Origin of the sequence: Streptomyces sp. NPDC014656, from assembly GCF_043084305.1 — a bacterium.
GTDB lineage: Bacteria > Actinomycetota > Actinomycetes > Streptomycetales > Streptomycetaceae > Streptomyces.
On record NZ_JBIBZN010000005.1, the window covers coordinates 112,186 to 337,604 of the forward strand.

At 74.3% G+C, this 225,419-nt stretch carries 199 protein-coding genes and 4 pseudogenes (2 of these 203 only partly in view); 103 read left to right on the forward strand and 100 right to left on the reverse strand.

Annotated features, from left to right (window positions below; genetic code table 11):
- Positions 1 to 191, forward strand: the 3' portion of a protein-coding gene (locus ACF1ED_RS13965) for a hypothetical protein (protein ID WP_391759966.1). Its footprint begins 205 nt before the window's first position; 191 of the gene's 396 nt are visible here — the last part of the coding sequence; the start codon falls outside the window, past its left edge; it ends in the stop codon at positions 189 to 191.
- Positions 192 to 321: 130 nt separating this feature from the next.
- Positions 322 to 2,625 (forward strand): protein translocase subunit SecD, encoded by a 2,304-nt coding sequence (gene secD / locus ACF1ED_RS13970; protein WP_391759968.1) that lies wholly within the window; start codon positions 322 to 324, stop codon positions 2,623 to 2,625.
- Positions 2,626 to 2,645: 20 nt separating this feature from the next.
- Here secD and ACF1ED_RS13975 read toward each other — a convergent pair whose 3' ends face one another.
- Positions 2,646 to 3,011, reverse strand: coding sequence for a YrdB family protein (locus ACF1ED_RS13975; RefSeq protein WP_391759970.1), 366 nt, complete (start codon positions 3,009 to 3,011; stop codon positions 2,646 to 2,648).
- Positions 3,012 to 3,234: 223 nt separating this feature from the next.
- Between ACF1ED_RS13975 and ACF1ED_RS13980 the strand changes: the two genes are divergently transcribed.
- Positions 3,235 to 4,065, forward strand: coding sequence for a hypothetical protein (locus ACF1ED_RS13980; protein WP_391759972.1), 831 nt, complete (start codon positions 3,235 to 3,237; stop codon positions 4,063 to 4,065).
- A 15-nt stretch (positions 4,066 to 4,080) separates the two neighbouring features.
- Here ACF1ED_RS13980 and ACF1ED_RS13985 read toward each other — a convergent pair whose 3' ends face one another.
- Complete coding sequence (locus ACF1ED_RS13985; RefSeq protein WP_391759974.1) at positions 4,081 to 6,120, reverse strand: SpoIIE family protein phosphatase; 2,040 nt, start codon at positions 6,118 to 6,120, stop codon at positions 4,081 to 4,083.
- A 95-nt stretch (positions 6,121 to 6,215) separates the two neighbouring features.
- Positions 6,216 to 7,787, reverse strand: a complete 1,572-nt coding sequence (locus ACF1ED_RS13990; protein WP_391759976.1) for a phosphodiester glycosidase family protein — start codon at positions 7,785 to 7,787, stop codon at positions 6,216 to 6,218.
- Positions 7,788 to 7,920: 133 nt separating this feature from the next.
- On the opposite strand from ACF1ED_RS13990, the gene ACF1ED_RS13995 reads away from it, so the two are divergent.
- Positions 7,921 to 8,517, forward strand: coding sequence for an HD domain-containing protein (locus ACF1ED_RS13995; RefSeq protein WP_391759978.1), 597 nt, complete (start codon positions 7,921 to 7,923; stop codon positions 8,515 to 8,517).
- 14 nt (positions 8,518 to 8,531) lie between these two features.
- Here the strand turns inward: ACF1ED_RS13995 and ACF1ED_RS14000 are convergent, their stop codons facing one another.
- Positions 8,532 to 9,197, reverse strand: a complete 666-nt coding sequence (locus tag ACF1ED_RS14000; RefSeq protein ID WP_391759980.1) for a GPP34 family phosphoprotein — start codon at positions 9,195 to 9,197, stop codon at positions 8,532 to 8,534.
- Between the two features lie 149 nt (positions 9,198 to 9,346).
- Between ACF1ED_RS14000 and ACF1ED_RS14005 the strand changes: the two genes are divergently transcribed.
- Positions 9,347 to 9,676 (forward strand): hypothetical protein, encoded by a 330-nt coding sequence (locus ACF1ED_RS14005; protein WP_391759982.1) that lies wholly within the window; start codon positions 9,347 to 9,349, stop codon positions 9,674 to 9,676.
- A gap of 145 nt (positions 9,677 to 9,821) precedes the next feature.
- Positions 9,822 to 11,987, forward strand: coding sequence for an RNA polymerase recycling motor ATPase HelR (helR, locus tag ACF1ED_RS14010; protein ID WP_391759984.1), 2,166 nt, complete (start codon positions 9,822 to 9,824; stop codon positions 11,985 to 11,987).
- A 16-nt stretch (positions 11,988 to 12,003) separates the two neighbouring features.
- Here helR and ACF1ED_RS14015 read toward each other — a convergent pair whose 3' ends face one another.
- From ACF1ED_RS14015 to ACF1ED_RS14030, 4 genes are all read right to left on the reverse strand, one after another.
- Positions 12,004 to 13,404: a GH1 family beta-glucosidase gene (locus ACF1ED_RS14015; protein WP_391759986.1), complete on the reverse strand. Its 1,401-nt coding sequence runs from the start codon at positions 13,402 to 13,404 to the stop codon at positions 12,004 to 12,006.
- A gap of 65 nt (positions 13,405 to 13,469) precedes the next feature.
- Complete coding sequence (locus ACF1ED_RS14020) at positions 13,470 to 14,381, reverse strand: carbohydrate ABC transporter permease (RefSeq protein ID WP_391759988.1); 912 nt, start codon at positions 14,379 to 14,381, stop codon at positions 13,470 to 13,472.
- A complete protein-coding gene (locus ACF1ED_RS14025) occupies positions 14,378 to 15,325 on the reverse strand; it encodes a carbohydrate ABC transporter permease (protein ID WP_391759990.1) in 948 nt (315 codons plus the stop codon). Before ACF1ED_RS14025 ends, ACF1ED_RS14020 begins: the two co-directional genes overlap by 4 nt.
- A gap of 164 nt (positions 15,326 to 15,489) precedes the next feature.
- Entirely contained in the window at positions 15,490 to 16,794 is a 1,305-nt protein-coding gene (locus tag ACF1ED_RS14030; RefSeq protein WP_391759992.1) for an extracellular solute-binding protein, read from the reverse strand.
- A 335-nt stretch (positions 16,795 to 17,129) separates the two neighbouring features.
- On the opposite strand from ACF1ED_RS14030, the gene ACF1ED_RS14035 reads away from it, so the two are divergent.
- Positions 17,130 to 19,928 carry a glycosyl hydrolase gene (locus tag ACF1ED_RS14035; protein ID WP_391759994.1) on the forward strand — a complete coding sequence of 933 codons (2,799 nt, stop codon included), beginning with the start codon at positions 17,130 to 17,132 and terminating at the stop codon, positions 19,926 to 19,928.
- Between the two features lie 15 nt (positions 19,929 to 19,943).
- On the opposite strand, the gene ACF1ED_RS14040 is transcribed toward ACF1ED_RS14035, so the two are convergent.
- Positions 19,944 to 20,975, reverse strand: coding sequence for a LacI family DNA-binding transcriptional regulator (locus tag ACF1ED_RS14040; RefSeq protein WP_391759996.1), 1,032 nt, complete (start codon positions 20,973 to 20,975; stop codon positions 19,944 to 19,946).
- A gap of 98 nt (positions 20,976 to 21,073) precedes the next feature.
- Positions 21,074 to 22,567, reverse strand: coding sequence for a PQQ-binding-like beta-propeller repeat protein (locus tag ACF1ED_RS14045; protein ID WP_391759998.1), 1,494 nt, complete (start codon positions 22,565 to 22,567; stop codon positions 21,074 to 21,076).
- 271 nt (positions 22,568 to 22,838) lie between these two features.
- On the opposite strand from ACF1ED_RS14045, the gene ACF1ED_RS14050 reads away from it, so the two are divergent.
- The 3 genes from ACF1ED_RS14050 (at position 22,839) to ACF1ED_RS14060 (ending at position 25,850) form a co-directional block, all read left to right on the forward strand.
- Positions 22,839 to 23,594 (forward strand): DUF6585 family protein, encoded by a 756-nt coding sequence (locus tag ACF1ED_RS14050; RefSeq protein ID WP_391760000.1) that lies wholly within the window; start codon positions 22,839 to 22,841, stop codon positions 23,592 to 23,594.
- 83 nt (positions 23,595 to 23,677) lie between these two features.
- Positions 23,678 to 24,352: a hypothetical protein gene (locus ACF1ED_RS14055; protein ID WP_391760002.1), complete on the forward strand. Its 675-nt coding sequence runs from the start codon at positions 23,678 to 23,680 to the stop codon at positions 24,350 to 24,352.
- Between the two features lie 178 nt (positions 24,353 to 24,530).
- The gene (locus tag ACF1ED_RS14060) at positions 24,531 to 25,850 is read left to right on the forward strand and encodes an MFS transporter (protein WP_391760004.1); all 1,320 of its coding nucleotides are present in this window, start codon (positions 24,531 to 24,533) and stop codon (positions 25,848 to 25,850) included.
- Here the strand turns inward: ACF1ED_RS14060 and ACF1ED_RS14065 are convergent.
- On the reverse strand, positions 25,825 to 26,799 hold the full coding sequence (locus ACF1ED_RS14065) for a serine hydrolase domain-containing protein (protein WP_391760006.1): 975 nt from the start codon (positions 26,797 to 26,799) through the stop codon (positions 25,825 to 25,827). The two genes, ACF1ED_RS14060 and ACF1ED_RS14065, sit on opposite strands and share 26 nt — an antisense overlap.
- Before the next feature lie 163 nt (positions 26,800 to 26,962).
- Here ACF1ED_RS14065 and ACF1ED_RS14070 point away from each other — a divergent pair, with 163 nt between their 5' ends.
- A complete protein-coding gene (locus ACF1ED_RS14070; RefSeq protein WP_391760008.1) occupies positions 26,963 to 28,591 on the forward strand; it encodes a CAP domain-containing protein in 1,629 nt (542 codons plus the stop codon).
- Between the two features lie 33 nt (positions 28,592 to 28,624).
- On the opposite strand, the gene ACF1ED_RS14075 is transcribed toward ACF1ED_RS14070, so the two are convergent.
- Both ACF1ED_RS14075 and ACF1ED_RS14080 read right to left on the reverse strand, forming a co-directional pair.
- Positions 28,625 to 31,369, reverse strand: coding sequence for a LuxR C-terminal-related transcriptional regulator (locus tag ACF1ED_RS14075; protein ID WP_391760010.1), 2,745 nt, complete (start codon positions 31,367 to 31,369; stop codon positions 28,625 to 28,627).
- Positions 31,370 to 31,474: 105 nt separating this feature from the next.
- On the reverse strand, positions 31,475 to 32,446 hold the full coding sequence (locus ACF1ED_RS14080) for an alpha/beta hydrolase family protein (protein WP_391760012.1): 972 nt from the start codon (positions 32,444 to 32,446) through the stop codon (positions 31,475 to 31,477).
- Between the two features lie 266 nt (positions 32,447 to 32,712).
- Here ACF1ED_RS14080 and ACF1ED_RS14085 point away from each other — a divergent pair, with 266 nt between their 5' ends.
- From ACF1ED_RS14085 to ACF1ED_RS14110, 6 genes are all read left to right on the forward strand, one after another.
- Positions 32,713 to 34,110, forward strand: coding sequence for a cryptochrome/photolyase family protein (locus ACF1ED_RS14085; RefSeq protein WP_391760014.1), 1,398 nt, complete (start codon positions 32,713 to 32,715; stop codon positions 34,108 to 34,110).
- 244 nt (positions 34,111 to 34,354) lie between these two features.
- On the forward strand, positions 34,355 to 35,020 hold the full coding sequence (locus ACF1ED_RS14090) for an alpha/beta fold hydrolase (protein WP_391760016.1): 666 nt from the start codon (positions 34,355 to 34,357) through the stop codon (positions 35,018 to 35,020).
- 667 nt (positions 35,021 to 35,687) lie between these two features.
- Complete coding sequence (locus ACF1ED_RS14095) at positions 35,688 to 36,176, forward strand: DUF1269 domain-containing protein (RefSeq protein WP_391760018.1); 489 nt, start codon at positions 35,688 to 35,690, stop codon at positions 36,174 to 36,176.
- 196 nt (positions 36,177 to 36,372) lie between these two features.
- Positions 36,373 to 37,467 carry a chemotaxis protein gene (locus ACF1ED_RS14100; protein WP_391760020.1) on the forward strand — a complete coding sequence of 365 codons (1,095 nt, stop codon included), beginning with the start codon at positions 36,373 to 36,375 and terminating at the stop codon, positions 37,465 to 37,467.
- 99 nt (positions 37,468 to 37,566) lie between these two features.
- The gene (locus ACF1ED_RS14105; RefSeq protein WP_391760022.1) at positions 37,567 to 38,103 is read left to right on the forward strand and encodes a MarR family winged helix-turn-helix transcriptional regulator; all 537 of its coding nucleotides are present in this window, start codon (positions 37,567 to 37,569) and stop codon (positions 38,101 to 38,103) included.
- Positions 38,104 to 38,272: 169 nt separating this feature from the next.
- The gene (locus ACF1ED_RS14110) at positions 38,273 to 39,826 is read left to right on the forward strand and encodes an SDR family oxidoreductase (protein ID WP_391760024.1); all 1,554 of its coding nucleotides are present in this window, start codon (positions 38,273 to 38,275) and stop codon (positions 39,824 to 39,826) included.
- Positions 39,827 to 39,861: 35 nt separating this feature from the next.
- Here ACF1ED_RS14110 and ACF1ED_RS14115 read toward each other — a convergent pair whose 3' ends face one another.
- Positions 39,862 to 41,838 (reverse strand): SpoIIE family protein phosphatase, encoded by a 1,977-nt coding sequence (locus ACF1ED_RS14115; RefSeq protein WP_391760026.1) that lies wholly within the window; start codon positions 41,836 to 41,838, stop codon positions 39,862 to 39,864.
- Between the two features lie 453 nt (positions 41,839 to 42,291).
- Between ACF1ED_RS14115 and ACF1ED_RS14120 the strand changes: the two genes are divergently transcribed.
- Complete coding sequence (locus ACF1ED_RS14120) at positions 42,292 to 43,062, forward strand: D-Ala-D-Ala carboxypeptidase family metallohydrolase (protein WP_391760028.1); 771 nt, start codon at positions 42,292 to 42,294, stop codon at positions 43,060 to 43,062.
- Positions 43,063 to 43,157: 95 nt separating this feature from the next.
- On the opposite strand, the gene ACF1ED_RS14125 is transcribed toward ACF1ED_RS14120, so the two are convergent.
- The 5 genes from ACF1ED_RS14125 to ACF1ED_RS14145 all read right to left on the reverse strand — a co-directional run bounded on the left by ACF1ED_RS14125 (position 43,158) and on the right by ACF1ED_RS14145 (position 48,845).
- Positions 43,158 to 43,694: an NUDIX hydrolase family protein gene (locus ACF1ED_RS14125; RefSeq protein ID WP_391760030.1), complete on the reverse strand. Its 537-nt coding sequence runs from the start codon at positions 43,692 to 43,694 to the stop codon at positions 43,158 to 43,160.
- A 208-nt stretch (positions 43,695 to 43,902) separates the two neighbouring features.
- Positions 43,903 to 44,751: a carbohydrate ABC transporter permease gene (locus tag ACF1ED_RS14130; RefSeq protein WP_391760032.1), complete on the reverse strand. Its 849-nt coding sequence runs from the start codon at positions 44,749 to 44,751 to the stop codon at positions 43,903 to 43,905.
- Positions 44,748 to 46,076 (reverse strand): ABC transporter permease subunit, encoded by a 1,329-nt coding sequence (locus ACF1ED_RS14135; RefSeq protein ID WP_391760034.1) that lies wholly within the window; start codon positions 46,074 to 46,076, stop codon positions 44,748 to 44,750. Before ACF1ED_RS14135 ends, ACF1ED_RS14130 begins: the two co-directional genes overlap by 4 nt.
- A 12-nt stretch (positions 46,077 to 46,088) precedes the next feature.
- A complete protein-coding gene (locus ACF1ED_RS14140) occupies positions 46,089 to 47,417 on the reverse strand; it encodes an ABC transporter substrate-binding protein (protein ID WP_391760036.1) in 1,329 nt (442 codons plus the stop codon).
- Between the two features lie 132 nt (positions 47,418 to 47,549).
- On the reverse strand, positions 47,550 to 48,845 hold the full coding sequence (locus tag ACF1ED_RS14145; RefSeq protein ID WP_391760038.1) for an ABC transporter substrate-binding protein: 1,296 nt from the start codon (positions 48,843 to 48,845) through the stop codon (positions 47,550 to 47,552).
- Positions 48,846 to 49,010: 165 nt separating this feature from the next.
- Between ACF1ED_RS14145 and ACF1ED_RS14150 the strand changes: the two genes are divergently transcribed.
- From ACF1ED_RS14150 to ACF1ED_RS14160, 3 genes are all read left to right on the forward strand, one after another.
- Complete coding sequence (locus ACF1ED_RS14150; protein WP_391760040.1) at positions 49,011 to 49,517, forward strand: PadR family transcriptional regulator; 507 nt, start codon at positions 49,011 to 49,013, stop codon at positions 49,515 to 49,517.
- Complete coding sequence (locus ACF1ED_RS14155; protein ID WP_391760042.1) at positions 49,514 to 50,287, forward strand: ABC transporter ATP-binding protein; 774 nt, start codon at positions 49,514 to 49,516, stop codon at positions 50,285 to 50,287. The genes ACF1ED_RS14150 and ACF1ED_RS14155 overlap by 4 nt, the downstream gene beginning before the upstream one ends.
- A gap of 86 nt (positions 50,288 to 50,373) precedes the next feature.
- A complete protein-coding gene (locus ACF1ED_RS14160) occupies positions 50,374 to 52,716 on the forward strand; it encodes an FtsX-like permease family protein (protein WP_391760044.1) in 2,343 nt (780 codons plus the stop codon).
- 94 nt (positions 52,717 to 52,810) lie between these two features.
- On the opposite strand, the gene ACF1ED_RS14165 is transcribed toward ACF1ED_RS14160, so the two are convergent.
- The gene (locus ACF1ED_RS14165; protein ID WP_391760046.1) at positions 52,811 to 53,824 is read right to left on the reverse strand and encodes a zinc-binding dehydrogenase; all 1,014 of its coding nucleotides are present in this window, start codon (positions 53,822 to 53,824) and stop codon (positions 52,811 to 52,813) included.
- Positions 53,825 to 53,947: 123 nt separating this feature from the next.
- On the opposite strand from ACF1ED_RS14165, the gene ACF1ED_RS14170 reads away from it, so the two are divergent.
- From ACF1ED_RS14170 to ACF1ED_RS14180, 3 genes are read left to right on the forward strand one after another with little or no spacing between them, the layout of a single operon-like run.
- Positions 53,948 to 54,544 (forward strand): TetR/AcrR family transcriptional regulator, encoded by a 597-nt coding sequence (locus tag ACF1ED_RS14170; RefSeq protein WP_391760048.1) that lies wholly within the window; start codon positions 53,948 to 53,950, stop codon positions 54,542 to 54,544.
- A 28-nt stretch (positions 54,545 to 54,572) separates the two neighbouring features.
- Positions 54,573 to 54,698 (forward strand): hypothetical protein, encoded by a 126-nt coding sequence (locus ACF1ED_RS14175; RefSeq protein ID WP_391760050.1) that lies wholly within the window; start codon positions 54,573 to 54,575, stop codon positions 54,696 to 54,698.
- Positions 54,699 to 54,753: 55 nt separating this feature from the next.
- A complete protein-coding gene (locus ACF1ED_RS14180; RefSeq protein ID WP_391760052.1) occupies positions 54,754 to 55,212 on the forward strand; it encodes an SRPBCC family protein in 459 nt (152 codons plus the stop codon).
- Here the strand turns inward: ACF1ED_RS14180 and ACF1ED_RS14185 are convergent.
- Positions 55,175 to 56,332: pseudogene (locus ACF1ED_RS14185) on the reverse strand (AI-2E family transporter). The gene ACF1ED_RS14180 and the pseudogene ACF1ED_RS14185 sit on opposite strands and share 38 nt — an antisense overlap.
- Positions 56,333 to 56,490: 158 nt before the next feature.
- Here ACF1ED_RS14185 and ACF1ED_RS14190 point away from each other — a divergent pair.
- Positions 56,491 to 57,165, forward strand: coding sequence for an amphi-Trp domain-containing protein (locus ACF1ED_RS14190; protein WP_391760054.1), 675 nt, complete (start codon positions 56,491 to 56,493; stop codon positions 57,163 to 57,165).
- A 63-nt stretch (positions 57,166 to 57,228) separates the two neighbouring features.
- Here the strand turns inward: ACF1ED_RS14190 and ACF1ED_RS14195 are convergent, their stop codons facing one another.
- The gene (locus ACF1ED_RS14195) at positions 57,229 to 58,647 is read right to left on the reverse strand and encodes a lamin tail domain-containing protein (protein ID WP_391760056.1); all 1,419 of its coding nucleotides are present in this window, start codon (positions 58,645 to 58,647) and stop codon (positions 57,229 to 57,231) included.
- Positions 58,648 to 59,153: 506 nt separating this feature from the next.
- On the opposite strand from ACF1ED_RS14195, the gene ACF1ED_RS14200 reads away from it, so the two are divergent.
- The 3 genes from ACF1ED_RS14200 (at position 59,154) to ACF1ED_RS14210 (ending at position 62,343) form a co-directional block, all read left to right on the forward strand.
- Entirely contained in the window at positions 59,154 to 60,500 is a 1,347-nt protein-coding gene (locus ACF1ED_RS14200) for an amidohydrolase (protein ID WP_391760058.1), read from the forward strand.
- A 436-nt stretch (positions 60,501 to 60,936) separates the two neighbouring features.
- Positions 60,937 to 61,875, forward strand: a complete 939-nt coding sequence (locus tag ACF1ED_RS14205) for a S1 family peptidase (protein ID WP_391760060.1) — start codon at positions 60,937 to 60,939, stop codon at positions 61,873 to 61,875.
- Between the two features lie 243 nt (positions 61,876 to 62,118).
- Positions 62,119 to 62,343, forward strand: coding sequence for a DUF6458 family protein (locus ACF1ED_RS14210; RefSeq protein WP_391760062.1), 225 nt, complete (start codon positions 62,119 to 62,121; stop codon positions 62,341 to 62,343).
- A gap of 34 nt (positions 62,344 to 62,377) precedes the next feature.
- Here the strand turns inward: ACF1ED_RS14210 and ACF1ED_RS14215 are convergent, their stop codons facing one another.
- Together ACF1ED_RS14215 and ACF1ED_RS14220 are read right to left on the reverse strand one after the other, a co-directional pair.
- Positions 62,378 to 63,364 (reverse strand): glutathione S-transferase family protein, encoded by a 987-nt coding sequence (locus ACF1ED_RS14215; protein WP_391760064.1) that lies wholly within the window; start codon positions 63,362 to 63,364, stop codon positions 62,378 to 62,380.
- Positions 63,365 to 63,533: 169 nt separating this feature from the next.
- Complete coding sequence (locus tag ACF1ED_RS14220; RefSeq protein ID WP_391760066.1) at positions 63,534 to 64,805, reverse strand: PP2C family protein-serine/threonine phosphatase; 1,272 nt, start codon at positions 64,803 to 64,805, stop codon at positions 63,534 to 63,536.
- Positions 64,806 to 65,333: 528 nt separating this feature from the next.
- Between ACF1ED_RS14220 and ACF1ED_RS14225 the strand changes: the two genes are divergently transcribed.
- Positions 65,334 to 69,161 carry a S8 family serine peptidase gene (locus ACF1ED_RS14225; RefSeq protein ID WP_391760068.1) on the forward strand — a complete coding sequence of 1,276 codons (3,828 nt, stop codon included), beginning with the start codon at positions 65,334 to 65,336 and terminating at the stop codon, positions 69,159 to 69,161.
- 51 nt (positions 69,162 to 69,212) lie between these two features.
- On the opposite strand, the gene ACF1ED_RS14230 is transcribed toward ACF1ED_RS14225, so the two are convergent.
- From ACF1ED_RS14230 to rpmB, 5 genes are all read right to left on the reverse strand, one after another.
- Entirely contained in the window at positions 69,213 to 70,223 is a 1,011-nt protein-coding gene (locus ACF1ED_RS14230; protein ID WP_391760070.1) for a helix-turn-helix domain-containing protein, read from the reverse strand.
- A 288-nt stretch (positions 70,224 to 70,511) separates the two neighbouring features.
- A complete protein-coding gene (locus ACF1ED_RS14235) occupies positions 70,512 to 71,672 on the reverse strand; it encodes a GTP-binding protein (protein ID WP_391760072.1) in 1,161 nt (386 codons plus the stop codon).
- A gap of 4 nt (positions 71,673 to 71,676) precedes the next feature.
- A complete protein-coding gene (gene rpmF / locus ACF1ED_RS14240; protein WP_362571254.1) occupies positions 71,677 to 71,847 on the reverse strand; it encodes a 50S ribosomal protein L32 in 171 nt (56 codons plus the stop codon).
- Between the two features lie 112 nt (positions 71,848 to 71,959).
- A complete protein-coding gene (gene rpsN, locus ACF1ED_RS14245; protein ID WP_391760074.1) occupies positions 71,960 to 72,265 on the reverse strand; it encodes a 30S ribosomal protein S14 in 306 nt (101 codons plus the stop codon).
- Entirely contained in the window at positions 72,265 to 72,501 is a 237-nt protein-coding gene (gene rpmB / locus ACF1ED_RS14250; protein WP_391760076.1) for a 50S ribosomal protein L28, read from the reverse strand. The genes rpsN and rpmB overlap by 1 nt, the downstream gene beginning before the upstream one ends.
- A 278-nt stretch (positions 72,502 to 72,779) precedes the next feature.
- Between rpmB and ACF1ED_RS14255 the strand changes: the two genes are divergently transcribed.
- From ACF1ED_RS14255 to rpsR, 3 genes are all read left to right on the forward strand, one after another.
- The gene (locus ACF1ED_RS14255) at positions 72,780 to 73,025 is read left to right on the forward strand and encodes a type B 50S ribosomal protein L31 (RefSeq protein WP_391760712.1); all 246 of its coding nucleotides are present in this window, start codon (positions 72,780 to 72,782) and stop codon (positions 73,023 to 73,025) included.
- Positions 73,025 to 74,176: a CobW family GTP-binding protein gene (locus tag ACF1ED_RS14260; protein WP_391760078.1), complete on the forward strand. Its 1,152-nt coding sequence runs from the start codon at positions 73,025 to 73,027 to the stop codon at positions 74,174 to 74,176. The genes ACF1ED_RS14255 and ACF1ED_RS14260 overlap by 1 nt, the downstream gene beginning before the upstream one ends.
- A gap of 65 nt (positions 74,177 to 74,241) precedes the next feature.
- Positions 74,242 to 74,478: a 30S ribosomal protein S18 gene (gene rpsR, locus ACF1ED_RS14265; protein ID WP_391760080.1), complete on the forward strand. Its 237-nt coding sequence runs from the start codon at positions 74,242 to 74,244 to the stop codon at positions 74,476 to 74,478.
- A 569-nt stretch (positions 74,479 to 75,047) separates the two neighbouring features.
- Here the strand turns inward: rpsR and ACF1ED_RS14270 are convergent.
- On the reverse strand, positions 75,048 to 76,907 hold the full coding sequence (locus ACF1ED_RS14270) for an NAD-binding protein (RefSeq protein WP_391760714.1): 1,860 nt from the start codon (positions 76,905 to 76,907) through the stop codon (positions 75,048 to 75,050).
- A 579-nt stretch (positions 76,908 to 77,486) separates the two neighbouring features.
- Here ACF1ED_RS14270 and ACF1ED_RS14275 point away from each other — a divergent pair.
- From ACF1ED_RS14275 to ACF1ED_RS14325, 11 genes are all read left to right on the forward strand, one after another.
- Complete coding sequence (locus ACF1ED_RS14275; RefSeq protein ID WP_391760082.1) at positions 77,487 to 77,642, forward strand: hypothetical protein; 156 nt, start codon at positions 77,487 to 77,489, stop codon at positions 77,640 to 77,642.
- A gap of 52 nt (positions 77,643 to 77,694) precedes the next feature.
- A complete protein-coding gene (locus ACF1ED_RS14280) occupies positions 77,695 to 77,982 on the forward strand; it encodes a hypothetical protein (protein ID WP_391760084.1) in 288 nt (95 codons plus the stop codon).
- Between the two features lie 321 nt (positions 77,983 to 78,303).
- Positions 78,304 to 79,356 carry a PucR family transcriptional regulator gene (locus ACF1ED_RS14285; protein ID WP_391760086.1) on the forward strand — a complete coding sequence of 351 codons (1,053 nt, stop codon included), beginning with the start codon at positions 78,304 to 78,306 and terminating at the stop codon, positions 79,354 to 79,356.
- A 193-nt stretch (positions 79,357 to 79,549) separates the two neighbouring features.
- Positions 79,550 to 79,966, forward strand: a complete 417-nt coding sequence (locus ACF1ED_RS14290; protein WP_391760088.1) for a hypothetical protein — start codon at positions 79,550 to 79,552, stop codon at positions 79,964 to 79,966.
- A 42-nt stretch (positions 79,967 to 80,008) separates the two neighbouring features.
- Complete coding sequence (locus tag ACF1ED_RS14295; protein WP_391760090.1) at positions 80,009 to 82,024, forward strand: SPFH domain-containing protein; 2,016 nt, start codon at positions 80,009 to 80,011, stop codon at positions 82,022 to 82,024.
- Between the two features lie 100 nt (positions 82,025 to 82,124).
- Positions 82,125 to 87,020, forward strand: coding sequence for a DNA repair ATPase (locus tag ACF1ED_RS14300; RefSeq protein WP_391760092.1), 4,896 nt, complete (start codon positions 82,125 to 82,127; stop codon positions 87,018 to 87,020).
- A 64-nt stretch (positions 87,021 to 87,084) separates the two neighbouring features.
- A complete protein-coding gene (locus ACF1ED_RS14305; RefSeq protein ID WP_391760094.1) occupies positions 87,085 to 87,516 on the forward strand; it encodes an NfeD family protein in 432 nt (143 codons plus the stop codon).
- A gap of 5 nt (positions 87,517 to 87,521) precedes the next feature.
- Positions 87,522 to 88,586, forward strand: coding sequence for an SPFH domain-containing protein (locus tag ACF1ED_RS14310; protein ID WP_391760095.1), 1,065 nt, complete (start codon positions 87,522 to 87,524; stop codon positions 88,584 to 88,586).
- 541 nt (positions 88,587 to 89,127) lie between these two features.
- On the forward strand, positions 89,128 to 90,666 hold the full coding sequence (locus ACF1ED_RS14315; RefSeq protein ID WP_391760097.1) for an alanine/glycine:cation symporter family protein: 1,539 nt from the start codon (positions 89,128 to 89,130) through the stop codon (positions 90,664 to 90,666).
- Between the two features lie 236 nt (positions 90,667 to 90,902).
- On the forward strand, positions 90,903 to 92,210 hold the full coding sequence (gene nhaA / locus ACF1ED_RS14320; protein WP_391760099.1) for a Na+/H+ antiporter NhaA: 1,308 nt from the start codon (positions 90,903 to 90,905) through the stop codon (positions 92,208 to 92,210).
- Entirely contained in the window at positions 92,207 to 92,476 is a 270-nt protein-coding gene (locus ACF1ED_RS14325; protein ID WP_391760101.1) for a hypothetical protein, read from the forward strand. The genes nhaA and ACF1ED_RS14325 overlap by 4 nt, the downstream gene beginning before the upstream one ends.
- A gap of 130 nt (positions 92,477 to 92,606) precedes the next feature.
- Here the strand turns inward: ACF1ED_RS14325 and ACF1ED_RS14330 are convergent, their stop codons facing one another.
- The 14 genes from ACF1ED_RS14330 to ACF1ED_RS14395 form a co-directional block, all read right to left on the reverse strand.
- A complete protein-coding gene (locus ACF1ED_RS14330) occupies positions 92,607 to 93,056 on the reverse strand; it encodes a MarR family winged helix-turn-helix transcriptional regulator (RefSeq protein ID WP_391760103.1) in 450 nt (149 codons plus the stop codon).
- Between the two features lie 85 nt (positions 93,057 to 93,141).
- Complete coding sequence (locus ACF1ED_RS14335) at positions 93,142 to 94,005, reverse strand: fumarylacetoacetate hydrolase family protein (protein WP_391760105.1); 864 nt, start codon at positions 94,003 to 94,005, stop codon at positions 93,142 to 93,144.
- 38 nt (positions 94,006 to 94,043) lie between these two features.
- The gene (locus tag ACF1ED_RS14340) at positions 94,044 to 95,081 is read right to left on the reverse strand and encodes a cupin domain-containing protein (RefSeq protein WP_391760107.1); all 1,038 of its coding nucleotides are present in this window, start codon (positions 95,079 to 95,081) and stop codon (positions 94,044 to 94,046) included.
- A 22-nt stretch (positions 95,082 to 95,103) separates the two neighbouring features.
- On the reverse strand, positions 95,104 to 96,318 hold the full coding sequence (locus ACF1ED_RS14345; RefSeq protein WP_391760109.1) for an FAD-dependent monooxygenase: 1,215 nt from the start codon (positions 96,316 to 96,318) through the stop codon (positions 95,104 to 95,106).
- A gap of 155 nt (positions 96,319 to 96,473) precedes the next feature.
- Complete coding sequence (locus tag ACF1ED_RS14350; protein ID WP_391760111.1) at positions 96,474 to 97,124, reverse strand: CoA transferase subunit B; 651 nt, start codon at positions 97,122 to 97,124, stop codon at positions 96,474 to 96,476.
- Entirely contained in the window at positions 97,124 to 97,879 is a 756-nt protein-coding gene (locus ACF1ED_RS14355; RefSeq protein ID WP_391760113.1) for a CoA transferase subunit A, read from the reverse strand. Before ACF1ED_RS14355 ends, ACF1ED_RS14350 begins: the two co-directional genes overlap by 1 nt.
- 16 nt (positions 97,880 to 97,895) lie before the next feature.
- Positions 97,896 to 98,174, reverse strand: coding sequence for an SDR family NAD(P)-dependent oxidoreductase (locus tag ACF1ED_RS14360; RefSeq protein ID WP_391760115.1), 279 nt, complete (start codon positions 98,172 to 98,174; stop codon positions 97,896 to 97,898).
- 65 nt (positions 98,175 to 98,239) lie between these two features.
- Positions 98,240 to 98,983 (reverse strand): SDR family oxidoreductase, encoded by a 744-nt coding sequence (locus ACF1ED_RS14365; RefSeq protein WP_391760117.1) that lies wholly within the window; start codon positions 98,981 to 98,983, stop codon positions 98,240 to 98,242.
- A complete protein-coding gene (locus tag ACF1ED_RS14370) occupies positions 98,980 to 99,951 on the reverse strand; it encodes a fumarylacetoacetate hydrolase family protein (RefSeq protein ID WP_391760118.1) in 972 nt (323 codons plus the stop codon). Before ACF1ED_RS14370 ends, ACF1ED_RS14365 begins: the two co-directional genes overlap by 4 nt.
- A gap of 182 nt (positions 99,952 to 100,133) precedes the next feature.
- Positions 100,134 to 101,075, reverse strand: a complete 942-nt coding sequence (locus ACF1ED_RS14375; RefSeq protein ID WP_391760120.1) for a VOC family protein — start codon at positions 101,073 to 101,075, stop codon at positions 100,134 to 100,136.
- Between the two features lie 11 nt (positions 101,076 to 101,086).
- A complete protein-coding gene (locus ACF1ED_RS14380; RefSeq protein ID WP_391760122.1) occupies positions 101,087 to 102,091 on the reverse strand; it encodes an amidohydrolase family protein in 1,005 nt (334 codons plus the stop codon).
- Entirely contained in the window at positions 102,088 to 103,221 is a 1,134-nt protein-coding gene (locus tag ACF1ED_RS14385) for an FAD-dependent oxidoreductase (RefSeq protein ID WP_391760124.1), read from the reverse strand. The genes ACF1ED_RS14380 and ACF1ED_RS14385 overlap by 4 nt, the downstream gene beginning before the upstream one ends.
- Positions 103,222 to 103,261: 40 nt before the next feature.
- On the reverse strand, positions 103,262 to 104,218 hold the full coding sequence (locus ACF1ED_RS14390; protein WP_391760126.1) for a cyclase family protein: 957 nt from the start codon (positions 104,216 to 104,218) through the stop codon (positions 103,262 to 103,264).
- Positions 104,215 to 105,213, reverse strand: coding sequence for a fumarylacetoacetate hydrolase family protein (locus tag ACF1ED_RS14395; protein ID WP_391760128.1), 999 nt, complete (start codon positions 105,211 to 105,213; stop codon positions 104,215 to 104,217). Before ACF1ED_RS14395 ends, ACF1ED_RS14390 begins: the two co-directional genes overlap by 4 nt.
- A gap of 129 nt (positions 105,214 to 105,342) precedes the next feature.
- Between ACF1ED_RS14395 and ACF1ED_RS14400 the strand changes: the two genes are divergently transcribed.
- Together ACF1ED_RS14400 and ACF1ED_RS14405 are read left to right on the forward strand one after the other, a co-directional pair.
- Entirely contained in the window at positions 105,343 to 106,257 is a 915-nt protein-coding gene (locus tag ACF1ED_RS14400) for a LysR family transcriptional regulator (RefSeq protein ID WP_391760130.1), read from the forward strand.
- A 228-nt stretch (positions 106,258 to 106,485) separates the two neighbouring features.
- Positions 106,486 to 107,709: an MFS transporter gene (locus ACF1ED_RS14405; protein WP_391760132.1), complete on the forward strand. Its 1,224-nt coding sequence runs from the start codon at positions 106,486 to 106,488 to the stop codon at positions 107,707 to 107,709.
- On the opposite strand, the gene ACF1ED_RS14410 is transcribed toward ACF1ED_RS14405, so the two are convergent.
- Together ACF1ED_RS14410 and ACF1ED_RS14415 are read right to left on the reverse strand one after the other, a co-directional pair.
- Positions 107,630 to 108,724, reverse strand: coding sequence for a LacI family DNA-binding transcriptional regulator (locus tag ACF1ED_RS14410; protein ID WP_391760716.1), 1,095 nt, complete (start codon positions 108,722 to 108,724; stop codon positions 107,630 to 107,632). The two genes, ACF1ED_RS14405 and ACF1ED_RS14410, sit on opposite strands and share 80 nt — an antisense overlap.
- Before the next feature lie 39 nt (positions 108,725 to 108,763).
- Positions 108,764 to 109,813 (reverse strand): LacI family DNA-binding transcriptional regulator, encoded by a 1,050-nt coding sequence (locus tag ACF1ED_RS14415; protein WP_391760134.1) that lies wholly within the window; start codon positions 109,811 to 109,813, stop codon positions 108,764 to 108,766.
- Between the two features lie 248 nt (positions 109,814 to 110,061).
- Between ACF1ED_RS14415 and ACF1ED_RS14420 the strand changes: the two genes are divergently transcribed.
- The 8 genes from ACF1ED_RS14420 to ACF1ED_RS14455 all read left to right on the forward strand — a co-directional run bounded on the left by ACF1ED_RS14420 (position 110,062) and on the right by ACF1ED_RS14455 (position 122,913).
- A complete protein-coding gene (locus ACF1ED_RS14420; RefSeq protein WP_391760136.1) occupies positions 110,062 to 111,372 on the forward strand; it encodes an ABC transporter substrate-binding protein in 1,311 nt (436 codons plus the stop codon).
- A 93-nt stretch (positions 111,373 to 111,465) separates the two neighbouring features.
- The gene (locus ACF1ED_RS14425; RefSeq protein ID WP_391760138.1) at positions 111,466 to 112,350 is read left to right on the forward strand and encodes a carbohydrate ABC transporter permease; all 885 of its coding nucleotides are present in this window, start codon (positions 111,466 to 111,468) and stop codon (positions 112,348 to 112,350) included.
- A gap of 5 nt (positions 112,351 to 112,355) precedes the next feature.
- On the forward strand, positions 112,356 to 113,264 hold the full coding sequence (locus tag ACF1ED_RS14430) for a carbohydrate ABC transporter permease (protein WP_391760140.1): 909 nt from the start codon (positions 112,356 to 112,358) through the stop codon (positions 113,262 to 113,264).
- A gap of 48 nt (positions 113,265 to 113,312) precedes the next feature.
- Complete coding sequence (locus ACF1ED_RS14435) at positions 113,313 to 115,895, forward strand: family 78 glycoside hydrolase catalytic domain (protein ID WP_391760142.1); 2,583 nt, start codon at positions 113,313 to 113,315, stop codon at positions 115,893 to 115,895.
- A 510-nt stretch (positions 115,896 to 116,405) separates the two neighbouring features.
- Complete coding sequence (locus tag ACF1ED_RS14440) at positions 116,406 to 118,832, forward strand: glycoside hydrolase family 3 protein (protein WP_391760144.1); 2,427 nt, start codon at positions 116,406 to 116,408, stop codon at positions 118,830 to 118,832.
- 651 nt (positions 118,833 to 119,483) lie between these two features.
- Entirely contained in the window at positions 119,484 to 121,208 is a 1,725-nt protein-coding gene (locus ACF1ED_RS14445) for an amidohydrolase (protein ID WP_391760146.1), read from the forward strand.
- 78 nt (positions 121,209 to 121,286) lie between these two features.
- Positions 121,287 to 122,057: a response regulator transcription factor gene (locus ACF1ED_RS14450; RefSeq protein ID WP_391760148.1), complete on the forward strand. Its 771-nt coding sequence runs from the start codon at positions 121,287 to 121,289 to the stop codon at positions 122,055 to 122,057.
- 70 nt (positions 122,058 to 122,127) lie between these two features.
- On the forward strand, positions 122,128 to 122,913 hold the full coding sequence (locus ACF1ED_RS14455) for a TSUP family transporter (RefSeq protein WP_391760150.1): 786 nt from the start codon (positions 122,128 to 122,130) through the stop codon (positions 122,911 to 122,913).
- A 147-nt stretch (positions 122,914 to 123,060) separates the two neighbouring features.
- Here the strand turns inward: ACF1ED_RS14455 and ACF1ED_RS14460 are convergent, their stop codons facing one another.
- Both ACF1ED_RS14460 and ACF1ED_RS14465 read right to left on the reverse strand, forming a co-directional pair.
- The gene (locus ACF1ED_RS14460; RefSeq protein ID WP_391760152.1) at positions 123,061 to 123,945 is read right to left on the reverse strand and encodes an NAD-dependent protein deacetylase; all 885 of its coding nucleotides are present in this window, start codon (positions 123,943 to 123,945) and stop codon (positions 123,061 to 123,063) included.
- Between the two features lie 115 nt (positions 123,946 to 124,060).
- The gene (locus tag ACF1ED_RS14465) at positions 124,061 to 124,471 is read right to left on the reverse strand and encodes a VOC family protein (protein WP_391760154.1); all 411 of its coding nucleotides are present in this window, start codon (positions 124,469 to 124,471) and stop codon (positions 124,061 to 124,063) included.
- Between the two features lie 550 nt (positions 124,472 to 125,021).
- On the opposite strand from ACF1ED_RS14465, the gene ACF1ED_RS14470 reads away from it, so the two are divergent.
- The gene (locus tag ACF1ED_RS14470) at positions 125,022 to 125,837 is read left to right on the forward strand and encodes a class I SAM-dependent methyltransferase (protein WP_391760156.1); all 816 of its coding nucleotides are present in this window, start codon (positions 125,022 to 125,024) and stop codon (positions 125,835 to 125,837) included.
- A 25-nt stretch (positions 125,838 to 125,862) separates the two neighbouring features.
- On the opposite strand, the gene ACF1ED_RS14475 is transcribed toward ACF1ED_RS14470, so the two are convergent.
- Positions 125,863 to 126,264, reverse strand: a complete 402-nt coding sequence (locus ACF1ED_RS14475; protein ID WP_391760158.1) for a hypothetical protein — start codon at positions 126,262 to 126,264, stop codon at positions 125,863 to 125,865.
- Positions 126,265 to 126,616: 352 nt separating this feature from the next.
- On the opposite strand from ACF1ED_RS14475, the gene ACF1ED_RS14480 reads away from it, so the two are divergent.
- Complete coding sequence (locus ACF1ED_RS14480; RefSeq protein WP_391760718.1) at positions 126,617 to 128,128, forward strand: carboxylesterase/lipase family protein; 1,512 nt, start codon at positions 126,617 to 126,619, stop codon at positions 128,126 to 128,128.
- A 124-nt stretch (positions 128,129 to 128,252) separates the two neighbouring features.
- Here the strand turns inward: ACF1ED_RS14480 and ACF1ED_RS14485 are convergent, their stop codons facing one another.
- A complete protein-coding gene (locus ACF1ED_RS14485; protein WP_391760160.1) occupies positions 128,253 to 129,482 on the reverse strand; it encodes a glycosyltransferase in 1,230 nt (409 codons plus the stop codon).
- 178 nt (positions 129,483 to 129,660) lie between these two features.
- Here ACF1ED_RS14485 and ACF1ED_RS14490 point away from each other — a divergent pair, with 178 nt between their 5' ends.
- The 5 genes from ACF1ED_RS14490 (at position 129,661) to ACF1ED_RS14510 (ending at position 136,996) form a co-directional block, all read left to right on the forward strand.
- On the forward strand, positions 129,661 to 130,638 hold the full coding sequence (locus ACF1ED_RS14490) for a hypothetical protein (RefSeq protein ID WP_391760162.1): 978 nt from the start codon (positions 129,661 to 129,663) through the stop codon (positions 130,636 to 130,638).
- A 321-nt stretch (positions 130,639 to 130,959) separates the two neighbouring features.
- A complete protein-coding gene (locus ACF1ED_RS14495; RefSeq protein ID WP_391760164.1) occupies positions 130,960 to 132,849 on the forward strand; it encodes an HSP90 family protein in 1,890 nt (629 codons plus the stop codon).
- Positions 132,850 to 132,851: 2 nt separating this feature from the next.
- On the forward strand, positions 132,852 to 135,974 hold the full coding sequence (locus ACF1ED_RS14500) for a hypothetical protein (protein WP_391760166.1): 3,123 nt from the start codon (positions 132,852 to 132,854) through the stop codon (positions 135,972 to 135,974).
- 84 nt (positions 135,975 to 136,058) lie between these two features.
- A complete protein-coding gene (locus tag ACF1ED_RS14505; RefSeq protein ID WP_391760168.1) occupies positions 136,059 to 136,499 on the forward strand; it encodes a hypothetical protein in 441 nt (146 codons plus the stop codon).
- Positions 136,496 to 136,996 carry a hypothetical protein gene (locus ACF1ED_RS14510; RefSeq protein WP_391760170.1) on the forward strand — a complete coding sequence of 167 codons (501 nt, stop codon included), beginning with the start codon at positions 136,496 to 136,498 and terminating at the stop codon, positions 136,994 to 136,996. The genes ACF1ED_RS14505 and ACF1ED_RS14510 overlap by 4 nt, the downstream gene beginning before the upstream one ends.
- A 20-nt stretch (positions 136,997 to 137,016) precedes the next feature.
- Here ACF1ED_RS14510 and ACF1ED_RS14515 read toward each other — a convergent pair whose 3' ends face one another.
- Positions 137,017 to 138,078 (reverse strand): TetR/AcrR family transcriptional regulator C-terminal domain-containing protein, encoded by a 1,062-nt coding sequence (locus tag ACF1ED_RS14515; RefSeq protein ID WP_391760172.1) that lies wholly within the window; start codon positions 138,076 to 138,078, stop codon positions 137,017 to 137,019.
- A 179-nt stretch (positions 138,079 to 138,257) separates the two neighbouring features.
- On the opposite strand from ACF1ED_RS14515, the gene ACF1ED_RS14520 reads away from it, so the two are divergent.
- Positions 138,258 to 139,496 (forward strand): FAD-dependent monooxygenase, encoded by a 1,239-nt coding sequence (locus ACF1ED_RS14520; protein ID WP_391760174.1) that lies wholly within the window; start codon positions 138,258 to 138,260, stop codon positions 139,494 to 139,496.
- A gap of 18 nt (positions 139,497 to 139,514) precedes the next feature.
- Here the strand turns inward: ACF1ED_RS14520 and ACF1ED_RS14525 are convergent, their stop codons facing one another.
- From ACF1ED_RS14525 to ACF1ED_RS14540, 4 genes are all read right to left on the reverse strand, one after another.
- The gene (locus tag ACF1ED_RS14525; RefSeq protein WP_391760176.1) at positions 139,515 to 140,555 is read right to left on the reverse strand and encodes a vWA domain-containing protein; all 1,041 of its coding nucleotides are present in this window, start codon (positions 140,553 to 140,555) and stop codon (positions 139,515 to 139,517) included.
- Between the two features lie 166 nt (positions 140,556 to 140,721).
- Positions 140,722 to 141,960, reverse strand: a complete 1,239-nt coding sequence (gene thrS / locus ACF1ED_RS14530) for a threonine--tRNA ligase (RefSeq protein WP_391760178.1) — start codon at positions 141,958 to 141,960, stop codon at positions 140,722 to 140,724.
- A gap of 264 nt (positions 141,961 to 142,224) precedes the next feature.
- On the reverse strand, positions 142,225 to 143,040 hold the full coding sequence (locus ACF1ED_RS14535; protein ID WP_391760180.1) for a hypothetical protein: 816 nt from the start codon (positions 143,038 to 143,040) through the stop codon (positions 142,225 to 142,227).
- Between the two features lie 498 nt (positions 143,041 to 143,538).
- A complete protein-coding gene (locus ACF1ED_RS14540) occupies positions 143,539 to 144,087 on the reverse strand; it encodes a GNAT family N-acetyltransferase (RefSeq protein ID WP_391760182.1) in 549 nt (182 codons plus the stop codon).
- A 157-nt stretch (positions 144,088 to 144,244) separates the two neighbouring features.
- Here ACF1ED_RS14540 and ACF1ED_RS14545 point away from each other — a divergent pair, with 157 nt between their 5' ends.
- The gene (locus ACF1ED_RS14545; RefSeq protein WP_391760184.1) at positions 144,245 to 145,759 is read left to right on the forward strand and encodes a serine/threonine-protein kinase; all 1,515 of its coding nucleotides are present in this window, start codon (positions 144,245 to 144,247) and stop codon (positions 145,757 to 145,759) included.
- 39 nt (positions 145,760 to 145,798) lie between these two features.
- Here the strand turns inward: ACF1ED_RS14545 and ACF1ED_RS14550 are convergent, their stop codons facing one another.
- Together ACF1ED_RS14550 and ACF1ED_RS14555 are read right to left on the reverse strand one after the other, a co-directional pair.
- The gene (locus ACF1ED_RS14550) at positions 145,799 to 146,719 is read right to left on the reverse strand and encodes a hypothetical protein (RefSeq protein ID WP_391760186.1); all 921 of its coding nucleotides are present in this window, start codon (positions 146,717 to 146,719) and stop codon (positions 145,799 to 145,801) included.
- 102 nt (positions 146,720 to 146,821) lie between these two features.
- A complete protein-coding gene (locus ACF1ED_RS14555; RefSeq protein WP_391760188.1) occupies positions 146,822 to 148,252 on the reverse strand; it encodes a chondroitinase-B domain-containing protein in 1,431 nt (476 codons plus the stop codon).
- Positions 148,253 to 148,885: 633 nt separating this feature from the next.
- Between ACF1ED_RS14555 and ACF1ED_RS14560 the strand changes: the two genes are divergently transcribed.
- The 3 genes from ACF1ED_RS14560 to ACF1ED_RS14570 all read left to right on the forward strand — a co-directional run bounded on the left by ACF1ED_RS14560 (position 148,886) and on the right by ACF1ED_RS14570 (position 151,676).
- Positions 148,886 to 149,707, forward strand: a complete 822-nt coding sequence (locus tag ACF1ED_RS14560; protein ID WP_391760189.1) for an isocitrate lyase/phosphoenolpyruvate mutase family protein — start codon at positions 148,886 to 148,888, stop codon at positions 149,705 to 149,707.
- A gap of 344 nt (positions 149,708 to 150,051) precedes the next feature.
- A complete protein-coding gene (locus tag ACF1ED_RS14565; protein ID WP_391760190.1) occupies positions 150,052 to 151,026 on the forward strand; it encodes a hypothetical protein in 975 nt (324 codons plus the stop codon).
- 104 nt (positions 151,027 to 151,130) lie between these two features.
- Positions 151,131 to 151,676, forward strand: a complete 546-nt coding sequence (locus tag ACF1ED_RS14570) for a GNAT family N-acetyltransferase (RefSeq protein ID WP_391760192.1) — start codon at positions 151,131 to 151,133, stop codon at positions 151,674 to 151,676.
- Positions 151,677 to 151,809: 133 nt separating this feature from the next.
- Here the strand turns inward: ACF1ED_RS14570 and ACF1ED_RS14575 are convergent, their stop codons facing one another.
- Positions 151,810 to 152,955, reverse strand: coding sequence for an SMI1/KNR4 family protein (locus tag ACF1ED_RS14575; protein WP_391760194.1), 1,146 nt, complete (start codon positions 152,953 to 152,955; stop codon positions 151,810 to 151,812).
- A gap of 257 nt (positions 152,956 to 153,212) precedes the next feature.
- On the opposite strand from ACF1ED_RS14575, the gene ACF1ED_RS14580 reads away from it, so the two are divergent.
- A complete protein-coding gene (locus ACF1ED_RS14580) occupies positions 153,213 to 153,647 on the forward strand; it encodes a hypothetical protein (RefSeq protein WP_391760196.1) in 435 nt (144 codons plus the stop codon).
- 359 nt (positions 153,648 to 154,006) lie between these two features.
- On the opposite strand, the gene ACF1ED_RS14585 is transcribed toward ACF1ED_RS14580, so the two are convergent.
- Positions 154,007 to 154,438, reverse strand: coding sequence for a hypothetical protein (locus ACF1ED_RS14585; protein WP_391760198.1), 432 nt, complete (start codon positions 154,436 to 154,438; stop codon positions 154,007 to 154,009).
- Positions 154,439 to 154,782: 344 nt separating this feature from the next.
- Complete coding sequence (gene sigJ, locus ACF1ED_RS14590) at positions 154,783 to 155,673, reverse strand: RNA polymerase sigma factor SigJ (protein WP_391760200.1); 891 nt, start codon at positions 155,671 to 155,673, stop codon at positions 154,783 to 154,785.
- Between the two features lie 205 nt (positions 155,674 to 155,878).
- On the opposite strand from sigJ, the gene ACF1ED_RS14595 reads away from it, so the two are divergent.
- The 8 genes from ACF1ED_RS14595 to ACF1ED_RS14630 all read left to right on the forward strand — a co-directional run bounded on the left by ACF1ED_RS14595 (position 155,879) and on the right by ACF1ED_RS14630 (position 161,452).
- Positions 155,879 to 156,337, forward strand: coding sequence for a YybH family protein (locus ACF1ED_RS14595; RefSeq protein WP_391760202.1), 459 nt, complete (start codon positions 155,879 to 155,881; stop codon positions 156,335 to 156,337).
- A gap of 11 nt (positions 156,338 to 156,348) precedes the next feature.
- Positions 156,349 to 156,840, forward strand: coding sequence for a hypothetical protein (locus ACF1ED_RS14600; RefSeq protein WP_391760204.1), 492 nt, complete (start codon positions 156,349 to 156,351; stop codon positions 156,838 to 156,840).
- A gap of 225 nt (positions 156,841 to 157,065) precedes the next feature.
- Positions 157,066 to 157,980 (forward strand): hypothetical protein, encoded by a 915-nt coding sequence (locus ACF1ED_RS14605; protein WP_391760206.1) that lies wholly within the window; start codon positions 157,066 to 157,068, stop codon positions 157,978 to 157,980.
- 112 nt (positions 157,981 to 158,092) lie between these two features.
- Entirely contained in the window at positions 158,093 to 158,776 is a 684-nt protein-coding gene (locus ACF1ED_RS14610; protein ID WP_391760208.1) for a TetR/AcrR family transcriptional regulator, read from the forward strand.
- Between the two features lie 14 nt (positions 158,777 to 158,790).
- Positions 158,791 to 159,570 carry an SDR family oxidoreductase gene (locus ACF1ED_RS14615; protein WP_391760210.1) on the forward strand — a complete coding sequence of 260 codons (780 nt, stop codon included), beginning with the start codon at positions 158,791 to 158,793 and terminating at the stop codon, positions 159,568 to 159,570.
- A gap of 56 nt (positions 159,571 to 159,626) precedes the next feature.
- On the forward strand, positions 159,627 to 160,532 hold the full coding sequence (locus ACF1ED_RS14620) for an SDR family NAD(P)-dependent oxidoreductase (RefSeq protein ID WP_391760212.1): 906 nt from the start codon (positions 159,627 to 159,629) through the stop codon (positions 160,530 to 160,532).
- Positions 160,533 to 160,586: 54 nt separating this feature from the next.
- Positions 160,587 to 160,901: a hypothetical protein gene (locus tag ACF1ED_RS14625; RefSeq protein ID WP_391760214.1), complete on the forward strand. Its 315-nt coding sequence runs from the start codon at positions 160,587 to 160,589 to the stop codon at positions 160,899 to 160,901.
- Positions 160,902 to 160,948: 47 nt separating this feature from the next.
- A complete protein-coding gene (locus tag ACF1ED_RS14630; protein WP_391760216.1) occupies positions 160,949 to 161,452 on the forward strand; it encodes a DinB family protein in 504 nt (167 codons plus the stop codon).
- 25 nt (positions 161,453 to 161,477) lie between these two features.
- Here the strand turns inward: ACF1ED_RS14630 and ACF1ED_RS14635 are convergent, their stop codons facing one another.
- Positions 161,478 to 161,873 carry a GNAT family N-acetyltransferase gene (locus tag ACF1ED_RS14635; protein ID WP_391760218.1) on the reverse strand — a complete coding sequence of 132 codons (396 nt, stop codon included), beginning with the start codon at positions 161,871 to 161,873 and terminating at the stop codon, positions 161,478 to 161,480.
- A 700-nt stretch (positions 161,874 to 162,573) separates the two neighbouring features.
- Between ACF1ED_RS14635 and ACF1ED_RS14640 the strand changes: the two genes are divergently transcribed.
- Positions 162,574 to 163,293: a peptidase inhibitor family I36 protein gene (locus tag ACF1ED_RS14640; RefSeq protein WP_391760220.1), complete on the forward strand. Its 720-nt coding sequence runs from the start codon at positions 162,574 to 162,576 to the stop codon at positions 163,291 to 163,293.
- Positions 163,290 to 164,819 (forward strand): phosphodiester glycosidase family protein, encoded by a 1,530-nt coding sequence (locus tag ACF1ED_RS14645; RefSeq protein ID WP_391760222.1) that lies wholly within the window; start codon positions 163,290 to 163,292, stop codon positions 164,817 to 164,819. The genes ACF1ED_RS14640 and ACF1ED_RS14645 overlap by 4 nt, the downstream gene beginning before the upstream one ends.
- Positions 164,820 to 164,881: 62 nt before the next feature.
- On the opposite strand, the pseudogene ACF1ED_RS14650 reads toward ACF1ED_RS14645, so the two are convergent.
- From ACF1ED_RS14650 to ACF1ED_RS14660, 3 genes and pseudogenes are all read right to left on the reverse strand, one after another.
- A pseudogene (locus tag ACF1ED_RS14650) lies at positions 164,882 to 165,019 on the reverse strand (IS481 family transposase); the annotation flags it as partial.
- 118 nt (positions 165,020 to 165,137) lie between these two features.
- Complete coding sequence (locus tag ACF1ED_RS14655; protein WP_391760752.1) at positions 165,138 to 165,602, reverse strand: hypothetical protein; 465 nt, start codon at positions 165,600 to 165,602, stop codon at positions 165,138 to 165,140.
- 110 nt (positions 165,603 to 165,712) lie between these two features.
- A complete protein-coding gene (locus ACF1ED_RS14660; protein WP_391760224.1) occupies positions 165,713 to 165,958 on the reverse strand; it encodes a DUF6000 family protein in 246 nt (81 codons plus the stop codon).
- On the opposite strand from ACF1ED_RS14660, the gene ACF1ED_RS14665 reads away from it, so the two are divergent.
- Positions 165,957 to 166,325, forward strand: a complete 369-nt coding sequence (locus ACF1ED_RS14665) for a hypothetical protein (protein ID WP_391760226.1) — start codon at positions 165,957 to 165,959, stop codon at positions 166,323 to 166,325. The two genes, ACF1ED_RS14660 and ACF1ED_RS14665, sit on opposite strands and share 2 nt — an antisense overlap.
- Before the next feature lie 120 nt (positions 166,326 to 166,445).
- Here the strand turns inward: ACF1ED_RS14665 and ACF1ED_RS14670 are convergent.
- Positions 166,446 to 166,667: pseudogene (locus ACF1ED_RS14670) on the reverse strand (FCD domain-containing protein); the annotation flags it as partial.
- On the opposite strand from ACF1ED_RS14670, the gene ACF1ED_RS14675 reads away from it, so the two are divergent.
- Together ACF1ED_RS14675 and ACF1ED_RS14680 are read left to right on the forward strand one after the other, a co-directional pair.
- Positions 166,560 to 166,865 carry a hypothetical protein gene (locus ACF1ED_RS14675; protein WP_391760228.1) on the forward strand — a complete coding sequence of 102 codons (306 nt, stop codon included), beginning with the start codon at positions 166,560 to 166,562 and terminating at the stop codon, positions 166,863 to 166,865. The pseudogene ACF1ED_RS14670 and the gene ACF1ED_RS14675 overlap by 108 nt on opposite strands.
- Before the next feature lie 361 nt (positions 166,866 to 167,226).
- Complete coding sequence (locus ACF1ED_RS14680) at positions 167,227 to 167,496, forward strand: hypothetical protein (protein WP_391760230.1); 270 nt, start codon at positions 167,227 to 167,229, stop codon at positions 167,494 to 167,496.
- A 7-nt stretch (positions 167,497 to 167,503) separates the two neighbouring features.
- Here ACF1ED_RS14680 and ACF1ED_RS14685 read toward each other — a convergent pair whose 3' ends face one another.
- A complete protein-coding gene (locus ACF1ED_RS14685; protein ID WP_391760232.1) occupies positions 167,504 to 168,484 on the reverse strand; it encodes a DUF2804 domain-containing protein in 981 nt (326 codons plus the stop codon).
- Positions 168,485 to 168,568: 84 nt separating this feature from the next.
- Here ACF1ED_RS14685 and ACF1ED_RS14690 point away from each other — a divergent pair, with 84 nt between their 5' ends.
- Positions 168,569 to 169,774 carry an NADH:flavin oxidoreductase gene (locus ACF1ED_RS14690; protein WP_391760234.1) on the forward strand — a complete coding sequence of 402 codons (1,206 nt, stop codon included), beginning with the start codon at positions 168,569 to 168,571 and terminating at the stop codon, positions 169,772 to 169,774.
- A 113-nt stretch (positions 169,775 to 169,887) separates the two neighbouring features.
- Here the strand turns inward: ACF1ED_RS14690 and ACF1ED_RS14695 are convergent, their stop codons facing one another.
- The 7 genes from ACF1ED_RS14695 to ACF1ED_RS14725 all read right to left on the reverse strand — a co-directional run bounded on the left by ACF1ED_RS14695 (position 169,888) and on the right by ACF1ED_RS14725 (position 175,307).
- Positions 169,888 to 170,988, reverse strand: a complete 1,101-nt coding sequence (locus ACF1ED_RS14695) for a sensor histidine kinase (protein WP_391760236.1) — start codon at positions 170,986 to 170,988, stop codon at positions 169,888 to 169,890.
- Complete coding sequence (locus tag ACF1ED_RS14700; protein ID WP_391760238.1) at positions 170,981 to 171,676, reverse strand: response regulator transcription factor; 696 nt, start codon at positions 171,674 to 171,676, stop codon at positions 170,981 to 170,983. The genes ACF1ED_RS14695 and ACF1ED_RS14700 overlap by 8 nt, the downstream gene beginning before the upstream one ends.
- 9 nt (positions 171,677 to 171,685) lie before the next feature.
- Complete coding sequence (locus ACF1ED_RS14705; protein ID WP_391760240.1) at positions 171,686 to 172,423, reverse strand: VanZ family protein; 738 nt, start codon at positions 172,421 to 172,423, stop codon at positions 171,686 to 171,688.
- A gap of 124 nt (positions 172,424 to 172,547) precedes the next feature.
- Positions 172,548 to 172,820 carry a hypothetical protein gene (locus ACF1ED_RS14710; RefSeq protein ID WP_391760242.1) on the reverse strand — a complete coding sequence of 91 codons (273 nt, stop codon included), beginning with the start codon at positions 172,818 to 172,820 and terminating at the stop codon, positions 172,548 to 172,550.
- A complete protein-coding gene (locus tag ACF1ED_RS14715; protein ID WP_391760244.1) occupies positions 172,817 to 173,113 on the reverse strand; it encodes a hypothetical protein in 297 nt (98 codons plus the stop codon). The genes ACF1ED_RS14710 and ACF1ED_RS14715 overlap by 4 nt, the downstream gene beginning before the upstream one ends.
- 232 nt (positions 173,114 to 173,345) lie before the next feature.
- Positions 173,346 to 174,383 carry an SRPBCC family protein gene (locus ACF1ED_RS14720; protein ID WP_391760246.1) on the reverse strand — a complete coding sequence of 346 codons (1,038 nt, stop codon included), beginning with the start codon at positions 174,381 to 174,383 and terminating at the stop codon, positions 173,346 to 173,348.
- A 3-nt stretch (positions 174,384 to 174,386) separates the two neighbouring features.
- Positions 174,387 to 175,307 (reverse strand): histone protein, encoded by a 921-nt coding sequence (locus ACF1ED_RS14725; RefSeq protein ID WP_391760248.1) that lies wholly within the window; start codon positions 175,305 to 175,307, stop codon positions 174,387 to 174,389.
- A 230-nt stretch (positions 175,308 to 175,537) separates the two neighbouring features.
- On the opposite strand from ACF1ED_RS14725, the gene ACF1ED_RS14730 reads away from it, so the two are divergent.
- From ACF1ED_RS14730 to ACF1ED_RS14765, 8 genes are all read left to right on the forward strand, one after another.
- Entirely contained in the window at positions 175,538 to 175,867 is a 330-nt protein-coding gene (locus ACF1ED_RS14730) for a gas vesicle protein (RefSeq protein ID WP_391760250.1), read from the forward strand.
- A gap of 30 nt (positions 175,868 to 175,897) precedes the next feature.
- Entirely contained in the window at positions 175,898 to 176,425 is a 528-nt protein-coding gene (gene gvpJ / locus ACF1ED_RS14735; protein WP_391760252.1) for a gas vesicle protein GvpJ, read from the forward strand.
- 3 nt (positions 176,426 to 176,428) lie between these two features.
- The gene (locus tag ACF1ED_RS14740; RefSeq protein ID WP_391760253.1) at positions 176,429 to 177,139 is read left to right on the forward strand and encodes a GvpL/GvpF family gas vesicle protein; all 711 of its coding nucleotides are present in this window, start codon (positions 176,429 to 176,431) and stop codon (positions 177,137 to 177,139) included.
- Between the two features lie 96 nt (positions 177,140 to 177,235).
- Positions 177,236 to 177,487 (forward strand): gas vesicle protein GvpG, encoded by a 252-nt coding sequence (locus tag ACF1ED_RS14745; RefSeq protein ID WP_391760255.1) that lies wholly within the window; start codon positions 177,236 to 177,238, stop codon positions 177,485 to 177,487.
- 50 nt (positions 177,488 to 177,537) lie between these two features.
- Positions 177,538 to 177,987, forward strand: a complete 450-nt coding sequence (locus ACF1ED_RS14750; RefSeq protein ID WP_391760257.1) for a gas vesicle protein — start codon at positions 177,538 to 177,540, stop codon at positions 177,985 to 177,987.
- The gene (locus tag ACF1ED_RS14755) at positions 177,984 to 178,871 is read left to right on the forward strand and encodes a GvpL/GvpF family gas vesicle protein (protein ID WP_391760259.1); all 888 of its coding nucleotides are present in this window, start codon (positions 177,984 to 177,986) and stop codon (positions 178,869 to 178,871) included. The genes ACF1ED_RS14750 and ACF1ED_RS14755 overlap by 4 nt, the downstream gene beginning before the upstream one ends.
- Positions 178,868 to 179,077, forward strand: a complete 210-nt coding sequence (locus ACF1ED_RS14760; protein WP_391760260.1) for a gas vesicle protein — start codon at positions 178,868 to 178,870, stop codon at positions 179,075 to 179,077. The genes ACF1ED_RS14755 and ACF1ED_RS14760 overlap by 4 nt, the downstream gene beginning before the upstream one ends.
- Positions 179,074 to 179,490 (forward strand): gas vesicle protein K, encoded by a 417-nt coding sequence (locus tag ACF1ED_RS14765; RefSeq protein ID WP_391760262.1) that lies wholly within the window; start codon positions 179,074 to 179,076, stop codon positions 179,488 to 179,490. The genes ACF1ED_RS14760 and ACF1ED_RS14765 overlap by 4 nt, the downstream gene beginning before the upstream one ends.
- A 319-nt stretch (positions 179,491 to 179,809) precedes the next feature.
- Here ACF1ED_RS14765 and ACF1ED_RS14770 read toward each other — a convergent pair whose 3' ends face one another.
- On the reverse strand, positions 179,810 to 180,928 hold the full coding sequence (locus tag ACF1ED_RS14770) for a YbdK family carboxylate-amine ligase (RefSeq protein ID WP_391760264.1): 1,119 nt from the start codon (positions 180,926 to 180,928) through the stop codon (positions 179,810 to 179,812).
- 175 nt (positions 180,929 to 181,103) lie between these two features.
- On the opposite strand from ACF1ED_RS14770, the gene ACF1ED_RS14775 reads away from it, so the two are divergent.
- The 5 genes from ACF1ED_RS14775 (at position 181,104) to ACF1ED_RS14795 (ending at position 185,135) form a co-directional block, all read left to right on the forward strand.
- Positions 181,104 to 181,577, forward strand: coding sequence for a hemerythrin domain-containing protein (locus tag ACF1ED_RS14775; RefSeq protein WP_391760266.1), 474 nt, complete (start codon positions 181,104 to 181,106; stop codon positions 181,575 to 181,577).
- A gap of 74 nt (positions 181,578 to 181,651) precedes the next feature.
- Positions 181,652 to 181,888 (forward strand): DUF6480 family protein, encoded by a 237-nt coding sequence (locus tag ACF1ED_RS14780; protein WP_391760268.1) that lies wholly within the window; start codon positions 181,652 to 181,654, stop codon positions 181,886 to 181,888.
- A 60-nt stretch (positions 181,889 to 181,948) separates the two neighbouring features.
- On the forward strand, positions 181,949 to 182,431 hold the full coding sequence (locus tag ACF1ED_RS14785; protein WP_391760270.1) for a DUF5709 domain-containing protein: 483 nt from the start codon (positions 181,949 to 181,951) through the stop codon (positions 182,429 to 182,431).
- A gap of 122 nt (positions 182,432 to 182,553) precedes the next feature.
- Positions 182,554 to 183,897: a GH1 family beta-glucosidase gene (locus tag ACF1ED_RS14790; RefSeq protein ID WP_391760720.1), complete on the forward strand. Its 1,344-nt coding sequence runs from the start codon at positions 182,554 to 182,556 to the stop codon at positions 183,895 to 183,897.
- Complete coding sequence (locus tag ACF1ED_RS14795; protein WP_391760272.1) at positions 183,894 to 185,135, forward strand: MFS transporter; 1,242 nt, start codon at positions 183,894 to 183,896, stop codon at positions 185,133 to 185,135. Before ACF1ED_RS14790 ends, ACF1ED_RS14795 begins: the two co-directional genes overlap by 4 nt.
- Before the next feature lie 39 nt (positions 185,136 to 185,174).
- On the opposite strand, the gene ACF1ED_RS14800 is transcribed toward ACF1ED_RS14795, so the two are convergent.
- The 13 genes from ACF1ED_RS14800 to ACF1ED_RS14860 all read right to left on the reverse strand — a co-directional run bounded on the left by ACF1ED_RS14800 (position 185,175) and on the right by ACF1ED_RS14860 (position 197,246).
- Entirely contained in the window at positions 185,175 to 186,020 is an 846-nt protein-coding gene (locus ACF1ED_RS14800; RefSeq protein WP_391760274.1) for an NADase-type glycan-binding domain-containing protein, read from the reverse strand.
- Positions 186,021 to 186,442: 422 nt separating this feature from the next.
- On the reverse strand, positions 186,443 to 186,994 hold the full coding sequence (locus ACF1ED_RS14805) for a phage tail protein (RefSeq protein WP_391760276.1): 552 nt from the start codon (positions 186,992 to 186,994) through the stop codon (positions 186,443 to 186,445).
- 5 nt (positions 186,995 to 186,999) lie between these two features.
- Positions 187,000 to 188,976 carry a putative baseplate assembly protein gene (locus ACF1ED_RS14810; protein WP_391760278.1) on the reverse strand — a complete coding sequence of 659 codons (1,977 nt, stop codon included), beginning with the start codon at positions 188,974 to 188,976 and terminating at the stop codon, positions 187,000 to 187,002.
- The gene (locus tag ACF1ED_RS14815; RefSeq protein WP_391760280.1) at positions 188,973 to 189,377 is read right to left on the reverse strand and encodes a GPW/gp25 family protein; all 405 of its coding nucleotides are present in this window, start codon (positions 189,375 to 189,377) and stop codon (positions 188,973 to 188,975) included. Before ACF1ED_RS14815 ends, ACF1ED_RS14810 begins: the two co-directional genes overlap by 4 nt.
- A gap of 8 nt (positions 189,378 to 189,385) precedes the next feature.
- Positions 189,386 to 189,667: a PAAR domain-containing protein gene (locus tag ACF1ED_RS14820; RefSeq protein WP_391760282.1), complete on the reverse strand. Its 282-nt coding sequence runs from the start codon at positions 189,665 to 189,667 to the stop codon at positions 189,386 to 189,388.
- A 19-nt stretch (positions 189,668 to 189,686) separates the two neighbouring features.
- Positions 189,687 to 191,543, reverse strand: a complete 1,857-nt coding sequence (locus ACF1ED_RS14825; RefSeq protein WP_391760284.1) for a VgrG-related protein — start codon at positions 191,541 to 191,543, stop codon at positions 189,687 to 189,689.
- Positions 191,543 to 192,352, reverse strand: coding sequence for a peptidase M23 (locus tag ACF1ED_RS14830; protein WP_391760285.1), 810 nt, complete (start codon positions 192,350 to 192,352; stop codon positions 191,543 to 191,545). Before ACF1ED_RS14830 ends, ACF1ED_RS14825 begins: the two co-directional genes overlap by 1 nt.
- Positions 192,353 to 192,358: 6 nt before the next feature.
- Positions 192,359 to 192,799: a phage tail protein gene (locus ACF1ED_RS14835; protein ID WP_391760287.1), complete on the reverse strand. Its 441-nt coding sequence runs from the start codon at positions 192,797 to 192,799 to the stop codon at positions 192,359 to 192,361.
- Positions 192,800 to 192,843: 44 nt separating this feature from the next.
- Positions 192,844 to 194,541 (reverse strand): hypothetical protein, encoded by a 1,698-nt coding sequence (locus tag ACF1ED_RS14840; RefSeq protein WP_391760289.1) that lies wholly within the window; start codon positions 194,539 to 194,541, stop codon positions 192,844 to 192,846.
- A gap of 138 nt (positions 194,542 to 194,679) precedes the next feature.
- Positions 194,680 to 194,826 carry a DUF6760 family protein gene (locus ACF1ED_RS14845; RefSeq protein ID WP_308076859.1) on the reverse strand — a complete coding sequence of 49 codons (147 nt, stop codon included), beginning with the start codon at positions 194,824 to 194,826 and terminating at the stop codon, positions 194,680 to 194,682.
- Complete coding sequence (locus ACF1ED_RS14850; RefSeq protein ID WP_391760291.1) at positions 194,823 to 195,251, reverse strand: hypothetical protein; 429 nt, start codon at positions 195,249 to 195,251, stop codon at positions 194,823 to 194,825. The genes ACF1ED_RS14845 and ACF1ED_RS14850 overlap by 4 nt, the downstream gene beginning before the upstream one ends.
- Positions 195,251 to 195,694 carry a phage tail protein gene (locus ACF1ED_RS14855; protein ID WP_043231053.1) on the reverse strand — a complete coding sequence of 148 codons (444 nt, stop codon included), beginning with the start codon at positions 195,692 to 195,694 and terminating at the stop codon, positions 195,251 to 195,253. The genes ACF1ED_RS14850 and ACF1ED_RS14855 overlap by 1 nt, the downstream gene beginning before the upstream one ends.
- A gap of 10 nt (positions 195,695 to 195,704) precedes the next feature.
- The gene (locus tag ACF1ED_RS14860; RefSeq protein ID WP_391760293.1) at positions 195,705 to 197,246 is read right to left on the reverse strand and encodes a phage tail sheath family protein; all 1,542 of its coding nucleotides are present in this window, start codon (positions 197,244 to 197,246) and stop codon (positions 195,705 to 195,707) included.
- 236 nt (positions 197,247 to 197,482) lie between these two features.
- On the opposite strand from ACF1ED_RS14860, the gene ACF1ED_RS14865 reads away from it, so the two are divergent.
- Both ACF1ED_RS14865 and ACF1ED_RS14870 read left to right on the forward strand, forming a co-directional pair.
- Positions 197,483 to 200,995, forward strand: a complete 3,513-nt coding sequence (locus tag ACF1ED_RS14865; RefSeq protein WP_391760295.1) for a hypothetical protein — start codon at positions 197,483 to 197,485, stop codon at positions 200,993 to 200,995.
- A gap of 229 nt (positions 200,996 to 201,224) precedes the next feature.
- On the forward strand, positions 201,225 to 201,431 hold the full coding sequence (locus ACF1ED_RS14870; protein WP_391760297.1) for a hypothetical protein: 207 nt from the start codon (positions 201,225 to 201,227) through the stop codon (positions 201,429 to 201,431).
- Between the two features lie 58 nt (positions 201,432 to 201,489).
- Here ACF1ED_RS14870 and ACF1ED_RS14875 read toward each other — a convergent pair whose 3' ends face one another.
- The 4 genes and pseudogenes from ACF1ED_RS14875 to ACF1ED_RS14890 all read right to left on the reverse strand — a co-directional run bounded on the left by ACF1ED_RS14875 (position 201,490) and on the right by ACF1ED_RS14890 (position 206,957).
- The gene (locus ACF1ED_RS14875; RefSeq protein ID WP_391760722.1) at positions 201,490 to 203,472 is read right to left on the reverse strand and encodes an ATP-binding protein; all 1,983 of its coding nucleotides are present in this window, start codon (positions 203,470 to 203,472) and stop codon (positions 201,490 to 201,492) included.
- Positions 203,473 to 203,516: 44 nt separating this feature from the next.
- Positions 203,517 to 204,086: pseudogene (locus ACF1ED_RS14880) on the reverse strand (DUF4255 domain-containing protein); the annotation flags it as partial.
- A 7-nt stretch (positions 204,087 to 204,093) separates the two neighbouring features.
- Complete coding sequence (locus tag ACF1ED_RS14885) at positions 204,094 to 206,166, reverse strand: HYR domain-containing protein (RefSeq protein WP_391760299.1); 2,073 nt, start codon at positions 206,164 to 206,166, stop codon at positions 204,094 to 204,096.
- A 161-nt stretch (positions 206,167 to 206,327) separates the two neighbouring features.
- Positions 206,328 to 206,957: a response regulator transcription factor gene (locus tag ACF1ED_RS14890; RefSeq protein WP_391760301.1), complete on the reverse strand. Its 630-nt coding sequence runs from the start codon at positions 206,955 to 206,957 to the stop codon at positions 206,328 to 206,330.
- 225 nt (positions 206,958 to 207,182) lie between these two features.
- Between ACF1ED_RS14890 and ACF1ED_RS14895 the strand changes: the two genes are divergently transcribed.
- Positions 207,183 to 208,535, forward strand: coding sequence for a hypothetical protein (locus tag ACF1ED_RS14895; RefSeq protein ID WP_391760303.1), 1,353 nt, complete (start codon positions 207,183 to 207,185; stop codon positions 208,533 to 208,535).
- A gap of 131 nt (positions 208,536 to 208,666) precedes the next feature.
- Here the strand turns inward: ACF1ED_RS14895 and ACF1ED_RS14900 are convergent, their stop codons facing one another.
- From ACF1ED_RS14900 to ACF1ED_RS14910, 3 genes are all read right to left on the reverse strand, one after another.
- Positions 208,667 to 209,515, reverse strand: a complete 849-nt coding sequence (locus ACF1ED_RS14900; protein ID WP_391760305.1) for a DUF4157 domain-containing protein — start codon at positions 209,513 to 209,515, stop codon at positions 208,667 to 208,669.
- Between the two features lie 353 nt (positions 209,516 to 209,868).
- Positions 209,869 to 210,171 carry a hypothetical protein gene (locus ACF1ED_RS14905; protein ID WP_391760307.1) on the reverse strand — a complete coding sequence of 101 codons (303 nt, stop codon included), beginning with the start codon at positions 210,169 to 210,171 and terminating at the stop codon, positions 209,869 to 209,871.
- Between the two features lie 203 nt (positions 210,172 to 210,374).
- Positions 210,375 to 210,785, reverse strand: coding sequence for a nuclear transport factor 2 family protein (locus ACF1ED_RS14910; protein ID WP_391760309.1), 411 nt, complete (start codon positions 210,783 to 210,785; stop codon positions 210,375 to 210,377).
- Between the two features lie 151 nt (positions 210,786 to 210,936).
- Here ACF1ED_RS14910 and ACF1ED_RS14915 point away from each other — a divergent pair, with 151 nt between their 5' ends.
- Positions 210,937 to 212,841, forward strand: a complete 1,905-nt coding sequence (locus tag ACF1ED_RS14915) for a protein kinase (protein ID WP_391760311.1) — start codon at positions 210,937 to 210,939, stop codon at positions 212,839 to 212,841.
- 76 nt (positions 212,842 to 212,917) lie between these two features.
- On the opposite strand, the gene ACF1ED_RS14920 is transcribed toward ACF1ED_RS14915, so the two are convergent.
- Complete coding sequence (locus tag ACF1ED_RS14920) at positions 212,918 to 213,772, reverse strand: GntR family transcriptional regulator (protein WP_391760313.1); 855 nt, start codon at positions 213,770 to 213,772, stop codon at positions 212,918 to 212,920.
- Positions 213,773 to 214,028: 256 nt separating this feature from the next.
- Between ACF1ED_RS14920 and ACF1ED_RS14925 the strand changes: the two genes are divergently transcribed.
- From ACF1ED_RS14925 to ACF1ED_RS14945, 5 genes are all read left to right on the forward strand, one after another.
- Positions 214,029 to 215,291 (forward strand): extracellular solute-binding protein, encoded by a 1,263-nt coding sequence (locus ACF1ED_RS14925; protein WP_391760316.1) that lies wholly within the window; start codon positions 214,029 to 214,031, stop codon positions 215,289 to 215,291.
- Positions 215,292 to 215,294: 3 nt separating this feature from the next.
- Positions 215,295 to 216,224 carry a carbohydrate ABC transporter permease gene (locus ACF1ED_RS14930; protein ID WP_391760317.1) on the forward strand — a complete coding sequence of 310 codons (930 nt, stop codon included), beginning with the start codon at positions 215,295 to 215,297 and terminating at the stop codon, positions 216,222 to 216,224.
- Positions 216,221 to 217,075 (forward strand): carbohydrate ABC transporter permease, encoded by an 855-nt coding sequence (locus ACF1ED_RS14935; RefSeq protein WP_391760319.1) that lies wholly within the window; start codon positions 216,221 to 216,223, stop codon positions 217,073 to 217,075. Before ACF1ED_RS14930 ends, ACF1ED_RS14935 begins: the two co-directional genes overlap by 4 nt.
- Positions 217,076 to 217,172: 97 nt before the next feature.
- The gene (locus ACF1ED_RS14940) at positions 217,173 to 218,816 is read left to right on the forward strand and encodes a beta-N-acetylhexosaminidase (RefSeq protein ID WP_391760724.1); all 1,644 of its coding nucleotides are present in this window, start codon (positions 217,173 to 217,175) and stop codon (positions 218,814 to 218,816) included.
- 101 nt (positions 218,817 to 218,917) lie between these two features.
- Positions 218,918 to 220,360, forward strand: coding sequence for a cellulose binding domain-containing protein (locus ACF1ED_RS14945; RefSeq protein WP_391760321.1), 1,443 nt, complete (start codon positions 218,918 to 218,920; stop codon positions 220,358 to 220,360).
- A 60-nt stretch (positions 220,361 to 220,420) separates the two neighbouring features.
- Here the strand turns inward: ACF1ED_RS14945 and ACF1ED_RS14950 are convergent, their stop codons facing one another.
- A complete protein-coding gene (locus tag ACF1ED_RS14950) occupies positions 220,421 to 220,834 on the reverse strand; it encodes an SHOCT domain-containing protein (protein WP_391760726.1) in 414 nt (137 codons plus the stop codon).
- Positions 220,835 to 221,227: 393 nt separating this feature from the next.
- On the opposite strand from ACF1ED_RS14950, the gene ACF1ED_RS14955 reads away from it, so the two are divergent.
- On the forward strand, positions 221,228 to 221,884 hold the full coding sequence (locus tag ACF1ED_RS14955; protein WP_391760323.1) for a phosphatase PAP2 family protein: 657 nt from the start codon (positions 221,228 to 221,230) through the stop codon (positions 221,882 to 221,884).
- Positions 221,885 to 221,896: 12 nt separating this feature from the next.
- Here ACF1ED_RS14955 and ACF1ED_RS14960 read toward each other — a convergent pair whose 3' ends face one another.
- The 4 genes in view from ACF1ED_RS14960 to ACF1ED_RS14975 are tightly spaced (at most 7 nt apart) and all read right to left on the reverse strand, a layout consistent with a single transcriptional unit that may run on beyond the window.
- Positions 221,897 to 223,222 (reverse strand): glutamate-1-semialdehyde 2,1-aminomutase, encoded by a 1,326-nt coding sequence (locus ACF1ED_RS14960; RefSeq protein WP_391760325.1) that lies wholly within the window; start codon positions 223,220 to 223,222, stop codon positions 221,897 to 221,899.
- Between the two features lie 7 nt (positions 223,223 to 223,229).
- Entirely contained in the window at positions 223,230 to 223,781 is a 552-nt protein-coding gene (locus tag ACF1ED_RS14965; protein WP_391760327.1) for a dTDP-4-dehydrorhamnose 3,5-epimerase family protein, read from the reverse strand.
- On the reverse strand, positions 223,778 to 224,998 hold the full coding sequence (locus tag ACF1ED_RS14970; protein WP_391760329.1) for a polysaccharide pyruvyl transferase family protein: 1,221 nt from the start codon (positions 224,996 to 224,998) through the stop codon (positions 223,778 to 223,780). Before ACF1ED_RS14970 ends, ACF1ED_RS14965 begins: the two co-directional genes overlap by 4 nt.
- On the reverse strand, positions 224,995 to 225,419 hold the 3' end of the coding sequence (locus tag ACF1ED_RS14975; protein ID WP_391760331.1) for a glycosyltransferase family 2 protein. Its footprint extends 523 nt past the window's final position; the window shows 425 of its 948 coding nt (coding positions 524-948); the start codon falls outside the window, past its right edge; its stop codon occupies positions 224,995 to 224,997. Before ACF1ED_RS14975 ends, ACF1ED_RS14970 begins: the two co-directional genes overlap by 4 nt.

The window sequence follows — 225,419 nt, forward strand, 5'->3', positions numbered from 1 at the left end:
AACTGCCCGCCGTCGTCGAGCAGTCCGTACGCCTCTCCGCGCCACCCGTGGCGCCCCCGGCCGTACGGACCGCGGACACCGCGCCCGTACCCGGACGCGTGGCGGGGGACCCGCGCCGCGAGCGCGCGCCGCCCGGCCTCCCGTACCACCCCAGGACCCCCCGCGGTCCACCCTCCACCCGGCACAGCTGACGCCGTTCCACCGCGCCGCCGTCCGGGCCCCCGGCATGCCCGCAACCCGGCCACGCGCGCGTACCCCAGCCGTTCCGGCACGGACCGCCCGCCCCGTCGCGCGCGTCCGCGCACCGCCCGTGGAGGACCCATGCCCCCGTCCGTCGTGCTCCGGCGCGCGCTCCTCGCGCTCGCCGTCGTCGCACTCGCCCTCTGGACCGCCCTCACCACCTCGCCCCGCCTCGGACTCGACCTCCGGGGCGGCACCCGGATCGTCCTGGAGACCCAGGACGCCCCCGGGCTCCGCGCCGACGCGGAGGCCACCGACCGCGCCCTCGAAGTGCTCCGCAAGCGGGTCGACGGCCTCGGCGTGGCCGAACCGTCGCTCGCCCGCTCCGGCGAGAACCGGATCGTCGTCGAACTCCCCGGCCTGCGCGACCCGCGCGAGGCCGCCGAGGTCATCGGCCGCACCGCCCAGCTCACCGTCCACGCCGTCACCGGCACCGCCGCGAAGGCGTCCCCCGGCCCCGCCGCCGACGGCACCCGCACCCTCGCCGACCCCGACGCCGCCCCCGGCGGCTTCCTCACCCTCGCCGCGCCCGCCCTCACCGGTGACGGGGTGAAGAGCGCCGACGCCGTCCTCGACACCACGAGCGGGCGCGGCTGGACCGTCGACCTCGCCTTCCGCGACGGCGCCGCCGCCGACTGGGCCCGCCTCACCGGCGCCGCCGCCTGCGCCCCGGCCGGCGACCACGCCCGGCGCGTCGCGATCGTCCTCGACGACCGGATCGTCTCCGCCCCCGCCATGCAGGCCGGAGTGCCCTGCGGCAGCGGCATCGCCGGCGGCGCCACCCAGATCACCGGTGGCTTCTCCGCGGCGGAGGCCCGCGACCTCGCCGCGCTCGTCGAGGGCGGCGCGCTGCCCGTCCCCGTCACCACCGTGGAGCAGAGCACCGTCGGTCCGACCCTCGGCGCCGAGGCCATCCGCGCCAGCGCGCTGGCCGCCGTCATCGGCCTCGCCTGCACGGGCCTCTTCGTCATCGCCGTCTACCGGCTCCTCGGCCTCCTCGCCACGATCGCCCTGCTCCTGTACGGACTGATCTCCTACGCGGCCGTCGTCGCGCTCGGTGCCACCCTCACCCTCCCCGGCCTGGCCGGCTTCGTCCTCGCGGTCGGCATCGCCGTCGACGCCAACGTCCTCGTCTTCGAACGGGCCAGGGAGGAGTACGCGGCCCTCGGCCGCGCCGCCGTCACCCGCGACCCGCGCCGCCCGCTCGCCGCCGCCTTCGGCAAGGCGTGGAGCGCCGTCGCCGACTCGAACGTCACCACGCTCCTCGCCGCCGGCCTCCTCTTCGCCTTCGCGACCGGCCCCGTGAAGGGCTTCGGCGTGACCCTCGCCATCGGCGTCCTCGCCTCGATGGTCACCGCCATGGTGATCACCCGGCTGCTCGCCGACGCGGTCCTCGCCCTGCCCGCCGTGCGCCGCAGGCCCGCGCTCACCGGCATGGCGGGCCCCGGCCGGCTGCGGACCCGGCTGAACCGCCGCGCACCCCGGCTGATGGCCCGCCGGCGCCGCTGGTTCACCGTCAGCGCCGCGCTGCTGCTGCTCGCGCTGGCCGGGATCGGCGTGCGGGGCGTGCAGCTGGGCGTCGAGTTCACCGGCGGCCGGGACGTCCGGTACACCGCGGCGAGCCCGGTGGACGCCGACGCGGCCCGCGCCGCGGTCGCCGCGGCCGGCTTCCCCGACGCCGTCGTCCAGACCACCGGCGACGGCGGCCGGGACGTCACCGTCCGGGTGGGGGAGACCGGCGACGCCGCCCACGCCCGCATCACCGGGGCGCTCACGGAGGCGGCGGGCCCCGTCACGGTCGAACGCGACGACCTCGTCGGCCCCAGTCTGGGCGGTGAACTCCGCACCCACGCCCTCCTCGCGCTCGGCCTCGCCGTCGCCGCCCAGCTGGTCTACCTCTCGGTCCGCTTCCGCTGGACGTACGCGGCGGCGGCCGTCGCCGCGATGGCCCAGGACGTGCTGCTCGTCGTCGGCCTCTTCGCCTGGCTCGGCAAGCCGGTGGACAGCGTCTTCCTGGCCGCGCTGCTGACCGTCGTCGGCTACTCGGTCAACGACTCGGTCGTCGTCCTGGACCGCCTGCGGGAACTGCGCCGCACCGGCTCCCGCCTCCCGCTCGCGGACCTCGCCGACCGGGCGGTCGCCCAGACCCTGCCGCGCACGGTCAACACGGGCATGGGCGCCCTCTTCGTCCTCGCCGCCCTGGCCGTCCTCGGCGGCGACACCCTCACGGACTTCTCCGTGGCGCTCCTGGCGGGCGTGGTCGTGGGCATGGCCTCCACGGTCTTCACCGCGCTCCCCCTCACGGTCACCCTGGAGACCCGCACCCCGCCCCCGGCCGCCCCGGTGAAGCCCCGGGCGGCCAACCCCACGGGCGCCGTCGTCTGAAACCCCGGCCGGGGCCCGGACTACCGGACGTCCAGGCCCCGGCCGGCCCGTCGGCTCACCGTCACCACCGCCGTGTCCACGGCGGCCACGACGGCGAACACCACCGCCGCCGTCCCGTGCCCCAGCCCGGCCAGGGCCAGCGCCGCCGCCCCGAAGACCAGCGCCTTCACCACCAGGACGCCGGCCACGGGGACCCGGAACCGCGCCCTGGGCGCCGCGAACAGCCCCCACACCGTCGCCGCCGCGCCCGGCACCGCCACGGCCAGCGGCAGCCGCAGCGCCACCGGGTCGACGGCGCTCCACCCCCACCACGCGAGGAACCCGAGCGCCGCCAACTCCAGCACGAACGCCAGCAGGTCGCCGAACACGCCGACCGCACCCTTCACAGCCCCGCCCCTTTCGCCGCCGGTTCCCCCCACGGGGCACCGGGACCGCACCGGCCCCACGGATACGGGCCGGACGCCGGGATCGTAGTCGCCGCCGCTCGTGCCCCGGTCCACGGCGGGGGCCCGGGCGGGTGGGCCGAAGGGGCGGTCCGGGTGACTCGGGGTGGGTTGGGTCGTTGCACGCCACAGACGATCACACGGCGAAGACACGGAGGTGGTTTCCGTGAGCGTTCAGCAGGTCACGGCGGTGGGGACCCTGGTGCTCGACAACCCGGAGGACGTACGGGACGCGGCGGCGGCACTCGCCGGGGGACGGGCCGTCGCGCACGGCTTCGGCAACCTCTACGCGCTGACCTTCCGCCCCGACCGGGAGACCGTCGAGCGGGTCAACCGGCTGAGGGGCCGCCCGGCCGGGCGGCCCGCGAGCCTGACCACCGTCCCCGAGCGCGTCCCGGCCGCGTTCGACTGGACCCGCCTCCCGGACGGCGTGCCCTGGCAGCAGGTCAGGTCCCTGACGGACGAGCTGCTCGGCCTCGGGCCGATCGGCCTGCGCGGTCCGGCGGCCGGCCGGGTCCCGGCCGCGCTCGTCGGCGACGACGGCGGCGACCCCACGGTGCAGGTCGTCGTGCCCGGCACCCGCTGCCCCTCGCACGCCTTCCTCGGCGCGGCGCTCGGCCTCACCGGCGGCGACTTCCTGGCCGTCGCCCCCGTGAACCGCTCCCGCCGCCCCACCGACCACGAGCCCCCGCACTGGCGGGCCGAGGGCCTCGCCGACGAGTTCGGTGCCGAGCCCGGCGTCCGGATCCTGGCCCACGGCGACGAGGACGCCGCCCGCCGGCGCCATCCCTTCCACCGGCCGACGTCCGTCAGCGTCCTGTCCTTCCACCGCACCGCCGGCCACACCCGCTCCGGCCTGCCCGCGCTCGTCCTGGAACGGCAGGGATCGCTCTCCGCCGACCACATCCGCGCCGTCGCCGCCAACCACGGCTTCGGGCTCGTCCTGGCCCCGCGGGCCGCCACCCCGCTCACCTCCCGGTCGTACGCCCTCGCCTGACCCGGCGGGGCCGGCTCAGGCCGGGGGACCGGACCCGTCCAGCGCGATCTCCGCCCACACCGTCTTGCCCTCCGCCTCGTAGCGGACGCCCCACGCGTCCGCGAGCGTCGAGCAGATGTGCAGGCCGCGGCCGCCCTCGTCGCCCGCCTTGGCGTGCCGCAGGTGCGGGGCGGTGGCCGCGCCGTCGCGGACCTCCAGGGTGAGGGTGGACTCGCCCCGCAGCGCCCGGAGGGCGACCGGCGGGGCGCCGTGCCGGACCGCGTTGGTGACCAGTTCGCTGACGATCAGTTCGACGGTGAGCGGGTCCGCCCCGACGGCCCACTCCCGGACGCGCTCCTCCGCCGCGTGGCGCACCGGCGCCACCGCGGACAGCTCGGCCGGTACGTCCCACTCGGCGACGTCCGTGACCGGGATCCGCAGGGTGCGGGCCACCAGGAGGACCCGTTCGGGCCCGAGCAGGGCCGCCAGGTCGTCGGCCATGGAGTGCGGGCCGCGGCCGGGGGCGGCCAGCGCCGCCGCCACCCGGGCCCGCGACGGGCCCCCGTCGGCACGCGCCGAGGAGGCCAGGCAGAGGGTGGTGCCCTCCGGCAGGACGTGCGAGGAGCAGGCGAACGGCGGACCGTCACCGCCCAGCAGCGGACCCTCCTCCACCAGGTCCGTGTCGAGGGTGCCGTCCGGCCGGACGGCCGCGCACAGCGAGGCGCCGGCGCGGGCGAGCTCCAGCCGCCCGGTCACCGGGTCGTGCACGGCGATCGTGCAGCTCGCGGCCGGCTCGTCGGCGTCGTGTGCCGGCGCCTGCTCCCGGGCGAGGCGCTGGGTCACCGTGTGCAGCCGGGCCAGCAGTTCGTGCGGGGCCAGGTCGAGCGTCGTCAGGCTGTGGACGGCCGTCCGCAGCCGGCCCATCGTCGCCACCGCGCTCAGCCCCGGCCGCTCCACCTGCCCGACCACCAGCGCCACCCGCGCGCCCGGCAGCGGGATGACGTCGAACCAGGATCCCGCCCCCGTACCGCCCGGCCGGTGCCGCTGGGCGAGCTCGACGGCGTGCCGGGTCTCGCCCTCGGGGCGCAGCGGCCAGGACTGGAGGGCCGTCATCACGATGTGCTCGCGGGTGAAGCGGAGCGCGTTCTCCAGGCAGGTCGCGGTGTGCGCGGTGATCCCCTCGACCAGCGCGAGATCGTCCCCGGTGTACGCGTCGGCCCCGGGCGGCCTGCGGAAGGCCACGGCCCCGAGGAGCTGCCCGCGGACCGAGAGCGGCGCGACCAGCCGCACCTCCCCGTCCTCCGGCACGAGTTCCGGACCCTCGGGCAGCCGCTCGCCGAACAGCCCGGGCAGCAGCACCGCCCCGGCCTCCGGCAGCGGCCCGTCCGCGCGGGCGGTCCCGGAGCCGCCCACGGCGGCGCACCGCAGCAGCGGCGTCTCGCCCGCGCGCCGCAGCTCCGGCGGCTTGCCGCGCAGCACCGCGTCGGTCAGCGCGACCACCACCGAGCCGGCGAAGCCGGGCACGGTCACCTCGACCAGCTCCCGGGCGGTCCGCTCCACGTCCAGGGTCCGCCCGATCCGCTCGCGGGCCTCGTACAGCAGTCCGAGCCGCTGCTGGGCCCGGACGCGGTCGGTGACGTCCGTGACGGTGGCGACCAGCCCGATGGCCGGCCGCTCCGCGCCCTGCGGACCCGGGTGGCGCAGCGGGTAGACGGACACCGAGTAGACGCGCTCGTGGCCCTCCGCGTGCGGCGGGCGGCCCGGCACGAGGACGTCCCGGAGCGGTGGCCCGCCGTCGAGGACGTCGCGGAGCACGTCCTCCTCCACCTCGACGCCGAAGACCCGGTACGCCTCCACCGCCGGCCGCCCGAGCACGTCCTCCTCCGCGACGCCCCGCGTGGCGAGCACCGCGCCGGTGACCCGGACCAGCCGCAGGTCCCGGTCGAGGACGTGCAGACCGACCGAGGCCTGCCGGAACACGGTGTCGAGGACGGCGCGGTCGAGGACGGACGCCGCCACGCCGCGTGCGGGCGCGTCCCCCTCCGCGGCGGACGGGGGCGGGACGTCCTCGAACATGTGCACCTGCCTGCGGTCGACACCGGGTCCAGGCCCAGTCTCGCCGCTCCGGGTGGCCTCCGCCTGTCGCGACGCGGCTCACCGGCGGGCGCGGCTCACCGGGGGAGCAGGAGCAGACCGGTGCCGAGGGAGCGTTCGCCGGCGGCGTCCGAGGGCCGGTTGACGACGCCGGCGGCCGTCGCGAGGACGCTGGAGCCGCCGCCGTCGAGGTTGAGCGCCTCGCGGGCGCCCAGCGCGCGCATCAGACGGGCGGCGCCGTCGATGCTCAGGCCCTCGCTGACGCCGGGGCGGCGCCCGTCGGCGACGACCAGCAGCAGCCGGCCCTCGGCGTCCCGGCCGATCATGGACCGGGGGTTGGCGCGCACCGTCCAGTCGTAGGTGAAGGACTGGTCGGCGCCCTCGCGGACGATGCCGTCGGCCACCGCGTTCACCGCGACCCGGCCCGCGCGGACCAGGGACGGGCCCACCTGGAGGATCGTCGTGTCCGGCCCGAGCGCGACCGGGCGGCCGGCGCCGTCGCGGACCCGCTCGTCGAAGGCCAGGGTCGCGCCGACCCGCGCGGTGCGCAGCAGCCAGGCGGCGCTGTCGCCGATGGCCTGGAGCGTCGAGCCGCCGGGCGGGACGGCGGCGCCGCGCGTGGAGCGGACGGCCGTCACCCGGCCCCGGTCGTCGAGCACGGCCTCGGCGCCGGGGCCGGCCGGGGGAGCGCCCCACTCGGGGGTGAAGCGGACGAGCTCGTCGGGGTCGGTGCACTTGAGGTCGTGCTGGGGGTGCTCCGTCGGCAGGTCGCCGCCGACCCCGCCGCAGTTCCAGACCTCGCCGGGGAGCCGGTTGACCCCGTCGACCTCCGCGGTCTCGCCGCCGGCCGTCACCGTCACCCGGGCCGTGAACGTGTCGACGGCGAAGGACCGCCCGCCGCCCTCCAGCCGGATGCCGGCCCGGCCCTGGGTGGCGGAGCCGAGGAGCTCGCCGTCCTTGACGTACAGGCCGCCGGGCGCGCTGTTGTAGAACCACTGGCCGTTGATCCCGGCGACGGCGCCGGTGGCGCCGATGAGGTCGGTCAGCTTCTCGGTGCCCTTGAGGGTGGCGCCGTGCTCCGCCTCCAGCCGGCCGCCGAAGGCGGCGAGGTCGATCCGGAGGACGTGCACGCGCTGCGGGGCGTCGTCGTCCGTGCCGTCCTGCGCCGTGTAGCGGGTGCGGACGGCGAACCCGGCGGCCTTGAGCCGGCCGGCGAGGGCGGTGGCCCCGGCCTCGTCCGCGAAGCGGCCGGTCCGCACCGTCCAGCCGAGCACCCCCGCCCGCCGGTCCGCGTACGCCGGAGTGGTCACCCGCTCCACGCGCGGCGTGAAGCCGGCCGCGCGCAGCGCGTGGGCGACCCGCAGAGCGGTGCCGTGCGGCCCGAGGGCGAGCGTCGCCCCGGCCGTGGCACCGTCGGGGCGCTGGGGGAGGTTCACCTGGACGGTCCAGACGTCGTCGGCGTCCCGCTGTCCGTACGTGAGGGTGGTGAGCGTCACGCCCGGGGCCGGCGTGCCGGTGACGCGGGTGGCTCCGTGGAAGGCGTCGCGCGTCGAGGCCGCGGGGCCGTCGGGGCGGGCCTGTGCGAGGGGCACCGAACCGGCCGACAGGATCACCGCGGCCGCCAGGAGGAGGAGGGGCCTGCGCTGCATGGGAGTCCTTCCCGAGAGGGAACTGCCTGGCTACCGAGGGAACATGCCGTCAGTTACCGTACGGTGACGCGGAGTTCGACTGCGATGGCAGCGCGGGGGAAGGTTCGGTTCCCCTCCTCGCTATCCTTCCGGTGTGGAGATCCCCTCATATGACGAAATCCGGGCGCTGCACCGGAAGCACGCCCCCAGTGACGCCGCCTTCGAACTCGTCTTCACCCACTGCGAGATCGTCGCCGCCATCGCCGACCAGCTGCTCTCCCGCTCCGGGCGGGGCGCCGACGCGGACCTGGTCCGGGCCGGCTGCCTGCTCCACGACATCGGCGTCTACCGGCTGTACGACTCCGCCGGCCGCGTCGACGGCGCCTCCTACGTGACCCACGGCGTCCTCGGACACCGCCTGCTCGCGGAGGAGGGCCTGCCCGAGACCCTCTGCCGCTTCTGCTCCTGCCACACCGGCGTCGGCCTCACCCGGGAGGACGTCCTCGCGCAGGGCCTGCCCCTGCCGCCCGCCGACTACGTGCCCGTCACGCCGGAGGAGCGCATGGTCATGTACGCCGACAAGTTCCACAGCAAGAGCACCCCGCCGCGGTTCGTCTCCCCGGACAGCTTCGAGGCGCGCATCGGCCGCTTCGGCCAGGAGAAGGTCACCGTCTTCCAGGGCCTGCGCCACCTGTACGGCGACCCCGAACTCGACGCCCTGGCCGCCGCGTACGGGCACGCGGTGACCTGAACGGCCGTCCGGTGTCAACCGGTGGCCGCGACGATCGTGGCCACCGTCACGGCGGCCATCACCGCCCCCATGTCGCGGATCGCCTCCCGCACGCCCTCGCCGGCCCACTGGCCCTCCGCCGCCTTCTCCATCCGCGCGGCGACCTCCTTGCGGGGCTCACCGGGGAACGCGAGCCGGTGCAGCCCCGCCCCGTGCACCAGGGCGATCAGCCCGGCCGTCCGCTCGTCCGGGTCGGCGCCGTCCAGGACCACGGCCCGCAGCCGCTCCCGCAGCTCCCGCTCGGCCGAGCCGTCGGCCTCCGGATAGCGCCGGACCGGGAACACCCCGAGGACCCGGCGCCGCTCCTCCACCACCAGGCCCCGCTCGCACAGCCGCGCGACCGTCGCGGTCGGTGCCTCCGCCTGGTCCTTCGTCAGCCACTCCGTCACCTTCGGCGCCCTGCCCCGCCGACCGGTCCAGGCCGCGATCAGCGCCAGCCGCCCGTCGAGCAGCGGCTCCCCGGTGGGGCTCTCGTCCGTCACGGTCAGCCGTCCGCCGGACACCGACACCCGCCCCGCGAGGACCAGGTCCAGCAGGATCCCGCCCGCGACCGCCCAGGACGCCGACCGCCGCTCCCTCGCCTCCCCGGAACCGTCGTCCAGGGACAACAGCGCGAGCTCCTCGGCGAGCGTGATCGTCATCGGCTTCCTTCCCGGTGGGGGCGGCCGCAGCGTGATCACGCGGCCTCGCCCGGGAGGACGGTCCGAGGGCCCGTCCGGTTCCCCCCGGAAGGGGTCCGTCCGGAGCCGGCCGGCGAGCCGTTGTCAGTGACGGCTGCCACCCTGGGGCCATGGACAGGCACGAGGGGAGCCCCGGGGACGGGGGAAAGGACGGCGGCATGGGCGGGGACCGTGACGAGGAGCTGCTGAGGGGCCGGGTCTACGGCCAGGACCATGACGACCCCAGGCCGGGGCCGCGCCCCGGCCGCGCCTACGCGGAGCTGGTCGGCGGCCCCCTCGACGGACTGCTGCTCGACGTCACCGGCTGGACCGGCGAGCAGATACGCGCCGGCGCCGTCCTGGAGACGGAGCTGAGCCGCTACGGATCGGGGGGAAAGGCCGTGTACGGTCCACGGGAAGGCGACCCGGCGCGCTTCGACTGGACCGGCGACACCCGCTGAGAGGCGCGGGAGCCGGGAGAGACGGCGGGAATCCTGCCGCCAGTCTCAAGGTATAGCGCAAGGGGGGCCTTGCGGCAAGGCCCCCCTCATGCCGCACAATCGCAGGCCGAACCCCATGACCTGCTGAAACGAGAGATTCATCCACGTGCGCAACCCCCTCCGCGACCGCAGCCCCTTCGAGCTTCCCGACCGTCTCGCCGCCAAGGCCGACCCGGCGCTGATCGCCGACGACGAGAAGCACTTCGCGGCCGTCGCGGAGAGCCTCGAACAGGCCGTGGCCGAACTCTCCGACCGGCTCGACGCCGTGCTCCGCGAACCCGGCGGCGCCGGCCGCGAGGCCATGGAGCGCGACCTGGAGGTCCACCGCCTCTCCGGCAGGCTGCGCGCCCTGCGCCGCTTCGGCCTGGACCTCTGCCTCGGACGGATCGTCTCCGCCGACGGCGCCGAACCCCTCTACATCGGACGCCTCGGCCTCACCGACAGCGACGGCAACCGGCTGCTCGTCGACTGGCGCTCACCCGCCGCCGAGCCCTTCTTCGCCGCCACCCACGCCCACTCCATGGGCCTGGCCAGCCGCCGCCGCTACCGCTGGAACGGCGGCCGGATCACCGACTACTGGGACGAGGTCTTCACCGAGGGCGGCCTCGACGAGCACGCGGCCCTCGACGACCAGTCGGCCTTCATCGCCAGCCTCGGCACCAACCGCTCGGAGCGGATGCGCGACGTCCTCTCCACCATCCAGGCCGACCAGGACGCCATCGTCCGCGCCGGCTCGCGCGGCGCCCTCGTCGTCGACGGCGGCCCCGGCACGGGCAAGACCGTCGTCGCCCTCCACCGCGCCGCCTACCTCCTCTACTCCGACCCCCGCCTCGGGCACCGCCGCGGCGGCGTCCTCTTCGTCGGACCCCACCAGCCCTACCTCGCGTACGTCTCCGACGTGCTGCCCAGCCTCGGCGAGGAGGGCGTGCGCACCTGCACCGTCCGCGACCTCGTCCCCGAAGGCGCCTCCGTCCGTCCCGAGAAGGACCCCGAGGTCGCCCGCCTCAAGTCCTCCGGCGCACTGGTCAGGGGCATCGAGAAGGCCGTCCGCTTCTACGAGGAGCCGCCGGCCGGAACCACTTCCGTCCGCACCGACTGGGGCGACCTGACGGTCACCGCCGAGGACTGGGCCGAGGTCTTCGACGCGCCCGGCCCCAGCACCCCGCACAACGAGGCCCGCGAACTGATCTGGGAGGAGCTCGTCGCCCTCCTTAGGGAGAAGGCGGGCGACGAGGTCCCGGAGGTCCTCTTCGAGCGCGCCCTGCGGCACGACCGCGAGCTGGTCGGCACCCTCGACCGGGCCTGGCCCATGCTGGAGCCCACCGACCTCGTCGGCGACCTGTGGACCGTCCCCGCCTATCTGCGCCTCTGCGCGCCCTGGCTCGACCGGGACGAGGTGCGCGCCCTCCAGCGGGCCGACGCCCAGGCCTGGACCGAGTCCGACCTGCCGTTCCTCGACGCGGCCCGGCAGCGTCTCGGCGACCCCCGCTCCAGCGCCCGCAAGCGCCGCGAGAAGGCGACCCTGGCCGCCCGCAAGGAGCGGATGGCCGGCGTCATCGACAACATCGTGCGGGGCGACGACGACGGCGAGGGCGCCGTCACCATGCTCCTCGGCAAGGACCTCCAGGACAGCCTCGTCGACGACGGCGGCCTGCCCACCGCCGCCGGCGACCCGCTGGCCGGTCCCTTCGCCCACGTCGTCGTCGACGAGGCCCAGGAACTCACCGACGCCGAATGGCAGATGCTGCTCTCCCGCTGCCCCTCGCGCAGCTTCACCATCGTCGGCGACCGCGCCCAGGCCCGCCACGGCTTCACCGAGACCTGGCGGGAGCGCCTGGAGCGGGTCGGCCTCGACCGCGTCGAGATGGCCTCGCTCAGCATCAACTACCGCACTCCGGAAGAGGTCATGACCGAGGCCGAGCCGGTCATCCGCACCGCGCTCCCGGACGCCAACGTGCCGACCTCGGTCCGCGCCTCCGGCGTCCCCGTCCACCACGGCACCACGGCCGGTCTCGACGCCCTCCTCGACGCCTGGAGCGCCGAGCACGCCGACGGCGTCGCCTGTGTCATCGCCGCCGAGGGACGCCTGCCCGCGCTGGGCGACCGCCCCCGGGTCAGGGCCCTCACGCCGAGCCTCTCCAAGGGCCTGGAGTTCGACCTCGTCGTCCTCCTCGACCCGCAGGAGTACGGCGAGGGCATCGAGGGCGCGGTCGACCGCTACGTGGCGATGACCCGCGCCACCCAGCGCCTCGCCGTCCTCACCACCCCCTGACCGGCGGGCCGGACGCTCAGGACGGCAGCCCGCCCCGCGCGATCACCTCCGCGTACCAGCGGGCACTGTCCTTGGGCGTCCGCCGCTGGCTCGCGAAGTCCACGTGCACGATCCCGAACCGCTTGCTGTACCCGAAGGCCCACTCGAAGTTGTCCAGGAGCGACCACAGGAAGTAGCCCCGCACGTCCGCGCCGTCCTCGATGGCCCGTCGCACCGCCGCCAGATGCCCGTGCAGATACGCGACCCGCTCCGGGTCGCGCACCTGCCCGGACGGGTCCGCGTAGTCGTCGTAGGCGGCGCCGTTCTCGGTGATCACCAGCGGGACGCCGGGCAGCTCGTCGCGCAGCCGGGCCAGCAGCTCGTACAGCCCGTCCGCGTCCACCGGCCAGTCCATCGCCGTCCGGGGCCCCGGCGCCGGCAGGAAGCGCACGTGCCGCTCCGCCCCCGCCCACGGCGACGGCGACTCCGAGGACCCCGCGGCGACCACCGTGGGGGAGTAGTAGTTCAGCCCGAGCGAGTCGATCGGCGCCGCGATCGCGGCCAGGTCCCCGTCCCGTACGAACCCCCAGTCCGTCACCCGGGCCGTGTCCTCCACCAGGTCCTCCGGCAGCCGGCCCCGGAACACCGGGTCCAGGAAGATCCGGTTCGCCACCGCGTCGATCCGGCGCGCCGCGTCCCGGTCCTCCGCCGACTCCGTCAGCGCCCGCACCACGTGCAGGTTGAGCGTCAGTGACACCTCCGACCCGGCCGGCAGCCCCTCCCGCAGCGCTCCGACCGCCAGGCCGTGCGCCAGGTTCAGGTGGTGCGCCGCCCGCAGCGCGTCCGCGTCGGAGGTCCGGCCCGGGGCGTGCACACCGTTGCCGTACCCGAGGAAGGCGGCGCACCACGGCTCGTTCAGCGTGGTCCAGGTCGCGACCCGGTCGCCGAGGCCCCCGGCCACGATTCCGGCGTACTCGGCGAACCGCTCGGCCGTCTCCCGGCGCGGCCAGCCGCCCGCGTCCTCCAGCTCCTGCGGCAGGTCCCAGTGGTAGAGGGTGGCCACCGGCCGGATGCCCGCCTCGCGCAGCTCGTCGCAGAGCCGCCGGTAGAAGTCCAGGCCCTTCTGCAGGGCGGGCCCGCGCCCGGTCGGCTGGACGCGGGGCCACGCCACCGAGAACCGGTAGTCCGTCACGCCCAGTTCGCGCATGAGGGCCACGTCCTCACGGACCCGGTGGTAGTGGTCGGCGGCGATGTCGCCGGTGTCGCCGTTGCGGACCTTGCCCGGCGTCCGGCTGAAGGTGTCCCAGATGGACGGCGTCCGGCCGTCCTCCGTGGCCGCGCCCTCGATCTGGTACGCGGCGGTGGCGGTGCCCCACCGGAAGCCCTCCGGGAAGCGGAGCGTCGCGGAGGACTCGGGGCGTGCGTCGACAGCGGTCATGAGGGGGCAACTCCAGGAAGAGGGGAGGAAGAGGAAGGGAAAGGAAGGGGGGAAGGGGGCGGGGCTCAGCCCTTGACCGCGCCCTGCATGATGCCGCCGACGATCTGGCGGCCGAGCAGGCCGAAGACCAGCAGCACGGGCAGCGTGCCCAGCAGGGTGCCCGCCATGATCACGGACTGGTCGTGGACGTAGCCGCCGCCGAGCTGGCGGAGCGCCACCTGGACCGTCGGCTCCTGCGAGGAGAGCGCCACGATCGGCCAGAAGAAGTCGTTCCACGCGGCCATGAAGGTGAGCAGGCCGAGGACGGCCATGCCGGGGCGGGCGATCGGCACCACGATCGACCAGAAGATCCGGGCGGTGGAAGCGCCGTCCACCCGGGCCGCCTCGATCAGTTCGTCGGGCAGCGACTGGACCAGGTACTGGCGCATGAAGAAGACCCCGAAGGCGGAGACCAGACCGGGCAGGATCACCGACTGGAGCTGGTTCACCCACTGGAGCTCGGCGATCAGCATGAAGAGCGGGATGACGCCGAGCTGCGGCGGGATCATCATCGTCCCGATCGTGATCGCCAGCAGCGCGCCCCGGCCGCGGAAGCGGAGCTTGGCGAAGGCGAAACCGGCGAGCGTGCAGCACAGGACCGTGCCCACGGTGATCGAGCCGGACACGATCAGCGAGTTGAGCAGCGCCTTGCCGATGTCGGCCTCGGCGAGGACCGCCTCGAAGTTGCGGATCAGGTGCGGGCCCGGCACCAGCGAGGGCGGCACCTGGGCCAGGTCGGCGTTGGTGCGGCTGGCCGCGACGATCGTCCAGTAGAAGGGGAAGGCCGAGACGAGCACGGCCAGGATCAGCACGGCGTACGCGAGCGGGCCGGCCTTCAGGGTCCGTCCGGCGCCCGACCGGCGGCGGCGGACGGACGGCCGCGGGTCGGCCGGGGCGGGCGGCGCGGGCGGTGCGGGCGGGTCGGCGAGCGCGGTCATCGGCCGGCCTCCTTGCGGGAACGGCGGCGCGCGATCAGGGCGTTGACCCCGACCAGCACCAGGATCAGCAGGAACATCACCCAGGCGATCGCGGCGGCCCGGCCCAGGTGGAAGAAGCCCCAGCCCTGTTCGTACATGTACAGGCCGAGGGTCTGGTACTGGTGCGAGATGCCGCCCGACATGGAGCCCTCGAAGAGCAGCGGCTCGCCGAAGAGCTGGGTCGCGCCGATCGTCGAGACCACGACCGTGAAGAGGATCGTGGGGCGCAGCCCCGGCAGCGTCACGTGGAAGAACTGCCGCCAGCGCGAGGCGCCGTCCATCTCGGCCGCCTCGTACAGCTCGGAGGGGATGGACTGCATGCCGGCGAGGTAGATGAGCGCGTTGTAGCCGGTCCACCGCCAGACCACGATCGTGGAGACCGCGATCTGGGAGCTGAGGGTGCCCGACTGCCAGTCGACCGGCCCGACGCCGACGAGGCCGAGCACGTAGTTGAAGAGCCCGAAGTCGCGGCCGAAGAGCTGGGCGAAGACGAGGGTCGCGGCGGCGACCGAGGTGGCGTACGGCAGCAGCATCGCCGTCCGCAGGAAGGTCCGGCCGCGCAGCCGGTGGTTGAGCAGGTGCGCCAGGGCGAGCGCCATCACCAGCTGCGGCACGGTCGACAGCACGCCGATGGTGAAGGTGTTGCGCAGCGCGGTCCAGAAGAACTCGTCGCCGAGGAGGGCGGTGTAGTTGCCGAGCCCGCGCCACTCCATGGCTCCGGGGTCCTGGAGCTCGACCCGGTGGAGGGAGACGTACGCCGTGTAGATCAGCGGGAAGAGCCCGAAGGCGGCGAAGAGGGTGAAGAACGGGGCGACGTACGTGTACGGCGACACCGCCTGCCACGCCCGCCGGAGGACCGGCTGGCGGGGGGCGGTGACGGCTTTCGCCGGTGCGGTGAGGGTCACGGTGCGGCCCTTCGGGAGGTGGTCACGGGGAGGGGAGCGCGGGGGAGGGGCGCGGGGAGGGCCGGGGCGGGGGGAGCCGCCCCGGCCGGGCCGGGGGGCCGGTCGCGCGGGGCGACCGGCCGGGGCGCCGCGGGGGCGCGGGCCGGGGGTGTTGGCCGTGGCTGTCAGCCGAGGGTGTTCGCGACGCCCTTCTTGGCGTTCTCCCAGGCCTTCTCGGGGGCGAGGCCCTTGCGCTCGACCTCGCTCAGCGCGTTGGTGATCTGCTGGTTGATGTTCTGGTCGTGCACGCCGAGGACCTGCACCGGGGCCGCCTTGGCCGCGTCGCCGAAGATCTGGCCGATGGGCGCGCCGGAGAAGTACGGGTCCGTGGTGCCCGCGACCTCGGCGATGGCGCCGGTCGAGGAGGGGAAGTTGCCCTGCTTGGCGAAGATCTTGGCCTGCTGCTCGGGGGCGGTGAGCCACTTGATCAGCTCGTACGCCTCCTTCTTGTTCTTCGCGGCCTTGGGCACGGCGAGGTAGGAGCCGCCCCAGTTGCCGGCGCCGCCGGGCAGCTTGGCGATGTCCCACTTGCCCTTGCCGGTCTCGCCGGCCTGGCCCTTGATGTAGCCGAGCATCCAGGCGGGGCAGGGGATGGTGGCGAAGGAGCCGGCGGCGAACGCCTGGTTCCACTGCGGGGACCACTGGTCGAGCTTGGCGCTGAGGTCGGCCCCGGCGGCCTTGACGGAGGTCTCCCAGGCGGTCTTCAGGGCGGGGTTGGTCTCCCAGATCAGGGCGCCGGAGGCGTCGTAGTAGCGCTCCTTCTCCTGCCCGATCATGATCGAGAAGAGGCTGCCGACGCTGTCCAGCCAGGCGCTCTTGGCCGGGGCCTTGGCCTTGTACTGCTTGCCGAGCTCCAGGTAGCCGTCCCAGGTGGACCACTTCTGGGCCAGCTCGGCGCGGTCGGTGGGGAGTCCGGCCTGCTTGAAGAGGTCGGTGCGGTAGCACATCGCCTCGGGGCCGACGTCGGTGCCGAGGCCGAGGACCTCGCCGCCCTTGCCGGTGGCGGCGGCCCACTTGGCGTCGGCGAACTGGCCCTTGAGGCCGTCGGCGCCGTACTTTCTCAGGTCCTCGAAGCGGTCGGCCTGCTGCTGGGTGACGGAGGCGATCCGGCCGACCTCGATGCCCTGCACGTCGGCGAGGCCGCCGCCGCCGGCGAGCCGGGTCTGGAGCGACTTCCAGTAGTCGGCCTCGTCCTCGGTGTCGGTCTGCTTGATGGTGACGTTCGGGTGGAGCTTCTCGTACTCGGCGTAGAGCCCGGCCTCCTTGTAGCCGAAGGAGCCGAAGAGGTCGACGGTCACCGTGACCTTGCCGCCCGGCTTCTCGGAGGCGGTGTCGGAGGCACCGGATCCGCAGGCGGCGAGCAGGGAACCGGCGAGCGCGACCGCTCCGAGGCGGAGTGCGGCCTGGGTGGCGGCTCGGGTGAGGGGCATGAACGGGCTCCCTTGGCATCGGGGCGGGTCGGGGGAGGTGGGGCGGGCGCCGCCGGGTCTTCCCGGGGCGCCCCGAGAACGCTTGAGAGCGCTCTCAAGAACGGTCTGGAGCGTGCCCCGACTCTCCCGCTCCCGTCAAGACTCGAAGGCGTAACGGCTCGGAATCGAAGCCTTCCTGCGAAACCCGCGCCCCAACTCCGCTTCGTGTCGCTTCTCTTGACGGCCAGGTTTCGAGAGTTTTACGTTGCGCACTGCTGAGAGCGCTCTCAAGAACCGTCAACCCGACGGACGAACCCCCACGAACCCCCCTCCTCCGAGCCAACGAGGTGCTGTACGTGTCAGCTCCCCGCTCCCGACCGGCCGCGTCGCTGGTCCTCGTCTCCGCCCTGGCCGCCGCCGGTCTCGTACCGGCCGCCGCCGGCCCCGCCTCCGCCGCCACCGTCCCCGTGGGCGCGGGCGGCTACTCCGACACCCGCCCCGCGGGAACCTCGGGCCCCACCACCAACACCGGCGCCCCCGTCACCCCCAAGGTCACCGCCGCCGCCAAGGACCGCCCCGTCCCCACCAACGACTGGTGGTCCTCGCTCGCCTTCCAGCGCTACGGCGACAACCCGTACTCGACCCCCATGTACGGACACCCGCTCACCTACCAGGCCGTCGCCGGCGGCCTGGAGATCGGCTACCCCACGACCCCGGCGATCGTCGGCGACGGGCGCCAGTACGAGTTCCCCCACAAGGCCGACCTCACCCTCGGCCTCACCGGCCTCAACTCGCCCGACACCAAGGCGGACGACTGGTCCGACTGGACCGTCACCCCCCTCTGGTCCGACGGCGCCCGCACCCTGCGCACCACCATCGGCCACGGCCTGCCCTTCGTGTACGCCAAGGGCAGCGGCGGCGACGCCCGGATCACCACCGCCTCCACGCCCACCGTCTTCGCCGACCAGGGCAACGTCCTCGGCATCACCGTCGCCGGGCACCACTACGCCCTCTTCTCGCCGAGCGGCACCGACTGGAACGTCTCCGGCACCACGGTGACCGCCGGCCTCGGCGGCAAGGACTACTTCTCCGTCGCCGTCCTGCCCTCCACCGACGCGCTGGCCGCCTTCCGCAAGTACGCCTTCAGCTTCGTCACCGGCTCCCGCGTCGCCTGGTCCTCCTCCGGCGGCAAGGCCAACGCCACCTACACCCTCACCACCGAGGCGAAGGAGGGCACCGAGACCGGCACCCTCCAGGCCCTCTACCGCCACCAGTGGCTGAACTCCACCGACCCGCTCACGCCGTACACCTACGTCTCGCCGCGCGGCACGATGAAGGTGCGCGAGGGCCGCTCCTTCACCACCAGCCGCAAGCAGGCCGCCGTCCTGCCCGCCCTGCCCGCCACCGGCGCCGTCGACCAGGCCCGGCTGCGCGCCTACCTGAACGAGGTGGTGAACTCCGCCGACCCGTTCTCCGGCGCCACCGACACCTACTGGACCGGCAAGGCCCTCGGGAAGCTCGCCCAGCTGGTGCCGCTCGCCGAACAGCTCGGCGACACCGCCCTGCGCGACCGGCTCCTCGGCCTGCTCAAGGGACGGCTCCAGGACTGGTTCACCGCGGGCGGCGCGAACGAGTTCTCGTACGACCGCACCTGGAAGACCCTGACCGGCTACCCGGCCTCCTACGGCAGCGACACCGAGCTCAACGACCACCACTTCCACTACGGCTACTACGTGTACGCCGCCGCGATCGTCGCCCAGTACGACCAGGCGTGGGCCGCCGACTCCGCCTGGGGCGGCATGGTGAAGACCCTGGTCCGCGACGTCGCCAACCCCAGCCGCACGGACTCGGCCTTCCCCTTCCTGCGCGGCTTCGACGTCTACGCCGGACACAGCTGGGCCTCCGGCCACTCCGGCTTCGCGGCCGGCAACAACCAGGAGTCCTCCTCCGAGTCCACCAACCTCAGCGCCGCCCTCGTCCTGTGGGGCTCCGCCACCGGCGACGCCTCCCTGCGCGACCTCGGCGGCTACCTCCTCGCCACCGAGTCCGACGCCATCGGCCAGTACTGGTTCGACGCCGACCAGCAGGTCTTCCCCGGCTCCTTCGGACACGACACCGTCGGCATGGTCTGGGGCAGCGGCGGCGCCTACTCGACCTGGTGGACCGCCAACCCGGAGGAGATCCACGGCATCAACACCCTCCCGGTGACCTCGGGGAACGCGCTGCACATGGGCGCCTACCCGGGCGCGATCCGGCGCAACCTGGCCGAGATGGAGCGGGAGAACGGCGGTCCGGCCGTCGAATGGCGCGACATCCTCTGGGAGTTCGAGTCGCTCGCCGAACCGGCGCGCGCCAAGGCGAGGTTCGACGCCGTCGGCGGTAACTACACCCCCGAGGCGGGCGAGACCCGCGCCCACACCTACCACTGGCTGACCGGCCTGGACGCGCTCGGCGCCCCCGACGCGACCGTCACGGGCTCGATCCCGACCTCGGCCGTCTTCCTCAAGGGCACCGAGCGCACCTACGCCGCCCACAACTACGGCTCCGCGCCCGTCACCGTCACCTTCTCCGACGGCAAGTCCCTCTCCGTACCGGCCCGTTCCACCGCCACCGGCAAGGGCACCGGCACGATCCCCTGCGGCCAGCCCGGCGGACCCGCCTGCCCCGAGCCGGGCACCGGCGACACCTTCCGCCTCGCCTCCGGGGGCAAGCTGACCACCGCCACCGACACCACCGCCGGCAGCGACACCATCGCCTCCGCCGGCGGCACCAACCACGACGGCACCCCCTACCAGCCGCTCGTCTACGAGGCGCGGAACGTCACCGGCACCCTCACCCCGGGCGCCGCCACCGCCTTCCGCCTCGCCGTGGACGCCGGCACCGCCGTCGGCCTCGGCCAGCAGGCCCGCGTCAGCTACGACCTGACCGGCGACGGCACCTTCGAACGGACCGAGACCTACCACTACTTCGCCACCGACCCGGTGACCGGCTGGGAGCGCTACGACCAGACCCGCGGCCTGAAGTCCGCCACCGGCACCCTCGGAGACCTGCGCGGCGGCACCGTCCGCGTGGAGCTGTGGAGCGCCATCGGCAACGGCCCGGCCAAGGTCAGGACGGGGACGGCGGACTCCGTCGTGGTCATCCCCTTCGGCTGACCGGGGCGCCGGGCCTCAGGCCGAGGCCCGGCGCACCAGCGTCGTCGGCGTGATCAGCGGGTCCGGGGCCGGTGCCCCGGACCCGTGGTCGTTCAGGAGGCGCATGAGCAGCCGGACCATCAGCCGGCCCATGCCCTCGATGTCCTGCCGGACGGTCGTCAGCGCCGGTTCCGTGCGCTCGGCGATCGACGCCACGTCGTCGAAGCCGACCACGGCGACGTCCTCCGGCACCCGCAGCCCCCGCTCCCGCAGCACCCGCAGGGCGCCGGAGGCCATCAGGTCGTTGGCGGCGAAGACCCCGTCCACGTCCGGGCGCCGGTCGAGGAGTTCGGCCATCGCCCGGGCGCCGCTCTCGGCCGTGAAGTCGCCGTGGCCGAACAGGGCGGGATCCGGGTCGCCGAGCGCGTCGCGGTAGCCGTCGGCGCGGTCCACGGCCGAGGTCTGGTCGCGGGGGCCGGCCAGGTGGGCGACGGCCCGGCAGCCCCGGCCGACCAGGAGCCGGACGGCCTCGCGCGCCCCGCCGCGGTTGTCGCAGTCGACGTACGGCATGTCGGGGCCGATCCCGTCCGTCGGCCGTCCGCCGAGCACCGTCGGGATCTTCGCCCGGCGCAGCACCGCCGCCAGCTCGTCCTCGTCGTGCAGGGAGAAGGCGAGCGCGCCGTCGACGTGGCCGCCGCCGAGGTAGCGGGCGATCCGGTCGTGATCGCCCGGGCTCTCCACCCACAGCAGGACCAACTGCGAGTCGTGCGCGGTCAGTTCGCGGCTGATGCCGCGCACCTGCTCCTGGAAGAAGGGGTCGGAGAAGATCCGGAACTCGGGCTCCGCGATGACCACCGCCACGGCGCCGTTGCGCCGGGTGACCAGGGTGCGGGCCGCGAGGTTCGGGACGTACCCCAGCTCCTCCACCGCCTCCCGCACCTTGTCGGCCAGTGGCGCGCGGACCCCCGCGCCGCCGTTGACGACCCGCGAGACCGTGGCCCGCGACACCCCGGCCCGGGCCGCGACGGCCTCCAGGGTGGGACGGGCCCCCGTCGTCTGCTCGGCCACGTCGGCCCCCTTCGTCTGCTCCGGACCGGGTCAGGATATCCGTACCGGCGAGAGGTCTGAGAGCGCTCTCTGGAGTCGGTGACGGGCCGGGGCCCGGGTCAGTCCCGCGCCGGGGCGAAGGAGACGAGCCGGGGCTGTTGCCGGGCGTCGTCGCCGCTGACGCCGGAGGGCATCGCGACGATCCGCCCGCCGACGTGGAGGACGCGGCCCGCCATCGTGCTGTACTCGGCTCCGGCGGCCGCCGCCGGATGCCTCATCAGCACCTCCTCCTCGCCCGCTCCGCCCCTGCCGAGGACGAAGGTGCGGCCGGGGAGGCTCGGGGTGGCCGACTCGTACACGACGGTTCCCGACGCGGAGCGGAAGCCGACCGGTGTGAGGGTCCTGCCGTCGTGCGCCCGGATGCCCCAGAGGAGCTTCCCGGTCGCCAGGTCGTAGGCGCCGACCCGGTCCGTGCCGCCCACGTGGACCAGCCCCCGGCCGACGACGATGCCCGGGCACGGCTGGAGGTCCGCGCCGATGCCGACGTGCGCGCAGTGCTCGAAGCTCTTGGGGCGCGGGTCGATCGTGCGGCGGACCTCGCCACGGGCGCCGAGGGCGACGATCCGCCAGTCGTCGGTGAGGCGCTCGTTGTCGATCGACGTGTACACCACCGGGTCGACGGAGACGACCCGTTCGACCCGCCGGCCGGCCGGGGTCCGGTGGCGCCAGCGCACGGCGCCGGTGCGCGGATCGAGCTCACGGAGCTGGGAGTGGCTCGTGCGGCGGTCGACGCCGAGCGCGCAGGTGGCGCTGACGAGGAGCCTGCTGCCGCCGGCCACCCGGTCGGGGTGGCAGCGGCCGGGGTTCTCGGTCGGGACGGTGAAGAGCCGGGCGCCGTCGGAGACGCGGAAGGCGGCGGCGCCCAGGCCCTCGGCGACGGCGAGGGTGTCCCCGCTGATCGCCGTGTGGACGATGATGGCGGGGGTCTTCCGGTCGGGGCCCCGCAGCAGCTCCTTCTTCCAGCCCGTCCTCCCGGTCTTCAGGTCGATCATCTGGAACCGGTCGCAGTGCGCGCCCCGTTGCGAGCCGCTGGTCGCGAGGACGAGGACGATCCGGCCGTCCGGGGTCGGGTTGTCCGGCACCTCGCAGACCGGGGTGGGCAGGGTCAGGTTCCAGACCTCGGCGCCGTCCGAGAGCCGGTAGGCGGTGACCTCCCGGTACAGGGCCTGGACGACGGTGTCGCCGACGATCCAGGGCCCGTCGGCCCGGATGTTGCGCCGGGGCAGGTCCGTGGAGTCCGCGGCGATCCAGGCGGCGGCCTCGCCCGGGCGGCGGGCGGCGGCGAGCTCCTGTGCGCCGGGGACCCGGACGGGTTCGGCGGTGCGGGGGCCCGGCCGGGCCGAAGCGGCCCCGGAGGGCGGCGCGGTGGCCTCCCGCGCGGTCGCCGGCCGTGCCCGCTCGGCCCCGCGGCCGTACCACCCCGCCCCCGCCACCGCGACGACCAGCAGCGCGAGGCCGACGGCGAGCGCGGTCAGCCCCCGGTCGCGCCGGGAGCGCGGGCCCCGCGCGGGGGGCTGCCCCGGCGGGTACCAGGACGGCGGCGTGTACGACATCGGGGGTCCCCCTGTGGATCACCGGCAGTCAGAAGCAAGTTCTAGAACAAGGTTCTGTTTTGGCCGTAGCATAGCGGCGCCGGCCGACGGGACGGGCCGACGGCGCGGACCGGCGCCCAGGCGGACGGCGCGGACGGCCAGGCGGCGCAGAGGGCCGGGCGATGCAGACGGCCAGACGGCCAGACGGCCAGACGATCCAGACGACACCGACGCGGGACCGGGGGCGACGATGGTGCGGAGCAACGCCGAACAGGGCGGCCGCGAAAGGCTGATGAGAGAAGCCGCGGCACGGGAACGGCTCGGTGCCCATCGCGGCGGCCACGCCTCCTCCGCGCCCACGCGCGAGCGCGGCGCCCTCGGGGTCGCGGTCCTCGCCGCCGTCCTCGCGGCGGCCGTCGTGGCCGCGCTCGCCACCGACCACGGCCCGCTCGCGACGGTCCCCGGCCTCCCGCTCGTCCTCTGCCTGGTCTCTCTCCTCGGCCACCTCCTCTTCGGCGCCCGCACCGGCGACGCGCGCCTGGAGCAGTACGAAGGCGGGCTCGTGGTGCACTACAAGGGCCGGATCCGGGTGGTCCGTTACGCCGACACGGAGGTCCTCGACAACACGGTCCGCCGCACCCGGTACGGCCGGACCCTCTCGGTCTCCCACTCCTTCGGCCTCACCGACACCGAGGGCCGCGACCTCGTCGTCGGCGGCGTCTTCACCGGCGGAGAGACCTGGGGCCCGCTGCTGCGCCACGACTCCGCCCGCGCCCAGCTCCCCGGCGCCCTCGCCCGCCTCGGCGCGGGCGAGCGCCTCGACTTCGGCCTGATGTGGCTCACCACGGCCGAACTCGGATCGGGCCGCGCCTCCGCCCCCTGGCACCGGATCCAGGAGGTCGGCGTCGAGGACGGCACGATCACCATCCGCGCCGAGGGCCGCCGGGCGCCGCTCGTCTCGGCCCCCACCCGCCTCACCCCCGACGTCTCCCTCTTCCTCGCCCTCACGGAGACCTTCCGGGCCCAGGGCGCCCGGCCCCTCCCCTGACCCGCCCTCCCCGGGGGCGGCCCCGGAGCCCGGAACCGCGCGCCGCGCCGCACCGCGTCGCGTCCCGGCCCCGCCGTTCACCCGTGGCGGTGGTCGCGGTCCGTACCGGCGGCCCGCCCCCGACCGCGTACGGCAGCGTGGCCGCCATGAACGTCCGCCGCACCGCGCTCCCGCTCCTCACCGCCCTCCTGGTCGGCGGCTGCGTCGCCCTACCGGGCCCGCCCCCGCCGCCCGGCCCGCGCGCTTCCCCGGCCGCGCCCCCGGCACTCGCGCCCGCCGCCCGACGGCCCGCCTCGGCCCTGCCGGCCGAGCCGGAGCCCCCGGCCCAGGCCGAGCCCCGGGAGGAGCTGGCCGAGACGGAGACGGGGGAGACGGGGGAGAGGGGGGAAGCGGGGGACGGGGTCGCTGCGGTACGGCCCCCGGCGCGCGTCGCCCCCGCGTCGAGGCCGGCCGGGCCGGGGGAGGCGCGGCGCGGCGGCGGGGCGGAGCCGGCTCCCGGCCGGGCGCCGGAAGCCGGCGCCCCGCAGGCCCGGGAGCCGGAAGCCCGCGCGCCACGGCCACGCCCGGCCGGGAAGACCCCGCGCCCGTCCCGTCCGCGCGTCCGCGCCGCCGCTCCCGCCCCCACCGCCGCCCGCGCCCCCGCACCGCGCCCGGCGACCGCGCAGGTCCCCGAGATGCGGGGCCTGTGCCGGGAGGCGCGGCGGATCGACGCCCCGATGGGCGCGGCGGAGCTCTGCCGGAGCGCGTACGGCAACTGACGGCGGGGCCCAAATGGCCGGTTCGGCGGACCGTCAACGGGCCAAGCGGAGCGGTCCGACGGGCCGTCAACGGGCCAAGCGGACCAGCTCGACGGCCCGTAAACGGACCAAGTGGCCCAGCCCGACGGCCCGTCAATGGACCAAGGGGGGCGGGCCACCTCACCGTACCGTCGTGTCCATGGCGAACACCTCCCCGGCACGCCCCACCGCCCTCCCGGACTCCGTCCCCGCCCCCGACCCCGCGGCCGGAGGCGCCGGCCGCGGTCACGCGCCCCGCACCCTGCTCCTCGCCCAGCTGAGCAACTCCGTCGGCGACGGCGTCTTCTACGTGACCTCCGCGCTCTACTTCACCGGCGTCGCCGGGCTCTCCGCCGCGCAGGTCGGTGCCGGCCTCGCCGTCGCCTGGGCGGTCGGATCGGCGGCCGGGGTGCCGCTCGGGACGCTCGCCGACCGGCGCGGGCCGCGCGGCACCTCCGTGTTCCTCGCGCTCGTCACGGCGGCGGCGGTCGCCTCCTTCCTCCTCATCGGCTCCTTCCCCGCCTTCCTCGCCGCCGCCACCCTGTACGCCTCCGCGCAGAGCGGCCTCGCCGCCGCCCGGCAGGCCCTGCTCGCCGGACTGGTCGCGCCGGAGGCCCGCACCGCCGTCCTCGCCCGGCTCCAGGCCGCCTCGAACGCCGGGCTCGCCGTCGGCGCGGCCCTCGGCGGCCTCGCCCTGCACGCCGGCACGCGCGACGCGTACCTCGCCGTGTTCGCCCTGGACGCGGGCGGGTTCCTGCTCTGCGCCCTGCTCCTCGGCCGGCTCCCGGCGCCCGCCCCGGCCCGCGCGTCCGCCACCGGGGCGGCCGACTCCGCGACGGCGGTGCTGCGCGACCGCCCCTACGTGGTCCTCGCGCTCCTCAACGCGCTGATGCTGCTGCGGATGCCCGTCCTGAGCCTCGCCCTGCCGCTGTGGATCGTGCAGCGGACGGCGGCGCCCGGCTGGACGGTCTCGGCGCTCTTCGTCCTCAACACCGTGGCCGTCACCCTCTTCCAGGTCCGGGCCGCCCGCCCGGTCACCGACCTGGAGTCGGCCGCCGGAGCGGTGCGCGGCGCGGGCGCCGTCATGTTCGCCGCCTGCGCCGTCTTCGCGGCGAGCGCGCTCCCGGGGCTGGGCGCCGGTGCGGCCGTCGCGGTCCTCGTCCTCGGCTCGGTGCTCCTCGTCGTCGCCGAGATGCGGCACTCGGCCGGTTCCTGGCAGCTCGGGCTCGGCCTCGCGCCCGCCGACCGCGTCGGCCAGTACCAGGGCTTCTACGGCGCCGGCGTCCCCGTGGCCCGTACGCTCGGGCCGCTCGTCGTCACGACCCTCCTCATCGGCGGCGGTCCCGCCGGCTGGCTGCTGCTCGGCGCCGTCTTCGCCCTGATGGGCGTCGCGACCGGCCCGGCGGCCCGCCGAGCGGCCCGGACCCGGACCCGCCCCGACGGGCCGCCGGCCGTCAGCTCCGCGGCCGCCCGCCCGTGAGGAGGGCGAAGCCCGCGCGGTCGACGGAGACGCTCGCGGCGGCCAGCACCACCACCCCGGTGCCGGACTCCCGGTCCAGGCCGAGCCAGGAACGGAAGCCGCCGGTGCCGCCGTTGTGCATCGTGACCGTCAGGTCCCTGACCCGCAGGGTGATCCAGGCCGCCCCGATCCGCGTCCCGGCGGTGAACGGGGCGACCGGGTCGAGCGCGGCCGTCCCCGGCGCCGAGCCGTCGAGCAGCGCGGCGGTGAACCGCGCCATGCTGCCGATGTCGGCCCGGATCCCGCCCGCGGGTCCCAGCGCCTCGCCCGTCCACGGCTCGCGCGGCCTGCCGCGGCGGGTCGTCCCCGTCAGCGCGCCCGGCCGCAGACCGCCGGGCCCCGCCGGCAGGTAGAAGCGCTCCAGACCGAGCGGCGCCCCGATCCGGCCGGCGACCAGCTCCTCGTACGACGTCCCCGCGGCGGCCGCGAGCGCGTGTCCCAGCAGCTCGAAGCCGAGGTTGGAGTAGCGGGGCCGCGGCGGGCCCGGCCGGGTCGCCCGCGCCTGGTCGAGCAGCTCGGCGACGTCCTCGCCGTACGGATTGGTGCCGTGCCGCCACAGCGCGAAGGTCCGCCGCCACGGCCGCGCCGCCGCCGGCACCCTCGGCAGCCCCGAGCGGTGCGTGGCCAGCGCCCCCAGCGTCACCCCGCCGGCCGGCGCGTCGGCCAGCGGCAGCAGCTCCCCGAGCGCCGTCCCCGCCGTCACCTCCCCGCGCGCCAGCGCGTCCGCGTACAGCAGCCCGGTCACGCCCTTCGACACGGACCCGATCTCGTAGTCCGCCCCGAGCGCGGCCCCCACCGAGGCCGAGGCCGTGCCCTCGGGGCCGATCACCGCCGCGGCTGCCGGGAACCGCCCGCCCGTCAGTGCCCGCAGCCGCCCCGCCAACAGCTCGTCCCCATGATCCCCGTCCATGCGGGCCACCCTAGGAGGCGGCGCGGCCCCGCCGGTCACCCCCCACCCCTCCTGTGACCCACGTCACTGATTCCGCTTTCCCCCTTTCCGTTATCGCCCTCCCCGGCCGAGGCTCTCCCAGGCGCAGGAAACTCCGGGAACGGGCGAGAGAAGGACGGACGGCGTGCAGCGGACCATGGAAGCGGACCAGATGACCGAGTGGATACGGGCGGCGCAGTACGGGGACCCCTGGGCGTGCGACCAGGTCCTCGGCGCCCACCGGCCGCTCCTCCACGCCCTGGTGTCCCGCGCCCTCGGCACCCTTCCCGCCGTCGCCGCCGGCACCGCCGTCGACGCCACCCTGCGCCGCGCCCACGGCTCGCTCCACACCCTGCCGTACCCGGAGGCCTTCCGGCCCTGGCTCGTCGCCCTGGCCGTCGAGACCACCCTTGCCCACGCCGCCGGGCCCGACGGGGCCGGGGGATGGCTGGACGCGCAGGACGCGGTGCTGGCGTCGCTCGGATCGCTGGAGGCCGAGGGGCAGCTCCTCCGGTACGAGACGGCCGCCGCGCTCCGATGGACGCCGGAGGAGACCGAGCTGCGCATGGGGACGGTCCGGGCCCGCCTCGACGCGGCCCGGTCCGTCGGCGCCGCCCTGGCACGGCGGCCGCGCTGCCCCGGCCTCCAGGAGCTGACCGCCGGATGGGACGGCCGCCCCGGCGCCGGATGGCGCGACCACCTGGCCGCGCACACCGGCCGGTGCGGCGCCTGCGCCGGGACGGCGCCGGCCCCCGCGACCGTCGGACCCGCCCCCGTGACGGCCGTCCCCGCCCCCGTGACGGCCGTCCTCGGCGCCGTGGCGGCCGAACCCGCCGCCGGGGCGGAGGACGTCACGCACGCCTACGACCTCGGAGGGCTCGCCCCGGTGCCCGCCGCCCCCGGGGGACCCGGGCGGGGGGACCGGCGCCGCCGGAGGCAGGCGCGGGAGCGCACCCGGCGACGGGCCGCCGTCGCGGCCGGGATCGCGGTCGTCGCGGTGACCGGCGGCGCGTTCTCCCTCTACGGCGGACGGGACGGCAAGGAGGAGCTCCTGGAGGCGAACCGCGCGGCCGTCCCCGCCCCCGACGTCCCCCTCACCCACGACCCCGACTCCCTGTCGTCCACCCCCGCCACCGTCGGCGCGACCCCCTCCGCGTCCACCACGACGCCCGGCCGGACGACCGCCCCCGCCACCCCCGCGGGCAGGAAGTCCGCCACCGCGCGCCCGACCACCGCCGCCCCCGCCCCGCAGCGCACCACCGCGAGCCCGAAGGCCACCCCGCCGAAGAGGACCGCCGCGCCGACGGCCGCCCCGGAGCCCGCCCCGACGACCGCGTCCCCGACCTCCGGCACCGACCCGGACCCCGGCGGCGGCGCGCAGCACGACAGCGGCCAGGCCTCGGCGGCCGACCAGGTGCTGTCCCTGGTCAACGCCGAGCGCGCCAAGGCGGGCTGCGGAGCGCTCACCGCGAACGCGACCCTCGCGCGCGCGGCCCAGGGCCACTCCGACGACATGGCCGCCCGGGACTTCTTCGACCACACCGACCCCGACGGCGACGGCCCGGGGGAGCGGGTCACCGCCGCCGGCTACCCCTGGTCCACCTACGGCGAGAACATCGCCATGGGGCAGACCACGCCCGAACAGGTCATGGAGGCGTGGATGAACAGCCCGGGCCACCGCGCCAACATCCTCAACTGCGACTTCGAGGAACTCGGCGTCGGCGTCCACACCGACGGCGGCCCCTACTGGACGCAGGTGTTCGGCGCCCGCTGACCCGTCGACCGCCGCCCCCGCCGGCCGGCCGCCTCACGCCCGTGCCTCCGCCTCCGCCCCCGCCATCAGGGCCGACAGCTCGACCCGCGAGCGGATCTGGAGCCGGGCGTACACCCCGCGCAGATGGTGGTCGACCGTGCGCGGGCTCAGCGACAGCCGGGCGGCGATCTCCTGGTTCGTGGCGCCGTCCGCGACGAGCCGGGCGATCCGCTGCTGCTGAGGGGTGAGTCCGGCCAGCGCGGAGGGCTCCGCCGGGCGCCCGCCCGCCGCGCCCGTCGCCCGGAGCTCCGCGCGCGCCTGCCGGGCCCAGCCCTCGGCGGCGGCCCGCTCGAAGGTGACCAGCGCGTCGCGCAGCGGGCCCCGCGCCTCGCCCGGACGGCGCCGCCGGCGGAGCCACGTACCGTACGCGAACAGCGTCCGGGCCCGCTCGAAGTCGTTGCCGCCGTCCTCGTGGCGCCGCAGGGCCTCGCCGAACCAGCGGCCGGTCTCCTCGCCGCGCGGCGCCAGCAGCGCCCGGCAGCGGGCCAGTTGGGCGGGGGCCGGCCGGTCGAGGCCGCACCCCGCCCACAGCGCGTACTCCTCCGTCGCCGCCCGCGCCTCGGCCGCCCTTCCCGAGGCCACCGCCGCCTCCACGAAACAGGGCACCGCCAGCATGCGGAGCGCGAAGTGCCCGCCGTGCGGTCCGGGACGCACCAGCGGGGCGAGCCGCGCGGCCGCCTGGGCGGCCAGCCCGCCGCCCAGCTCGGCCCGGGCCAGCGCCCATTCGGCCAGCGTCACCGCCTGGGCCAGACCGTGCGGCCGTCCGATCGCCAGCGCCCGCTCCGCGTGCTCCGCCACGGACGGCCCGTCGCCCGTCACCGACGCCACCAGGGCGAGCACCGCGTGCTGATGGGCCGCCGAGTTGAGCTGGCCGGTGGCCCTGGCCGCCCGTAGCCCCTCCCCGGCGGCGTGCCCGGCCCGCGCGTACCGCCCCGCCCGCAGCTCCGCGTACGCGAGGTGTTCGAGGATCCGCGGCAGGAGCGAGGCCCGCTGCTCGGCCCGCGCCCGCACCAGCGCCCTGCCGTGCAGCCGGGCCGCCGCGGTGACGTCCCCCAGCACCAGCGCGGCCGACCCCGCCCGCAGCAGCAGCCGGGGCTCGTCCCGGACCGAGCCGACCGCGACCACCCGGGAGAGCGGGGTGCGCGCCTGGTCCGGGCGGACGGTGAGCGCCGCCCGCAGCCCCTCGGCGAAGGCCCGCTCGGTGCCCCGGACGGCCGGGGCCAGATCCAGCGCGGCGAGGCACGCGCCGACGTCCCCCGCCGCCCACGCGGCCTCCATCGCGAGGAACCGCGCGTCCGCCGCCTCGGCCGGCTCCCGGTCCCGCAGCACCTTCGCCGCCTGCGTGAACGCCTCGTGCGCGTCCATCACCGGACCGCTCGCCAGCGCCGCGAACCCCCGCGTCAGCAGCGCCCGCCCCCGCGCCGCCCCGGACCGCGCCCGCACGACGGGAGGAGGCCCCAGGCGGTCGGCCCGGTGCCGCTCGTGCGGGGCGGAGGGAGCGGAGGAGACGGAGGAGGCGGAGGGAGCGGGGGAGGCGGGCGGTGTGGCGGGGCGGTCGGCCGGGCGGCCGGCGGGGCTCCGGTCCCCGCGGTCCTCTCCCGTCGCGGCCCCCGCCGCCCGTCCGAGGAACGGGTCGGGGAAGACGAGCGTGTCGCCCCGGCGGTCGAGCAGCCCGGCCGCCACCAGGCCGTCGAGGGCTTCGGTGGGGACCCGGAGGGCCCGGGCGCGGGCCAGCGCCGTGCCCGCCTCCGTACGGTACGGCGCTCCGGGCGCCGGGCCCGTCGCCTCCGCGGGGGCACAGGCCGCGGCCACCACCCGCAGCAGCCGCCGTCCGTCCGCCGGGAGGGCGCCGAGCAGCCCGGCGTACACCCTCGCCAGGACGCCGTCGTCGACCAGCCGCCCGCGCGGCGCCACCGTCCCGTCGAGCACCCCAGACGGCAGGCGGAGCACGGTCTCGGCCAGGACGCCCGGGTGCCCGGCCGCCTCGTCGAGGAGCCGTTCGGCGACGGCGGGGCAGGACCGTCCGCCGCTCACCGCCTCCAGCAGGGCGCGGGCGCCCGCCCGGGTGAGGCGCGGCAGCCGGACCAGCGGCGCGCCCGCCGCGACGGGCAGGGGACGGCCGGGCGCGGACGCCACCAGCCAGTCGGCGCGGACCGGCCCGCGCCGGCCCGGCGCCCGCCAGTGCGCGGTGAACGCGGCCCGTGAATGCGCGTCCCACAGCGGGAAGTCGTCCAGGCACAGCAGGACCCGGCCCCCCTCGGGCAACAGCGACGCCAGCGCTGCCGCGATGCCCTCCGGGCCCCGGGCCAGCCGTGCCGCCCGGCTCCCCGCCGCCCCCGACGGAGCCAGCGCGGCGAGCAGTGCCCGCGCGCCGCTCCACGGCACCTGCCGGCCGGGTGCGCCGACCACGTACGCCGCGCCGGGGAAGTCCCGGGCCGCCCGGGCCAGCAGGACGGAACGCCCCTCGCCGGGGCCGCCCGCCACGCACACCACCCGCTCGGCGCCCAAAGGCCCCTGCGCGGGCGACAACAGCTGCGAGACGGCGGCCAGTTCGGCCTCCCGGCCGTACAGCACGGGCGGCCCGGCGGCGGTGGTGCCGGTGGTTCCAGTGGTACTGGTGGTACTGGTGGTGCCTGTGGGACCGGCCGTGCCGATGGTGCCGGTGGGGCAGACCGTGCCGCCGGTTCCGGTGCCGGTGGTCCCGGCCACGTCCTGCCCGCTGCTGCCCGTCACGGTCACGCCCGTCACGCTAACGGGCCCGGGCGGGGCCGGGAACGGAGCGGTACGGGGGTCTGGGCCCGGGCCCAGACCCCCGTCCGCCGGGCTGTGCCCGGGCACAGGGCGTCAGGACCCCAGCGGACAGGTGCCCCGGTACTCGTCGATCGTCAGACTCGGCCGCGGCAGCGGGCAGAGGAACTGCTCGTAGCGGGTGTCGTCGTCGATGAAGCGCTTCAGCCACGCCAGGCTGTACTTGGCGATCGTCGTGTTCGACGTGTTGGGCGTGAAGTGCGTGGCGAGGTTCAGCTCCAGATACGCCTTGTCCAGGCCGGCCGGGAGGCTCTGGTAGAACGGCTCGGAGTGGGTGGCGACGGGCGCGATCGTGTCGCCGTCCGCGCCGATGACCAGGGTCGGGGTGCTGATCTCGGGCCAGGTCTTGTCCGTGTTCCAGCCGGTGAGCGGCACGGCGGCCTTCAGGCTGGGGCGGCTCTTCGCCGCTTCGAGGGTGCCGCCGCCGCCCATCGAGTGGCCCATCACGCCGAGCCGGGAGGCGTCGACGCGGCCGCGGACCGAGCTCTTCTGGGTGAGGTGGTCGAGCGCGGCGAGCAGCTGGCGGCCCCGGCTGTCGGGCTGGTCGACCGTGGTGATCGTGTCGATGACGAAGACGACGAAGCCCTGCGAGGCCAGCCGCGGCCCCAGCCAGGCGACCGAGGACTGGGTGGCGGTGAACCCGGGCGAGATCGCCACCGCGCCGAAGGTCCCGTCGGCGGTGCTCGTCGGGTAGTAGATGGTGCCGCCGCCGAACCCGGTGGCGGCGAGCGAGGAGACCGAGGTCTCCGCGACCGCGTACGGGCCGCGCAGCGCCTCGATGCTCGACTCGGTGGGAGCGGGGCCGCGCTCGTACGGGTTGCCGTCCGCGGCTCCCGCGCCCGGGGCGAGGAGCAGCGCGAGGCCGGCGGCTGCGGCGGTGGCCGCGGCAAGGTATCGCTTCACGACGAAGTCGTCCTCTCGTGTCGTGGTACGGCCGTCCCGTGGGGAGGGGCGGCCGGTGCCGTGGGGTGGCCCCGCCACTGTGGGGGCGGCGCGGAACGCCGTCATCGGCACAATCACCGGTCCCGCGCGCATCCGGAGGCGGCGGTCCCGCCGAAGGGGAGGCGAAAGGCGGGCGGGCCCGAACGACCGCGGCCCTCCCCGCACCGCCCGCACGCGCCCTCCGCGAGCACCGCCCACGCGGTCCCCGCGCGGGCACCGCCGCACGCTCCGCAAGCCCTCCGCGATCACCTCCCACAAGCACCTCGCAAACCTCCCGCAAGCACCTCCCGCAAGCGCCGCCCCAGGCCCGTCCGGAAGCGAAACGCCCCCCCGTGAACGACATCCCGCGCACCGCCGTCGTCCTGTTCACCGCGGACCTCCGCGTCCACGACCACCCGCCGCTGCACGCCGCCCACCGGTCCGCCGACGCGCTCGTGCCGCTGTTCGTCCGCGATCCGGCCGTCGACCGGGCGGGCTTCGCCGCGCCCAACCGGCTGGCCTTCCTCGCCGACTGCCTGGCCGACCTGGACCGCGCGCTGCGGGACCGGGGCGGGCGGCTGGTCCTGCGCACAGGCGACACGGTCGCCGAGGTGTGCCGGGTGGTGCGGGAGACGGGCGCGGACGAGGTGCACACGGCGGCGGGCTGCACCGCCTTCGCCCGCGCCCGCGAGGCCCGGCTGCGGCGCGCCCTGGAGGAGTACGGCTGCCGCCTGACCGTGCACGACGGCGTCGACTCCGTCGTGCCGCCCGGTGAGGTCGTCCCCCAGGCCTCGGACCACTTCGCCGTCTTCGGCCCCTACTTCCGCCGCTGGGCGGACCGGCCGGTACGGGCTCCGCTGCCCGCCCCGCGCGCCGTCCGCGTCCCCAGCGAGGCGGGCTCCGAGCCGCCGCCGTCGCGCGCCGACGTGCCCGGGGCGTCCGCTGGGCTGGCCGCCGGGGGCGAGAGCGAGGCGCGGCGGCGGCTGCGGTCCTGGCTGTCCCGGCACCTCGACGCGTACGAGGACCGCCACGACGTCCTGGACGACCGGGCGGGCGACGGCACCTCCCGGCTCTCCCCCTTCCTCCACTTCGGCGCGCTCTCCCCGGCGGAGGCGGTCCACCGGGCCCGCGCTCACGGCCCCGGGGCGGGCTCCGACGCCTTCGTGCGCCAGCTGTGCTGGCGCGACTTCCACCGGCAGGTCCTCGCCGCCCGGCCCGCCGCCGCCCACGACGACTACCGGCCCCGCCACGACCACTGGCGGCGCGGGAAGGAGGCGGAGCGGGACCTGGCGGCCTGGCGGGAGGGCAGGACCGGCTACCCGCTGGTGGACGCGGGGATGCGGCAGCTGGCCCACGAGGGCTGGATGCACAACCGGGCCCGGCTCGTCACCGCCTCCTTCCTCACCAAGACCCTCTACCTGGACTGGCGCGACGGAGCCCGGCACTTCCTGGACCTGCTGGTCGACGGCGACGTCGCCAACAACCAGCTGAACTGGCAGTGGGCCGCCGGCACCGGCACGGACACCCGTCCGAACCGGGTCCTCAACCCCGTGCGCCAGGCCCGCCGCTACGACCCCGACGGGACGTACGTGCGCCACTGGGTCCCGGAGCTGGCGGGCCTCGAAGGGGCCGCCGTGCACGAACCGTGGCGGCTGACGGCCCGGGACCGGGCCGCGTACGCCTACCCGGACCCGCTCGTCGGGCTCGCCGAGGGCCTCGCGCGCTTCCGGGGGGCCCGTGCCTCGGACTGAGGACCTGGCGCCCGTTCGACGCGCGATCGGCGCGTCTCGAACGCCGGCCTCCCGCCGCCCGCGCGGGCCCGCCCCTCGGCACCGTCGAGAGCCACGCCCGCCGCGGCCCGCTCCGTCTCCCGGAGGACCTGACGCCCGCCCCGCGGCCGGGGCCGTGACCCCGCCGCCCCGCCCCGGGGACCGGGGGGCGGCCCGTGACAGACTGCGGGCTCGGCCGTCACCCGGACGGCCCGCGGGAGGCCCGATGTCCGTACGTCCCCGGCCCGCCCCGCCCCGGGAGCCGCTCGTGCGGTACGGAGCGGAGGCACCGGCCGGCGCGGTGCTGCTGCTGCACGGCGGACGGGCCGACGGGCTCGAAGCCCCGCCGGTGCTCAACCTGCCGGCCCTGCGCATGCGGCCCTTCGCCGGGGCCGTGCGGCGGGCCGCGCGCGGGCGGCCGGTCCTGGTCGCCGAGGGCCGCTACCGGCACCGGGGCTGGAACGGCGAGCGCGCCGACGCGGCCCGGGACGCCGAGGCCGCGCTCGCCGGACTGCGGGCGCGCTTCGGGGCGATCCCGGTCGTCCTCGTCGGCCACTCGATGGGCGGGCGGGCGGCGCTCGCCGTCGCCGGGGATCCGGCCGTGCGGGGCGTGGTGGCCCTCGCCCCCTGGTGCCCGCCGGACGAGCCGGTCGCCCATCTCGCGGGCCGCCGCCTCCACCTCCTCCATGACGAGGCGGACCGGGTCACCGAGGCCCGGGACTCCTGGGCCTTCGTGACCCGGGCCCGGGAGGCCGGCGCGGACGCGACCGGCGTCCCCATGCCGGCCGGCGGCCACGCCATGCTGCGCGGTGCCCGCCTCTGGCACCGGCGCGCCGCCGAACTGGCCCTGGAGACCCTGGCGCCGACGGCCGCCCGACCGAACCCCACCTGACCGGCCCACAGGCGCCGCCGGGGCGCTCGCCCCACCGGCGGACCGGCGGACCGGCGGGTCCAGGGCCTCGCGCGGGCCCGCCGAGGCGGGAGGCCGCGCGGACCAGGCCCCGGCGCTCCCGGCGCGCCCCCCTGGAGGGCGGAGCCTTCGGGGCGCCGGGAAGCCGGGGCGGGGGAGTACCCCCGGAGGCGCGGGTCGGGCCGCCCCGGCGGGCGGGGTCCCGACGCCTGTCAACCGGCACATCTCCTCCATGACGGCCACGTCACGGGGCGCCCGGCGGTGGTGCGTGCCGCCCTGCCGGCCCGATGCCGTACCGCCGGCGCCGGTCCCGGGAGCGCGCGGTCGCCGGAGAGACGCCGAGGCGCCGCGCGAGGGCGCCGGTGGTGATGCCGGGGCGGTTCCCGGGGCGGTCTCGGGGGCGCTTCCCGGGGCGGTCTCCGGGTGCTTCCCGGAGGGATGCCGGTCCTTTCGCGGGCACAACTCCGGCCCACGGCAGGCGACGCGCGGACGACGCGGGCTCTTCCCGCCGGGGGCGGGGGCGCCTCCCGATTCGCGGAAACGGGCATATCGGGTCAGGATCGGGCGGAGAGAGGGGGCGTGCGACGACGCCCCCGCGCGGTCGCGTGGCCCCGGGCCCTCCGCCCCGCGCGCGTCCGAGGAGGCGGCAGTGGCTGAGCTGATCGTGATCGGGTACGACGACCCCGCAGTCGCCGAGGAAGCCCTCGGGACGGTGCAGGAGTTGCAGCGCGACCAGGTCGTCGTCCTCAACGGGCTCGCCGTCGTCTCCGTCGACGCCGAGGGGCGCACCCACGTCGACACCTCGAACCGGGTCGTCGGGGTCACCGCCGCGACGGGAGCCCTGTGGGGCACCATCTTCGGCATCCTCTTCCTCGTGCCGGCGGTCGGCGCGCTCACCGGCGCCGCGCTCGGCGGGCTCGTCGGCCGGCTCAGCCAGTCCGGCGTCGACGAGCGTTTCCGGCAGCAGGTCGGCGACCTGCTGCGGCCCGGCTCGGCGGCGCTCGTGGTCATGGCCGCGAAGCTCACCGAGGACAAGTTCACGGCGGCGATGCAGCGGCACGGCGGAGCCGTCCTGAAGACCTCCCTCAGCGACGCGGACGAGAAGGAACTCGCGGAACAGCTCGCCGGACCCGGGTGACCCGGCCCCCTCCGGCGCCGGCCCGCGCGTCCGCTCGGCCCGTACGCCCCCTGTCCCCTCGGCCCGTACGACCGGTCGGCCCGTACGCCCCTCCCGGCCCGGTGCGGCCCCGGCCCGGTACTGCCCCTTCCGGGTGACCGTCCGGTTCGCCGTTCGGGCACCCGCCCGCCCGACCCCCCACAGGAAGGCCCCGTCCATGGACCCCGTGCTCAGCAGTGAGGTGCTCGCGAAGCTGCGTCAGCCCCGGCCGTACCCGGCCGTCTCGCTGGTGATGCCCACGCACCGCCGCGAACCGGACAACGCCCAGGACCCGGTGCGGCTGCGCAATCTGCTCGCGGAGGCGGAGAAGGCGCTCACCGCCGATCCGGACGTGCCCCGCGAGCGGCGGCTCGACATCATCGACCAGCTGAACCGCGCCGCCGCCGAGGTCGACCTCGCGCACGCGGAGGACGGGCTCGTCATCTACGCCGCGCAGGGGGAGCACCAGGTGTGGTCGCTGCCCAGGGCCGTGCCCGAGCGGGTGGTCCTCGCGGACACCTTCCTCACCCGGAACCTCGTCGCCGCCCGCGCCGCCGAACAGCCCTACTGGGCGCTCGCCGTCGCCGCCGACCGGGTCTCCCTGTGGAGCGGCGACCCCGAGAGGACCGTCGAGGCCGTCCGGGACGGCTTCCCGCTGACCCGCAGCCTGGAGGACCCGGACGTCGAACGGAAGGAGCGGGTCGGCGACGTCCCCGGCGCCTTCCGGGACGAGGCCACCCGGCAGTTCCTGCGCGAGGCGCACGAGAAGCTGCGCGCCGTCCTCGCCGCCGAACCCCGCCCGCTGTACCTCCTCGGCTCGTCCGAGGCGCTCGGTCTGGTGGAGGAGCTGGGTTCGCTCGGCCCCGGCACCGTCACCGTCCGGCACGGCGGCCTCGCCGACGGACCGGCCACCGCCGTCCACGCCGCCGTCGAGCCCTCCCGCGCCGCCCGCGAGGCCGCGGCCGTCACGGCGATCACCGCCGACCTCGACGCGGCCCGCGGCCGGCGCGAGTTCGCCGGCGGGATCGACGAGGTGTGGCGGGCCGCCAAGGAGGGCCGCGCCCGGCTCGTCGCCGTCGAGGACGACTACCGGACGGTCGTACGCGAGGAGGGCGACCACCTGGAACCGGCCGAAGCCGACGAGGCGGGCGCCCGGGACGACATGGTCGACGAGATCGTCGAGCGGGCCCTGGACACCGGCGCCGAGGTGCGCTTCGTCCCCGGCGGCACGCTCGACGGCCAGGGACGCATCGCCGCCGTGCTGCGCTACTGACGCCCGCCGCCCCACCGGAGGGGCCGGGACGCGCCCGCGCCGGTCGCCCGGCCCCTCCGCGCGCCCCTGCCCGCCGCCCGCGCTGTATACGCTGGTCACGTGGTCAGCGGACAGGGGAAGCGCGAAGTGCGGGACGGTCAGGACGATCGGAGCGGTCGGGACGGTGGGCTCCCGGCGGCGGGGGCGGGCGGGGACGTCGGGCTGTACCGGTTCGCCGTCGCGCTGCGCCGCACCCTCGGCGAGCTCAACCGGGTGGCCCACGACTTCGCCGCCGCCCAGCGCCTGCACCCCACGGACGTCCAGGCCCTGTCGTTCGTCCTCGACCACGAGGGCCCCGTCACCCCCGGTCTGCTCCGCACCCACCTGGGGCTGACCTCGGGCGCGGTCACCGCCTGCCTGGACCGGCTGGAGAAGGCCGGGCACATCCGCAGGACCCGGGAGAGCGCCGACCGGCGCGTCGTGCACGTCGAGTACGCCGACGGCGCCATGGCCGTCGCCCGTGACCACTTCCGGCCGCTGGCCGAGGCGACCGAGAGGGCCCGCGAGCGGTTCGACGAGGCCGAACTCGCCACGGTGCTGCGCTTCCTGGACGCCCTCAGCGCCGAACTGTCCGAACAGCGCGCCCCCCGGCCCTGAGCCCGCTCCCCCCGGATCCGGGGCCGAGCCGCCCTCCCCCGCGGGGGCCGGCGCCGTCCCGTGCGGCTCCGTCACCGTCCGTGACGCATCCGCGGGGCCGCGGAGGGGGAAGGGATGAGAGGAGGGGCGAGCCTCCCCGCTCGCTCCGGCCCCACGGAACGGAACGGCCATGACCACACCCCCCGCGCCCCGACCCCAGCCCTCGTCCGGCGACGCACCGCCGCCCGGGGCCCGCTGCCTGGTCACCGGCGCCGGCGGCTACATCGGCGGGCGGCTCGTCCCGGAGCTGCTCGACCACGGCTTCCGCGTCCGCTGCCTCGCCCGCACCCCCTCCCACCTGAGGGACTTCCCCTGGGCGGGGCGGACGGAGATCCTCCGCGGCGACGTCACCGACGCGGAGAGCCTGCGGCCGGCCCTGCGGGACGTCGACGTCGCCTACTACCTCGTCCACTCCATGACCTCGACGGACGACTTCGAGGCCACGGACCGGCGGGCCGCCCGCACCTTCGCCGCCGAGGCCCGGGCCGCCGGGGTGCGCCGGATCGTGTACCTCGGCGGCCTCACCCCCGAGGGCGTGCCCCCGGACCGGCTCTCCCCGCACCTGCGCTCCCGCACCGAGGTCGGCCGCATCCTCCTCGCGTCCGGCGTCCCCACCACCGTCCTGCGGGCCGCCGTGGTCATCGGCTCCGGCTCCGCGTCCTTCGAGATGCTCCGTTACCTCACCGAGCGCCTCCCGGTGATGGTGACCCCCAGCTGGGTCGGCACCCGCGTCCAGCCCATCGCCGTCCGCGACGTCCTGCGCCTCCTCGTCGGCAGCGCCCGCATGCCCCGGGACGTCAGCCGCGCCTTCGACATCGGCGGCCCCGACATCCTCACGTACCGCGAGATGATGCGGCGGTACGCGGCCGTGGCCGGTCTCCCGCCCCGCCTGATCGTCCCCGTCCCCGTGCTCACGCCGCGCCTCTCCAGCCTCTGGATCGGGCTTGTCACCCCCGTGCCGGCCGCCCTCGCCCGTCCCCTCGCCGAATCGCTCCGCCACGAAGTGGTCCGCGCCGAGCACGACATCGAGCGGTACGTCCCCGACCCGCCCGGCGGCCCCGTCCCCTTCGACGAGGCGCTCGCCCTCGCCCTGAAGCGGATCCAGGAGGCCGACGTGGCGACCCGCTGGTCCTCCGCCGCCTACCCCGGCGCGCCCAGTGACCCGCTGCCCACCGACCCCGACTGGGCCGGCGGCAGCCTCTACACCGACGAGCGCGACCGCGCCGTCCACGCGGATCCCGCCGTCCTCTGGCGCGTCGTCGAGGGCATCGGCGGCGAGCACGGCTGGTACTCCTTCCCCCTCGCCTGGTCCGTCCGGGGCCGCCTCGACCGGCTCTCCGGCGGCGCGGGCCTGCGCCGGGGCCGCCGCGACGCCCACCGCCTCCGCGTCGGCGACGCCCTCGACTTCTGGCGCGTCGAGGAGGTCGAACCGGGCCGCCTGCTCCGGCTGCGCGCCGAGATGCGCCTCCCGGGCCTCGCCTGGCTCGAACTCCGCGTCACCCCCGAGCCCGGCGGCGGCGCCCGCTACCACCAGCGGGCCCTCTTCCACCCCCGCGGCCTGGCCGGACACCTCTACTGGCGGGCCATCGCCCCCTTCCACACGGCGGTCTTCGGCACCATGGCGGACAACATCGCCCGCACCGCCGAACGCACCGCCGAACGCGCCGGCACCGCGTCCGGCTGACCGCCCCGGCCCCGCCGCGGGCGTCCGGCGGCGGGTCAGTCCTCCTCGTCCGCCCGGTCCTCCTCGTCCACCCGGAACGCCAGCATCGCCGTGTCGTCGCGGTGGTCGGAGAGGCCCTGGAGGATGCGGAGGAGGTCGGGCAGGGCCTGGCGGCGGCAGAGGGTGGCCTCGGCGGCCAGCCGGCGCTGGCCCTCGTCGATGGGGGCGGACGGGGTCTCGATGAGGCCGTCCGTGTACAGGAGGAGGGTGTCGCCGGGCCCCAGGACGTGGGCGTGGGTCTTCCGGAGGAGGTCCGAGGCCACGCAGAGCGGCGGGTCCGCGGCGCCGGGGAGGTAGCCGGCGTCGCCGGAGGCCGGGACGACCAGGGGCGGCGGGTGGCCCGCGCTGGACCAGGTCATCAGCCACGTGCCGTCCGGGCGGTGGTGCAGGACCAGGTGCAGGGCGGTGGCCAGCAGGGCCGTGCCCAGGCCCGCGGAGACGTGGTCGAGACGGGCCAGTACCGCGTCCGGCCTGGCCCCGGGACCGCCCGCGTACGCCAGGGCCCGCAGCATGCTGCGCATCTGGCCCATCGCCGTCGCCGCCGTCAGGTCGTGGCCCGCCACGTCCCCGATGCCGAGGACGAGCGTCCCGTCCGGGAGCGTGAAGGCGTCGTACCAGTCCCCGCCGATCTCCCCGCTGGCGCTGGCCGGCTGGTACCGCGCGGCCAGCGTCCCGCCCCGCACCGGCGGCGGCTCGGTCAGGTGCGCCCGCTGGAGGCCGAGGGCGGTGCGCCGCGCCTGCTGGAGGTCCACGACCTTCCGGATCGGCCGCTGGGCGTGGTGCAGCACCTCCCGCAGGAGCTCGGTCTCGGCCGGGCCGGGGACGGGCGTGTCGCCGTTGCTGCTGGTGGCGGCGTAGCCGAGCACCAGGTCGTCGACGATCAGCGGGATCAGGGTGAGGCTGGTGGCCCCCGAGGCGTGCAGCCAGCGCTCGCTGACCGTCGGGATCAGCCCCGGCGGCACCGGCGCGCCGGGCTCCAGCGGGAAGGTGACCGGCTCCCGGCGGTCCAGGACCGCCCGCACCGCCGGAGTCACCGCCACCCGCTGGCCGCGCAGCGCGGGCGGGGCCGGCAGTCCGGGCCGGGTGGCCGACGCGATCCGGCGCGCGGTCACCTCGGCGTGCTCCGGCAGCGGCCACCCCTCGTGCGAGAGCAGCAGGATCAGGCAGGCGTCGGTCAGCTCCGGCACCACCACCTTCACCACCTCGGCGAACGCCTCGTGCAGGCTCGCCCCCGACACCGCCGCGACCTGCCCCAGGAGCCGCTCGCGCAGCTGGGTGCCCCAGGAGTCCTCGACGTCGGCGGTCGCCGACACCCACTCGGTGAGCCTGCCGTCCCGCAGGACCGGCACGGACCGGGTGGTCAGATGCCGGTACGAGCCGTCCGCCGCCCGCACCCGGAACGTCGCCTCGAAGACCCGCGGCCGCCCGCCGCCCGCCGCCGCCCGCCGCCAGGCCCCGCTCAGCTTCTCCCGGTCGCGCGGGTGGATGTGCGCGTACCACTCCGCGTCGGCCCGGGGATGCCAGGGAGCACCGGTCAGCTCCTCCCAGCCGGCGACGATCTCCTCCATGGAGCCGTCGGCCCCCATCACCCACACCATCTGGGAGACGGCCGAGACCAGCGCCTCGTAGCGCTGGAGCGTGAGGGTCTCGGCCGTGGTGTCCATGGCCAGGACGAGGATCCCGGGGCCGTGGTCGGTGGTGACCGGGCTGCACGAGTAGACGAAGTGCCGGGCCTGTCCGGGGGCGCCGGGGTCGGTCCGCCGCTCGCCGACGACCTGCCGGGCCCGGCCCGTGACCCGCACGGAGTCGACCACGGCGAGGAAGCGGTGCCCGTCCGCGTCCGGGAAGGCGGCACGGGCCGGCAGCCCGATCCGGCGGGGGCCGAACAGCCGGGTGAACGCGGAGTTGGTGTACAGCACCCGGCCCTCGGGTCCGGCCAGCAGGGCGACGGCGGCGACGGCCCCGTCGAACATCCGCGGATCGACCGGCGCCCCGCCGACCCCGTCCCACGGTCTGTCCCCGGGCGCGTCTCCCGTCCCGGCCTCGGGGGCGTCTCCGGTCCCCGCCCCGGCCCCCGGCGCGTCCTCGGTCCCGCTCGTCGCCGTCCCGGCAGCCGGGCCGCTGCCGGGCGCGGTGACGTCCGGCCCGGGGCCGGGGCCGGGCCCGGATTCGGGCATGGCCGGTCCGGGGCCGTCCGGCCCTTCCGTGCTCCCGTCGCCCTTCACCCCTTCATCATCCCGGCGCGCGCGGTTCCCGGCCCGTCGCCCCTCGGCCGTCCGGGGTGTTGCGGCGTGGTTGACGCGCGTCGACCCGAAGGGCCAGGCTTCCTCCCGACAGGCTCCCTGACAGATGCATGACATGGCGAGCCGCCGTGCCGTGCCCTGTCACGCCCCGGTTCACGCGCCCGCTGAGGTGGAGGTCCCCCGATGCTCCTGCACACCCGCGCTCCCGCTCCCGCTCCCGCCGTGTCCGCCGTGTCACGGCTCCTGCTCGCCCTCGTCCTGCTGGTCGCCGGCCTCGCCGGTGTCGTCGCCGGCGCGGGTCCCGCCCGCGCCGACGGCTGCTACACCTGGTCGCGCACCCTCTCCCAGGGCGCGACCGGAGCCGACGTCACCCAGCTCCAGATCCGGGTCGCCGGCTACCCCGGCTACGGCGGCGTCCTGGCCGTCGACGGCTCCTACGGCCCGGCCACCGCCGCCGCGGTGACCCGCTTCCAGTCCGCCTACGGCCTCGCCGCCGACGGCGTCGCCGGGCCCGCGACCTTCAGCAAGCTGTACGCCCTCCAGGACGACGACTGCACCCCGATCCACTTCAGCTACGCCGAGCTGAACACCTGCAACACCACCTGGGGCGGCGGGGCCGTCAGCGCCGCCACCGCCAAGTCCAACGCCCTGCGCACCATGTGGAAGCTGGAGGCCCTCCGGCACGCCCTGGGCGACCAGTCCATCCGGGTGACCAGCGGCTTCCGCAGCAGCGCCTGCAACGCGGCGGTCGGCGGCGCCTCCGACAGCCGTCACCTCTACGGCGACGCCGCCGACCTCGGCTCGGGCCCGCACTCGCTGTGCCGCCTGGCCCAGCAGGCCCGCAACCACGGCTTCAACGGCATCCTCGGCCCGGGCTACCCCGGCCACTCCGACCACGCCCACGTCGACCACCGGCCCAGCCGCTACTGGTCGGCCTCGTCCTGCGGGATCTGAGCCCGGGACCCCGGCGCCCGCCCCCGCACCGCAACCGGCACCGGCCCGGCCGCGCGCAGGCGTGACCGGGCCGGTGCCGTGGGTGCGGGGACGGATCAGTAGGTGACGCCCACGTGCGCCAGCGCCTGCTTGAGGAGGACGCCGTGGCCGCCGGGCATCTCGCTCTGGACCGCGAGGGAGGCCGCCTCGTGGGGGGTGAACCAGACCAGGTCGAGCGCGTCCTGGCGGGGGCGGCAGTCGCCGCTGACCGGGACGATGTAGGCGAGCGAGACGGCGTGCTGGCGGGGGTCGTGGAACGGCGTTATGCCGGCGGTCGGGAAGTACTCGGCGACCGTGAAGGGCTGGAGGGAGGCGGGCACGCGCGGGAGGGCGACCGGGCCGAGGTCCTTCTCCAGGTGCCGCAGCAGGGCGTCCCGGACGCGCTCGTGGTGCATCACGCGGCCGGACACGAGGGTGCGGTTGATCGTTCCGTCGGCGCCGATGCGGAGCAGCAGTCCGATGCTCGTGACCTCGCCGCTGTCGTCCACCCGTACGGGAACCGCGTCGACGTACAGGATCGGCATCCGCGCGCGGGCCGTCTCCAGCTCGTCCGAACTCATCCAGCCGGGCGTGGTCTCAGTCATGTCAGACATCGCCTGATCATACTTTCCGCCACGGCCGCGCGGCGGTGATTCCGGCATCCGGCATCCGCCGTCCGGGTGGTCCGAGGAGGGCGCGGGCCGCCGCCGCGCCCTCCGGGAACGACCGACGCGAGCCGACGACTTCGGCCCCGCCGGAAGGCGCGCCCCCGCCGGCGCCCGCACGGTGTGCGACCGGGCCGCCGGCAAGGGCGTCCGCCCCCTACTTCACCGACCCGGCCATCACCCCCCGCACGAAGTGCTTCTGGAAGGCGAAGAACACCACCAGCGGCACGGCCAGGGAGAGGAAGGCGCCCGGCGCCAGGACCCCGATGTTGCTGCCGAACTGGCGCATCTGCGACTGGAGGGCGACCGTCAGCGGCTGGGACTCGCCGTCCGCGAAGAGCAGGGCCACCAGCATGTCGTTCCAGACCCACAGGAACTGGAAGATCGCCAGGCTCGCCAGGGCCGGCCGCCCCAGCGGCAGGACGAGCCGCCGGAAGATCCGCCACTCGCCGCCGCCGTCGAGCCGGGCCGCCTCCAGCATCTCCCGGGGGATCTCCGCGAAGAAGTTCCGCAGCAGGAACACGCCGAACGGCAGGCCGTACGCGACGTGGAAGAGGACGACCCCGGCCACCGTCCCGAACAGCCCCACCGCGCCGAAGAGTTTGGCCACCGGCAGCAGGCCGATCTGGACCGGCACCACCAACAGGCCCACCACCACGAGGAAGAGCGCGTCCCGGCCGGGGAACTCCAGCCAGGCGAAGGCGTATCCGGCGAGCGCCGCCACGCCGACCACGAGCAGCGTGGTGGGCACCGAGATCAGGACGGTGTTCCAGAACGCCTGGACCAGCCCCGAATCCTCCAGCAGGGAACGGTAGTTGTCGAAGGACAGCTGTGCCGGGTCGGTGAACGCCGTCCACCAGCCCTCCGCGGCGTTGTCCCGCTCCGAGCGCAGCGAGGAGAGCAGGAGCCCGGCCAGCGGGGTGATCCAGACGAGGGCGACCAGGACGAGCAGGGACTGCACGGCCGTGCTCCCCAGCCACCGCGTGACGCGCGTGGGCCTCCTCATGAGCCGCCCTTCCGGAAGCGCCGGATGTTGAAGACCATCGCCGGGACGACGAGCAGGAGCAGCAGCACGCTCAGCGCGCTGCCGAGGCCCTGGTCGTTGCCGCCGCCGAAGGAGACCAGCCACATGCGGGTGGCCAGCACGTTCGCCTCCTCCTGCACCGGGCCGGGAGCGATGACGTAGACGAGGTCGAAGACCTTCATCACGTTGATGACCAGCGTCACGAAGACGACCGTGAGGACGGGGGCGAGCAGCGGCACGGTGATCCGGCGGAAGATCTGCCGCTCGTTCGCGCCGTCGACCCGGGCCGCCTCCAGGACGTCCCGGGGCAGCGCGGCGAGCCCCGCCCCGATCAGCACCATGGAGAAGCCGGTCCACACCCAGAGGTAGGCGCCGATGATCGCCGGGGTGACCAGGGCGGGCCCCAGCCAGTCGACCCCGCCGTACCCGGCGGCGAAGTTGGCGGCCGGCACCCGCAGCCGGTACGTCCCCTCGCCGAGCCCGTCCAGGCGGAAGGTGCCGTCGGCGGCCGTCCGCGCGGACGCCACCGCCCTCCCGTCCCGGACCGCCTCGACCGTCATCCCGGGCAGCCCCTTCTCCCGGTCGTCGACGACCCCGGGCCGGCCGCCGGTCCCGGGCGTGAAGTCCAGGTACACGGTCCCCGACAGGCCGTCCGGCGCGGGCGCGGGGGCCCGCGCCGCCTCCGCGCCCGCCGGTACGGCCCCGGGCGCGACGCCCACGAAGGGCAGCACGGCGACGGAGCCCGCCCGCAGCTCACCGGTGGTGTACCCGCCGGCCGGGCCGCCGGTGAGGCCCCGGCCGTCCCGGGCGCGGGCGGTCGGGTAGGGCGACGGCTCGGCGAAGGCGTCGTGGACGCCCACCACCACCGCGTTGAGGACGCCCCGGTCGGGGTCCTGCTCGTACGCCAGCCGGAAGACGATGCCCGCGGCGAGGAACGACACGGCCATCGGCAGGAAGAGCACGAGCTTGAACGCCGTCGCCCAGCGGACCCGCTCGGTGAGCACGGCCAGCAGCAGGCCGAGCCCGGTGAGCAGGACGGGGGCGACCACCACCCAGATCGCGCTGTTGCGGAGCGCCTTCAGCGTGGCCGGGTCCCGCACCATCTCCACGTAGTTGTCCGCGCCGACGAACCGGTCGCCGCTCGCGTCGAACAGGCTGCGGCCGACGGAGAAGACCACCGGATAGGCGACGAGCGCCCCGAGGAGCAGCAGGGCGGGCAGGGCGAAGGCGGCGCCGAGGAGCCGCCTCCTGCGCAGGGCGCGGCGCCGCGGGTCCGCCGCGGCGCGCGCTTTCGGCTGCCGGTCCATGACGGGCCGGCCTCAGTTCCCGTACGCCTTGGCCGCCGCCGCCTCCAGGGCGGCCGCGGTCCGCTTCGGATCCGAGGGGTCGCGGAGGAAGTCCTGGAGCAGCTTCCACTCGCCGGCGCCCTTGGTGCCGCCGAACGCGGCGGGTGCCTGGTCGGACATGTCGAAGCGGACGGTGTCGCCCGCGGCGACCAGCGAGGCGGCCGTGGCGCGCGCCGTGTCGTCCGCGTACGCCTCCGGCTTCACGTCCTTGTTGGGGGAGAGGAAGCCGCCCGCCCCGGCCCACACCTCGGCGGCCTCGGGGGTGGCCAGGAACTCCAGGAGCCGCATCCCGGCGTCCGCGTTCTTCGCGTCCTTGAGGACGACGGCGGCGTCGCCGCCGCTGACCACGGGCGCCTTCCCGGAGCCGACCGGCGGGAAGGGGAAGAACTTCGCGTCCTCGCCCGGCTTCCTGCCGAACTCGTCCTTGGCGACGCCGCCGACGAAGTCGCCCTCGTAGACCAGGGCCGCCTTCGGCTCGGGGCCGAAGACCTTCTCCACGGAGCCGGGGAAGTCGGTCCGCAGCGCCTCGGCGGCGCCGCCCGCGACCAGCCGCTCGTCCTTGAACACCTCGGCCAGGGTGGTGAGCGCGGTGACGACGCTGGGGTCGGTCCACTTCAGCTCGTGGCGGGCGAGCCGGTCGTACTTCTCCGGGCCGGCCTGCGACAGGTAGACGTTCTCGAACCAGTCGGTGAGCGTCCAGCCGTCCTCGCCGGCGACGGCGAACGCGGGCCTGCCGGAGTCGGCGAGGGTCCGGCCCGCCGCGAGGAGTTCGTCCCAGCTCTTCGGCTCGGTGACCCCGGCCTGTTCCAGCGCGTCGGGGGCGTACCAGACCGTCGACTTGTGCGCGGCCTTGAAGTACAGGCCGTAGAAGGTGCCGTCGACCGTGCCGTACTCCTTCCAGACCGGCGCCAGGTTTCCGGTGGCGGTCGTGGCGGTCTTCTCGGAGAGCGGCTTCAGCCAGCCCGCCCCGGCGAACTGCTGGAGGACGCCGACCTGGGGGACGAGCACCACCTCGGGGGCGTTGCCGCCCTCGATCTTGCTGCCGACGAAGGTGGAGACGTTGTCGCCGGAGGGCACGAACACGGTCTTGGCGCCGGTCTTCGCGCTGAACGCGTCGAGGACCTTCTTGAAGTTCTTCTGCTCGCCGCCGGTCCACACGCCGGCGACGGTGACGGTCGTGCCGGCGAGTTCGCCGCCGGCGGCCTTCGGGTCCTCGCCGCCGCCGCAGGCGGTGAGGGCGAGGGCGAGCGCCGCGGTGAGCGCGCCGGCGGCGCGGAGGGTGGTGAGGGAGGGTCGTCGCATGGTCGTCCTTCCTTCGCTTCGATGCATTCATGTTAAGTAGCGAAGACGAAGCCATGTCAACGGTGGCGGCCCAACAGGCTTTATTTAAAGCGGATTTGGGCATGCCTGGGGAAGGTGCGGGCAGTTGGCTACCTAACGTGTAGGCAAGGGACGCCGGGAAGGGAGGGACGGGATCGCCGCCAGCTCACGCGTCAGCCGCCAGGCCCCCTCCTCCGGCGACGTCCGCAGCGCCAGCACGTCCTGGGCCACCGCCTGCACCGCCAGGCTCACCTGGTCGTACCGCGCGCTCTTCGGCCGCGGCACCGCCGCCAGCACGCTCTCCCGCAGGATCGGCAGGTACGGATGGGCCCTCACCAGCTCCGGATCCGTGTACAGCGAGGCCCGCACCGGCGGCAGCGAACCCCGCGTCAGCACCTGCCGCTGCACCCGCTCGCTCGTCAGGTACGCGAGGAAGTCGGCGGCCGTCGCCGGATGCCGCGACCGGGCCGACACCGCCAGGTTGGAACCGCCCAGCACGCTCCGGCCCGGCCCGTGCGGACCCGGCAGCGGCACCGCCCCGAACCGCCCCGCCACCCCCGACCCGGGTCGCGCCGCGTCCGCGTACACGTACGGCCAGTTCCGCAGGAAGAGCAGCCGGCCCTCCTCGAAGGCCCGCTTCGACTCCTCCTCCTTGAACCGCAGCGCCTCCGCCGGTATCCAGCCCTCCCGCACCCCGCCCGCCAGGAACGACAGCGCCGCCCGCGCCGCCTCCGCGTCCACCTCCGCCCGCGCGCCCTCCTCGCCCGGCACCGTGCCGCCCGCCGACCGGATCGCCTCCGTGACGTTCACCGTCAGCCCCTCGTACGGCAGGAACTGCCCCGCGTAGCCGTCGAGTCCGTGCCGGGGCGCCAGCGTCCGGGCCAGCCGCGCCAGCTCCGCCCAGGTCCGGGGCGGTCGCTCGCCCGCCGCGTCCAGCACGTCCTTGCGGTAGTACAGCAACCCGGCGTTGGTCACGTACGGCACCGCGTACAGCCGCCCCCGGAACGTCGCCGTGTCCACCACCGGCGGCAGGAACGCGCCCAGGTCGAACCGCTCCCGCTCCAGCGGCGCGATCAGCCCCGCCGCCGCGAACTCCGACGTCCACGCCACGTCGATGTTCAGCACGTCGAACCGGCGGCTCCCGGACCGCAGTTCGCTCAGCATCTGCGCCCGCGTCTCGTCCGCCGCGTCCGGCAGCTCGACCAGCGACACCCGCTCCGCCGGCCGCCCGGCGTTCCACTCCTCCACCAGCGGCGCCAGGTAGTCCGTGAGGTCCCCCGCCGTCACGAACGTCAGCGCACCCCGCCCCCCGGCCGCCACCGGCCCGCCCGACGGAGCGCCCCCGGCGCACCCCGCCAGCAGGACCGCCACGACCAGCACGCCCCTCGACACCGACCGTACCCACCCCATGCGCACCTCCCGGACGCGGTGCCCCGCGCGACGGTCCATCGTGGCAGGACCCGGCGCGAGCCGCATCGGTGATACTGGTCCGGCGGACCCGGCGACCGCCGGGCCACCGGCCCCCGGGCCGCCACCCACGGCCGGGAACGGCGCACGACACAGAAGGGGGAGCGCGTGCGGCAGCAGCTGCTGGCACTCCTCACCCGGGGCCCCGCCCACGGCTACGAGCTCAAGCAGGGCCTTGAACAACTCCTCGGCTCCGCCTACCCTCAGCCCAACGTCGGCCAGGTCTACGTGACCCTCGGCCGCCTGGAGAAGAGCGGACTCATCGAGGGCGAGGACGTCGAACAGACGGGCCGCCCCAACAAGCGGATCTACCGCCTGACGGACGCCGGACGGGAGGCCGTCGCCGCGTGGTTCGAGGACACCGCCGACGAACCCAGGGTGCGCGACGGGTTCTTCATGAAACTCGCCCTCGCGCCCCTCACCGGACTCGCCGACCCGATCGCCCTGATCAACCGGCAGCGGCGCCGGCACCTCAACACCATGCGCAGCCTCTCCCGGCTCGCCGCCGGCGAGGACCGCGACAACAAGATCTCCCAACTCCTCATCGAGGGCGCCATGCTGCACCTCCAGGCCGACCTCGACTGGCTGGAGCGCTGTCAGGAGGAGCTCGAATGACCGAGCCGGGAACCGCGGGGGACCCGCCCCCGCCGGGCGTCATCGTGCGGGCCGAGGGCCTGGCCAAGACCCACCGCGGCGACCGCGCCCCCGTCCACGCCGTGCGCGGCGTCGACCTCACCGTCCGCGAGGGCGAGTTCGTCGCGATCACCGGACCCTCCGGAGCGGGCAAGTCCACCCTCCTCCACCTCGTCGGCGGCCTGGAACGCCCCGACGCCGGCCGCCTCTGGATCGGCGGCGAACGCGTCGACGGCTACGGCGAGGCCCGCTGGGCGGTCCTGCGGCGGCGCAGCGTCGGCATCGTCTTCCAGTTCTTCAACCTCGTCTCCCACCTCACCGTCGCCGACAACGTCGAACTCCCCGCCCTCCTCGCCGGCGCCTCCCCCCGCACCGCCCGCGCGAGCCGCTCCGGACTCCTGGCCGAACTCGGCCTCCAGGGAAGGGAGAACGCCCTCCCCGGCGCCCTCTCGGGCGGCGAGCAGCAGCGCGTCGCCCTCGCCCGCGCCCTGGTCAACCAGCCCGCGCTCCTCCTCGCCGACGAACCCGCCGGCAGCCTCGACAGCAAGGGCACCCGCGACGTCCTGCGCCTCCTCACCCGCTTCCACGCCCGCGGCCAGACCATCCTCATGGTCACCCACGACGCCCGGATGGCCAGCGCCGCCGACCGCGTCATCAGCTTCTTCGACGGCCGGATCGCCGACGACGTCGCCCTCGGCGGCCCCGCCCCCACCCGCCCGGGGGTGACCGGAGTGCTCGACCTGGAGGACTGACCAGGACCGACAGGACCGACAGGACAGACCTGGACCGCCCGGCGGGGAGCGGGCCGGAGCAGCCGAGGAGACGGAGGGGAGAGCGCATGCGGGCGACCTGGCGGTGGGTCCACTCCGACCTCCGCACCCACCGGGGCGAAGCCCTCTTCGCCGTGCTCGCCAGCGCCGGCGTCATCGCCTCCCTCCTCCTCGCCGCCGCCCTCCTCGGCTACGCGGTCAGCCCCTGGCAGCGCGTCTTCCACCAGTCCCAGGGGAGCCACGTCTGGCTCCACGGACGCGACGGACACGACGGCTTCGGCCCGGCCGCCTCCGCCCCGCTCGCCTCCCTCGACGAGGTCGCCGCCGTCTCCGGCCCCTTCCGGACCGCCGCCGCCACCCTGGAGGCCGGCGGGACCCGCGCCGGCGTCGCCCTGCGCGCCACCGGGACCCGGCCGCCCGACACCGCCCGCCCCCTCCTCACCGAGGGCCGCTGGCTCACCGCCGGAGCCCCGCGCGACCAGATCGTGCTGGAACGCACCCTCGCCCGCACCCTGTGGGCCGAACCCGGCGAGACCGTCACCGTCACCCTCCCCGGACGCCACGGCCCCACCACCCGCACCCTGTACGTCGCCGGCGTCGCCGAGACCGCCGAGCCCCGCTACCGCGCCGGCCAGGGCAACGGCGTCGGCTGGCTCCTCCCCGACACCCTGGACCGCCTCGGCCCCGCCGCCACCGGACAGAGCGTCGGACTGCGCCTGAAGGACCCCGAGGACACCGACTACGCCGTCCAGCGCGCCGTCACCCTCCTCGGCGCCGAGCGGATCGACCGGGTCACCACCTGGCAGCAGGCCAAGGCCGACCTCGGCGGCGACGACCGGCTCCTCGGCCAGATCTTCGCCGCCTTCGGCCTCGCCGCCCTCCTCGCCGCGGCCGTCGCCGTCGCGGGCGCGGTCCGCGCCCGCATCAGGGGACAGGCGGGCGACATCGCCGTCCTCAAGGCAGTCGGCTTCACCCCCGGCCAGGTGGTCCGCGGCTTCCTCCTCCAGCACCTCGGCTTCGCCGTCGCCGGCGCGGCACTCGGCACGGCCGCCACCCTCGCCTGCGGCCGGTGGATCCCCGGCCGCGTCGGCGACGCCGTCGCCCTCTGGCCCCGCATGCCCGGCCACCGCGCGGCCGTGACCGGCGTCCCCGTCGCCGCCGTCCTCCTCATCGCCGCCGCCACCGCGCTCGCCGCCTGGCGGGCCGGCCGCGTCCCCCCGGTCCCCGCCGCACGCCAGGCCCACCCCTCCGCCCGTCCGCTCTCCGCGCTCGGCCGCCGCGCCCTCGGACTGCGCCTCTCCCCGGTCCTCGTCCTCGGCTGGCGCTCCGCCTTCACCGCGCCCGGCCGCGCCCGGGCCCTCGGCGCCACCGCCCGGCTCGCCCTCCCGATCGGCCTGATGACCGTGGCCCTCGTCGCCTGGTCGACCCTGGGGCAGTTCCGTACCGACCCGGCCCGCGTGGGCCGCGCCGCCGCCCTGACCGTGCGCACCGAACAGCCGCGTCCCGCGGCCGACCGGGCCGCCACGCTGGAAGCCGTCCCCGGAGTCGCCGACGCCGTCCCCGGCGCCGAGTTCCTCGCCCTCGTCCCCGGCCAGACCGCCACCATCACCCTGCGCGGCCTCGGCACCGCCGACGCCCCCTACCCGCACGCGATCGCCGAGGGACGCGCCCCCGCCGGACCCGACGAGGCCGTGGCGGGGCAGGGGCTCCTGGACCTGCTCGGCGTCCGGGTGGGGGAGTGGGTGCGGATGACCGTCGGCGGCCGCCCGCAGATCCTCCACCTCGTCGGCCGCAGCATCGAACCCGACCACGGCGGCCGGGTCGTCTCCACCACCCTCGACACCCTCCGCGACGCCGTCCCCGGCCTCCGCCCCGCCTTCCACGCCCTCGTCCTGCGCCCCGGCGCCGACCCCAGGCGGACCGCCGCCGCCGTCGCCGCGGCCACCGGCGGGGACGCCGAGATCCGCTCCACGGCCGATCCGGCGGGCGGCGAGGACGCCCCGCGCGGTGTCCTCGCCGCCCTCGCCGCGGTCCTCGCCCTCATCGCCCTCGTCGAACTGCTCACCCTGATCGGCACCGGGGTGCGCGACCGGGTGCGCGACCTGCTCGCCCTGCGGGCCATCGGCCTGACCCCCCGCCAGATCGGCGCCGTCGTCGTCACCGCCGCCGCCCTCACCGCCCTGGCCGCCGCCTCTTTGGGCACGGCCCTCGGAGCGGCCCTCGGCCACCGTCTCGTCGACGCCGAAGCCGCCGCGACCGGCCTCGGCGCGGGCGTCGCCCGCCTCCCCGGCCCCGCGCTCCTCGGCGCCCTGGTCCTCGCCGTCACCGCGGCCGGCGCCCTCGCCGCCCTGCCCCCGGCCGTCCGCACGGCCCGCCGCCGCCTCGCCGACTCGGCCGGGGAGACCTTCTAGGACGCAGGGCGGGACGGGCCCCCGGGCCGGAGGACGCGGGCGGGCCCGCGCCGCCAGGGGTGGGACGGCACGGGCCCGGATCGGGGCGCCCCGCTCAGGGGCGCAGGATCAGCCGGATCGGATCGCCCGTCCTGCTCTCCAGCCGCTCCACCGCCTCGGCGGCCCGGGCGAGCGGCAGCTCGCCGCTGATCGATTCGGAGAAGTCGAGGCGCCCGCCCCGGACCAGCGCGAGCAGCTGCGGCAGCGCCACCGGCATGTCGGAGCCGTAGTGGCCGAGGATCCGCTGCTGGAGGTAGCTGAAACGGGTGCCGTCGGCGACGGTGAGCGGCTGGTCGGTCAGGCCCACCAGGACCAGGCGGCCCTTGGGGGCGAGGACCGACAGCGCCTGGGCGCGGACGGCCGGCACGCCGGCGAAGTCGAAGGCCGCCGCGAGGCCGGCCCCGCCGGTCACCGCGCCGATCCGCTCGCGCAGCGCCGGGTCGGCCGGGTCGAGCGCCAGGTCCGCGCCCCGGGCGAGGGCGCGCTCGCGGGCGGTGGGGTTCGGGTCGACCGCGACGATCGGGTACGCCCCGACGGCCCGCAGCAGCTGCACGGCGTGCACGCCGAGCCCGCCGGCGCCCCAGACGCCGACCGCCTCGGCCGGCCGGACGGCGCCCGTGGCCGTGATCGCGCCCCAGGGGGTGGAGACCGCGTCCGGGATGATCGCGCCCTGGTCGAAGGGGATCGTGTCGGGCAGTTCGATGAGGGCGTCCTCGGCGGAGAGCGCGTACTCGGCCCAGCCGCCGTCGTAATCCACCCCGCGGGTGTGGGTGACGCCGTCGCGGACCTCGCCCGCGTACAGCACGACGCGCTGCCCCGGGGCCCAGCGGGTGACGCCGGGCCCGGTCTCCGCGATGGTGCCGGACACCTCGTGGCCGAGGGTGACCGTGTCCCCGGACAGCAGCAGCGGGGTGAGGGTGCCGTCGATCAGATGGACGTCCGACAGGCAGACGCCCGCGGCCTCCACCTTCACGAGCACCTGGCCGGGCCCCGGCGCGGGCTTCGCCACCTCCTCGATCCGCAGGCTGCGGCTGGGGACGTGCAGCCGGGCGGCGAGCATCTGCTCCATCACGTGACCTCCTTGGCGCGACGGCGACCCGGGGGCCTGGCCCCTCCTAACGCAAGTCGCCTTGCGATGAAACGTACGCCCGCCTTCCAGGTAAAGCAAGTCACCTTGCGTTAGGCTCGTGGCATGGCCCCCACCGATCCGTCCGCCCCGCCCCTGCGCCGCCGAGGCGCGCGGATGCGCGCCGCCGTCCTCGCCGCCACCGTCGACGTCCTCACGGAACACGGCCTCGCCGGCACCACCGTCGGCGCCGTCGCCCGCGCCGCCGGCGTCCACGAGACCTCCCTCTACCGGCGCTGGGGCACCCGCGAGCGACTGATCCTGGAGGCCCTGGCCGAACAGCTCGACTCGGCCGTGCCCCTCCCCGACACCGGCAGCCTCCGGTCCGACCTCATCGGCTACTTCGGCGCCCTGGCCCGCCTCCTCGCGACCCCCCAGGGCGAGGCCCTGCTCCGCCTCGGTGCCGAACGCGACGCCACCCCGCCCGACCACCGCCTCGCCTACTGGAGCGACCGCCTCGACCGGGGCGCCGTCATGGTCCGCCGCGCCGTCGACCGCGGCGAACTCCCCCCCGGCACCGACCCGTCCCTCGTCATCGAGGCCCTCGCCGGGCCCCTCTTCACCCGCGCCCTCATCAGCGGCGCCCCCCTCGACGAGGACCTCGCCACCCGTCTGGTCGACCTCGTCCTCGGCGGCGCGCTCGCCCCGGAACCGGGCGCCTGATCCGCCGTCACGCTGCGCCACTCCGGCGGTGACCGCGATGCCGACCGCCGTACGGGACTCCTCGCACGGGCTCGCCTTCGGCGACCGCTGGTCCGGCCGCGCAGTTCCTCCGACCGGCGGAGCGTCGAACCCCGCGACCCCGGACGACCTGTGACGATGGGGGTGTCCGTCCGGGACCTCCGGGTTCTTCGCGTGAAGGAGGAGTCGTCATGTCCGGCCAGTTCGAGGCGACCGTCGACGTCGACCGCCCCGTCGACGAGGTGTTCGCGTACCTCGCCGACGGGCGCAACGATCCGCAGTTCAGCCCCCGCGTCCTCCGGATCGACCGGATCCCGGAGGGTCCGACCGCCGTCGGCACCGTCTTCCGCAGCACCGTCAAGGACGCCGGGATGAAGACCGCGCGGACCTTCCGCGTCACCGCCTTCGAGCCGCCCCGCACCCTGCGCTGGGCCGAGGAGTCCAAGAACCTCGTCACCGCGAGCCGCGGCGGCTACGACCTGGAGCCGCTGCCGGACGGCGGCACCCGGGTCCGCATCCACAACGTCCTGGAGGGGCACGGCATCGGCAAGCTCCTCGTCGGCCTCGCCCTCGGCGCGGCCCGCAAGGACGCCCCCGACTTCGGGCGGCGCATCAAGGCGGCGGTCGAGGCGGCGGTCGAGGCGCCCTGACCCGTCGCGGACCCCGGGGCCCGGGCGCGTCACCCCGCCGCCCCGGCGGGGCCCCCGTCCGTACGCCCCCGGGCCCCGCGCAGCGCCGAGTGCACCGACCACACCACCGACACCAGCGGGACCGCCACCACCGCCCCGACGATGCCGGCCGCGATCGAGCCCGCCACCACCGAGACCGCCACCACCAGCGGGTGCAGGCGTACCGCCCAGCTCATCACCAGCGGGTGCAGGACGTGGCCCTCGATCTGGCCGATGACCACGATCAGGGCCACCACCAGCCCCGCCACCAGCGGGCCCTTCGCCGCCAGCGCCACCACGGCGGCCACCGCCAGGGCGATCGGCGAACCGATCAGCGGCACGAACGCCGCCGCGAACTCCAGCAGCGCCAGCGGCACCGCGAGCGGGACGCCCAGCAGCCACAGCGCCACCCCGACGAGGACCGCGTTCACCGCCGCGACCAGCACGATCCCGTGGGTGTACCCGGTGAACGTCCGCCACGCCGCCGGCCGCCGACCGCCACCCGCTCCCGCGCCGACGCCGGCAGCTGCTCCTGGAACCACGCCCACTGGCGGTCCCCGGAGTGGATGAAGAACACCGAGGCGAACACCGCCAGGGCGAGCGTCGTCAGCACCGCCACCACGTGGTGCGCGCCGCTCACCGCCTCGCCGACCAGCGTCGAGCGGTGACTGGACAGGAACTGCCCGATCCTCGCCTCCAGATCGGTCAGGGCCTCCGGACGGACGCGGAACGGCGGCGCCTCCAGCCACCGCTGGATGCGGTCGACGCCGTCCCGGAACTCCCGCACCAGCGTCGTCCGCTCGTCCGCCACCGCCTCGCCGACCAGCGCCAGCACGCCCAGGACCAGCGCGAGCCCGCCGAGCAGCGTGAGGGCGACCGCGAGCGGCCGGGGCAGGCCGCGCGCGACGACGTCCGCGACCGGCCGCAGGAGCGCGGTGACCACGAGCCCGAGGAAGAGGGCCACCCCGATCTCGTGGAACCGCCCGAGCAGGGCGAACAGGGCGTAGACGAGGAGGCCGACGACGAGCACCCGCCACGCGTACGCGGCGGCCGTGCGGAGGAAGGGCGCCACCTGGGGCGGCCCCGCTGACTGTGGCTGCATGGCCGACGGCTACCACCGTCGGGCGCGTCGCCCCCGGCCGCCGCACCGCGTCCGTACGGCCTTCACCCGCCCAGCGGCCAACCAAGATCAATAGTATTGTCCGGAATGTATGACCCTGTACAGCCCCGTAAGACCCCGTACGACGACCGGAGGCCGTCATGAAGGACTTCAAGTACGAGCGGAAGCGCTCGCTCTCCCGGGCGGACGCCGCCGACCAGCTGTCCGCCCTGGCCGACGCGCTCCGCAAGGGCGGGGAGGCCGAACTCGGACTGGGCGGGGGCGTCCTGAACCTCCGGATCCCCGACGACCTCCGCGGCGAGATCGAGCTGTCCGTCGAGGACGGCGAGATCGAGATCGAGGTGGAGCTCAAGTGGCCCGTCCGGGGCACCGGGAAGCCCGAGTCGAAGAAGCCGGTGACGGCGAAGGTCTCCGCCGACAAGAAGACGCCGGAGAAGCCCGCGGACAAGAAGGCGCCGGCCAAGGCTCCCGAGAAGAAGGCTCCAGGGAAGAAGGAGCCCGAGAAGAAGGCGCCGGCGAAGAGGACGGTGGCGAAGAAGGCCCCCGTGAAGCAGAATCCCGCCGACAAGGCGCTCGCCAAGAAGGCACTCGCCAAGAAGGCACTCGCCAAGAAGGCGTCCGCCGACAAGGCGTCCGCGAAGAAGGCACCGGCGAAGAAGGCACCGGCGAAGAAGGCGCCCGCGAAGAAGGCGCCCGCGAAGAAGGCACCGGCCAAGCAGGTACCCGATAAGAAGGCTTCTGCGAATAAGGAGCCCGCGAAGAAGGTACCGGCCAAGAAGGTCCCCGCGAAGAAGGCCCCCGCCAAGCGGTCGTGACCGCGGGGCGGGGGCGGGCGCGGGGCGCCGGAGCGGCCGGCCGGTCAGCCGGTCGGCCGCGGGTCAGCAGGTGACGGTTCCCCTGCGCAGGGCGTGGCCGCCGGTGTTGGAGTCGTCGGACCAGTAGACGGGCTTGCCGCCGGCCACGCACTCGTCGGCGCCCGCGAGGGCGAAGCCCTCGTTGTTGACGTCGGGCATGCCGGCGGGCCGGGCGTACGCGGCGGCCACGGCGAAGGCGCCGGATGCGTCGACCTTCAGCGTCCGGTGCTGTCCGCCGCAGGTGTCGTCGCACACGGCCCACAGCCGGGACGCCTGCGGCTCCCACTGCACCTCCATGACGCCCGCCATCCCGGTGGCCACCGAGGCGACGCGGGTGAAGGCCCCGGAGTCCTGGAGCACGTAGCCGTGGACCGTCCCGGTCCCCTCGACGCCGACGAAGAACACGCCGCCGCCGTGGGCGCCGTATCCGGCCGGGGCGTACGGGGCGCCGGTCGAGGAGTCCTTGAGGCCGGCGGCGGTGAGGGCGGCGTCGGGGACCCAGGTGACCGCCTCGAACCCGGCGTTGGAGCCCGTCGGCGGCAGGTCCGCGGTGAGGTTCCACTCGCGGGTGGCGGTCAGGGTGGAGCCCGTACCGGTGACGTCGTACCGGAGCACGGACAGCCGGCTGGTGCCGGACGCGTCGCCGTTCCGCTCGCTCGCCACGAAGACGCCGCCCGCGGCGCCCGCTCCGGTGACCGTCACGCCCTCGCCGTCGGGCGTGCCGGAACCGCCGGGGAAGCGCAGGGCCTTGCCGGAGGCCCAGCCGCTCGCGGTGTCGGGGGTCCAGCCGCCGGAGCCGTCCCGGACCAGCCGCCACAGCCTGCCGCTGTTCTGCGCGGCCCACATCACGTCGCCCTCCTGGTGCAGCCCGCTCAGGTCGCCGCCGAAGACGTCCGCCGCGTCCGCCGTGGCCACCGCGCTGCCGCCGGGCCAGGCCACCGGGCCCGTACCGCCGCCGGTTCCGCCGCAGGCGTTGGCCGCGCCGAGCGTGACGGCGGCCGCCCTGAACGCCCCGGTGCCGTCGGGGCAGCGGGACCAGGACGGCGAGGAGTGGCTGCTCCAGGTGTGGCTGTCCACGAGCGTGCTGCCGTCGGGCAGGTACAGCCGCGCCTTGTCGCTGGAGCCGAGCCCGAACCTGCCGTGCACGTCGAAGGCGCGGAAGGCGCCCGGGGCGAGCGTGGTGCCCGCGGCGATCGTGTACTTCGAGCTGTTGTTGTCGTCCTTGAGGATCCAGCCGGAGACGTCGACCGCCGAGGCGCCCTTGTTGTACAGCTCGATCGAGTCCTCGACGGACCCGGTCGTGACGACCTCGTTGACGCGGATGTCGTCCGCGGGCGCCGCGTGCGCCGGCGCGGCGGTCAGCGCGCCGAGGACGAGCGCCGGTACGGCGGCGAGGGCGAGGGTCAGATCACGGCGCCGGCGGCGTGCACGCGAAACGGTCACGGAAGTCCGTCCTGGAGTTCGAGGGGCAGAGCGCCACGACGCTCGCGGCCGCACCCGAACGCCGCCCCTCCGCCCCGGGCCTCCCCCGTGAACAACGGCCGAAGCTTCCGCGCGCCCCCGGAGGGGCCGTCCGTGCTCGGCGTCGATGACCCTGCCGCGCCGTCGGGGCGCGTCCGGGGCGGCCCGGTTGATCAGGTATACCAAAAATTCCTCTGCCGGTGTGGCTGTCAAACCCTTCTCCTTCGAGATGCATGCGAAATTCCTGCTTCTAAGGTCACGGCGATCCGGCGCCCCTTGTTCCGCATCCTCGACTTGGTATACAAAACGGAGACCCGTGGTCGTCCTGCCCTCAAGGAGCCCCATGTGTGTCGACGCCACCACCGGCGCCGCCCGTCTCCTCGGCCTCGGCCTCCGCCGTGCGGGCGTCCCCGTCCGACCCCTTCCCCTCTTCCCCTTCCCCCTCTCTGTTCTCCCTTTCCCTTTCCTCCTCGCTCATGGAGTCCTCGATGCAGAAGTCCTCGGCGCCCACCGGCGCGTTCTCGCGCCGCTCGATGCTGGCCGGGGCCGCGGCCCTCGCGGGCACGACGGCCGCGGCGGCCGTCACCGCGGCCCCCGCCTCCGCCGCTCCCGCCCCCGCGGCGGGTCCCTCGGCGGCCGGCAAGGCGGACCGCGGGGCGCGCGCCGTCGTCTTCCGTGACGTCCGCCCGTTCGGCGCGGCGGCCACGGACCTGGTGGTCGTCGACGGCAGGATCGCGGACGGTCCGGCGCCCCGTGGCGCGAAGACCGTCGACGGCGGCGGCCGGATCGCGCTCCCGTCGCTCGTGGACGCCCACATCCACCCCGACAAGACGACGTGGGGCGGCGAGTGGGTCTCGCGCCGGCCGGCGGAGACGATCGCCGACTTCGTCGAGCAGGACGTGGAGCTCTTCCGGGCCCAGACCCGCTCGGTGGCGGAGCGCGCGTACGGCCTGATGAGCCACGCCGTCAGCCGCGGTACGCGAGGGATGCGCGCCCACGCCGACGTGGCCCCCGCGTACGGTCTGGCCGGTGTGGAGGGACTGGCCGAGGCGCGCCGCCGCCTCGGGCACGCGCTGGACGTGCAGATCGTCGCCTTCCCGCAGCACGGCGTCATCCGGACGCCCGGCACGGCCCGCCTCCTGGAGGAGGGCGCCCGCCGGGGCGTCGTCGACATGATCGGCGGCATCGACCCCATCGGCTTCGACCACGCCCTCGACGGGCACCTGGACACCGTCTTCGGCATCGCGGACCGGCACGGCGTCGGCGTCGACATCCACCTGCACGACGGGGGCGACGAGGGCGTCCGGGCCGTCCGCGGCATCATCGACCGCACCCGGGCCCTGTCCCTGGCCGGCAAGGTGACGATCAGCCACGTCTTCTGCCTCCCGGGCCTGTCCGACCGCGAGCTCGGCGCCCTCGCGACCGGCCTCGCCGACCAGGACATCGCCCTCACGACGGTCGCCCCCTCCCGTGACCTCGTCCTCCCGGTCGCGCGGCTGCGCGAGCACGGCGTCCGCGTCGGCCTCGGCTCCGACGGCGTCCGCGACTCCTGGAGCCCCTTCGGCAACGCCGACATGCTCCACCGCGCGCACATCCTCGGCTGGGTCACCGACGTCCGCCTCGACGAGGAGCTGGCCGACTGCTACCGGGCCGCCGCCCACGGCGGCGCCGACGTCATGGGCCTCCCGCACGCCGACCTGAAGCCCGGAGCGCCCGCCGACTTCGTCCTCGTCAAGGGGCAGGGCCTGCCCCAGGTCGTGGTCGACATGCCGCAGCGGGACCTCGTCGTCCACGGCGGCGTGGTCGTGGCGCGGGACGGCGAGTTCCTGTCCTGAGGGATCCCCGGGCCGTGGGGTCGTGATCCGGCCAGCGGGCGGATCACCGCGAAGGCGGACGACTGCCCCGTACGGCTCCGGCCGGGGCGGGCGGCCCCGCCCGCTCGCCCCGGGACCGGAAGGCGCCGGGGGAGCGCGGTCCTGGAGCGGATCGCCCCACCGGTGAACTGCAACGCCTCTCGGAAAGTTTCTGACGGGCCTTCAAGGTGACCGTCCGCACCGGCCCTTCGCGCGTCCGCCCCTCCGCCCCGAGGGGCGAACGCGCGTAGAGCGGCCGAAAGTGCGCCTTGTCGCGGCCGCCCCCGGAGCCGAGGATTCCCCTCGTAGTTGCAGTTGTCAGGTTCATGGCGGTGCGGGTCATCCCCGTGGCACCGTCGCCGATCGCACTCCACCGTGAGCCGCCCACCCAGCGGCTCGCCCCCCCATGGAGGATTCAGTGAACCGTTCGTCCCGCACCACCCGCACGAGCACCGGCACCCGCGGCGGCCGCGTCGCCAGGAGCACCCGCCTGCTCGCCGTCCTCGGCGCGTTCGTCGCCGCGACCGCCCTGGCCGTCCCCACCTCCTCGGCGCAGCAGGCCGACGCCGCGCGCGCCGACGCCGCCGCGCTCGCCGTCACCAGCGACGCCGTCCTCCGGGCGGACGTCCCCGGCACCGCCTGGTACACCGACCGGGCCACCGGCAAGGTCGTCGTCACCGCCGACACGACCGTCTCGCCGGCCGAGATCGCCACCCTCCGCAAGGCGGCGGGCGAGAACGCCGCGCACCTGAGGATCGAGCGCACCGCGGGCAAGATCAACAAGCTGATCGCGGGGGGCCAGGCCATCTACTCGGGCGGCGGCCGCTGCTCCCTCGGCTTCAACGTCCGCAGCGGCAGCACCTACTACGCCCTGACGGCCGGTCACTGCACCGACTCCGCGAGCACCTGGTACACCAACTCCGCCAACACCACGCTGCTCGGCAGCCGGGCCGGTTCCAGCTTCCCCACCAACGACTACGGCATCATCCGCCACTCCAACGCCTCCGCCGCCGACGGTCGCGTCTACCTCTACAACGGCAGCTACCGCGACATCACGGCCGCCGGCAACGCCTACGTCGGCCAGTCCGTCCAGCGCAGCGGCAGCACCACGGGCCTGCGCGGCGGCACCGTCACCGGCCTCAACGCCACCGTCAACTACGGCAACGGCGACATCGTCTACGGCCTGATCCAGACCAACGTCTGCGCCGAGCCCGGCGACAGCGGCGGCGCGATGTTCTCCGGAACGACCGCCCTCGGACTCACCTCCGGCGGCAGCGGCAACTGCTCCTCCGGCGGCACCACGTTCTTCCAGCCCGTGACGGAGGCCCTCAGCGCCTACGGCGTCAGCGTCTTCTGACCCGACGGCACCCGCCCCGGCACTTCGGTCCCCCCGGCACTCCCGCGCCCGCGTCGGTACTCCCGGCGCGGGCGCGTCCCGTTCCCGGCGGGAGGAGCGGACCGCCCGGCCGGGGACCAACTCGCCCGTCCGTGAAGGCCGATGACGGCAGCCGCCCCGGGGGCCGACGGCCGGACGGCCGGAATGAACACGGGGCGCGGGGGTACGCGCAGCACATCCAACCCATCAGGGAGGAGAAACAACATGGGCCTGGGACTGTGCATCATCCTGATCGCGGTCGGAGCCATCCTCACCTTCGCGACCGACTGGCAGGCGGAATCGGTCAACCTCGATCTCGTCGGGCTGATCCTCATGGCCGTCGGCATCATCGGGACCGCCGTCTACTCCAGCATCCTGCGCCGCCGCCGGATGGTCGTGCCCCCCGTCGCCCCCACGGTCACCGAGGACGACCGGCGCGACCTGCTCTGACGCGTACGGCCCCCGGCACCGCGGGGCCGCCGGATCAGGCGAGCGGCGGCACCGCCTCGGACGGGGGCGGAGGCCCCGGCGGTGTGCCGTCGCCGAAGGGACGGCCGCCGAGCGCCTCCCGTCCGTGGGGCGACAGCCAGCCGCGGAGGTCCGGGCCGCGCGGCACGATCCCGGTCGGGTTGAGGGCGTGGTGGACGACGTAGTAGTGGGCCTTGATCTGCGCGAAGTCGATGGTGTCGCCGAAGCCGGGGGTCTGGAACAGGTCCCGCGCGTAGCCCCACAGGGCGGGCAGCTCGGTCAGCTTGTGCCGGTTGCACTTGAAGTGGTTGTGGTAGACGGCGTCGAAGCGCACGAGCGTGGGGAAGAGCCGCACGTCGGCCTCGGTGAGGGTGTCGCCGACCAGGTAGCGCCGGCTTCCGAGCCGCTCCTCCAGGCTGTCCAGCCGCCGCCACAGCCGCGCGTACGCCTCGTCGTACGCGCCCTGCTCCTGGGCGAACCCGCACTGGTACACCCCGTCGTTGACGTCCCGGTACACGGCGTCGGCGACCTCGTCGATCTCGTCGCGCCACCGCTCCGGATACAGGTCCGGCGCGCCGTCCCGCTGGTGGGCCCGCCACTGGCTGCCCAGGTCGAGCGTGATCCGCTCGAAGTCGTTGGTCACCACCTCGCCGGACGGGACGTCGACGATCGCCGGCACGGTGACGCCGTACGGATAACCGGGCTCGCGCCGCTCGAACGCCTCCCGCAGCAGCTCGATGCCGAGGACCGGGTCCCGCCCGCCCGGGTCCAGGTGGAAGGACCAGCTGCGCTCGTCGTGCAGCGGCCCCGCCACCCCCAGCGACAGCGCGCCCTCCAGACCCATCAGCCGCCGCACGATCGCGGCCCGGTTCGCCCACGGGCAGGCCCGGGCGATGACCAGCCGGTAGCGGCCGGCCTCCACCGGACGCCCGTCGCGCCCGTCGGCCGTGAGGCGGGTGGTGAGATAGGTCCGATCGCGCTCGAACGCGCCTCCGGAGGCCATGGTCCGTCCCTCCGTCCGGGCGCCGCGCACCCGTCGTGCGCCGCCCCCGGCTGCTACCCCCGCCGGCCCGGCGTACGCGTCACGCCCCCGCCTCCCGGGGCACTCCGGCGACCGAGCCCCTCCCCACCCGACCGCGCCCGGCGTCCTCGCCCCGTGACGGACCGCGTCGTCACAGCCGCATGACGACCAGGGCCGTGTCGTCGGTGAGGCCGGCCGGGGGGACCAGGTCGGCCAGGAGGGCGTCGCCGAGCGCGTCGGGGTCGGCGGCACGGTGCCGGGACAGGGAGTCGGCGAGCCGGGCGAGGCCGGTGTCGATGTCCTCGTGGCGGCGTTCGACCAGCCCGTCGGTGTAGAGGAGGAGGACGCAGCCGTCGGTGAACGCGGTCCGGGCCTGGGGGCGGGAGACGTGTTCGGGACGGGCGCCGAGCGGCGGATCGGTGGCCCCGTCGAGGAAGGTGACGCCGCCGTCGGGACGGCACAGGGCGGGCGGGGGGTGGCCGGCGCTGCTGTAGGTGAGGGTGCGGGCGTTCCAGTCGATGAAGACGGACGCGGCGGTGGTGGATTCGGCGCCGTCGACGGAGCGCGCGTACAGGCCGAGGACCTCCAGCGCCCGCGCGGGACCGTCGGCGACGCGGGAGGCGGCGGACAGGGCGCTGCGGAGCTGTCCCATGACGCCGGCGGCGCGCAGCCCGTGGCCGACGACGTCGCCGACGGCGACCGCGGTACGGCCGCTGCCGGGCAGGTCGACGAGGTCGTACCAGTCGCCGCACACGTTCAGCGCTCCCACGGCGGGCCGGTAGCGCACCGCGGCGCGGTGGTGGCCGAGCGGCGTGGGCGCGGGCAGCATCGCCTCCTGCAGGTGGAGGGCGACCTCGCGCTCGCGGGCGTGGGCCTTGCGCAGCCGCTCGTTGACCTCCTGCAGCTCCCGGGCCCGGGTGTAGAGATCGGCCTCAAGGGTCCGCGCGCGGTCCCCCTCCGGCCGGTCGCCCCGGGCCCGGATGAGCGCGGTGACCTCCTCCACCCGGTGCAGCAGCAGGGCCACGCTGCCGTCGGGGGCGAGGACGGGGGCGTTGACCGGGCTCCAGTACCGCTCCTGCCACACGCCGGGCCGCTCGGGGTCCTCCACGTCGTAGCGCTGCAGCGCCATCGTGTCGGGCTCCCCGCCGGCCGCCACCCGGCGCAGCGAGGAGTACAGGTTGCGCATGCCGGTCGCGTCGGGATCGTCCGGGCTGTCGGGGAAGACGTCGAACAGGAAACGGCCGATGATCTCGCTCCGGGTGCGCCCGGACAGGGACAGGTACGCCTCGTTGACGTCCACGAACACCAGGTTCGGCGTCAGCAGGGCCACTCCGGCGGGAAGGGCCTGGAAGACGGCGTGGTAGTCGATGTCGGGTCCGTTCACGCTGTCACCTGCCGCACACCTGTGGCTCACGTCGGTCATGGGCGCTTCCACGATGGCACGCGCATGGCCCGCGGGCCTGTCGTGGTTCCACCGGTGGGGGACCGTCCGGCCCCTCGCGGGGACCGATCGCCCCAGGGCCCGCCGGTCCCCGAGCCGCGCGGACCGGGCCGGCTCGTCCTCGTCGTGACGGGTGCGATCCGGCGGGAAGGACGACCGCGACCGCCACGACGCCCCCGCGTGAAGACCGTGCCGCCGGACACCGGCCCGGCGGGGGCGGCCGTGCCGACGGGGCGGAGGCGGAGCGAGCCGCGTGTCGCGGAAGCGACATGTCGCGATCGTGACAGCCGCCGGGGGAGGGCGTTCGCACCGGACTCCCGGAAGGGCGGGCGAGCAGGAGTACGGGTGCTTCGCCCCGGTGGATCCGCCGGTACGCGGAGGGGAGCGCGCCGTGTCGTTCTGGCGACATGTCGTAAGCGCGGCACCGAAAAGGCTGGTGCGGTGATCGCGGGGGGCCCGAGTCTGGAGCCGCACCGCGTGTCCGTTTCCTTGTCCCCTGGAAAGGTTCCGATGCACAGACGGCTTCGCCCCGCCGCCGTTCTGGCGGCAGGCGTCCTCATCGCCACCCTGGCCCCCACCTCCTCCGGAGCGCTCGCCGCCCCGGCCCCCGCCTCCCCCCGCGTGGACCCCGCCGACCGTCCCCAGGTCACCTCCGTCACGCTCGTGACCGGGGACCGGGTACGGCTGGAGACCTTCCCCGACGGCCGGAAGGCCGTCTCCGTCGAGCCGGCCCCGGGCGCCTCGCAGACCGACTTCACCCAGCTGGAGATCGACAAGCAGGTGTACGTGCTGCCCCGCGCCGCGCTCCCGTACATCTCCTCCGGCAAGCTGGACCGGCAGCTGTTCAACATCACCGCCCTGGTCGAGCAGGGGTACGACGACGCCCACACCTCCGCCATCCCGCTGATCGCCCGCTACACCGGCGGCACGGACCCCGCGGCCGAGGGGGCGCCCGCCGGTTCGCGCAAGGGCCTGGTCATCAAGAGCCTGCGCGGCTCGGCACTGAAGGCGGACAAGAAGCAGGCAGGACGCTTCTGGAAGGCCATCGACGACGACGCGCTCGCCGGGAGCGGTACGGGGGACGGCGCCAAGAACGCCCCCGGGAGCCCCTCCTTCACGAACGCGGCCTTCGAGGGCGGCATCGAGAAGCTGTGGCTGGACGCGAAGGTCCGCGTCTCCCTCGACCGCAGCACCGCCCAGATCGGTGCGCCCGAGGCGTGGCGGGCCGGCTACGACGGCCACGGCGCGACCGTCGCCGTCCTCGACACCGGCGTCGACGCCACCCACCCCGACCTGGCCGGAAAACTCGGCGAAGTACGCAACTTCACCGAAGACCCCACCGCCGCCGACGGACACGGCCACGGCACCCACGTCGCCTCCACCATCGCCGGTAGCGGCGCCGCCTCGGACGGTGCGCGCAAGGGCGTGGCACCCGGGGCACGACTGCTGATCGGCAAGGTGCTCGACGACAACGGCTCCGGCCCGTACTCCGCCATCATGGGCGGCATGGACTGGGCCGCCCGCTCGGGCGCCGACATCGTCAGCATGAGCCTGGGCGGCGCGCCCACCGACGGCACGGACGTGCTCAGCCTCGTCCTGAACGGCCTCAGCGAGGAGACCGGCACCCTCTTCGTCGTCGCGGCGGGCAACGCGGGCGCCGACTACTCGGTGGGCTCCCCGGGGGCCGCGGAGAGCGCGCTGACCGTGGGCGCCGTCGACCGCGACGACAAGCTGGCCGTCTTCTCCAGCCGCGGCCCGCGCGTCGGGGACAACGGCGCCAAGCCGGACCTCACCGCTCCCGGCGTCGGCATCGTCGCGGCCCGCGCCGCCGGCACGTCCATGGGCAACCCGGTGGACGCGGCCCACACCGCCGCGTCGGGCACGTCCATGGCGACCCCGCACGTGGCGGGCGCGGCGGCGATCCTGGCCGGGCGCCACCCCGACTGGGACGCCCGGCAGCTCAAGGACGCGCTGATGAGCACGGTGCGCACCGCCCCCGACCAGACGGTCCACGAGCAGGGCACCGGCCGGGTGGACGTGGCCCGCTCGGTGCGCCAGCCGGTGCGCGCCACCGGCACCACCACCTTCGGCCTCCTGGCCCCGGACACCGGCCCGCGGCAGGTGAGCGTCACCTACACCAACGACGGCGACGCGCCCGTATCGCTCGACCTGGACGCGACCTTCGGCAAGTTCTACGGCTCCCCGGCCCCCGCGGGCACCATCGGCGCCCCCGCCCGGGTCACCGTGCCCGTCCGCGGCACCGCCGACGTGACCGTGACCCTCGACGCGGCCGCGCTGCCGGAAGGCGTCTACAGCGGCCGCCTCACCGCCACCTCGGCCGACGGGCAGACCGTCGCGCACACGGTTCTCTCCGCGTCGAAGGACCCCGTCAAGCACAAGGTCACCGTGCGCGGCGTCGACCGTGCCGGGCAGCCGGCGACCGTCTTCCCGCTGATCCTGCTGGGTCCCACGGGCCGCTTCGACATCGTCCACGGGGTGCCCGCGGGAGAGACCCTGACGGTGGAGGTGCCCGAGGGCACGTACTACCTGCACGGCGTCATCGCGCAGGCGACGGAGGAGAACGCCGCCCACACCCTGGTGGTCGACCCCCGCCTGCGGGTGAACGGCGCCACGGACCTGGTGCTCGACGCGCGCAAGGCGGTCCCCGTGGAGATCCGGACCCCCAAGGCCGCCGAGCAGCGGGGCCCGCTGGTCTTCTCCACCCACTGGAAGACCGCCGACCGGGAGTTCGCCAGCTTCTTCCACACCGGACACAGCGGCGGACAGTCCCTCTACGTCACGCCCACCGAGGAGTTCACCGAGGGAACCTTCGAGTTCACCTCCCGATGGCAGCTGACCGCACCGATGCTCGGCGCACGGGCGGTCGCCGCCACCGCCGCCGCCGACGTCCCGCTCCGGCTGCTCCACAACTCGCCCGCCGTGGAAGGCGTGCGGCGCCTGAGGGTGGTGGACGCCGGTCACGGACGCCCCGAGGACTACGCGGCGCTGCGCGCACGGGGCACGGACGTCCGCGGAGCCGCGGTGCTCGTGGAACTGGAGGGGGTGGAGTACGACGAGGCGGTGGCCGCGGCCGCCCGGGCCGGAGCCGCGGCCGCCGTCACCACCGTCGCCGGCGGCGAGGGGTACGCGGCCGCGACCTGGCAGCCGGTGAGCCGGCGGCTGCCCGCGATCGGGCTGTACGCCCCCCGCGCCGCCGCGCAGCGGCTGCGCGCGCAGGGCACCGTGCTGGAGCTGAAGGGCACCCCGGAGAGCCCCTACCTCTACGACGTCCTGCAGGTCTCCGCACAGCGCGTCCCCGAGCGGGTGGTCCACGAGGCCGGGCCGGAGAACACGGCCACCGTGGTCTCGCGCTACCCGGACACGGGCGGGGCCCGCTACGTCGCGGAGGACCGGCTGGCCTGGCGACCGTGGGAGGGGGAGAACGTACAGCTCTCCCTGCGGTCCCGGTACGTCCGCACCGGGCAGGCGCGGACGGAGTACCTGAGCGCTCCCGCCGACACCCGGTGGCTGCACTGGGTCAACCCCCGCAACACCTGGGCCGTCCACGCGGTGGGGACCGGCATGTTCGGCCCCCTGCGCACCTACCGGCCCGGTGAGCGCACCACGGAGAGCTGGTACGCCCCCGTGGTCCGCCCGGCGATCCCGCGAGGCGTCGAGGGGCTCGCCCACCGCGAGGGCGACCGGCTGACCATAGGGATCCCCGAGTTCGCCGACACGGCCTCCGGCCACTACGGCCACGCCCTGCCCCGCAAGGACGCCAACACCCCCTACCCCGACGAGACCCGAGCCGTGCTCCGCCGCGACGGCGAGGTCCTCGCCGAAGGCCCCCGGGCCTGGGGCGTCTTCCCCGCGGGCGGGGACGACGGCCGCTACCGGCTGGACCTGGACGTGAAGCGCACCAGCCCCGAGGGCACCCTCTCGCGGGCCACCAGCACCCGCTGGTCCTTCACCGCCCCTCGCCCGGCAGACGGCCAGGAGGCCCCGCTGCCCCTCCTCCAGCTCGACTACGACGTGGCCACCGACCTCCGGGGAGCCGCCCCCGGCTCCGGGCCCTTCGCCTTCGGAGTGAGCGCCCGCCACCAGGACGGTCTGACGGGCCGTTCGGTGAAGGGCGTGGAGGTGTCCGTCTCGTACGACGACGGCGGGCACTGGCGGGCGGCGACCGCCTCCGCCCGGGGCGACGGCGCCTACCGCGTCCGGGTCACGCACCCGCCGGCCGCCCGCACCAGCGGGTACGTCACGCTGCGGGTCCGCGCCTGGGACGACGCGGGCAACGAGGTGACGCAGGAGATCGAGCGGGCGTACGCGCTGAGGTAGCGCGCGGGCCCCGGAAGCCGCGGCCGGCCCCGGTCGCGGCTTCCGCGCCTCCTACGACAGCCAGTCGCGCCGCGCCGCCTGCCACACCAGCTGCGTACGGGTCGTCGCGCCCGCCCGCTGCATCAGCGCGGTGATCCGGCGCTGCACCGTGCGGTGACTGACCCCCAGCTGGGTGGCGATCGCCTTGTCCGCCACGCCCGCGACGACCAGGGAGAGCAGATAGCGCTCGTCGTCGGCGAGGCTGCCGCCCGGCCCCATGCCGCCGGCGAAGTCGGCCAGCTCGCCCGCCTCCGTGACGTGCAGCGGGGTCCCCGCCGCCCACTGGATGTCGAACAGGGCGACGAGGGCGTCCAGGAGCGTGCTGCCGCGGATGATCGCGGCGGTCGGCTCGCCGCGGGCGCCGGTCGCGCCGACCGGCATCAGCGGGCAGACGGCGACGGCGCTGTCGACGATGACCATGCGCACGGGGAGCGTGCTGGTGGCGCGGGCCACTTCGCCGGCGCGGATGCCCTGGGCGACGTTGTCGACCATGCCGGGCTCCTCCAGGCAGGCCCGTTCGTAGATCGCCTCGTAGCGGATGCCCTGGGCGAGCAGCTCGAACTCCTCGTCGTTGTCCTGGGCGCGCAGCGCCACCGGATCGGCCTTGCAGAACCACCGCAGGTCGCTGCGGGCGCCGTAGGCGAGCTGGCGCAGCTGCTGGCGGATGGCGCCGGCGCCGGTGATCACCTCGACCAGTTGCCCGGCGTCGTGGCGCCGCTCGCCCGCCCGGTACTCCTCGGCCAGCTGCTCCATTCCGCGCCGCGCCCATTCCAGCGCGTCCTGGCCGCGCGCCAGCAGGGGCTGCAGCGCCACGTCCGGCGGGACGGGCACGTACCGCATGCCGTCGTCGCCCGCGAGCCGCCCGACCAGACCCTTGTCGTGGAGGGAGGACAGGAGCAACGCCGCCTCGCGTTCCCGGATGCGGAGCCGCTGGACGATCTCGTCCATGTCCGCGTCGCGTACCTCCACCAGGAGGCGGTAGACCCGCTCCTCCGCCGCCCCGATCCCCGCTATCTCCAGCACGCGCCCTCTCTTCCCCTCACCGCCCACCCGAGCCGACGCCCACTGTGCCATCCATGATCGAAAACGAACACACCGTCTCCCGACCCGTGTCGGCGGGACGAGCGCTGTGCGGCGGCTGATGGCGTGCGCGTTCCGCACCGGGCGGGGGCGTCCTCCCCGGCTCGTCCGGCGCGGTGCGGATGCCGAGCCCTGGGGACGGGACCGGACAGGAGAGGACAGAACAGGACCGGGCCGGACGGTGCCGTGGCTGCGACCACCGTCCGGCCCGGATTCTTCGGGCCCGGGGTGTCAGGCCGCCGGCTCGTGCTCGCAGGCGTCGCCGGTGCCGTACGTCTCCCAGGCCGGGAAGTCGTCGTCGGAGGGAACGGCCTCGTCCGGTGCCAGCAGGCAGGCGTCGAGGGCCGTGCGGAGGGCGTCGGCGCGCAGGCCGGTGCCGATGAAGACCAGTTCCTGGCCCTGTGCGGTCTCCGGGCCGAGGACCCCGGAGGGCTCGAACCGGGCCACGGCGCCCGCCTGGGACCACAGGCCGGTCACGCGGGGACGGCTGGCGAGCCGGAAGAAGCCCTTGGAGCGCAGGACGTTCCCGTACGCGCCGCTGTCGAGGTCCTGGGTGACCAGGTTCCACAGCCGTCCGGGGTGGAAGGGGCGGCCGGCGCGGAAGACCAGGGAGGAGATGCCGTACTCCTCGGTCTCGGGGACGTGGTCTCCGTTGAGCTCCTTCACCCAGCCCGGGGCCTGCTGGGCGCGCTCGACGTCGAACAGGCCGGTGCCCAGCACCTGTTCGAGGGCCACTCGCCCCCGCACGGCGGGGACGATCCGCGCTTCCGGGTTGAGCCGGGACAGTGCGGCGCGGAGCCGGCGCGCTTCCCCCGCGTCGACCAGGTCGAGCTTGTTGAGGACGATGACGTCGGCGAACTCGACCTGGTCCACGAGGAGATCGCTGACGGTGCGCTCGTCGTCCTCGTACTGATCGAGGCCGCGCGCGGCCAGTTCGTCGCCGCCGCCGAGCTCGGCCAGGAAGTTCGCGGCGTCCACGACCGTCACCATCGTGTCCAGGCGGGCGAGGTCGCCGAGGGTGGCGCCGTCGTCCCGGGGGAAGGAGAAGGTGGCGGCGACCGGCATGGGCTCGGAGATGCCGCTGGACTCGATCAGGAGGTAGTCGAACCGGTCCTCGCGGGCGAGCCGGTCGACCTCCTCCAGGAGGTCGTCGCGCAGGGTGCAGCAGATGCACCCGTTGGTCATCTCGACCAGGCGCTCCTCGGTGCGCGAGAGCGCCGCTTCGCCGCCGCGCACGAGCGCGGCGTCGATGTTGACCTCGCTCATGTCGTTGACGATGACCGCGACCCTGAGGCCCTCGCGGTTGCCCAGCACGTGGTTGAGCAGCGTGGTCTTGCCCGCGCCGAGGAAGCCGGACAGCACGGTCACCGGCAGGCGGTCGTACGAGCTCACGGGCTCAGCCTTCGGGGCGGAGGAGGCCGCGCTCGTACGCCTTCACGAGGCGCTGGGGGACCCGGTGGACGACGCCGTCGACGGTGACGGGCACCAGCTGGGGCGTGGTGGCCTTCCACTGGGCGCGGCGGTGGCGGGTGTTGCTGCGGGACATCTTCCGCTTGGGGACGGCCATGGGGGCTCCTCGGTCTGGGTGACGGTTCGGCGAGGCTATATGAAAACGGGTCTCATTATCAATTCGGGGCGCGCGCCCCCGGCGGGAGTGCCGTCGGGGGCGCACCTCGCCCTCACCAGGAGGACTTGGTCACTCCCGGCAGGAATCCCGCGTGCGCCTGCTGCCGCGCCCGGACGCGGGAGAGTCCGAACCTGCGGAGGTAGCCACGGGGCCGGCCGTCGACGCTGTCGCGGTTGCGCACGCGGGTGGCGCTGGCGTCGCGCGGCTGCCGGCGCAGTTCCGCGAGGGCGGCCTCCCGCTCGGCTCCCGTCGAGGACGGGCGCCGGACGATCTCCTTGAGTTCCGCCCGCCGGGCGGCGTACCGCCTGACGGTCTCCTTGCGCTTCTCGTTCTGCGCGATCTTGCTCTTCTTCGCCATCAGACCTTCCCTCCCCGGGCGCGGATCCGGGCCACGGCGGCCTCGACCCCGATCGCGTCCACCGTCTTGATCGCCCTGGCGCTCAGGGTGAGGCGCACGTGCCGCCCCTCGCTGGGCAGCCAGTAGCGCTTGCGCTGGATGTTCGGGTCGAAGCGCCGGGAGGTGCGCCGGTGCGAGTGGGAAATGGTGTTGCCGAAGCCCGGCCGGGCGCCGGTCAGTTGGCAGTGGGCCGACATGGACGCTGCCGCCTTTCTCTGGAGGAGGGGCTAGTATATGGGAATGAAAACCATTCCCATATACTAGCTCCACGGCGCACGGCGAACTCCGCCCGGTGACCCGTCCCCGCTCCGCCGCGGGCGCCGGGTCCACCCCCGTCACCCGCGAGAACCGGCGCGACGGCCCCGGCCGGCCCGCCCTCCGCGAGCACGGCCCGGCCGCCGGCCGCCACGTCGACCCCCGCGAAGAGGGCCGACCCCTCCGCCCCCTGTCCCCGCCCCTCCAGAAAGGCCCCGCCATGAAGCCCGGGATCCACCCCGCCTACGAGCCGGTCGTCTTCCGCGACTCCGCCTCCGGCACCGCGTTCCTCACCCGCTCCACGATGACCAGCGACAAGACGGTCGAGTGGGAGGACGGCAACACCTACCCCGTGGTCGACGTGGAGATCTCCTCCGCGAGCCACCCCTTCTACACCGGCACCGCCCGTGTCCTCGACACCGCCGGCCGCGTCGAGAAGTTCCAGCGCCGCTACGGATCCCGCTGATGGCCCGTCAGCACCGGCTCCCGGTCGTGATCGTGGCCGGCCTCCACGCCGACGCCAGGCGCGAGGTCGTCGATCGCCTCCTGGAGACCGTCCCCGGCAGCGTGGCGCTCCACCACGACCTCGCCGACGCCCCGGACGGGACGGTCCTCCGCCTCGTCCGCGACGCCTCCGGCACCCTTTCCCGGGGTGACGCGCCGCTGGTCGACGACTGCGCCTGCTGCGCCCTGCGCGAGGACCTGGTACCGGAGTTGAAGCGGCTGGCGGACGGCGGGCCGACCCCTCTCGCCGTGGTGGAACTGTGGGACTCGGTCGAACCGAAGGCCATGGCCGAGGTGATCGCCGGGCACGGCGGCGACCGGCTCGCCCTGACCGGCGTCATCACCGCCGTGGACCCGGCGCTCGTCCTGCCGTACCTCGCCAACGGCGACGACCTGGCCGAAGCCGGTCTCGCGGCGGCCCCCACGGACCAGCGGACCGTCGGTGACACCTGGGCCCGGCAGCTGGAGTACGCCCCCGTCCTCGCCGTCGTCGACAGCGACGAAGCCGACGACGAGGACCACGCTCTCCTCGCGCAGCTGCACCCCACCGCACGGCGCGTACCGGCCGCCTCCGCCGAACTCGCCCGCGCCGCGCTCGCGGGCTTCGACGTCGAGGCCGCCGCGGCCGCGCAGCACCCCGCGTGCGCGCTGCTTCCGCAGGAAGCCGACGAGGCCGGGGTCACCACGCTCGTGTGGCGCCGCCACCGCCCCTTCCATCCCGAACGCCTCCACCGGGCCCTGGAGGACCTGTGCTGCGCCGCCGCGCGCAGTCGCGGCCGGTTCTGGCTCGCCGACCGCCCGGACACCCTGCTCGCCTGGGAGGCGGCCGGCGGAGCGCTCTGCGTCGAGAACGCAGGCCCCTGGCTGGCGTCCCTGCCGGACGCGGCCTGGGAGCTGGTCCCTCCCGTGCGGCGGGCGGCGGCCGCGCTCGACTGGCACCCCGAGCACGGAGACCGCTGCCAGCACCTCGTCTTCACCTCGCCGGGCCTCGACCGCGACGGACTGGAACGACTCCTCGAATCCTGCCTGTTGACGGACGCCGAGTACGCCTCCGGGCCCGACTCCTGGAAACGCCTGCCCGCCGCGTTCGACTCCCTGCTCGACGCCGCCTGACCCCGGCCCGCCCCTCGCGGCCGGTACGACCGCCACGGAAACGTTCACTCGAAGGAGAAGCCGTCATGGCTCGCCGCCAGGACCCCCGAAAGCCCGTGAAGTCCCGCCCCAACCCGCTCGACGCGGCCGGGATCACGTACATCGACTACAAGGACACCGACCTGCTGCGGAAGTTCATCTCCGACCGGGGCAAGATCCGCAGCCGGCGCGTCACCCGCGTGACCGCCCAGCAGCAGCGAGCCCTGGCCACCGCCATCAAGAACGCGCGCGAGATGGCCCTGTTGCCGTACGCCGCCCGCTGACGGGGACGGGCCCGTCACCCGGCCCCCGGCAGCCGATCCCGCCGGGGGCCTTCGCCGCGCGGGGGCGGACACGTCACCGCGCGGCGGCCATCGGCGACCCGGCACGGGATCCGCACTCCCGCGAGGCCGGCACGCCCACCCGGCCGGAGCCCTCCCGGCCCGAGCCGGCCGCCGGGAGCGGTGACGGCCACGACGCCTTCGTGAGCAGGACGCCGCGGGGCTCATGCGCCGCCTCGGCCGAGGCGCTGAATGAGGACTCCCGAAAGGCTGACGCGCTTCAGGTCCCGGCCGAAGCCCACCGACGGCCGGGTGCCGGCCGGCCGAGGGGGCGGACGGGTGGCGTCCGCTTCGCGATCCGCGGTCGCCGTGCTCATCCGTCTCTCGCGAATCTCCCCTGGAGCGCCCGGCGGAGACGGCCCCTCGGGACTGTCCGACGCCCCGGAGACCTGGACGAGTGCGCCCGTGCGCGGGGGTGTCACCGCGGGTTCCCGGTGACCGCGTGCCCGCCGCCGCGACGGGTTTCCCGGTCCGGGGACGCCCGAAGGACGCGGCGGCGTTCGCAGGCGCCGCTACCGGGACCCGGTGGCCGCCGAGCGGCCGTCCGACGGGTCCCCGAGGAGTTCGGCCAGCCCGCGGCGGGTGGCGGCGACCACGACGCGGTCACCGGGATGGAGGACGTGGCCGGGGTGGAGGTCCCAGAGGAGGGACTGGTGGTCACCGTCGTGGCCGGTGTTGGCGAGGTCGGGGGAGCGGGATTCGGGCTGGGCGGTGTCGAGGGCGAGGACGCGCCAGGCGCCGGGGCGGAAGGCCTCGGCGACGGTGCGGCCTTCGAGCTGCGGGTGTCCGGCGACGAGGAGGGCCGCGAAGAGGAGGACCTTGCGTTCGACCGAGATCGCGCCGAGTACCTGACGGCCCATCATGGCCCCCGCGAACGCGGGCGCGGCGAGGTGGGTGACGCTGCGACTGCGGGTGACGGCGTCCGGGTGGGCGGAGCGCAGGGTGCGGTAGACGGCGGCGGCGAAGTCGTCGTCGTACAGCCGCAGTGCGACGCGGAGGTCGTTCTTGAGGCTGCGGGCGGCGAGGGTCGCCTCCAGGTTGGTGGTGTCGGAACTGGTCAGGGCGAGCAGGGCGTCGGCCCGGTGGACGCGGGCGGCGTCGAGCACACCGTCCTCGGTGACGTCCCCGAGGACCACGGGCACGCCCAGGTCGCGCGCGAGCGGGATGCCGCGGGCGTCGGGGTCCTGCTCGACGCAGACGACGGGGATGTCGAGTTCCCGCAGCCTGGCGAGGACACGGGCGCCGATCTTGCCGAGGCCGAGGAGCACGATGTGCCCGGACAGGCCCCGGGGCGGGCGCCGCAACGCGCCGGTCGCGCGGAACGTGCCCAGTGCTTCCAGGGCGCCGGCGACGAGGAGGGGGAGCAGGGCGAGGCCGACCAGGCCGGAGAGCAGCTGGAGGACCTGCCGGGTCGAGGAGTCCTCCAAGGCGGGGTCGTTGATCGAGAACAGGTCGAGCAAGGTCAGGTACGCGGCGTGGACGGGGTCGGCGTCGGTCAGCGCCGCCGTGGTGGCCGTGAGGGCGAGCACCGCGGCGACGATCCCCGCGAGTGACCAGCGCAGGCGGGTGGAGAACACCTCGCCGAGCGGGGCGCCGCGCCGGGCGAGCCGACGCGGCGGCAGGGCGGGCCCCGCGCGCCGGACGGCTTCGAGGACGACGGTGCCACGGCCCGCCGAGCCCCGGACGGCCCGGTCGTCGGGCAGCAGCTCCGGACCCTGCGCGCCGCTCGCGTCCGAACCCTCGCTGCCGACGGGGTCGCTGGTGGTCGAGGAGAGCAGGGCCAGCGTGCACAGGCCCGGGTCGGGCACTTCGCCCCGGCCGGGCACCGGGCGTTCGGCGGCGCGCAGCAGGAGCCCGTCGGCCTGGACGACCTTGTTGGTGTCGGCGACGGCGGTGGCCACGAGCGCGGGCGCGGCGGTGTCCGCGTCGGAAAGGACGGTCGTGGACGCGTCCAGGACGGTGCGGTCGCCGCCGGACGCGGCCAGGAGGGCGGCCTGGTCGAGCAGTTCCTCCAAGTGGTGGCCGAGCTTGCGGTTGTACATGCGGACGACCAGGCGCAGTCCCGGGTTGAGCCGGCGCGCGGCGAGCGCGGCCCGCAGGTTCGTCTCGTCGTCCTCGTACAACAGGGCCAGCGAGGCGGCCCCGTCCACGCCGGCACGGAGGAGTGCCGCTGTCGTGGGGGACGGGGCGGTCTGCACGTGCACGGGAAGGACGGCGGCGCCGCTCGCGGCGTCGGGCGCTGCCGCGCTTTGAGCGGCCGTCGGCTCCTCGGCCCCGTCGGCGGGGACCACGAGGATCACCCGTCGGCGGTACACCTCGCGCAGCTCCACCGCGAGCCGACGTGCGAGCCCGTCGTCTCCACAGACCACCATGTGCCCGATGGCACCCGACGGCAGCCGCCCCTGACTCGGCACCGCGACCATGTTCCCACCCCCGTGACTCGACGCGTGACTGTCTGATCATTCACCTCGGGCGTTCCGCCGTACGACGACGGGGGCGCGTGCGGGCCGGGAACGTCGTCGCGGCCGGTGCCGCCGGCACCTGGACTCCGGGACCTCCCCGCGGCGGGAGCGCGGTACCGGCGGCGAGGGCGATCAGCCCGCCGGTCCCGAGGAGGGCGGCCCGCGCGCGCGGCCGCCCGCTCGCACAGTGCCCGCCGCGCCGCGAGCCGCCCGTCACGGTCGGCCCGCCCAGTCGTGCAGTTTCCCGAGGACGAGCGTCACGGCACCACCGCCGGCCGCGATGAGGCCGTAGACCGCGAGCATGGTGCGCCGGCCCTGCTTGCTCAGCTCCTGGCATCGTGGCGCGAACCGGACGCGCGTTCACTGCCGGACTTCGGCAGTCTTTACGCGCTCTTCATGCCGTAGCGGCGAGGGAGGAGGGGGACGGCGACGAGAGCGGCCGCGCGTGCGGGTGCTTCCTCGGGGAGGAGGCGCCCCGTCCCGGAAGGCGTGACGGTCGTCGGCGTCAAGCGCGCCGGCGAGGACTTCACCTCCGCGACCGCGGAGAGGGTCGTCGCGGCGGGTGACAACATCGTCGTGACCGGCGGGACCAGGACGGTGGAGGCCTTCCCCGAGCTGCCCTGGACTAGGATCGTGCGCCGGTGAGCCGGGAAGTCTGGTCGGCACAGTCTTCCGCCTGCCCCGAAAGAGCCCGGCCGTGCCCCTCGCCCTGCTTCCGATCGCCCTGCTCGCCCTCGCCTTCCTGGCCTTCAACGTCGTGCTCTGCGTGCGGGTGGGGCGGATGACCGAGCTGCCTCGGTGGCGGCGCGCGCTTCCCTCCCTGCTGCTGTGCGCCGCGCTCGTCGCGAGCGCGGGCCGCGCCTGGGGCGTCACCGCTGTCGCCGAGGCCGTCGCGTTCCCGCTGAACGCGGCCACGGCGCTGCTCGGGACGTACGAGGTGGACCGGCGACGCCGGCGACGTGTGAGTCCGGGTGCGGCCGCGTGAGCGATCCGCGGAGCTGGGGGCTCCTCGCCGGTGGCGCTGTGGTGATCCTCGTTCCGAGCGTTGCCGTCCTGACCGGCCGGCGGCCGTGTTTCCCGCGCGGTTCACGGGGCCCGGTGTCTCTGCTCGGCCTCACCGGGCTGTGCGTGTACGCGGGTGTCCTGGTCAACGAAATTCCCCGCGTGGCGGGTGCTTCTTCCGGCGTGCGTGCCACGTGCGCCTACATCGGGCTGGGGCTGATGGGCACGGCCGTCGGCCTGTTCATCCTCTACGACGTCCTCAGCGGTTCGGACCGGCGGGGACGGAAAGGAAACGGGGCGGGAAATGACAGACGACGGCGCATCCGAGTACGCGACGCTGTTCGCGGAGGTGGCGGCCACCGGAAGACGCCTGAACAAAGAGGAGATCGAACGGAACCGGGAAGCGGGTGAGAGGGCCGCCCGCGAGGGACACACCCTGCGGGAGCTCATCGGCGGCCATCTGGCCGCGGTCAGGACCGCCTGGCCGGAGCAGGCGCTGAACCGACGGACCGCCCTGGACCTGCTCGCCGCGGTCGAACAGTCCGTCGACGCCTTCTCGACGGGGTTCGAACGGGCCCAGCGGCTCGCCGTCCGCCAGGAGGAGGCCGAGCGCCGGGAGTTCATCGACGACCTGCTGTACGGACGCAGCGACCTGGGCCGGACGGCGGAGCGGGCGGAGCGCTTCGGGCTGCGCCTGTCCCAGGCGCACGCGGTCGCCGTCGCGCGCGGACCGAAGGCGTACACGGAGGCGGATCCGGTGCCGCAGCAGGTCGAGCGGGCGCTGATCGGAAGGTTCGGTGACCGGCACGTCCTCCTGACGACGAAGGGCGGCCGGATGGTCTGCGTCGCGCCCGGCGACCAGCCCGAGGTCCTCGCCCATTTCGCCAAGCAGGCGTTCGCCGCCACCGGCGGAGGACAAGCGGCGATCGGCCGGCCCCAGCCCGGGCCCAGGGGCGTCGTGCACTCCTACGAGGAGGCGCTCGGCGCCCTCGACCTCGCCGACCGCCTCGGTCTCGACGCGCCCGTCCTGCACGCCGTCGACCTCCTCGTCTATCCCGTCCTCACCCGTGACCGGCAGGCCATGGAGGACCTCGTCCGCAGCACGCTCGGCCCCCTGCGCTCCTCCCGCGGAGGCGCCGAACCGCTCCTCGACACCCTCACCGCGTACTTCGACAGCGGGTGCGTGACCACCAAGACGGCCCACGATCTGAACCTGTCCGTCCGGGCCGTCAGTTACCGCCTGGAACGCATCCACCGGCTGACCGGCACCGACCCCGCCGACCCCGCGAGCCGCTACACCCTCCAGACCGCCGTGATCGGGGCCCGCCTGCTCGGCTGGCCCAAGAAGGACTTCTGAGCACGGGCCCCACCGGAACCAGGAGCCATGGCGAGGTGGGGGCGCCCCGATCGGTGACCCGGCATTAAGGAGCCGTCAAGATTGCCGGTTCTCGGCAATGCGCCATCCGCTGCCGGCCCGTCACAATGCTGCCAGGGCCGGAGGCGTTGCAGCGCTGATGCCGGTATCCGGCAGGGACCTCGGGGGAGGCGCAATGGATGAGTTCGTCGGAGCGGCCGTCGGATTCCCTGCCCTGGTTCTGACGGCCGCCGTCGCCGCAGTGATCGGATTCTGGGTTCTGGTGCTCTGTCGTGCCGTCACTCCGGACGCCTTCGACGCTGATGCGGCGGCGCTGGGGTTCGGCGTCCCGGTCGCGGTGGTCGCGTCCGTCGCGATCGCCACCGGATGGGTGCTCGACCTGATCGGCATGGTCGTGCTGGAACGGGCAGGGCTGGCCGGGGCCGTGAGGCTGTCGCTGTCCGTGGCCCTGCTTCCGGTGGCCCTGTCGCTGTCCTGGCTGCTCGCGAAGCGGCTGTTCGGCCGGCGTCGGCGGATGCCGTCCGCCGGCCCGCGCCGGGGCGCCGCCGACAGTGCCGCGCCCGAACCGGATTCCGCCCGTACCTCCGTCTGAGCCGGTACGTCCTCTTCTTCGATCGACACGGGGTTCTCTCTCATGGATGCCATCACCTCGGGCATCGGCGTACTCGTCGCCGTTGCCCTGCTCGTCGCCGTCGCGGCGCTCTTCATGGTCGGCAGACTGTTCCGCAAGGTGGAACAGGGCAAAGCGCTGATCGTCTCCAAGATGCGCAAGGTCGACGTCACCTTCACCGGGCAGGTGGTCCTGCCCGTGCTCCACAAGGCCGAGGTCATGGACATCTCGGTGAAGACCATCGAGATCTCCCGGACCGGGCGGGACGGACTGATCTGCCGGGACAACATCCGCGCCGACATCCGCATCTCGTTCTTCGTCCGGGTCAACAAGACCGTCGAGGACGTCATCAAGGTCGCCCAGGCCATCGGCACCGCCCGCGCCAGCGACCAGGCCACGCTCCAGGAGCTGTTCAACGCGAAGTTCTCCGAGGCGCTCAAGTCGGTCGGCAAGCAGATGGACTTCACCGACCTGTACACCAAGCGCGAGGAACTCCGCTTCCGCATCATCGAGTTGATCGGCATCGACCTCAACGGCTACAGCCTGGAGGACGCCGCCATCGACTACCTGGAGCAGACCCCGCTCACTCAGCTCGACGCCGGCAACATCCTCGACGCCCAGGGCATCCGCAAGATCACCGAACTCACCGCCGCCGAGAACGTCCGCACCAACGAGCTGCGGCAGCACGAGCAGAAGGAGATCACGCGGCAGAACGTCGACGCCCGCGAGGCGATCCTGGAACTGGAGCGCCGCCAGGCGGACGCGGAGATCAAGCAGAAGCGCGAGATCGAGACCGTCCGGGCCCGCGAGGAGGCGGAGACGGCGAAGGTCGTCGAGGAGGAGCGGCTGCGGGCGCAGAGCGCCTTCCTGCGTACCGAGGAGCAGCTCGGCGTCCAGCGGGAGAACCAGGCCCGCGAGGTCGTCGTCGCGCAGAAGAACCGCGAGCGGGTCATCGCGGTCGAGAACGAGCGGATCGAGAAGGACCGCCTCCTGGAGGTCATCGCCCGCGACCGGGAGACCGAGCTGACCCGGATCGCGGCCGAGAAGGAGGTCGAGGCCGAGCGCCGGGACATCGCCGAGGTCATCCGCGAGCGGGTCGCCGTCGACCGGACCGTGGCCGAGCAGGAGGAGTCCATCAAGCGGCTGCGGACCGTGGAGGAGGCCGAGCGCGAGCGCCAGGCCCTGGTCATCGCCGCGGAGGCGGAGGCCCAGGAGAAGCTGGTCAAGGACATCAAGGCCGCCGAGGCGGCCGAGCAGGCCGCGGTCCACCGGGCCGCCGAGGAGCTGACCCTGGCCGAGGCCCGCCACAAGGCCGCCGACATGGACGCCCGCGCCAAGATCCGGCTCGCCGAGGGCATCCAGGCCGAGGCCGCCGCCGAGGGACTCGCCGCCGTCCAGGTCCGCGAGAAGGAGGCCGACGCCATCGAGAAGGCCGGCCGCGCCGAGGCGGACGCCACCGAGGCCCGGCTGCGCGCCGAGGCCGAGGGCCTGCGGGCCAAGGCGCTCGCCGAGGCCACCGCGATCGGCGAGAAGCTGAAGGCGGAGGCGGAGGGCCTCAACCAGAAGGCCATCGCCGTCGCCGCCTTCGACGAGGCGTCCCGCACCCACGAGGAGTACCGGCTCCGCCTGGAGGCAGAGAAGGACATCCGGCTCGCCGGACTCGAGGTCCAGCGCCAGGTCGCCGAGGCGCAGGCCACCGTCCTGGCCACCGGTCTGGAGAACGCGGACATCAACATCGTCGGCGGCGAGTCCGTCTTCCTCGACCGGCTCGTGCAGTCCATCGCGCTGGGCAAGTCCGTGGACGGCTTCGTCGACCACTCCAGGACGGCTCAGGCGCTGGCAGGCTCCTGGCTGAACGGCGAGGGCTCCTTCACCGAGGACCTCACCAAGGTGCTCGGATCCCTGTCCACGGCCGACGTGCAGAACCTGAGCGTCTCCGCGCTCCTCGCCAAGGTCATGAACTCCGGCCTGCTGGAGGCGCCCGCGCAGGGCGCCGTACCGGCGGAGACCGCCGCGCTGAACGGCGCGGCCACGAACTGACCGCCCACGGGGGTGCGGTCAGAACGGGTCCGGTGCCGGCGAACGGGGGAGTCACCGGCGCCGGACCCGTCCACCATCACGGTACAGGGAGCAGACGAGGATGAGCACCGGAATCGACCGGGACACGTACGCGGTGCTGCGTGACCGCCTCACCGCCCAGGCCGGCGAACTCGCCCGGCGCGCCGAGGCCCTGAACGCCGCGCGGATCGCGGAGTTCGGATCGGGAGAGCTGACCCTCATCCGTACGGGAAGCCTCCGGACCGAGCACGCCTCCGTGCCCCGGGACGCGGTCGCCGTCGGGGAGGACCTGCTCCTCCTCGGCCGCCACACCGCGGCCCCGGACGGCTCGGGGCCCGCGGTCGCCGACGTCTTCACCCTGTACGACCGGGACCTGAACCCGCTGCCCGAGGACGCCGTCCCCGGCCTCCTCGACGACCCCGGCTTCCGCCGGGAATTCGCGGCCCTGCACCGCTACTTCCGGGGCACCCGCCTGCTGAGGCTGCGCCGCGTGGAGGGCCGTCTGCTCGCCGTCTTCCAGGTGGGGGAGAAGCCGGGGGACCTGCGGGTCCTGCGCTGGTCGACCGGTCCCTCCGGCGCGCCGCGGTTCCTCGACGCCCAGGGCGAACGCGACCACGTCCTGCCCGCCTCCCAGGAGGTCGACTGGGTCGAGGCCGGCCGCGAGGACCACGTGCCCGGCCGCTTCCCGCACGTCGCGGTCGGCGGCGGCCGCCTCTTCGTCTCCACGGTCGGCGGGGTCCTGACCCTCAAGACGGAGAACGACACCGAGACCGCCGAGGGCGTCCACGCCGAACCGGTCGAGGAGCCGCTGCAGTCCCTGGCCGACGCGGAGGTCGCCCACGCGACCGTCGGCCCGCTCCTCCTCGTGCGGGTACGCCCCTACAAGGAAGAGGTCCGGCGGCACCTCGTCTTCAACACCCTCACGGGGACGGTCGCCCGCCTCGACGGCCTGGAGCAGGCGTGCCTGCGCCTGCCCGAGGACGCCGGCCTCGTGTTCCCCGGCGGCTACTGCCTCGCCACCGGCACCGTGAAGACCTTCGACGCCGACACCTCGGGACTCGCCTTCGACCAGGTGATCCGTTCCCCCAACGGGGAGGACCTCCTGTACGTCTTCCAGGACCAGGCCGAGGGGCGTGTCCTGCTCCTCCCGTACAACCTGATCCGCAAGGAGGTCACCACTCCTCTCGCCGGTCGCGGCCACGCGCTGCTCGACGACGGGACGATGCTGCTCCTGCGCGACGACAGCGGCGAGCCCGGGCGCGTCCACCAGGCGCAGGTCTGGCGGACCCCTTATCTCTCCGACGTCCGTGCGACGCCCACCGGTGACGGGCCCCTGGGGCGGATCGGCAACGCCGATCTCGTCCGGGGGATCTCCGACTGCCTGGCGATCTCCCGGCAGGCCACCGAGCCGACGCCGGCCGGCGAGGTGTACGGGGCGCTCCTCGCCGCCTGCGTCCGTGCGGGCGACGTCCACCACTGGCTGGGGGACCCGGCGGCCGGAGACCTCCGTACCCCGCTGACCGGACTGCTCGACACCCTCACGCAGGTCCTCGACGAGTTCGAGACCGTCACCACCCTCACCCGTCAGGCGGCGGAGGCCCTCGCGGAGGCCGCCGAGGGGGCCGCCCGGCTGTCGCGGCGGATCCACGGCGAAGCCCCCGCCACAGCGGAGGAATGGATCTCCCGCATCACCGAACTGCGCCAGGCCCAGGGCCACGTGGTGACGCTCAAGGAGATGCGGTACGCGGACGCCGGGGCGATCGAGTCCCTGGCGGCCCGGATCGAGGACGACATCGTCTCGGCCGCCGGACGGGCCGTGCTCTTCCTCGGCCGTGACGACGCCTTCGCCCCCCAGCACGCGGAGGCCGAAGAACTCACCGCACGGGCGGGGGAGTTGGCCACCGCCGCCGACGCCGGCCCCGTCGGTGACCGCATCGGCGAACAGACCCTTTCCCTGAGGGCCCTCAGCGAGATCATCACCGGCCTCGACATCGCGGACGCCACCGTCCGCACCTCGATCCTCGCCCGGATCGCCGACGTCCTCGGCGCCCTGAACCGCGCCCGGGCCGTCCTCACCACCCGGCGCGCCGAACTCCTCGAACGGGAGGGCGCCGCCGAGTTCGCGGCCGAACTCGCGCTGCTCGGCCAGACGGTCGCCGGCGCCCTCGCCGCGGCCGGCACCCCCGAGGCGTGTGACGACCAACTGGGCCGTCTGATGGTCCAGCTGGAGAACCTGGAGGCGCGGTTCTCCGAGTCCGAGGGACTCCTCGACGAGCTGGCCGAGAAGCGCGCGGAGATCCACGAAGCCCTTTCGGCGCGCAGGCAGTCCCTCCAGGACGCCCGCGCCCGGAAGGCCGAGCGGCTCGCCGACTCGGCCGGGAGGGTGCTGGAGTCGGTCGCCCGCCGTTCCGCGACCCTGAAGGACCGGGACGAGGTCCACGCGTACTTCGCGTCCGACCCGATGGTCGTCAAGGTCAGGCGCACCGCCGCCGCCCTGCGGGGCCTCGGGGACGGGACGCGGGCGGAGGAACTGGAGAGCCGGCTCGCCGCCACCCGCCAGGAGGCCGGACGCGCGCTGCGGGACCGCACCGACCTGTACTCCGACGGAGGGGACACGATCCGGCTCGGCCGGCACCGCTTCGCCGTCAACCGCCGGACGGCCGAACTCACCGTCGTCCCGTCCGGGGACACCCTGGTCCTCGCCCTGACCGGCACGGACTACCGGGTGCCCGTCACCGACCCGGCCCTCTCCGACACCCGCCGCTTCTGGAACCGCCCCCTGCCCTCCGAGTCCCCGGAGGTCTACCGCTCCGAGCACCTGGCCGCCCGCCTCCTCGCCGAGCACGGCGCCGACCGCCTGGCCGGCGAGGACCTCCACGCCCTCGCCCGGCGGGCGGCGGAGGACGCCTACGACGAAGGGTACGAGCGGGGCGTCCACGACCATGACGCGGCGCTCATCCTGGAGGCGCTCCTCGGCGTCCACGGGACGGCGGGACTGCTGAGACACCCGGGCCGGGCGCGCGCGGCCGCCCAGCTCCACTGGGCCCACGCCGCGACCGCCGAGGACCGCGTCCAGTGGGCCGAGCGGGCGACCTCCCTCACCCGGGCCCGCGACCTCTTCGGCTCCGGGGCGGTCCTCGACGGACTGCGACGGGACCTGTCCGAGGCGCTCGGAGATCCGGGCGCCGCCGCGTACCTCGTCGAGGAACTCGCCGCCGAACCGGCCGGGTTCGTCGTGTCCGCCCCGGTCCGCGCGCTCCTGGAGAAGTTCCGCCACGCCGTCGGCCCCTCCGGGTACGACGACTCCCTCGCCGCCCTCACCACGCCCGGCGCACGCCGGCAGCACGTCGAAGCCTGGCTCACGGCCTATGCGTCCGCGTCCGGCGACGACCTCGACGCGGACGTGCTCGCCGAGGCGGTCGCCGTCGAGCTGTCCCCGGGTCTCGAGCGCTACGAAGGGCCGGGCACGGCCACGGCGAAGGTCACCGGCCTCCTCGGCGGCCATCCGAGGCTGACGGACCGCACCCTGGACATCCGCCTCGACGAGTTCCTCACGAGGACGGCCGCCTTCGCCGCCGTCGACGTACCCGCCCACCGCGCCTACCAGCAGCGCCGCCGGGACCTCGTCGACGCGGAGCGCGCCCGGCTCCGCCTGGACGAGTACCGGCCCCGGGTCATGCCCTCCTTCGTCCGCAACCGGCTCGTCGACGACGTCTACCTCCCGCTCGTCGGAGACAACCTCGCCAAGCAGCTCGGCGCCGCGGGCGACGGCAAGCGCGGCGACTCCCACGGCCTGCTGCTGCTCCTGTCCCCGCCCGGATACGGGAAGACCACGCTCGTCGAGTACGTCGCCGACCGCCTCGGCCTGCTCCTCGTCAAGGTCGACGGCCCGGCGCTCGGACCGCGCACGCTCACCCTCGACCCCGCCGAGGCCCCCGACGCCGCCGCCCGCCGGGAACTGGAGAAGGTCGCCTTCGCCCTCGCCGCGGGCAACAACGTCCTGCTGTACCTCGACGACATCCAGCACTGCTCGCCGGAGTTCCTGCAGAAGTTCATCCCCCTGTGCGACACCACCCGGACGCTCGACGGCCACGACCTGCGCGGCAAGCGCTTCGCCGTCTGCATGGCCGGCAACCCGTACACGGAGTCCGGGCACGCCTTCCGCGTCCCCGACATGCTCGCCAACCGCGCCGACGTGTGGAACCTCGGCGACGTCCTCACCGGGAAGGAGGAGGCCTTCGCCTTCAGCTTCGTCGAGAACGCCCTCACCTCGAACCCCGTCCTCGCCCCGCTCGCCGGCCGGGAGCGCGCGGACGTGGAACTGCTCGTCCGCCTCGCGGCGGGGGACCCGACCGCGCGCCGTGACCGTCTCGCCCACCCCTACGCCCCGGTCGAGCTCGACCAGGTCCTCGCCGTCCTCCGGCACCTGCTGACCGCGCGCGAGACCGTCCTGGCCGTCAACGCCGAGTACATCGCCTCCGCCGCCCGCTCCGACGAGGCCCGCACCGAACCGCCCTTCCGGCTCCAGGGCTCGTACCGCACCATGAACAAGATCGCGGCCCGCGTCTCGCCCGCCATGAACGACGCCGAGCTCGCCGCCCTCGTCGACGACCACTACACCGCCGAGGCGCAGACCCTCACCACCGACGCCGAGGCCAACCTCCTCAAACTCGCCGGGCTCCGCGGCACGCTCACCCCGGCACAGGCCGCCCGATGGGCCGAGATCACCGCCGTCCACGCCCGCACCCGGGCCCTGGGCGGCACCTCCGACGACCCCCTGTCCCGGGCGGTCGCCGCCCTCGGCCTGCTCGCCGACCGCATCGCCGCGGTGGAAACGGCGATCACCCGGGCGACCGACCCCCGCCACCTCCTCGCCCGCCCCGCCGGACGGCACGCGGCGTCGGCCGCCGGCACGGCGGCGTCCGCTGAGCACGGCGAGACGGCGCGGCCAGGCGTGCGGCGGCACCAGCCGGGGTAAACCGTCACAAAGGGTGCCACCCTGGTGAACCCCTCACAGGGCCGCACACCGCCAGGAGCGCGTCATGGATCCTTGGCTCGTCTGGTTGATCGTCGCGGGGGCGCTGGCCGTGGCGGAGATCTTCACCCTCACCGCCGCGCTCGGCATCCTCGGCGCCGCTGCCGCCGTCACGGCGGGAACCGCCGCCCTGGGCGTTCCGGCCCCGCTGCAGTTCGTGGTCTTCGCCGCCCTGGCCTCCCTCAGCCTGCTGTTCGTACGCCCCGTGGTGGTGCGCCGCCTGGGCGGCCCCCCGGCCGCGACCTTCGGGGTGGACGCGCTGGTGGGGCGGCCCGCCCGGGTCGTGTCGGAGGTGACGGGGGCGGGCGGCCGGGTCCGGATCGGCGGCGAGGAGTGGACGGCGCGCGCCTACGACGAGGCGCTGGTGATCCCTCCGGGCGCGACCGTCGACGTCATGGAGATCGACGGAGCAACGGCCGTCGTCTACCCCAGGGAGTGAGAGCCATGGACGTGTCCGGAGTGCTCGTCGCCGGTCTGATCCTCGCGGCGCTCGCCGTGTTCACCGTCATCAGGGCGGTACGCATCGTGCCGCAGGCCCGCGCCCGCAACGTCGAACGCCTGGGCCGCTACCGGCGCACCCTGAGGCCGGGGCTCAACCTCGTCATCCCCTACGTCGACCGGGTCTACCCGGTCATCGACCTGCGGGAACAGGTGGTCTCCTTCAAGCCGCAGCCGGTCATCACCGAGGACAACCTCGTCGTCGAGATCGACACCGTCCTGTACTTCCAGGTCACCGACCCGCGAGCCGCCGCCTACGAGATCGCGGACTTCCTCCAGGGCGTCGAACAGCTCACGGTCACCACCCTGCGCAACGTCGTGGGCTCGATGGACCTGGAGAAGACCCTGACCTCCCGCGACACCATCAACAGCCAGCTGCGCGGCGTGCTCGACGACGCCACCGGCAAGTGGGGGCTGCGGGTGAACCGGGTGGAGATCAAGGCCATCGACCCTCCGCAGTCCATCAAGGACGCGATGGAGAAGCAGATGCGCGCCGAGCGGGACAAGCGTGCGGCGATCCTGGGCGCGGAGGGGCAGCGGCAGTCTCAGATCCTCACGGCGGAGGGGGACAAGCAGGCCGCGGTCCTGCGGGCGGAGGGCAACCGCACCGCCGAGATCCTGAAGGCGGAGGGGCAGTCCCGCGCGATCGACGAGGTCTTCCAGGCCGTGCACCGCAACGACCCCGACCCGGGACTCCTCGCCTACCAGTACCTGCAGACGCTGCCCCAGCTCGCCCAGGGGGCCGGCAGCACCTTCTGGGTGATCCCCGGCGAGGTCACCGCCGCGCTCCAAGGCGTGTCGCGCGCCTTCGACGAGGCGCTGCCCCGGTCCCCGGCGACCCGGGAGACGTCCGCCGACGACAGGGCCGCGACCGAGGCCGCGGACGACGCGGCGAAGGCGGCGGAAGCCGCCGCCGAGGCACTCGCCGACGCCGCCGAGGCCGACGCCGACACGCTTCCCTTCGTCCCCGGACGGGCGTCGCACGCGCGGGACGGCAAGGAGAGCGGCTGAGGAGGCGGAGAAGCCCGGCTCGTTCCGCCTCCACCGGATGCCGGGAGGCGCCGCCGAACGCCGGGAGCTCCCGCGCGCGAACGACGCCGGCGAGGACGCCGTCACCGCTCCGTCCCCTCCCGCCCCGCGCTGATCCACGCGACGGGAACGCTCCGCGAGCCGGGGTGAGCAACAGGTGCTCACCCCCTGCACGCTGCTGACGTGCAGAAATACATGTCCCCTGAACGGATCGCGGTGTCCGGATAACGGTCGCGTCACGGTTACTGGCGGTTCCCCGCGTAACTGACGGTTGTGTGATCTGCGCCACAGGTAAAGGTGTGTGGTCTGTGTTAGGAATGCGCAACTCCGCAGGTGGCACCACCCCTCGCCACCCTCGGGGAGCGCCGGGCGAGACCCGGACGTACGACCGAGGTGATCACGCTCCGAGTCCGCGGAGACCGCTCACCCGCTCGCCGATCGGACAACGGCGTTCGCTCACAGACCGCACCCCCACACCGGCACGCCTCCCGCACGCCGGTCCTGCGCACCTGAGGTCCCCACCGTGTCACTCGATTCCTTCACCCAATCCGTCGACGAAGCCGTCAGCGGATTCTTCGAGCCGATAGCCACCTGGCTCGGCGAGGTCGTCTTCTACTCCGTGCCCGTCGCCGGCACCCAGCTCCCGCTCATCGTCGCCTGGCTCGTCGTCGCGGGCCTCGTCTTCACCGGGTGGTTCGGCTTCGTCCAGCTGCGCAAGTTCCGGCTCGCCGTGGACGTGGTGCGCGGCAAGTACGACGAGAAGGGATCGGCCGGCGAGGTCAACCACTTCCAGGCCCTGACCGCCGCCGTCTCCGGCACCGTCGGCCTCGGCAACATCGCCGGTGTCGCCGTCGCCGTCTCCATCGGCGGCCCCGGCGCCACCTTCTGGATGATCCTGTGCGGCCTGCTCGGCATGGCCACCAAGTTCGTCGAGGTCACCCTCGGCGTGAAGTACCGCGAGGTGCACGCCGACGGCACCGTCTCCGGCGGGCCGATGCACTACCTGCCCAAGGGCCTCGCGGAGCGCTTCGGCAAGAACGGCAAGACCCTCGGCAAGGTCCTCGCGGTCCTCGCCTCCTTCATGGTCCTGTTCTTCGGCCTCTTCGGCGGCAACCTCTTCCAGGTCAACCAGTCCTACGCCCAGCTCGTCTCCGTCACCGGCGGCGAGGACGGGATGATGGGCTCCTCGGCGGGCGCCCTGTTCTTCGGCGTCCTCATCGCCGCGCTCGTCGGCATCGTGCTCCTCGGCGGCATCCGCTCCATCGCCTCCGTCACCAGCAAGCTCGTCCCCGCCATGGCCGGCATCTACATCGCCGCCTGCCTCGTGGTCATCGCCGTCAACGTCACGGCCGTCCCCGCCGCCGTCTCCACGATCATCGAGGGTGCCTTCAACCCGCAGGGCGTCGCCGGCGGCGTCCTCGGCGCGCTGATCATCGGCTTCAAGCGGGCCGCCTTCTCCAACGAGGCCGGCCTGGGCTCCGCCCCGATCGCCCACTCCGCGGTCAAGACCAAGCACCCCGCCAGCGAGGGCCTGGTCGCCCTCCTGGAGCCCTTCATCGACACCGTCGTCATCTGCACCATGACGGCGCTGACCATCGTCATCGCCAACCCCGCCAGCTACGTCGAGGTCCGCAACGGCGGCGACTCCATCGGAGGCGTCACCATCACCTCCGACGCCTTCGGCACCGTCCTGCCCTGGTTCCCGTACATCCTGACCATCGCCGTCATGCTGTTCGCGATCTCCACCGTGCTGACCTGGGGCTACTACGGCCTCAAGGCGTGGACCCACCTCTTCGGCCGCAGCCGCGCCAGCGAGATCACCTACAAGGTCGTCTACACCGTCTTCGCCGTCGCCGGCTCGCTGCTCACCCTGCAGACCCTGATCGACATGGCCGACGCCGTGCTCTTCATGCTCGCCGTCATCAACATCATCGGCCTGTACCTCCTCGCCCCCGTCGTCAAGCGGGAGCTGAACTCCTTCCTCGCCTTCGCCAAGCGCCGCGACGCCGGCCTCGACTCCGGCGAGGACACCGACCAGGAGCCGGTGAAGACCACCGTCTGACCGCCCCCCGGCGGCCCGGCTCCCGAGGGTGCCCGTGTCCACCTCGCGCCTTGGTGGACACGGGCACCCTCACCCCTTGTCCGGCCACCAGCCACAGGACGCCCTGGTGAGCGCCACGGCCTGCCGATAGGCTGTGAAGAACGCATCAAGATTCACGATGCTGGTGTGCCGGGAAGTCTGGTCGGCGTCCGAGGGCCCGTGCGCCCACTCGCCGACATGCCCCGGAGGGCTCTCCCATGACCCAGGCACGCCCTCGCAAGACCGTCTTCGGACTCCTTCCCTGGCCCGAACGCCAAGCGGTCGCCGAAGCCCTGCGTACCGAGACCGTCGGCGGACTCGTACTCCTGGCAGCGGCCGTGGTGGCGCTGGTCTGGGCGAACAGCCCGTGGAGCGGCGCCTACGAGGCCGTGCGGGACTTCCACTTCGGCATACCCGCCCTCGGTCTCGACCTCTCGGTGGGCCACTGGACCGCCGACGGACTGCTCGCCGTCTTCTTCCTCGTCGCCGGCATCGAGCTCAAGCGCGAACTCGTCGTCGGCGAACTGCGCACCCCCGCCACCGCCGCGCTGCCCGTCGTCGCCGCCCTGTGCGGCATGGCCGTCCCCGCCGCCCTCTACGTGCTCACCGCGAGGGCGGGCGGCGGCTCGCCGGAGGGATGGGCCGTGCCGATGGCGACCGACATCGCCTTCGCCCTCGCCGTCCTCGCCGTCATCAGCACCCACCTCCCCTCCGCCCTGCGCGCCTTCCTGCTCACCCTCGCGGTCGTCGACGACCTCGGCGCCATCCTCATCATCGCGATCTTCTTCACCTCCGACCTGAACTTCTGGGCGCTCGGCGGGGCAGTCGCCGGCTTGGTCCTCTTCTACGTCCTCCAGCGCTTCCGGGTCCGCGGCTGGTGGTGGTACGTGCCGCTCGGCATCGCGATCTGGGCGCTGATGTACAACTCCGGCGTCCACGCCACCGTCGCCGGCGTCGCCATGGGCCTCATCCTGCGCACCACCCGCGACAAGGGAGAGGAAGCATCACCGGGCGGGCGGGTCTCCCACCTCGTCCACCCCTTCTCCGCCGGCGTCGCCGTCCCCCTCTTCGCCCTCTTCGCCGCCGGCGTCAGCGTCTCCGGCGACGCCCTCCGGCACGTCTTCACCGACCCCGAACCCCTCGCCGTCCTCATCGGCCTCGTCGTCGGCAAGATCCTCGGCATCTTCCTCGGCACCTACCTCGCCGCCCGCTTCACCAGAGCCGAGCTCAACCCCGACCTCGCCTGGGCCGACGTCCTCGGCCTCGCCACCCTCGCCGGCATCGGCTTCACCGTCGCCCTCCTCATCGGCGAACTCGCCTTCCCCGACCCGGCCCAGGCCGAACACGTCAAGGCCGCCGTCCTCATCGGCTCCCTCACCGCCGCCGCCCTCGCCGCCCTCCTCCTGCGCCGCCGCAACCGCCTCTACAAACAGCTCTACGAGGCCGAGAACCGCGACGACGACGGCGACGGCATCCCCGACTGCTACCAGGTCGAGAGCGGCGCCCACCCCAGCGGCAGCCGGTGACCGAGAGCGGATACGGCCCCGCGCTCCTGGGCTGCGCCGTCGTCGTGGCGGCCCTCGTGATCCGCACGACCGTGACGGAGACGAGGCGACCGGGCAGCGCGCGCCAGGCATGGGCCTTCCTGACCACAGGCCGGGGCCTGGCCACCTTCCTCGTGACCGCCTGCGCGCTCGCCGCCACCACCTACGCCACGGCGGGACCGACGCACCTGCCGTGGGCTCTGCTCGCCGCCCTGCTGATCGCGCACGTCACCTCGCAGAAGAGCTGACCCCCCTCTCCGGACGGTCAGACGCGCAGGTCCCGCAGCCGATAGCCGATAGCCGATAGCCGATCGCGCCGACCGACGGCATGACTGCGGCATCGGCCTCGGAGCCGCGCGGTCGTTCCGCCGCGGCACCTCAGAACGTCTCACGTGTGCGGACCGGTTCCCGCTGTGAGAGTCGGGCCAGGACGTGCATGGCCTCGGCCCGCCGTTCTTCGGGGAAGACGGAGAGCAGCTCGTCGTTGATCTTCTCCGCGGAGGGCGCGAGGGAGGCGTGCAGCATCCTGCCCCCTGCTGTCAGGGCGAGGAGGGTCCGTCGCCGGTCCGTCTCGTCCCGTACCCGGCTGATGAGGTTCTGCTCGGTCAGCCGCCGCACGATGTGATGCGTCGTCGACCTGTCCAGCGAGGTCAGCCGGGCCACCGTGCGCTGGTCGATTCCCGCTCGGTCTCTGAGGGCGTTGAGCACGGCGAACTGCTGGGACGTGACGGTCTCGGAGACGTGCCGGCTCCACAGCGAGGTGTGGATCTGCTCGGCACGCCGGATCAGGTGGCCGGCATATCGGTTCAGGTCGAGGGCTTCGGCCATCGTGGCCTCCTGCTCGGGCAGTGGTGCGCGGGGCGGCTCCGGAAGAGGCCCGCTCCTTCGGAACCACCCCGCGCGCGGGACGGGTTCAGTCGCGGCGGTGACCGGGCCGGGACGCGTACGGCGTGGCCCGGGAGCCGTCCACGCCCACTTCGAGCCTGCCGACCTTCTCGATCTCGACGACGACGCGGTCGCCGTCGCTCAGGGGACCCACTCCGGCCGGGGTTCCGGTCGCGATCACGTCGCCGGGGTACAGGGTCATCACCGAGGAGGCGTAGGCGACCAGTTCGCGGACGCCGAAGACGAGGTGCGCGGTGTTGGTGCTCTGCCGGGTCTCGCCGGCCACGTCGCAGCGCAGGTCGAGCCGGTCGGGATCGGGGATCTCGTCGGCGGTGACCACCCACGGCCCGAGGGGGGTGAAGGTGTCGAAGGACTTGCGGGTGGAGCGGTCCTCGCCGGAGCGCACGGTGATGTCCAGCAGGCAGGTGTAGCCGAAGACGTGGTCGAGGGCTTCGTCGGCGCTGACCCGCGACGCGGTCCGGCCGATGACGACGGCCAGTTCGCCTTCCTGGTCGGTGCGGACGTCGGAGTAGGGCAGGACGACGTCCTGGCCGGGGCCGATGACCGACGAGGTGGCCTTGAGGAAGACGCCGAGGTCGGCGATGGAGGTGGGGTAGTCCATCTCGGCCTTGTGGTCGAGGTAGTTGACGGGCGCCCCGATGATCTTGCCGGGGCGGGGCAGCGGAGCCTCCAGCGACACCTCCGCCAGCGGCACCCGGCGCCCGCGTGCCAGGTCGAGCTCCGGTCCGGAGCCGTCGGACACCGTCTCGACGTACTGCTGGAGCGCGCCGGCCGGACCGGCGGAAAAGGGGGTGAGCTGGTCGGTCACGTCGGTGATCGTGTCGCCGTGGACGACGCCGAGGCGTCCCTTGTCGAACAGGGCCAGACGCATCGTGGCCTCCTTGGGGGTGTCGGAGAGGGGCGGGGTGATCAGGCGCCGGGGTCGGCGTTCTCGCTGCGGTACAGACCCAGGGAGCGCATGACGGGCTCGTCGCTGTAGGAGAAGAGGACCGCGTCGGCGGACTTCGAGGTGTTCAGGTGCCGGTAGGAGGCCCAGCCCGGTACGGCGAAGGTGTCGTTCTCGGCCCAGTCCAGACGCGTGCCGTCGACGGTGGTGGCGCCTTCGCCGCGGACGACGCTGAAGATCGTCGATGCGGTGTGGCGGCGGCCCGCGCCCTGGAAGCCGGGGCGCAGTCGCTGGACGCGGCAGCCGATGGTGGGCATGACGGGGCCGCCGGTCCAGGGGTTGGTGTACTCCAGGACGATGCCGTCGACGTCGCTGCCGTCGGCGGTGTCGGCGATGGCCTCCAGGGCCCGGCTCGTCTCCTGCCAGGTGTAGCGGGTGACAGGCGAGTTCGGCCCGTCGGGCGTGATCCAGGCGGGGGTGAGGCGGCCGTGGAGGAACTGGCGGCTGCCGGCGTCGTCGGGGCGGGTCACGGGCTGGAGCCGCTGCGGGTACTTCTCGTAGAAGCCCGCTTCCAGTGCGTTGACGAGGGGGTAGTCCAGGGCGTCGAGCCAGATCATCGGCGCGTCGCCCTCGTGGGTGTGGTCGTGCCAGTGCCAGCCGGGGGTGAGCAGCAGGTCTCCGGGGGCCATGAAGACGCGTTCGCCGTCGACGGTCGTCCAGGCGCCGTCGCCTTCCAGGACGAAGCGGAAGGCGTTGGAGGTGTGGCGGTGGGCCTGGGCGGTCTCGCCGGGCAGGATGATCTGCAGTCCGGCGTACAGGGTGCTGACCGTGGCGGGCGGGTCGGTGAGCCCGGGGTTGACGAGCATGAGGACCCGGCGTTCGGCCTCCTCCAGGGACAGGGTCTGCGAGAAGCGCAGCAGGTGCGGCCGCAGCTCCTTCCAGCTCCACCGGTACGGAACGGCCCGGCTGCGGGGCTCGGCCGGGAACAGGTTGCCGTAGAACCGCCACAGCGGCGCGGCGCCGAGCTCGTCGAGGGCCTTGTAGGCGGGGTCATCGGTCATGGTGTCTCCTCGCGGTGGTTGCTCACGGGGTGATCGAGGGCTGGAGGTCGCCGGCGGGGGTCCACACCCAGGCGATGTCGTCGAAGTCCCCGGGGGCGCGGCTGGACAGGAGCTGGTTGCGCAGGACTGCGCCCATGCCGTCCAGGTGGCAGATCTCGCCGAAGCGTCGCGCGTTGGTCTGGATCGACGCGGCCCGCCCGGTCCGCAGGGCGGCGTAGGACGCGAAGGCGTCCTCCGGGGTGTCCTGTGCGCGCAGCGCGCGGCCGAGGGCCACGGCGTCCTCCAGTGCCTGGCAGGCGCCCTGGGCCAGGTACTGGAGCATGGGGTGCGCGGCGTCGCCCAGGAGCATGATGCGGCCGTGGACCCAGTCGGCGATCGGAAGCCGGTCGAACAGCGGCCAGCGCCGGTCGCGCGCGATGAGCGGCAGCGCGTCGCGCACGGCGTCGCAGCTTCCGGCGAAGCGTTCCTCCAGCTCGGCCTCGGTTCCCCAGTCGTCGGAGTCGGGGTCGTAGTGGTCGCTCTCGAAGACGGCGACCTGGTTGTAGAGCTCGCCGCGCCGGACGGGGTACTGCACGAGGTGCATGCGCGGTCCGGCCCAGACGACGACCGACTCCGTCGTGGCGTGCCGCGCCATCGCGCCCGTCATGCCGCTGACGGGCAGGGCGCCGCGGTACGCGACGTACTTCGAGCAGACGGGGGCGCCGTCGTCCACGAGGATCTGCCGGAGCCGGGAGTGCAGGCCGTCGGCGGCCACCACCGCGTCCGCCGCGAGCCGTTCGGGCGTCTCGGCGAAGTGCAGGCGCACCTCGGCCCGGGTCTGGACCGCGTCCGTGACGGTACGCCCGGTGTGGAGGGCGATCGACGGGTGTTCCTCGCAGGCGGCCAGGAGGGCGCCGTGGAGGTCGGTGCGGTGGGTGACGAGGTAGGGGTGCTCGAAGCGGCTGCGGTAGGCGTCGCCGCGCAGGTCGAGCGCGGTGACCTGCTTGCCGGTGAGCGCGTCCATCATGACGAGCCGGGGCGGGGCGACGGCGGAGCGCCGCACGGCGTCGAGGACGCCGAGTTCCTCCAGCGCCAGGGAGGCGTTCGGGGCCAGCTGGAGGCCGGCTCCGATCTCGCCGAACCGGGCGGCGCGCTCCACCACGGTCACGCGGTGGCCGGAGCGGGCGGCGGCGAGGGCTGCGGCGAGGCCGCCGATGCCGCCACCGACGACGGCGATGTGCAGGGGCGAGGGCGTCATGGGCAGGGTGCCTCCTTGAGGAGCGGGGTCGATCCGCCTCCCGCCGCGGTGGGTCTTCTGCGTCGGGATCATTGGTGTACGGACCATCGGGGCAGGAGCGGGGACGGCTCCCGGGGCGGGTCCGTGTGCGCGGACCCGCGGGGGCGGGGGAGCTGTCAGCAGGAGGCCGTGGCGCTGTCGACGGTCACGGGTGCGCCCGTGCGGGCCAGGATGTCCTCGACGGTGACGCCGGGTGCGGTCTCCACCAGGGCGAGGCCGTGGGCGGTGACGTCGAGGACGCCGAGGTCGGTGACGATCCGGTCGACGCAGGCTCGGCCGGTGAGTGGCAGGGTGCAGTCCGCGACGATCTTCGGGGTGCCGTCCTTGGCGGTGTGCTCCATCAGGACGATGACCCTGCGTGCGCCGTGGACGAGGTCCATGGCGCCGCCCATGCCCTTGACCGTCTTGCCGGGGACCATCCAGTTGGCGAGGTCGCCGGCCGAGGAGACCTGCATGGCGCCGAGGACGGCGGTGTCGACGTGGCCGCCGCGGATCATGCCGAAGGACAGGGCGGAGTCGAAGAACGAGGCGCCGGGCAGGACGGTGACGGTCTCCTTGCCGGCGTTGATGAGGTCGGGGTCCACCTCGGCCTCGGACGGATAGGGGCCGGTGCCGAGGATGCCGTTCTCGGAGTGCAGCACCACGTGCGTGTCGGAGGGGACATGCGCGGGGATCAGGGTCGGCAGGCCGATGCCGAGGTTCACGTACGAGCCGTCGGTCAGTTCGGCCGCGGCCCGGGCGGCCATCTGGTTGCGGTTCCAAGTCATCAGGCGCGCACCGTCCTCTTCTCGATCTGCTTGTCGGCCGCCTGGGCCGGGGTGAGGGGCACGACGCGCTGGACGAAGACGCCGGGCAGGTGCACCTGGTCCGGATCGAGGTCTCCCGGTTCGACGAGTTCCTCGACCTCGGCGATGGTGACGCGACCGGCCATGGCGGCCAGGGGGTTGAAGTTGGCGGAGGCGCGGCGGAAGACGAGGTTGCCGTGCCGGTCGCCGCGCCAGGCCCGTACCAGGGCGAAGTCGGTGGTGATGCCGTGCTCCAGGACGTGGGGCCGGCCGGCGTAGCCGCGGGTCTCCTTGGCGGGCGAGGCGACGGCGACGGTGCCGTCGGGGGCGTAGCGCCAGGGCAGCCCGCCGTCGGCGACCTGGGTGCCGACGCCGGCCGGGGTGTAGAAGGCGGGGATGCCGCAGCCACCGGCCCGGAGCCGTTCCGCGAGGGTGCCCTGCGGGACGAGTTCGACCTCCAGTTCTCCGCTGAGGTACTGGCGGGCGAACTCCTTGTTCTCCCCGACGTAGGAGCCGGTGACCCGGCCGATGCGTCCGGCCGAGAGCAGGATGCCGAGGCCCCGGTCGTCGGTGCCGCAGTTGTTGGAGACGACCTTGAGGCCGGTGGCACCCTGGGCGTGCAGGGCACGGATCAGGGTCTCGGGGATGCCGCTGAGTCCGAAGCCGCCGACGGCGAGCGAGGCGCCGTCGGGGATGTCGGCGACGGCATCCGCGGGTTCACGGATGACCTTGTCCATGAGGGACGGGTTCCTTTCAGGAGAGGGGGCCTGGCAGCACGGCGGACCAGCCGCCGTCGACGACGAGGTGGGTGCCGGAGACGTGGGCGGCGTCCTCGGAGGCGAGGAAGACCGCCGCCTCGGCGATGTCCTGGGGCGTGCCGAGACGCCCGAGGGGGATGTGCCGGGCGGTGTCACGCATGGGGTGGGCGTCGGCGAGGAGCTCGACGCGTGATCCTTCGGTGTCGACCAGTCCCGGACCGACGCAGTCGGCGCGGACACCGTGCGCGGCGCCTTCGGCCGCGAACCGGAGCACCGCGGCCTTCTCCGGCCCGCGGGCCGTACCCGGGACCAGGGCGACCTTCCCTTCCGGCCGCCTCATCACGCGACCCGGTCGAGCAGCGCGTCGGAGACGGACTTCACCCCGCCGTGGGAGGTGAGGCCGCCGTCGACGGGGATCTCCGCCCCGGTGATGAACGACGACTCGTCGGAGAGCAGGAACACCACCAGCGGCGTGACCTCGTCGACGGTGCCCACCCGGCCCAGCGGCGTCTCGCGGATGTTCGCCTCCCGGAAGGCGGGCGCGGCCGAGGCCGTCATCTCCGTCTCGATGAACCCGGGGTGGACGGTGTTCACCCGGATCCCCCGGGGACCGAGTTCCAGGGCGGCGGTCTTCGACAGGCCGCGCAGCGCCCACTTGCTCGTCGTGTAGGCCACGGGGTAGTGGGCGGTCAGCGCGGCGGAGGAGCCGACGTTCACGACGGACGAGCCCGGCGGCATCAGCGGGGCCAGATGCTGGATGCCCAGGAGCGGTCCGTTCACGTGGACGGCGTGGACGCGGCTCATGTCCTCGGCGGTGACCTCGCCGAGCCGGGCCCGCCAGGTGATGCCGGCGTTGTTGACCAGGCCGTGCACCGCCCCGTACGTCTCGCGCAGGTGGCCGGCCAGGGCGGCCCAGTCGGCGGCCAGGGTGACGTCGAGCCTGCGGACGCCCTCCCTGCCGTTCACGTCTGTGGCGACGACCGTGGCCCCCTCCCGCTCCAGTGCGGCCGCCTCGGCGGCGCCCTGGCCCCGGGCCGCGCCCGTGACGACCACGACCCTTCCCGCGAGGCGCCCGCCGCTCACGGCCGCTCCCGGTTGCGGCGCCGCCCCTTGGGCAGGGCGACCGGCTCGGTGCCGGGGACCACCCGGGTGGTGAGGGACCCGATCGCTTCCACGGTGAGGGTGACGGTGTCGCCGGGCCCCAGCGGCGGTGGGGCCTGCTCGCCGCTGCGGCCCCACAGTTCGGCGAGGCAGCCGCCGTTGCCGCAGGTGCCGGAGCCCAGGACGTCGCCGGCCACGATCCGGGTGCCGCGCGAGGCGTAGGCGGTCATCTCCTCGAAGGTCCAGCTCATGTTGGACAGCAGGTCGCTGCCGACCTTCTCGCCGTTGACCTCGGCCGTCAGGGCCAGCCGGAGGAACCCGTCGCCGTCGCGGTGGGACTCCAGCTCGTCGGCGGTCACGAGGTACGGGCCGAGGGTGGTGGCGGTGTCCTTGCCCTTGCAGGGGCCGAGGCCGACCTTCATCTCGGCGGACTGGAGGTCCCGTGCCGACCAGTCGTTGAAGATCGTGTAACCCACGATGTGCTCCCGCGCCCGCTCGGGGGTGAGGTCGCGGCCCTCGCGGCCGATGACCGCCGCCACCTCCAGCTCGAAGTCGAGCACGGACGACCCCGGAGGCATGGGGACGTCGTCGTGGGGCCCGTAGACCGCGTGGGGGTTGGTGAAGTAGTAGGTGGGTGCCTCGTACCACTGCTCGGGCACTCCGGATTCGCCGCTGACGGAGCGGCGCACGCCTTCGACGTGCTCCTCGAAGGTGACGAAGTCCCTTATGGAGGACGGCTGGAGGGGGGAGAGCAGCCGGACCTCGGAGACGTGCGGCCCGGGCGGGACGTCCAGGGCCGCCGAGCCGGCGGCGAGCAGGCCGGGGAGGCCGTCGGCGTCGCGGATCAGATCGGTGAGCGAGGTGACGCCCGGCAGGGGGAAGAGCGTGCCGTCGTCCTCGACGACGGCGACGCGGTTCCGGTGTCGGTGTGCGAATGCGGCGAAGCGCATGGTGCGGCTCCCAGGTGGAGGGTCGGGGACACGGGACCGGGCCTTCCGGGACGGAGGGAAGGCCCGTCGCCGGCCTTCTTCGGACGGCTCCGGTCCCGTGGGCCGGGGCCGGGAACGCGGCGGCGCGAGTCAGGGCGGGGCACCGCCGGCCGCGCTCCCGGGGATCGGACGGCCGGGGACGGTCAGACCGGCGGGGCGACGAAGCAGCCGCGGTCGGGGTCGTTGAACGACTCCTTGGCGACGAGCTCGTTCATCGGGTTGGCGGTGCCCCACTGGTCGGTGACCTCGGGCTGGGAGAAGTCGTAGACGTGCGGGTGCCAGGTGTCCTCGTCGAGGTTCTCCAGTTCGGTGGTGTACTCGACGGTGTTGCCGTGCGGGTCGAGGAAGTAGGTGAAGGTGTTGTCGCCTGCCATGTGCCGGCCCGGGCCCCAGATCTTCGTGTGGCCCGCCCGCAGCACCCGGCCCGAGCCGCGCATGTACTCGTCTATGCCGCGCATCTCGAAGGAGACGTGGTGCAGCGAGGTGTGCGGGCCCTTCGCCAGCGCCATGGAGTGGTGCTGGGTGCTGATCCGCATGAAGTGCATGACCTCGCCCATGTGGGGCGAGCTGAGCGTGTCGGACAGGCGGAAGCCGAGGTGCCGCTCGTACCAGGCGCGGGTGCGGTCCAGGTCGGGGGAGTTGAGCACGACGTGGGAGAGCTTGACCGGGATGGCCTCCTTCTCCTCGATCTTGCGGTGCTTGCGGACCGCGACGTCGGCGGAGACCTCGATGGTGCGGCCGTCGACGTCGAAGAACCGGAAGCCGTAGCCGCCGCCGGGGGTGTCGACCGTGCCGGGCCGCGTGATCAGCCGCACGCCGCCCGCGAGGAGTCGCTCGGCGAGGGCGTCGACGTCGGCGGGGGTGGCGGCACCGTACGAGACGAGGTCGAGGCGCTTCTCGTCGGCCTTGCGCAGCCGGACGACGTACTGCTCGGGGCTGCCCTCGGCGGCGAGGAAGGAGATCCCGGAGTCCTCGGCGACCTTGGTCAGGCCCCACACGCCGGCGTAGAAGTCGAGCTGCTTGTCGTAGTCGGGCACGGCGAGGTCGACGTGCCGCAGGTGGGTGAGCAGGCGGTCGTTCGTCATGGGATGCCTCCTCAGGCGGGGGAGAGGTGGAGCAGGGCGGTGGCGTTGGCGCCGCGGACGGCGTGGAAGTCGGGCTCGGACAGGTCCGCCGCGCGCAGGGCGCCGACGGGGTCGTCGGAGCCCATGTCGAAGGGGAAGTCCGAGCCGAGCAGCACCCGGTCCGCGCCGGCCGCTTCCACCAGCGCCCGCAGGACGGCCGGGTCGTGCACGAGCGAGTCGAAGTACAGGCGCCGCAGGTAACTGCTGGGAGGGTGGGCGCAGTTCGCCGACGCGTCGGTACGGGCCCGCCAGGCGTGGTCGCCGCGGCCGATGTGCGTGGGCAGGTAGCCGCCGCCGTGGGCCGCGACGATCTTCAGGCCGGGGTGGCGGTCGAGGACGCCGGAGAAGATCAGGTGGGAGAGGGCGACGGCGTTCTCGGTGGGCTGGCCCACGGTGTTGGACAGGTACCAGCGGTCGAGGCGTTCGTCGAGGGTGCAGCCGAACGGGTGCAGGAAGACGACCGCCCCGGTCTCCTCGGCTCGCGTCCACAGCGGCTCGTAGGCCGGATCGGACAGCTCCCTGCCGGGGGCGTGACTGGAGATCTCCACCCCGGCCAGTCCCTGTTCCAGGGCGTGGTCGAGGGCGGCGACGGTCTGCTCCGGGTGGTGGAGCGGGACCAGTCCCAGACCGCGCAGCCGGTCCGGCGCCGCCGCACAGTGCGCGGCGGTCGCCTCGTTGGCCAGGCGGTGGACCTTCTCGGCCGTGTCCGTGTCCGTCCAGTAGTGGTAGTGCGACGGCGAGGGGCTCACGAGCTGGACGTCGACGCCTTGGGCGTCCATCCGGGCGAGCCGGACGGCGGGGTCGGTCAGGGCGGGGATCCGGTCGCGGACCATGGGGCCGCTGACGGCGAGGGCGTCAGGGCCGTTGCGGCGGGCGTCGAGCGCCCTGGCCCCGGCGTGTCCGGGCAGGCCCGCGACGAGCGCGTCGACCTCGGGCAGCAGGACGTGGGCGTGGACGTCCACGGTGGGCGCGGTCACGGCAGCTCCCTGAGGATGCTCATGGTGGTGGCCATCAGGCCGGGCACGTCGGCGTCGCGGACGCCGTCGAGCTGCCACCGGCCGATCTGGACGGACGCCTCCACGACCGGACGGACCCGCGTGATCCGGCGCTCGTAGTAGGCCTGGAGCAGTTCCTCGTCCCACCCGTCGGCCTCGGTGAGCATCTGGGCCAGGACCCAGGCGTCCTCCAGGGACAGTGCCGCGCCCTGGGCCAGGGTGGGCGGGCAGCAGTGTGCGGCGTCACCGACGAGGACGACCCGGCCGCGGTGCCAGGAGCCCTCCACGAGCAGCCGGTCGAACCAGGTGTAGTTGACCTTCGAGGGGTCGGTGATGGTGGCGGTGATCTCCGGCCACGCGCCGCCGTAGGCCGAGGAGAGGCGGACCATCTCTTCGGCGTACGTCTCGACAGGCAGGGAGGAGCGGTCGCGGTTCTTCTCGACGACGTAGGCGTAGAGAGTGGTGTCACTGGTGGGGCAGTAGCCGGCGATGAAGGCAGGCCCCCCGTAGGCGAGGTCGGTGCGCTCGACGCCGACGGGCCGCGGGGCGGCGACGCGCCAGATGGCCATGCCGGTCGGTTCGGGCTTGTCGGAGATCCCGATCTGCGCGCGGGTGGCGGAGCCCAGGCCGTCGGCGGCGATCACCAGGTCGTAGCGGTGCTCGCCACCGTCGCTCAGCCGGACGGTGACGCCGGACGCGTCCTGGTCCAGGACCGTGGCGGTCGTGCCCAGCCGGACGGTCGCGCCGCCGGCGCGGACGGCGTCGATCAGGATCCGCTGGAGCCGGGGGCGCTGCATGCCGACGGTGGCGGGCAGGTCGTCGCCGCCGGTGCGCAGGTCGCGCTGGACGTGCAGGACGGTGCCGTCGGGCGCGGTGATGCCGACGGACCCGAAGGGGAAGCCGGAGGCCTTGACCTGGTCCCAGACGCCGAGTTCGCGCAGGACGCGCAGGGCGTTGCCCTGGAGGGTGATGCCGGAGCCGGCGGTGGCGTTCCAGTCGTCCTTCGCCTCGACGAGGTCGACGTCGATCCCGGCGCGGCGCAGCAGGATCGTGGCGGTGTTGCCGGCCGCTCCGCCGCCGATGACCAGGACTCTGCGGGGTGTGCTGCTCATGGGGAACTCCCTTGTTCCTCGGGTGGTGTGGGCCCCGGGGTTACTTGACGGCGACGGGGTTGACGGGAGACCCGACGGCGCCGGTGATGGGCAGGGGGGCCGCGGTGAGCCAGAACTCGTAGACGCCGTCGGCCGCGCAGTCCTCGGCCAGGTCCTCGAAGTCCCACATCTCGCCGATGAGCAGACCGACGTGCGGGATGACGACCTGGTGGAGCGGCTGGAAGGCGTGGTCGAACTCGTTGGGCCGCACCTCGAAGCCCCAGGTGTCGGTGGCGATCGCCGCGATCTCGCTGCGGTGCAGCCAGGACGCGGTGGCGAAGGAGAGGCCGGGGGCGGCGCCGCCGGCGTAGTCGCCCCAGCCGTCCCGCCGTACGCGGGCGAGCTGACCGGTCCGTACGAGGACGATGTCGCCGCGTCCGACGGTGACGCCGTGGGCCTCGGCGGCGGCCGTCAGGTGCTCTTCGGTGATGGCGAACCCGTCCGGCAGTTCACCGTCCTGGCCGGCCGTGCGGCCGATGTCGAGGAGGACGGCGCGGCCCGCGATGTGGGGAGCCATGTGCTCGATGCCGGTGACCTGGTCGCCGTCGGAGGTGACGACCCGCTCGGCCGGGCGCCCGTTCCACGCCTTGCCGTGGTCGAAGATGTGGCCGAGCCCGTCCCATTGGGTGGAGCACTGCAGCGGCATCGCGATCACGTCGTCGGCGCCGCCGATGCCGTGGGGGAAGCCCTGGTTGCCCAGTGCGGCGTCCGTGCCGGTGTCCAGCATCGTGTGGACGGGGTTGGTCCGGCGGCGCCAGCCCTTCTGCGGACCGTTCATGTCGAAGCGCTGCGACAGCGAGAAGCTGACGCCGCGCCGGACGAGCGCGGCGCCCTCGCGGCGCTTGGCGGCGTCGAGGAAGTTCACGGTGCCCAGGCGGTCGTCCTCGCCCCAGCGGCCCCAGTTGGAGCACTCCTCGGCGGCCCGGGCGATCGAACCCTCGGGGTCGGTACGGTTCACGACTCCTCCGCGACACACCGCGTGCGCTGCGTGCCCAGGCCCGTGACGGTGGACTCCATGACGTCGCCGTCGCGCAGCAGCCGTCCCCAGTGCATGCCGTTGCCGGCGGGGGAGCCGGTGAGGACGAGGTCGCCGGGCAGGAGCCGCGCCGTCCGGGAGGCGTACGCGACCATGCGGGCGACGCCGAAGATCATGTCCTCGGTCGACTCGTCCTGCATGACCTCGCCGTTGAGCTTCAGCGTCAGCCGCAGGTCGCCGGTGTCGCCGACGGACTCGGCCGGCACGATCCACGGCCCCAGCGGGGTGAACCCGGGCGCGTTCTTGCTGCGCAGCCAGTCCGTGCCGATCTGCGGCATGTCCCTGCGGAACACCGTCGCCCGGTCGGTCAGGTCGTTGGCGATCGTGTAGCCCGCGACGTACTCCAGGGCCTCCTCGACCGGCACCTGGTAGGCGGGCCGGCCGATCACCGCCGCCAACTCCAGCTCCCAGTCCGGCTTCTCCGCCCAGGCCGGCAGCGTCACGTCGTCGTACGGACCGGTGATCGAGCTCGGCAGGCCGATGAACACGTACGGCAGGTCCTCGGCGGCCCGCCGGTCCATGATCTCGGCCGCCTCGGCGCGCCGCTCCTCCTCGGGGCGCTCGTCACCCGGGGCACGGTGGGCGACGTGCAGGTCGATGACGTGCTGCCGGTAGTTGGCGCCCGACTGGAAGACCTGCCGCGGCTCGACGGGAGCGTGCACGCGGAACTCCGCCAGCGGCCGCCGGGAGGGCCCTTCGTCGGCCGCGAGCTCCCGCAGCCGGGGCAGAACGGCCGGCCACCGCTCCAGCAGGTCCCGCATCGTCAGAGCGGGTTCGGCCAGGGCCGTCCGCAGGTCGAGGACCTGCTCCTCGCTGTCGACGAGGGCGGGGAAGGCGGGGCCGTCACCGGCCGAAAGAGTGCCGAGCGCGAAAGGCCCGGCGAAAAGATCAGAAGCGGATTGAGGTTTCACCGACATGTCCTCCTGATTGCGGTGGGACTAATGTGGACCCGCATCGCGCAATCAGGGAAATAGATTCTGTGGATAATTGCCATCCACAATACAAATAGTGCTTGATTGTGCCGTTCCCGGAAGGGGCTCCGTACCGTGAACCTGGCCCGACTCGACCTCAACCTCGTGGTCGCGCTCCGTGCCCTCCTCGAAGAACGCAACGTCACCAAGGCGGGCCAGCGCGTGGGCCTGAGCCAGCCGGCGATGAGCGCCGCGCTGGCCCGCCTGCGCCGGCACTTCGGGGACGAGCTCCTCGCCCGCGAGGGGAGCCAGTACGAGCTCACCGCCCTCGGCCAGGTCCTCCTCGACCGCACCGCCACCGCCTACGACGTCCTCGAACGCCTCTTCACCAGCCAGGCCGACTTCGACCCGGCCACCGAGACCCGCGAGTTCCGCATCATCGCGTCCGACTACGCCGTCGACGTCTTCGGCGTCGAGCTCGCCCGTGTCATCCACGAAGAGGCCCCGGGCATCCGCCTGCGGTTCACCCGCACCCCCCTCACCGTCGTCGACGACACCGCGAGCCTGCTCAGCGCCACCGACGGCCTCCTGATGCCCCACGGAGTCATCAGCGACTTCCCCGCCACCGACCTCTACGACGACCGCTGGGTCTTCGTCGTCGCAGACGACCACCCCAGTGTCGAGGGCCGCCTCACCCGCCAGGACCTCGCCCGCCTGCCCTGGGTCACCTACCAGCGCACCTACGACGCCCCCGCGGTGCGCCAGCTCGGCATGCTCGGCATCGAACCGCGCGTCGAGGTCTCCGTCGACAGCTTCCACACCCTCCCCGCCCTGGTCGCAGGCACCCGCCGCATCGCCCTCGTCCAGGCCCGCCTCGCCCACAGGCTCGCCCCCCTCGGAGGCGTCCGCGTGGTCGAACCCCCCTACGAAGCCGTTCCCCTGCGTGAGGCCCTGTGGTGGCATCCGGTCCACACCCACGACGCGGCGCACATCTGGCTCAGGGAGACCGCGGCGAGGGTCGGGCGGCGCATCGCCGACACGCAGCTCTGATGTCTTCCCGCGCACCCTTCGTCAGGAGGGCGTGACGGGGAACCGCGCCATCAGGGGGTATCGACCCCGTGGATCTGGACCATCGTCAAACCGGATGGCGCAAGGGGTGGGCACGACGCCCGCCGGCACGCATAGTCGGGGGCACCTCCGCCCCGGTCTCCGCGCTGTTCTGGTGCGTCGTCCCGACCGGGCGCCGTCTCCGCCCCTCTCCCGCCCTGGAGTGCTGCGATGCCCGCCCCTTCCGCACCACCGCGCCACGACCACGACACGGCTCCGGCCGGGCGCCTGCCCGCCGTCATGCTCATGGCCGGCAGTTGTCTGCCCGTGCTCGGAGCGGTGCTCCTCGCCCCCGTCCTGCCCCGCATGCAGGACCATTTCGAGGGCGTGCCGGGCAGTGCGGCGCTGGTCCCGGTCGTCCTCACGGTTCCCGCGCTCTCCCTCGCCCTGCTCGCCCCCTTCGCGGGCGTGATCGTCGACCGGCTCGGCCGCAAACGCCTGCTCGTCGTCGCCACCGTCCTCTACGCGCTGTTCGGAACGGCCCCCCTCTGGCTGGACTCCCTTCACGCCATCCTGGTCAGCCGCGTCCTCGTGGGCGTGACGGAAGCGGCGATCATGACCGCCTGCACCACCCTCATCGGCGACTACTACAGCGGCGAACTGCGCAACCGCTACCTCGCCCTCCAGACCATGTGCGCCTCTGCCTCGGCCACCGTCTTCTTCGTCCTCGGCGGCGTGCTCGGGGCGGCCGACTGGCGCGCCCCCTTCTGGCTGTACGCCGTGGGCCTGCTGCTCGCGCCCCTCATGGCCCGTGTCCTGCCCGTCTCCCGACCGCCGAAGCGCCGGGACGAGACCGGGGCGCGGTCCACGCCGCGCCCGTTCCCCGTGCGCCGCATGGCGGGGATCTGTCTCCTCACCGTCTTCGGCGCCGTCGTCTTCTACACCGTCCCCGTCGAGATGGCCTACCTCCTGGACGACCTGGGCACCGACTCCACCGGCACCATCGGCGCCGTCACCGCCGTGGCCAGCGCCGCCACCGTCCTCGGCTCCGTCCTCTTCACCCGGCTCTCCCCGGACCGTCGCCACCGGCTGCCGCTGCTGCTCGCGCTGTGCGCCGCCGGCTTCCTGCTGATGGGCTTCGCCGACAGCCTCCCTCTCCTGGTCGCCGGAGCTGTCGTCAACTGCGTGGGGACCGGCCTGCTGCTCCCGTCCCTGGTCACGAAGGCGATGTCCCTTCTGGAGTTCGCCGACCGCGGGCGGGGGATGGGCCTGTGGACCGCGGCCTTCTTCCTCGGCGAATTCCTCTGCCCCCTGCTGCTCCTCGCGGGCAAGGAGCCGGCGGGCAGCCTCGCCTCCGCCGTGGCCCTTCTCGGGGTCACCACCGCCGTCCTGGCCGCCGCGCTCCTCCTGACCACTCGCCCTCCCGCTCCCGGAGGCTCGCCCGAAAGCGTGTAGCGGTGACGAGGGCAGGCGGCTGCAGAGGTCCGCTCAAGGCGGACCGGCGCACGACGAGTTCGGGCGCCGGTGCCCCATGAACGTGTTCATGCGCAGCTTGGGCCGTGCGCTCCACGAGCAGCCGGCCCGCCCGCGTGCCCGGGGACCGGGCGGGCCGGCGCACCGATGTCAACGGCACCACCGCGGCCGGGGCGAAGGCGGGATCCTCGTAGCCCACCACCGCGACACCGTGGGGAACGCGTACGCCGGCCCCGTGCAGGGCCCGCATGAGGCCGAGGGCCGGCAGGTCCTGGAAGCAGAGGGCCGCGGCCGGCCGGGGCGTCACTCCGAGGAGCCGCTGCCCGGCATCCCGGCCGGCACCCACGCTGATGCCCTCCGTCGCCGACTCTCCGGCGCAGAAGGCCCCGTCACCGGCTTCCTCCAGGGCATCCGTCCCCCCTCGACGCCCGCGGCGCGTCATCGGACCGGGTCCCGCCACGACGACGACGGACCGGTGCCCCCGGGCGAGCGGATGCGTCGCTGCGGCTCTGCCGCCGGTGCGGTCGTCGACGGTGACGGAACACGCGCCGACCGCTGTCAGGTCCTGCCCGGCGACGACACAGGCCACCCCGCGTTCCACGCAGGCCGCCGGCGCCTGCTTCGCGTCGGAGCGGGCGGCGATGACGACGCCGCGTACCTGGTGGGCGGCGAGCCGTGTGACATCGCGGCGCATGCGTCCCTGCCCGTGGCCTCCACCGCACATCGGCACACCCGGGCCCGCCTCCTCGGCCGCTCGCCCCACCGCTGCGGTGAGGGCCGCGTCGAGCGGGTCCGTCACGTCCACGCCGTACAGGGCCAGCAGTCGAGAAGAGGCGTTGCCGCGCGGTTGTCGGGCACCGGCGAGCCTGACGTGCCCGAGCGATTCGACGACGGGCATGACCGCTGCACGGGTAGGCGGGGAGACGAGTTCAGGACGGTCGAGGGCGTGGGGGACCGTGCCGGTGGACACGCCTGCCGTCCGGGCGACGTCCTTGATCCCGACACGCTGCGAAGGGCGCGTTCTCGCGACCGGTGGCTACCGGGAGCCGAGGGCAGCGGTGCTGCGCCGGACGACCAGCCGTGGGGTCATCGTGGTCTGCATGGCACGGTCGCGGCGGCCTTCGACGCGCTCGATCAGCATTCTCGCGGCGGTCATGCCCATGGTGTGTCCGGCCTGGTCGACGCTGGTGAGCTGGACCGGGGCGAGGGAGGCGATCGCGGTGTTGTTGTACCCGACCAGCGAGATGTCTTCGGGGATGGAAAGGCCCAGGTCGGCGGCGGCCCGGTAGATGCCGAGGGCGGCGACGTCGGCACCCGTCAGGATCGCCGTGGGCCGGTCGTCGCCGGACAGCAGGGCGATGCCGGCCGCGTGGCCGCCGTCGTCGGAGTAGGCGGCGTGGTGCACACGGGCGCGGTCCGCCAGTCCGTGGCGCTCCATGGCCTTGAGGTAGCCGTCGGCGAGGACGATCTCCGGGGTGCGCCGCCAGCGACCGGCCTTGTTCCCGGCCGCCGCGACCAGCGTGATGTCGCGGTGCCCGAGGGCGACGAGGTGGTCGACCACGAGCCCCGCGCCGAGGTCGTCCGCGTCGACGACGGAATCGTGCGCGTCGGAGGCGTCGTGGTGGCCGATGACCACCGTGGGGGTCGCGGAGGCCGTGGCCAGGACCTCGGAACGCGGTGTCCCGGGGGCGATGAGGATCAGACCGTCCATCTGACGGTCCACCATCGCCCGGACGGTGCGGGCCTGGCCCTCCGCGCCGAACCCGGCCGCGCCGATCAGTACCGTGTACTCGCTGTTCTCCAGCTGTTCGCGGATGCCGTCGAGGACGTCGGCGAAGAACGGATTGCGGACGTTGTCGAGCAGGACGCCGATCGTGTAGGTGCGGCCCCGCATGCCCCGGGCCGCGGCATGGGGCCGGTAGTCCAACTCCGCCATGGCCGTCCGGACACGCTCCTGCATGGCCGGGCTCACGCCGTAGGCATTGCGCATGACCTTGGACACGGCGGCGGTCGACACGCCGGCGTGGCGGGCGACGTCGGTGATCGTCACCCGCTTGGTGCCCCTGGACGGGCTGTTCGCAGCCATGAGAACCCCGGTCTCCTCACTCGATGTACAACGTTCTATGCCCTGTGCCATGAAGAGATCAACTCGAACGACAAGGCAACGTTGATGTTACGCGTCTGTGTCTTGACGACGCCAGAGGGATGGCGTCATGGTGTTGCCAGTTCGAATGGATAACGTTCTACGAACTCCATTCTGTGCGGCCGGTCTTCCCGCCGCCCTTCGCGCCTGCTGAGCGCCCCTTCTTCTCTCACGATCCCTGGGAGTCTCCAGTGCCCCACCGCACGATCCGCGCCCGCCGCCTGGCCTTCGCCTCGGCCGGTGTCACGTCCCTGGCCCTCCTCGCCACCGCCTGCGGCGGCAGCGGCGGTGGCACCTCCGCGGCGCCCAAGGACTTCACGTACCTCAGCGTCACCGAGAACACGACCACGCGGACGGCGCTGACCACGCTCTCCAAGGGCTCCTGCAAGGCCGAGGACGACGCCCTGCCGCTGAAGGTCGAGACCGTCCCCCAGGCGCAGCTCGACCAGAAGCTCCAGCTGCTCGGCGGCCAGAACGCCCTGCCGGCCATGTTCGCCGCCGGCAACGCCCCCGCGCTGACCAAGCAGCTCGACAAGAGCGGCAAGATCGCGGAGGTCGAGCTCGAACTCGAGAAGTCCGGGGGGCTCGACCAGCTGGAGCCGGCCGCGGTCTCCACGATCAAGGCGCTGTACGGCGGCAAGCTGATGGCGCTGCCGTACGAGTACAACATCGAGGGCATCTTCTACAACAAGAAGCTCTTCCAGGAGAACGGCATCACCGTCCCCGGCACCTGGGACGAACTGCAGGCCGCCGCGGACAAGCTGAACGCCAAGGGCATCCAGCCGTTCTCCGCCTCCGGCGCGCAGGGCTGGCCGCTCACCCGCCTCATCAGCGGCTACCTCTACCGCAGCCTCGGCCCCGACGCCCTCGACAAGGTCGACGCCGGCACCGCCAAGCTGACCGACCCCGAGTACGTCAAGGCCGCCGAGGAAGTCGCCGCCCTCGGGAAGAAGGGGTACTTCGGCAAGGGCGTCGGCTCCATCGACTACGACACCGCGATGAACCAGTTCCTCACCGGCAAGTCCGGCATGTTCTACATGGGCAGCTGGGCCCTCGCCAACATCGCCGACCCCGAGCAGAACGAGGTCGGCGCGGAGAACGTCGGCTTCATGCCCTTCCCCACCGTCAAGGGCGGCAAGGGCTCCATCGACCAGTACCCCTCCAACATCGGCCTCGCCGTCACCCTCGGCTCGCAGCACATCGACGACAAGACCGGCGCCTGGCTCGGCTGCATCGCGAAGAACTACGGCAGCACCGTCCTGAAGGACCACGGCACCATCTCCGGCTTCAAGGTCAACACCCCGGTCAAGGACGCCAACGAGGTCACCACCACCGTCCGCGAGACCATCAGCTCCTCCCGGCAGAACGTCCTGTGGTTCGAGGCCCTCTTCAGCACCAAGGCCACCACGATCAGCAACACCAACGCCCCCGGCCTCGTCAACGGCAGCGTCAGCCCCCAGCAGTTCATGGAGACCGTCCAGGCCGCACTCGGCAGCCAGTAACCCTCCCCGGGGACGGGCGGGCCCGCCGGCCCAAGGCGCGCCGCCCGTCCCCGCCCGGCCGGCCCTTCACCAGAAACGAAGTGGACACCACTCATGCACCGCGTACTCGGTGACCGCAGGGCGATCCTGATCCTGCTCGGTCCCGCACTCCTCGTCTACACACTGATCATGCTCGTCCCCATGGTGTGGTCGCTCGGGTACTCCTTCACCAAGGGCAACTCCATCGAGGGCTTCACCGGCAACGGCCTGGACAACTTCACCCGGCTCCTCGACGACCCGGCCGTCCACGACGCCCTGTGGTTCACCCTGAAGTACGCGGTCATCGTCACCGCCGGCCAGGTCATCGCCGGCTACCTCCTGGCCCTGCTCTACGTCTTCTTCCTCAAGAAGTCCTCCGCGCTCGTCCGCACCCTGGCCTTCTTCCCCGTCATCCTCCCCACGGTCGCCGTGGGCCTGCTCTTCCAGAAGCTCTTCCAGGTCGCGCCCCAGCCAGGACCGGTCAATTCGCTCCTCAACGCCCTCGGCCTGGAGTCCGTCGACTTCTTCGGCAGCGCGAGCAGCGCCTTCTGGGTCCTGATCATCATGGACATCTGGCGCTCGATGGGCTTCTACGCGGTCCTGCTGTTCGCCGGACTCGTCGACGTCCCCGACGAGGTCCTCGAATCCGCCCGCCTCGACGGCGCCTCCGGACTCCGCCTGATCCGCCACATCGTGCTGCCCCTCTCGCTGCCCGTCCTCATGTCGTCCCTGATCTTCAGCATCAACGGCACCCTCAAGGTCTTCGACTCCGTCGTCGCCCTCACCAACGGCGGACCCGGCAACGGCACCACCCCGCTGACCCTGTACATGTTCCAGTCGTCGTTCACCTACAGCGAGTACGGCTACGGCAGCACCATCGCGCTGCTCCTCACCGTCGTCTGCCTCCTGGTGAGCCTGGCGGTCTACCGCGTCTCCCGGCGCGACAACACGGAGAGCTGAACGCCATGGCCATCGACACCCTCCAGAAGACCGCCATCGCCACCGCTGGCCACAAGCGCCCCAAGCAGCCCCCGCTCCGCGCAGTGCGCAAGGCCGGCGGCCGCCTGTGGATCCGGCTTGCTGTCGCTGCCCTTCTGATCATCGAGGTCTACCCGCTGATCTGGATGTTCCTGACCTCGGTCAAGTCCAACAGCGACTACCTCAACAACTCCACCTGGAGCCTGCCCACCACCTGGGAGTGGGGCAACTACGCCGAAGCGTGGACCACCGGCAACATCGGCCTCTACGTCAAGAACAGCCTCCTGGCCGTCGTCCCCGCCCTCGCCCTCATCCTCCTGCTCGGCACCGCCGCGGGCTTCGCCCTGCAGATCATGGTCTGGAAGGGCCGCAGCCTCACCCTCCTCGTCTTCCTCGCCGGCATGATGATCCCCCCGCAGATGATCCTGCTGCCGCTGTTCACCATCTACTTCCGGACCGGCCTCTCCGGCACCCTGTGGCCGCTCATCCTCACCTACACCGGCACCGGACTGCCCCTGACCGTCTTCATGATGGCCACCTACTACAAGACCGTCCCCCGCGAACTCTTCGAGGCGGCCACCCTCGACGGCGCCGGCATCCTGCGCGCCTTCTGGACCATCAGCATCCCCGTGGTCCGCAACGCACTGCTCACCGTCGGGCTGGTGCAGTTCTTCTTCATCTGGAACGACCTGCTGATCGCCCTCACCTTCACCAACAGCCAGGACCTGCGCACCATCCAGGTCGGCCTGCTCAACTTCACCGGCGACTTCGGCGCCACCCAGTACGGGCCGCTGTTCGCGGCCATCTGCATCAACGTCTTCGGCACCCTCGTGATCTACCTCTTCCTCAACCAGAAGGTCATGAAGGGCCTCACCTCGGGAGCGGTCAAGGGCTGAACGTCCGCCCGCCGTCCCACCTCCCGAGCACACGAAAGGCCCCGTCCCTTGCAGCCCCTCCCGCCCTCCGCTGTGCGCTTCGAGCACCTCACGGACGGTCTCGGCATCGGCACCGGCACCCCCCGGCTGTCCTGGACCCCCGCCCCCGAGGCCGGTGACCAGTACGCCTACGAAGTCGAAGTCGAACGCCCGGGCCGCACCCACCGCACCGGCCGCGTCACCGGCTCCGATCACGTACTCGTCGCCTGGCCCACCGAACCGCTCGCCTCCCGCGAACGCGCCGTCGTCCGCGTCCGCACCTGGTCGACGGGCGACGAGGAGCCGTCGGCGTGGAGCGAGCCCGGCGCCGTCGAGGCCGGCCTGCTCGCCCCCGCCGACTGGTCCGCCGTCCCCGTCGGCGCGGCCTGGGACGAGGACCCCGCGGCACAACGCCGGCCGGCCCGCGTGCGCAGGCACTTCCACGCCGGCGACAGGCCGATCCGGCACGCCCGGCTCTACATCACGGCCCACGGCCTGTACGAGGCCGAGATCAACGGCATCCGCGTCGGCGACGAGACCCTCGCCCCCGGCTGGACCGTCTACCCCCGCCGGCTCCGCTACCGCACCCACGACGTCACCGCCCTCCTCACGCCCGGCGCCAACACCATCGGCGCCTGGCTGGGAGACGGCTGGTACCGCGGCAAGTACGGCTTCGACGGCGGCACCCGCAACATCTACGGCACCGACCAGTCCCTCATCGCCCAGCTGGAGATCACCCACACCGACGGCACCACCACCGTCATCGCCACCGACCACACCTGGCACGCGGCCCCCGGCCCCATCCTGTCCAGCGGGCTGTACGAGGGCGAGACCTTCGACGCCCGCCTCGACGACTCCGACTGGTCCACGCCGACCGCCTCGCCGAACGGCTGGACCGCCGTACGCACCGGCAGCAGGGACCCCCGGACGCTCGTCGCCCCCGACGGGCCGCCCGTCCGCTGCACAGAGGAGATCCTTCCGGTCTCTGTCACCCGAACCCCCGACGGCCGCCACCTGCTCGACTTCGGACAGAACCTCGTCGGCCGCCTCCGCGTCACCGCCGACGGGCCTGCCGGCACCACCCTCACCCTCCGCCACGCCGAAGTCCTCCAGGACGGCGAACTCGCCACCCGCCCCCTGCGCGAGGCGTACTCCACGGACACGCTGATCCTGCCCGGCGGCGGACCGTGCACCTGGGAACCACGCTTCACCCTCCACGGCTTCCGGTACGCGGAGATCACCGGCTGGCCCGGCGACCTCGACCCGGGAGCCGTCACCGCGCGCGTCCACCACACCGACATGCGCCGCACCGGCTGGTTCGAGTGCAGCGACCCGATGGTCAACCGCCTGCACGACAACGTCCTGTGGAGCATGCGCGGCAACTTCGTCGACATACCCACCGACTGTCCCCAACGCGACGAACGCCTCGGCTGGACCGGCGACATCCAGGTCTTCGCCCCCACCGCGAGCTTCCTCTACGACTGCGCCGGCATGCTCGACTCCTGGCTCACCGACGTCGGACTCGAACAGCTCCCCGACGGCACCATCCCCTGGTACGTCCCCGTCATCCCCGGCGAACCGATGTGGACCCCCATCCAGCCCGGCGCCGCCTGGGGCGACGTCGCCACCCTCACCCCCTGGGTCCTCTACCGGCGCTTCGGCGACCTCGAACTCCTGCGCCGCCACTACCCCATGGGCAAGGCGTGGGTGGACCTCGTCGAGAAACTCGCCGGCCCCGACCGGCTCTGGGACACCGGCTTCCAGCTCGGCGACTGGCTCGACCCCGCCGCCCCGCCGGACGATCCGGCCGCCGGCCGCACCGACCGCTACCTGGTCGCCACCGCGTACTTCGCCCACTCCGCCCGCCACCTCGCCCGCGCCGCCCGCGCACTGGGACACGCCGACGACGCCACCCGCTACGAGACCCTGGCCGACGAGGTCACCACGGCCTTCCAGGAACGCTACGTCCATGCCGACGGCCGGATGGCCGGCGACAGCCCCACCGCCTACGCCATCGCCCTCGCCTTCGACCTCCTCGACCGCGATCGGCGCAAGTCGGCGGGCGACCGCCTCGCCGCCCTCGTGGACCAGGACGACGCCCGCATCGCCACGGGCTTCGTCGGCACCCCCCTCATCTGCGACGCGCTGACCGACACCGGCCACCTCGACACCGCCTACCGGCTCCTGCTGCAGACCGACTGCCCCTCCTGGCTCTACACCGTCTCCATGGGCGCCACCACCATCTGGGAGCGCTGGGACGGCCTCCGCCCCGACGGCACCCTCAACCCGGGCGGCATGACCTCCTTCAACCACTACGCGCTCGGAGCCGTCGCCGACTGGCTCCACCGCGTCGTCGGCGGCATGGAAGTCACCGCCCCCGGCGCGCGGACCCTCGCCTTCCGGCCGCGGCCGGGCGGCGGCATCACCTGGGCCCGCACCCGCTACGCCACGCCCCGGGGGACCGCCTCGCTCTTCTGGGAGACCACCCCCGACGGCATCAAGGCCGAGATAACCGTTCCGCCGAACTGCGCAGCCCTCGTCGAGCTGCCCGGACAGGAGCCCCGCAGGCTCGCCCCGGGCACGCACGTCATCGAATCCAAGGAACCTGTGTGACGCATCCTCAGCCATCCTGACAAACGGCCCGGCCCGGCACGGGAATTCACCCGTGCCGGGCAAGCGCGTGTGGACGGGAAAATGCCGACCCTTATCCACCTCTTGGATGCAGGGCATCGATTATTCGTATACCTCTTTCTGTCTTCCTCTGGACGGTAATCGCGTCCATCGGGCATCGCGCGTCCGATTGGATTATTTGTGCAGGTCAGCGGCGCTCCATGAAATTACCCATGTGAATCGGGTTGACCGGAAGCAACTGTGGTTCTAGCTTTTCGATTCGCCTGAGATGCTGAACTCGAAAAGCTCAGTGCACCCCGGAAGTGCTCGCGGGACGCGGGCACCTTTCACGGGAATGCCGAGCGTTCCGGCGAAATCCCCGGACGCCGGAAAGCAGCACCCCATCGGCGGGTCGCACCGCCGCCCCCACAGTTTCGGAGAGCCGCCGTGAACCGACGCACCTTCCTGTCCGCCGCCATCGCCACAGCAGCAACCGTCACCCTTGTGAGCCCCATGAGCACCGCCACTGCCACCGCCGTCGAGCAGCGAGCCCTCGACCGCGCCGACGCCCTCCTCGCGAGGATGACCGCGGGAGAGAAGGAAGCGCTCATACGCTGCGACTTCGCTGCCCTCGCCCACCTCGGCATCCCCGCCCTGACCATGGTCGACGCCTCCGCCGGACTGCGCGGCGAGCGGAACGTCACCGCCTTCCCGGTCCCGCTGGCCCAGGCCGCAGCCTTCGATGAGGACCTGGCCCGTCGCATCGGCGTCGCCATCGGCACCGAGGGCCGCGCCAAGGGCTACAACACCCTCCTCGGCCCCACCATCGACCTCACCCGCACCTGGCACTTCGGCCGCCAGGCCGAAAGCCTCGGCGAGGACCCGCTGCTCGCCGGCCGCCTCGGAGCCGCCCTCACCACCGGCATGCAGAGCCGCCAGGTCACCGCCACCGTCAAGCACTTCGCCGCCTACACCCAGGAGGCGAACCGTTTCTTCACCGACACCCTGGTCTCCGACCGGGCCCTGCACGAGATCTACCAGGCGCCGTTCCGCCGCGTCGTCGCCGCCGCGCCCACCACCTCGGTGATGATGGCCTACCCCAAGATCAACGGCACCTTCGCCACCGAGAACCCCGCCCTCTTCGACGACGTCAAGAACCGCCTCGGCCTGCGGGGCCACACCGTCCCCGACTTCTGGGCCGGCAACGACCAGGTCGCCGCCGCCAAGGCCGGCATGGACCTCGCCGGACTCGGCCCCGGAGGAGTCAAACTGGCACCCGGCGCACTCACCGACGGCGCCGTCCCGCCCGCCCGCCTCGACGACGCGGCCCGCCGCATCCTCATCACCATGTTCGCCAACGGCCTCGTCGACAACCCCGTCCCCGCCCCGGCCCGGGACGTCAGCACGACCGAGCACAAGAACCTCGCCCACGAAGCCGCCCTCGCCTCCACGGTCCTGCTCGCCAACCGCTCCTGCGCCCTCCCGCTGCCCGCCACCCTCGCGTCCCTCGCCGTCATCGGACCCGCCGGCGCCGACGCCCTCACCGGCGTCGCCGGCTCCACCTACGTCGACCCCGGCACCTGGACCACCCCCCTCCAGGCCATCAAGGCCCGCGCGGGCAGCACCGTCACCGTCACCCACGCCCAGGGCACGGCCGGCGACACACCCCTGCCCGCCGTCCCCGCGACCGTCCTGCGCACCAGGGGCGGCACCGCGGGCCTCACCGGCCGCTACTACGCCTCCGCGCAGCCCTCCGGCACCCCGGTCGCCACCCGCACCGACAGCGTCATCGACTTCACCAGCGCCCCCGTCGAGAGCCTCCCCGCGGTCTGGTCGGCGACGTGGTCGGGCACCCTGACCCCGACCCACACGGGCCTGCACCGCTTCTCCCTCCTCCCCGCCGGCACCGCCACCCTGAAGATCGACGGCGTCACGGTCGTCTCCGGCTCCCGAGGCACCCGCCGTTTCTTCCTCGGCACCTACGACTACCCCCTGCAGGGCACCATCGAGCTCACCGCCGGCCGGAGCGCCACCATCGAACTCACCTACAGCAACGCCGTCGCCGACCCCGACCCCATGGGCCGGACCACCTGCGGGCTCACCCTCGGCTGGCAGCCCGCCTCCCTCATCCCGGCCGCGGTCCAGGCCGCCCGCACCGCCGACGCCGCCGTCGTCTTCGTCAACCGGATGGCGGGCGAGGCGATGGACCACGAACGACTCGCCCTCCCGGCGGACCAGAACCAGCTCATCACCGCCGTCGCCGCCGCCAACCCCCGCACCGTCGTCGTCCTGAACACCGACGGCCCGGTCGCGATGCCCTGGCTGAACGACGTAGAGGCGGTCGTCCAGGCCTGGTACGGGGGCCGTGGCATGGGCACCGCGCTGGCCGCCGTCCTCTTCGGCGACAGCGACCCCGCCGGCCGGCTCCCCGTCACCTTCCCCGCCGGCACGGCCCAGGGCCCCGGCACCACCCCCGCGACCTATCCCGGCACGAACGCCACCGTCTCCTACGACGAGGGCACCGCCATCGGCTACCGCTACTACGACACCAAGGGACAGCAGCCGCTCTTCCCCTTCGGCCACGGCCTGTCGTACACGTCCTTCGCCCACGGATCCCTGGAAGCCGCGTACGACGCCTTCACGAAGACGGCCACCCTCTCCCTCACCGTCACCAACAGCGGCACCCGCCAGGGCACCGACGTCGTCCAGGTCTACGCGACCCTCCCGGCCGCCGCGGCCGCCGAACCACGCCGCCTCGTCGCCTTCCGGAAGCTCACCCTCGCCCCCGGAGCCGGCCGGCGCGTCACCCTCACCGTCCCGGCCGACGACCTCACCGTCTGGAGCTCTGGGGCTTGGAAGCTCGTCCCGGGCCTCTACATCTTCGCCACCGCCCGCGACTCCCGCACGATGACCGCGCAGAGGACGGTCACCGTCAACTGACTACGACGAGACAGGGACAGTCAGGCCGGGCGTCGACCCGTCTGCACCGCGGCGACCGAGGAGGCCGCGCTGGAGCGGTTCGCCGAGTTCACCGCCCCGTGGGGCGGGAAGCATCCGGCGACCGTCATGGCGAGGACACGGACGTCCTGGGCGTCTCGGTGACCAACGCCGGCGGCCTGCACCAAGTGCCGCGGCTCCTGGACCTCGCCGGGATCCCGCGCCGCACCGCCGACCGGAAGCCAATCCGCCGACTCATGAGCCGCACCATCCCCATCCCCATCCCCATCCCCATCCCCATCCCCATCCCCATCCCCCAGAAAGGATCTCCACAGGCAGACCCGGCGGCATCACCGCAGATCCCGCCACCCAGATCCCGGACGGCTGGGCAAAGACGCCCGAGCTCCGTGACATCGCCCTGCTGCCCCGCGTCCCGGAAAGAGGCGGGCACGCCAGCGGGGACAAGACCATCGGAGTCCACCTGACCAGCGGATTCTCCAGGAGCCGCCCGGGCGGGTGCCCGGGATCGGTCCGACCCGGATCGGTTCGTATCGGTGGGATGACCGATGTGCGGCGGGGGCGGGCCCGGCGATGGTTCTCGGAGATCGTTCGTGGGTGTCCGTGGGGGCGCCCGGTTCTCGAAAGGACCCTCCTGTGGGTACGTATGCGGATCTGGTGTTCGTCGGTGGTCGGGTGGTCACGGTGGACGCGGAGTTCTCCGTGGCGGAGGCGCTGGCGGTGACCGGGGCGGTGATCAGCGCGGTGGGTAAGCGGGAGGACGTGGCCGCGCTGATCGGGCCCGGGACCCGCGTCGTCGACCTGAAGGGGGCCACGCTGCTTCCCGGGATCAACGACTCCCACCTGCACGGCTGCGCCTTCGGCATGTCGTCCCCGCCGCTGTCGGTGGAGGTCGGGCACCCGGCCGTCTCCTCCCTCGCGGACGCGGCCGAGGCGGTACGGGAGGCGGTCGGGCGGACCCCCGCCGGGCAGTGGATCACCGGGCACGGCTGGGACACCGGCTACCTCGCCGAGTGCGTCGCCGACCCGTCCCGGCACCCCTCCCGGACCGACCTCGACGCCGTCAGCCCCGACCACCCCGTCGTCCTGTACTCCTTCTCCGGGCACGCCACCTGGGTCAACTCCAAGGCGCTGGAGCTGATCGGCATCGACCGGAACACCGTCGCCCCGCCCGGCGGCGCGATCGTCGCCGACGCGTCGGGGGAGCCCACCGGGCTGCTCCACGAGGGCGCGCAGGCCCTCGTGCAGAACGCGCTGCCGCCGCTCAGCGGGCAGGAGCGCACCGACGCGATCCGTTCGACCCTCGCCACCCTCGCCCGGCTCGGGATCACCAGCTACACCGAGCCCGGCCTCGGCCCGGGCGGTGACGGCATCATGCGGGGCGCGCTGGGCACCGAGACGCTGGAGGTCTACCGGCGGCTGCTCGCGGACGGCGAGCTGACCGCCCGCGTCGGCGTCCTGCTCCTCCCGACCGGCATGACCAGCACCGCCGAGGAGTTCGCCCGCCACCTCGACGCCCTCGACCTCCCCGAGGAGCAGGACCCGCGCCGCCTCACCATCCACGGCGTGAAGGTCTTCGCCGACGGCATCGTCCCCAACAAGACGGCCTGGATGCACGAGCCGTACGTCGGCGGCGGCTGCGGCTCCCTGTGCGTGGGCGGTGAGGTCGACGACGAGCGGGTCGCGGAGATCCGGGCCATGGTCCGCCACGCCCACGCCGCCGGGTACCAGCTCGGCGTCCACGCCACCGGCGACCGGGCCATCGACACCGTCGCGGACGCCTTCGCCGAGGCCGCCGCCGAAAGCCCCCGCGACGACGCCCGCCACTACGTCATCCACGGCGACTTCCTCACCCCGCACGCCATGAAGGTCCTCGCCGCGCACGACTTCGGCGTCAACATGAACCCCACCATCAAGTGGACCGTCGCCGACATGGAGGAGGAGTTCGTCGGCGCCGGGCGGGCCGCCTACGCCTGGCCGTACCGCGACGCCCTCGACGCCGGGGTGCGCGTCGCCAGCGGCTCCGACGCCCCCGTCACCCACCCCGACTGGCGGCAGGGCGTCGCCACCATGGTGCTGCGCGAGTCCAAGGCCGCCGGCCGGGTCAGCGGACCGGAGCAGCGCATCGCGCTGGCCGAGGCGATCCGCACGTACACGATCGACGCGGCCTGGCAGGACTTCGCCGACGGCTGGAAGGGCTCCCTGGAGACCGGCAAGGTCGCCGACCTCTGCGTGGTCGACGGCGACCTGCTCGGCGCCGACCCCCGCGCCATCCCCGGCATGCCCGTCGTCCTCACCGTCCTGGACGGGCGGGTCGTGTACGACGCCCGGCCCGGCGGCGGCAGCGGCACCGGCATGTGATGCCCGGCGTCGAGTGCGGCGCCGTGGCCGGCGACCCGCGCGATTGACGTATCCCGGGCGGATGATCATCCTGGGGGAATGGCAGCACGGCACAGCGCAACGGACCTCCTGGACGCCGCCGTCCGCGTCCGCGAAGCCGCCAGGAGCGCCACCGCGGGCGCGACCGGTGTCGAGACGGTCCTGGCGGCGCTGTCGGAGGTGGTGGAGCACGACCACGCCTCCCTGGCCCGCTGGGACCCGGAGCGCCGCCGCCACACCACGCTGGCCGGCAGCTACCCGGAGGACGCCACGGCGTACATCGAGAGCCGTCTCCACCGCGACCCGGTCTTCCCCGTGCTGCGCAGCCCGGCCAGGGGCGGGCTGTGGCTCGGAGACGTCCCCCGGCAGCTCCTGGCCGCCTCGCCGGGCTTCCGGGACGTGCTCGCCCCGCTCGGCATCGAGGACGGCGTGGCCCAGTGCCTGTTCGCCGCCGACGGCCGGTACGTCGGCATGCTGAACGTCAGCATCCGCCGGCCGCGCCGCACCCCCGACCCGGCCCGCGCCGTGGTCACCCTGCTCACCGAGGCCCTCGCCGCCGCCGTGGCCTCCCGCGAGGACCCGCCGCCCGGCGGGGCGCTCCCGGGGCCCGTCCCGGGCGCGGGGCGGCCCGGCGGGCTCTCGCCCCGGGAGCTGGAGGTGCTGGCCGAGCTGACCGCCGGGCGCACCAACCGGCAGATCGCCGAACGGCTGTACATCACCCCGCGGACCGTCGGCACCCACATCGAGCACATCCTCGCCAAACTCGACCTTCCCAACCGCGCCGCGGCCGCCGCGCGGGCGGCGGCCTGGGGCATCGGCTCATCCTGCTGAGAGGGACGAGGCGAGGGCCGGGGAGAGGGCCGAGGAGAAGGCCGAGAAGGGATCAGGAGGGGGAGGGGACGTGGAGTGGACGGTGTGGGCTGGCTTCGCGGCCGGCCTCCTGATCTCGGTGGTGACCGCCCCCGTGGGGGTCTCCGGCGCCGTCTTCCTGCTGCCGGTCCACCTCAGCGTCTTCGGCGTGCCCAACCCGGCGGTCACCCCGACGAACCTGCTCTTCAACGTGGTCGCAGGCCCCGGCGCCCTCTGGCGTTACCGGCGCGACGGCGCCCTGCGCGGCCCGCTGGCCCGGCGCCTCGTCGCCGGTACGCTGCCGGGGGTGGTCGCCGGCGCGGTGATCCGCGTGTACGTCCTCCCCGGCCCGGCCGTCTTCCGGCTCCTCATCGCCGCGCTGCTGCTCCCGCTGGGAGCGTGGCTCTTCGTCCGCACCCTCCGCCCGGCCCGCCACCGGACCGGCGCGGCGGGGGAGCCGTCCCCCGGCGGTCTGACCGCCCTCGCCCTGGCCGTCGGCGTGGTGGGCGGGATCTACGGCATCGGCGGCGGCTCGCTCATCGGCCCGGTCCTCGTCGCCCGGGGACTGCCCGTCTCCCGCGTGGCCCCGGCGGCCCTCGCGACGACCTTCGTGACCTCGGTCGTCGGCGCCGCCGCGTACACCGTCCTCGCCCTGACCGGCTCGGGCGACATCGCCCCCGACTGGTGGCTGGGCCTGGCCTGCGGACTGGGCGGCCTCGTCGGCGGCTACCTCGGCGCCCGCCTCCAGCCCCGCCTCCCCGAACGCGCCCTGCGCCTCCTCCTGGCCACGCTCGCCACCGCCGTCGGATCCCTCTACGCAGCCCAGGTCCTCGTCTGAACACCTGGGCGGCGCCCCGCGCACCCACGGCGGCCCGATGACCACCCCCTGACGGTTGGACGCCCTCCGACGGTTGGACGGTCGCGCCCCGACGGTTGGACGGTCGCGCCGCGACGGCCGGGCGGTCACCCCGCCATCGTCCGCCGGTCACTCCCCGGCGAGGCCCAGCCGCTCCGCGACCGCCGTGAGGGCCTTCCCGAGGGGCAGGGCGACCCGGGCCGAGGCGAGCGTGTCGCCCCGCGTCGGATCCCGGTTGACGATCACCACGGGCGTACCCGCCTGAGCCGCCTGCCGGACGAACCGCAGCCCCGACATCACCGTCAGCGACGAGCCCAGGACCAGCACCGACGCCGCGCCCCGCACCAGCTCCCGGCAGCGCTCCACCCGCTCGGCGGGCACGGACTCGCCGAAGAACACCACGTCGGGCTTGAGCACCCCGCCGCACACCCCGCACGGCACCACGTGGAAGCCGGCGACCTGTTCGTCCGTGAGGTCGGCGTCCCCGTCGGGATTGATCGCGGCGGGCACCGGATCGAACCCGGGATTGGCCTCCTCCAGGCGCCGCGCGAGCTCCCGCCGCGCGCTCACGTCCCCGCAGTCCAGGCACACGACCCGGTCGAGACCGCCGTGCAGCTCCACGACGCCGTCGCTCCCGGCGGCCTGGTGCAGCCCGTCGACGTTCTGCGTGACGATCCCGGCGAGCAGCCCGCCCCGCCCGAAGGCGGCCACGGCCCGGTGCCCGTCGTTGGGCCGCGCGCGCCCGAAGGTGCGCCATCCGAGGTGGCTGCGCGCCCAGTACCGGCGCCGCGCCCCCAGGCCGCCGGTGAAGTCCTGGTAGGTCATCGGGGTGTGCCGGGTCAGGCTGCCGCCCTCGCCCCGGTAGTCCGGGATCCCCGACTCCGTGGAGATCCCGGCCCCGCTGAGCACCAGCACGCCCCCGGCCCGCACCGCGTCGACCACCGGCTCCAGGTCCGTCGTCCCCGGAGGAAGGTCCCCGGTCGGTGTCCAGCTCAAAGTCGGCCGCATACGCATGCGGCCAGCGTACGGAACGAGCCGCCCGCTTTCCCCTCGCCGGGAGGGGCGCGGCGGGTACGGGCCCCCGCGAGGACCGGCCGTGTCCAGGGCCCCGGGCGGGGCCGCTCCGGGCTCAGGTGGTGGACCAGTCCCGGGTGGAGAGCACGAGCAGGTAGCCGTCCGGGTCCTGGAGCGTCACGCCCCACGCGTCCCAGTACGGGTTGTGCGCGGGCACGCGCTTGCCGCCGTGCTCCTCGATCCGGCTCACGAGCGCGTCGGGGACCTCCTCGCCGAGGTAGACCACCAGCAGGTCCTCGGCGGTCGGCCGGGGCTCCGTCGGGGCGGCCGGGTCGTGGACGAGTTCGAGGTGCCAGGAGGCGCCGCGCCAGCCGACCATGAGCAGGGAGTGCAGGCCCGGCGTGCCGTCGGCCTCGTGCCGGTACTGGACGTCGAGCCCGAGCCCCGACACCCAGAAGCGTTCCGCCGCCGCGAGGTCGCGCGACGGGCGGGCGATGCGGATGTGGGCCGTGGCGTCGGCGGGCACGGGAGGACCTCCTCGTCGGGCGCGGTTCGGGCTGAACCGGCGGGCCTCCCCGAGCGTAGGGAGCTGCCGCCCGCCCGCCCATCGGGCGCTGGTCCTACGCCTGCCGGCCGACCCGGCCCGGGCTCCCGGCCGACCCGGCCCGGTCTTCCGGCCGACCCGGCCCGGTCTTCCGGCCGACCCGGGCCCCGGTCTCCCGGGCCCCGGTCTCCCGAGCCCCGGTCTCCCGGGCCCCGGCCTGCTCCCGCGTCCGGCCTGCTCCCGCGTCTACTCCGGCTCCGAGTCCGGCTCCGGCTCCGCTCCTGGTCCGGCGCCGCGTCCGGCCCGATTCCCCGACTGGCCGGCCTCCGTGACCGTTCCGGCTCCGCGCCCGGTCCGTTCCGGCGACCGCCCTGCTTCCCGTCTGGCCCTGCTTCCCGTCTGGCCCTGCTCCCCGTCCGCCCCCGCTCCCTGTCCGGCCTCGTTGCCGTCCGCCCCCGCTCCCCGTCCGCGGCCTCGTTCCCCTCCGCTCCCGCTCCGTCGCCCTCGTGGTGGTGGGCGCTATCGTCGGCGGATGTCCGAAGATCATGAGGTTCCCCCTGCCCCCGGGACGTTCGACAGCGCCATGGCCGTGTGGCGGGAGTGGCAGGAGGCCCCCTGGGGCCGTCTGCGCTACGCGACGGCCGAGGCGAACCTCGTCCGGCACGCCGAGGCGCTGGGCGACGGCCCGCTGCGCGTCCTCGACCTGGCGGGCGGGGACGGCGGGGACGCCGTACGCCTCGCGGCCCGCGGGCACCACGTGACGATCGTCGACCACGCCCCCGCGATGCTCGCCGCGGCGGCCGAACGGGCCGGGGCGGGCGGGCTGACGGAGCGCGTCACCTGCGTCGAGGGCGATGTGCACCGGCTGCCCGCCGCTCTCGCCGACGGCGCCTTCGACGTCGTGCTGTGCCACAACCTCCTCGCGTACACGGACGACCCCCGGCGCACCCTCGCCGCCTCCCTCGCCCCGCTCCGGCCGGGCGGCCTCTACTCGCTGATGGCGATCAACCGCCACTCGCAGCCGCTGACCCTCGCCGTGCGCGAGCTCGACCTGCCCGCGGCGGTGGCCGCGCTCGGCTCCGACCGGGCGGGGACGCGGATGTTCGGCTCGTCGCTGGCCCTGCACACCGCCGAGGAACTCACCCGTCACCTGACCGACCTGGGCTGCGAGGACGTGCGCCACTACGGCATCCGCAACGTCTGCGACCACATCACCGACGACGCCCGCAAGCACGAGCCCGCCTTCTACGCCGACCTCGAACGCCTCGAACTCGCCCTCACCGGCCGCCACCCGTACATGCACACGGCCCGTCTCCTCCAGCTGGTCGGCCGGAAACGCGGACGGTGACGCCCGCGTCCGCGGCGCGCGGAGGTCACGCGCCGGCGGGCTCCGCGAGCCGGTCCAGCTCGCGCATCGCCTGGGAGTGCGCGCTCATCCGGCGGCTCACCGTGCCGGTCGTGAAGAGGGCCACGCCGGCGATCGAGACGGGGAGGGACAGCCCGAGCACGGCCAGGGCCTCCGGCCAGTCGCGTTCGCCCTGGCACCAACTGCCCCGGGCGCTGCCCTGGTTGGCGGTGGAGCGGTCGGTCAGCAGGCGCGACTCGCACTGGGCGGGGTGCTTGTCGTCGGGCTTCCGGTCGACCTCGTACGGCGTGAGCAGCAGCACGGCGCACCAGGCCCACAGGAGCGCGGCCACACCCAACAGCCCCATGCCCCACTGGCTCGTCCGCCGGGCGCGGTCGCGGAAGTCGAGGTCGAAGTCACGTGATCGCATGGGCCTCGAATCTAGCAGCGGCCGCGCACGGGCCCGGGTGCGGGCCTCGCGCAGGCATTACGGGCCCGGTGGGCAGGCCGCGTGCAGGCGCGTACGGGCCGCGTACGGGCCTCACGGGGTCTCGCGCGGGCCCGTGTTACCCCGCCTTGCCCTGCCCCGCCTTGCCCTGCCCTGCCCCGTGTCGCCCCGCCCTGCCCCGTCGAGGGAGTCCACCGGAGCCCCATTGACAACACGAGCGCGTGGATCATGGCCGCCCCGGTGTTGGACCGGACGGACGCCCGGAGGCGAAGCTGATCTTCGGCAACCCGCCCCCCGCCCCCCGCCCGTGAAATGAGGCCGTCCCGTGGACGACGTGTTCGAGACGAAGAGCGGCGCGGTCCGTGGATTCCGGGCCGCGGACGACGTCGTCGCCGTGCTCGGCGTCCCGTACGCCGCGCCCCCGTTCGGCGCCGACCGGTTCCGGGAGCCGCGCCCGACCCCGCCGTGGAGCGGGGTCAGGGACGGTACGGCCTTCGGGCCGGTCGCCCCGCAGTCGGCGGAGCTCCCCGGCGCACCCTCCTGGTCGCCCGGCGACGAGGACGTCCTCACCGTCAACGTCTGGACCCCGGCGCCCCCCGCCGGCCGACTGCCCGTCCTGGTCTGGATCCACGGCGGCGCCTACACCTTCGGCTCCTCCGCCCAGCCCGACTTCGACGGCACGGCGGCGGCACGGACCGGACTGGTCGTGGTCACGCTGAACTACCGGATCGGCTTCGAGGGCTTCGGGCACGTGCCCGCCGACGCCGACGCCGACGCCATCGCCCCGCCCGACAACCGTGGCCTGCTCGACCAGATCGCCGCCCTGCGCTGGGTCCGCGACAACGCCGCGGCCTTCGGCGGCGATCCGGACAAGGTCACGGTCGCCGGCCACTCCTCCGGCGCCACCTCGGTGGCCTGCCTGATGGTGATGGAGGGAGCCCGCGGCCTGTTCCGCCGCGCCATCGCCCACAGCCCCGCCAGCCCCTTCCACACCCGGGACATCGCCGCCTCCACCACCCGCGAGATCGCCGCCGCGGCCGGCTGCGACGCCACCCCCGCCGGCCTCGCGTCGGCGACGCCGCAGGCCTTGGTCGCGGCCTCGGACCAGGTGGTCGAGGCGTACCGGAACGACCCCGCCTCCGGCTCCCGCCACTACGACCCCTCCCTCTTCGCGCCCGTCCTCGGCGGCGCCACCCTGCCCGCCGACCCCCTCACGGCCCTCGCCGCGGGAGCGGCCCGGGACGTCGACCTGCTGGTCTGCCACACCACGGAGGAGTACTGGCTCCTCGACGCCGTCGGCAGCTGCGCGAAGCTCACCACCGACGCGCAACTCGACCGCTTCGCCGCGGACTTCGGACTCGCCGGGGAGCTGGTCGAGGGCTACCGCTCCGCGCTGCCCGGCGCGCCCGTCACCGACGTCCACCTCGCGCTCTTCGGCGACCTGCTCTTCGGCGAGTTCACCCACCGGCTCGCCGAGGCCCACGCCGCCGGCGGCGGCCGGGTCCACCGCTCCGTCTTCGACCGCCGTCGCGGGGGAGCGGACGGCGCGGCCGTCCGGGCCTGGCACTGCGCGGACATCCCCTTCGCCTTCGGCAACCTCGACGACCCCCGCCTCTCCTTCCTCATCGGAGGCGCGCCCGCGCCCGAGGACCACGAGCTGTCCCGCCGCATGGTCCGCGCCTGGTCCGGCTTCGCCGCGACCGGCCACCCGGGCTGGCCCCCGATCACCGGCACCACCGAGCGGACCGCCCACGTCTGGACCGCCGGGGACCAGCCGGTGACGGACCGCCCCGTCCCCGACCGAGCCCTCTGGGCGCACACCGAATTCCCCGTCCTGCGCCCCTGAAGGCGCGCGGGCGGAGCGGCGTGAACCGGTTGCGGCGGGAGCCGGCAGGCATGGCAGGCCCGTTGGCCCCGGTGGCATGGACGGCGGCCCGGAGGGTGCTTCGGGAGGGACGTGGCGGGCGACGCTACCGGCCGGCGGCCTCGCCCAGCAGCCGGGCCGCCGCCTTCGCCGCCCCGTCGCCGCGCACCGCGTCCCGTACGGCCTCCGCCCGCGCGCGGGTCTCGGGGCGCAGCGCCGGAGCGAGCGCGGCCGTCAGGGACCCGGGCGTCGGCTCCGGGCCGTCGTGGGCCGTGCCGATCCCCAGGGCGGCGACCCTCCCGGCCCAGTACGGCTGGTCCCCGCTCCGGGCCACGACCACCTGCGGCGCGCCGGCGCGGGCGGCGGCGGCCGTGGTGCCGGCGCCGCCGTGGTGCACGACGGCGGCCACGCGCGCGAACAGCGCCTGGTGGTCGGTCTCGCCGACCGTGAGGCAGTCGTCCCCGCCGTCGGCCGGCTCCAGGCCCGCCCAGCCCCGGGCGACGATCACGCGGAGCCCTTGCGCGCGGACCGCCTCGACAGCCGCCCGGGCGATGTCCGGCGCCGCCGCACCGAGGGGCGTGCTGCCGAAGCCCACGTACACCGGCGGCGGGCCCGCCTCCAGGAAGGCCGCCACCTCCGGGGGGAGCGGACGGACGGCGGCGCGCGGACGGAACCACGCACCGGTCTGGACGACGTCGAGGCCCGTCGGCGGCCAGGGACTCAGGGCCGGGTCGGCGGACAGCCAGGGGCGGTCGGTGAAGGCGTGGCCGCGGACGTCGTCCACCGGGGGGAGGCCGACGGAGTCCCTGAACGCGCCGAGCATGGCGCCGAACATGTCGTTCGCGAGGCGGGCGTCGAGGTCCCACAGCTCGTCGTTGTCCTTCACGTCCGGCGGCAGCGGCCGGCCCCGCCGGCCGGGCGGCGGCTGGTGCGGGGCCGGCAGGACGACCGGCGTGTGCGTGGCGTACACGTAGCGGACGCCGAGCCGGTCGGCCACCGACCGAGCGCCCGCCGTGACCGGCAGCGGGCCCGTCGCCACCAGCACGTCGCACCCCTCGGCCGCCTCGGCGACCGGCCCGAACTGCGCGCCCATCAGATCGGCCGCGCGCTGGGCCAGGCCCACCGCGGATCCGGGCCGCACGGTCGTCACCAGCGGACGCACCGGCGCGCCGACCGGCACCGACGGCACGCCGCAAGCGGCCAGCAGCTCCGTGAACTCCTCGTCCGGCGGCGCGCACACCCGCACCTCCGCGCCCGCCTCGCGCAGCCCCACCGCCAGCGCGGCCATCGGCTCCACGCTCCCGCGTGCCCCGTACGCCGTCAGCACCACCCGCATGCCGCCGCCCCCACTTCTCCGCCAGGTGCCGTCCCAAAATCCGCGCCCGGGCGGTGCGACCGACCTGACCTGCGGGCTCGTGCAGGGGTGCGATTGTCGGTCGCGCGTGATAGTCACTACATCCACGGGGCGGGACGATCATCAGCCACCCCGTGCGAACAGAGCAAGGGGTGGGGACATGGCGTTGCTCCGGGACCTGGGGAACACGCTGGGAAGATGGACGGGCCGGCCCGTCGCGCGCGTCGACGAGGGCGCGGGGGACCCGGACGTCCGGCGCGTCCGCGAGGCCGCCGAGGCCGCGGACTGGGCGACCGTACGGGACGTGCTCGACGCGCGGCCCGAGAGCGAGGACCGCACCGGCCTCCTCTGGGCCGCCGGGGACGTCGCCGGGACGGAGCGGTGGATCGCCGACGTCGTGGCGGCGGAGCCCGGGGCCGCGCTGCCGCGCCTCGTCGCGGCCGTCCGGCACATCAGCTGGGCGTGGGAGGCGAGGACGGGCGCCCGCGCCCAGCACGTGTCCCGCGAGCAGTTCCGGGTGTTCCACGAGCGGCTGGACACGGCCGAGACCTGGTTGTACGAAGTGGCCGAGCGCGAGCCCGGCTGGACGTCGCCCTGGTACGCCCTCCAGGTCACCGGGCGCGGTCTCCAGGTCGGACAGGAGGTGGCCCGCCGCCGTTTCGAGGCGACCGTGCGCCGGGACCCGTACCACCTGGGGGCGCACCAGCAGCAGTTGCAGCAGGTCTGCGAGAAGTGGAGCGGCTCCCACGAGGAGATGCACGCCTTCGCCCGGACCGCCGCGTTCGGCGCGCCCGCGGGGACGCCCCTGGGCCAGCTCGTCGCCCTCGCCCACGTGGAGCACTGGCTCGCCCTCGACTCCGGAGCCGACGCCCGCTACATCGGGCAGCCCCAGGTCATCGCCTCCCTGCACGAAGCGGCCGACCACTCGGTCCGCCACCCGGACTTCACGACCGGCCGAGGCCGGATCCAGGCGCTCAACGCCTTCGCCATGGCCTTCTCCCTGGCCGGTGACCACCGGGCCGCCCGGGAGTGCTTCCAGGCCACGGAGGGGCGGGTCACCGAGTTCCCCTGGTACTACCTGGACGGCGACGACCCGGCCAAGGCCTTCAGCAAGCACCGCTCCGCCGCCGGACGCTGAGGGGAGGGCGGCCGAGGGGGCGGAGAGGGCGGGGGAGGGGCGCCGGTTGGAGCCGGTTGGAGCCGGTCGGAGCGGAACGGCCCGGGCCGACGCGCGGCTCGTACGCCTCGACCCCGCTGCCCTACCCGGCACGGGACCGATGCCGGTCCCGTGCCGGTGCCGGGCACCAGCGCGATCCGCGTACCGGCTCCGCCGCCCAGCCCGCCGCCCCCGGCCCGCTCCCACCCTTACGTTCGCCCTCGCCCTCACCCGTACCCACCAGCCCGCATCCCCGCCCGCGCCGCCGAGCGCCCGGGCGCGCACCCCGAAGGACTGCGTCAGGTGTCCCACCCCGAGACTCCCCCGACCTCCCCGGCCGCCGAGACCGCCCACACCTTCCAGGTGGACCTCCGCGGCCTGGTCGACCTGCTCTCCCACCACCTCTACTCCAGCCCCCGCGTCTACCTGCGCGAACTCCTCCAGAACGCCGTCGACGCCATCACCGCCCGGCAGGCCCTCACTCCCGGCGCGCCCGGCACGATCACCGTGCGCACGGGGGACACGCTGACCGTCACGGACACCGGCATCGGCCTGTCCGAAGCCGACGTGCACCGCTTCCTCGCCACGATCGGCCGCAGCTCCAAGCGGACCGCCGACGGGGCGCTGGACGGCGCGGGACTCGACGCGGCGCGCGGCGAGTTCATCGGACAGTTCGGCATCGGGCTGCTCGCCTGCTTCGTCGTCGCCGACGAGATCACCGTGCTCAGCCGCTCCGCCGCCGACCCGGCCGCGCCCACCGTCGAGTGGCGCGGCCACTCCGACGGCCGCTACACCATCCGCACCCTGCCGTCCGCGACCCTCCCCGAGCCCGGCACCACGGTGCGGCTCGTGCCGCGCGCCGACAACGCCGAGTGGACCAGCCCCCAGCGCGTCGTCTCCCTCGCCCGGCACTACGGCGGGCTGCTGCGCCACGAGGTCACCGTCGTCGACACGCGGGGCGAGACCCACCGCGTCAACGACGCGCCGCCGTGGGAGCGGACGCACCGCTCCCCGCTGGCCCGCCGCGAGGCCGACGCGGCGTACTGCCGCGAGCTCTTCGACTTCACCCCGCTCGACACCATCGAGCTGGACCTGCCGGCCGCCGGACTGCGCGGGGTCGCCTACGTCCTGCCGACCGCCGTGAGCCCGGCGCAGCGCGCCGGACACCGCGTCCACCTCAAGGGCATGCTGCTCACCGACCAGGCACCCGAACTGCTCCCCGAGTGGGCGTTCTTCGTGCGCTGCGTCGTCGACACCACCAGCCTCCGCCCGACGGCCTCCCGCGAGTCGCTGTACGAGGACGGCACCCTGTCCGCCGTGCGCGACGCCCTCGGCGACCGGATCCGCGACTGGCTCACCGGCCTCGCCGCCAGCGACCCCGCGCTCCTCCACCGCTTCATCGACACCCACCACCTCGCGGTCAAGGCGCTCGCCCGCTACGACGACGAGCTGCTGCGGATCGTGCTGCCCTGGCTGCCGTTCGAGACCACCGACGGCAACGTCACCCTGGAGGAGTTCGCGCGGACCCACCGCACGCTCCTCGTGACGCGCAGCGTCGAGGAGTTCCGCCAGGTCGCGCCGATCGCCTCCGCCGCCGGCCTCGGCGTCGTCAACGGCGGCTACACCTACGACCGCGACCTCGTCCACCGGCTGCCCGAGATCCGCCCCGGCACCGCCGTCACCGACCTCGACCCGGCCACCGTCACCGCCCACCTCGACGCCGTCGACCCGGGCGCCGAACTCCGCGCCGCCGCCTTCCTCGCCATCGCCCGCGAGACCATCGGCGTCCACGACTGCGACGTCGTCCTGCGGGACTTCCAGCCCGTCACCGCCCCCGCGCTGCTCCTCGACAACCGCGACGCCCGGCACGAGCGGACCCGGTCGGGCCTCGCCGCCGACAGCGACGGCCTGTGGGCCGACATCCTCGGCTCCCTCCGGAACGAGACCCCGCGCGCCCAGCTCGTCCTCAACCACCTCAACCCGCTGGTCCGCCAGGCCCTCACCATCGGCGAACGCGGCCTCGCCGTCACCACCGCCGAGGCCCTCTACGGCCAGGCGCTGCTGCTCAGCCGCCGCCCGCTGCGCGCGAGCGAGAGCGCCCTGCTCAACCGGGCCTTCATGGGCCTGCTCACCCACGCCATGCACCACCCCGGCACGGCCGGCCCCGGCTCCGGGCCCCGGAAGGAACTGTAGAGATGCTGGACACTCCCGAGGCCGTCGTCGAGGCGCTCCGCGAGAACCACGAGCGCCCCCACGGACTGCCGCGCACCATCACCGCCGAGGAGCTCGTCGAGGCCGCCGAGGTCTTCGAGAAGCCCGACGTGCTCGTCACCGCGCTCCTCGAACTCATGACGGCGTACGAGTTCACCGGCGAGCAGCGCAAGTCGCCCGTCGCCTTCGCCCGCATCCTCAAGCTGTGGGACTCCACCCCCGAGTCCTTCAGCCCCTACGAGGCCCACCAGGTCTTCTGGCGCTTCAAGTGGGTGACGACCTCCCTCCTCCAGGTCCCCGAGATGCCCCTGACGGCGATCGGCGGCTGGCTCGACCAGATGCGCGACCGGTACGAGGCCGCCGGCCACGGCGTCCAGCCTGTCGCCGCCATGCGCTACCACCTGGCCCGCCACACCGGCACCGGCGTCGCCGACGCGTACGACCTCTGGGCCACCCGGCCCCGCACCGACCTCAGCGACTGCGAGGCGTGCGAGACCCGGCACCACGCCTGGCACCACGTCGCCGAGGGCGACGACGCCGCGGCCCTCGACAGCTGGCGCCCCGTCCTCGACGGCGGACAGGTCTGCAGCGAGGAACCGCAGATGAGCCAGGCCCGCGCCCTGCTCCCGCTGCTGCGCGCCGGCCGCACGGACGAGGCCCGCTCCCACCACCTCACCGGCTACCGCAAGGTCCGCGGCAACACCGGCACGCAGGCCGAGGTCGGCCTGCACCTGGAGTTCTGCGCCCTGTCCCGCAACGAGGGCCGCGGCCTGGAGATCCTCGCCGAGAACCGGCCCCTCTTCGAGGCCGAGGGCGCCCCGCTCGACCACCTGGACTTCCTCACCGGCGCCGAGGTGTTCCTCGCCCGCCTCGTCGAGGACGGCCACGACGACACCGCCGTCGCCGGCCCGCCCGGCCGCGACTGGACGGCCGCCGCGCTCCTCGCCCACGTCCGCGCCGAGGCCGGGCCCCTCGCCGCCGCCTTCGACGCCCGCAACGGCACCACCGCCGTCGGCGACCGCCGCCGGGCCCGGCTGGCCGCCCGCCCGCTCCTCGACGAGCCGCTGCCCCTCGGCCTGCGCGCCGGCGCCCCGGGCGGCGCGGCCGGGACCAGGACGACGGCCGCGGCCACGGCTCCGGCCGCGAGCTCCGCGGCGGTGGGCGCCACCCGGATCGAGATCCCCGAGGACTTCGCCGCGCTGGTGCGCGAAGCCCGCCGTCTGTCCCGCGACGGCCACCCCGGCGACGCCCGGCTCTGGACGCGGATCGCGGACCGGCTCGCCGGTGCCGGCGAGCCGCACGACGACGCCCTGGGGCCCGAGGACCTCCTCCGCGCCGAACTCGCCGAGCAGCGGGCCCAGCGGCACTGGACGGACGACCGGCACACGGCCGGAGCCGCCGAACTCGCCACCGCCGTCGAGTACTTCGAGCGCCTCCGGATGCCCTGGCACGCGCTCTCCGCCAGGGCCCGCGCCTTCGCCTGGACGGCCGCTCCGGGCTCGCGCGACGGGGACCACGCCGTCCCCGACCACGCCGTCCCCGACCACGCCACGGCCCGGGCCGGGCTCGACGAGGTGCTGCGGGAGACGGAGAAGCTGCTCGCCGACACCCCCTTCGACGCGGAGCCGCTCGGTGCGGCCGAGGCCGCGTTCGGCACCGACCTGCGCGCCGAGCGCACCCTCGCGTACCTCTCCGTCCGCTACTCCGACGCCTTCGCCGCGTACCAGGAACTCCTCGGCGCGCTGAACCGGGCGAACACCCGGAAGGACGGCACGGAGGACGGCGAGGAGGGGGACGGCGGGGAGAACGGCGAGGAGGGGGACGGCGGGGACGGCCCGGATCACGAGGTCCAGGCCCTCACGCGGCGGTTCGAGGAGCGCGTCGACGTCCTCGCAGCGGAGGGCCTGCGCCTCGGCCACCCGCACCAGAGCGCCAACGCACGCCAGTTCCGCGCGGACGTGACGGCCCGCCGCGGTGCCATGGCCGACGCCGAGCGGGAGCTGCGCACCGCCCTCCAGGACCTCGAAGCCGCCGCCCGCCCGTGGCGCCGGCCCCGCCCGACGGCCCTCCTCGCCCAGGTCCTGCTCGCCCAGGACCGGCCGGAGGAGGCCGTGGAGCTGCTGCACGCCGCGATCGCCGACGCCGTCGCGTACGACGACGCCTCGTTCCGGCTCGCGCCCACGTACCTGCTGCTCGGTCACGCCTCCACGCGCCTCGGGGACCACACCGGCGCCGTCCGTCACCTCTCCGAGGCCGCCGCCCGCTTCGACCAGGAGGACGAGCCCGGCGACGCCACCGAGGCGCGCCTCCAGCTCGCCGACGTGCTCGCCCGCTCCGGACAGCAGGCCGACGCGGTCGCCGTCCTGGAGTCCGTGCTCGCCGACGACGCCGCGACAGGCGTCGACGGACGCGCCCTCGCCCAGGCCCGCCTCACCCTCGGACGGGGCCTGCGCGACCTGGAGGAGTACCTTCCGGCCGCCGAGGAACTGCTCCGCCTGGCCGACACCGTCGCCGGCTGGCCGGAGGAGGACCGCGGCCCCGTGCTCACCCTGGTGGCCGCCGAAGCCGCCACCACCCTCGCCCTGGCCGGCCGCTGGGAGGCGGCCGACACGGCGTACGAGCGCGCCGTCGCCGCCCACGCCGAGGCACCCCACCCGCCCCTGATCCTCCTGATGATGCGCGAGTTCGCCCGCCTCACCATGAGCACCCGCGAGGCCGAGGGCACCGGCACGGCGCTGGAACACCTCTCCCGCGCCGACGCGGTCCTCGCCGCCCTCCCGCCCGGGGACGAGGGCTTCGCCGTCTGGTACGAACGCGGCGAGATCCACTACCGCCGCGCCCGCGTCCTGGCGGAGGCCGGCCGCCACGAGGAAGCCCTGCCGCAGGCCGAGGCCGCGATCGCCGCCCACGAGGAGGGCGGCGATCAGGGCGAACTCCCGCGCGCCGAAGCCGTCCGCGTGGCCGCCCTGATCGAGGGCGACGGCCTCGGCCGCACCCACGAGGCCATCGCCCGCCTGACCACGGCGGCGGCCCGCTGCCGCAACTCCGGTCACCCGGAAGCGGCCCACGTCCTCGACGCCCTGCGCCAGGAGTTCCTGTCCCGCTGACGACGCACGGAGCGGGAGGAGCGGCGGCCCCGGCCGGGAGGCGGCCGGGGCGGGCTGTCAGTGGCACCTGACAGGATCACCGGCATGACGCCGCTGCTCCTCTCCGACATCGAACGGGCCGTCCGCGACAGCTGGAGCGCCGAGACGTGCACCCCCGAGTCCCGGTCCCGCTGGACCGGGGACAACCCCGCCCGTGACCAGTGCGGGGTGACCGCCATGGTGGTCAACGACCTGCTGGGCGGCGAACTGCTCCGCGGCGAGGTCCACGTCGACGGCGTGCGGGTGGACTACCACTGGTGGAACCGTCTGGGGGCGGGCGTCGAGATCGACCTCACCCGCGAGCAGTTCGGCCCCGGGGAGACCGTCACCGCGGGCACCGTGGTGCCCCGCCCGCCGTTCGCCGAGTGGCGCAGGCTCCACGCGGAGTACACGCTCCTGCGCGAGCGGGTCCTGCGGCGCCTCGGCGTGCCCCCGGGGGCCGACGAGCCCCCCGGCACCCCGGCGTCCGGCGGCGGCGCGGCATGACGTCCACCGGGACACTGCTGGCGGGCCTGCGCGCGTGCATGGCCGAACTGGCCACGCCGGTGCGCGTGTACGTGGCGGCCGGGCGGTTCACCGAGCCGGAGCCCGACCTGCCGGAGCTGGCCGCCCGGATCGGCCTCCTGCTGGCCGAGATGGCGGCGGACGAGGAGTGGCGGCGCTTCGCCCCCGGATACGCGCCCCCGCCGGTCCCGGAACTCTGCGCCGCGCTCGAACCGCTGGAGCCGCACGACGCCGCCCCCTTCCTGGCCCGGCTCGCGAGCGTCGACCTGTACTGGCCGACGCACCGGCACCTGCCCGCCGAGGTCGCGGACCGGGCGGCGGACCGGGCGGTCTCGCTCCTCGGCCCGGACGCCAGTTGGTGGACCAACCACGACGAGGAGTGCGGCGCCGTGAACGGCGTCTCCCCGTTCGTCGACAGCGTCGTCGCGGGGACCGACGGCGAGCACTACGCCGTGGCCCTCCAGGTCGCTCCCGACTGACGCGCGGCGGGCCCGAGGGCTCAGCCGCCGGATGCGGGTGTCCGGCCGTCCGACGGGGAGCCCTCGTCGAGGAGGACGGCGAGGCCGTCGAGCAGGCGCTGGAGCCCGAACTCGAAGAGGTCGTCGAGGTCCAGGTCGTATCCGGACCCGGCGAGGCGCGCGAGCCCGGGGTACCGGCCGCTCTCCAGGGTGGCCCGGAAGGCGGACTCCTGCGTGCCCATCCACTCCTCGCTGTCGAGACCGCTCTGCGCCTCCGCCTCCCGCTCCGTCTCCAGGTTCTGGGCGAGGCCGCGGATGTAGTTGAGCAGCGTCAGGTGCGCGGTGAAGGCCGACTGGTCGTCGAGCCCGCGGGAGTGCAGGGCCTCCAGGACCCACTCGCTGTACACCAGCGCCGAGGTGATCAGCTGGGGCCGGGTCAGCGAAAGGGCCGGGGCCAGCCAGGGGTGGCTGCGGAACAGGCCCCACAGCTGCCGGGCCGCCAGCTCCATCGGCTCCCGCCAGCCCGGCGGCGGTTCGGCGGGCAGGGGGCGCTCGCCGATGGCCGCGTCCATCATCCGTACCAGCAGGTCGTCCTTGTCGGTCACGTGCCGGTACAGCGACATGGTTGCCACGCCGAGCTCGGCCGCCACCCGGCGCATGGAGACCGCCGCCAGTCCCTCCGCGTCGGCGACGGCGACGGCTGCGTCCACGATCCGGGCGAGCGTGAGCCCCGTCTGGCCGCCGGCCGCCGCCTCGGACGGCGGGGCCGGGCGGGCGGGGGCGGCGGACCGGACCGGACGTGCCGCGCGGGCGGCGGGCGCGGGTGTGGCCGCGGGCGCGGAGCCGGGTGCGGGGGCGGAGGGGGCCGACGCCGTGGCCGTCGCCGTCACGACCGTCCCGACGCCCGGGACGGCGTGGACCACGCCCTCGCGGCGCAGCTCGGTCAGCACCTTGGTGGCGGTCGCCATGGCGACGCCCCACTGCCGGGTGATCTCCCGGGTCGAGGGCACACGGTCGCCCGGTGCCAGTTCCCCGGTCTCGATCCGCCGCCGCAGCTCGCCGACGATCCGGCTGTAGCGCGGTACCGCTCGTCCACCGTCCACCGACACTCCTCCGCACTAGTGCACCTGGATGCGGCCCATCCTAGCGGCCGACGGTGGAAGATCCCGCGCGTCGGCCCGTCACTCCCTCGACCGCACTAGTGCGGTAATCCTCAACAGTACAGCATTTGCGGCCACTTCCTGCTTGCGCACTACCTTGCGTACGGCGTACATTCGCAGTCATGACGAAGAACGAGATCCTCATCAGCGGCGCCGGCATCGCGGGAACGGCGCTGGCGTACTGGCTACGCAAGGCGGGCTTCGCGGTCACGGTCGTGGAGCGGGCGCCGGCCCCCCGCCCCGGCGGACAGACGGTGGACCTGCGGGGCGCCGGCCGCACCGTCATCGAGCGCATGGGCCTGATGGACCGGGCCAGGGCGGTCACCGTCGACCAGCGGGGCCTGGCACTCGTCGACGGGAGGGGCAGGATCACCGCCCGGGTGCCCGCCGACAGCTTCGGCGGCGAGGGGATCGTCTCCGAGATCGAGATCCTCCGCGGCGACCTCGCGCACCTGCTCCACGAGGCGACCCTGCCGGACACCGAGTACCTCTTCGACGACACCGTCACCGGCATCGACCAGGACACGGACCCGGACGCCGTCACCGTCACCTTCGAGAAGGCGGCCCCGCGCCGCTTCGCCCTCGTCGTCGGGGCCGACGGCACGCACTCCGCCGTCCGCGCGCTCGCCTTCGGGCCGGAACGGGACTTCGCCCACCCCCTCGGCCTCTACACGGCCTGGTTCACCGCCCAGGACGACCTGGACCTCGACGGCTGGTACCTGATGCACAACGCGCCCGGCGGCCTCGTCGCCTCCGCCCGCCCCGGCCGCCTGCCCGGCGAGATCAAGGCCGGCTTCAGCTTCCGCTCCCCGCCGCTCGCCCACGACCGCCGCGACACCGGGGCCCAGAAGGAGATCGTCGCCCGGCGCTTCGCCGACGTCGGCTGGGAGACCCCCCGCCTGCTGCGGGCGATGCGCACCGCGCCCGACTTCTTCCTCGACGGCATGGCGCAGGTGCGCCTCGACAGCTGGTCGCGCGGCCGCGTGGCGCTGCTCGGCGACGCCGGCTACTGCGCCACCCCGCTGACCGGCCTCGGCACCAGCCTCGCCCTGGTCGGCGCGTACGTCCTCGCCGGTGAACTGGCCGCGGCGGAAGGCGCCCACGACACCGCCTTCCGCCGCTACGACACGGTGATGCGCCCGTACGTCACCCAGGCCCAGGAGCTCCCGCCCGGCGGCGCCGCGGGCTTCGCCCCCACGAGCCGCCTCGGCATCCGGATGCGGGACCTCTCCATGCGCTCGATGACGCGCTGGCCGATGCGCGCCGTCATGGCCGCGCAGTTCGCCAAGGCCGGCGACATCGCCCTGCCGGAGTACGCCCTCGGCGCGCCGCGCCCGGCGACCTCCCGGGCGGGGCGCTGACCGGGGCGGGGCCGGGTGTCAGTGCATCAGCAGCAGACGGGTCTGGGGCACCAGCTTGCGGTTGACGCTGGTGCTCTGCACGAAGATCGTGAAGTCGGCGTTGTGGTCGGGCTTGACGCGCACCTCCTCGTCCGGGAGGCCGAGCAGCGCCCGGGCCTCGGGCCCGGTGTAGACGCGGTCCGTCTTCCGCTCCAGCACCGCGATCCGCTTCCGGGCCTGGATCTTCTCGGACTTGCTCAGCTGGTAGTAGGCGCACCCCGTCTTGTACGTGTGCCCGGACTCGGTGACCCACTCCCGGATCGCCGCGTCGCGCGCCACCGGGATCAGCCGGTACGCGGACGCGTCGACCGGGGTGAGGCCGGCCGCCTCGATGGTCTCCTTGTTGACCGCCTCCGCGCCCATGGAGAACACCGAGCGCGACCCCCGGATGCCCTTGGTGCGGCCCACCATGAACTTCTCCGTGGCCTGCTGGATGACCTGCCCGGCCTCCTCCAGGCCCTGGGTGCTCGTCGCGTCCCAGATGGCGACGTTGTCCTTCGGGAAGCCGCAGTTCATGGCCTGGCGCTTGCCCGCCTGGTCCGGCACGAGGACGGCCAGCGTCCAGTTGTCGCCCTGCTGCTCGATCATCTTGGACACGGCCGCCACGAGCGTGGCGGGGCTCTTGCTGGGCGCGTCCGGGCAGCGGTGACTGGCGTTCTCCTGGCCGTCCGTCAGCACGAACGTCAGGAAGCTGTGGTCGCCGTACAGCTGCGCGGTCTGCGCCAGCTCCCGCTGCGACTTCAGCGCGGCCGCCAGCAGCGCCGTCATCCCCCTGACCTTGTACATCTCCTTCAGGGACGGCATCCGCAGCACGTCCTTGTCGTAGATGACGCACTTCACGTCGTTCGCGAACACGTACACCGTGACCCGGGTCTCCTGGTCCAGCTCCCGCGACCGGCGCGCGAGGTACGCGATCTGCTGATCGGCCACCTCGACGACCTTGTCCCGCAGGTGCGACATGGACGAACTGGCGTCCAGCACGAGCGCGACGTGATTGATGTAGTTCTGGTTTCCGGACACGGCCAACTCCCTGTCTCTGCCGACTTGATACCCCTACCGTCTCACCCGCCACTGACAATCGGCCCGGCCCCGGAACCGCCCCCACCGCCCCGGCCCGAGGCGCGTCAGGAGGCCGTCCGGGGCGAAGCCCCCACGCCTCGCGGCCGGCTGCCCCGCGCGACCGCCGCTACCCGGCCGGCTGCCGGCCGGGCCCGTCCCACAGCTCGGTGCTGTGGCTCGCCACGAGCGCGCCGATGCCGGTGAGCAGCGCCTCCGCGGGGAGGGCGTCGAGCCGCCGTCCGTCCCGCAGGCGCACGGAGACCCGGTCGGCGGCGGCCTCCCTGGCGCCGATGACGGCCTGGTAGGGGACGAGGCGGGCGGCGCGGACGCGGGCGCCGAGGGTGCCGCGGTCGGGAGCGGCGACCTCGGCGCGCAGGCCCAGCGCGGTGCAGCGGCCCGCGAGGGCGGCGGCGTGCGGCAGTTCGGCTTCGGAGACCGGGAGGACCGCCAGCTGGACGGGGGCCAGCCAGGCGGGGAAGGCGCCGCCGTGCCGCTCGACGAGGTGGGCGACGGCCCGCTCGACACTGCCGACGATGCTGCGGTGGACCATGACCGGACGGTGCCGGGCCCCGTCCGCGCCGACGTAGCGCAGGTCGAACCGCTCGGGCTGGTGGAAGTCGACCTGGACGGTGGAGAGGGTGGACTCCCGGCCGGCGCCGTCGGTGACCTGGACGTCGATCTTCGGACCGTAGAACGCCGCCTCCCCCTCGGCCGCCTCGTACGGCAGTCCGGAGGCGTCGAGCGCTTCGGTCAGCAGGGCGGTGGCCCGCCGCCACATGCCGGGCGCGTCCACGTACTTGCCGCCGGGCCCGGGCAGCGAGAGCCGGTACCGGCTCGGCACGACGCCCAGCGCCTCGTACGCCCTCCGGATCATGCCCAGCGCCGCCCGCGCCTCCTCGGCGACCTGCTCCAGGGTGCAGAAGACGTGGGCGTCGTTCAGCTGGATGGCCCGCACGCGGGTCAGCCCGCCCAGCACCCCCGACGGCTCGGAGCGGTACATGCCCCCGAGCTCGGCCATCCGCAGGGGCAGTTCGCGGTGGCTGCGGGAGCGGGAACGGAAGATCAGCGCGTGGTGCGGGCACAGGCTCGGCCGCAGCACCACCTGCTCCCCGCCGAGGTCCATCGGCGGGAACATGTCGTCGCTGTAGTGCGACCAGTGGCCCGAGATCTCGTACAGCTCCCGTTTGCCCAGCACGGGCGAGTACACGTGCTGGTACCCCGCCCGCCGCTCGGCGTCCCGGACGTACTCCTCCAGGGCGTGCCGTACGGCCGCGCCGGCGGGCAGCCAGTACGGCAGGCCCGCTCCGATCAGCGGGTCGGTGTCGAACAGGCCGAGCTCGCGGCCGAGCTTGCGGTGGTCGTGCACGGCGGTCTCCTCGCGGTCGAAGGGCGGGCGACCACGGCACGAAGCCCCGGGGCACTCGCCCCGGGGCTTCGGACTGAGACAACGGTCAGCGCGCCGGGACACTCTCCGGCGTCGTCGTCTCAGCGGCATGCTTCATGCGGGAGACGGTAGCGAGGCGTCCCGGCGCCCGCACCCCCATTTTCTTCCGCGGGTTCTTTCGCGGGAGCGGAGCCGCCGCTTCCGCGCGGCGGCTCCGCCGGGGCCCGAGCGCCCCTCCGCCGGGCCCTACTCGGTGCCCTCGACGGGGAACTCGCCGTCCTCCGGGAACTCGCCCTCGGTGAACTCCTCGTCGCCCGGCGCCACGGCGCCGGCGAAGGCGCCCATCAGGTCCTCCGGCTTCAGCTCGGTGGCGCCGGCCGGAGCGGTCGGCTTGGTGCCGCCGCTCAGCTTGAGGCCGAGGCCGAACTTCTTCACCTCGGCGTTCTCGGTCAGCTTGGCGAGGTCGACGTACACCTCGGTCAGCTCGCCGTTCTTGAGCGTGAAGTCGGCCGTGACCTTGCTGTCGGGGGCGTCCTTCAGGTCGGCGGCCGTCGGCAGCTCCACGCCGGGCGGAAGCTCCTTGGACAGCGGGCGGATCTCCCCGAAGAGGTCCGTGATCAGGGTGCGGAACGGCGCGGTCGCCGAGATGTGCTCGGTGCCGTCCTCGCCGCCGGCGGTCGTGAACTCGACGTCACGGGCGACGACCTCGCGCAGCGCCTCCAGCAGCTTCTTCTGCGTCTTGGGGTCCAGCGACGGCTCGGCCGACGCCCCGGCCTCCTCGCCCAGCTCCTCCTGGCCGGCCTTCTCCAGCGCCTTGTAGTCGAACTTGACCCACTCGCCCTCCAGCACCTTCTTGAAGGCGCCGGCCTCCTCGGGAAGCTCGTCGGCGGGCGGCATGGGGGTGCCCATCGCCTTGCCGAGCGACTCGGCGTCGGCCCGGACGTAGGCGTAGTCGCCGATGACCCGGTACTCGAGCAGGTCGCCGTCCGGGGTGCTGAACTTCATCGCCATGCCGACGAAGTCGTCCTCCCCGGCCTCGCCGAGCGGCTTCTTCGACTCCACCGTGACGCTGATCTTCGCGCCGCTGATCAGTTCGGCGGCCTCGTCCGGGATCTCCTCGCCGGGCTCCGGGTCCGACCCGGCGTCCAGCTCCTTGAGCGTCCGGGCGTCGACGTCCAGGTCCAGCTCGAAGGAGAGCGACGTCTCCTTCCCGAGCTTCTCGAAGGCCTGGTCCAGCTTCTTCCCGGCGGACAGCTGCTCGACCGTCCCGCAGGCGGCCGAACCCGCCAGGACGGCGCCGACGACGGCGGTGGCGGTGAGGGTCTTGCGTATGGCGCTGATGATGGTCTCCTCGAGGGTCCGATCACGGCGTGATCACCCACGGAGACTCACGGCCCGCCCACAGGGTTGTACGGCTGACGCGATCTTCACGGCATTTCCCGGAACGCGCCCGGACGTCCCCTTCCGGTCGCGCCCCCGACGCCTTCCCGCCGCCCGACGGCAACCTCCCCCACCGCCCCACGGGCCGGCTCCGCTCCCGCGAGCCCGGGGACCCGCCGCTCAGCCGGCCGGCGGCCCCGCGACCCGCACGCCGAACCACTGCTCCGCGCCGTACTCCTCGAAGCGCTCCACCTCCGCGAAGCCCAGCTTCGCCGCGAGGCGCACGGCGCGGCCGTTGGCGGTCCGGGTGGAGAGCACCACGGGCTCACCGGGCAGCGTGGCGGCGAACCAGTCGAGGACCGCCGCGCACGCCTCGGCGGCGTACCCGTGTCCCCAGGCGTCCGGCAGGAACATGTAGCCGAGCTCGGCCTCCCCGCCCTCCGGGCGGACGTGACCGGGACGGTCCGCGCCGCGCCGGTCGAGCGTGACCATGCCGATCATCGCCCCTTCGCGTTCGACCACGAAGAGGCCGGGGCGCCGGCCGGGCACCTCGGGCATCGCCCGGTCGAGCTCGTCGCGCGGCCGGGCGCCGCCCACGTACGTCCCCACCTCCGGCGAGGCGAACAGCTCGACGAACGCCGCCCGGTCCGGGGCCGCGGACTCGCGCAGCACGAGCCGTCCGGTGCGTATCGGTGCGGGGGGCCAGGAGTCGGGTCCGAGTTCAGTCATGACGCGCAACCTACCCCGGCACCCGCCGGAACGAGCCCGGGCCGCACCCGCCGCCCGGCCGTCCCGTCGCCGCCGTCCCGGTCGCGCGGCGGGCGCGGACCGACAAGATCCACCATCGGGCCGTGCGCGCGGCGGCGACCGCACTACAGTCGGCGGCGTGGACCCACTGAGACCAGGCCAGGACCCCGCGCGCATAGGCGACCACACCCTGCTCGGCCGGCTCGGAGCGGGCGGCATGGGCCAGGTGTACCTGGCGCGCACACCGGACGGCGGACCGGTCGCGCTGAAGGTGATCCGGGAGGAGATCACCGGACACCCGGAGGTACTGGCCCGCTTCCGCCGGGAGGTCGCGACGGTGCGCGCCGTCCGCAGCCCGCACACGGCCCGGCTGGTCGACGCGTCGCTGGACGAGGCGCCGTACTGGCTCGCGACCGAGTACGTCCCCGGCCCGACGCTCCGTCAGACGATAGGCTCACAAGGCCCTTTGGACGCGGAAGCGTGCCGGAGGCTGTTCGCGGAGCTGGCGCTGGCGCTGGCGAGCGTGCACGCCTACGGGGTCACCCACCGGGACCTGAAACCGCAGAACGTCATCCTGGCCCCCCAAGGCCCTCGCCTGATCGACTTCGGGATCGCGCGCGGCCCGGACGACACGGCCCTGACCCGCACCGGCGCCGTGCCGGGAACGCCGGGCTTCACCGCGCCCGAGGTGCTGCTGCGCAACGAGACGTCCCCGGCCGCCGACGTCTTCGCGCTGGGCGCGACCATGGCCTACGCGACGACGGGCCGGCCCCCCTTCGGCGACGGCCCCGCCGAAGCGGTCTCGTACCGCGCGGTGCACGAGGACATCGACCTCCCGGAAGCGGCGGACGGCCACGACGACCTGCGGGCGCTGATCCGCGCCTGCGTGGCGAAGGACCCCCAGGACCGCCCCGGTACCGCCGAGGTGATCGCGCGCTGCGCCGCGCCCGGCGACGCGGCCCTGCCGCCCACCAGCATCGACCCCGCCCCGCCCACGGCGAAGACCGCCGCCCCGGCCCCCGTTTCGGCCCCCGCCCGGTGCTCCGGCTGGGGCACGGTGGCGCTGGTCCTGGTGCTGACCGGCGCCACGGGCGCGGCGGCGTGGCAGCAGGGCTGGGGGAGAGGGGAGCCCGGCGGCGGTACGAGCGGGGCGCAGGGCGCACCGAGCGAGCAGGGCCCCGCCCCGCGGGGCACGAAGAAACCGGCCCCCGCACCCCGCCCCGTCGAGGCCGCGTCCGCCTCGGACGTCCGCTGGTCCCTCTCCGAGGACCCCGAGCAGGCACGGCTCGGTGCCGGCGCGTGCGACCGTCCCCCGGAGGCGGGCCCCGCCGGCAGCACGTCCTCGACCTCGGTCACGTACACCTCGGGCGAGCCCTCGGTCGACGTGAGCTTCGCCTTCGAGGGAGACCGGAGCTACCGCCTGGTAACCGGCGTGAAGCCGCCCGGAGCCAAGGGCTTCGGCTACACCTCCCGGCCGGTGCGACTGGGAGAGACCCGGAAATCCCTCACGTACCCCCGGGACTTCCCCGGCGCCCCGCCCGTGACCTCGAAGGCCGGCGACTGGACGGTGGTCGTCTACGACGCGGAGGACGACGACAGGGCCGGGTGGAAGCGCTTCGGCTGTACGGGCTTCCGCGCGGTGCCGTCCTCCTGACCGCCTGCCGCCGGGAGGGGGCGGGCGGGCACGGCCGCGTCAGTCCCGTGGGAACCCGGCCTCCCGGGCGAGGTCGTGCCAGCGGGCTTCCCCGCCGGGCAGCGGCCAGGCCCAGGTCGGCCGTTCCATGGTGCGCAGCTCTTCGAGACGGCGGGCCAGCTCGGGACCGGCGAGGGCGGTGCCGTCGGGGACGGTGGGGCCGTGGAGGGCGCGGAGCCGGGCGAAGCGGTCCAGTTCGTCCTCGTAGAGGTCCACGGCGTCCTTCGTGCGGGCCGCCAGGTCGTCGCCCGGCAGGGCGCGGCGCAGCTCCAGCAGCGGGGGCTCGGCGGACTCGGCGATCGCCGCGGCGAGCCGCGCGTGGCCGTCCAGGACGAGGTGGCAGTCCAGCCCGCTGACCCACCAGAGCAGGACCGGCGGGAGCGTGCCCTCCCGCACCTGCTTGCGGTACGCCTTCACCCGGCCGTCCTCGGGGCCCGGCATCGGGCGCAGCGGGAGGACCTCCCAGGAACCGGCGTGGTCGAACCAGTCGAGGTAGCCGTCCGGATGGCCCTCGACGAGCATCGATTCCCAGTACGCGGCGTGCGGGACGGCCGGGTCCCGCCACCGCAGGAGCCGGTGGCCGGGCGTCAGCAGCCACCGGCCGTCGTGCAGGGGACCGTCCGGAGCGTCCCCGAGGTACCGCGCGAAGCGGTGCGCCCACCGCTCCGGGCTTCCGGCCAGGGCACGGGCGGCGTCGGCGCGCGGGGGCGGGACGAAGGACCGGTACGCGTCGGTCCGCCGGAAGCCCACGCCGTCCAGGTGCTCGTCGACGACGGCGAGCAGCACCGGCCGCGAGAGCTGGGCGAGCAGCAGCCGCCGCCCCGCGCCGAAGACGCACAGACCCGGCCGGCGGCGGTCCCCCGGCTCCAGGGCGAGGCCCGTCCACGCACCGTCGTCCCGGGTGAGGTCACTGCGTCGCACGCGCTCAGCGTAGACGGCGCCTCCCGGACGTCGCCCGCCGGTCCCACCGGCAGACCGGCGGGACCGGGGGGACGGTGGCGCGGCGGCGCCGCGCCACCGGGCTCAGGCCGCGTTCGGGCCGACGTCGGCCGTCGTCAGCGGGCGGCGGACCGGTGCCAGGGTCGTGTACTCGTCGGCGCCGACGTCGCGGGCGGTGCCGCGCGCGTGGCCGTCGGCGTCCTCGGGGACGGACAGCGAGGTGAGGGTGGCGGCGTCGACGGCCGGGCTGCCGGCGGTGAGCCGGCTGACGCCGTCGGCGTCCTTGCGGAGCAGGGGGTCGACGCGGCGGAAGCCGCCGGCCGGGATGGTGCCGTTCGCCGCGGCGCCCCACAGGATGTTGCCCTGCCACGTGAAGCCGCTGGTCGTGCCGAGGTTGACGAGGCTGCCGCTGGAGGCGACGAGGATGTTGTCCGCGACGACGACGTCGCGCGGCTCGTAGGTCCGGCTCTCCCCGGAGAGCGTCGCGGAGTTGCCGACGAGCGTGTTGTGCGCGATGACGGCCCGGTCGCAGGCGTCGTTGCCGCGCCGCTCCTCGGTGGTCTCGCCCTCGTGGTGGTCGCGGGTGGTGCCGCTGCCGATGACGATGCCCCGGGAGGTCGTACCGGAGATGTGGTTGTTCACCACGAGGTGGTCGTTCCCGTACAGGCGCACGCCGTTCTCGCCCCCGAGGATGTGGTTGCCGGCCACGGTGGTGACGTTGCCGTGCCGCAGGACGATGCCGCCCTTGTTGTCGCGGAGCGTGTTGTAACGGATGGTGTTGCCGGACGACTTGACCGAGATCGCCTCGGGGTCGCCGTCGCAGCGCTCGAAGAGGTTGTACTCCACGAGGGCGTCGGCGACGGACAGGGCGCGGTGGCTGACGCCGAGGCGGATCGCCTCGCCGCCGTTGGCGCCGGTGTAGGCGTGGTCGGCGAAGTAGTTGCGGAAGACGTGGGTCCGCTGGGCCATGGCGGTGGTGCCCGGCCCGTCGACGACGAGGAAGATGCCCTGTGTCGTCCGGTGGTGGAAGTAGTTCCGGTCGACCTTCACGTCGTCGCCCCGGACCGTCACCCAGTCGAGGCCCGTGCTGTCGGCGAGTTTGAAGTCGTTGCGCGTCAGCCGGATGCGGGAACAGTCCGCCGGGACGGCCAGGGTGGTCGTCTGCCGGAAGGCGAAGCCGCTGAGGGTGATGTTGCTCGACCCCGACAGCACGAAACCCACGGGCCCGTTGAGCACGGCACCGCCACGGCTGGCGGACACGATGGTGATCGGCGCGTCCGTGGTCCCGTGCTTGCCGGTGATCCGGATGCCGGCCGACGGGACGGTGTAGGAGCCGTCGGCGAGCACGATCCGGTCCCCGGGCCCGGCCGCGTCGATCGCCCCCTGCAACGCGGCGATGCTGCCGACGTTCACGGTCCCGGCCGCCGCGGCCGTCCCCTGCGCCAGCCCCGACAGGGGCACGGCCGCCGCGGCCGAGCCCATCAGGGTCCCCTTGAGAAACGTACGTCGTCGCATGATGCCTCCTGGTGTGGTCCCCTCCAGCTTCGACGCCGCCCCTGCCGTCTCGCTGACGCCCCGCTAACGCGCGCCCACCGTCAGCACCTGCGGTGCCACCACGCCGACTCCGGGTCCGGCGCGGGCTCGTGGTGCGTCCGCCGGAGGAGTGCGCCGTCCAGGCGCCCGACCCGCGCCCGCAGTTCGGGGGCGGCCCTCGGCGGCAGCAGACGCATGGCCTCCTGGAGCTTGTCGCGGGCCCAGCCCCCGCCGCAGCAGGCGCAGGTGAATTCGTCCTCCCACCGGCGCCACCGGCGCTTCGTGCCGGCAGGTGGGCCGTGTCGCCGGCGGCGAGGGCCGCCGGCGCGCCGAGGCGCCGCTCGTACGGGTCGAGCGCGTCCGGCTCGTCGAGCAGGGGGCGGAGGCCGCCCCGGGCGGCGAGCCGGTGGGTGGTGACGGCGGTGAACCTGAGCCGAGCGGAGTGGGGCAGGGGTTCGAGAGCGGCGAGCGGAGGACCGGCGGTGGTGATCATCGCGGGCATCGTGCCCCGGCTGCCGTGCTCCTGCCCAACGGGAATCGGGGCCGCCGTGACGTGCCGACGTCGATGTCGGATTCCTGCCGGACGCGCCCGCCGCCCGCTGATTGGCTGGGGGCATGACCAGCACCCGCCCCGCCGCGCTTTTCCGCTCCCTCCACACCCCCGCGCGTCCGCTCGCGCTCGCCAACGCCTGGGACGTCGCCGGCGCCCGGATCATGGAGGCCGCGGGCGCCCCCGCGATCGCCACGACCAGCGCGGGCGTCGCCTGGTCGCTCGGAGCCCCGGACGGCGACCGGATCTCCCGGGACCTGGCGCTGGACGCCGTCGCCCGCATCGCGGCGGCGGTCACCGTCCCGGTGACCGCCGACATCGAGGGGGGCCACGGTGAGACCCCCGCCGAGGTCGCGGACACCGTCACCCGGGTCCTGGAGGCCGGTGCCGCGGGCGTCAACATCGAGGACGGCACCCGTCCGCCGGGCACCCTGGCCGCCCGGCTGGAGGCCGTCCGCGCCGCCGCCGACCGGGCGGGCGCCGACCTCTTCGTCAACGCCCGCGTCGACACGTACCTGCTCGGACTGGGCGACCCCGCCACCCGGCTGCGGGACACGCTGGAGAGGGCCCGCTCCTACGTCGACGCCGGGGCGGACGGCATCTTCGTCCCCGGGGTCACCGACCCCGACCTCATCGCCGCCCTGACCGGGGCCCTGACGGTCCCCCTCAACGTCCTGGCGGGCCCCGGCGCCCCGTCCGTGAAGGAGCTGGGCGCCCTCGGCGTCGCCCGCGTCAGCCTCGGCTCGGGCATCGCCGAGGCCGCCTACGCCGTGGCCCGGCGCGCGGCCCGCGAACTCTACGGCGCGGGCACCTACGACTCCCTCCGGTCCCTCCAGCAGGACCTGGACTACACGCACCTCAACGACCTGCTCGGCACGACCGGTTGACCCGCACCCGTACGGGTGCGGGCGGCGCGTGAGGGGACGGGATCGGCGCGACGGCCGGGAGGACGTCGGGCGCGAGCGCGGGGGATCGGGGGATGGGGGGATCGGGGGAGGGCGGGACCGATCGCGGCACGGCCCCCAGCCCGTGCGACAGGTCCTCGATCCGGGCCCGGCGGGCCCGGGGGAAACACGGTGGCCCCCCGCCCGCCGGCCTGGGACGATGACGGCCGTTTCCCAGCGGAGGGCAGTCGTTCGTCTTCGTGTGTGCGGGATGCGGCGCCGGGCTGACCGCGCCGCTCGCCCGGGTGGTTCTGCCGGTGCACGCCCGTCGGGCGTACGGGAACGGGGTGCGGCTTCCCGTGCTCATGGAGCCGGGGACGTTCGCGGTGGATCCGGAGCCGTGGGGCCGCGCGGCGGCCGGTGCCGAGGGCGGGGCGGGGGCCGGGGCCGAGACAGGGTCCGTCGTCGTCGCTCCGGGGGACGTCCGGGGCACCGTGCTGGTCCCCGAGCGGGGGTGCGGGTCCTGCTGCGGCCTGGACGGGTCCGACGGCCCCGACATGAACTGCGCGGCGTGCGGCCTTCCCGTGGCGCGGCGGATCGACGACTGCTCGCTCTGGCAGGCGGTCCGGTTCGAACCGGGCGCCGTGCGCCGTCGGCAGGTCGCCGACGTCGTCCTCCTGCCCTGGGCGACGCTGGTGCGCGAGGGGGCGGCGACGCCCCCGCTCCACCGGCTCGCCACCTGGGGGCGGTGGAGCACGACGTCCGAGTGGTGGTCCTGGACGCCGCAGTGGTACGCAGCCGGTGCCCAGGCCCTCGCCCACCTGCTGGCGGCTTCGGAAGGGCGCCCGGTGAGCCTCCCGGAGGGCCTGGTCGCGGTGATGTTCCGACGCGCCCTGGACACTGTTCTGGGCACGGGCCCGGCACTTCGGCGGGCCGTCCTGGCGGGGCCGGGGCTGCCCGTACCGGACGGGGCGGCCGACGTCCTCCTCGTACCGGTCCATCCGCAGACGGGGGAGACCTGGCAGCCGGGGGGCCGGAAGGCCGGGGGCGAGGCCGACGGGGCGGCGTACCGGGTGCCGCTGCCGTTCGGCGTCTGGCTGTGGCTCGCGTCGCCGGAGCGGGACCTCCCCCTCCCCGCGTCGGGCGGGCTGCCCGACGGGGTTCTGCGCGACGACCCGCCCGCCCCGCGCCCCGACCACCTCTTCGACGTGGACCCGGGGGTGTTCGAGGCCACCCTGGACCGGCTGGCGGCGGTCCGGGGACCGTGGCTGCGCGAGCCGGCGGGGAGGCTTCCCCGGTACGTGGGCGCCGGCGGCGCCTGACGGGACGGCCGTGCCGGACGCGGCCCCGGCGCTCCGATGATCGGAACGACCGACGATCACCCCGCTATGCTGCCTCGTTCCAGAGGCCAGGAAGGAACCCCAGCATGAGCAGCGCCACCTCCCCGTTCCCCGCTCGGATCGAGCTGACGGGAGAAGGGCTCGTCCTGCGCGACTGGACGGAGTCGGACCTGTCCGCGATGCCCGCGCTCTTCGACGACCCGGACGTCGCGTACTGGACGCCCCTCGCCTCCCCCTTCGACCGGCAGGCCGCCGCCACCCGGCTGGAGCGGGACCGGACGCTGCGGGCGGAGGGGACCACCATCCTGCTCGCGATCACCCTCGACGGCGGCGCACCGCTCGGCGAGGTGATGCTGCGGCGCCTCCCGGACGGCGTGGAGCTCGGCTACGCCGTCGGCCCCGCCCACCGGGGCCAGGGCCTGGCCGTCCGCGCGGTGCGGGTCATGGCCGCGTACGCCTTCGAGGAGCTCGGGGCGGAGCGGGCGGTCCTAGAGCTGGAGGCCGAGAACGCCCCCAGCGTCGCCGTGGCCACGAAGGCGGGCTTCACCCTGCTCGACGTCCCCCTCATCGAGGGCCAGGAGAAGGGCCGCCCCTTCGCGCTGCAGACCTGGGAGCTGCCGCGCACCTCCTGACACGGGCGGGGGGCGCGGCCGTGCGGCCCCGCCCCGCTGTCGGCGAGGAGGGGCTTCGTCCGCCGGCAGCAGGGCCGCTCGTTCTGCCGCTGGGCCTGCCGGACGGAGCGCTCACGCGGGAGTGACCCGCCGCTCAGGCCTGGTCCTGCGCGTACTGAGCCGCGTACCAAGCGGAGTCGATGGCGGGGTTGCGCAGAGCTCCCCAGAACCGGTCGTCAGGTATCGGCGGCAGCGGCGGACCGCCCAGGTCCGCGTGGAGATCCGCCCGCCAGTCGACAGTGAAGTGGCTCCGGAGCTCCGCGCTCTCGTGCACGGCCCTGTAGGGGGACCCCCAGAGACCGAGCGCCATCTTCTCCGCGGCCCACCTGAGCGGGCGGTTTCGGCCGGTGTCGGCCTGCGCGAGCACCGCGCGGAGGCGCAGGGCGAGCGGACCGGTCTGTTCCGGCCGGGGCGGGGCCGCACCGCGCTCCCACGCGGTCAGGGCCGCTTCGACCTCCGGGCAGTCGTTCAGGCCGGTTTCGACCGCCAGTCTGCGCAGTTGCTTCTGGGCGGCCTCGACCACCCGCTCGTACGGCAGGATCGCGATCAGCGCACCGAGTTCCTCGTGTCCGTCCAGGTAGCTCACGTGGAGGAGGTCGGTGGGGCTGTAGGACAGGTCCAGCTCCGGAAGCTGCTCGTCCGGTGCGGGAAGGGGCTCGTCGGCACTGTACTTCGGCCTGGCGGGCAGAGGCGTTTCCCGGAACAGTCGGCCGTTGAACGTGACGACACCGGCATCCCGGCCTCGCTCCAGCAGGGCGGCCTCTTCGGCCAGGTACGCGCCCAGCGAGTCGGCCTCCCCGAAACCGGTGCCGGTCTCGTCGAAGAACCGCCCGACCGCGCCGGAGGATTCCCGCCCGGTGCGGCAGTCCACCAGAAGACCGTCCGACGTCACGTCGTAAGAACCGAACTTCACGTAGTCGTGAAGCCAATAGCCCTCGTCCTCCCCGTCGGGGCCCTGGTCGATGCCGCGCATGAACCCGGTGTCCCCGAGGATTCCGCTCACCCCGAGCAGCCGGTCGCCCGAGCTGAACCGGAAAGCCTCGGGCCCCTCCAGCGCCCCGTTGTGCCGGAGGAGCGAGGCGACCAGGTCCGGAGGAAAGGTGACGCCGAGTTCCTCCTGCGCCGCCGCGATCTCGTCGTCCCCTGCGGGCGGCTGCAGCGTGGCGAACGTGCGGGGCGCGTGCTCGCGCAGCCACGCGTCGATGCGGGCCCACGAGGCCTGGACCAGGTCTGTCGTCATAGGACTGACCCTAAAGTCCGCCACTGACAGCGTGATCGGCGCTCCTCGGTCTCGTCCGCCGTGTCGGCGTTCGGGCCGGTAATTCGCCGTGGCCCCTTGTCCCGGCTCACCAAACCGTCGACACCGGATCTCCGGGCACCGGCCCACGGGCTCACTCGCCGAGTGAAGCGCTCGGTCACCCCCGCTCCGCTCCGGTGGCGGCCGTCTTCGTCCGGCCCCGGGGTCGAGACGGGCAAGTTGATCGGATGTGCGAGAGGGTGGGTGCGGAGGAGTCCGAGCGCCAGGAGGCGCTCGCATCGAGGGTGCGCAATGAGCTGTCCGCCGCTGGTCTTCCCGTCCTCACGCCCGGCCTGGCCCGCGTTCTGGCCAACGGCGCGGAGGCGGAGGTCGATGACGGGGCCGACGCTGCCGGCGGCGTGTACGTGGGCTGGTTGGCCAGCCCCCGTCTGCGGGAGTGCACGGGCCGCGCCTTCCGCCTTCGCTTGCCGGACGATCCCCTCCTGCGTCACTCCGGCGAGATCGGGGCCGCGATGACGCGCTCGACGGCCGCGACCCTCGCCTCCACCGGATTCGCCGTCGAGGACGCGGATGACGGGTACCGCTCGCACCCACTGCGGGTGACCGGCGGGCCCGCCCGAGCCGCACCCATGTGGGCACTGCGTGACGACGAAGTGGCCGTGCTCGGCTGGTAGACAGTCGGTCCGGGCGACAGCGACGGCTGATTCGCGCGGTATGCGGCCCCGCTCGGCGGGCCGGAGGGCCGCCAGGTGTGACGTACGCGTGCGGGTCCTTGGCGCCTTGACCCACCAGGCGCTGAGTCGGCGGGAGTTCATCCCGGTGGCGGTGGCGGTGGCTGTGGAGGTGGCGGTGAGCCGGTGCTGCGGCCGGGCCTCGGCCAGGCCGGGACACCGGCATCGCCGCAGACCGAAGGCCCGCACTCCCTGGGGGAGATCGTGCCGTCGCCCCCGCCCGGTCCGCACACCCCTTTTTCCGCTCCAGGGCGCCGTCCGGGAGAAGGCCGACAGCCAGGCGGTCCGCCGAACACGAGCTCCTACGCGACCCAGCAGTAGACGCCCTGGTTCTGGCGCCGGGCACCGCTGACGAGAGCAGCCAGACCCCCTACGATCGCGTCCGCTATTTCCGCGCCGATGACCTCGCCGTCCTCCGCGCGCAGCCGAACCCACGAGGCGGCCGCGTCGCTCAACCCGGTGGGCGTGGAGTCCGCGAGCGCAGTGGACAGCCGAGGCGATAGTGCGAAGACGACGCCCCCGTCGCCGTCCTGCCCGGCGACGATCCGAGGCTCACCGGCCTCGACGAGCTCCTCGAAGCCGCCGGCCAGAAGGCACTCCCACTCGACCACGGCCTCTTCGGGATCGAAGTTGCCGAAGGAGAGCGACTCGAACGCCCGTCCCGGCCCGGACCGGAGAGCCAGGCTCGCTGACGCGTCGTCAGGAGCGGCGAAGAACTTCACGATGGTGCTCACCTGGGCATCATGCCCGACTCCAGGAGCCGGTTCCGGAGCCGGCCCATGAGCTCTGCCCTGGCGCCTCCACCGACTCCGATCAGCCGGTCCCCGGGTCCGGTGGGCACGGCGTGACCGATGCCGGCGCCGGCCGGCTCGGCGACCACGCCGGCTCGCCCCTGTCCGGGGCGAGTTCGGCGAGGTCCGTGTCCGCGAACGGCTCGCCCGGTTCGTCGCGGATCCGTATGCCGGGCAGTCCGTCGGTCGTGACGGCCATCACGGGTCATGAAGGCCGACGTCACGCTCGCCCTGGACGCGCCAACGGTGTCGCACGGCCGGCGGGGGCGGGGCGGGGGCGGTTGTGGTCAGCCCCTCCTCCAGGACCGGAGCTTCTCGGGGTTGAGCACCGCCCAGATCCGGCGGATCCGGCCGTTCGCGATGTCGAACGCGTAGACCGCCAGGACGGCTCCGTCCATGTGTGCCGCCAGGCCGGGCTGACCGTTGACCGTGCACGCGCGGAGGACCAGCCGGTCCGGGGCGATCCGGCCCGCGAAGAAGCGGGCGATCTGCTCGGCTCCCTCGATCGGGTGGGGCAGGGCGGAGACGAGACCGCCACCGTCCCCGACGGCGGTGGCGTCCGCGTCGAGCAGCCCGAGGAGGGCGTTGATGTCCTTCGCCTCCCATGCCTCCTTGAACTCCCTCACGACACGGGCCCGTTGGGCGGTCGGCGCCACGGGGGCCCGCGAGGCGTCGACGCGGCGGCGGGCCGAGGAGGCCAGCTGGCGGCACGCCGCCGGGGTGCGGCCGACGATGTCGGCCACCTCGGCGAACGAGTAGCGGAAGACGTCGTGCAGCACGAACGCCACGCGCTCCGCCGGCGTCATCGCGTCCAGCACGACGAGGAAGGCCATGCCGACCGACTCGTCGAGCGTGACGCGGTCGGCCGGATCGCCGGTGCCGCCGTCCCCCGCGCCGGCCGGCCACTCGGCGGGCGTGGGCAGCGGCTCGGGAATCCACGCCCCCACGTAGCGCTCCCGCCGCGCCCGGGCCGAGCGGAGCACGTCGAGACAGATGCGTCCCGCGACCTTGGTCAGCCAGCCGCCGGGGGACGCCACCGCCTCCCGCTGGCGCGGCGACAGCGCGTACCAGCGGGCGTACGTCTCCTGGGCGACGTCCTCGGCCTCGGCGAAGGACCCCAGCATCCGGTAGGCGAGGTTGATCAGCCTGCGGCGTTCGGCGGTGGGGCTGGTCGTCATGGTCGCGCGGCTCCTTCGGTCGGTTCTTCCTCCCCTATGACGGGACGGCTTCCCGGAATGTGACGTGAGTGCCAGTGCCAGTGCCCGTACCCGTGCCCGTACCCGCGCCTGGTGCGCCGCGTGCGTGGCGGGCGGGCCGCTCGCCTCACATTCCGCCGGGCCGTCTCGTCCTCCTGTCAGCCGAACACGACCGGAGGAGTACGCGATGACCACCCACGAGTCCGAGATCCGGGCGCTCCTGGCGCGCCGCGCCGAGGCCCAGCAGACGAAGGACATCGACCGCCTGATGTCCTTCTACGCAGCCGACGCCGTCTACTACGACGCGGTCCCCCCGCTGCGGTTCACGGGGACCGACGAGATCCGGCGCAACTTCCTGCGCTGGTTCGACGGATACGCCGGCCCCATCAGCCTGGAGACCCACGACGTCACCCTCGCGGCCGGAGGGGACACCGCGTTCGCGCACATGCTCCACCTGGACTCGGGGGAGCGCAGGGGCGGGCTCCAGGCGTCGATCTGGGTGCGGGAGAGCGTCTGCCTCCGGCGGGCGGACGGGGCGTGGTCGATCACGCACGAACACGTCTCGATCCCGGTCGACCCGGCGACCATGACGGTCTGGCTCCCGACCGGCAAGGACCAGCCGTTCTCGTTCGGCGCGGCACGGTGAGGGGCGTCCGCATGGCCGGCCTCCGCGCCTCGGCGCTCGGGAAGTTCGCCGCCGCCTCGCTCGCCGCGGTCGCGGTCGGGGCCCTCGCCGCCGACGGCGCGCAGGCCGGCGACCCTCCGCGGAAGGGGCGCGTCGAGGTCATCGAACTCACCGTCCGGAACGACCAGTACACCTCGGTCGACCACGGCCCCGCGGGACCGAGCCTCGGGGACACGGACCTCTACTCCGGCACCGGCGTCGAGGACGGCCGGGACGTCGGGCGCGGGGGCGGGACCTGCCAGGTCATCCACGTGCGGGGCGCGGCGGTCACGTCGCAGTGCGTGATCACGATGGAGGTCGCGCGGGGGTCCCTGACGATGCAGTCGCTGTGGACGAAGGGCGCGTCCCCGCTCGACATGGCGATCACCGGCGGCACGGGCGCGTACGCCGGCGCCCGGGGCGTCGCCCGCTTCCACGACATCGCGACGCCGGACGAGCGGGTACGGCTGGAGATCCTGCGCTGAGCGCGTGGCGCTGCCAGGGGGGCGTCCCGTCGACCGGTCCTTCCGCGCCGGTCGACGGGACACCCCCGAGGGCGCCGGGCTCGCGGGGCCGGTCCTCCGCCGATCCCCGGCGTCCGCGACGGGACGCCCGCCGGTGGGTGGGGGCGCGCTGCCGGTGGGGCGGGGTGGGACGTGTTCGCGGGCGGCCCGATCTTCGGTGCCCTCGGCCGCAGTACTCTCCCGGGCATGACGGGATCTCGGCACGCCCCCCTCGAAGAGGAGACGAAGGACCGCGCGCACGTCGGCGGGCGCGGCTACGGCGTTCCGGCCGCCGGTGCTGCTCCGGGCGGGGGCCGCATGACCCCGCCCGACGTCGAGACGGCCCTCGACCGGCTGGACGTCTGCCTGGAGGCCCTCCGGGACGGTGCCGAGCCCCGGGGCGTCCACGCGGCGCCGGGCGGCGGGGACACCGAGGGGGAGCTCGTCCGGTGGGCCCTCGACCGGCTCCGGCGGCTTCCGCGTGAGCCGCACGAGACCTTCGTCCGCGAAGTGGGCGGACTGCTGCGGGAGTTCCGCCGCCGCCGCTGCCCGTGGAACGCGGCGGCGCTGCGGCTGCTGGACGACACGTACACCTTCGCCGCGACCGGTCCCCGCCTCCACGACGACTGGGCGCACGACGTCCGTGCCGTGATGCACCGGTCGGTGGACGACCCCCGGGGCTGGATCCGGCTGGACGGCGACCGGGTGAACGACGCCCGCGGCACGTGGCCCGCGTACCCCTTCGACCCGCCGCCCGCGTCCGGGTTCCCGGCGCGCCTCCACCCCCTCGGCGTGGGCGCGGCGGTCGGGGCGCTCGCCGTGATGGCCGAGGAATGGCAGGCGGAGCCCGCCCCGGTCCGGACGCGCCCCGACCGCGATCGCCTCCTGGCGGACGCCCGGACCCTGCTCGACCGGTACGGTCCCGGCGCGCGGTACTGGACCAACGCCATCGCCACCGGTGCGGCGACCCCGGACTTCGTCGGAGCGGGCCTCGCGGGCACCCGGTCCCACGGCTTCGTCACCGGCGCGTACGTCAACGGGCTCGACCTCTTCGACGACCTGGGCGTGATCGCGGTCGGCGCCGACGAGGTGGGCGTCTTCTGGTCCTTCGGGGCCTACTGACGGCCTCGGAGCCGCATTCGGAACCGGAGCGGGTGCAGGGCCTCACGCCCCCGGCGTAACGACGTTAACGTTCTACTTGAAACGCCGTTCCCCATGGCGTAACGTTGTTTACGTGAAGACGGAAACTAGGATTCTCGAAGCGGCTGCCGCCCTGCTGGTCGAGTCGCCGGCCGGCGACATCTCGATCCGTGCGGTGTGCGAGGCCGCGCAGGTCGGCGCCCCGACGCTCTACCGCCTCTTCGAGGACAAGGACGCCCTGCTGGCCGCCGTCGTCGACCACGGCTTCGAGCGGTACCTCGCCTCCAAGCGCGCGGCGGTGCCGTCCGGAGACCCCGTACAGGACCTCCGGGACGGCTGGGACAGCCACGTCGCCTTCGCGCTGGCCCAGCCCGCCTGCTACAAGCTCATGTACTCCCCGGCCCTCGCCGGCCGGCCCGAGGCCGCCCGCGAAGCACACCGCATGCTGACGGCCGTCATCGAGCGGATCGCCGCCGCCGGGCGCCTGAGCGTTCCGGTCGACCGGGCCGCGCAGATGGTCATGGCGGCGAACGTCGGCCTGGCGCTCTCCCTGCTCTACCGGCCCGAGGTCAACCAGGACCCGGTCCTCTCGGACAGCGTCCGCGACGCCGTCGTCGCCGCCATCACCACGGCCCCGGCCGCCCCGCCGGCCACCGAGGCGTCACCGGCCACGACGCTGCGCACCCGGCTGCGGCAGGACCCGCCAACCGGCTTCACCACCGCCGAGAACGTCCTGCTCCAGGAATGGCTCGGCCGCCTCGAAGACCCCCACGCCTGAGAAGGAATCCCCCGATGAACACCTCCACCCCCACCCCCACGTCCGCCCCTACCTCCGACGCCGTTTCCGCGCCCCGGGTCGCCCTCGTCACCGGCGCCTCCGGCGGCATCGGGCGTGCCACGGCCCTGCGCCTCGCCCGGGACGGCATGGCGGTCGCCGTGCACTACGCCGGCCGCAAGGCCACCGCCGAGCAGCTGGCCGAGGAGATCACGGGGGCGGGCGGCCGCGCCGTGGCCGTCGGCGGCGACATCGCCGACGAGACGGCCATGGAGGCGCTCTTCGACGAGGTCGAGCGCGCCTTCGGCGGCATCGACGTCGTCGTCAACACCGCCGGCGTCATGCTCCTCTCGCCGGTCGCCGAACTCGACCTGGACGCGCTCGACCGCATGCACCGCACCAACATCCGGGGCACCTTCGTCGTCTCCCAGCAGGCGGCCCGCCGCCTCCGCCGCGGTGGTGCCCTCATCAACTTCTCCACCACCGTCACCCGCACCGGCTTCCCCGCCTACGGCGCGTATGTCGCCTCCAAGGCCGCCGTCGAAGCGCTGACCCCCGTCCTGGCCCGGGAGCTGCGCGGCCGCGACGTCACCGTGAACACCGTCGCCCCCGGCCCCACCGCCACCCCGCTCTTCCTCGACGGCAAGGACGAGCAGACCATCGACCGCCTGTCCAAGGCCGCACCCCTGGAGCGCCTGGGCCGGCCGGAGGACATCGCCGAGACGGTGGCCTTCCTCGCGGGCCCCGCCCGCTGGGTCAACGGCCAGACCCTCTTCGCCAACGGCGGCCTGGCCTGACCTCCCGCCCCGCCCCAGCCCGTAACCCCCCTCCCCCCGAAAGGGAAGTGGCCCCCATGAGCACTCCTCGCACCGTCCTCGTCACCGGCGCCTCCAGCGGCTTCGGCAACCTCACCGCCCGCGCGCTCGCCCGCGCCGGCCACACCGTCTACGCGGGCATGCGCGCCACCACCGGCCGCAACGCCCCCCGGGTGGCGGAGCTCGCCGCCCTCGCGGCCGGCGAAGGGACCGACATCCGCGGCATCGAGATGGACGTCCAGGACCAGGCGTCCGTCGACGCCGCGGTGGCCCGTGTCATCGAGGAACAGGGCCGCGTCGACACCGTCGTGCACAACGCCGGCCACATGGTGCTCGGCCCCGCCGAGGCGTTCACCACCGAGCAGCTGGCCGACGCGTACGACGTGAACGTCCTCAGCACCCAGCGCGTCAACCGGGCCGTCCTGCCCCACCTGCGCGCGCGGGGGAGCGGCCACCTCGTCTGGGTCGGTTCGTCCTCCACCCGCGGCGGCCACCCGCCCTTCCTGGGCCCGTACTTCGCCGCCAAGGCCGCCATGGACGCCCTCGCGGAGAGCTACGCCGCCGAGGTCGTCAAGTACGGCATCGACACCACCATCGTCGTACCCGGCGCCTACACGAGCGGCACCAACCACTTCGCCCACGCGGGTGCCCCCGCCGACGAGGCCACCGCCCGGGCCTACGACGCCCGTTACGGCACCCTGCGCGACTCGATGGCCGACGCCCTCGCCGGGATCTTCCCCGACGGGCACGACGTGGGCGAGGTGGCCGAGGAGATCGTCCGGGTCGTCGGCCTGCCGGCCGGTCGCCGTCCCTTCCGCACCCACGTCGACCCCAGCGAGGACGGCAGCGAGGTGGTCTCCACCGTCTACGACCGCGTCCGCGCCGAGTTCTACCACCGCATCGGCATCCAGGAACTCCTCCCGGCGCCAGGAGCGGCCCGCTGACCCGCTCGGCCCGCCGCCCCCTGACCCGCCGCGTCCCCTGCCCGGTACGGAGCCATGAAGGACCACCACCCCCACCCGCCCTCGGTCGCCCCTCCCGCAGCCGTCGTCTTCGTGCGCCGCCCCGACGGCCTCCGCCACCGCTTCGAACGCGAGGGCGAGCGCAACGGCCGCCCCGCCTATCGCCGCACGGACGGACACGTGTGGTGCCTCTGGTCACCGGCGGAGGACTGGCACTGCGAGCTCGCGGACGGCCTCCTCACCGCCCGCCCCCTGGACGCCCCGGCCGGCGCCCCGCACCCTCCGGCCACGGTCTGGCGCAGCTTCAAGGGCGACCGCTCCTACCTGTACGACCTCCGGGCCGACGCCTGAGGAAAACGCGTCGACAGACGCCGTACGGATCGGGGAGGCTTCGCGCGATGACGAGAATCGACGACACACCGCCCGCGTGGGACGAGCGCACCCAGCTCGCCACCTTCCTCGACTACGCGCGGAACACCGCCCGCGCCAAGTGCGACGGCGTCTCCGAGGAGCACGCGCGCACGGCCCTCCTCCCGGGCTCGCCGCTGATGACCATGAGCGGGCTGATCAACCACCTGCGCTGGGTGGAGTACTACTGGTTCCGGGTCGTCTTCCTGGGCGAGGAGGACCAGGGCCCCTGGACCGAGGAGGACCCCGACCGCGAGATGCGCGTGGCGGTCGACTTCCCGCTCCGCGACCTGCTCGACGAGTACGCCGAACACAGCGCCGCCCACCGCGAACTGGTCGCCGCCCACAGCCTGGACACCCGGGCGGAGCGCCCCGTCCGCGACGGCCTCCACGTGGACCTGCGCTGGATCCTCCTCCACCTGACCGAGGAGACGGCCCGCCACAACGGCCACCTGGACATCCTCCGCGAACTGCTCGACGGCTCGACGGGCTAGGAGCGGCCGCCACCGGCGGCCGGGGTCACAGCGCGACCAGCCCGGCCGCCGTCTCCTTGAAGCCGCAGCCGTCGAGGTAGAACCGGCGGAGGTCCTCCTCGAAGTCGACGTGCAGCCACGCGCACCCCGCCGCCCGGGCGTGCTCGGCCGCGGTGGCGACGAGAGCGGTGCCCACGCCCGCCGACCGGCACCGCGGGGCGACCACCGTGTCGAGGAGGAAGGCGTGCGCCCCGCCGTCCCAGGCGACGTTGACGAAGCCGACCAGGGCGCCGTCCCCGTACGCGCAGACCCAGCCGAGGCTGTGCCGCTCCAGCCGAGTCCGCCAGTCGGCCCGCCCCACCGGGTGGCCGAACCCCTCGGCGTGCAGGCGGTCGAGCGCCGCGTTGTCGAGGGGCCCGCGCCACTCGTACAGGATCGTCATGTGGCGCATCGTAGGCGGTGGGCGTCCGTGCGCCGGAGCGTCCAGGAGTTCCGCTTCAACGTCCCGTACGTCCGGCGAAAGGCCGCCTGCCCCGGGACGGGGCGAGTCGGGCGGCCTTCGCGGTCCATACGGAGTCCGGGGCGAGCCGGCTCCGGTCAGCGCGCAGGGGCACCGGCCACGCCGCTTCGTCGACCTGTTGCCCGGCATCGGCGGACTGGTCCGCGTACGCCTTGTGGACGGCGGCCAGGCTCCTCTCCTCGGAGCCGGGCCGCAGACGGGTGCGGATTGTTCGGAGCCACGGCCGCGTTGGTGCGCCCCAGCCGCCCGGAGAGCGTCTTCACGGACTCGCCGTGCTCGATCAGCAGCCCGGCGCGGTGATGCCGCAGGGCGTGGGGCCCGGTGCCCTTCGGTGTACCGGCCTTCGCACAGGCGGGCCGCCAGGACCCGTCCACGAAGTGCCTGTGGACCACGGGCCCGCCCCGCTCGCCCAGGCCGAGGCCGAGGCCGAAGGCGGCCTCGACGGGATCGTCTCGGTCGCCCCCACGATCGTACGGGCCCCCCGCACGCTGCCGGGCCCGTACCGTCCGCCGTCGTCCACCACCGTCCGCCACCGTCCGCCGTCGTCCGGCCCGCCGGCCGATGGCCCCGTGTTCCGGGGCGCCGCACGGCCCTCTCGGCTGTCCTGGCAGACTCGCGACTCGTGAAGATCAAGATGCTGCGGGGCTCCCTCGTCGTGGGAGCCCTCGCCCTTTTCTGCTCGGTGCTGTTCGCCCTGCCGGCGAATGCCGCCTACGACAACTGTGAGAAGCCGTCCCTCTGCCTCTACCAGGGCGCCGGCGGTACCGGTGAGAGCCTGCGGCTCCCGGTGGACGGCACCGCGACCGTCACCGGCTCCGGCTGGGACGACAAGGCCGTGTCCGTGTACAACAACACGCCGTTCTGGGGCTGCGTGTACGCGAACACCTATCTCGGCGGGGTCGTGGAGCCGGTCCCGCCGGGTGCCCGCAGTGACCTGAGGACGCTCGGCCTGCAGGTGACCTCGCACAAGCTGGCCCCTTCGCAGGGCTCCTGTTTCACGGGGTACGAGCGCTGCCCCGAGGGTCAGCTGTGCATCTTCAAGGAGCCGAACGGCCGGGGCGGGATGTACGGCACCGCGAACGACCACGCGGGCTACCTCGCCGGTGTCTGGGCGGACAACGTGCGCTCGGTCGTGAACCGCACCGACAAGACCGCCTGCTTCTTCAACGACGCCTCCTGGGCCGGCGAGTGGACGGGGACCGGGCCGCCCGCCGCCAGGGCGTACAAGGTCCACGCCGGCGACAGCACGTCGCTCACCGCGCCCTTCGACCTGTCCTTCCGGTCGCACCGGCTCAGGACGCCGGACACCGACCTCGCCACCGACAAGGAATGCCTGTCATGATCCCCTCCGTACACCGCCGCGGCGCGCGTCTGGTGGCCGCGGCCACCGCGCTGGGTTCGGTGCTCCTGGTCGGCACCTCGGGCCCGACGCGGGCCGCCGAGGAGCCGCCGACCGCGCCCGGACTGCCGCGCTGGACCGTCCAGACCGCGGACAGCAGGCTGCTCGCGCCCGGCGTGGAGTACTTCCGGTACAAGGAGACCTCTCCGATCGCGCAGCGGACGTACCCGCGTGAGCTGAACGTCGTCCGGATCGACCCCGCCCGCGGCGCCCTGCGGATCGAGAGCACCTTCGGCCGGAAGGCCGGAACCAGCGAGACCGTCCGGGACATGGTGGACGCCATGCCGGAGCTGCCCCTCGCGGCGATCAACGGCGGTTACTTCCTGAACGAGGGCACCCCGGACACGACGGACGCCGTGCCGGAGACCATCCAGACCCTCGGCGCCTCCGTCCGCGACGGGGAGGTAATGGGAGCCTCCTGCGCGCTCGCCAGGAACCGGTACAGCGTGGTGCTCCAGTACGGCGTTCCGTACGTCACCCGGCTGGAGACCGACATCAGCGTGACCAGCAGCCTCACGGAGGAGGGCAGTCCGTACGGCGAGGCCACCCAGCGCGTGGACGACGTCAACCGGAACCCCGGCGGCGCCCTGGGCTGCCCGCGCGACGCCGACGACTCCGCCGGCGAGGCGGGCCCGTACGAAGACGCCTACGGCAAGGCCCAGACCGCGTACACGGACCCGACCGAGTTCGTGCTCTTCAACTACTCCTACCGGACGGCGACGCCGAAGCCGGACGTCAACAAGAACATCGCCGCCGACGACCAGGCCGGGTACGAAGTGGTGCTGGACGCCACCACCGGCGTGATCGTCGACGGCGGACCGGGGCGGGGCGGCCGTCTGGTCGGCAAGGGCCAGTACGTCCTCCAGGCGATCGGGGACCACCAGGTCGACTGGCTGCGCCGGCAGCACCAGCAGGAGGCCGCGCTCACGGTCACCCAGAAGCTCTGGGACCACCGCTTCGACGCCGACGGCGTCAAGCGGGAGATACGCCTGGACGAGACGGTGGACGTCGTCGGCGGCGGTTCGCTGCTCCTGCGCGACGGCGACAACAGGTACAAGAGCGCGGGGTCGACGGGCTACGCCCACGGCAGCTGCGCCCGCCTCTACGACGAGAACGGCCTGAGCAAGGTGCTCACCGCCGCGACTCCCCAGGCCAGGACGGACTTCTGCCGGGACTCCCGCACCGCGCTCGGCGTGGACGACCGGGGCCGGACCGTCATGGTCACCCTGAGCGGACCGCGGGACCACTACGCCCCCGACGGCGGGTTCCTCGCGGAGGTCACCGAACCGCTGGAGGCCCTCGGTGTCATGGACGCCCTCAACCAGGACGGCGGCGGGTCGTCCACGATGCTCCTCGGCGGCGACACGCGTCCGGTGAACGGCCTGAGCGACGGCCCGGCCCCCGGAGTCGAGCGCCGGGTCTACGACGCGGTCTACGTGGCCACCGGCGGCAGCCCGGTCGTCGGCTGAACGTATCGACCCGCAAGACCGTTGACACGGCTCAGGGGCGGGTGTCCGTCGAGTGCGGCGCGGCGGCGGACCCGTCCACGGGCCGTGGGACGGGACGCGCCCCTCTCCGCGGCCACTTGTGCCACGGGGCGGCCCGCCAGGACGCGTTCGACCTGGATCCGCCTGCCGTGAACGGCCAGCCGGGCATGACGGTGGGACACGAAGACCTCCGTGTGTGGTGAAGCCTGGACACCTCCACTCCACCGCACCGGAGGTCTTGGCCATGATCAAGACCAAGCGGCGTCAACAAGACCCGTGATCAATGCACCGGTCCGTTCATCAAAAGGGGATCTTGGTGGTGCGGTGGGCGCCCCCTCGGACCACGGAGGGAATCCCGATGCCGTGAACGGTCAGGTGCCGCTCCATCCGGGCCCTGAGTCCCTGCCGGCGCTTCATCTTCACGGCCTCGGCGTACGCCGACTTCCCGAAGGCTCCAGTCATCGTCAGGTCGAGCTCGCCCCGCGCGAACAGCACGTCGTAGAACGGCGCGAGCGTCTCGTCCGTGTACGCGAATTGGCTCATGAGCAGCTGCAAGGGCGTCCCGTAGTCCTCCGCCACGACGTTGACGCCGGCGCCGGCGTCGAGCAGACGGTTCGCGATCGCGCTGCGCGCGTCAGGGGCCGCGTTCGTCAGCGCGCCCACCAGGACGCTGCGACCCTTCACCTCGGCGTTCGCCCGCGAAGGGTCGTACGCGTCGAGGAACTCGCTGAAGGAGGCCGTCTGCGCGGCGTGCACGATGTCCATCTGCGGCGTCCGGTGCGCCGGACGCCATGCTGCCCCGGAACCGGCAACAGCGAACGGTCGATCTGATGGACCCATGATCCGCCGGGTGGTGCCTGGACCGGGACGGCCGCTCAGAACGCGAACCGCCGAAGCGCGAAGGAGGGCACGGAGAAGTGACCGCCGCCCGTGGCAAGTCGACCGGCGCCGTCCGCGACCCGAAGCCGCACGCCGCGGAAGGCCACCAGGAGCCGATCGGCTCCCGGTTCCCGCGCGGGGGCGCCGAAGCGGGCCGGGGCGAAGCGGTAGGCGCTGCCGGAGGAGCAGACCTCGCCGGCCAGGAGCAGGCCGCCGGTGCGTGCCCGGTACCGTGGCCGCATGGTCGAACGCCTGCCCGCCGACGTGTCCGAGGTGCTCGCGCTGGTCCTGGACCAGGACGGTCCCGTGCACGCCGCGCTCCGTTCGCAGGTGCCGCGTCTTCGGGTGACGGGGCGCTGCGGGTGCGGGTGCGGCACCGCCTATTTCGCGCTCGACACCGGATCGGTGGAGCCGGCTCCGGTCAGGGCCGGCCGGTTCGTGGCGGCGGAGGCCGTGCTGTACACGGAGACCGGCGCATGCCCGGGCGAGGTCCTGGTCTTCACGGACGACGGCTATCTGTCGTGGCTGGAGGTCTGTTCGTGGAGCGACGACATCGAGGTGGACCTCGCCGCCGCGCGCACCTGGCTGCGGGCCGGCCGCCGGCCCTGACCTCCGCCCGGCGGACGCCGGAGCGGCCCGGCGGGCGTCACACGTCCAGGATCGCCTGCGCAGCCGCGCCCGCCGCCGCCGGTCGGCCGCTTCGACGGCCTCGTACAGGGCCTGGTGGGCGTCGGCCGTGGAGTGGCGCATGCCGTCGGCCAGGACCGTGTCGCGGAGCGCGGCGCTCATCGTGGTGCGGAGGCCGAGCGGCAGCGGGTTGCGCCCGGCGCGGGCCACGCACAGGTGGAAGTCGCTGTCGGCGTCGAAGTGCCGCCGGCGGCGGCGCACGATGGCGCGGATGCTCTCCAGGTCCTCCTCCGTGCGGCGCTGCGCGGCGAGCCGGGCGGCCAGGAGGTCCAGGCCCTGGCGGACCTCCTGGGCGGGCTCGACCCCGTCGGCGTCGACGGCGACCGCGACGGCCGGCTCGACGTGCTCTTCGCGCTCGCCGAGCGGCGCGTCACCGCCCTCCTCGCCGACATCGACCACGCCCTCCTCGACACCTGGCACGCGGACGACCGGGCCTCGACCGGTCGGAGGGGTACGCCCTGAACGGCCCGACGGCGGTCTTCGGCGCCGAGGACCGGGCCTTCATCCGCGACTGCGCCCTCACTCAGCTCGTCCGCAACGGCATCACCACCGCGATGCCCATCGCGGCCGAGGCGCACTCCCACTGGGCGGAGGCCTACGACGACCTCGCCCGGGTGGCGGACGGCGCGGCCCGCTTCGGCCTCCGCGTGTACCTGGGCCCGAGCTACCGCAGCGGCGTCCCCGTCGTCGCCCCCGACGGCACCGGCACCCTCCACTGGCGGCCCGAACGGGGGAGCGGGGCCCGGCGGACGCGATCCGCTTCGTCCGCGACTTCGACGGCGCCCACGGCGACCTCGTCCCCGGCGCCCTCGCGGACCCGGTCGTGGTCCGCCTCGACGGCCCGCGCACGGGCCCGGTGGACGACCCGGTCCGCACCCCGCTGGTGGACACCCCGGGCGCGGACGCCGACACCGTCGTCATCAACGGCCGCACCGTCCTGCGGGCCGGAAGGATCCCCGGCGCCGACGAGACGGCCTGGCGCGTCCGGGCCCAGGACGTCTTCGACCGCGTGAAGCACGCCTGCGCCGGCCGCGACTGCCTCCACCGCGGCACCACCGCCCGCTTCCCCGCCCGGGGCGAGCCGACGGCGTGAGCCGCGGTCACCAGCGGTTGCGCGCCTCCTCGGCCCAGCCGACCAGGCCGTCCAGGGCGACCTCCGTGCCGTCGTCGGCGAGGGCACGGCCGGTGAACCGGCCGAAGCACTGGTGCGTCTCGTTCGCCACCAGGCCGAGGTTCGTGCGCGAGACCTTCTCGTGGAACGGGTGGAACCGCGCGTCCACCCGCTCCCCGGCGATGTGCCACGGGCGCAGCCAGTCGGACCGGTCGTAGGACCACCGCAGCTCCTCGCCGATCTTGTGCAGCCGGCCGTCGACGACCAGCGCGTTCTCCGTGACGCCGGTCCCGTCGGTCCACTTCCCGCCCAGCTGGACGGCGCGCCCGGGGGCCGCCCCGGCCGCCCAGTTCCAGGTGACCGCGTACGGCCACTTGCCGCGGCCGTGGTCCAGCACGGCGAACGCCTCCGGGCCGCCCACCTCGTGCGTCACCCCGCGCAGCTCCAGCGTGCCGCGGACGGGGCGGCCCACGTCCTTGACCGTGTACTGGAACCGCCGGGCGCTCCACGGCACCACCACGCCGAGCGACTCGTGGCCCGGCGGACGCGGCACCTCGACGTCCAGCCGCACGCCGTCCGCCGCCGCGTGGACCGTGTCGCCGTCCGGGCCCTGCCGGATCAGGACCGTCAGCCCGGCGGCGCGGACCGAGACCTCGCCCTCGCCGCTGCGCGCGGGGAAGCGCGAGCCCCGGGCCAGCGGGACCACGACGTCGGTGGCGGTCTCGCGGCCGGTCGCCCGCTCCAGCACGTAGAGGCCGTGCACGCCCGCGTAGTCCAGCGAGGAGGCGACCAGGCCGACGATGTGGTCCGGGGTGACGATGCCCCAGTACTCCCAGCGCTTGGCCCGTCCCCAGCCGCGCAGCTCGGCGGAGTGGAGGGGACGCCGGGTCCATCCGACGGCCGCCGGGTTCAACCGCCCGTCGGGCAGGCACAGGTCCACGGGGGAGGTCAGCTCCGGCTCGTGTGTCATCCGCGCAGGATAGTTCCGGGCACCGGGCGGAGCCGCCTCCCGCCGCTTGCTGACACTTCGTCAGTTCTGTGCGATGCTCCGCGCATGACCGCAGACCACCGGCCCCCGCGCCCCTCCGGTCCGCCCCCCGACGCGTTCGCCCCCGCCCGGCTGGGACCCGTACGGCTGCGCAACAGGGTCATCAAGGCGGCGACCTTCGAGGGACTCGCCCCCGAAGCCCTCGTCACCGACGAGCTCATCGAGTACCACCGCCGTCCCGCCGCCGGGGGAGTGGCGATGAGCACGGTCGCCTACTGCGCCGTGGCCCCCGAGGGCCGCACCCAGCGCGCGCAGGTGTGGATGCGGCCCGAGGCGCTGCCCGGACTGCGCCGGCTCGCCGACGCCGTCCACGCGGAGGGCGCCGCCGTCTCCCTCCAGCTCGGACACGCGGGGCCGGTGGCCGACGCCCGCTCGAACCGGCTGCCCTCGCTGTCGCCGATGGGCGGGTTCAACCCGGTGAGCCTGCGCCGCGACCGGGCCGCCACCGCCGAGGACCTCGACCGGGTGGTCCGGGCCCACGCCCTCGCCGCCCGCCTGGCCGTGGAGGCCCGGGCGGACGCGGTGGAACTGCACCTCGGCCACAACTACCTGGCCAGCGCCTTCCTCAGCCCCCGGCTCAACCGCAGGACCGACAATTACGGCGGCCCCCTGCGCAACCGGGCGCGCCTCGCCCTGGACCTCGCCCGCGCCGTGCGCGCGGAGGTGGGCGACCGGATCGCGATCACCGCGAAGCTGAACATGACCGACGGGGTGCGCGGCGGCCTCTCCCCGGCCGACAGCCTCCAGGTGGCGCGCTGGCTCCAGGAGGACGGCTCGGTCGACGCCCTCGCCCTGACCGCCGGAAGCTCGCTGCTCAACCCCATGTACCTGTTCCGCGGCGACGCCCCGGTCAAGGAGTTCGCGGCCCGCTTCCCGCTGCCCCAGCGGCTGGGCCTGCGCACGGTCGGCCGCTCGTTCCTGCGGACCTACCCGTACGAGCCGCTCTACCTCCTGGAGGACGCCCGAAGGTTCCGCGACGCCCTCGCGCTTCCGCTGATCCTCCTCGGCGGGGTCACCGACCGGGAGGGGACGGACCGGGCGATGGCCGAGGGCTTCGCCTTCGTCGCCATGGCCCGGGCCCTGCTCCGGGAACCCGACCTGGTGCGCCGCCTGGCCGCCGCCCCGGAGACCCGCTCGCGCTGCGTCCACTGCAACCGCTGCATGCCCACCATCTACACGGGCACCCACTGCCCGCCCGCCGCCCAGACCTGACCGCCGGGGCGGAACGGGCGCCGGCGGGAGCCCTCCCGCTCCCGCGCCGGCATCCCGTGCGCCACGCCCCGCCGCATCCGGCGGGCTCCGCCCCGGCACGGCGCGCGGCCCGGTCAGGGACGGCCGGCCGGCCGGGGCGGGTCGCCGGGCAGCGTGACCGTGACGAGCAGGCCGCCGCCCGGCCGGGCGACGAGCTCCAGGCCGCCCCCGTGGGCGCGGACGACGCTGTGGACGAGGGCGAGGCCGAGGCCGACGCCCGCGTGCTCGTCGGTACGGGCCCGCTCCGTCCCCCGCTGGAAGGGCTCGGTCAGCGTCGGCACCAGCTCCGGCGGCAGCACGGGGCCCGTGTTCTCGACCCGCACCACCCCGGTGCCGTCCCGTTCCTCGGTGTGGACCGTCACCGTGCCGCCCGCCGGCAGGTTGTGGACGACGGCGTTCTGGACGAGGTTCGTCATCATCCGCAGCAACAGCTCCGCCGAGCCGCCGGTCCGCGCCGCCCCGCCCGTCACGTCCAGCGCGATCCCCCGCTGCTCGGCGAGGGGGAGCAGCGTCTCGGCGGCCTCCTCCGCGACGAGGGACAGGTCGACGCCCTCCCGCGCGAAGGCCCCCCGGTCGCTCCGGCTGAGCAGCAGCAGCGCCTCCGTGAGGTCGATCGCGCGCCGGTTGACGGTCTGGAGCCGCTCGATGAGCTGCTCCCGGTCCCGCGCCGGGTCCTCGCGGGCCACGTCGAGCAGAGCCTGCGAGATGGCCAGCGGCGTGCGCAGCTCGTGCGAGGCGTTCGCGGCGAACCGCCGCTGCTCGGCGACGTGCGACTCCAGCCGCCCGAGCATCGAGTCGAAGGCGTCGGCGAGTTCGCGGAACTCGTCCCGGCGCCCCTCCATGCGGATCCGGTGCGACAGCGAGCCGCTCCCGGCCGTCCGCGCCGCGGCGGTGATCCGGTCGAGCGGCGCGAGCATCCGGCCGGCCAGGAACCACCCCCCGACCAGCCCGAACACCAGCAGGAAGCCCATCGCCACGGCCGCCGCGGGGAAGAAGGTGCGCACCAGGAGCCAGCGGTTGGGCGAGACCCCGAGCAGGCCCTGGGGATTGTCGGGCACGTAGCGCAGCAGGAACCCCCACACCACGGCCAGCAGCAGCGCCCCGGCGACGGCGAGGAAGCCCGCGTAGCTGAGCGTGAGCTTCAGCCGGACGCTGAACCCCGGGAGCCTACGCATGCGGACGGCCGGCGCGGGTCCCGCCGGGCTCGGCGTCGATGCGGTACCCGACCCCCGGCACCGTCGCGATGACCCACGGTTCGCCGAGCCGTTTGCGCAGGGCGGAGACCGTGATGCGTACGGCGTTGGTGAACGGGTCGGCGTTCTCGTCCCAGGCCCGCGCCAGCAGCTCCTCGGCGCTGACGACCCCGCCCTCGGCGGCGACGAGGACTTCGAGCACCGCGAACTGCTTCCGGGTGAGCGCCACGTACCGCCCGTCGCGGAAGACCTCCCGGCGGAAGGGGTCGACGCGCAGGCCCGCGAGCTCGCGGACCGGGGGCCGGGCGTGGGCGCGCCGCCGGTCGAGCGCCCGCAGCCGCATCACCAGCTCCCGCAGCTCGAACGGCTTGGTGAGGTAGTCGTCGGCGCCCAGGGCGAAGCCGGACGCCTTGTCGTCGATCCGGTCGGCGGCGGTCAGCATCAGGATCGGCATGCCGCTGCCGGAGGCCACGATGCGCCGCGCGACCTCGTCGCCGGACGGGCCGGGGATGTCACGGTCGAGGACCGCGAGGTCATAGGAGTGGAGGCGGAGCAGTTCCAGGGCGGTGTCCCCGTCACCGGCGATGTCGGCGGCGATCGCCTCCAGCCGCAGCCCGTCACGGACGGCCTCCGCCAGGTACGGCTCGTCCTCCACGATCAGTACGCGCATGCCCGAAGCCTAGGCAACCGCGCGGGTCCGAGGCGTCCGCGCGTCCGCGCGCGTCCGCCACCAGCGGCGCGACGCCAGTCCGGCCAGTACGGCTCCGGTGGCGTTGACCAGGACGTCGTCCACCGACGTCACCCGGTCCAGCGGGAGGACGTACTGCGCGGTCTCCACCAGCACCGAGCAGCCCGCGCCGAGCGCCAGGATCCGCGGCGCGGACGCCAGCGCCGCGAACCGCACGGGCGCGAAGAACCCGAGCGAGGCGAAGACCAGCAGATTGCCGACGATGCCGAGCGTCCCCATCGCGACCAGGTCCCGCAGCGGCACCAGGCTCAGCCGGGGCGGCACGACACCGGCCCCGCCGCCCGGCATCATCGTCATCCACAGGAACGGCAGCGTCCCGTGCACCATGCCCACCTCGGCCAGCGACAGCCGCCACGCCCCCGCGACGCCGGCGGCCCGCCGCCGCCACGCCGCCGCCCACGCCACCAGGACGGCCAGGGGCACCGTGACCAGCGTCATGAGCACCACGCCGTTGAACGTCCCGAAGCAGCCCTGCCACCGCCCGGCCACACACGCCGGAGCCGCCATCATCAGCGGCCCCCGCACGGCGAACAGCCCGCTCGCGAGCACGAGCGCGAGGACCGCGAAGCCGAGGAGCACGGGTCCGCGGCGCGTCGTTCGGGCCGGCGCCGCCGGGGACGCGGGCGAGGGCGCCGGCGGGGCTGCGGGCAGGGAGGTGTCACTCTTCATGCGCCCATGGAAGGGGGCGGGCGGTTGCGGGGGCGTATGAGCTTTTCGATACGCCCGCGATACGTGTGACGAGCCGGAGGCGCCGCCCCCGCGGGGCCGGGCGGCCCCGCGCGACCGACGCCCCCTACGGCCCCGCTCGCAGCCAGGTGACGCGCGTGAACGTCACCCTCTCGACGTCCCCGGCGAACCACTCCACGAGCACGGCGTGGCCGGGGACGTCAAGGTCGTACACATCGCCCCACCGGTCGACGGGGCTCGCCCCGGCCGGCACGGCGCCCCGCTCGTGCGCGGCCGTGATGCCGGTCAGGGCACCGATGGTCGCGGCGAAGGCCGCGGGCGCCTCGGCGGACATCACCGAGAGGACGGCGGCCGCCTGCTCGCTCAGGCCGTGGCTCACAGGGCCCCGCTCAGCGAGGCGAGGACGTCGTCGAGCGGTCGCACCGCGCCGCCCGCACCGTCCCCCTCACCGCTCCGCAACACCCCCGCCTGCGCGCGGTCCGCGTCGGTACGGCTAGTGTCGGCGACCGCCCGCAGATGCCACCGGTCCATCACGGCCAGCTGGGCGTCCCCCGCCTCCGCGGCGAGCAGCTCCTCCAGGAACCGCCCCTTGCGCCCCGGGGCGAGGGCGGCCGCGATCGCGTTGGCGGTGCGGGGGATGCCGGGCTCGCCGGACCGGGACGGGGCACTCACGGCGGCTCTCCTTCAGGTCGGACGCACCCGGGTGAACGGGCGTCGGTTCCCACGGTAGACCGGCGACCGGCTGCGCGGCCGTCGCCGGTCCTCCGCCTCCCCCGCCGCGTGATCCACCGTGCGCGACGGGCGCGGGGCCTGTGGCCGTACCGGGGCCTGTGGCCGGCCGGGGAGCGCGGCCACAGGCCACAGGGCGACGGGGCGCCGGGGCGGTGGGGTGGTGGCGGGGGTGTCAGCGGCGGGAGCGGGAGAGCCGGGGCTCCTCGTCCTGTTCGTCCCCGTCCTCGTACGCGTCCTCGTTCTCGTTCCCGTACTCGTCTTCGTAAGCGTCTCCGTCCTCCTCTTCGTCCTCCTCTTCGCCTTCCTCCTCGTACGCGTCCGCGTTCTCGTCGTCCTCTGGATAGTCCGCCTCCTCCTCGTCCGTCCCGGCGTCCTCTTCGCCCTCCCTTTCTTCCTCCTCGACGGCTTCCTCGTGGGTGACGACGACTTCGCCGTCCTCGATCCGGCCGCGCCAGCCGTCGGGTTCCTCGTCGGTGAGGGTGACGAAGCGGTCGAAGTGCTTCAGGTCCAGGCGCATGCGGCGGCCCTGGGCCCGCCAGATGTTGCCGGTCTTCTCGAAGAGGCCCGAGGGGTAGTACTCCACGACCAGCAGGATCCGGGTCAGGGACGGCGCGAGCTCGTGGAAGCTGACGCATCCGCGCGTCGTCCCCTTGGCCCCCTCCGAGCTCCACACGATCCGGTCGTCGGGGATCTGCTCCTGGACGGTCGCCTTCCAGCTCCGGGTGGAGGGGCCGACCTTGACCTTCCAGTCGGAGGCCGTGTCACCGCTCTGCGAGACGCTGCGGACTCCCTTGGCGAAGCCGCTGAAGTCCTCGTACCGCGTCCAGTGGTCGTACGCCGTGCGCAGCGGCACCCCGACGTCGATGGTCTCGACGATGTTCATGGACTTCCCGCCGGCCTTGCGGCCCTTGCCCTTGCCCTTGCCGCCGAGGAGGCCGGAGCCCACGTCCTTGACCTTGTCCTTGATCCCTTCGAAGGTCTGGCCGAGCACCGCCTTCGCCGGGGAGTCGCCCTGGATCAGGCGGCCCCCGACGCCCGCGAGGCTGCCACCGTTCTCCGCCACGTCGTAGAGGCCGTCGGTGAGGTCGCCGACCTTGTCCACGGCCTTGTCCGCCAGCTGGCCGGCCTGTGCGGTCAGATAGCCGCCCACCTCCTCCATCAGGCGGTCGAACCCCGACCGGGTGTCGCCGTCGCCCTGCTTGCTGGCCATGATTCACCTCCGGGTCGCGGGCTTGCGGCGGGCCGTGGTGGCGGCCGCGCTCTTCTTGGCCGTGGACTTGGCCGCCGGGGCGCGCTTCGTGGTCTTCTTCGCGGCGGTCTTCGTGGCCGCCTTCTTCGACGGCGCCGCCTTCTTCGTGGCCGTCTTCTTGGCCGCCGGCTTGGCCGCCGTCGTCTTCTTCGGCTTCGTGGCGGACGAGGCCGCCGTCGACTTCCGCGCCGGGGTCGTGCGGTCCGCGGTCTTCCGGGCCGTCGGCTTCCGGCCGGTGCCCGTGGACCCCCCTGCCTTCTTCGCCGGAGCGGCCCTCCTGGCGGGGGTCTTCCCGGCGGGAGCCCTCTTGGCCGGAGCCCGCTTGGCCGTGCGGGGCGGCCGTCGGGGAGCGGGAGGTTCTTCTTCCTCCTCTTCCTCCGCTCCGGGCTCTTCCTCTTCCTCTTCCTCGGGTTCCTCGTCCTCGGGTTCCTCCTCTTCGAGCTCCGCTTCGGGCTCTTCCTCTTCTTCCTCCTCTTCCTCCTCCGCGTCCTGGTAGGCCTCCTCCTCGTCCTCGGGCTCCTCGTCGTAGTCGCCCTCTTCCTCGGGCTCCTCGCCGGTCTCCTTGTCGTCCCCCTGCCCCAAGGCGAGCGTCCGGTCGCGCAGCGAGTCGGCCAGCAGGGACATGCGCCGGTTCGCGGTGGCGACGAGCGCCTTGCGGCCGGCGTCCAGGGCTTCGCCCCGTATCTGCTCGCCGAGTTCGGCGACCTGGGGCATCTCGCTCAGTTTCTTCAGGCCCTGGGTCGCGAGTTCCCTCGGTTCGAGGCCGAGGCGGCGGCCGGCGGCGTACGTGATCAGGGTGAAGGCCAGGCGGCCCTTCTTCGCCCGTCCCAGTACGTAGCCCCCGGCGACCGCGGCCGCCAGGGCGATCTTGGTCGTGTCCTGCATGAGCCTTTCCCTTCGCGAGGTGCGTGCGCGGTCCGCCACCACCCCGGCGCCGCCGTGATCCTCCCGGAGGCGGACGACGGGCCGGCACCGCTCGCACGGTTACTACGGGACTGCTCCCTCCAGTGCCAGACATGCCTCGAAAATCACTAATTCCGTCATATAGGCATTACTGGCGTTTTCTGTGGGATCGGGCGGGCAGGCTAACGGGTCAGCCTGCAAGGAGAGTGCTTATGGCGCCAGCAGAGCCGGCTCGCCGCCGACGTCGCCCCTCCGACGGGGACGCCCCGACGGGCCGAGGCGTGAGCGGCGCGGCCAAGGCGATGCGTTCGGCGGTCGAGCAGCTCTCGTGGCTGCTGGGCCGCGTCCCGGAGTCGGTGTCGTCCCTCCGGCCGACCGAGGACGGCTGGGAGGCACAGGTCGAGGTGCTCGAACTGGAACGGATCCCGGACACCACGAGCATCCTCGCCAGCTACAAGGTCGCGCTCGACGAGCAGGGCGACCTCATCTCCTACGAGCGGACCCGGCGTTACAGCCGGGGCGCGATCGACCGGCCGACCTGACAGGGCCGGCCCCCGGGAAGGGAGGCGGCCATGACTGTGGCGCCACAAGGCGGAACCGACCTCTCCAGGAGTTCCGGCGGGGGCACGGGCAACCTCTATGACGTTCTCGAACTGATCCTCGACCGCGGTCTCGTGATCGACGTGTTCGTCCGGGTCTCGCTGGTCGGGATCGAGCTGGTGAAGATCGACGCACGGATCGTCGTCGCCAGTGTCGACACCTACCTGCGCTTCGCGGAGGCGTGCAACCGCCTCGACCTGGAAGCCGGCCGCAAGGCCCCCACCCAGCTCACCGACGTCGTCGGAAACGCGGTCGAGAGCGGAGCCAAGGGCAAGTCGAAGGGCGCCGTCGGCGGCGTCGTGGAAGCGGTGAAGCAGTCCCTCACCGGCGGTTCCGACGACGAGGAGCCGGACGAGGAACCGGACGAGGAACCCGAGGACGAGGCCGAGGAAGAGCCCGAGGAAGAGCCCGAGGAAGAGCCCGAGGCGGAGGAAGCGCCGCGCCGACGGAGGCCGGCACGCCGAACCCCGCGCCGCACCGCGCACCGGGAGGGCGAGTAGACGATGCCTCTCTACGTGTACACCATCACCGCCGCCGCCCACCCGTGCCGTACGGAAGGGCTGACGGGCGTCGGCACGGAGCCCTCGCCCCTGCGTCAGGTGATCGCCGGACCCTTGCGGGCGGTCGTCTCGGACGTCGACGAGGAGATACGCCCCCGGCGCCGGGACCTGGCCGCCCACCAGCAGGTCCAGGACCGCCTCATGGCCGAGGGAACGATCCTCCCGCTGCAGTTCGGCTACGTGGCCCCCGACGACCAGGCGGTCGCTGCGGTCCTCGAAGAACGGGCCGACGCCTACCTGGAGGCCCTGGAGCGGGTGCGCGGCTGCGCCGAGTACCACGTCAGGGCGGACCAGCAGGAGGACGCCCTCCTGCGGGACATCCTCCAGGAGGCCCCCAGAGCGCGGCAGCTCAACGACCGCATCCGCGCGGGCGACGCCGACCCCCGGCTGCCGCTGGAGCTCGGAGAGATCGTCGCCACCGAGGTGCGCGCACGGCAGGAGGCCCTCGCCGCCGACCTGGTCGGGACGCTGATCCCCTTCGCGCGGGACCACAACGTCCGGGCGCCGGTCGCCGGAGACCTCCTCAATCTCTCCCTCCTGGTCCACGACGACGAGAAGGAGTCCTTCCTGCGGGCGAGATCCCGCCTCGCCGAGCGGACCCCGGACGTCACGTTCCGGTTCAACGGGCCCCTGCCGCCCTACAGCTTCGTGTAGCACCCGACGGACGACGGACGACGGACGACGGACGACGAACGGCGGAAAGCCGGAAGAGACCGAGAGGAAGAAGAAGGAGAAGGAGGAGGAAGAGCCATGGGGCTGCTGACCGGCCTGCTGACCGCGCCACTGGCGCCCGTGCGGCTGGCGACCTGGGTGGCACGGCGCGTCGTGGACAGCGCCGAGGCCGAGTACTACGACCCCGCTCCCGTCTACGCCGCACTGGGCGAGCTGGAGGGCCGGCTCGAACGGGGCGAGATCGACCAGGCGGCCTTCGAGCTTCAGGAGGACCGGCTCCTCGACCGTCTCGACGAGATCAGCCGATTCCGGCAGAGCCGAAGCGGCTGAAGCGGGACGGGGAGCACGACGAGGAGCGCGACCGAAGGAGGACGAGTACCGTGACCGACCCCCTCGCCGAACGGCTCGGCCCCCTGCCGTCACGGGCGGCGCCGATGGCGTACCCGCCCTCCTCCGGGGGGACCAGCCTCGCCGACATCCTCGAACGCGTTCTCGACAAGGGCATCGTGATCGCCGGCGACATCCGCATCAACCTTCTCGACATCGAGCTTCTGACCATCAAACTGCGGATCCTGATCGCGTCCGTGGACAAGGCCAAGGAGATGGGCATCGACTGGTGGGAGCACGACCCGTCGCTCTCCTCCCGGAACGGCGGCGACCGCCTCGAAGAGGAGAACCGCCGACTGCGCGCGGAGGTGGAAGCCCTGCGCCGCGAACGGCTGGACCCCGCCGCCCCGCCCGAGAGCGCCGAGGCCGACGAAGCCGGTGAACGCGGCGAACGCGATGGCCCCGGCACGGGGCGGGCCGGGAAGCGGAGGTCCGCGCCGTGAACGGCGAGCAGACCCCCGCCTACGTCTACGTCTACGCCGTGGCCGCCCCGGCGCCCCGGCTCCCCGCGCTGCTGCCCGGCGTCCACGGTGTCGAGGACGCCCCGGTCACCCTCCTGGCCCCCCTCGACGCCGCTCCCGGCGCTCCCGCGTTCGTCACCAGCCGGGTCCCCGCGACCCACTGGAGCGAGGACGTGCTGAGGACGCGCTTCGAAGACCTCGCCTGGCTGGAGGGGACCGCCCGGGCGCACCACCACGTCGTCGAGGTGCTCGCCGCGCACACCACCGTGCTGCCCCTGCGGATCGCCACCCTCTACCGGGACGACGACCGGGCCCTCGCGGCCCTGCGGGAACAGCTTCCCGCCTTCGCCGAACGGCTCGCCCTCTTCGCCCGCCACACGGAGTACGGCGTGAAGGCCTACGTCGCTCCCGACCCTCCCGACCCTCCCGGCCCGGGAGCGCCCGCCCCCGAGGCCGGCACCGGCACCGCGAGCCCCGCGCCCCCCAGCCCGGGGAAGGCATACCTCCAAGCCCGCAGAGCCCAGCACCACGCCCGTGAGGACCGCTACCGGCAGGCCGGGCGGGCGGCGGAGCGCATCGCCGCCACGGCCGCCCGATACGCCACCCGGGCCGTGCGGCACCCCGCCCAGACCGGCCCCCTCGGCCGGGGCGAGCGCGGCGAGCGGGGCGAGAACGTCCTCAACGACGCCTACCTGGTCCCGGACGGCCTGGCCGACGCCTTCCGCGCCGCCGTCATGGAGACCGTCAGTGACCTGCCCGACGTGCGCGTCGAGGTCACCGGCCCTTGGGCGCCCTACTCCTTCGCCACGCTGCCGGTCCCCCCCGCCCCCACCGGCACCGCCGAGACTCCCGGACCGCGACCATGAGCCTCCCCGAACGAGAACCGCCCCTGCCCGGCCGGCAGGTCGCGCTCGTCGACCTCCTCGACCGGCTCCTGGCGGGCGGCGTCGTGATCACCGGCGACATCGTCCTGTCGATCGCCGACATCGACCTCGTACGCGTCTCCCTGCGCGCCCTCGTCACCTCGGTGAACGGCTCCGGAGCCCCCCTGCCCCGGGACGGCCGGCCATGAACGCCGACCGCGACCACGACCGCGGCCGCCGTGCCCCCGGGCGCCCTCCGGCGTCCGACGTCCCCGGTGACCCCCTCGTACGTGCCTTCCGGCTGCTCCAGGCGCCTCCCCCGGCCCCCGGCGAGACCCCGCAGCCCGCGCGCCGGATCCGCACCGACCCCGACGCCGTCGGCGAGGACCTCCTCAAACTCGTCCTCACGCTCGTCGAGCTCCTCCGGCAGCTCATCGAACGGCAGGCGCTCCGCCGCGTCGACTCGGGCGAGCTCACCGACGAACAGGAGGAGGAACTCGGGGCCACCCTCCTCGCCCTCCACGACCGCATGACCGAACTCTGCGCGGAGCACGGATACGCCCTGGAGGACCTGAACCTGGACCTCGGCCCCCTCGGCCCGCTGCTCCCTCCGGAGCGCTGAGGGCCGCAGCACCGAGGGCGGGCCGGGGGGCGGTTCCGGAAACGGCCGGGGGACGACGGGGGCCTTCCACTCAGGCGCGGGAACGGTTTCCCGGGTCCGAGGGCGCTCTGCACCAGGCGGCGGAACGCCTTCGGCAGCAGGGCGGCGCACCCCGCGCGGAACCCCCCGCGTACTCCCCACACCAGAAGCCGCAGGCACTCCTTCGCCAGCCGCGCGGACATCCTGCGGAGGAGGGCCCGGGGCGTCCACCGGGCGGTTCCCCCGCGCCCGCCCCACCCGGATCCGCGGGACCCCGAGCCGGGCCTCACGCGTGTCCCCCTCAGAGCCCCGCCGTGGCGGCGGCCAGTTCGTCCACCACGTCCGTCAGCAGGCCGCGCCGGCGGAAGACGGCACGCTGCCGGGTCGCACCGCCGCCGTCCCTGCGGATCCGCTGCCACTGGTCGTCCACCCAGTCGGTGTCGCCCGACGCGTCGAGCCCCGGACGGGCGAAGCCGATCAGCTCGCCGAGCAGTTCCCCGGCCGGCCGCCGCCGGCCGTCGGCCGGATCGAGGCCGGCCCCCGCGAGGCCCTGGGCGGCGGCGAGCCGGTGGGCTTGCGCGAGACCCGCGTCCGGCACGGCCGGCGGCGGGACGGAGGCGTCGACGCGGTCCAGGAGGACGGCGGCGAGCCCCCGGGTCAGGAGCGCGAGCAGCACCACGGTGTCGAGCCGCGCGTTGGCGTCCGCCACCCGGACCTCCAGCGTCGGAACGTGCTCGGACGGCCGGGCGTGCCAGTACACCATCCGGTCGTCGAGCAGCGTCCCGTCCCCGACGAGCCGCGCGACGTGGGAGAGGTACTGGGCCTCGGTGAGGAGGGGGGTGGGGCCCACGGTCGGCCACCGCGCGTGCTCGACGGCACGCCAGCTGTGGTGACCGGTGTCCAGCCGCTGGGCGTACGGGGAGTTCCCGGCGAGGGCCTGGAGGAGGGGGAGCCACGGCCGCATGTGCAGGGCGAGGGCGAGGGCCCGCTCGCGGTCCAGGGACCCCAGGTGGACGTGGCAGCCGCAGACGAGGCCGTCGTCGCGGACGAGCCCGTCGTCCCGCGTGACCAGAGGGCGGAAGCGGCGGGCCATCAGCCGGTACCGCGCGGTGTCCGTCACCGTGAGCGGCTCGTCAGGGGGAAGCGCGGGGGTGCCGCACGCCACCGGCACGCACCGCGCCTCACGGGCGGCCGCCACCACGACGGACCGGAGCCGGGCGAGCTCGGCGCGCAGCCGCTCCCGGCAGGCGGTGGCCTCGGTGCAGACCTCGATCTGCGCGTTGAAGAACTCGGTCTGCACCTGCCCGCCGAGCTGCCTGGCAGCCAGGCGGATCACCTGCGGCGCCCGGTTGACGGGCGCCCGCGTCAGACGGTCCACCAGGACGAACTCTTCCTCGACACCCAGCGTCAGGATCTTCATCTCGGGGTTCCTCCCTCGCGCCGCCCCTACCCGGCCCCGGCCCCCTCATGCTGGGCGGCCCGCGCGGCACGGGGGCCGGTTCGGACGCCGCGCACGGGGCAGACGCGAGGCGGACGCGGTGCGGACCGCCCCGGAGCACCCGCGGGCGGCCGGCTACGACGGAAAGGGGTCCGTGATGGACGGGATCGTCCTGCTGCGAGACGACCACAAGACCGTGGAGAAGCTGTTCAAGGAGTTCGAGCGGGCCGGGGACGACGCCCGGGACCGGAAGCGGGAGATCGCCGACGAGGTGATCAGGGAGCTCACCGCGCACGCCTGGATCGAGGAGCAGGTCTTCTACCCGGCGGCGCGGGAGGCCGCTCCCGAGACCACGGACCACATCCTCGAAAGCGTCGAGGAGCACCACGCCGTGGTCTGGATGCTCTCGGAACTCGACGGACTCGACCCCGCGGACGAACGGTTCGACGCGAAGATGACCGTCCTCATGGAGAACGTGCGCCACCACGTCGAGGAGGAGGAGAAGGACTGGTTCCCCGACGTGCGCAAGGCCATGGGCCGCAACCGGCTCCTCGAACTCGGCGACCGGATGGAGGAGGCCCGGAAGAACGCGCCGGGCAGCCCGCTGGACGTCCCGAGCGCCGACGAGTGACCCCGTGGACACGGGCCGCCGGCGGGCGGCCCCGCAGCGATCCAGCAGCTCCGCCCCGTAGGGAGATGGACGCCATGACCACACCGAGCAACCCCGACCCCGCACCCAGGCCCACCCCCCAGGACGCCGCCGCCGGTGGAGTCCAGCCCGGGGAGACGCCGCCGGCGGAGTCCGGAACGGGCACGGGGACCGGGCCGTACCGTCCGCTCCGGCGCGGCTGGGCGGCGGGCCCCCTCCTGGCGGTGGGGGTGGTGGTCCTCGCCTTCGCCCTGTTCTTCCTCGTGTACGCGATCATCCTCGTGACCAACTGAGCGGGCCGCCCCCGCCCCCCCCGCACACCCACCCCAACCGCACGACGAACGGAGCCGGTCATGGTCCCCGCGGCCCAGCCCCCCGAGCCCGAGCAGCCCGACGAGTCCGAGCAGCCCGACGAGTTCGATCCGGACAACGCGATGGACACGGACCCCGTCGACGACATGGCCACCCCCGGCTACTCGCCGCCCGAGCACCCCCGGGGCGTCACCCGGCACGGCACCACGCGGCGGGAGCAGCGGGAGGGCGAGCCCCTCGACAGCCGGCTCCGCCAGGAGGTGCCCGAGGAGCAGCCGCCCCAGGACGACGGCATCGGAGACCTGCCGGGCGGAGAGGGGGAGCCGGTGGACGACGAGGCCGGCGCCACCCGGGCGGGCCGGCTGGCCCCCTTCGCGGCCCGGCCGGGGCACGTCGACCGCGCGGCCGCCCGTGACGTGGGCCCCGACGACGGCACGGCCCCGGCCGAGGAAGCGGCGATGCACGTGGACACGGCGGTGGACGGCCCGGAGCGGCGACCGGAGGACGACGACCCGCCGCGATAGCCGCCCACCCCGCCCCGACCGGCTGCCCGAGCCCCGCCCGCGCCCGGACCTCCTGACGTGAGGATTTCTGCTGACAATTCAGCTACAGGACAAGGGTGTTGACTTCCTACTGGCCGGTACCGATGATCGCGGCCATGGCAGCAACCACGGACCCGCTCCCGACCTTCCCGCCCGGCTTCCTCTGGGGCGTCTCCACCTCCGCCCACCAGATCGAGGGCGACGTCGCCGGGCGCGTCCCCTCGGTGTGGGACGCCTTCAGCGCCGAGCCCGGCCGGATCAGGGACGGCTCCACCGCCGACGTGGCCTGCGACCACGTGGCCCGCTACCGCGAGGACGTGCGGCTCGTCCGCGACCTGGGCGTGGACGCGTACCGCTTCTCGGTCTCCTGGCCGCGGGTGCTCGCGCCCGGCGGGCTCGACTTCTACGACCGGCTGGTCGACGAGCTGTGCGCGCAGGGCGTGCGGCCGGTGCCGACGCTCTTCCACTGGGACCTGCCCCTGGAGGTCGAGGAGGCGGGCGGCTGGCTGGAGCGGGACACCGCGGCCCGCTTCGCCGCCTACGCGTCGACCGTCGCCGAACGGCTCGGCGACCGCGTCCGGAAGTGGATCACCCTCAACGAGCCCGCCGAGCACACCCTGCTCGGCCACGCGCTCGGCGCCCACGCGCCCGGCCGGAAGCTGCTGTTCGACGCGCTGCCCGCCGCCCACCACCAGCTCCTCGCGCACGGCCTCGCCGCGGGCGCGCTGCGCGCCGCCGGTGCCACCGACATCGGCATCGCCAACTCGCACGGCCCGACCTGGGCCGCCTCCGACAGCCCGGCCGACACCGAGGCCGCCGACCTCTACGACCTCCTCCTCAACCGGCTCTTCTCCGACCCGCTGCTGCTCGGCCGCTACCCCGACGGATTCGGCGAACTCATGCCGGGCGGCGACGTGGACGCCGACCTGAAGGTGATCTCCGAGTCCACGCTCGACTGGTACGGGATCAACTTCTACCAGCCGACGATGGCGGGCGCGCCCGACGCCGGGGCGGTGGAGTTCTCCGGGCTCACCCTGCCCGCCGGACTGCCCTTCTCCGTAAGGGAGATCGAGGGCCACCCGGTGACGGACTTCGGCTGGCCCGTGGTCCCCGACGCGTTCACCGAACTCCTCGTCTCCTTCCGCGACCGCTACGGCGACCGCCTGCCGCCCCTGGTGATCACCGAGAACGGCTGCGCCTACGACGGGTTCGACGACCGGGCCCGCATCGCCTACCTGGACGGCCACCTGCGGGCCCTGCACCGCGCCATCGGGGCGGGGGTCGACGTCCGCGGCTACTTCCACTGGTCGCTGATGGACAACTTCGAGTGGGCCGAGGGCTATACGAAGCGCTTCGGCCTCGTCCACGTCGACCACGCCACCCAGAAGCGCACCCCGAAGGCGTCGTACGCCTGGCTGCGGGACGCGCTGAGAGCACAGCGGGCATGACCGCCTCCGCCCTGGAGGAGCCCGCCGGGCGGGTCGGGCGCGGCTGGACGGCCGGCCTGTCGCTGGCCAACGGAGCGATCTGGGTCGGCTGGTACGGGCCGCTGCAGATCCTGCTCGCGCAGCAGGCCGAGCGGTTCGCGCCCGGCACCGGACTGCCCAAGGAGTCGCTGCTCGCCTGGGTGACCGGCGTCGGCGCGCTGGTGTCGCTGGTGGCCAACCCGCTCTTCGGAGCCCTGTCGGACCGGACCGTCTCGCGCCACGGGCGGCGCACCCCGTGGATCGCGGCGGGGACGGCGGGAGGGGCGCTGTCCCTGCTGCTGCTCGGCGCGGCGGACGCCCTCTGGGCCGTGTTCCTGGGCTGGTGCCTGGTGCAGCTGACGCTCAACGCGGCGTTCGCCGCGATCACGGCGGCCGTACCGGACCGGGTGCCGCGCGGTCAGCGCGGCGCGGTGGGCGGCTGGCTGGGGGCGGCGCAGATCCTCGGCGTCGTCGCCGGCACCGGGCTCGCGACGGCGGCCGGGGGAGTGGGCGCGGGCTACGCGGCCTGCGCGGTCTTCACCCTGATCGGCGTCGCCCCGTACCTCCTGCGCCACCCGGACCTGCGGCTCGCCGCGGCCGACCGGCCCGCCTGGTCCTGGCGGGGGTTCCTGGCCGGCTTCCGGCTGAGCCCCCGGGCCCACCCCGACCTGGCCTGGGCCTGGCTGACCCGCTTCCTCGTCAACCTGGGCAACGCGCTCGTCCTGCTCTACCTCTTCTACTACCTCCGCGACCGGCTCCACCACCCGGACCCGGAGACCGGTGTCCTCGTCCTGACGGCGGTGAACGGAGCGACCCTCCTCGGCACCGTCGTGGCGGGCGGGACCTGGTCGGACCGGGTGGGCCGCCGCAAGCCGTTCGTGCTGTGGTCCGGGGTCCTGATGGCGGCGGCCGCGGCCCTGCTCGCCGGCTGGCAGACCTGGCCCGGCGCGCTCGTCGCGGCGGCCCTCCTCGGCATCGGCTTCGGCGTCTTCACCTCCGTCGACTTCGCCCTCATGACCGACGTCCTCCCGAAGGCCGCCGACCGCGGCAAGGACCTCGGCGTCATCAACGTCGCCAACTCCCTGCCCCAGGTCGCCGCCCCCGTCCTGGCCGCCCCCCTCGTCACCCACCTGGGCGGCTACCGCGCGCTCTACCTGGTCGCGGCGGGCGTGGGGCTGCTGGGGGCGCTCCTGGTACGGCGGATCAGGGCGGTGGACTGAACGGGCCCCACCCGCCGGAGCGGCGGCGGCTCCCGGGACTCAGCCGCGGTGACCGAAGAACTCGACCTCGGCCACCGCGAGATGGCGGCCGCGCCCCGTGCCGTACGCGGTCTCGGGCGTGACGCGGATCCGGGTCACCCCCGAGCCGCGCAGGTCGAAGGTCTGCTGGCCCGGCTGGTCCTTGAGGGTGATCCGCCGCGTCGACGTGTCCCCGTCCGCCGAGACCACCTCCACCACGATCCGCGCCGGCCGGGCCTGGGTCAGGAACTCGTCCTTCTTCGCCGACGTCCCCGCGAAGACCACCAGCTTCGTCACGCGCACCCCCGGAGCCCCGAACTCCGCCTCCAGGACGGCCCCGGGCGCCGCCACGGCCCAGTAACGGTTGGTGAACCCGTCGAAGGCGGCCGCCGCCGGATGGTCCTTCAGCGCGGCGGAGGCCCGTACCGCCGACGGCGGCAGCGACTCGGGCGGGCTCGTCTCCTCCCGCGCCAGGCCGAGCAGCCGCCCCGCGTACGGCAGGCCGAACCAGATGCCGCAGGCGACGAGGACGAGGACGAGCGGCAGCACCACCCGGGGTCCGCGCCAGGCCCGGCGCGGCCGGGTCCCGGCGAGCGGGGCCGGCCGGCTCCGGCGGCGGGGCAGCCGCCGCCACCAGGGCAGCGGGGCCTCGGGCGGCGGCCCCGGCGCGAGCGGCAGCGCGCACCGCACGCACAGGGTGCGGCCGGCCGCGTTCCCGGAGCCGCAGCCGGGGCAGCGGAGCTCCGGGGCGGCGGCCGCCGGGGCCCCCACGGGCCCGGAGCGCGGCGCCTCGGGCGGCGGCCCGGGCACCGGCGCCCCGGCCTCCTCGCCCGGCCGTCGCAGCCCCGCCCCGACCGGCGCGGCCACGGGCGCCTCGGGCGGCGGCGCGGACGGGGACGCGGACGGCGCCGGAGGAGGGACCTGTGGAGGGACCGACGGAGGCGCGGACGCCCGTCCGCGTACGCGAGCGGGTACGGGCGCGGGCGCCGGTGCGGGCCCCGGCACGGCCACCGGTGACGCGGCAGGCGGCGGGGGAGCGGCCGGCGGCGGAGGAGCTGGCGAGGCCGGAGGAGCGGCCAGCGGCGGAACAGCCGACGGTGGGGGAGCCGCCTGCGCCGCCCCGTCACCCGCACCCGCCCCGGCACTCACCCCTGCACCCGCGCCCGCGCCCGCGCCCGTCCCCGGCTCCGCCCCGCCCGCCCCCTCCTCCCCGTCCCAGTCCAGGAACGCCCCGCAGGAGGCGCAGAACGGTGTTCCCGGCGCGTTGCGCAGGCCGCACGTCGGACAGGTCATCCGGCACCTCCGGGCAGCAGTTCCAGCGTGAAGCCGACGTGCGCCGGGATCTCCGCGGTGATCAGCTCCTCCAGGCGCGCCCGGTCGGCGCGCCCCGGGTCCGGCAGCCCGACCCGGACCGTCACCCACGGACGCGGGGCGCCCGGGAAGGGGGTGCCCGGGGTGGGCGACCAGACCGTGCCGCCGCTCTCGGCGATCTCGACCCGCGCCCCGCCCGTCTCCAGGCGCAGCGCCTCCGCGAGGCCGTGCAGCGTGCCGCGCGTGCGGTGCCGGTCCACCGCGCCGAGGACGGCGGCGCGGCGCCGCTCCGGCGGGCCGCCCTCGCGCGGCTCCACGGCCACCCACCCGGCCAGCCAGTCGAGGAAGTCCTCGGGCGCGGTGCGCGGGTCGAGGTGGGCGGGCAGGTTGTCCATGGTCAGCAGCACCGGCGCCAGGACCTCGTCGAGCCCGGCGAGGAACCGGGCGAGGAAGCCGTGCTCCAGGTAGACGGCCGGCAGCAGGTCGATCAGCGGGTGGGGGCTCGGCAGCCCGGGGACGTCGGCGCGCACGGCGGTCAGACCTCCCGGACCCGCAGCTGGTGCTCGTACGAGAAGACGAGGGCGTGCCGGTCGAGGGGGATCCGCCCGTCGGGCACCTCGGTGCGCTGCCCGGTCACCGGGTCGGCCCGGTAGAGCCGCACGTCGTCGACCAGGTCGACGCCCGGGACCTGCTGGAGCACCGCGTACGCCTCGCCGGTCTGCACCGGGCGGCCGAAGGGCCAGCCGGCGCCGGCCGGGCCGCCGGTGAGCGCGTTGAAGTACCCGTCGAGGGCGGCGAGGGCCTCCTCCCGCACCCGCCCGGCGACGGCGCCGCGGCCCGCCTGCACGGTCGCGACGAAGGTGACGCCCTGGTAGAACGGCGGCTCCACCACCACCCGCGCCCCGATGGGACGGCGGGCTTCCAGGTACTCCGCGATCCGCGCGAGGGTGCGCGGCGGGGGGTCCAGCTCGTCGAAGGCGATCCGGCCCCGGGCGTCGCTCCGCCCGGACGGCACGACGAGCAGCCGCACCCCGCCCTCGGCGTCGTCGGGGACGCAGTGCACCCGGGCCGCGTCGGGGGCCACCTCCCGGGCCAGCAGCTCGTAGTCGCGCGGGACGACGGCGCGTCGCAGGGTCCGCAGGGTGAGCGGGCCACGCACCCGCGCGCTGTCCACGGTCTCGCCGTCGACGCCGCCCAGCGCGGGGCGGCGGTTCTCCACGCGCGCCACGAACGGCACGGTGCCGCGCAGCACGCGCAGGGTGGAGCGGGCCACGTTGCCGCGGACCCCGCCGCCGGTGCGGTAGGCGCGCACCCGGACGGTCGCCCCCTTGTCCGGCACCTCGCCGAAGTGCCGTACTGTGCCGTCCCGTTCGCGGACGGCCGGGCCGAACTCGACGCGTCCGGTGCCCTCGTCGAGGGTGAAGTGCCGGTCGGCGGGCCCGGAGTGGGCGAAGTCGTCGACCCGGGTCCACGGCGCGCCGGTCTCCTCGGTGCCCTCCGGCGGGGTCACCTCCAGGGCGAACTCCCCGGGCACCACGGGCGGCCGGGCGACGGTGAAGGACTGTCCCGCCACCCCCTCGGCCGTCCCCAGGACCTCGCCGGTGATCCGCTCGGCGTGCTCGGCGGCCACCGTCGCCCCGATCGTGAAGGCCGTGATCCCCCGGACCACGGGCGGCGCCACGTACGTCGGCTGGTCCGGTGCCGCCGCCACCAGCCGGCAGCGCAGCCAGCCGCCGGTGCGCCGGACGATGCTCAGCGGGGTGTGCGTCGCCGGCAGGTGCAGGATCAGCTCGCCGGACCGGTTGAAGCCGCCGGTGTCGTCCTTCTCCACCTCGCAGGCCGTCCACCGGCGCCCGTCCCACGCCTCCCACAGCAGCGGCGGCCGCAGCGGATCGACGCCGACGCCCTGCACGTCGCAGTCGAGGCGCAGCACCACCACCCCGGCGGGCACGGCCGCCGACAGGCCGACGTAGAGGGCGTCGCCGGGGGTGGGCGCGGGCGAGAAGCAGGGCACGTCACGGCGGAGCGCCAGCTCCTCGGTGCGGTCCACGGCGGCCGCGTCCGCCCCGGCGCCGCCCGCGGCCCCGGCCGCCGGCAGGGTCGCGAGCGCCGCGTAGGCGCACGGCACGATCGTCAGGTCCCGGGTGGTGGCGAAGACTACGGCCGGCTCGGTCTCGGTGCGGACCGTCGCCACCTCCGTACCCGCCCGGACGGACACCGGCTCGGGCTGCGGCGCCGACAGCCGGAAGGTGACGTCCGTGCCGGCGGCGGTCGGCGGGTGGAGCCGTACCCCGATGAGGTCGAGGAAGGCCCGGTAGCTCTTCTCCGGCACCCGGTTCACCCGGTAGACGAGCTGGTCGACCATGGTCGCGAAAGCCTCGATCAGGGTCACGCCGGGGTCGGACACGTTGTGGTCGGTCCACTCCGGGCAGCGCCGCTGCACCAGCCGTTTGGCCTCGTCCACCAGGCCCTGGAAGTGCCGGTCGTCCAGATGGGGGCTGGGCAGGGTCATGCGCGGTCCTCTTCCGGGATCACATAGAACGGGAACACCAGGTTCCGGGGGTCGTTGGCGCCGCGCGGCGTGTACCCGATGTCGATGTACAGCACGCCGCCGTCGACCTCGTCGAAGCGGACCGCGACCTCCGTCACCTCGATCCGGGGCTCCCACCGCTCCAGCGCGAGGCGCACCTCGTAGGCCAGCTGCCCGGCGGTCCCCGCGTCGGCGGGCGCGAAGACGTAGTCGTTGATCGCGCAGCCGAACTCCGGCCGCATCGGCCGCTCCCCGGGCGAGGTCGCGAGGATCAGCCGGATCGACTCCTCCAGCTCGCGCTCGCCCCGGACGAGCGCGATCGACCCGGTCGCGTCCGTGTGCGGCGGGAAGGCCCAGCCCGCGCCGACGAACTCCTGTCCCATGGTTCCCCTCAGCCTCCGATCAGCACGGACGGGCAGCCCGACACGACCGCCGAGCCGCACGCGGACAGGTCACCGGCCCGGGCGGCGGGCCGGCCCCCGATCAGCACCGTGGTGGAACCGGGGGGCGCGAGCGCGGACGGCGGATGGGCGGCCGGCGAGGAGCACTGGTGGGCGGTGCCGACGGTGGCGGCGGGCTGCCCGCCGATGAGGACGGACGTCACCCCCGGCGGGCCGATCACCCCCGGGTGCGCGGTCGGGTCGCCGACCCGCGCGGCTGCTCCCTGTGCCATGTCTCCCCCTCCGTCCCCGTCAGTTGATCTTCACCAGGGGCGCGCTGACCGAGAGCGTGGTGCCGCCCTTCAGTTCGGTGCGCCGGGTGCCGTCCACCGTGACCGTCGCCCCCTGGACGTCGAGCGCGCCCCCGGTCGCCAGCCTGACCGCGCCCTGCCCGCCGTCCACCCTCACCCCCTGACGTGCCGTCACCGACACGCTGTCGCCGCTCAGTTCGAGGTCCCCCCGTTCGGCGGCGACGCTCACCCCGCCCGAGGCCGTGATCGACACCTTCTCCTTCGCGGTGATCCGCACCGCTCCGTCGCTGCCGATCGTGACCGCCGTCCCCGACTGGTCGAGGTCGATCGTCAGCTTCCCGTCGCCGGTGCGCAGCTTCACGCCCTGCGCCCCGCCCGCCGCGTCGAGCAGTTCGAGCCTGTGCCCGCCCTTGGACGCGAAGGCGCGCCGGTCGACCGCCCCCGACGTCGGGTCCACGGCGCCGCCCCCGGAGGGCCGGTCCTGGCCGTTGTAGAGCCCGCCCAGGACGTACGGCCGGTCGAGCCGCCCCAGTTCGAAGCCGACGACCACCTCGTCCCCGACCTCCGGGATGTACGGCTCCCCGCCGCCCGTTCCGGCGGCCTGCGCGGTCCGCGCCCAGTCGCTCGTGTACTCGTCCGACAGCCAGGGGAACGTCACCTTCACCCGCCCCGAGCCCTCCGGGTCCTGAGTGTCCGTCACCGTCGCGTTCACCAGCCCTCCGGCCCCGCCGCCCCCGGACCCGTGCCCTCCGGCCGGCCCGCCGCCCGTGAGCCCGTACAGCGAGCGCTCCTGCTGCCCCGACACGGTGATCCACGTCTCGTACCCGCGGACCGCGTCGAAGACGTGCCGCGAGGACGTGACCGTGTACCGGCCCTCGAAGGGAGCGCCGACCGCGTTGAGCGCCACCGCCGTGCCCGCCCGCACCTCCGGGTTCCCCCGGATCACCGCCTCCAGCTCCGCGAACGAGCCCGCGATCCGCTCGGCGAGCGCCTTCGCCGCCCGGTCCACCCGCTCCTGTGTGCCGTAGCCGCCGTCCGTTACCACGTGCCGGGCCTCGCCGAGCGGCGCCGTCACCTGCTCCGCCGTCACCCCGAGCGCCAGCGTCGCCGACGCGCCCGCCGGAGCCCGCCCCACCAGGGCCCGCTTGCCCCGCACGTCCCAGCCCCGCACCTCCACCTCGGAGACCTGTTCGGCGGCCGACACCGACGCCCGGCAGCGCAGCAGGTTCGCCCCCCGCTCCAGGACCAGCGGGTCCCGGTCCGCGCGCGCCGACGCGTCCGGCGCCCCGCCCGCCCCGGCCGGCTTCACCACGTGCAGCGCCCCGTCCCGCACGTACGCCTGGGCACCCGCCTCCTCGGCGAGCCCGCGCACGAACGCCCAGTCGCTGACGTTGGCCTGCGCCACGTGGTCGAGCACCGGACCGGCCACGTCCACCGTGCCCGGCTTCAGCCCCGCCCGCTGGGCGACCTGGGCGACGATGTCGGAGAGCGTCATGTTCTGGTACGCCGCCACCCGCGCCCCCCGCAGCAGCTTGTACGTCTCGTCGAGCCCGCGCACCACCGTGTACGTGCCCGACTCGTCCAGCTCCAGTTCCAGCGCGGTGACCACCCCGCTGAGCAGCGACCGCGGCTCCGTGCCGCCCCCGCCGCGCGCGAGCAGCGAGATCTCCGTGCCGACCGCGATCCCGCCCTGCGCCAGCAGCACCGCGTCCGGGTCGCGGAACCGCAGCAGGAACAGGTCGGGCAGCGTACGGCTGTCGTCGACGTACCCCTCGACCAGGGTGTTCATCAGCCGGGCCGGCAGCGGGCTCCCGCCCACCTCGACGACGAGCGCCGAGGCGACGCCGGGCGCCGCCATCACGGCTCCCGCCGGGCGGCCCGCGCCGACTCCGCGCGCAGCCGCCCGAGTTCGTCCTGGGCGGGAAGCAACAGGTGCGTGCCCGGGGCGAGCCGGAGCGGATCGTCGATGCCGTTGGCCTCCGCGATCACCCGCCAGGCCGCCGGGTCGCCGTACTCGCGCTGCGCGAGGGACGGCAGCGAGTCCCCGGCCGCCACCCGGTGCGTCCGGCGGGCGGTGAGCGCCCCCGACGTCGGGTTCTGCCCGGGCGTCTCCCCGCTGATCTCCTCCATCGTCACCAGGCAGACCGCCCGGATCGGCACCCCCGAGGTCGTGAACAGCGTGTACTTCGCCTGCACTTGGCTGACGTAGCCGGGAAAACCGGTCAGGCCGCCCCAGTGGAACACCACCCACGGCGGCGACGACCGCTGCTGCTGCCGGCTCTCGCTCGTCGGCACGCAGCACGCGAACAGCCGCTCCACGGAGTCGACCACCCGGGTGTCCTGGGTGTCGCCCGCGTCGAAGAACATCTCCACGGTCAGCTTGCTGGGCTGCGAACCCTGGTACTCCGGCGGCCCCGCGCTCTTCGCGCCCTTGGCCGGGGTGCGCTTCCACGCCGCCGCCTTGGTGAGGCTCAACTCCTTGGGATTGAACTGGAACTCGATCCGCCCGCACGGCGCCCCGGGCGTCAGCCCGCCGCCCGACGGCGGCGTCCGCAGCTCCAGATAGGCGTGCTCCAGCTTCGGCCGGGCCGAGCGGCCCTTGCCCGCGGAGGCGACGCCCGAGGTGCCGGCCGCGCTGAAGGCGATGGGGGAGCCGGGTGGGGTCATGGCGGATCAGCCCTCCATCACATAGCCGTGGTGGGCGATCTCGATCGTCTCGATCGCCACCTTCGGCGACTCGGGCGTGAAGGAGGGACCGGTCCACCGCACCGGCACCACTTCGAGGAGCCCCCACTGGGCGACCTTGCGCCCGTCCCCGGTCCGCGCCTCGATGTGCGCCGTCCTGCGGGTGAAACCGGTCGTCATGCTCGCGAACCAGCGCGCCACCTTCTCGGTCTCCCGGGTGAGGGGGCGCGAGAGCTTCACGTGGGAGTACTTGAGGCGCGTCGGGAGCTGCCAGACGTGCCCGTTGTTGCCGCCCTCCTCGCGGGTCTCCAGGACCACCTCGCAGCCCAGGCCCTCACAGGTGTTGAAGGACCCGAGCTCGATGTCGTCGATGGTGACGACGAAGCAGACGCTGACGGCGGGTTCGTCGTTCTGGGCGGCGGTGGCCATGGGGGTCGCTCCTTCCGTTCGCGTGCGCGTGTGCGGGTGTCCGGTCAGAACCGGGTGTCGATGAGCCGGCCGGCCCGTTCGCGTTCCAGCCGCAGCTCGGCCTTGAGGAGCCGGGCGAGCGAGGGGTAGAGGGCGCGGACGAACTCGTCGGTGACGGGGGGAGTGCCGGGCGCGGCGCCGGGAGCCGTGGTTCCCGTGGTGCCCGTGATCTCCGTGGTGGAGGGGCTGTCGCCGGTCCCGGTGCCGCCCTCCGGTTCCGGGGCGGGCAGCGGGTCGGGCGCGTCCGCCGGAGGGACGTCCGGGGGCGGCGGCTCCTCGGTCGCCACCTCGCGCTGGACGAAGGCGGACGGTGGCGGCGGCCGGTGGGCGGCCGGTGGCGGCGCGAAGACCACACTGCCGTCGGCCATGCGCTGCGCGACGCCGGCGGCCACGGCCACGTCACCGGCGTCCCGGGGAGGGCGGGGCGCCGCCGGAGCGGAATGGCCGGTCGCGCGGCGGGCGGGGGCGGTCGCGTCCGGCACGTGGATCCGGCGCTGCACGGCGGGAACGCCGGAAACCGGGGAAGGAGGGGTGGGAGCCTCCCCCCGGCTCTCCCCCCGGCTCTCCCACCGTACGGGGACGGCGGCGGGCCCGGGCGACGGGCCGACGGCCGGGGGAGCGGTGTCCGGGGCCACGGTGCGCAGGACCAGCGGCCGGTCGGCGAGGAGCGGCGCCACCGGTTCGGGGGCGGCCTCGGGCGCGGTCGCCGGTGCCGGTGCCGGGATGGGTGGCGGTACGGACTCCGGTCGTACGGGGACGGGTACGGGGGCGGGGGCGGGCACCGGAGCGGCGTCCGAGGCCTCGCGCTGGGCCGTCGGCGGAAGCGCGGAGAGCGGGGCGCCGAGGCCGGGGGCACGGCGGGGCGCGAGTGCCGGTGACGGGAACGGCGATGGCGACTGCGCTGAGGACGGTGGCGGTGGCGGTGTCAGGGCCCGCTGGACGGGCGGTACGCTCCCGCCGGCGGCCTCCCCGGCAGCCCCAGGACCGGCGGTGCCGGATGCCGGGACGTCCAGCAGCGGCGGCTGCTCGCCGACCAGCGGGCGTACGGAGGGCCCGGCGGCTTCGACGTCTCCGGGCCCGGCACCGGCCGCGTCGGCATCCACGGCACCGGCACCGGCGGCCCCGGACTCGACGGCGCTGGTCCCGACGGCCTCGGCGCCCTCCGGGACCGACGGGCCCCGGGGCGTCTCCGCCGCCCTCTGAAGCCGCACCGCCTCCGGTGCGGACGGGCGAGGCGCGGGGGCCGGTGCGGGCCCGGCGGCCGTCCGCTGGACGGGCTCCAGGGGCGCGGTCCTCCCCGGCGCGGGCGCTCCGGGTTCGCGGACGCCCGCCGGGGTCCGGCCGCCGGGGACCGCGGGCCCCGGCGATCCCGGGGACGGGGGCCCGCCGGAGGCCCGTACGGGAAACTCCACCACTGACCGCTGGACGGAGGTCGTCACGCCCCGGACGAGTCCGCCCGGGGCCTCGGCGCTGACCAGGTGGCCCAGCGGGGTGGACAGGGCGGTCGGCTGCCGGGTGGACAGTCCGCGCTCGAAGGCGGACGGATCGGTGACCAGCGCCGTCGCCCCCAGGACCCGCTGGATCGGCGGGAGTTCGACGACGTCGAACCGGTCCTCGCGGGGCGCGGACGGCCCGGGTGGCGCGGACGGCCCCGCCGGGCGTTCCGTACCCCGTCCGCCGCGCAGCCAGGACAGCAGTCCCATGGTTCCCGTCCCTCCCCGTCGTCGCGTCGGCCCGCCGTAGCCCCGTAGCCGGTGGCCCCGTCGTCCTGTCGCCCGTCGCCCGTCGCCCGTCGCCCGTCGCCCGTCGCCCGTCGTCCGTCGCCCGTCGTCCGTCGTCCGTCAGCCTCCGCCGAGGCGGGCCGCCTGGGCGACGAACCTCTGGCGTTCCGCGTGCTCCAGGTCGAGGAGCTGGTCGAGCGGCCAGTGGAAGTGGTAGGCGAGGTACGCGACCTCCTCGTACAGCTGGTCGGCCGCGTACGTCGCTATTCCCCCAGGCGGCCACCGGCGAGGTCCACCGCGAACTCCTCCCGGCAGGACGGACAGGTGACGGCGGCGCGCGTGTGCCCCTCGGCGTTGACGCGCCGGTAGAAGTCCTGGAGGAAGGCGAGGTCGGAGGCGAACAGGTCCTCGATGACCCCCGGATGGATGTCGTCGACCGCGCCGATCCTGGTGACGACGCGGGAGATCAGCACCACCGACAGGTAGGCGGAGTTCTCCCGGACCCGGTCGTCCCGCAGCGGCACCAGTTCGTCGCGGGCGGTCGCGAGCCGCATGACGCCGTCGCGGTGGACGGTGCCGTGCTCGTCGACGTACCCCCGGGGCAGCCGGAACGGGAACTCGGTCCGCAGCCCCTTCGTCCCCTCGTCGTGGTCCGCGTGCGAGGGAGCGGCCGCCGCCGTCGCGCGCCGCATCAGTCGACGTCCATGCTCTCGTACGTGATCACCAGCTTCTCCGTCAGGACGGAGGTGTCACCGGCCTTGAGCGCGCCGATCTCCAGCGACTTGGGCCACGCGTTGATCAGCTTGTAGCGCTTGATGGGGAGGCCCTCGTAGTCGTAGACGATGATCGCGCCGTTGCGGCGCGCCTCGCCCATGCGGCCGAACCGGGACTCCTTGATCCACCGCTCGAAGCTGTTGTCCTCGGTGAGGCCGCGGGAGACCGTGACCTCGCCCGCCTTCGGCCGGCCGGGCAGCTTCTTGATCGCGTACTTTCCGTCCGCGGTGTTCTGCTTGAGCTCGATGACGTCCTGCTCCATCTTCAGGCCGCTCACCTCGGTGATCTGCCGGATGATGACGCTGTCGAACTCCAGGCCGAAGGAATGCCCGACGGAACTGTCGAGATCGGGAAGGGGCACGAGGGACTCCTCACTCGTCGACGGCACCGGTGCCGCTGGTCAGCTGGGACAGGCGGAAGACCACGAACTCGGCCGGCCGGACCGGGGCGACGCCGATCTCACAGACCACGTGGCCCGCGTCGACGCTCTCCGGCGGGTTCGTCTCGCGGTCGCACTTCACGTAGTACGCCTCGTCCGGGGTCAGCCCGAACAGCGCGCCCTTGCGCCACTCGTTGACGAGGAAGGCGCCGACGGTGCGGCGGATCCGCGCCCACAGGGCGTCGTCGTTCGGCTCGAACACCACCCACTGGGTGCCCGCGAGGATCGACTCCTCCAGGTAGTTGAAGAGGCGCCGCACGTTGAGGTAGCGCCAGGCCGGGTCGGAGGACAGGGTGCGCGCGCCCCAGATCCGGATGCCCCGGCCGGGGAAGGCGCGGATGCAGTTGACGCCGATCGGGTTGAGCCGGTCGTGCTCGCCCTTGGTCAGCTGCGTCCGGAGGGAGACGGCACCCCGCACGACCTCGTTGGCCGGGGCCTTGTGCACCCCGCGCTGCTCGTCGTTGCGCGCCCAGACGCCGGCGACGTGGCCGCTCGGGGGGACCGGGGAGACCCGGCCGGTGGACGGGTCGGCGACGTCGATCCAGGGGTAGTAGAGCGCCGCGTACCGGGAGTCGTAGCCGGCCCGCTCGGAGCGCCAGCCCGCGATCTCCTGGGGGCTGAGCCCGGGCGGCGGGTCCAGCACGGCGACCCGGTCGCCCATCAGCTCGCAGTGCGTGATGAGCGCCTGCTGGACGGCGATCACCCCGTCGAGGTCGATCAGCCCGCGCTGGTACGCGCTCATCAGGTCCGGCACCGCCACGGTGGTGACGTCCTCCACCGCCTCCAGGCCGCCGATGCCGGAGCGGCGGTCGGCATCGCCGACGTACGCCTCGGGCGAGAAGGACGCGCCGCCGCCCGCCGGGGCGGGCAGGGCCGGGGCGAGCGTGACCGTCTGCGGCGCCGGACGGGCGGGCGCGGCGCCGGTGCCGGGCTCGGTGATCTCGATGAGCGCGGAGGCGGCGTTGACGCGGGTGGCGACGTTCTCCTTGCTGCGCTTGGTGGTGACCGAGGGGTAGGTCTCGACCGCCTTGCCGTTCTGCGCGACGACCAGCCGGAAGGCGTCGGACGGCGGGTCGTCGCCCTCGACGTCCGCGACCTCGACGGTGATCGTGCCGGTGACGCCCGGCCGGGCGACGACGGAGTACGCGCCGATGGCGGTCGGGCCGCCGGCAGCGTCCACGGCGGGGCCGGCGTCGCCGGGAGCGGCGGTGCCGTCGTCGACGCGCACGACGTAGCAGGTCCCGCCGCCGTTGGCGAAGAAGCCGTACACCGAGGCGGCGAGGTACGTCCCCTCGACGAAGTCGCCGAAGCGGCTCACGAACTGGCTCCAGTTCGTGACGAGGACCGGCTCGTCGAAGGGCCCCTTGCGGGCGAAGCCGACGAAGGCGGCGACGGAGGTGCCCACCCCCTCGATCGGACGGGAGCCGGACTGGACCTCTTCGACGTAGACGCCCGGGGACAGATACGACGGCATACGGTGCTCGCTCTCCTCTACGTCACTCCTCGACCGGGGAACCGCTCCCGCTGAACCGGGCCATTCTCACCACCGGGACGATCACCCGGAACGGATGAGCGGCCGCCCGCCTGGGCAGCGTGAACTGCCCGAAGGTGCAAGGGAATCGGCGCCGCACGGATCCCCCGCCGCTCTCCGCGCGGACGCGGCCCTGCGGGCAGCCTGGCCGTGCGGTCACGGCTACCGGGAGGGCACGGATGAAGGAGGTCCCGGAGAAGAAGCCGACCGGACGCACGCAGGCCGACGCCCCGGCTCCCGCACCCGCACCCGGTCTCTCCCCGCACCACGTGCAGCGCCTCCAGGGCGCGGTGGGCAACGCGGCGGTGGCCCGCCTCGTGGCCCAGCGCTACACGGCCCCGGTGAAGACCCCCGCGAACGCCGCGCCCGGTTTCCGGCGGGTCGGCGCGGACGTGGCGGCGAAGAAGCGCACCGTGGCCGCGCACGCCCCGGCCGCCGCCGAGTCGAAGTCGGCGCAGGACGCGGCGGTGGCGCCCCCGGACGACAAGGAGGCGCAGGGCAAGGCCGCGAACGCCGAGAAGATGAACGCGGCGAAACCGGGGGAGTTCGACAAGGCGGCGTTCGTCGCCGCCGTCGACAAGGCGATCGAGGCGCAGGCGCCGAAGAACCTCGACGAGGCCGACAAGTTCTCGAAGTCCGGCAAGGCCGACAAGGTGAAGGAGGAGGTCGACGGCAAGGTCACCGACGGCAAGAACACCTCCGCCGAGGACATCGAGACGACGACGAAGGCCCCGCCGGACACGTCGGCGGCGAAGGACAAGCCCGTCACCCCCCTGGCCCCGGACAACGCGCCCGGCAACCCGGGAGCACCCAGCGCCGCCGACGCGATCCCGGCGAAACAGCCCCCGGCGGTGACGGACTTCTCCCAGGGCCCGGCGGAGAACGACAAGGCGATGGCCGACGCCGAGGTCACCGAGGAGCAGCTGGCCAAGGGCAACGAGCCGGAGTTCGACGACGCCCTGAAGGCGAAGAAGACGGCGGAGACCGATTCCGCGAAGGCCCCGGGCAAGGCGCACACGGCCGAGGACCAGCAGCTGGCGACGGCGAAGGCGGGCGCGGCCGCGGCGGGCGCCCAGACCATGAACACCCTGACGGCCACCCGGGCGGCGGCGGGCAAGGCGGTCGACGGCGGCAAGGGCGAGACGAAGTCGAAGGACGAGCGGAAACGGGCCGAGGTCACCGCGAAGCTCCAGAAGGTCTTCGACGCGACGAAGAAGGACGTCGAGGCGACGCTGACGGGCCTCGACCAGAAGGTGGACACGGCCTTCACGACGGGTGAGAAGTCCGCCCGGGACGCCTTCACCGCGGACCACAAGGCCCGCATGAAGAAGTACAAGGACAAGCGCTACTCGGGCCTGATGGGCAAGGGCCGCTGGCTGAAGGACAAGTTCGCGGGCCTGCCGAAGGAGGCGAACGACCTCTACCAGGAGTCCCGCAAGCTGTACGTGGCCCGCATGCGCACGGTCATCTCCTCCGTCGCGGACACGATCGGCGTCGAACTGGGCCGCGCGAAGGCGAGGATCGCCCAGGGCAGGTCGGAACTCAAGGCGGAGGTCGACAGGCTCCCCGCCGACCTCAAGGCCTTCGGCGAAGAGGCCCGGCAGGACTTCGCGGGCAAGTTCGAGGACCTGGAAGCCACCGTCGACGAGAAGTCGGAGCAACTGGTCCAGGACCTGGCCAACAAGTACACGGCGGCCCTCAGCGCCGTCGACGAGGAGATCAAGAAGCTCCAGGAGGCCAACAAGGGCCTCATCGACAAGGCGAAGGACGCGATAGCCGGCGTCATCAAGACGATCAACGAACTGAAGAACCTCCTCCTCGGAATCCTCGCCAAGGCCGCCTCGGCCATCATGAAGATCATCAAGGACCCGATCGGCTTCCTGGGCAACCTGGTGAAGGCGGTGGGGGCCGGCCTCAACCTCTTCATCACCAACATCGGCGAACACCTCAAAAAGGGCCTGGTCTCCTGGCTCCTGGGCACGGCGACCAAGGCCGGCCTGGAGATCCCCGAACGCTTCGACCTCCGCGGCATCATCACCCTCATCACCTCCCTCCTCGGCCTCACCTGGGACAACATCCGCACCCGCATCACCCGCAAGGGCGTCCCGGAAGAGGCGATGACCGCGGTCGAGACGACGGTGCCGGTGGCCCAGTCCCTCGCCAAGGAAGGCCCGGCGGGCGCGGTCAAGGAGATCCAGGCGGAAGCGGGCGACCTCAAATCCACCATCCTGTCCAAACTGACGGAATACCTGGTCCCCACCGTCATCATCGCCGGCGTCACCTGGATCCTCTCCCTCCTCAACCCCGCCTCCGCCTTCGTCCGCGCGGTCAAGGGCATCATCGACATCGTCACCTTTGTGGTGAACCAGGGCGCCCAGATAGCCGACTTCGTCAACGCCGTCCTCGACGCGGTCATAGCCATCGCCAACGGCGGCGCGGCCGGCGTCCCCAAAATGGTAGAAACCGCCCTCGCCGCAAGCATCCCCCTCCTCATCGGCTTCCTCGCCTCCCTCCTCGGCATCGGCAACCTCGCCAACAAGGTCAAATCCGTCTTCCAGGCGGTCTCGAAACCGGTCAACCGAGCCATAGACAAGATCGTCGACTTCATAGCCAAGAAGGGCAAAGCCCTCTGGCAGAAGCTGAGCAGGAAGAAGCCGCGACGCGAGGATGGTAAGCCGGCAGCGCTGGGCGATACGGGAAAGAGGGAAACGCGGTCCAGGAATGAAAGAAAAGCCATCGCGGAATCGTCCAGGCTGTTGGCCGGGAACCCTGACAAGGCGACCGCGACGGCCAAGGTCGCTGACATCGGCAAGAGGAATGCGGTGCCTTCGCTGCGCTTGGTGACGGAGACGTCGACGCCGCACACGGAGAAGGTTCACGTGCAGACGATGACGACCCCGACGTACACGCTGGGGCTCGCTCCGCCTTATGTGGGCCAGTCCATGGGGCTGTTGATCTCCGCTCTGCAGGGTATGACGGACGAAGAGCGCTGGCGGCATGCCCTCTTGCGGAACAAACTGCACCCGGCGGAGACTCCGGCGGATGCCGCGGTGCGGGCCGAGCAGGCGAGGAAGTCGCTACGTATCAAGCACAGTCTCAACGAGGTGGCTCTGGACGCTGTACTGACCATGCACGACGGAGCCCATTCCAGGTTCAGTACGTTGCGGGGGGAGGAGGGGATCGGTGGCCATACATATCAGAAGCACATCAAGGGCAAGGGATACCTTGCGGGCTACACGCTACCCAACGGTTTCGCGGTGAACAGTTCGAAGGGCGCGCTTGCCGCCCGCCTCCTGGTGGGCTATCCAGGAGAAAGCGCCCCTCCTCGCTCTAGCTACTTCGAGAGCCTCGGGGAAGCCGACGGGGCGATCGGGGCCTGGATGAGTTCGCAGTGGAAACCGTTCATTCGGTACGAGGTCGCCAAGGGCGGGAACCGGACCCCCAGGTTCCCTGCCGCGGTCGGCTTCGCCCTGGTTCGGAACCCTGCGGTCCCGGACGTGATGAACAAGCTGCCGCGCTGGCTCGGAGGAGCCTACCGTGGACCGCTCTATCCAGGTGATCAGCGTGCGGAGCGTCCGGGCCTTCCCCCGCTCACCATCAGCGAGAGTTCCTCGCAGGTACTCGTGCTCCTCCGCATGGATCCCGATATGCCTCAAGGCTGGCATATCCATACGTCTTATCCAGACAAATGATCAATGAGGTGAAGCCTTGTCCTCCAATAAACGCCGCAGGAAGCAAGATGGGGAGTACAGGTCTGCCGGAGAGCCTTACACGGGAGATTCTCCCGGTATCGAATGCTTCATCGAGTGGCTGCTCGTGTACTGTCTGGACACGTCAGTCGATGAGGCTCAGTCGTCCTGGCGCGGGTTGATCCGTAGGCGTCCCGAGAGGGCGGCGGTGGAACTCTCCTGCATTACAGCAGTGGCCGAGGACCCGCCACCCGACCTCCTGTCCCTGATGCAGCAGTACGGTGCGGTTCATCTGTATCCCCTGCGGAAGAAGGCAAGGACGCCCGGCACGCGGGCGGACTACGTGGAGTGGCTGCGGCAACGGGTCCATGAATTCACCGAGATCGCTCAGGCCGAGGGCTTGAAGGCGCCAGGTGTCGACGATCTCCGCGAGGACTGAGCCCGGAGCCGGCATTGCGGTGCCGTGAAAGCCTGCGGCCTCATCGCGCCGAGCTGCATCACAGAGGGGGACCGGCCGGCGTCAGCATGCCCGTATACCGCCCGAACTCCGAGGCCAAGGTCAGCCGGCCCAGTTTCTGGTACTCGCGCTGGATCGCGTGGATGAGCATCGGCATCGTCAGAGGGGTGCCCGCCTCCGCTGCCAGGTACGCCGCCGTTACCGCGATCGAGCGGATGTTGCCGCCGGAGAGTTCGAAGGCTTCGGCGCAGAAGGCCAGGTCCAGGTCGGTCGCGCGGGGGAGGTTCGGGCCCAGGGTGCGGTCCCAGAGGAGGAGGCGCTGGGGGGCGTCGGGGACCGGGAAGTCGACGATGAGGTCGAGGCGGCGGGTGAAGGCGTCGTCCAGGTTGGCCCGGAGGTTGGTGGCCAGGATGGCCAGGCCGTCGAAGGACTCCATGCGCTGGAGGAGGTAGGCGGACTCCACGTTCGCGTAGCGGTCGTGGGCGTCCTTCACGTCCGAACGTTTGCCGAAGACGGCGTCCGCCTCGTCGAAGAGGAGGACGCCGTTGACGCCCGCCGCTTCCGTGAAGATCCGTTCGAGGTTCTTCTCCGTCTCGCCCACGTACTTGTCGATGACCGTCGCCAGGTCGACCGTGTAGAGGTCCAGGCCCAGGTCGGCCGCGATGACCTCCGCGGACATCGTCTTGCCCGTGCCCGAGTCGCCGGCGAAGAGGGCCGCCACGCCCCGGCCCCGGCCGCCGCCGGGGCGCATCGACCAGGTGCCCAGGACGTGGTCGCGGTGGCGGGCCCGGGAGGTGAGTTCGCGGAGCTGGGTCTCCGTGTCCGGGGGGAGGACCAGGTCCTGCCAGCCGACGGCGGGTTCGATGCGGCGGGCCAGGCGGTCGAGGCCCGCCGCGTTCTGGGCGCGGGCGCCCTGGCGCACGTGGTCCGCGGTGACCTCCGCCGCCTCCAGGCGGGCCTTCTGCACCGCCGCCCGCGCCGACCGCACGATCTGTTCCGGGGTGAGGAGGAAGGGGGAGAGGAGGTCCTGGACGGGGAGGGCGACGTCCTCCCCGGCGCTCTCGCGCCACAGCTCCGCCCGCGCCTCCGGGCCCACCCTCGGCGCCCTGAGCAGCAGCGGAGGGGCCGTCGACCAGGCCGCGTCCCAGGGCAGGCGGCCCACCATGACCACCCGCACCGGCAGGTCCGTCACCGCGCGCAGCAGTCCGGGGCGCTCCCGGGCCACCGCGTCCACCGGGGCGCAGACCAGGCCGGCGCCCGTGAGGCGGGCCTCGCGGAGGAGGCAGCGGACGGCCTCCGACGGGGCCGGGTCCTCGGCCAGCCGGGCCAGGTCGACGGCCAGGACCGCGCGGCCCGCCGCCTCCAGGGCCGACGCCGCCAGGGCCGTACCCGCTCCGCCCTGGTCCTCCTGGAGGTAGACCAGGCCGCGGGAATCCGAGGACAGGAAGCGGGCCAGGGGGACCGGATCGCCCACGCGGCGGACCGCCTCCCACGGGGCCCGCACGTCCGCCAGCCGCGGGTCCGGGGCGTCGTCGCCCAGGAGGTATGCCGTCACCCGGTCCGGGACGCGCAGCGCCCGTCCCAGGAAGGGGCGTTCGCGGTCCTCCACCAGCAGCAGTCCGCCCGCCCGCAGCGGCGCCCGCTCGCCCAGGCGCGCCCGCGCCTCCCGGTCCGCGTGCGGCATCCCGCACAGGCCCAGGGCCAGGCCGGCCGAGGGCCTGCGGCGCGTCACGTCGTCGTTGAGGTAGCCGTAGAACGACTCGAAGCGGTCGTCGAGGTCCGGGAGCAGCGCGATCAGCAGGATGTCCACGTCCAGGGCGGACAGGCCGAAGTCCCGCGCCAGCGAGCCCAGTCGGGAGTCCGGGGCCGCCCGGTCCGCCGGCTCCGGCGGGGGGAAGGTCCGTGGCGCGTCCAGCAGCCGCTCCACCGCCTCCTCCGTGAGGTACAGGCCGCGGAAGGCGTCGTCCGGGTCCGGGTCCGTCGCGCGGCGGGCCTCCACCGCGCGGCGGATCCTCAGCTCCATGTCCCGTGCGCGGGCGAGGAGTTCGGCCGTCACGTGCCGAGCCCTTCGCCGAGGCGGACCTCCAGGCCCCCGTCGCCGACCGGCGGGCCCGCCGCGTACCTCGGCGAGGCCGTCACCGGCACGCTCACCACCAGGTCCAGCGACGGCTTCAGTTCGCCGCCCAGCGCGCTCCACACGTCCGCGAAGGACCGGTCCTCGGGCGGCGGCAGCGCGATCGACAGCGGGACGGCGACGCCGAGCTCCGCGAGCGTGCCGGTGAGACGGGCCGGCGGTAGCGCCTCGTGGCGGAGCAGGCAGGCCAGGAGGGACGAGAGCAGGCGGTGTTCGTCCTCCGGGCGCTTGGTCCAGGCGGTGATCAGGTACGACAGTTTGAAGTAGCGGGGCGGGCGGCGGCGGGCCACGACCACGCCGCGCTCGTCGTACTCGTTGTGCAGGCCGCGCTCGCGCCGCCGCATGTCCTCGCGGATGTCGTACAGGTACAGGTTCACCATCGGCGCGTTCACCTTCGCCGCCCACTCGCGCGTGGGGGCGTCGAAGACCACCGCCACCTGTCCGCCCTCCAGGACTTCCGCGCGGATCAGGGAGCGCAGGACGTCGTCGACCTCGTGGATCAACGGACCCTCACCCCCGGCCCGCGAAGTCCGGCGGCTGGAGCGCGTGCCGGACGACCAGCACGGGTTCCTCCAGGCGTTCCAGGCGGGCGACCTCCGCGCGCAGCGACCGCGGGCCGGTCCGGTCCTTGCGCAGCACGAGGACCTGGGCCTCGAAGCGGCCGTCGCGGCCCACCGTGAGGGGAGCGGCGTCGGCGGTCAGGCCCGTGGACCAGACGAGCCGCACCCGCTCGCCGGGCGGGAAGTCCGTGCCCCGCACGGCCACGGGCTCGCCCGGCCTGACCACGCGCGGCGTCACCTCCAGGCGGGGCCGGGTCACCCGCAGCGGGGCCGTGGCCGTGTTGTTCCCGGTCTCCGGGTCGGGGGGCAGGCTGTTCGCGGTCGCCCGGACGGTCCCCGACAGGGCCTCCTGGTAGGTGGCCGTCTGGGTGACCACCACCTGGCCGCCCGGGGGGACGGAGCAGGGTGCGGCGGCCGTGCACCGGTCGGGGCGGGAGAGGGCGCGGCCCGGCCCGGAGGGCCACGTCGTGGCGAGGACGATGCGCCGAGCGGTGTCCGGGCCCGCGTTCGTGAGCGTGTAGCGGGCGGTGACCGGCCGGCCGGTGTAGGCGCGCGCGGGGGAGAGGGAGACGGACACGGCCACGTCGGCGGCCGGTGGCACGGGGGGCGGCGGATCGGTTCCGGGCGGCGGTGTGAGCGGCGGCAGGACGCGGAAGACGGCGGTGTCCGTTCCGGTGTTGCCGGCCCCGTCGGTGGCCGTGCAGGTCACGGTGGTGCTGCCCACGGGGAAGAGGGAACCCGACGCGGGGGCGCAGGCCGGCGTCAGCGGGCCGTCCTTGGCGTCCACGGCGGTGGCCGTGTAGTCGATCGTGGTGCCTGCGTCGTCGCCGGACCGGGCGAGGCGGTCGTCGAGGGTGACGACGGGCGCGGTCACGTCGTTGACGGTGATCGAGATCTCCTGCCGGAAGCCGGGGTCGGCGGCGGCCGCCCCGATCGCGGCGGTGTCCGGGGCCTGGGTGCCGAGCAGGAACTCCACGGTGCAGGTGAGGGTGGCGCCCTGGGGGGCGTCCGGCGCGACGGTGATCGTCTCGGCGAAGTCCGCGGTCTCGCCGCTGACGACGTCGCGCGTGGGCGGGTCGAGGGTCACGGAGAGCGCGGGGTCACAGGCGGTCAGGCGGTGACCGACCCTGGTGGGCAGGTTTCCGAGGCCCTCGACGACGGCCTCGGAGACCCGGTCCGGGTCGATGCCGCTGAGCTTGCGGCCGCCCGTCGCCTCGATGATGCGGGTGGCCTGGCCGGGGGTGGTGCGCGGGTTCTCGATCTGGTCCTCGATGCCCGCGTAGCCGGTGCCGTCCAGGCCGTCGCCGACCGGGGTCTCCACGTCGACGCCGAGGACCCGGGCGTTCTTGTCCTGGAGGGCGAAGATCGTGTCCTCGATGGTGTGGCCGTTGCTGGGATTGTGGCTGGAGGCGTCGCTGACGAGGACGATCACCGGGCTGGAGTTCTCCCGGAAGACGGTCTCGCCGCCGGCGCCGTGCGCGATCTGCCAGAGGCCGTTGATCCAGTCCTCCGACGGCCCCATGCTGCCGTTGCCCCGGCCGATGCCCAGGGCGTCGACCCCGTCGCGCAGCCGGGCGTCGTCCTGGGTGAGTCCGGCCGTGACGTCGAATCCGGCGCCCGGGTCGACCTGCTGGTCGCCGAAGGTCGCCACCGCGAACCTGGCGTCGGGCCGGCTGGACCGCACCGTGGAGATGATGTCCGACAGCCCCGCCCGTACGTCGGTGACCACCGGCTCCATGCTCCGCGTCCCGTCCACCAGGAGCACCACCTCCGGCATCGGCGGCACCACCGGGGTCCTTACCCGCTTGTCGACCTGGAGCGACGCGCCGGGATCCAGCGCCTGCGACACGACCGCCGGAGTGACCGGCTCGTCGGGCACCGGCACCGCCGAGGCGGACGTCGACGCCGGTACGGCCCCGGCCGCGAGCAGCAGCAGGGCCAGTGCGGCCCGGGCGGGTGTGCGGCGACCGGGCCCGCGGGACGCCGACGGCCCCGTACGCCCGGACGACTGGAACCAGCGCACGGCACAACCCCCTCGACCTCGCGTCGCTCGACGGCCCGAGGATGCCGCACCGGGCCCTCGCTGTCCTCGTGCCCCGAGTCACCTTCGGGGGAAGGGAGTTCTGCCCCTACGGGCAGGCGCGGGGCGGGCGGGCCAGGGGCGGGCACGCCCGGGGCCGCCGTTCAGATCAGCCCCTGGCGCATCGCGTACGCCACCGCGTGCGAGCGGTTGCGCAGCTGGAGCCGGGTGATGACCGCGTGCAGCACGTTCTTGATGGTGCGCTCGGAGTACGAGAGCTTCGCGGCGATGTCCGCCGTGTCGTAGCCCTCCGCGACCAGGCGCAGCACGTCCACCTCGCGCGCGGCGAGGCCCGTGAAGTGCAGACCGCGCGGGCCGAGGACCTGGCCCTGGAGCCGGCCGACCTCCTCCAGGAGGCGTCCCACCAGGTCGGAGGGGAGGTGTCCGGCGCCCTTCGCGACCGTGCCGATCACGTGCACCAGGTGTTCGGGCGTCGCCTCCGCGCGCCGGATCACCCCGGCGACCCCGCACTCCGCCGCGCTCACGAGCTTCTGCTCGTCGATGTCCGTCGTCACGAGCACCGGGCGCGAGGTGCTGGTGCGCCTGATGTGCCGCAGCAGTCGCAGCACGTCCTCGTCGACCGTGTCCACCACGAGCACGACGACCTCGGGTGCGGGGTCCGCCGTCTCGCTCCATTCCGTCACGTTGATCTCGGGCCGGGCGCGTAACTGACTCGTCACCCCCGCCCGTGAGATCGGGTCCTGCGCGCGCAGTGCTACCGCCGTACGTTCCATGGTCCGGCTCCCCCCGGGCAGACGAAGGCCGGCGCGAAGGACGCGCGGGCCCCGTGACAACCATCAGCAACGTCAACAACGCCAGTCTCTCTGGTGGTTCGGCGGACGGGAGATTCCCTGACTGCTCGTCATGAAAACTGAATCGTTGCTTCGGGCACGGAATCTGCCCGAAAGTGTTCCTTCTCCGACGATGCTGTGGAGGAGCCCGGATCCTACGGTGCGCCCATGAGTCTTACGGCAAGCCTCGACGCATCGTCCGTCACCGCCGTACCGGGTGAAGGGACGAGCCTCCCTCTTCAGGTGCGCAACTCCGGAACCACGGTGGAGGAGTACCGCTTCGAGGTGGCCGGAGCCTGTGCCGCCTGGACGACGGTGGAACCGGCGACCCTCTCCCTGTACCCCGGCAGCGCGGAGACCGTCTCCGTCTCCTTCCGGCCGCCCCGCGACCCGTCCGTGCCCGCGGGCGAGACGCCCTTCGGCATCCGCGTGGTCCCCACCAGCGACCACGCCGAACCCGTCGTCCCCGAGGGCCGGGTGACGGTCGCCCCGTTCACCGAGGTCACCGCCGAGCTGGTCCCCAGGGGCTCGCACGGCGTGCGGCGCGGCGCCCACAAGGTCGCGGTCGACAACCGGGGCAACGCCCCGCTCACCGTCGCGCTCACCGCCCGCTCCGGCACCGAGCGCGCCGGGATCGCCTTCACCCGCCCGGAACTGAGCATCGAACCGGGCCGGGCCGCCTTCGCCGAACTGCGCGTCAAGCCCGCCAAGCGCCTGTGGCGCGGCACCCCGGTCGTCCACACCTTCCAGGCCGTCGTCGCGCCGCCCGCCCCCGAGGGCGAGGAACCGGCCGCGCCCGTCGTGCTCGACGGCTCCTACCAGCAGGAGGCGATCCTGCCGCGCTGGCTGCCGCGCGCCCTGATCCTCGCCTGCGTCCTCGCCCTGGTCCTGGCCGGATTCTGGTACGGCATGCTCCGGCCGGCGGTGAAGTCGGCGGCCCGCGAGGCGATCACCCCCGAGGTCATCGCCTCCGCGACCTCCGGCCCCGGCGGGGGCGACGGCCGGACCGGCGGGCAGACGGGCGGCGGCTCCGGCGGCTCCTCGGCCGCGCCGACCCCCACCCCCACCCCGACCCCGACGGCGAGCGCGAAGCCCACCGCGAAACCGAGCGCGAAACCGAGCGCGAAGGCCACCGCCAAGCCGCTGCCGCCCGCCGAGCCGACCAGCGCGCAGGTCCAGGTCAGGGACGGTGTCGGCGGCGGATCGCGGAGCGGTACGGCGCTGACCGTGCCGGCCGGGAAGACCTTCCGGCTCACCGACATCCTGGTCCAGAACCCCCAGGGCGACGCGGGCACCGTCGTCATCACCGGCGACGGGGGGTCCCGGATCCTGACCCTGGCCCTGGAGAACTTCCGCGACTCCGACTACCACTTCGTCACCCCGATCCTGGTGCCCGCCGGCGGCCAGGTGACGATGACCGTGGACTGCCGCAAGGTCGGCCGCCCGGTCAACGCCCCGGCCCCCGGCCGCTGCGCCGAGGCCCTCTTCCTCGGCGGCACCATGCAGTCCACCAAGCCCTGAGGACCGGGCCCTGCCCGGGGCCCCGCCGAGTCCGGCCGGAGGACCCGCCCGTGCCCGCCCGGCCCCGGGTCCCGCCCTGCCCGCTCCGGGGTCCCGCCCGCGTAGGCCGGATCCGCTGTCGTGGATCCGGCCTACGCGGGCGGGGCCTCTTCCTCCTCCTCGGCGCCCGCCTCCGCCGCCCGCTGCACGAACGAGCCCTGGACGTCGGCGGGCTGCTCGTCCTCGTCCTCCGTGGCGGCCCGCTGCACGGCCGGCGCGGCGGCCGGGGAAGCGGCCGGGGAAGCGGGCGCGGGGGCGGCGGGCTCCGCCAGCACCCGCTCCGCGTTGGCGACGGCCTCCCGCTCGAAGCGGTCCGAGGGGTCGCTCACCCGGATCCCGCCGGGCGCCTCCGAGCCCTCGACCGGTCCGCTGCGCTGCTGGATCACATGGGTCAGCTCGTGCGCCAGCGTCGTACGCCCCCGCGGCGAGGCCGGGTCGTACGCCTCCCGCTGGAACACGACGTTGTTGCCGACCGTGTAGGCGTGCGCGCCGATGCCCTTGGCGGAGGCGTCCGCGGCGGCGTCGGTGTGGATCCGCACGTCGGAGAAGTCCGCGCCCATCCGGGCCTCCATGTCGCCGCGGGTCGCGGTGTCGAGCGGCTGCCCGCCGCCCGAGGCCAGCACGTCGTGCACCGGTGACCGCGCGCCCTCCTCGGCCGCCGCCTCGGGCACCTCCTCGGCCGCCGTGCTCCGGCTGCGCTGGACCATCGCCCCGACGGCCCCGTTGCCCACGGCCCGCTGGAGCGCCCCGAGTCCGGACGCGCCGACCACGTCGGTGCGCCCGGTCGCCGCGGCCTCGAAGAGCCGTGCCGCACCGGGGCCGCCGTCCTGGGCCCGGTCGTCACGGAGCCGGTCGTCGCCCGCGGGCCCGGGGCCGTGCTCCTGGTGGTGGTCGTGGTCGTGGTCGTGCTCATGGCCGTGCTCGTGCTCGTACGCACTCATCGTCAGCTCCCCGGACGGTTCGCGAAGGCGTCCTCCACGGGGGCGCGAAGCCCCCCGGCCCCCAGCGTCCCCACCCGCCCGTGCCCCCGTCCAGGCCGCGTCCGTGCCGTCGGGGGCAGGAAGCCCTGCCCCTTCGCGCACGGTCACACCGGGGCGGCGACGGCCTCCGTCCTCCGCACGCGAATGTGCCCCACACCCGAAGGTGTGGGGCACGAGCGGAGCAAGGGGCCAACGGCCAGTCGGCTCTCCCTCCGTGCTTCCCACCGTAACGGCCGCGCGCCCCCCGTGACGAACCACTTCGGAAGGCATGGCCCGAACGAGTGACGCCGGGCGCCGGGGCGGCCGGTGCCGGCTCAGGCGGAGAACGAACCGGCGCCGCCGGGCACGTGGGTCCCGAAGCCGGGCTGGACGGCGACCGACGGTCCGAGGCAGAACGGGTTGCCGTAGATCCTCACCGGCCGGTCCGTCTGGTTCGTCAGCACGTGGGCGACGGCGGGCAGTCGCTGACAGCCGGCCGGGTCCCGGTAGACGTCCAGCGGCTGGACCTCGGTCGAGAAGACGACGACGTCGCCGGAGGCGGCGGCCTGGGCGGATCCGGCCAGGCCCAGTACCGCGCCCGCCGCGACCAGGGAGATCAGAACTGCTCGTGTACGCATGGTCATCCTCATCACAGAAGATCCCGCACTGGACGCGGGCTCGCTCCACAGCTACCGGTCCGCGATGTTCAAGATCCACTCGAAGCGTCCGGATTCACTCTCCAGGCGCAGGAGGACCCGGCCACGGGGCGGGACGGTTCAAAGGCCGAGGCCGAGGCCGAGGCCGAGGTTGGGGGAGGGGGCGGGGTCGGGTACGGCGTCGGTCACGCGCCGGCCGCTTCGGAGGCTTCGGAGGCTTCGCGCGCGATGCGGTCGAACTGCGCGCCCATCGCGTCGGCGAGGGCCTGCGCGGCGGAGAGCGGGCGGACCATGACGGTGAAGTCGTCGATCCTGCCGTCCTCGTCGAGGTGGAGGAAGTCGCAGCCCTGGATCCGGCGGCCGTCGACGGTGGCGGTGAAGACGAGGGCGTGGTCGCGGCCGTTCGGGTCCGCGATCTCGCGGACGTAGGTGAAGTCCTCGAAGACGCGCATCACTCCGCGCAGGATCGCGGCGGTGATGGCCTTGCCCGGGTACGGCTTGAAGGCGACGGGGCTGGTGAAGACGACGTCCTCGGCGAGCAGGGCCTCGATGGCGGCCTCGTCGCGCTGTTCCACGGCCTGGCTGAAGGGATGCATGAGCGAATCTCCATAGTAAATTAAGTGAATAAGTGACTCGGAGGGTATGGCGGAGAAGAGGGCCTGTCCACCCCTCCCGCGCCGAAGGGCTTGCTGCTTGGATCGGGGACGCCGGGGCCGCGGTGGTCACGGCGGGGGGATCGGGGGCAGCATGCGGCCGCACGACGTCGTGGACCAGCGGTACGAACTGCTGGCCGTGCTGGGCGGCGGAGGCTTCGGAGAGGTCTGGCGGGCCTACGACAACCGGGTGGGGAGGCCGGTCGCGGTCAAGATCGGGCGGCACCGGTCGGCCGAGGAACGGCGGAGGTTCGCCGCCGAGGCCCGCCTCGCGGGCAGCCTCCAGCATCCGGGCATCGTGGCGCTGTACGACTACGGCGAGGTCCACCACGAGGGAGCCGCCCTCGTGTACCTGGTGATGGAACTGGTCGAGGGGGAGACGCTCGGCGCGATCCTGGGGCGCGGGACTCCGCCGCCGGAGACCGCCCTCCGCTGGGCCCGTGACATCTGCCGGGCCCTGGCGGCCGCGCACGACCTCCAGGTCGTCCACCGCGACGTCAAGCCCGCGAACGTGATCATCACGGGGCCGGGCGCCGGCCGGGCGAAGGTCCTCGACTTCGGCATCGCCAGGCGGGAGGACGAGCCCGGCATCACCGCGACGGGCCTGGTCGTCGGATCCGCGCCGTACATGGCACCGGAGCGGTGGGTCCACGGCGCCCCGGTCGACGGCCGCGCCGACCTCTACGCCCTGGGGTGCGTCCTCATGGAACTGCTGACCGGGCAGCACCCCTTCCCCACGCGGCACCCCCACGAACTGCTCGCCGCGCACGCCGTGACGGAACCGCCGGTACCCAGCTCGCTGCGCCCCGGACTCGGCGCGGCCGTCGACCTGCTCGTGGCGGACCTGCTGGCCAAGGACCCCGCCCGCAGACCCGCCGACGCCCACGAGGCCGCGACGCGCCTGGACGCCCTGATCCGCGAGGCGGCGCGGGGGACCGCCGGGCGGGAGCGGCCCCCCGCCCCTGCTCCCGCGCCCGACCTCGCCCCCGCTTCCGACCCTCCTCCCGCTCCCGGCCCTGCTTCCGCCCCTGCTCCTGTTTCCGGCCCTGCTCCTGCTCCCGGCCCCGCTCCCGCTCCCGACCCCACCCGCCGGGTCGACTCCGACGACGCCCTGCGGGCGCACCTGGCGGCGCGTCTGCGGGAACTCCTGGGCACCGACCCCGACATGGGCGGCGTGTTCCTCCAGCGCCTCGACCACCTGATCGCGGACACCGGGAGCGCCCTCGGCGCCGACGATCCGCTCACCGTCGAAGCGGCCTACCAGCGGGCGATGTACCTCTTCCAGCAGGCGGACGACGCCGGTGCGCTGGAGTCCCTGCTCCCCCGTCTGCTGCGCGTCCTCGGCCGGGACCACCGCCGTACGATCGACACCGAGGCCGCCGTGACCGGATCGGTGGCGGCGCGGGGGAGCGGCGACGGCCGGCACCTGATCCCCGGCCTCCGGGACGTCATCGGGCGGGCGACGCGCGTCCTGGGGCCCGGCGACCCCATCACCCTGCTCGCCCGCCTCGACCTCGCGGAAGCCCTGGACCGTGAGTACGACGCCGATGGCCGCCCCCTGACCGGCCCGCGGGAGCGCACCCCCGAGCGGTGCGCGCGCCGCCGCGAGCAGCTGGTCCCGCTCCTTCCCGACCTGGAGCGCGGGCTGGGCGCCGAGCACCCCCGGGTCCGCGAGGTGGCGCTCCGCCTGGCCCTGGACACCTACGCCCTCGGCGGGTACGGCGAGGCCCTGGCGTACTACGAGCGACTGCTGCCGGCCAATCCGGCCGCCCTGGCCAGGATCGACATGGGCCTGCGGATCCAGCACGCCCACTGCGTGGCCGAGGCCGGGGACCCGAAGCGCGCGGTCGCCCTGCTCGACGCCGTGCTGGCGGCGCTCTACACCCGCGGGGACGCGCTCTCCGCGCAGTACGACGCGACGGCCCGGGCCCTGCGCTCGGAGGTGAAGAAGCGGGCGCGGACGCGGCGGCGCGGCCGGCTGCCCCGCTTCTCCCGCTGACTCCGCCTCAGGGGCCCTGCCTGCTCCGCCTCGGGGTTCCCGCTGACTCCGCCTCAGGGACCCCGCCGGCTCCGCCTCAGGGGTTCTGCTGGTTCTGCTGCACGACGCCGCGGGTGGAGAAGGTGACCGGGTCGCCGCCGGTGAAGTCGCCCGGGGGGATGCCCGGATGGTGGCCCCGCTTCGCGGGGGGCCGCTCGTCGCGGGCGCCGAGGGTGAGGCGCGAGACGATGCGGTAGCGGTCGCCGCGGTAGAGCGAGTGCACGTACTCCACCGCGCGGCCGCGGGAATCCGTGGTGAGCCGCTCGAACAGGAGGGCGGGGGACAGCTCCGGCACGTCGAGCAGGTCGGCCTCGGCGCGGGTGACGACGGTGGGCTCGATGGACTGCACGGCCTCGCTGACCTGGACGCCGTGGTGGTCCCGGAGGTGCTCGTAGAGGTCGCCCTGTTCGAGTTCCCCGCTGGTCAGCCCGGGGGCGAGATCGGCCCGGACGTGGAGGTGCTCGATGGCCATGGGGGAGCCGTCCACGAGACGGAGGCGGGCGACGTAGAGGATCTCGGCGGCGGGCGAGACGCGGAGCTTGCGGCTGACGCGGGCGCCGGCCGGGAGCGTGCGGAACTCCAGCAGCCTGCTGGTCCACACGCCGCCGGCCTGCGGGAGGCTGAAGGAGTTCCGGTCGGAGATCAGCTCCTGGGTGATCTTCTCCGCGGCGACGAACATGCCCCGGCCGTGCTCGCGGACCAGCAGTCCCGCGACGACCAGCTCGTCGACGGCGGCGCGCAGGGTGGGGCGCGACACGCCGAGCCGGGCGCAGAGGACGCGTTCGGACGGGATGGCGTCGCCGGGGCGCCCGGCCTCGATGAGTTCGAGGATCGCGTCACGGACCCGCTCGCGCTTGAGCATCGCGCCGGAGGCTGCAGCGTCGATCTCCATAAGGCTCTCGTTCGTCGTCGGGAAGAGTTAGCTGGTCAACCTTAACTGGTCCACTGGTCAGGTTTCAATGAGGCCTGCATCTGTCCTGTCATGTGCCTTCTTCTGGTCGCTGCTGGCCAAAAACCCTTGCTGTTACGGGGGTTGACGGTGTCATTGGTCCATGCCACCTTCATCTCGCGCCAACTGGTAAACCCCTGACAGGTCAAGTGGTCAGCTCGGGGTTTTCCTCCGTTCCCAGGCTCCCCAGAGGTGAATCGTGAAGCACCGCCCCCTCGCCCTGCTCGGCGCCCTGCTGCTGAGCACCGGACTCGTCGCCTGCTCCTCGTCCGGTGACGGGCAGAACGCCGGCGGGCCCACCGTCCTCGACGTCTGGCTGATGCGCGACAGCGTTTCGGACGCCTTCCAGAAGGAGTTCGAGACCGGCTTCGAGAAGGCCCACCCGGAGATCGACGTCAGGATCCAGATCCAGGAGTGGGAGGGCATCGGCGAGAAGGTCACCGCCGCCCTGGCCAGCAACGACGCCCCGGACGTCATCGAGGTCGGCAACACCCAGGTCGCCCAGTACGCCCAGAGCGGGGGGCTCACCGACTTCAGCGGCAAGGTCGCCGATCTCGGCGGCGACTTCTGGCTCGACGGCCTCGCCGAACCCGGCGCCTGGGACGGCAAGCAGTACGGCATCCCCTACTACGCCGCCAACCGCGTCGTCATCTACCGCACCGACCTGTTCCGGAAGGCGGGCATCGACGCCACGACGATCAGGACGCGCGACCAGTGGCTCGCCGCCACCGAGAAGCTGAACCGGGACGGCGTGCAGGGCATCTACCTCCCGGGACAGAACTGGTTCGCCCTCGCCGGCTTCGTCTGGGACGAGGGCGGCGACCTCGCCCTCCAGGAGGGCGGCGGATGGAAGGGGGGCCTCGACAGCCCCGAGGCCATGCGGGCCATGGAGTTCTACAAGCGGCTCCAGGCGCTCGGCAAGGGCCCCAAGGACTCGGACGAGTCCCGCCCGCTCCAGGCGGAGGTCGTCGCCAAGGGGCAGATCGCCCAGGTCATCGCCACCCCGGGCGGCGCCAACGTCATCGCCCAGAACAACCCCGAACTCAAGGGCAAGCTGGGCTTCTTCCCCATCCCCGGCAAGACCGCCGACAAGCCCGGCGCCGTCTTCACCGGCGGCTCCGACCTCATCGTGCCCGCCGTGGCCGAGCACCAGGACGAGGCGTACGCCTTCATCAAGGAACTCACCGGCGACGCCTGGCAGACGAAGCTCGCCCTCGCGATGAGCTACGTCCCCAACAAGACCACGCTCGCCACCGCCGTGGCCTCGGATCCGGGCGCGGCGGCCATGGCGGCCGGCGCCGCCAACGGACACGCCACCCCCAACACCCCCCAGTGGGCCGCCGTCGAGGCCAAGAACCCGATCAAGGACTACATGACGGCCGTCCTCACCGGGCGCGACGCGAAGGCCGAGGCCGCCAAGGCGTCCCGGTCCATCACCACCACGCTGAACAGCGGTTCCTGACGGATGACGAGCCGATCCGCCCGGCGGCCCGGGCCCGCGCGCCGCCCCCTCGCCCTCGGCCCGTACCTGCTGATCGCCCCCGCGGTCCTGGGGATGCTCTACCTCCTGCTCTACCCGTTCGGCCGGGCGCTGCTCATCTCCTTCCAGGACTTCGGGCTTCGCCAACTGATACGCGGCGACGCCGAGTTCGTCGGGCTGCGGAACTACCGGACCCTGCTGACCGACCCGGTCTTCTGGGAGGTCGTCCGCCGCACCTTCCTCTTCATGGCCGTCAACGCCGCCGCCATCATGGTCCTGTCGACGCTGGTCGCCCTGATGACCGAACGCCTCGGCAGGATCGGCAGGACCGTGGTCCTCAGCTCGCTCGTGCTGGTGTGGGCGGTGCCCGTCGTGGCCGCCACCACCGTCTTCCAGTGGCTGTTCCACTCCGAGTTCGGCATCGTCAACGAGACCCTCACCGACCTCGGCCTCCACTCCTTCGAGGGGTACGCCTGGTTCGCCGACGGCCGGGCCGCCTTCACCATCCTCGTCGTCCTCGTCGTGTGGCAGTCGGTGCCGTTCGCCGCCATCACCCTCTACTCGGCCCTCGTCACCGTCCCCGGGGAACTCTACGAATCCGCCCGGCTCGACGGCGCCGGAGGACTGCGGATCTTCCGCTCGGTCACCTTCCCCCTCGTGCGGCCGATCTTCATGCTCGTGCTCTCCCTCGAAGTGATCTGGACCTTCAAGGCGTTCGTCCAGATCTGGGTGATGACCCGGGGCGGGCCGGGCGACGCGACGACGATCCTGCCCGTGTACGCCGTGCAGACCGCCCTCGCCCACCAGCGCTACGACCTGGGCTCCGCCGCCTCCATGGTCACCCTCCTGCTCATGAGCGGCGTCCTCGTCCTCTACTTCCGCCGACTGTTCCGCCAGGAGGGCGAGCACCTGTGAACACCACCCGCGGACGCGCCCCGCGGCGCGCACTGCGCCGGCTCCCGCTGTACGCGGCGGCCACCCTGACCGTGACCGTCTGCCTCTTCCCCGTCTACTGGATGGTCGCCACGGCCTTCAAGCCGTCCCGCGACATCCAGTCGTACGAGCCCCGGCTGATCCCCGCCGAATGGACCTTCGACCACTTCCGCACGGCGGTGGGGGCCGACGGCTTCGCCCTCTTCTGGCGCAACAGCGCCCTGGTCACCCTCGGCGCCGTGCTCCTCGCGCTGGTCGTCGCGCTCGGCGCCGCGTACGCCGTGGCCAGGCTGCGCTGGCGGGGCCGCCGCCAGTTCATGCTGGCGGTGTTCATCGCGCAGATGGCGCCGTGGGAGTCCCTGGTCATCCCCGTCTACATCATCTCCCGCGACACGAACATGCTCGACCGGCTGCCCACCCTCACCCTCGTCTACTTCATGATCACCCTGCCGTTCACGGTCGTGGTGCTCCGCGGCTTCATCGCCGGCATCCCGCCCGAACTCGAAGAGGCGGCCCAGGTCGACGGCTGCACCCGCGTCGGAGCCTTCCGGCGGATCGCCTTCCCCCTGCTCGCACCGGGACTGATGGCCACCTCGCTCTTCGGCTTCATCACCGCCTGGAACGAGTTCACCTACGCCAACTTCCTCATCATCAAACAGCAGGACAGCCGCACGCTGCCGGTCTGGCTCTCCTCCTTCCAGACCACCTTCGGCACGGACTGGGGGGCCACCATGGCCGCCTCCACCCTCTTCGCCCTGCCCGCGCTGATCGTCTTCCTCGCCCTCCAGCGCCACGTGACCTCGGGCCTCACCGCCGGAGGCGTCAAGGGCTGACCGACACGCCGCCACCACCCCGTCGCTTCCGCGCCGCGCGGCATCCGGCGCACGGACCGCGCGCCCCCGCAGAACACCGGAGACCCACCCCGTGGACCTGCCCCGCCCCGACCGCCCCGACCTCACCCTCGTCCCCCGGCCCGGCCGGCTCTCGCCCCGCCCCGGCCGCTTCCCCCTCGACGCCGCCACCCGCCTGCGCGTCGCCCCCGGCGCCGAACGGGCCGCCGACCTCCTGCGCGGCTATCTGAACCCCGCGACCGGCCTGCGCCTGGAGCACGCCGAGGACGGCACCTTCGTCCTCGCCCTCGACCCCGCCCTCACCGGCCTCGGGGAGGAGGGGTACGGACTCACCGTCGCCGCCCACGGGGTGCTCCTGCGCGCCGCCCGCCCCGCCGGCCTCCTCCGCGGCGTCCAGACGGTGCGCCAGCTCCTGCCCCCCGAAGCCCTCACCGCCCCGACCGGCCGGGACCCCGGCCCGTACGACCCCGGCGAGCACGGCCCGTACGGCTCCGAGGCGTACGGATCCGCGCCCCCCGGCCCCCCGCCGCCCCGGATCGAACTCCCCGGCGTGGAGATCACGGACGTCCCCGCGCACCCCTGGCGCGGCATGCTCCTCGACGTCGCCCGGCACTTCCAGCCCGTGTCCTACCTCCGCCGCTTCGTCGACCTCCTCGCCCTCCACAAGCTGAACGTGCTCCAGCTCCACCTCACCGACGACCAGGGCTGGCGGATGCCGGTCGAGGCCTACCCGAGGCTCACCGGGACCGGAAGCCGGCGGGCGCGGTCGATGGTGGGCCCCGCGGGCAGCGGGCGTTTCGACGGACGCGCGCACGGCGGCGCGTACACCCGCGCGGAACTCGCCGGCCTCGTCTCCTACGCCGCCGCGCGAGGGGTCACCGTCGTGCCCGAGATCAGCGTGCCGGGACACGTCCGGTCCGCCCTGGCCGCCTACCCCGAGCTGGGCAACTTCCCGGACCGGCGGCTCGACGTGTGGACCGAGTGGGGCGTCTGCCCCACCGTGCTCGGCGTCGGCGACCACGTTCTGGACTTCTTCCGCACCGTCCTGGACGAGGTGATGGACCTCTTCCCCGCCCCTTACGTCCACCTCGGCGGCGACGAAGTGCCCACCGGCGAATGGGAGTCCAGCCCGGCGGCGATCGCCCGCGCCGCCCGCGAGGGGCTGGCGGGCCCGCGCGAACTGCACGGCTGGTTCACGGCCCGGATGGCCGACCACGTCGTCCGGGCCGGCCGCCGCCCGGTCGCCTGGGCCGAGGACGGCGCCACCCTGCCCCTGTCCTGCACGGTGATGAGCTGGCGCACCCCCGAACACGCCTGGGCCGCCGCCCGCCGGGGCCACGACGTCATCCACGCCGACCACCGCCGCACCTACTTCGACTACGCCCGCGGGCCCGGACCCGACGAGCCGGCCGCCCAGCCGGGCCACACCACCGACCTGCGGAGCGTGTACGGCGTCGACCTGCTGCCGCCTCCCGGCGAGGCCGGGCTCGCCGGCAGGATCCTGGGCGTCCAGGGCCAGCTGTGGACCGAGTTCGTCCCGACGCCCGCGCACATCGAGTACCTCACCTACCCCCGCCTGTGCGCCCTCGCCGAGCGGGCGTGGACCCCGACCGGCGACTGGGGGGACTTCCGGACCCGGCTCGACGGCCACCGCGCCCGTCTGACCGCCCTCGGCGTACCGCACGACGCCCTCCCCGCCCGGACGGCACCCGCCCCCGCGTGAACCGGCGGCCCCGGCCCGTCCCCACGACCCCTTTCCGCTCCCTCCCACCCCCCCCGATCCCTCCCGCCGGCCAGCGGGAGCGAACGAAAGGAAACCGTCTGATGAGCACCCGTGCCACCAGCCGCGCCGCCCGGGCGGCCCTCGCGCTGGCCGCGATCGCCGGCAGCGCCGCCCTGGCGACCTTCCCGCTCACGACCGCCTCCGCCTCCGGCGGCGGGATCGCCGTCCAGTACCGGACCAGCGCCTCCGGGGCCACCGCCGACCAGAGCGAGCCGTGGCTGAAGGTGCGCAACACCGGCACCACCGCCGTGGCGCTGAACCAGGTCAAGGTCCGCTACTACTTCAAGGCCGACTCGCCGACCGCCACGTACCGCTTCGCCTGCTCCTGGGCGGTCAAGGGCTGCTCGGCCGTCACCGGCACCTTCGGCACCCTCGCCAACCCCACCGCGACGGCCGACCGCTACCTGGAGATCGGCTTCACCCCCGCCGCCGGGACCCTCGCCCCCGGTGCCGACACCGGTGACATGCAGCTGCGCTTCTACCAGTCGAGCTGGCAGACCCTGAACCAGAGCGACGACTACTCCTTCGGCGGCGCGCAGACCGCGTACGCCGACTGGACCAAGGTCACCGCGCAGCTCGCCGGCGTGAACGTGTGGGGGACCGCCCCCGCGGGCAACGAGCCGACCGACCCGCCCACCACGCCGCCCACCACGCCCCCCACCACGCCTCCCGGCGGTGGCGCGACCCTCTTCGACGACTTCTCCTACACCTCGCACACCGACCCGGCGCTCGCCTCGCACGGCTGGAGCGTCCGCTCCAACTCCGGCGGTCCCGGCGTCCCCGGCGCCACCTGGGACCCCTCCAAGGTCACCTTCGTCAACCAGAGCGGCAACACGGTGATGAACCTGGAGACCTCCAGCGCCGGCACCGGAGCCACCACCACCCACACCGAAGTCCTCACCAAGGCCACCAAGTTCAAGAACGGCACCTACGCGGCCCGGGTGAAGTTCTCCGACGCCCCCAAGTACGGCCCCGACGGCGACCGGATCGTCCAGACCTTCTTCACCATCAACGACCTCAAGGCCCCGATGGCCGACGACTACGCCGAGTACGACTTCGAGTACCTGCCCAACGGCGGCTGGGGCGAGCCGGCCAACATCCTCTACACGACCTCCTGGGAGACCTACAACCCCGACCCCTGGCAGGCCGTCAACCAGCACAGCGAGAGCCGCACCACCTTCGCCGGCTGGCACGACCTGGTCGTCACCATCGACGACAGCAGGATCACCTACTACGTCGACGGGGCCGTCTTCGGCACCCACGACGCGGCCTATCTGCCCGAGCGGCCCATGTCCATCAACTTCAACCAGTGGCTGATCGACCTCAACGGCCAGACGTCGACCACCCCGCGCGCCTACGACCAGCAGGTCGACTACGTCCTGCACGTCAAGGACCAGGTCCTCACCCCGGCCCAGGTCACGGCGAAGCTCGCCGCCCTGCGCGCCGCCGGTACGGCCTTCGTCGACGAGGTCCCGGCGTCCTGACACCGTGAAGGGGAGGGATCCGCCGCGGCGGATCCCTCCCCTTCACGCCTTCTCAGGGCGTCACTGCCCGGGCGCGGTCGTCGCCCCGGTCCGCGAGGACGCCGCCGTCGGGGCGTCGCCCAGGACGAGGGCCTTCGCCCTGCGGAACTCCTCCTCCGTGATGTCGCCGCGCGAGCGCAGCTCGGAGAGCCTGGCCAGTTCGTCGACGCTGCCGGACCGGGCCGTGCCCGAGGCGGTCTCCCGGATGTACGCGTCGAAATCCCGCTGCTGTGCCCGCGCCTGGGCGATCTCGCGCCGGCCCATGTCCTTGCCGCGGGCGATCACGTACACGAGCACGCCGAGGAACGGCAGCAGGACGACGAAGGCCAGCCAGCCCGCCTTGGCCCATCCGTTCATCTCGTGGTCCCGGAAGATGTCCATGATGATCCGGAACAACAGGATGAACCACAGGATCCACAGGAAGAACCAGAGCATGCTCCAGAACACGCTGAGCAGCGGGTAGTCGTAGGCCAGGTACACGGTCTTCTCCGTTCTGGTGACCACGAGGTCGGGAAGGCGCGGTGCGCCGCCGCCGTGCCCGTCGCCCGGGCAGGGGCCCGCACTGCCACGGCCGTACGGATCCCGGACGGTGGCAACCGGACGGAATATCCGATATGTGGCGTATTGACCGTACCGTGTGATCCGTCGGCTGTCTCGCGCGGCGTCAGCGGCGGGCCACGGAACAGGACGGCGGCCCCGACGTCCTCCACCGCGACCTCACCACCCGTCCCACCTCGCCGAACCGAACCGCCGCGACCGGGGGAGTGAACCCCGCCCGGACCGCCCGCGCGGTGGCTAGGGTGGCCGTGGAGGGGGAGGTGTGTCGCGATGGGCCGGACGGACGCGGGGCCGGAGCGGTCCGGGACGGTGCGCGGGGGGCTCGGGGTGACGGCGGTCCTCGCCGCGCTCGTGGTCGCGGCGCTCGGGGCGCGGTACGGCGGGGACAGCGGGCCCGGGAGGGCGGACGTCCGGGTCCGGGGGCTGACGGACGGAGCGGGGCCCGCCTGGCGGGCCTTCGCCGGGGGCGTGGACTTCCTGGGGGAGCCGGCGGGGGCGGCGGCGCTCGTCCTCGGCACGGTCGCGGGGTGTCTGCTGCTGCGGCGACCCCGCGCGGCCGTGCTCGTCGTGGCCGGGACCGGTGCGGCCGTGGCCGCGACGACGCTGCTCAAGCCCGTCGTCGGACGGACCATCCACGGCGGGCACCTCGCCTTCCCGAGCGGGCACACCGGCTTCCTCACCGCGTACGCCCTCGTGGTGGCGCTGCTCGTGACCGGCCGGCTCGGTCTCGGGCGGACGGCCGGCCCGTCACTCGTCCTCGCCGCCGGGGCGGCGGCCGGCGCCGTCATGGGCTGGGCCCAGATCGTGCTGGACGCGCACTACCCGACCGACGTCGTCGGCGGCTGGTCCACCGCGCTGGCGGTGGTGCCGGCGACCGCCTGGGCGGTCGACCGGGTCGCCGGCACCGGTCCGCGGGCGGGGCGCTGAGCCCCCGTCACCTCAGGCGCGGGGGCGGAACACCGGTTTCACCGGCCGGCCGGTCAGCCAGGGGGTGGCGTCGCCGTCGTCCAGCGCCTTCCGGTAGACCGCGCAGGCATCGGCCACCACGTCGACGGTCCGGTCGACGTCGGCGTCGGTGAGGGCGGCGCTCACCACGAAGGACGGGGCCAGCACCCCGCCCGCGAGGAGCCGGTGCAGGAAGAGGGTCCGGTACTCCTGCGACGGCCGCCCGTCCCCGTCGAGCGTGGCGAAGACCAGGTTGCTGGGGCGGCCCCGGACGACGACGTGGTCGCCGACCCCCATGGCCGCCGCGGCCCCGCGCACCCCGGCCGCCAGCCGCTCGCCGAGGGCGTGCAGCCGTGCCGTGACGCCCTCCTCGACGTAGGTCTCCTGCACGGCCGTCGCGGCGGCCAGCGCGTGCGTCTCCGCGCCGTGCGTGGTGGACAGCAGGAAGACCCGGTCGCCCGGGTGGCGCAGTCCGCCCCGCTCCATCAGCGCGCGCCGACCGGCCAGCGCGGAGACGGCGAAGCCGTTGCCCAGCGCCTTGCCGAAGGCGGAGAGGTCGGGGACGACGCCGTACAGGCCCTGGGCCCCCGCCTCGGACCAGCGGAAGCCGGTGATCATCTCGTCGAAGACGAGGACGCACCCGTGCCGGTCGGCCAGTTCGCGCAGTCCGGCGAGGTAGCCGGGCGGGGGCTCGGTGTGGGTGGCGGGTTCGAGGATCAGGCAGGCGATCTCGTCCGGGTGGCGGGCGAGCAGCTCCTCCGTGGCGGCCAGGTCGCCGTACGGGAAGGTCACCGTGAGGTCGGTGGTGGGGGCCGGGATCCCCGCGTTCATCGGTGTGGTGCCGATGAACCAGTCGTCGACGGAGAAGAACGGATGGTCGGCGCAGAGGGCCACCAGCGGGCGGCCGGTGGCGGCACGGGCCAGGCGCACCGCGGCGGTCGTGGCGTCGGAGCCGTTCTTCGCGAACTTCACCATCTCCGCCGTCGGCACCGTGGCCAGGAAGCGTTCCGCCGCCTCGATCTCCACGACGGACGGGCGGACGAAGTTGCCGCCGCGGTCGAGTTCCCGCCGCACCGCCTCGGTCACGCGCGGGTGGGCGTGGCCGAGGCTGACCGACCGCAGCCCGGAGCCGTACTCGATGTAGCGGTTGCCGTCGAGGTCCCACACGTGGGCGCCGCGGCCGTGGCTGATGACCGGCGCGAGGTTCTCGGGGTACTGGTCGTCGCCCTTGGCGTAGGTGTGCGCGCCGCCGGGGATCAGGGCGTGCAGGCGTTCGTTCGCCGCGCGCGACCGGGGGAGCGCGAACTCTTCGGTGTCCATGTCGGCCTCAGCCCCCGATCCGCTTCAGGGCCTCGGCGAGGCCGGGCGCCTGCCGGTCCCGCAGGGACACCGAGGTGACCGGCAGCGGCCAGGGGACGGCGAGCTCCGGGTCGTCGAAGGCGATCGTCACGTCCTCGGCCGGATCGTGCGGGCGGTCGATCCGGTACGAGGTGTCGGCGGTGTCGGTCAGCGCCTGGAAGCCGTGCGCGCACCCCGCCGGGATGTAGAGGGTGGCCTGCGTCTCGCCGGACAGCTCGAAGAAGGCCCGCCTCAGGAAGGTCGGCGAGTCCGGGCGCAGGTCCACGACGACGTCGAAGACCCTGCCGTACGAGCAGCGCACCAGCTTGGCCTCGCCGGCGCCGGAGCGCAGGTGCAGTCCGCGCACCACCCCCCGGACCGAACGGGACAGGCTGTCCTGCACGAAGGCGTCCGGGTCGATCCCCACCGAGCGGACGACGTCGGCGTCGAAGGTGCGGCAGAAGAAGCCGCGTTCGTCGGCGTGGGGCGTCGGCTCGAAGAGGTGGGCGCCGGCGATCTCCGGGACTTCGGTCGCTTTCATGGGGTCTCCCGCGAGGTGTGGAGGGGGTCGGCGGCCGGGAACAGGGCCGCGGTCAGGGCGGTGAACTGCCGGTCGAGCTGCCCGGCGGCGACCGCGTTCCGCTCGGTCAGGGTCCGCCGCAGCTCCGGCGCGCGCTTCTCCAGCTCCAGGAACTGATCGAGCAGCCGATCCGCGTCGACCTCGCGGGCCGGATGGCAGTACGAGGCGAGCCCCATCCGGGCCATGAGCGCGTCGCTCTTGGCCGCGTAGCTGAGCGCGAGCGTCGGCGCGCCGGCCTTCAGCGCGCACACCAGGTTGTGGTACCGGGTCGCCACCACCGCGTCGGCGGCGGCCATCTCCTCCATCAGCCCGGCCAGCGAGTCCGCCCCGGCCGCGGTGACCAGCGGCGAGTCCACCGCGTCGAGGATCGCGGCGACCACCGGCGCGTCGCACGCGTCGCCGGTGAGCAGCCGGACCCGCCGGCCGTCCGCCGCCAGCGCGCGCACGAAGCGGGTCGTCCCGTCGAGGTAGCGCCGGTGGATCTCCTCGGCCCCGGCCCGGTCGTCGTCACCGCCGCGGAAGGCCATGACGCCGACGCAGACCGTCCCCGGCGGCCCCGTCGGGGCAGGGGCCGGGGGCGGTGCCTGCAGCGCGAAGGCGAGGTCCGGGTGGACCCCGTCGCGCGCGGTGTCCACGCCCATCGCCCGCATCGCGTCACGGGACGGCTCGTCCCGGTACGACCGGTACGCGGCGAGCCGCGCCGACCACCGCACCAGGGTCCGCGTCGCCCGGTTGCGGATCGGCGCGGCGCCGACCCCGACCAGCGCGACCCGGGTGCGGGTCAGCCGGCCGCTCGCGCAGAGCAGGAAGAGGGCGTACGGGAAGCCCCACGGCCGCAGCGGCAGCGTGGCCTCCAGGACGCCCATGCCCGGCACGATCACCACGTCGTGCCGGCGCACCCAGACCGCCGTGCGGACGGCGTCCACGAGCTTGCCCACCCCCTTCCCGGCGACCGCGCCCGCACGGGACGCGGTCCGGTACTCCCCCCGGTACCAGTGCAGCCGGGCCGCGGGGATCCCGTACCGGGCCGTGACGGTCTCGGGGCCGCCGCACAGCGCGTCGACGACCGCCTCGGGGTGCGCGGCGCGCAGGTACCCGAGCACCGCCTCCAGGGAGCCGTCGTTGCCGAGGTTGCCGGAGCCGAGCAGGCCGAACACGCCCACGCGGACCGCGCTCACCGCCCCCGTCCCTCGCGCCCGGCGACGAGGGCGTCGACGGAGACGGCGAGCGCGGCCGGGTCGACCGGGGCACGGTCCTCGACCCGCTCGCCGGCCCCCGGCCGGGCCCGGCTGACCGCCCAGTCCACGAGGTGGCGGTAGCAGGCGCGCCGGTCGGCCGGGGACAGCGGCGCCCGCCGGATCGCCGCGACGAACCCCCAGACGTACTCGGCGAGCAGCCGGGGCGTCGGGTGCAGCGGCCCGGCCCGGCGCGGGTCCAGGTTCACGCACCGGGAGCGCTTGGACGGGTTGGCCCGCTCGGCGCGGGTGGGGTGGTCGCGGCGGAAGTACAGCAGCTCCGGCACCTGGTGGAAGGGGCCGTGGAGGCCGATCTCGCTGACGAAGGTGCGGTCCGCGTGGTGGTAGCTGTCGTGCGGCTTCA

What these genes read in the sequence shown, in the direction of transcription:
- secD (WP_391759968.1), top strand. Translation starts at nt 322, where the DNA reads ATGCCCCCGTCCGTCGTGCTCCGGCGCGCGCTCCTCGCGCTCGCCGTC.
- ACF1ED_RS13985 (WP_391759974.1), bottom strand. Translation starts at nt 6,120, where the DNA reads ATGTTCGAGGACGTCCCGCCCCCGTCCGCCGCGGAGGGGGACGCGCCC.
- ACF1ED_RS13990 (WP_391759976.1), bottom strand. Translation starts at nt 7,787, where the DNA reads ATGCAGCGCAGGCCCCTCCTCCTCCTGGCGGCCGCGGTGATCCTGTCG.
- ACF1ED_RS14000 (WP_391759980.1), bottom strand. Translation starts at nt 9,197, where the DNA reads ATGACGATCACGCTCGCCGAGGAGCTCGCGCTGTTGTCCCTGGACGAC.
- ACF1ED_RS14005 (WP_391759982.1), top strand. Translation starts at nt 9,347, where the DNA reads ATGGACAGGCACGAGGGGAGCCCCGGGGACGGGGGAAAGGACGGCGGC.
- ACF1ED_RS14015 (WP_391759986.1), bottom strand. Translation starts at nt 13,404, where the DNA reads ATGACCGCTGTCGACGCACGCCCCGAGTCCTCCGCGACGCTCCGCTTC.
- ACF1ED_RS14020 (WP_391759988.1), bottom strand. Translation starts at nt 14,381, where the DNA reads ATGACCGCGCTCGCCGACCCGCCCGCACCGCCCGCGCCGCCCGCCCCG.
- ACF1ED_RS14030 (WP_391759992.1), bottom strand. Translation starts at nt 16,794, where the DNA reads ATGCCCCTCACCCGAGCCGCCACCCAGGCCGCACTCCGCCTCGGAGCG.
- ACF1ED_RS14045 (WP_391759998.1), bottom strand. Translation starts at nt 22,567, where the DNA reads ATGTCGTACACGCCGCCGTCCTGGTACCCGCCGGGGCAGCCCCCCGCG.
- ACF1ED_RS14050 (WP_391760000.1), top strand. Translation starts at nt 22,839, where the DNA reads ATGAGAGAAGCCGCGGCACGGGAACGGCTCGGTGCCCATCGCGGCGGC.
- ACF1ED_RS14060 (WP_391760004.1), top strand. Translation starts at nt 24,531, where the DNA reads ATGGCGAACACCTCCCCGGCACGCCCCACCGCCCTCCCGGACTCCGTC.
- ACF1ED_RS14065 (WP_391760006.1), bottom strand. Translation starts at nt 26,799, where the DNA reads ATGGACGGGGATCATGGGGACGAGCTGTTGGCGGGGCGGCTGCGGGCA.
- ACF1ED_RS14080 (WP_391760012.1), bottom strand. Translation starts at nt 32,446, where the DNA reads ATGACGGCGTTCCGCGCCGCCCCCACAGTGGCGGGGCCACCCCACGGC.
- ACF1ED_RS14090 (WP_391760016.1), top strand. Translation starts at nt 34,355, where the DNA reads ATGTCCGTACGTCCCCGGCCCGCCCCGCCCCGGGAGCCGCTCGTGCGG.
- ACF1ED_RS14100 (WP_391760020.1), top strand. Translation starts at nt 36,373, where the DNA reads ATGGACCCCGTGCTCAGCAGTGAGGTGCTCGCGAAGCTGCGTCAGCCC.
- ACF1ED_RS14110 (WP_391760024.1), top strand. Translation starts at nt 38,273, where the DNA reads ATGACCACACCCCCCGCGCCCCGACCCCAGCCCTCGTCCGGCGACGCA.
- ACF1ED_RS14115 (WP_391760026.1), bottom strand. Translation starts at nt 41,838, where the DNA reads ATGTTCGACGGGGCCGTCGCCGCCGTCGCCCTGCTGGCCGGACCCGAG.
- ACF1ED_RS14120 (WP_391760028.1), top strand. Translation starts at nt 42,292, where the DNA reads ATGCTCCTGCACACCCGCGCTCCCGCTCCCGCTCCCGCCGTGTCCGCC.
- ACF1ED_RS14125 (WP_391760030.1), bottom strand. Translation starts at nt 43,694, where the DNA reads ATGTCTGACATGACTGAGACCACGCCCGGCTGGATGAGTTCGGACGAG.
- ACF1ED_RS14130 (WP_391760032.1), bottom strand. Translation starts at nt 44,751, where the DNA reads ATGAGGAGGCCCACGCGCGTCACGCGGTGGCTGGGGAGCACGGCCGTG.
- ACF1ED_RS14135 (WP_391760034.1), bottom strand. Translation starts at nt 46,076, where the DNA reads ATGGACCGGCAGCCGAAAGCGCGCGCCGCGGCGGACCCGCGGCGCCGC.
- ACF1ED_RS14140 (WP_391760036.1), bottom strand. Translation starts at nt 47,417, where the DNA reads ATGCGACGACCCTCCCTCACCACCCTCCGCGCCGCCGGCGCGCTCACC.
- ACF1ED_RS14145 (WP_391760038.1), bottom strand. Translation starts at nt 48,845, where the DNA reads ATGGGGTGGGTACGGTCGGTGTCGAGGGGCGTGCTGGTCGTGGCGGTC.
- ACF1ED_RS14155 (WP_391760042.1), top strand. Translation starts at nt 49,514, where the DNA reads ATGACCGAGCCGGGAACCGCGGGGGACCCGCCCCCGCCGGGCGTCATC.
- ACF1ED_RS14160 (WP_391760044.1), top strand. Translation starts at nt 50,374, where the DNA reads ATGCGGGCGACCTGGCGGTGGGTCCACTCCGACCTCCGCACCCACCGG.
- ACF1ED_RS14165 (WP_391760046.1), bottom strand. Translation starts at nt 53,824, where the DNA reads ATGGAGCAGATGCTCGCCGCCCGGCTGCACGTCCCCAGCCGCAGCCTG.
- ACF1ED_RS14170 (WP_391760048.1), top strand. Translation starts at nt 53,948, where the DNA reads ATGGCCCCCACCGATCCGTCCGCCCCGCCCCTGCGCCGCCGAGGCGCG.
- ACF1ED_RS14180 (WP_391760052.1), top strand. Translation starts at nt 54,754, where the DNA reads ATGTCCGGCCAGTTCGAGGCGACCGTCGACGTCGACCGCCCCGTCGAC.
- ACF1ED_RS14190 (WP_391760054.1), top strand. Translation starts at nt 56,491, where the DNA reads ATGAAGGACTTCAAGTACGAGCGGAAGCGCTCGCTCTCCCGGGCGGAC.
- ACF1ED_RS14200 (WP_391760058.1), top strand. Translation starts at nt 59,154, where the DNA reads ATGCAGAAGTCCTCGGCGCCCACCGGCGCGTTCTCGCGCCGCTCGATG.
- ACF1ED_RS14210 (WP_391760062.1), top strand. Translation starts at nt 62,119, where the DNA reads ATGGGCCTGGGACTGTGCATCATCCTGATCGCGGTCGGAGCCATCCTC.
- ACF1ED_RS14215 (WP_391760064.1), bottom strand. Translation starts at nt 63,364, where the DNA reads ATGGCCTCCGGAGGCGCGTTCGAGCGCGATCGGACCTATCTCACCACC.
- ACF1ED_RS14220 (WP_391760066.1), bottom strand. Translation starts at nt 64,805, where the DNA reads ATGACCGACGTGAGCCACAGGTGTGCGGCAGGTGACAGCGTGAACGGA.
- ACF1ED_RS14225 (WP_391760068.1), top strand. Translation starts at nt 65,334, where the DNA reads ATGCACAGACGGCTTCGCCCCGCCGCCGTTCTGGCGGCAGGCGTCCTC.
- rpmF (WP_362571254.1), bottom strand. Translation starts at nt 71,847, where the DNA reads ATGGCCGTCCCCAAGCGGAAGATGTCCCGCAGCAACACCCGCCACCGC.
- rpsN (WP_391760074.1), bottom strand. Translation starts at nt 72,265, where the DNA reads ATGGCGAAGAAGAGCAAGATCGCGCAGAACGAGAAGCGCAAGGAGACC.
- rpmB (WP_391760076.1), bottom strand. Translation starts at nt 72,501, where the DNA reads ATGTCGGCCCACTGCCAACTGACCGGCGCCCGGCCGGGCTTCGGCAAC.
- ACF1ED_RS14255 (WP_391760712.1), top strand. Translation starts at nt 72,780, where the DNA reads ATGAAGCCCGGGATCCACCCCGCCTACGAGCCGGTCGTCTTCCGCGAC.
- ACF1ED_RS14260 (WP_391760078.1), top strand. Translation starts at nt 73,025, where the DNA reads ATGGCCCGTCAGCACCGGCTCCCGGTCGTGATCGTGGCCGGCCTCCAC.
- rpsR (WP_391760080.1), top strand. Translation starts at nt 74,242, where the DNA reads ATGGCTCGCCGCCAGGACCCCCGAAAGCCCGTGAAGTCCCGCCCCAAC.
- ACF1ED_RS14270 (WP_391760714.1), bottom strand. Translation starts at nt 76,907, where the DNA reads ATGGTGGTCTGTGGAGACGACGGGCTCGCACGTCGGCTCGCGGTGGAG.
- ACF1ED_RS14285 (WP_391760086.1), top strand. Translation starts at nt 78,304, where the DNA reads ATGACAGACGACGGCGCATCCGAGTACGCGACGCTGTTCGCGGAGGTG.
- ACF1ED_RS14290 (WP_391760088.1), top strand. Translation starts at nt 79,550, where the DNA reads ATGGATGAGTTCGTCGGAGCGGCCGTCGGATTCCCTGCCCTGGTTCTG.
- ACF1ED_RS14295 (WP_391760090.1), top strand. Translation starts at nt 80,009, where the DNA reads ATGGATGCCATCACCTCGGGCATCGGCGTACTCGTCGCCGTTGCCCTG.
- ACF1ED_RS14300 (WP_391760092.1), top strand. Translation starts at nt 82,125, where the DNA reads ATGAGCACCGGAATCGACCGGGACACGTACGCGGTGCTGCGTGACCGC.
- ACF1ED_RS14305 (WP_391760094.1), top strand. Translation starts at nt 87,085, where the DNA reads ATGGATCCTTGGCTCGTCTGGTTGATCGTCGCGGGGGCGCTGGCCGTG.
- ACF1ED_RS14310 (WP_391760095.1), top strand. Translation starts at nt 87,522, where the DNA reads ATGGACGTGTCCGGAGTGCTCGTCGCCGGTCTGATCCTCGCGGCGCTC.
- nhaA (WP_391760099.1), top strand. Translation starts at nt 90,903, where the DNA reads ATGACCCAGGCACGCCCTCGCAAGACCGTCTTCGGACTCCTTCCCTGG.
- ACF1ED_RS14330 (WP_391760103.1), bottom strand. Translation starts at nt 93,056, where the DNA reads ATGGCCGAAGCCCTCGACCTGAACCGATATGCCGGCCACCTGATCCGG.
- ACF1ED_RS14335 (WP_391760105.1), bottom strand. Translation starts at nt 94,005, where the DNA reads ATGCGTCTGGCCCTGTTCGACAAGGGACGCCTCGGCGTCGTCCACGGC.
- ACF1ED_RS14340 (WP_391760107.1), bottom strand. Translation starts at nt 95,081, where the DNA reads ATGACCGATGACCCCGCCTACAAGGCCCTCGACGAGCTCGGCGCCGCG.
- ACF1ED_RS14345 (WP_391760109.1), bottom strand. Translation starts at nt 96,318, where the DNA reads ATGACGCCCTCGCCCCTGCACATCGCCGTCGTCGGTGGCGGCATCGGC.
- ACF1ED_RS14350 (WP_391760111.1), bottom strand. Translation starts at nt 97,124, where the DNA reads ATGACTTGGAACCGCAACCAGATGGCCGCCCGGGCCGCGGCCGAACTG.
- ACF1ED_RS14355 (WP_391760113.1), bottom strand. Translation starts at nt 97,879, where the DNA reads ATGGACAAGGTCATCCGTGAACCCGCGGATGCCGTCGCCGACATCCCC.
- ACF1ED_RS14370 (WP_391760118.1), bottom strand. Translation starts at nt 99,951, where the DNA reads ATGCGCTTCGCCGCATTCGCACACCGACACCGGAACCGCGTCGCCGTC.
- ACF1ED_RS14375 (WP_391760120.1), bottom strand. Translation starts at nt 101,075, where the DNA reads ATGACGAACGACCGCCTGCTCACCCACCTGCGGCACGTCGACCTCGCC.
- ACF1ED_RS14385 (WP_391760124.1), bottom strand. Translation starts at nt 103,221, where the DNA reads ATGAGCAGCACACCCCGCAGAGTCCTGGTCATCGGCGGCGGAGCGGCC.
- ACF1ED_RS14395 (WP_391760128.1), bottom strand. Translation starts at nt 105,213, where the DNA reads ATGTCGGTGAAACCTCAATCCGCTTCTGATCTTTTCGCCGGGCCTTTC.
- ACF1ED_RS14405 (WP_391760132.1), top strand. Translation starts at nt 106,486, where the DNA reads ATGCCCGCCCCTTCCGCACCACCGCGCCACGACCACGACACGGCTCCG.
- ACF1ED_RS14415 (WP_391760134.1), bottom strand. Translation starts at nt 109,813, where the DNA reads ATGGCTGCGAACAGCCCGTCCAGGGGCACCAAGCGGGTGACGATCACC.
- ACF1ED_RS14425 (WP_391760138.1), top strand. Translation starts at nt 111,466, where the DNA reads ATGCACCGCGTACTCGGTGACCGCAGGGCGATCCTGATCCTGCTCGGT.
- ACF1ED_RS14430 (WP_391760140.1), top strand. Translation starts at nt 112,356, where the DNA reads ATGGCCATCGACACCCTCCAGAAGACCGCCATCGCCACCGCTGGCCAC.
- ACF1ED_RS14440 (WP_391760144.1), top strand. Translation starts at nt 116,406, where the DNA reads ATGAGCACCGCCACTGCCACCGCCGTCGAGCAGCGAGCCCTCGACCGC.
- ACF1ED_RS14450 (WP_391760148.1), top strand. Translation starts at nt 121,287, where the DNA reads ATGGCAGCACGGCACAGCGCAACGGACCTCCTGGACGCCGCCGTCCGC.
- ACF1ED_RS14460 (WP_391760152.1), bottom strand. Translation starts at nt 123,945, where the DNA reads ATGCGTATGCGGCCGACTTTGAGCTGGACACCGACCGGGGACCTTCCT.
- ACF1ED_RS14470 (WP_391760156.1), top strand. Translation starts at nt 125,022, where the DNA reads ATGTCCGAAGATCATGAGGTTCCCCCTGCCCCCGGGACGTTCGACAGC.
- ACF1ED_RS14475 (WP_391760158.1), bottom strand. Translation starts at nt 126,264, where the DNA reads ATGCGATCACGTGACTTCGACCTCGACTTCCGCGACCGCGCCCGGCGG.
- ACF1ED_RS14485 (WP_391760160.1), bottom strand. Translation starts at nt 129,482, where the DNA reads ATGCGGGTGGTGCTGACGGCGTACGGGGCACGCGGGAGCGTGGAGCCG.
- ACF1ED_RS14490 (WP_391760162.1), top strand. Translation starts at nt 129,661, where the DNA reads ATGGCGTTGCTCCGGGACCTGGGGAACACGCTGGGAAGATGGACGGGC.
- ACF1ED_RS14500 (WP_391760166.1), top strand. Translation starts at nt 132,852, where the DNA reads ATGCTGGACACTCCCGAGGCCGTCGTCGAGGCGCTCCGCGAGAACCAC.
- ACF1ED_RS14505 (WP_391760168.1), top strand. Translation starts at nt 136,059, where the DNA reads ATGACGCCGCTGCTCCTCTCCGACATCGAACGGGCCGTCCGCGACAGC.
- ACF1ED_RS14510 (WP_391760170.1), top strand. Translation starts at nt 136,496, where the DNA reads ATGACGTCCACCGGGACACTGCTGGCGGGCCTGCGCGCGTGCATGGCC.
- ACF1ED_RS14520 (WP_391760174.1), top strand. Translation starts at nt 138,258, where the DNA reads ATGACGAAGAACGAGATCCTCATCAGCGGCGCCGGCATCGCGGGAACG.
- ACF1ED_RS14540 (WP_391760182.1), bottom strand. Translation starts at nt 144,087, where the DNA reads ATGACTGAACTCGGACCCGACTCCTGGCCCCCCGCACCGATACGCACC.
- ACF1ED_RS14555 (WP_391760188.1), bottom strand. Translation starts at nt 148,252, where the DNA reads ATGCGACGACGTACGTTTCTCAAGGGGACCCTGATGGGCTCGGCCGCG.
- ACF1ED_RS14560 (WP_391760189.1), top strand. Translation starts at nt 148,886, where the DNA reads ATGACCAGCACCCGCCCCGCCGCGCTTTTCCGCTCCCTCCACACCCCC.
- ACF1ED_RS14570 (WP_391760192.1), top strand. Translation starts at nt 151,131, where the DNA reads ATGAGCAGCGCCACCTCCCCGTTCCCCGCTCGGATCGAGCTGACGGGA.
- ACF1ED_RS14575 (WP_391760194.1), bottom strand. Translation starts at nt 152,955, where the DNA reads ATGACGACAGACCTGGTCCAGGCCTCGTGGGCCCGCATCGACGCGTGG.
- sigJ (WP_391760200.1), bottom strand. Translation starts at nt 155,673, where the DNA reads ATGACGACCAGCCCCACCGCCGAACGCCGCAGGCTGATCAACCTCGCC.
- ACF1ED_RS14595 (WP_391760202.1), top strand. Translation starts at nt 155,879, where the DNA reads ATGACCACCCACGAGTCCGAGATCCGGGCGCTCCTGGCGCGCCGCGCC.
- ACF1ED_RS14600 (WP_391760204.1), top strand. Translation starts at nt 156,349, where the DNA reads ATGGCCGGCCTCCGCGCCTCGGCGCTCGGGAAGTTCGCCGCCGCCTCG.
- ACF1ED_RS14605 (WP_391760206.1), top strand. Translation starts at nt 157,066, where the DNA reads ATGACGGGATCTCGGCACGCCCCCCTCGAAGAGGAGACGAAGGACCGC.
- ACF1ED_RS14615 (WP_391760210.1), top strand. Translation starts at nt 158,791, where the DNA reads ATGAACACCTCCACCCCCACCCCCACGTCCGCCCCTACCTCCGACGCC.
- ACF1ED_RS14620 (WP_391760212.1), top strand. Translation starts at nt 159,627, where the DNA reads ATGAGCACTCCTCGCACCGTCCTCGTCACCGGCGCCTCCAGCGGCTTC.
- ACF1ED_RS14625 (WP_391760214.1), top strand. Translation starts at nt 160,587, where the DNA reads ATGAAGGACCACCACCCCCACCCGCCCTCGGTCGCCCCTCCCGCAGCC.
- ACF1ED_RS14630 (WP_391760216.1), top strand. Translation starts at nt 160,949, where the DNA reads ATGACGAGAATCGACGACACACCGCCCGCGTGGGACGAGCGCACCCAG.
- ACF1ED_RS14635 (WP_391760218.1), bottom strand. Translation starts at nt 161,873, where the DNA reads ATGACGATCCTGTACGAGTGGCGCGGGCCCCTCGACAACGCGGCGCTC.
- ACF1ED_RS14645 (WP_391760222.1), top strand. Translation starts at nt 163,290, where the DNA reads ATGATCCCCTCCGTACACCGCCGCGGCGCGCGTCTGGTGGCCGCGGCC.
- ACF1ED_RS14655 (WP_391760752.1), bottom strand. Translation starts at nt 165,602, where the DNA reads ATGGACATCGTGCACGCCGCGCAGACGGCCTCCTTCAGCGAGTTCCTC.
- ACF1ED_RS14665 (WP_391760226.1), top strand. Translation starts at nt 165,957, where the DNA reads ATGGTCGAACGCCTGCCCGCCGACGTGTCCGAGGTGCTCGCGCTGGTC.
- ACF1ED_RS14660 (WP_391760224.1), bottom strand. Translation starts at nt 165,958, where the DNA reads ATGCGGCCACGGTACCGGGCACGCACCGGCGGCCTGCTCCTGGCCGGC.
- ACF1ED_RS14685 (WP_391760232.1), bottom strand. Translation starts at nt 168,484, where the DNA reads ATGACACACGAGCCGGAGCTGACCTCCCCCGTGGACCTGTGCCTGCCC.
- ACF1ED_RS14690 (WP_391760234.1), top strand. Translation starts at nt 168,569, where the DNA reads ATGACCGCAGACCACCGGCCCCCGCGCCCCTCCGGTCCGCCCCCCGAC.
- ACF1ED_RS14695 (WP_391760236.1), bottom strand. Translation starts at nt 170,988, where the DNA reads ATGCGTAGGCTCCCGGGGTTCAGCGTCCGGCTGAAGCTCACGCTCAGC.
- ACF1ED_RS14700 (WP_391760238.1), bottom strand. Translation starts at nt 171,676, where the DNA reads ATGCGCGTACTGATCGTGGAGGACGAGCCGTACCTGGCGGAGGCCGTC.
- ACF1ED_RS14705 (WP_391760240.1), bottom strand. Translation starts at nt 172,423, where the DNA reads ATGAAGAGTGACACCTCCCTGCCCGCAGCCCCGCCGGCGCCCTCGCCC.
- ACF1ED_RS14720 (WP_391760246.1), bottom strand. Translation starts at nt 174,383, where the DNA reads ATGGCCAGCAAGCAGGGCGACGGCGACACCCGGTCGGGGTTCGACCGC.
- ACF1ED_RS14725 (WP_391760248.1), bottom strand. Translation starts at nt 175,307, where the DNA reads ATGCAGGACACGACCAAGATCGCCCTGGCGGCCGCGGTCGCCGGGGGC.
- ACF1ED_RS14730 (WP_391760250.1), top strand. Translation starts at nt 175,538, where the DNA reads ATGGCGCCAGCAGAGCCGGCTCGCCGCCGACGTCGCCCCTCCGACGGG.
- gvpJ (WP_391760252.1), top strand. Translation starts at nt 175,898, where the DNA reads ATGACTGTGGCGCCACAAGGCGGAACCGACCTCTCCAGGAGTTCCGGC.
- ACF1ED_RS14740 (WP_391760253.1), top strand. Translation starts at nt 176,429, where the DNA reads ATGCCTCTCTACGTGTACACCATCACCGCCGCCGCCCACCCGTGCCGT.
- ACF1ED_RS14745 (WP_391760255.1), top strand. Translation starts at nt 177,236, where the DNA reads ATGGGGCTGCTGACCGGCCTGCTGACCGCGCCACTGGCGCCCGTGCGG.
- ACF1ED_RS14760 (WP_391760260.1), top strand. Translation starts at nt 178,868, where the DNA reads ATGAGCCTCCCCGAACGAGAACCGCCCCTGCCCGGCCGGCAGGTCGCG.
- ACF1ED_RS14765 (WP_391760262.1), top strand. Translation starts at nt 179,074, where the DNA reads ATGAACGCCGACCGCGACCACGACCGCGGCCGCCGTGCCCCCGGGCGC.
- ACF1ED_RS14770 (WP_391760264.1), bottom strand. Translation starts at nt 180,928, where the DNA reads ATGAAGATCCTGACGCTGGGTGTCGAGGAAGAGTTCGTCCTGGTGGAC.
- ACF1ED_RS14775 (WP_391760266.1), top strand. Translation starts at nt 181,104, where the DNA reads ATGGACGGGATCGTCCTGCTGCGAGACGACCACAAGACCGTGGAGAAG.
- ACF1ED_RS14780 (WP_391760268.1), top strand. Translation starts at nt 181,652, where the DNA reads ATGACCACACCGAGCAACCCCGACCCCGCACCCAGGCCCACCCCCCAG.
- ACF1ED_RS14785 (WP_391760270.1), top strand. Translation starts at nt 181,949, where the DNA reads ATGGTCCCCGCGGCCCAGCCCCCCGAGCCCGAGCAGCCCGACGAGTCC.
- ACF1ED_RS14790 (WP_391760720.1), top strand. Translation starts at nt 182,554, where the DNA reads ATGATCGCGGCCATGGCAGCAACCACGGACCCGCTCCCGACCTTCCCG.
- ACF1ED_RS14795 (WP_391760272.1), top strand. Translation starts at nt 183,894, where the DNA reads ATGACCGCCTCCGCCCTGGAGGAGCCCGCCGGGCGGGTCGGGCGCGGC.
- ACF1ED_RS14810 (WP_391760278.1), bottom strand. Translation starts at nt 188,976, where the DNA reads ATGACCCTGCCCAGCCCCCATCTGGACGACCGGCACTTCCAGGGCCTG.
- ACF1ED_RS14815 (WP_391760280.1), bottom strand. Translation starts at nt 189,377, where the DNA reads ATGGGACAGGAGTTCGTCGGCGCGGGCTGGGCCTTCCCGCCGCACACG.
- ACF1ED_RS14820 (WP_391760282.1), bottom strand. Translation starts at nt 189,667, where the DNA reads ATGGCACAGGGAGCAGCCGCGCGGGTCGGCGACCCGACCGCGCACCCG.
- ACF1ED_RS14825 (WP_391760284.1), bottom strand. Translation starts at nt 191,543, where the DNA reads ATGGCGGCGCCCGGCGTCGCCTCGGCGCTCGTCGTCGAGGTGGGCGGG.
- ACF1ED_RS14830 (WP_391760285.1), bottom strand. Translation starts at nt 192,352, where the DNA reads ATGACCCCACCCGGCTCCCCCATCGCCTTCAGCGCGGCCGGCACCTCG.
- ACF1ED_RS14835 (WP_391760287.1), bottom strand. Translation starts at nt 192,799, where the DNA reads ATGGCCACCGCCGCCCAGAACGACGAACCCGCCGTCAGCGTCTGCTTC.
- ACF1ED_RS14840 (WP_391760289.1), bottom strand. Translation starts at nt 194,541, where the DNA reads ATGGGACTGCTGTCCTGGCTGCGCGGCGGACGGGGTACGGAACGCCCG.
- ACF1ED_RS14850 (WP_391760291.1), bottom strand. Translation starts at nt 195,251, where the DNA reads ATGCGGCGCGCGACGGCGGCGGCCGCTCCCTCGCACGCGGACCACGAC.
- ACF1ED_RS14860 (WP_391760293.1), bottom strand. Translation starts at nt 197,246, where the DNA reads ATGCCGTCGTATCTGTCCCCGGGCGTCTACGTCGAAGAGGTCCAGTCC.
- ACF1ED_RS14865 (WP_391760295.1), top strand. Translation starts at nt 197,483, where the DNA reads ATGAAGGAGGTCCCGGAGAAGAAGCCGACCGGACGCACGCAGGCCGAC.
- ACF1ED_RS14875 (WP_391760722.1), bottom strand. Translation starts at nt 203,472, where the DNA reads ATGGAGCTGAGGATCCGCCGCGCGGTGGAGGCCCGCCGCGCGACGGAC.
- ACF1ED_RS14890 (WP_391760301.1), bottom strand. Translation starts at nt 206,957, where the DNA reads ATGGAACGTACGGCGGTAGCACTGCGCGCGCAGGACCCGATCTCACGG.
- ACF1ED_RS14895 (WP_391760303.1), top strand. Translation starts at nt 207,183, where the DNA reads ATGAGTCTTACGGCAAGCCTCGACGCATCGTCCGTCACCGCCGTACCG.
- ACF1ED_RS14900 (WP_391760305.1), bottom strand. Translation starts at nt 209,515, where the DNA reads ATGAGTGCGTACGAGCACGAGCACGGCCATGAGCACGACCACGACCAC.
- ACF1ED_RS14905 (WP_391760307.1), bottom strand. Translation starts at nt 210,171, where the DNA reads ATGCGTACACGAGCAGTTCTGATCTCCCTGGTCGCGGCGGGCGCGGTA.
- ACF1ED_RS14910 (WP_391760309.1), bottom strand. Translation starts at nt 210,785, where the DNA reads ATGCATCCCTTCAGCCAGGCCGTGGAACAGCGCGACGAGGCCGCCATC.
- ACF1ED_RS14915 (WP_391760311.1), top strand. Translation starts at nt 210,937, where the DNA reads ATGCGGCCGCACGACGTCGTGGACCAGCGGTACGAACTGCTGGCCGTG.
- ACF1ED_RS14920 (WP_391760313.1), bottom strand. Translation starts at nt 213,772, where the DNA reads ATGGAGATCGACGCTGCAGCCTCCGGCGCGATGCTCAAGCGCGAGCGG.
- ACF1ED_RS14930 (WP_391760317.1), top strand. Translation starts at nt 215,295, where the DNA reads ATGACGAGCCGATCCGCCCGGCGGCCCGGGCCCGCGCGCCGCCCCCTC.
- ACF1ED_RS14945 (WP_391760321.1), top strand. Translation starts at nt 218,918, where the DNA reads ATGAGCACCCGTGCCACCAGCCGCGCCGCCCGGGCGGCCCTCGCGCTG.
- ACF1ED_RS14950 (WP_391760726.1), bottom strand. Translation starts at nt 220,834, where the DNA reads ATGCTCTGGTTCTTCCTGTGGATCCTGTGGTTCATCCTGTTGTTCCGG.
- ACF1ED_RS14955 (WP_391760323.1), top strand. Translation starts at nt 221,228, where the DNA reads ATGGGCCGGACGGACGCGGGGCCGGAGCGGTCCGGGACGGTGCGCGGG.
- ACF1ED_RS14960 (WP_391760325.1), bottom strand. Translation starts at nt 223,222, where the DNA reads ATGGACACCGAAGAGTTCGCGCTCCCCCGGTCGCGCGCGGCGAACGAA.
- ACF1ED_RS14965 (WP_391760327.1), bottom strand. Translation starts at nt 223,781, where the DNA reads ATGAAAGCGACCGAAGTCCCGGAGATCGCCGGCGCCCACCTCTTCGAG.